The 219,286-nt window shown below is 70.1% G+C and carries 228 protein-coding genes and 6 tRNA genes (1 of these 234 running past the window's edge); 159 read left to right on the top strand and 75 right to left on the bottom strand.

The genetic code is table 11. The annotated features are described in order from the left end of the window. Positions 1 to 22 precede the first annotated feature (22 nt). Both ACQUS7_RS04265 and ACQUS7_RS04260 read left to right on the top strand, forming a co-directional pair. Complete coding sequence (locus ACQUS7_RS04265) at positions 23 to 1,420, top strand: DUF7094 domain-containing protein (protein WP_435144924.1); 1,398 nt, start codon at positions 23 to 25, stop codon at positions 1,418 to 1,420. 63 nt (positions 1,421 to 1,483) lie between these two features. After that, the gene (locus ACQUS7_RS04260) at positions 1,484 to 1,942 is read left to right on the top strand and encodes a type IV pilin (RefSeq protein ID WP_435127385.1); all 459 of its coding nucleotides are present in this window, start codon (positions 1,484 to 1,486) and stop codon (positions 1,940 to 1,942) included. 44 nt (positions 1,943 to 1,986) lie between these two features. Here the strand turns inward: ACQUS7_RS04260 and ACQUS7_RS04255 are convergent, their stop codons facing one another. After that, on the bottom strand, positions 1,987 to 2,670 hold the full coding sequence (locus ACQUS7_RS04255) for a methyltransferase domain-containing protein (protein WP_435127387.1): 684 nt from the start codon (positions 2,668 to 2,670) through the stop codon (positions 1,987 to 1,989). A gap of 222 nt (positions 2,671 to 2,892) precedes the next feature. Between ACQUS7_RS04255 and ACQUS7_RS04250 the strand changes: the two genes are divergently transcribed. Next, a complete protein-coding gene (locus ACQUS7_RS04250; protein ID WP_435144921.1) occupies positions 2,893 to 3,621 on the top strand; it encodes a creatininase family protein in 729 nt (242 codons plus the stop codon). Here the strand turns inward: ACQUS7_RS04250 and ACQUS7_RS04245 are convergent, their stop codons facing one another. After that, a complete protein-coding gene (locus tag ACQUS7_RS04245; protein WP_435144919.1) occupies positions 3,622 to 4,101 on the bottom strand; it encodes a DUF5790 family protein in 480 nt (159 codons plus the stop codon). It lies immediately after the preceding gene. A gap of 138 nt (positions 4,102 to 4,239) precedes the next feature. Further along, positions 4,240 to 4,623 (bottom strand): dihydroneopterin aldolase family protein, encoded by a 384-nt coding sequence (locus ACQUS7_RS04240; protein WP_435144917.1) that lies wholly within the window; start codon positions 4,621 to 4,623, stop codon positions 4,240 to 4,242. 122 nt (positions 4,624 to 4,745) lie between these two features. Between ACQUS7_RS04240 and azf the strand changes: the two genes are divergently transcribed. Next, positions 4,746 to 5,579 carry an NAD-dependent glucose-6-phosphate dehydrogenase Azf gene (gene azf / locus ACQUS7_RS04235; RefSeq protein ID WP_435144915.1) on the top strand — a complete coding sequence of 278 codons (834 nt, stop codon included), beginning with the start codon at positions 4,746 to 4,748 and terminating at the stop codon, positions 5,577 to 5,579. A 2-nt stretch (positions 5,580 to 5,581) separates the two neighbouring features. Here azf and ACQUS7_RS04230 read toward each other — a convergent pair whose 3' ends face one another. Continuing rightward, a complete protein-coding gene (locus ACQUS7_RS04230) occupies positions 5,582 to 6,208 on the bottom strand; it encodes a DUF309 domain-containing protein (RefSeq protein ID WP_435144913.1) in 627 nt (208 codons plus the stop codon). A 170-nt stretch (positions 6,209 to 6,378) separates the two neighbouring features. Then, a tRNA-Arg gene (locus ACQUS7_RS04225) sits at positions 6,379 to 6,451 on the bottom strand. 117 nt (positions 6,452 to 6,568) lie between these two features. Between ACQUS7_RS04225 and ACQUS7_RS04220 the strand changes: the two genes are divergently transcribed. The 4 genes from ACQUS7_RS04220 (at position 6,569) to ACQUS7_RS04205 (ending at position 10,406) form a co-directional block, all read left to right on the top strand. After that, positions 6,569 to 7,084: a hypothetical protein gene (locus tag ACQUS7_RS04220; protein ID WP_435144911.1), complete on the top strand. Its 516-nt coding sequence runs from the start codon at positions 6,569 to 6,571 to the stop codon at positions 7,082 to 7,084. 227 nt (positions 7,085 to 7,311) lie between these two features. Further along, positions 7,312 to 8,796, top strand: a complete 1,485-nt coding sequence (locus tag ACQUS7_RS04215) for a single-stranded DNA binding protein (protein WP_435144908.1) — start codon at positions 7,312 to 7,314, stop codon at positions 8,794 to 8,796. A gap of 121 nt (positions 8,797 to 8,917) precedes the next feature. Next, positions 8,918 to 9,349, top strand: a complete 432-nt coding sequence (locus ACQUS7_RS04210; RefSeq protein WP_435127400.1) for a histone — start codon at positions 8,918 to 8,920, stop codon at positions 9,347 to 9,349. Between the two features lies 1 nt (position 9,350). Then, on the top strand, positions 9,351 to 10,406 hold the full coding sequence (locus ACQUS7_RS04205; protein WP_435127402.1) for a histone deacetylase family protein: 1,056 nt from the start codon (positions 9,351 to 9,353) through the stop codon (positions 10,404 to 10,406). A gap of 45 nt (positions 10,407 to 10,451) precedes the next feature. On the opposite strand, the gene cca is transcribed toward ACQUS7_RS04205, so the two are convergent. Then, positions 10,452 to 11,876, bottom strand: a complete 1,425-nt coding sequence (gene cca, locus ACQUS7_RS04200; RefSeq protein ID WP_435127404.1) for a CCA tRNA nucleotidyltransferase — start codon at positions 11,874 to 11,876, stop codon at positions 10,452 to 10,454. A 184-nt stretch (positions 11,877 to 12,060) separates the two neighbouring features. Between cca and ACQUS7_RS04195 the strand changes: the two genes are divergently transcribed. The 3 genes from ACQUS7_RS04195 to ACQUS7_RS04185 all read left to right on the top strand — a co-directional run bounded on the left by ACQUS7_RS04195 (position 12,061) and on the right by ACQUS7_RS04185 (position 13,726). After that, positions 12,061 to 12,162, top strand: a tRNA-Asn gene (locus ACQUS7_RS04195). 119 nt (positions 12,163 to 12,281) lie between these two features. Further along, positions 12,282 to 12,389, top strand: a tRNA-Ile gene (locus tag ACQUS7_RS04190). 200 nt (positions 12,390 to 12,589) lie between these two features. Beyond that, positions 12,590 to 13,726, top strand: coding sequence for a hypothetical protein (locus tag ACQUS7_RS04185; RefSeq protein WP_435144904.1), 1,137 nt, complete (start codon positions 12,590 to 12,592; stop codon positions 13,724 to 13,726). Here ACQUS7_RS04185 and ACQUS7_RS04180 read toward each other — a convergent pair. Next, on the bottom strand, positions 13,717 to 14,358 hold the full coding sequence (locus ACQUS7_RS04180; RefSeq protein ID WP_435144902.1) for a DUF6663 family protein: 642 nt from the start codon (positions 14,356 to 14,358) through the stop codon (positions 13,717 to 13,719). The two genes, ACQUS7_RS04185 and ACQUS7_RS04180, sit on opposite strands and share 10 nt — an antisense overlap. Positions 14,359 to 14,456: 98 nt before the next feature. Here ACQUS7_RS04180 and ACQUS7_RS04175 point away from each other — a divergent pair, with 98 nt between their 5' ends. After that, positions 14,457 to 15,161 (top strand): metallophosphoesterase, encoded by a 705-nt coding sequence (locus tag ACQUS7_RS04175; RefSeq protein WP_435145248.1) that lies wholly within the window; start codon positions 14,457 to 14,459, stop codon positions 15,159 to 15,161. A 16-nt stretch (positions 15,162 to 15,177) separates the two neighbouring features. Here the strand turns inward: ACQUS7_RS04175 and ACQUS7_RS04170 are convergent, their stop codons facing one another. Further along, a complete protein-coding gene (locus ACQUS7_RS04170; protein WP_435144900.1) occupies positions 15,178 to 15,597 on the bottom strand; it encodes a hypothetical protein in 420 nt (139 codons plus the stop codon). 126 nt (positions 15,598 to 15,723) lie between these two features. Here ACQUS7_RS04170 and ACQUS7_RS04165 point away from each other — a divergent pair, with 126 nt between their 5' ends. The 8 genes from ACQUS7_RS04165 (at position 15,724) to ACQUS7_RS04130 (ending at position 23,185) form a co-directional block, all read left to right on the top strand. After that, complete coding sequence (locus ACQUS7_RS04165) at positions 15,724 to 16,896, top strand: pyridoxal-phosphate dependent enzyme (RefSeq protein ID WP_435144898.1); 1,173 nt, start codon at positions 15,724 to 15,726, stop codon at positions 16,894 to 16,896. A gap of 221 nt (positions 16,897 to 17,117) precedes the next feature. Further along, positions 17,118 to 17,819 carry a metal-dependent transcriptional regulator gene (locus ACQUS7_RS04160; RefSeq protein ID WP_435127431.1) on the top strand — a complete coding sequence of 234 codons (702 nt, stop codon included), beginning with the start codon at positions 17,118 to 17,120 and terminating at the stop codon, positions 17,817 to 17,819. After that, complete coding sequence (locus ACQUS7_RS04155) at positions 17,816 to 18,523, top strand: TMEM165/GDT1 family protein (RefSeq protein WP_435144895.1); 708 nt, start codon at positions 17,816 to 17,818, stop codon at positions 18,521 to 18,523. The genes ACQUS7_RS04160 and ACQUS7_RS04155 overlap by 4 nt, the downstream gene beginning before the upstream one ends. 120 nt (positions 18,524 to 18,643) lie before the next feature. Beyond that, on the top strand, positions 18,644 to 19,303 hold the full coding sequence (locus ACQUS7_RS04150; protein WP_435128160.1) for a LysE family transporter: 660 nt from the start codon (positions 18,644 to 18,646) through the stop codon (positions 19,301 to 19,303). Positions 19,304 to 19,540: 237 nt separating this feature from the next. Then, on the top strand, positions 19,541 to 20,587 hold the full coding sequence (locus tag ACQUS7_RS04145) for an NAD(P)-dependent glycerol-1-phosphate dehydrogenase (RefSeq protein WP_435144893.1): 1,047 nt from the start codon (positions 19,541 to 19,543) through the stop codon (positions 20,585 to 20,587). A gap of 65 nt (positions 20,588 to 20,652) precedes the next feature. Then, complete coding sequence (locus ACQUS7_RS04140; RefSeq protein WP_435144891.1) at positions 20,653 to 21,294, top strand: DUF420 domain-containing protein; 642 nt, start codon at positions 20,653 to 20,655, stop codon at positions 21,292 to 21,294. Positions 21,295 to 21,376: 82 nt separating this feature from the next. Beyond that, complete coding sequence (locus ACQUS7_RS04135) at positions 21,377 to 22,723, top strand: M28 family peptidase (protein ID WP_435144889.1); 1,347 nt, start codon at positions 21,377 to 21,379, stop codon at positions 22,721 to 22,723. Between the two features lie 78 nt (positions 22,724 to 22,801). Next, a complete protein-coding gene (locus ACQUS7_RS04130; protein ID WP_435144887.1) occupies positions 22,802 to 23,185 on the top strand; it encodes a DUF5611 family protein in 384 nt (127 codons plus the stop codon). 39 nt (positions 23,186 to 23,224) lie between these two features. On the opposite strand, the gene ACQUS7_RS04125 is transcribed toward ACQUS7_RS04130, so the two are convergent. Next, positions 23,225 to 23,959 carry an SDR family NAD(P)-dependent oxidoreductase gene (locus tag ACQUS7_RS04125; RefSeq protein ID WP_435144884.1) on the bottom strand — a complete coding sequence of 245 codons (735 nt, stop codon included), beginning with the start codon at positions 23,957 to 23,959 and terminating at the stop codon, positions 23,225 to 23,227. Positions 23,960 to 24,129: 170 nt separating this feature from the next. Between ACQUS7_RS04125 and ACQUS7_RS04120 the strand changes: the two genes are divergently transcribed. From ACQUS7_RS04120 to ACQUS7_RS04105, 4 genes are all read left to right on the top strand, one after another. After that, positions 24,130 to 24,570, top strand: coding sequence for a universal stress protein (locus ACQUS7_RS04120; protein WP_435127444.1), 441 nt, complete (start codon positions 24,130 to 24,132; stop codon positions 24,568 to 24,570). A gap of 104 nt (positions 24,571 to 24,674) precedes the next feature. Next, positions 24,675 to 25,652, top strand: coding sequence for an ROK family protein (locus ACQUS7_RS04115; protein ID WP_435144880.1), 978 nt, complete (start codon positions 24,675 to 24,677; stop codon positions 25,650 to 25,652). 43 nt (positions 25,653 to 25,695) lie between these two features. Next, the gene (locus tag ACQUS7_RS04110; RefSeq protein WP_435144877.1) at positions 25,696 to 27,171 is read left to right on the top strand and encodes an LVIVD repeat-containing protein; all 1,476 of its coding nucleotides are present in this window, start codon (positions 25,696 to 25,698) and stop codon (positions 27,169 to 27,171) included. A 91-nt stretch (positions 27,172 to 27,262) separates the two neighbouring features. Further along, the gene (locus tag ACQUS7_RS04105) at positions 27,263 to 27,583 is read left to right on the top strand and encodes a NifU family protein (RefSeq protein ID WP_435127450.1); all 321 of its coding nucleotides are present in this window, start codon (positions 27,263 to 27,265) and stop codon (positions 27,581 to 27,583) included. A gap of 112 nt (positions 27,584 to 27,695) precedes the next feature. Here ACQUS7_RS04105 and ACQUS7_RS04100 read toward each other — a convergent pair whose 3' ends face one another. Both ACQUS7_RS04100 and ACQUS7_RS04095 read right to left on the bottom strand, forming a co-directional pair. Continuing rightward, positions 27,696 to 29,207, bottom strand: coding sequence for a DUF402 domain-containing protein (locus tag ACQUS7_RS04100; protein WP_435127452.1), 1,512 nt, complete (start codon positions 29,205 to 29,207; stop codon positions 27,696 to 27,698). After that, positions 29,204 to 29,578 carry a DUF7532 family protein gene (locus ACQUS7_RS04095; protein ID WP_435127454.1) on the bottom strand — a complete coding sequence of 125 codons (375 nt, stop codon included), beginning with the start codon at positions 29,576 to 29,578 and terminating at the stop codon, positions 29,204 to 29,206. The genes ACQUS7_RS04100 and ACQUS7_RS04095 overlap by 4 nt, the downstream gene beginning before the upstream one ends. Positions 29,579 to 29,722: 144 nt before the next feature. Here ACQUS7_RS04095 and ACQUS7_RS04090 point away from each other — a divergent pair, with 144 nt between their 5' ends. After that, positions 29,723 to 30,763, top strand: a complete 1,041-nt coding sequence (locus tag ACQUS7_RS04090) for a PrsW family intramembrane metalloprotease (protein ID WP_435127456.1) — start codon at positions 29,723 to 29,725, stop codon at positions 30,761 to 30,763. A gap of 64 nt (positions 30,764 to 30,827) precedes the next feature. Here ACQUS7_RS04090 and ACQUS7_RS04085 read toward each other — a convergent pair whose 3' ends face one another. Then, positions 30,828 to 31,184, bottom strand: coding sequence for a cell division protein SepF (locus ACQUS7_RS04085; RefSeq protein ID WP_435127457.1), 357 nt, complete (start codon positions 31,182 to 31,184; stop codon positions 30,828 to 30,830). A gap of 199 nt (positions 31,185 to 31,383) precedes the next feature. Here ACQUS7_RS04085 and ACQUS7_RS04080 point away from each other — a divergent pair, with 199 nt between their 5' ends. The 18 genes from ACQUS7_RS04080 to ACQUS7_RS03995 all read left to right on the top strand — a co-directional run bounded on the left by ACQUS7_RS04080 (position 31,384) and on the right by ACQUS7_RS03995 (position 51,291). Further along, a complete protein-coding gene (locus ACQUS7_RS04080) occupies positions 31,384 to 31,932 on the top strand; it encodes a CDP-2,3-bis-(O-geranylgeranyl)-sn-glycerol synthase (protein WP_435144872.1) in 549 nt (182 codons plus the stop codon). A gap of 68 nt (positions 31,933 to 32,000) precedes the next feature. Next, positions 32,001 to 32,480, top strand: a complete 480-nt coding sequence (locus tag ACQUS7_RS04075; protein WP_435127460.1) for a hypothetical protein — start codon at positions 32,001 to 32,003, stop codon at positions 32,478 to 32,480. 72 nt (positions 32,481 to 32,552) lie between these two features. Beyond that, positions 32,553 to 33,125 (top strand): orotate phosphoribosyltransferase, encoded by a 573-nt coding sequence (pyrE, locus tag ACQUS7_RS04070; RefSeq protein WP_435144870.1) that lies wholly within the window; start codon positions 32,553 to 32,555, stop codon positions 33,123 to 33,125. Positions 33,126 to 33,212: 87 nt separating this feature from the next. Further along, positions 33,213 to 33,926: a phosphoribosyltransferase family protein gene (locus tag ACQUS7_RS04065; RefSeq protein ID WP_435144868.1), complete on the top strand. Its 714-nt coding sequence runs from the start codon at positions 33,213 to 33,215 to the stop codon at positions 33,924 to 33,926. A 169-nt stretch (positions 33,927 to 34,095) separates the two neighbouring features. Beyond that, positions 34,096 to 35,547 (top strand): NCS2 family permease, encoded by a 1,452-nt coding sequence (locus ACQUS7_RS04060; protein WP_435127466.1) that lies wholly within the window; start codon positions 34,096 to 34,098, stop codon positions 35,545 to 35,547. A 240-nt stretch (positions 35,548 to 35,787) separates the two neighbouring features. Then, positions 35,788 to 37,206 carry an aryl-sulfate sulfotransferase gene (locus tag ACQUS7_RS04055; protein WP_435144865.1) on the top strand — a complete coding sequence of 473 codons (1,419 nt, stop codon included), beginning with the start codon at positions 35,788 to 35,790 and terminating at the stop codon, positions 37,204 to 37,206. 102 nt (positions 37,207 to 37,308) lie between these two features. Next, positions 37,309 to 40,062, top strand: coding sequence for a heavy metal translocating P-type ATPase (locus ACQUS7_RS04050; protein WP_435144862.1), 2,754 nt, complete (start codon positions 37,309 to 37,311; stop codon positions 40,060 to 40,062). A 93-nt stretch (positions 40,063 to 40,155) separates the two neighbouring features. Next, a complete protein-coding gene (gene ahaH / locus ACQUS7_RS04045) occupies positions 40,156 to 40,488 on the top strand; it encodes an ATP synthase archaeal subunit H (RefSeq protein ID WP_435127471.1) in 333 nt (110 codons plus the stop codon). Continuing rightward, entirely contained in the window at positions 40,475 to 42,742 is a 2,268-nt protein-coding gene (locus ACQUS7_RS04040; protein WP_435127472.1) for a V-type ATP synthase subunit I, read from the top strand. The genes ahaH and ACQUS7_RS04040 overlap by 14 nt, the downstream gene beginning before the upstream one ends. 158 nt (positions 42,743 to 42,900) lie before the next feature. Beyond that, on the top strand, positions 42,901 to 43,152 hold the full coding sequence (locus ACQUS7_RS04035) for a F0F1 ATP synthase subunit C (RefSeq protein ID WP_435144858.1): 252 nt from the start codon (positions 42,901 to 42,903) through the stop codon (positions 43,150 to 43,152). 20 nt (positions 43,153 to 43,172) lie between these two features. Beyond that, a complete protein-coding gene (locus ACQUS7_RS04030; protein ID WP_435144855.1) occupies positions 43,173 to 43,757 on the top strand; it encodes a V-type ATP synthase subunit E in 585 nt (194 codons plus the stop codon). After that, a complete protein-coding gene (locus ACQUS7_RS04025; protein ID WP_435144852.1) occupies positions 43,750 to 44,799 on the top strand; it encodes a V-type ATP synthase subunit C in 1,050 nt (349 codons plus the stop codon). The genes ACQUS7_RS04030 and ACQUS7_RS04025 overlap by 8 nt, the downstream gene beginning before the upstream one ends. Beyond that, positions 44,796 to 45,122, top strand: coding sequence for a V-type ATP synthase subunit F (locus ACQUS7_RS04020; RefSeq protein ID WP_435144849.1), 327 nt, complete (start codon positions 44,796 to 44,798; stop codon positions 45,120 to 45,122). Before ACQUS7_RS04025 ends, ACQUS7_RS04020 begins: the two co-directional genes overlap by 4 nt. 6 nt (positions 45,123 to 45,128) lie before the next feature. Next, positions 45,129 to 46,892, top strand: a complete 1,764-nt coding sequence (locus tag ACQUS7_RS04015) for an ATP synthase subunit A (protein WP_435144846.1) — start codon at positions 45,129 to 45,131, stop codon at positions 46,890 to 46,892. A 3-nt stretch (positions 46,893 to 46,895) separates the two neighbouring features. Then, on the top strand, positions 46,896 to 48,326 hold the full coding sequence (locus ACQUS7_RS04010; protein WP_435144843.1) for an ATP synthase subunit B: 1,431 nt from the start codon (positions 46,896 to 46,898) through the stop codon (positions 48,324 to 48,326). 246 nt (positions 48,327 to 48,572) lie between these two features. Next, positions 48,573 to 49,418: a lycopene cyclase domain-containing protein gene (locus tag ACQUS7_RS04005; RefSeq protein ID WP_435144840.1), complete on the top strand. Its 846-nt coding sequence runs from the start codon at positions 48,573 to 48,575 to the stop codon at positions 49,416 to 49,418. A gap of 41 nt (positions 49,419 to 49,459) precedes the next feature. Further along, positions 49,460 to 50,464: a Brp/Blh family beta-carotene 15,15'-dioxygenase gene (locus ACQUS7_RS04000; RefSeq protein ID WP_435144838.1), complete on the top strand. Its 1,005-nt coding sequence runs from the start codon at positions 49,460 to 49,462 to the stop codon at positions 50,462 to 50,464. Between the two features lie 119 nt (positions 50,465 to 50,583). After that, positions 50,584 to 51,291 carry a V-type ATP synthase subunit D gene (locus ACQUS7_RS03995; RefSeq protein ID WP_435144835.1) on the top strand — a complete coding sequence of 236 codons (708 nt, stop codon included), beginning with the start codon at positions 50,584 to 50,586 and terminating at the stop codon, positions 51,289 to 51,291. Between the two features lie 120 nt (positions 51,292 to 51,411). On the opposite strand, the gene ACQUS7_RS03990 is transcribed toward ACQUS7_RS03995, so the two are convergent. Further along, positions 51,412 to 52,326, bottom strand: a complete 915-nt coding sequence (locus ACQUS7_RS03990) for a sodium:calcium antiporter (RefSeq protein WP_435144832.1) — start codon at positions 52,324 to 52,326, stop codon at positions 51,412 to 51,414. A 126-nt stretch (positions 52,327 to 52,452) separates the two neighbouring features. On the opposite strand from ACQUS7_RS03990, the gene ACQUS7_RS03985 reads away from it, so the two are divergent. Continuing rightward, complete coding sequence (locus ACQUS7_RS03985; RefSeq protein WP_435144829.1) at positions 52,453 to 52,896, top strand: DUF6276 family protein; 444 nt, start codon at positions 52,453 to 52,455, stop codon at positions 52,894 to 52,896. 57 nt (positions 52,897 to 52,953) lie between these two features. Here the strand turns inward: ACQUS7_RS03985 and prf1 are convergent, their stop codons facing one another. Then, complete coding sequence (gene prf1, locus ACQUS7_RS03980) at positions 52,954 to 54,210, bottom strand: peptide chain release factor aRF-1 (RefSeq protein WP_435144826.1); 1,257 nt, start codon at positions 54,208 to 54,210, stop codon at positions 52,954 to 52,956. A 110-nt stretch (positions 54,211 to 54,320) separates the two neighbouring features. Between prf1 and ACQUS7_RS03975 the strand changes: the two genes are divergently transcribed. The 3 genes from ACQUS7_RS03975 to ACQUS7_RS03965 all read left to right on the top strand — a co-directional run bounded on the left by ACQUS7_RS03975 (position 54,321) and on the right by ACQUS7_RS03965 (position 56,405). Further along, the gene (locus tag ACQUS7_RS03975; RefSeq protein WP_435144823.1) at positions 54,321 to 54,647 is read left to right on the top strand and encodes a hypothetical protein; all 327 of its coding nucleotides are present in this window, start codon (positions 54,321 to 54,323) and stop codon (positions 54,645 to 54,647) included. A gap of 171 nt (positions 54,648 to 54,818) precedes the next feature. Then, positions 54,819 to 56,183 carry a P-loop NTPase gene (locus ACQUS7_RS03970; protein WP_435144820.1) on the top strand — a complete coding sequence of 455 codons (1,365 nt, stop codon included), beginning with the start codon at positions 54,819 to 54,821 and terminating at the stop codon, positions 56,181 to 56,183. Between the two features lie 69 nt (positions 56,184 to 56,252). Continuing rightward, positions 56,253 to 56,405 (top strand): hypothetical protein, encoded by a 153-nt coding sequence (locus tag ACQUS7_RS03965; protein WP_435127500.1) that lies wholly within the window; start codon positions 56,253 to 56,255, stop codon positions 56,403 to 56,405. 130 nt (positions 56,406 to 56,535) lie between these two features. On the opposite strand, the gene argS is transcribed toward ACQUS7_RS03965, so the two are convergent. Beyond that, the gene (gene argS, locus ACQUS7_RS03960; RefSeq protein ID WP_435144817.1) at positions 56,536 to 58,302 is read right to left on the bottom strand and encodes an arginine--tRNA ligase; all 1,767 of its coding nucleotides are present in this window, start codon (positions 58,300 to 58,302) and stop codon (positions 56,536 to 56,538) included. Between the two features lie 223 nt (positions 58,303 to 58,525). On the opposite strand from argS, the gene ACQUS7_RS03955 reads away from it, so the two are divergent. The 6 genes from ACQUS7_RS03955 to ACQUS7_RS03930 all read left to right on the top strand — a co-directional run bounded on the left by ACQUS7_RS03955 (position 58,526) and on the right by ACQUS7_RS03930 (position 64,135). Next, positions 58,526 to 59,545, top strand: a complete 1,020-nt coding sequence (locus tag ACQUS7_RS03955) for a WD40/YVTN/BNR-like repeat-containing protein (protein WP_435127504.1) — start codon at positions 58,526 to 58,528, stop codon at positions 59,543 to 59,545. A gap of 132 nt (positions 59,546 to 59,677) precedes the next feature. Beyond that, positions 59,678 to 60,709, top strand: a complete 1,032-nt coding sequence (locus tag ACQUS7_RS03950; RefSeq protein WP_435127506.1) for a hypothetical protein — start codon at positions 59,678 to 59,680, stop codon at positions 60,707 to 60,709. Between the two features lie 139 nt (positions 60,710 to 60,848). Then, a complete protein-coding gene (locus ACQUS7_RS03945; protein WP_435144813.1) occupies positions 60,849 to 61,622 on the top strand; it encodes a DUF120 domain-containing protein in 774 nt (257 codons plus the stop codon). Continuing rightward, positions 61,619 to 62,293 (top strand): 3,4-dihydroxy-2-butanone-4-phosphate synthase, encoded by a 675-nt coding sequence (gene ribB, locus ACQUS7_RS03940; RefSeq protein WP_435127510.1) that lies wholly within the window; start codon positions 61,619 to 61,621, stop codon positions 62,291 to 62,293. The genes ACQUS7_RS03945 and ribB overlap by 4 nt, the downstream gene beginning before the upstream one ends. 129 nt (positions 62,294 to 62,422) lie before the next feature. Next, a complete protein-coding gene (locus ACQUS7_RS03935) occupies positions 62,423 to 63,118 on the top strand; it encodes a hypothetical protein (RefSeq protein WP_435144810.1) in 696 nt (231 codons plus the stop codon). An 81-nt stretch (positions 63,119 to 63,199) separates the two neighbouring features. Then, positions 63,200 to 64,135, top strand: coding sequence for a branched-chain amino acid transaminase (locus tag ACQUS7_RS03930; protein WP_435127513.1), 936 nt, complete (start codon positions 63,200 to 63,202; stop codon positions 64,133 to 64,135). 493 nt (positions 64,136 to 64,628) lie between these two features. Here ACQUS7_RS03930 and ACQUS7_RS03925 read toward each other — a convergent pair whose 3' ends face one another. Next, entirely contained in the window at positions 64,629 to 65,336 is a 708-nt protein-coding gene (locus ACQUS7_RS03925; RefSeq protein ID WP_435144807.1) for a DsbA family oxidoreductase, read from the bottom strand. Positions 65,337 to 65,440: 104 nt separating this feature from the next. Between ACQUS7_RS03925 and ACQUS7_RS03920 the strand changes: the two genes are divergently transcribed. The 3 genes from ACQUS7_RS03920 (at position 65,441) to mutS (ending at position 69,444) form a co-directional block, all read left to right on the top strand. Beyond that, the gene (locus ACQUS7_RS03920; RefSeq protein ID WP_435144804.1) at positions 65,441 to 65,851 is read left to right on the top strand and encodes a DUF7575 domain-containing protein; all 411 of its coding nucleotides are present in this window, start codon (positions 65,441 to 65,443) and stop codon (positions 65,849 to 65,851) included. Positions 65,852 to 65,986: 135 nt separating this feature from the next. Next, complete coding sequence (locus ACQUS7_RS03915; protein ID WP_435144801.1) at positions 65,987 to 66,346, top strand: hypothetical protein; 360 nt, start codon at positions 65,987 to 65,989, stop codon at positions 66,344 to 66,346. 245 nt (positions 66,347 to 66,591) lie between these two features. Next, on the top strand, positions 66,592 to 69,444 hold the full coding sequence (gene mutS / locus ACQUS7_RS03910) for a DNA mismatch repair protein MutS (protein WP_435144798.1): 2,853 nt from the start codon (positions 66,592 to 66,594) through the stop codon (positions 69,442 to 69,444). Between the two features lie 15 nt (positions 69,445 to 69,459). Here mutS and ACQUS7_RS03905 read toward each other — a convergent pair whose 3' ends face one another. Together ACQUS7_RS03905 and ACQUS7_RS03900 are read right to left on the bottom strand one after the other, a co-directional pair. Continuing rightward, positions 69,460 to 70,125, bottom strand: coding sequence for a LiaF transmembrane domain-containing protein (locus ACQUS7_RS03905; protein ID WP_435127523.1), 666 nt, complete (start codon positions 70,123 to 70,125; stop codon positions 69,460 to 69,462). A 140-nt stretch (positions 70,126 to 70,265) separates the two neighbouring features. Further along, the gene (locus ACQUS7_RS03900; RefSeq protein WP_435144795.1) at positions 70,266 to 71,303 is read right to left on the bottom strand and encodes a TSUP family transporter; all 1,038 of its coding nucleotides are present in this window, start codon (positions 71,301 to 71,303) and stop codon (positions 70,266 to 70,268) included. A 226-nt stretch (positions 71,304 to 71,529) separates the two neighbouring features. Between ACQUS7_RS03900 and mutL the strand changes: the two genes are divergently transcribed. From mutL to kdgK1, 3 genes are all read left to right on the top strand, one after another. Beyond that, positions 71,530 to 73,980 carry a DNA mismatch repair endonuclease MutL gene (gene mutL, locus ACQUS7_RS03895; RefSeq protein WP_435144792.1) on the top strand — a complete coding sequence of 817 codons (2,451 nt, stop codon included), beginning with the start codon at positions 71,530 to 71,532 and terminating at the stop codon, positions 73,978 to 73,980. A gap of 143 nt (positions 73,981 to 74,123) precedes the next feature. Then, on the top strand, positions 74,124 to 74,675 hold the full coding sequence (locus ACQUS7_RS03890) for a type 1 glutamine amidotransferase domain-containing protein (protein WP_435127528.1): 552 nt from the start codon (positions 74,124 to 74,126) through the stop codon (positions 74,673 to 74,675). A 158-nt stretch (positions 74,676 to 74,833) separates the two neighbouring features. Continuing rightward, positions 74,834 to 75,793, top strand: a complete 960-nt coding sequence (gene kdgK1, locus ACQUS7_RS03885) for a bifunctional 2-dehydro-3-deoxygluconokinase/2-dehydro-3-deoxygalactonokinase (protein WP_435127530.1) — start codon at positions 74,834 to 74,836, stop codon at positions 75,791 to 75,793. Between the two features lie 51 nt (positions 75,794 to 75,844). On the opposite strand, the gene ACQUS7_RS03880 is transcribed toward kdgK1, so the two are convergent. Next, complete coding sequence (locus ACQUS7_RS03880; protein ID WP_435127532.1) at positions 75,845 to 76,459, bottom strand: J domain-containing protein; 615 nt, start codon at positions 76,457 to 76,459, stop codon at positions 75,845 to 75,847. Between the two features lie 121 nt (positions 76,460 to 76,580). Beyond that, a complete protein-coding gene (locus tag ACQUS7_RS03875) occupies positions 76,581 to 76,844 on the bottom strand; it encodes an MTH865 family protein (RefSeq protein ID WP_435127534.1) in 264 nt (87 codons plus the stop codon). A gap of 191 nt (positions 76,845 to 77,035) precedes the next feature. On the opposite strand from ACQUS7_RS03875, the gene ACQUS7_RS03870 reads away from it, so the two are divergent. Continuing rightward, the gene (locus ACQUS7_RS03870; RefSeq protein ID WP_435144786.1) at positions 77,036 to 78,094 is read left to right on the top strand and encodes a M42 family metallopeptidase; all 1,059 of its coding nucleotides are present in this window, start codon (positions 77,036 to 77,038) and stop codon (positions 78,092 to 78,094) included. 104 nt (positions 78,095 to 78,198) lie between these two features. Next, positions 78,199 to 78,783, top strand: a complete 585-nt coding sequence (locus ACQUS7_RS03865; protein WP_435127537.1) for a plastocyanin/azurin family copper-binding protein — start codon at positions 78,199 to 78,201, stop codon at positions 78,781 to 78,783. A 92-nt stretch (positions 78,784 to 78,875) separates the two neighbouring features. On the opposite strand, the gene ACQUS7_RS03860 is transcribed toward ACQUS7_RS03865, so the two are convergent. Continuing rightward, positions 78,876 to 79,940: a glycosyltransferase family 4 protein gene (locus ACQUS7_RS03860; protein ID WP_435144782.1), complete on the bottom strand. Its 1,065-nt coding sequence runs from the start codon at positions 79,938 to 79,940 to the stop codon at positions 78,876 to 78,878. A 145-nt stretch (positions 79,941 to 80,085) separates the two neighbouring features. On the opposite strand from ACQUS7_RS03860, the gene ACQUS7_RS03855 reads away from it, so the two are divergent. Beyond that, complete coding sequence (locus tag ACQUS7_RS03855; RefSeq protein WP_435144779.1) at positions 80,086 to 81,957, top strand: S9 family peptidase; 1,872 nt, start codon at positions 80,086 to 80,088, stop codon at positions 81,955 to 81,957. Between the two features lie 107 nt (positions 81,958 to 82,064). After that, positions 82,065 to 83,351, top strand: a complete 1,287-nt coding sequence (locus ACQUS7_RS03850; protein ID WP_435127542.1) for a GAF domain-containing protein — start codon at positions 82,065 to 82,067, stop codon at positions 83,349 to 83,351. Positions 83,352 to 83,411: 60 nt separating this feature from the next. On the opposite strand, the gene ACQUS7_RS03845 is transcribed toward ACQUS7_RS03850, so the two are convergent. Beyond that, complete coding sequence (locus tag ACQUS7_RS03845) at positions 83,412 to 83,870, bottom strand: RDD family protein (protein WP_435144775.1); 459 nt, start codon at positions 83,868 to 83,870, stop codon at positions 83,412 to 83,414. Positions 83,871 to 83,972: 102 nt separating this feature from the next. On the opposite strand from ACQUS7_RS03845, the gene ACQUS7_RS03840 reads away from it, so the two are divergent. The 3 genes from ACQUS7_RS03840 to ACQUS7_RS03830 all read left to right on the top strand — a co-directional run bounded on the left by ACQUS7_RS03840 (position 83,973) and on the right by ACQUS7_RS03830 (position 86,781). Then, complete coding sequence (locus tag ACQUS7_RS03840; RefSeq protein WP_435127544.1) at positions 83,973 to 84,395, top strand: cobalamin B12-binding domain-containing protein; 423 nt, start codon at positions 83,973 to 83,975, stop codon at positions 84,393 to 84,395. Next, complete coding sequence (gene meaB / locus ACQUS7_RS03835) at positions 84,392 to 85,639, top strand: methylmalonyl Co-A mutase-associated GTPase MeaB (protein WP_435144772.1); 1,248 nt, start codon at positions 84,392 to 84,394, stop codon at positions 85,637 to 85,639. Before ACQUS7_RS03840 ends, meaB begins: the two co-directional genes overlap by 4 nt. Positions 85,640 to 85,713: 74 nt before the next feature. Then, complete coding sequence (locus ACQUS7_RS03830) at positions 85,714 to 86,781, top strand: alpha/beta fold hydrolase (RefSeq protein WP_435144769.1); 1,068 nt, start codon at positions 85,714 to 85,716, stop codon at positions 86,779 to 86,781. A 24-nt stretch (positions 86,782 to 86,805) separates the two neighbouring features. On the opposite strand, the gene ACQUS7_RS03825 is transcribed toward ACQUS7_RS03830, so the two are convergent. The 8 genes from ACQUS7_RS03825 to ACQUS7_RS03790 all read right to left on the bottom strand — a co-directional run bounded on the left by ACQUS7_RS03825 (position 86,806) and on the right by ACQUS7_RS03790 (position 91,464). Beyond that, a complete protein-coding gene (locus tag ACQUS7_RS03825; protein ID WP_435144767.1) occupies positions 86,806 to 87,198 on the bottom strand; it encodes a Zn-ribbon domain-containing OB-fold protein in 393 nt (130 codons plus the stop codon). Continuing rightward, a complete protein-coding gene (locus ACQUS7_RS03820; RefSeq protein ID WP_435144764.1) occupies positions 87,195 to 88,361 on the bottom strand; it encodes a thiolase domain-containing protein in 1,167 nt (388 codons plus the stop codon). Before ACQUS7_RS03820 ends, ACQUS7_RS03825 begins: the two co-directional genes overlap by 4 nt. A 168-nt stretch (positions 88,362 to 88,529) precedes the next feature. After that, on the bottom strand, positions 88,530 to 89,060 hold the full coding sequence (locus tag ACQUS7_RS03815; protein WP_435127554.1) for a 50S ribosomal protein L16: 531 nt from the start codon (positions 89,058 to 89,060) through the stop codon (positions 88,530 to 88,532). A gap of 47 nt (positions 89,061 to 89,107) precedes the next feature. Continuing rightward, complete coding sequence (nucS, locus tag ACQUS7_RS03810; RefSeq protein WP_435144762.1) at positions 89,108 to 89,899, bottom strand: endonuclease NucS; 792 nt, start codon at positions 89,897 to 89,899, stop codon at positions 89,108 to 89,110. Between the two features lie 213 nt (positions 89,900 to 90,112). Continuing rightward, positions 90,113 to 90,280 carry a hypothetical protein gene (locus tag ACQUS7_RS03805; protein ID WP_435127558.1) on the bottom strand — a complete coding sequence of 56 codons (168 nt, stop codon included), beginning with the start codon at positions 90,278 to 90,280 and terminating at the stop codon, positions 90,113 to 90,115. Between the two features lie 131 nt (positions 90,281 to 90,411). Then, positions 90,412 to 90,606 (bottom strand): cold-shock protein, encoded by a 195-nt coding sequence (locus tag ACQUS7_RS03800; protein ID WP_435127560.1) that lies wholly within the window; start codon positions 90,604 to 90,606, stop codon positions 90,412 to 90,414. A 309-nt stretch (positions 90,607 to 90,915) separates the two neighbouring features. After that, positions 90,916 to 91,110 (bottom strand): cold-shock protein, encoded by a 195-nt coding sequence (locus tag ACQUS7_RS03795; protein ID WP_435127562.1) that lies wholly within the window; start codon positions 91,108 to 91,110, stop codon positions 90,916 to 90,918. A gap of 111 nt (positions 91,111 to 91,221) precedes the next feature. Then, a complete protein-coding gene (locus tag ACQUS7_RS03790) occupies positions 91,222 to 91,464 on the bottom strand; it encodes a PRC-barrel domain containing protein (RefSeq protein WP_435144757.1) in 243 nt (80 codons plus the stop codon). A 98-nt stretch (positions 91,465 to 91,562) separates the two neighbouring features. Between ACQUS7_RS03790 and serB the strand changes: the two genes are divergently transcribed. After that, on the top strand, positions 91,563 to 92,195 hold the full coding sequence (serB, locus tag ACQUS7_RS03785) for a phosphoserine phosphatase SerB (RefSeq protein WP_435127566.1): 633 nt from the start codon (positions 91,563 to 91,565) through the stop codon (positions 92,193 to 92,195). A 59-nt stretch (positions 92,196 to 92,254) separates the two neighbouring features. Here the strand turns inward: serB and ACQUS7_RS03780 are convergent, their stop codons facing one another. The 3 genes from ACQUS7_RS03780 to ACQUS7_RS03770 form a co-directional block, all read right to left on the bottom strand. Beyond that, entirely contained in the window at positions 92,255 to 92,380 is a 126-nt protein-coding gene (locus ACQUS7_RS03780) for a hypothetical protein (RefSeq protein ID WP_435144753.1), read from the bottom strand. 238 nt (positions 92,381 to 92,618) lie between these two features. Further along, positions 92,619 to 92,692: transfer RNA gene (locus ACQUS7_RS03775), tRNA-Phe, on the bottom strand. Between the two features lie 53 nt (positions 92,693 to 92,745). After that, positions 92,746 to 93,327 (bottom strand): hypothetical protein, encoded by a 582-nt coding sequence (locus ACQUS7_RS03770; RefSeq protein ID WP_435127570.1) that lies wholly within the window; start codon positions 93,325 to 93,327, stop codon positions 92,746 to 92,748. Positions 93,328 to 93,588: 261 nt separating this feature from the next. On the opposite strand from ACQUS7_RS03770, the gene ACQUS7_RS03765 reads away from it, so the two are divergent. From ACQUS7_RS03765 to ACQUS7_RS03735, 7 genes are all read left to right on the top strand, one after another. Beyond that, entirely contained in the window at positions 93,589 to 96,504 is a 2,916-nt protein-coding gene (locus ACQUS7_RS03765; RefSeq protein WP_435144750.1) for a GtrA family protein, read from the top strand. Next, positions 96,504 to 97,097, top strand: a complete 594-nt coding sequence (locus ACQUS7_RS03760; RefSeq protein ID WP_435144747.1) for a 2'-5' RNA ligase family protein — start codon at positions 96,504 to 96,506, stop codon at positions 97,095 to 97,097. The genes ACQUS7_RS03765 and ACQUS7_RS03760 overlap by 1 nt, the downstream gene beginning before the upstream one ends. After that, positions 97,094 to 97,771, top strand: a complete 678-nt coding sequence (gene araD, locus ACQUS7_RS03755) for an L-ribulose-5-phosphate 4-epimerase AraD (RefSeq protein ID WP_435144744.1) — start codon at positions 97,094 to 97,096, stop codon at positions 97,769 to 97,771. The genes ACQUS7_RS03760 and araD overlap by 4 nt, the downstream gene beginning before the upstream one ends. Next, positions 97,768 to 98,601, top strand: coding sequence for an NTP transferase domain-containing protein (locus tag ACQUS7_RS03750; RefSeq protein ID WP_435144742.1), 834 nt, complete (start codon positions 97,768 to 97,770; stop codon positions 98,599 to 98,601). Before araD ends, ACQUS7_RS03750 begins: the two co-directional genes overlap by 4 nt. After that, positions 98,594 to 99,301, top strand: coding sequence for a glycosyltransferase family 2 protein (locus ACQUS7_RS03745; protein ID WP_435144739.1), 708 nt, complete (start codon positions 98,594 to 98,596; stop codon positions 99,299 to 99,301). The genes ACQUS7_RS03750 and ACQUS7_RS03745 overlap by 8 nt, the downstream gene beginning before the upstream one ends. Beyond that, the gene (locus ACQUS7_RS03740) at positions 99,298 to 99,900 is read left to right on the top strand and encodes a hypothetical protein (protein WP_435144737.1); all 603 of its coding nucleotides are present in this window, start codon (positions 99,298 to 99,300) and stop codon (positions 99,898 to 99,900) included. The genes ACQUS7_RS03745 and ACQUS7_RS03740 overlap by 4 nt, the downstream gene beginning before the upstream one ends. Before the next feature lie 91 nt (positions 99,901 to 99,991). Then, the gene (locus ACQUS7_RS03735; RefSeq protein WP_435144734.1) at positions 99,992 to 101,746 is read left to right on the top strand and encodes a DUF6798 domain-containing protein; all 1,755 of its coding nucleotides are present in this window, start codon (positions 99,992 to 99,994) and stop codon (positions 101,744 to 101,746) included. Between the two features lie 291 nt (positions 101,747 to 102,037). Here ACQUS7_RS03735 and ACQUS7_RS03730 read toward each other — a convergent pair. After that, positions 102,038 to 102,110, bottom strand: a tRNA-Val gene (locus ACQUS7_RS03730). 83 nt (positions 102,111 to 102,193) lie between these two features. Here ACQUS7_RS03730 and ACQUS7_RS03725 point away from each other — a divergent pair. The 3 genes from ACQUS7_RS03725 (at position 102,194) to ACQUS7_RS03715 (ending at position 106,305) form a co-directional block, all read left to right on the top strand. Then, positions 102,194 to 102,688, top strand: a complete 495-nt coding sequence (locus ACQUS7_RS03725) for a DUF192 domain-containing protein (RefSeq protein ID WP_435144731.1) — start codon at positions 102,194 to 102,196, stop codon at positions 102,686 to 102,688. Positions 102,689 to 102,854: 166 nt separating this feature from the next. Continuing rightward, complete coding sequence (locus ACQUS7_RS03720; RefSeq protein ID WP_435144728.1) at positions 102,855 to 104,819, top strand: ABC transporter ATP-binding protein; 1,965 nt, start codon at positions 102,855 to 102,857, stop codon at positions 104,817 to 104,819. A 256-nt stretch (positions 104,820 to 105,075) separates the two neighbouring features. Next, positions 105,076 to 106,305 (top strand): phosphoglycerate kinase, encoded by a 1,230-nt coding sequence (locus ACQUS7_RS03715; protein WP_435144725.1) that lies wholly within the window; start codon positions 105,076 to 105,078, stop codon positions 106,303 to 106,305. Here ACQUS7_RS03715 and ACQUS7_RS03710 read toward each other — a convergent pair. Then, positions 106,267 to 106,614, bottom strand: coding sequence for a hypothetical protein (locus ACQUS7_RS03710; RefSeq protein WP_435144722.1), 348 nt, complete (start codon positions 106,612 to 106,614; stop codon positions 106,267 to 106,269). The two genes, ACQUS7_RS03715 and ACQUS7_RS03710, sit on opposite strands and share 39 nt — an antisense overlap. Positions 106,615 to 106,689: 75 nt before the next feature. On the opposite strand from ACQUS7_RS03710, the gene ACQUS7_RS03705 reads away from it, so the two are divergent. Continuing rightward, positions 106,690 to 107,178 (top strand): metallophosphoesterase, encoded by a 489-nt coding sequence (locus ACQUS7_RS03705; protein ID WP_435144719.1) that lies wholly within the window; start codon positions 106,690 to 106,692, stop codon positions 107,176 to 107,178. 57 nt (positions 107,179 to 107,235) lie between these two features. Here the strand turns inward: ACQUS7_RS03705 and ACQUS7_RS03700 are convergent, their stop codons facing one another. Beyond that, positions 107,236 to 108,315: a type II glyceraldehyde-3-phosphate dehydrogenase gene (locus tag ACQUS7_RS03700; RefSeq protein WP_435144716.1), complete on the bottom strand. Its 1,080-nt coding sequence runs from the start codon at positions 108,313 to 108,315 to the stop codon at positions 107,236 to 107,238. A gap of 174 nt (positions 108,316 to 108,489) precedes the next feature. Here ACQUS7_RS03700 and ACQUS7_RS03695 point away from each other — a divergent pair, with 174 nt between their 5' ends. Further along, on the top strand, positions 108,490 to 109,446 hold the full coding sequence (locus ACQUS7_RS03695) for an aminopeptidase (RefSeq protein WP_435144713.1): 957 nt from the start codon (positions 108,490 to 108,492) through the stop codon (positions 109,444 to 109,446). 66 nt (positions 109,447 to 109,512) lie between these two features. Here the strand turns inward: ACQUS7_RS03695 and ACQUS7_RS03690 are convergent, their stop codons facing one another. Continuing rightward, positions 109,513 to 110,184, bottom strand: coding sequence for a DUF7504 family protein (locus tag ACQUS7_RS03690; protein WP_435144711.1), 672 nt, complete (start codon positions 110,182 to 110,184; stop codon positions 109,513 to 109,515). 177 nt (positions 110,185 to 110,361) lie between these two features. Between ACQUS7_RS03690 and ACQUS7_RS03685 the strand changes: the two genes are divergently transcribed. The 6 genes from ACQUS7_RS03685 (at position 110,362) to ACQUS7_RS03660 (ending at position 117,854) form a co-directional block, all read left to right on the top strand. Beyond that, positions 110,362 to 111,630 (top strand): Single-stranded DNA binding protein, encoded by a 1,269-nt coding sequence (locus ACQUS7_RS03685; protein ID WP_435144708.1) that lies wholly within the window; start codon positions 110,362 to 110,364, stop codon positions 111,628 to 111,630. Beyond that, positions 111,627 to 113,513: a hypothetical protein gene (locus tag ACQUS7_RS03680; protein ID WP_435144706.1), complete on the top strand. Its 1,887-nt coding sequence runs from the start codon at positions 111,627 to 111,629 to the stop codon at positions 113,511 to 113,513. The genes ACQUS7_RS03685 and ACQUS7_RS03680 overlap by 4 nt, the downstream gene beginning before the upstream one ends. After that, positions 113,514 to 114,278, top strand: coding sequence for a metallophosphoesterase (locus ACQUS7_RS03675; protein ID WP_435127588.1), 765 nt, complete (start codon positions 113,514 to 113,516; stop codon positions 114,276 to 114,278). 294 nt (positions 114,279 to 114,572) lie between these two features. Further along, complete coding sequence (locus ACQUS7_RS03670; RefSeq protein ID WP_435127590.1) at positions 114,573 to 115,496, top strand: coiled-coil protein; 924 nt, start codon at positions 114,573 to 114,575, stop codon at positions 115,494 to 115,496. 132 nt (positions 115,497 to 115,628) lie between these two features. Further along, the gene (sppA, locus tag ACQUS7_RS03665; RefSeq protein WP_435127591.1) at positions 115,629 to 116,645 is read left to right on the top strand and encodes a signal peptide peptidase SppA; all 1,017 of its coding nucleotides are present in this window, start codon (positions 115,629 to 115,631) and stop codon (positions 116,643 to 116,645) included. Positions 116,646 to 116,699: 54 nt separating this feature from the next. Next, positions 116,700 to 117,854 carry a DUF373 family protein gene (locus ACQUS7_RS03660; protein WP_435127593.1) on the top strand — a complete coding sequence of 385 codons (1,155 nt, stop codon included), beginning with the start codon at positions 116,700 to 116,702 and terminating at the stop codon, positions 117,852 to 117,854. Here the strand turns inward: ACQUS7_RS03660 and ACQUS7_RS03655 are convergent. From ACQUS7_RS03655 to ACQUS7_RS03635, 5 genes are all read right to left on the bottom strand, one after another. Beyond that, positions 117,851 to 118,609 (bottom strand): hypothetical protein, encoded by a 759-nt coding sequence (locus tag ACQUS7_RS03655; protein ID WP_435144703.1) that lies wholly within the window; start codon positions 118,607 to 118,609, stop codon positions 117,851 to 117,853. The genes ACQUS7_RS03660 and ACQUS7_RS03655 overlap by 4 nt on opposite strands. Before the next feature lie 68 nt (positions 118,610 to 118,677). Then, positions 118,678 to 119,511 carry an aldo/keto reductase gene (locus ACQUS7_RS03650; RefSeq protein WP_435144700.1) on the bottom strand — a complete coding sequence of 278 codons (834 nt, stop codon included), beginning with the start codon at positions 119,509 to 119,511 and terminating at the stop codon, positions 118,678 to 118,680. Positions 119,512 to 119,598: 87 nt separating this feature from the next. Continuing rightward, complete coding sequence (locus ACQUS7_RS03645) at positions 119,599 to 120,363, bottom strand: proteasome assembly chaperone family protein (RefSeq protein WP_435144697.1); 765 nt, start codon at positions 120,361 to 120,363, stop codon at positions 119,599 to 119,601. Between the two features lie 102 nt (positions 120,364 to 120,465). Then, complete coding sequence (locus ACQUS7_RS03640; protein ID WP_435144694.1) at positions 120,466 to 120,666, bottom strand: RNA-protein complex protein Nop10; 201 nt, start codon at positions 120,664 to 120,666, stop codon at positions 120,466 to 120,468. A 30-nt stretch (positions 120,667 to 120,696) separates the two neighbouring features. Further along, positions 120,697 to 121,497, bottom strand: coding sequence for a translation initiation factor IF-2 subunit alpha (locus ACQUS7_RS03635; protein ID WP_435144692.1), 801 nt, complete (start codon positions 121,495 to 121,497; stop codon positions 120,697 to 120,699). A 315-nt stretch (positions 121,498 to 121,812) separates the two neighbouring features. Between ACQUS7_RS03635 and ACQUS7_RS03630 the strand changes: the two genes are divergently transcribed. Continuing rightward, entirely contained in the window at positions 121,813 to 122,127 is a 315-nt protein-coding gene (locus ACQUS7_RS03630) for a hypothetical protein (RefSeq protein ID WP_435144690.1), read from the top strand. A 154-nt stretch (positions 122,128 to 122,281) separates the two neighbouring features. On the opposite strand, the gene ACQUS7_RS03625 is transcribed toward ACQUS7_RS03630, so the two are convergent. The 4 genes from ACQUS7_RS03625 to ACQUS7_RS03610 form a co-directional block, all read right to left on the bottom strand. Next, positions 122,282 to 122,455 carry a 30S ribosomal protein S27e gene (locus tag ACQUS7_RS03625; protein WP_435127605.1) on the bottom strand — a complete coding sequence of 58 codons (174 nt, stop codon included), beginning with the start codon at positions 122,453 to 122,455 and terminating at the stop codon, positions 122,282 to 122,284. Positions 122,456 to 122,457: 2 nt separating this feature from the next. After that, on the bottom strand, positions 122,458 to 122,739 hold the full coding sequence (locus tag ACQUS7_RS03620) for a 50S ribosomal protein L44e (protein WP_435127606.1): 282 nt from the start codon (positions 122,737 to 122,739) through the stop codon (positions 122,458 to 122,460). 92 nt (positions 122,740 to 122,831) lie between these two features. Further along, positions 122,832 to 123,956: a DUF373 family protein gene (locus tag ACQUS7_RS03615; RefSeq protein ID WP_435144686.1), complete on the bottom strand. Its 1,125-nt coding sequence runs from the start codon at positions 123,954 to 123,956 to the stop codon at positions 122,832 to 122,834. A 189-nt stretch (positions 123,957 to 124,145) separates the two neighbouring features. Further along, complete coding sequence (locus tag ACQUS7_RS03610; RefSeq protein ID WP_435144683.1) at positions 124,146 to 124,808, bottom strand: DUF6517 family protein; 663 nt, start codon at positions 124,806 to 124,808, stop codon at positions 124,146 to 124,148. Between the two features lie 219 nt (positions 124,809 to 125,027). Between ACQUS7_RS03610 and ACQUS7_RS03605 the strand changes: the two genes are divergently transcribed. Continuing rightward, positions 125,028 to 126,023, top strand: a complete 996-nt coding sequence (locus ACQUS7_RS03605) for a radical SAM protein (RefSeq protein ID WP_435127611.1) — start codon at positions 125,028 to 125,030, stop codon at positions 126,021 to 126,023. A gap of 27 nt (positions 126,024 to 126,050) precedes the next feature. Here ACQUS7_RS03605 and ACQUS7_RS03600 read toward each other — a convergent pair whose 3' ends face one another. Further along, on the bottom strand, positions 126,051 to 126,566 hold the full coding sequence (locus ACQUS7_RS03600; protein ID WP_435127613.1) for an NYN domain-containing protein: 516 nt from the start codon (positions 126,564 to 126,566) through the stop codon (positions 126,051 to 126,053). A 239-nt stretch (positions 126,567 to 126,805) separates the two neighbouring features. On the opposite strand from ACQUS7_RS03600, the gene ACQUS7_RS03595 reads away from it, so the two are divergent. Both ACQUS7_RS03595 and ACQUS7_RS03590 read left to right on the top strand, forming a co-directional pair. Beyond that, on the top strand, positions 126,806 to 127,096 hold the full coding sequence (locus ACQUS7_RS03595; RefSeq protein WP_435144679.1) for a hypothetical protein: 291 nt from the start codon (positions 126,806 to 126,808) through the stop codon (positions 127,094 to 127,096). Between the two features lie 106 nt (positions 127,097 to 127,202). Next, complete coding sequence (locus ACQUS7_RS03590; RefSeq protein WP_435144677.1) at positions 127,203 to 127,655, top strand: DUF5799 family protein; 453 nt, start codon at positions 127,203 to 127,205, stop codon at positions 127,653 to 127,655. Between the two features lie 12 nt (positions 127,656 to 127,667). On the opposite strand, the gene ACQUS7_RS03585 is transcribed toward ACQUS7_RS03590, so the two are convergent. The 9 genes from ACQUS7_RS03585 to ACQUS7_RS03545 all read right to left on the bottom strand — a co-directional run bounded on the left by ACQUS7_RS03585 (position 127,668) and on the right by ACQUS7_RS03545 (position 136,250). Next, a complete protein-coding gene (locus ACQUS7_RS03585) occupies positions 127,668 to 127,817 on the bottom strand; it encodes a DUF7557 family protein (protein WP_435127619.1) in 150 nt (49 codons plus the stop codon). Between the two features lie 141 nt (positions 127,818 to 127,958). Next, on the bottom strand, positions 127,959 to 128,936 hold the full coding sequence (locus ACQUS7_RS03580) for an isocitrate/isopropylmalate dehydrogenase family protein (RefSeq protein WP_435127621.1): 978 nt from the start codon (positions 128,934 to 128,936) through the stop codon (positions 127,959 to 127,961). Continuing rightward, positions 128,929 to 129,588, bottom strand: coding sequence for a 3-isopropylmalate dehydratase small subunit (gene leuD, locus ACQUS7_RS03575; protein ID WP_435127623.1), 660 nt, complete (start codon positions 129,586 to 129,588; stop codon positions 128,929 to 128,931). The genes ACQUS7_RS03580 and leuD overlap by 8 nt, the downstream gene beginning before the upstream one ends. Further along, positions 129,585 to 131,012, bottom strand: a complete 1,428-nt coding sequence (leuC, locus tag ACQUS7_RS03570; RefSeq protein ID WP_435144674.1) for a 3-isopropylmalate dehydratase large subunit — start codon at positions 131,010 to 131,012, stop codon at positions 129,585 to 129,587. Before leuC ends, leuD begins: the two co-directional genes overlap by 4 nt. Next, positions 131,009 to 131,152, bottom strand: coding sequence for a hypothetical protein (locus tag ACQUS7_RS03565; protein WP_435127626.1), 144 nt, complete (start codon positions 131,150 to 131,152; stop codon positions 131,009 to 131,011). The genes leuC and ACQUS7_RS03565 overlap by 4 nt, the downstream gene beginning before the upstream one ends. Continuing rightward, complete coding sequence (gene ilvC, locus ACQUS7_RS03560) at positions 131,145 to 132,188, bottom strand: ketol-acid reductoisomerase (RefSeq protein WP_435127627.1); 1,044 nt, start codon at positions 132,186 to 132,188, stop codon at positions 131,145 to 131,147. Before ilvC ends, ACQUS7_RS03565 begins: the two co-directional genes overlap by 8 nt. After that, the gene (ilvN, locus tag ACQUS7_RS03555) at positions 132,181 to 132,825 is read right to left on the bottom strand and encodes an acetolactate synthase small subunit (RefSeq protein WP_435128162.1); all 645 of its coding nucleotides are present in this window, start codon (positions 132,823 to 132,825) and stop codon (positions 132,181 to 132,183) included. The genes ilvC and ilvN overlap by 8 nt, the downstream gene beginning before the upstream one ends. A gap of 107 nt (positions 132,826 to 132,932) precedes the next feature. Further along, entirely contained in the window at positions 132,933 to 134,696 is a 1,764-nt protein-coding gene (gene ilvB, locus ACQUS7_RS03550; RefSeq protein ID WP_435144670.1) for a biosynthetic-type acetolactate synthase large subunit, read from the bottom strand. A 384-nt stretch (positions 134,697 to 135,080) separates the two neighbouring features. After that, positions 135,081 to 136,250, bottom strand: coding sequence for a homocitrate synthase/isopropylmalate synthase family protein (locus ACQUS7_RS03545; RefSeq protein ID WP_435145243.1), 1,170 nt, complete (start codon positions 136,248 to 136,250; stop codon positions 135,081 to 135,083). Positions 136,251 to 136,657: 407 nt separating this feature from the next. On the opposite strand from ACQUS7_RS03545, the gene ACQUS7_RS03540 reads away from it, so the two are divergent. Then, positions 136,658 to 136,948, top strand: coding sequence for a DUF5779 family protein (locus ACQUS7_RS03540; protein WP_435127631.1), 291 nt, complete (start codon positions 136,658 to 136,660; stop codon positions 136,946 to 136,948). Positions 136,949 to 136,980: 32 nt separating this feature from the next. Here the strand turns inward: ACQUS7_RS03540 and ACQUS7_RS03535 are convergent, their stop codons facing one another. Both ACQUS7_RS03535 and ACQUS7_RS03530 read right to left on the bottom strand, forming a co-directional pair. Then, positions 136,981 to 137,484 carry a cupin domain-containing protein gene (locus ACQUS7_RS03535; protein WP_435144667.1) on the bottom strand — a complete coding sequence of 168 codons (504 nt, stop codon included), beginning with the start codon at positions 137,482 to 137,484 and terminating at the stop codon, positions 136,981 to 136,983. Positions 137,485 to 137,640: 156 nt separating this feature from the next. After that, complete coding sequence (locus ACQUS7_RS03530) at positions 137,641 to 138,420, bottom strand: VOC family protein (RefSeq protein WP_435144665.1); 780 nt, start codon at positions 138,418 to 138,420, stop codon at positions 137,641 to 137,643. Between the two features lie 53 nt (positions 138,421 to 138,473). Between ACQUS7_RS03530 and ACQUS7_RS03525 the strand changes: the two genes are divergently transcribed. Then, positions 138,474 to 139,154 carry a hypothetical protein gene (locus ACQUS7_RS03525; RefSeq protein ID WP_435144662.1) on the top strand — a complete coding sequence of 227 codons (681 nt, stop codon included), beginning with the start codon at positions 138,474 to 138,476 and terminating at the stop codon, positions 139,152 to 139,154. Then, positions 139,151 to 139,693 (top strand): hypothetical protein, encoded by a 543-nt coding sequence (locus tag ACQUS7_RS03520; protein ID WP_435144659.1) that lies wholly within the window; start codon positions 139,151 to 139,153, stop codon positions 139,691 to 139,693. Before ACQUS7_RS03525 ends, ACQUS7_RS03520 begins: the two co-directional genes overlap by 4 nt. Positions 139,694 to 139,729: 36 nt before the next feature. On the opposite strand, the gene ACQUS7_RS03515 is transcribed toward ACQUS7_RS03520, so the two are convergent. The 3 genes from ACQUS7_RS03515 to ACQUS7_RS03505 form a co-directional block, all read right to left on the bottom strand. Further along, positions 139,730 to 139,939: a ribbon-helix-helix domain-containing protein gene (locus ACQUS7_RS03515; protein ID WP_435127640.1), complete on the bottom strand. Its 210-nt coding sequence runs from the start codon at positions 139,937 to 139,939 to the stop codon at positions 139,730 to 139,732. 116 nt (positions 139,940 to 140,055) lie between these two features. Continuing rightward, a complete protein-coding gene (gene aglJ / locus ACQUS7_RS03510) occupies positions 140,056 to 140,967 on the bottom strand; it encodes an S-layer glycoprotein N-glycosyltransferase AglJ (protein WP_435144656.1) in 912 nt (303 codons plus the stop codon). A gap of 85 nt (positions 140,968 to 141,052) precedes the next feature. Further along, positions 141,053 to 141,187, bottom strand: coding sequence for a hypothetical protein (locus ACQUS7_RS03505; RefSeq protein WP_435144653.1), 135 nt, complete (start codon positions 141,185 to 141,187; stop codon positions 141,053 to 141,055). Between the two features lie 89 nt (positions 141,188 to 141,276). Between ACQUS7_RS03505 and ACQUS7_RS03500 the strand changes: the two genes are divergently transcribed. From ACQUS7_RS03500 to glmS, 7 genes are read left to right on the top strand one after another with little or no spacing between them, the layout of a single operon-like run. Continuing rightward, the gene (locus tag ACQUS7_RS03500; RefSeq protein WP_435144651.1) at positions 141,277 to 142,122 is read left to right on the top strand and encodes a TrmB family transcriptional regulator; all 846 of its coding nucleotides are present in this window, start codon (positions 141,277 to 141,279) and stop codon (positions 142,120 to 142,122) included. 42 nt (positions 142,123 to 142,164) lie between these two features. Further along, positions 142,165 to 143,313 carry an NAD-dependent epimerase/dehydratase family protein gene (locus ACQUS7_RS03495; RefSeq protein WP_435127647.1) on the top strand — a complete coding sequence of 383 codons (1,149 nt, stop codon included), beginning with the start codon at positions 142,165 to 142,167 and terminating at the stop codon, positions 143,311 to 143,313. Continuing rightward, a complete protein-coding gene (locus tag ACQUS7_RS03490) occupies positions 143,309 to 144,214 on the top strand; it encodes an NAD-dependent epimerase/dehydratase family protein (RefSeq protein ID WP_435145240.1) in 906 nt (301 codons plus the stop codon). Before ACQUS7_RS03495 ends, ACQUS7_RS03490 begins: the two co-directional genes overlap by 5 nt. Beyond that, positions 144,211 to 145,200 carry an NAD-dependent epimerase/dehydratase family protein gene (locus tag ACQUS7_RS03485; protein ID WP_435144647.1) on the top strand — a complete coding sequence of 330 codons (990 nt, stop codon included), beginning with the start codon at positions 144,211 to 144,213 and terminating at the stop codon, positions 145,198 to 145,200. Before ACQUS7_RS03490 ends, ACQUS7_RS03485 begins: the two co-directional genes overlap by 4 nt. Continuing rightward, the gene (gene glmU / locus ACQUS7_RS03480) at positions 145,200 to 146,405 is read left to right on the top strand and encodes a bifunctional sugar-1-phosphate nucleotidylyltransferase/acetyltransferase (RefSeq protein ID WP_435144644.1); all 1,206 of its coding nucleotides are present in this window, start codon (positions 145,200 to 145,202) and stop codon (positions 146,403 to 146,405) included. Before ACQUS7_RS03485 ends, glmU begins: the two co-directional genes overlap by 1 nt. After that, positions 146,402 to 147,565 (top strand): sugar phosphate nucleotidyltransferase, encoded by a 1,164-nt coding sequence (locus tag ACQUS7_RS03475; RefSeq protein WP_435144641.1) that lies wholly within the window; start codon positions 146,402 to 146,404, stop codon positions 147,563 to 147,565. The genes glmU and ACQUS7_RS03475 overlap by 4 nt, the downstream gene beginning before the upstream one ends. 2 nt (positions 147,566 to 147,567) lie before the next feature. Then, the gene (gene glmS, locus ACQUS7_RS03470) at positions 147,568 to 149,382 is read left to right on the top strand and encodes a glutamine--fructose-6-phosphate transaminase (isomerizing) (RefSeq protein WP_435144638.1); all 1,815 of its coding nucleotides are present in this window, start codon (positions 147,568 to 147,570) and stop codon (positions 149,380 to 149,382) included. A gap of 69 nt (positions 149,383 to 149,451) precedes the next feature. On the opposite strand, the gene aglM is transcribed toward glmS, so the two are convergent. Next, positions 149,452 to 150,744, bottom strand: coding sequence for a UDP-glucose 6-dehydrogenase AglM (gene aglM, locus ACQUS7_RS03465; protein WP_435144636.1), 1,293 nt, complete (start codon positions 150,742 to 150,744; stop codon positions 149,452 to 149,454). A gap of 101 nt (positions 150,745 to 150,845) precedes the next feature. Here aglM and ACQUS7_RS03460 point away from each other — a divergent pair, with 101 nt between their 5' ends. After that, positions 150,846 to 152,027, top strand: a complete 1,182-nt coding sequence (locus ACQUS7_RS03460) for a glycosyltransferase family 61 protein (RefSeq protein WP_435144633.1) — start codon at positions 150,846 to 150,848, stop codon at positions 152,025 to 152,027. Positions 152,028 to 152,032: 5 nt separating this feature from the next. Here ACQUS7_RS03460 and ACQUS7_RS03455 read toward each other — a convergent pair whose 3' ends face one another. Continuing rightward, positions 152,033 to 153,604: a flippase gene (locus tag ACQUS7_RS03455; RefSeq protein WP_435144630.1), complete on the bottom strand. Its 1,572-nt coding sequence runs from the start codon at positions 153,602 to 153,604 to the stop codon at positions 152,033 to 152,035. Positions 153,605 to 153,685: 81 nt separating this feature from the next. Here ACQUS7_RS03455 and ACQUS7_RS03450 point away from each other — a divergent pair, with 81 nt between their 5' ends. The 8 genes from ACQUS7_RS03450 to ACQUS7_RS03415 all read left to right on the top strand — a co-directional run bounded on the left by ACQUS7_RS03450 (position 153,686) and on the right by ACQUS7_RS03415 (position 162,022). Continuing rightward, positions 153,686 to 154,747, top strand: coding sequence for a GDP-mannose 4,6-dehydratase (locus ACQUS7_RS03450; protein WP_435144627.1), 1,062 nt, complete (start codon positions 153,686 to 153,688; stop codon positions 154,745 to 154,747). Continuing rightward, the gene (locus ACQUS7_RS03445; RefSeq protein ID WP_435144624.1) at positions 154,744 to 155,724 is read left to right on the top strand and encodes a GDP-L-fucose synthase family protein; all 981 of its coding nucleotides are present in this window, start codon (positions 154,744 to 154,746) and stop codon (positions 155,722 to 155,724) included. The genes ACQUS7_RS03450 and ACQUS7_RS03445 overlap by 4 nt, the downstream gene beginning before the upstream one ends. After that, the gene (locus tag ACQUS7_RS03440) at positions 155,717 to 156,211 is read left to right on the top strand and encodes an NUDIX domain-containing protein (RefSeq protein ID WP_435127665.1); all 495 of its coding nucleotides are present in this window, start codon (positions 155,717 to 155,719) and stop codon (positions 156,209 to 156,211) included. The genes ACQUS7_RS03445 and ACQUS7_RS03440 overlap by 8 nt, the downstream gene beginning before the upstream one ends. A gap of 53 nt (positions 156,212 to 156,264) precedes the next feature. Next, a complete protein-coding gene (locus ACQUS7_RS03435; RefSeq protein WP_435144621.1) occupies positions 156,265 to 157,449 on the top strand; it encodes a CgeB family protein in 1,185 nt (394 codons plus the stop codon). Positions 157,450 to 157,646: 197 nt separating this feature from the next. Continuing rightward, positions 157,647 to 158,909 carry a hypothetical protein gene (locus ACQUS7_RS03430; RefSeq protein ID WP_435144618.1) on the top strand — a complete coding sequence of 421 codons (1,263 nt, stop codon included), beginning with the start codon at positions 157,647 to 157,649 and terminating at the stop codon, positions 158,907 to 158,909. Between the two features lie 208 nt (positions 158,910 to 159,117). Beyond that, positions 159,118 to 160,053 (top strand): UDP-glucuronic acid decarboxylase family protein, encoded by a 936-nt coding sequence (locus ACQUS7_RS03425; RefSeq protein ID WP_435144616.1) that lies wholly within the window; start codon positions 159,118 to 159,120, stop codon positions 160,051 to 160,053. A gap of 68 nt (positions 160,054 to 160,121) precedes the next feature. Then, positions 160,122 to 161,132, top strand: coding sequence for a sugar phosphate nucleotidyltransferase (locus ACQUS7_RS03420; protein WP_435144613.1), 1,011 nt, complete (start codon positions 160,122 to 160,124; stop codon positions 161,130 to 161,132). Next, positions 161,132 to 162,022: a glycosyltransferase family 2 protein gene (locus ACQUS7_RS03415; protein WP_435144610.1), complete on the top strand. Its 891-nt coding sequence runs from the start codon at positions 161,132 to 161,134 to the stop codon at positions 162,020 to 162,022. The genes ACQUS7_RS03420 and ACQUS7_RS03415 overlap by 1 nt, the downstream gene beginning before the upstream one ends. Positions 162,023 to 162,127: 105 nt before the next feature. Here the strand turns inward: ACQUS7_RS03415 and aglG are convergent, their stop codons facing one another. Then, the gene (aglG, locus tag ACQUS7_RS03410; RefSeq protein ID WP_435144607.1) at positions 162,128 to 163,042 is read right to left on the bottom strand and encodes a glucosyl-dolichyl phosphate glucuronosyltransferase; all 915 of its coding nucleotides are present in this window, start codon (positions 163,040 to 163,042) and stop codon (positions 162,128 to 162,130) included. A gap of 146 nt (positions 163,043 to 163,188) precedes the next feature. Between aglG and ACQUS7_RS03405 the strand changes: the two genes are divergently transcribed. From ACQUS7_RS03405 to ACQUS7_RS03390, 4 genes are all read left to right on the top strand, one after another. Beyond that, positions 163,189 to 166,518, top strand: a complete 3,330-nt coding sequence (locus ACQUS7_RS03405; protein WP_435144605.1) for an oligosaccharyl transferase, archaeosortase A system-associated — start codon at positions 163,189 to 163,191, stop codon at positions 166,516 to 166,518. Between the two features lie 132 nt (positions 166,519 to 166,650). Beyond that, complete coding sequence (locus ACQUS7_RS03400; RefSeq protein ID WP_435145238.1) at positions 166,651 to 167,559, top strand: DUF368 domain-containing protein; 909 nt, start codon at positions 166,651 to 166,653, stop codon at positions 167,557 to 167,559. A gap of 105 nt (positions 167,560 to 167,664) precedes the next feature. Continuing rightward, positions 167,665 to 168,084 (top strand): DUF371 domain-containing protein, encoded by a 420-nt coding sequence (locus ACQUS7_RS03395; protein WP_435127679.1) that lies wholly within the window; start codon positions 167,665 to 167,667, stop codon positions 168,082 to 168,084. Positions 168,085 to 168,180: 96 nt separating this feature from the next. Next, on the top strand, positions 168,181 to 169,062 hold the full coding sequence (locus ACQUS7_RS03390) for an endonuclease III domain-containing protein (RefSeq protein WP_435144601.1): 882 nt from the start codon (positions 168,181 to 168,183) through the stop codon (positions 169,060 to 169,062). A 56-nt stretch (positions 169,063 to 169,118) separates the two neighbouring features. Here ACQUS7_RS03390 and ACQUS7_RS03385 read toward each other — a convergent pair whose 3' ends face one another. After that, complete coding sequence (locus ACQUS7_RS03385; protein WP_435127683.1) at positions 169,119 to 169,550, bottom strand: DUF7332 family protein; 432 nt, start codon at positions 169,548 to 169,550, stop codon at positions 169,119 to 169,121. Between the two features lie 130 nt (positions 169,551 to 169,680). Continuing rightward, complete coding sequence (locus ACQUS7_RS03380; RefSeq protein ID WP_435127685.1) at positions 169,681 to 171,606, bottom strand: beta-CASP ribonuclease aCPSF1; 1,926 nt, start codon at positions 171,604 to 171,606, stop codon at positions 169,681 to 169,683. 206 nt (positions 171,607 to 171,812) lie between these two features. Between ACQUS7_RS03380 and ACQUS7_RS03375 the strand changes: the two genes are divergently transcribed. From ACQUS7_RS03375 to ACQUS7_RS03345, 7 genes are all read left to right on the top strand, one after another. After that, on the top strand, positions 171,813 to 172,310 hold the full coding sequence (locus tag ACQUS7_RS03375; protein WP_435144597.1) for a hypothetical protein: 498 nt from the start codon (positions 171,813 to 171,815) through the stop codon (positions 172,308 to 172,310). 435 nt (positions 172,311 to 172,745) lie between these two features. Then, positions 172,746 to 173,204, top strand: coding sequence for an 8-oxo-dGTP diphosphatase (locus ACQUS7_RS03370; protein ID WP_435127689.1), 459 nt, complete (start codon positions 172,746 to 172,748; stop codon positions 173,202 to 173,204). A 205-nt stretch (positions 173,205 to 173,409) separates the two neighbouring features. Continuing rightward, complete coding sequence (locus ACQUS7_RS03365; protein WP_435144594.1) at positions 173,410 to 173,892, top strand: hypothetical protein; 483 nt, start codon at positions 173,410 to 173,412, stop codon at positions 173,890 to 173,892. 170 nt (positions 173,893 to 174,062) lie between these two features. Then, positions 174,063 to 175,550 (top strand): proline--tRNA ligase, encoded by a 1,488-nt coding sequence (gene proS / locus ACQUS7_RS03360; RefSeq protein WP_435144591.1) that lies wholly within the window; start codon positions 174,063 to 174,065, stop codon positions 175,548 to 175,550. 228 nt (positions 175,551 to 175,778) lie between these two features. Continuing rightward, positions 175,779 to 180,350, top strand: coding sequence for a glutamate synthase large subunit (gene gltB, locus ACQUS7_RS03355; RefSeq protein WP_435144588.1), 4,572 nt, complete (start codon positions 175,779 to 175,781; stop codon positions 180,348 to 180,350). A gap of 88 nt (positions 180,351 to 180,438) precedes the next feature. Further along, positions 180,439 to 181,380 (top strand): methenyltetrahydromethanopterin cyclohydrolase, encoded by a 942-nt coding sequence (mch, locus tag ACQUS7_RS03350; protein WP_435127697.1) that lies wholly within the window; start codon positions 180,439 to 180,441, stop codon positions 181,378 to 181,380. Positions 181,381 to 181,383: 3 nt separating this feature from the next. Then, a complete protein-coding gene (locus tag ACQUS7_RS03345; RefSeq protein WP_435144585.1) occupies positions 181,384 to 181,896 on the top strand; it encodes a hypothetical protein in 513 nt (170 codons plus the stop codon). Positions 181,897 to 181,939: 43 nt separating this feature from the next. Here the strand turns inward: ACQUS7_RS03345 and ACQUS7_RS03340 are convergent, their stop codons facing one another. Continuing rightward, positions 181,940 to 183,571 carry a GTPBP1 family GTP-binding protein gene (locus ACQUS7_RS03340; protein WP_435144582.1) on the bottom strand — a complete coding sequence of 544 codons (1,632 nt, stop codon included), beginning with the start codon at positions 183,569 to 183,571 and terminating at the stop codon, positions 181,940 to 181,942. Between the two features lie 238 nt (positions 183,572 to 183,809). On the opposite strand from ACQUS7_RS03340, the gene ACQUS7_RS03335 reads away from it, so the two are divergent. Continuing rightward, positions 183,810 to 184,025, top strand: a complete 216-nt coding sequence (locus tag ACQUS7_RS03335) for a hypothetical protein (RefSeq protein ID WP_435127705.1) — start codon at positions 183,810 to 183,812, stop codon at positions 184,023 to 184,025. A 64-nt stretch (positions 184,026 to 184,089) separates the two neighbouring features. On the opposite strand, the gene ACQUS7_RS03330 is transcribed toward ACQUS7_RS03335, so the two are convergent. Then, entirely contained in the window at positions 184,090 to 184,626 is a 537-nt protein-coding gene (locus ACQUS7_RS03330; protein ID WP_435144578.1) for a J domain-containing protein, read from the bottom strand. Positions 184,627 to 184,766: 140 nt separating this feature from the next. Here ACQUS7_RS03330 and ACQUS7_RS03325 point away from each other — a divergent pair, with 140 nt between their 5' ends. Further along, a complete protein-coding gene (locus ACQUS7_RS03325; protein ID WP_435144576.1) occupies positions 184,767 to 184,940 on the top strand; it encodes a zinc finger HIT domain-containing protein in 174 nt (57 codons plus the stop codon). 12 nt (positions 184,941 to 184,952) lie between these two features. On the opposite strand, the gene pyrF is transcribed toward ACQUS7_RS03325, so the two are convergent. Further along, the gene (gene pyrF / locus ACQUS7_RS03320; protein WP_435144574.1) at positions 184,953 to 185,765 is read right to left on the bottom strand and encodes an orotidine-5'-phosphate decarboxylase; all 813 of its coding nucleotides are present in this window, start codon (positions 185,763 to 185,765) and stop codon (positions 184,953 to 184,955) included. Positions 185,766 to 185,865: 100 nt separating this feature from the next. On the opposite strand from pyrF, the gene ACQUS7_RS03315 reads away from it, so the two are divergent. Then, positions 185,866 to 186,762: a bile acid:sodium symporter family protein gene (locus ACQUS7_RS03315; protein WP_435144571.1), complete on the top strand. Its 897-nt coding sequence runs from the start codon at positions 185,866 to 185,868 to the stop codon at positions 186,760 to 186,762. Positions 186,763 to 186,822: 60 nt separating this feature from the next. On the opposite strand, the gene ACQUS7_RS03310 is transcribed toward ACQUS7_RS03315, so the two are convergent. Continuing rightward, entirely contained in the window at positions 186,823 to 187,182 is a 360-nt protein-coding gene (locus ACQUS7_RS03310; protein WP_435127714.1) for a thiamine-binding protein, read from the bottom strand. Positions 187,183 to 187,302: 120 nt separating this feature from the next. Between ACQUS7_RS03310 and ACQUS7_RS03305 the strand changes: the two genes are divergently transcribed. Next, the gene (locus ACQUS7_RS03305; protein WP_435144568.1) at positions 187,303 to 187,692 is read left to right on the top strand and encodes a hypothetical protein; all 390 of its coding nucleotides are present in this window, start codon (positions 187,303 to 187,305) and stop codon (positions 187,690 to 187,692) included. Positions 187,693 to 187,746: 54 nt separating this feature from the next. Here ACQUS7_RS03305 and ACQUS7_RS03300 read toward each other — a convergent pair. After that, positions 187,747 to 187,817 (bottom strand) — tRNA-Gly (locus tag ACQUS7_RS03300). Between the two features lie 244 nt (positions 187,818 to 188,061). On the opposite strand from ACQUS7_RS03300, the gene ACQUS7_RS03295 reads away from it, so the two are divergent. From ACQUS7_RS03295 to ACQUS7_RS03145, 31 genes are all read left to right on the top strand, one after another. Continuing rightward, positions 188,062 to 188,892 (top strand): putative RNA uridine N3 methyltransferase, encoded by an 831-nt coding sequence (locus ACQUS7_RS03295; protein WP_435127718.1) that lies wholly within the window; start codon positions 188,062 to 188,064, stop codon positions 188,890 to 188,892. A 9-nt stretch (positions 188,893 to 188,901) separates the two neighbouring features. Continuing rightward, the gene (locus ACQUS7_RS03290) at positions 188,902 to 189,918 is read left to right on the top strand and encodes a 50S ribosomal protein L3 (RefSeq protein WP_435127720.1); all 1,017 of its coding nucleotides are present in this window, start codon (positions 188,902 to 188,904) and stop codon (positions 189,916 to 189,918) included. Next, complete coding sequence (gene rpl4p, locus ACQUS7_RS03285) at positions 189,918 to 190,664, top strand: 50S ribosomal protein L4 (RefSeq protein ID WP_435127722.1); 747 nt, start codon at positions 189,918 to 189,920, stop codon at positions 190,662 to 190,664. Before ACQUS7_RS03290 ends, rpl4p begins: the two co-directional genes overlap by 1 nt. Then, positions 190,661 to 190,915 (top strand): 50S ribosomal protein L23, encoded by a 255-nt coding sequence (locus ACQUS7_RS03280; RefSeq protein ID WP_435127724.1) that lies wholly within the window; start codon positions 190,661 to 190,663, stop codon positions 190,913 to 190,915. The genes rpl4p and ACQUS7_RS03280 overlap by 4 nt, the downstream gene beginning before the upstream one ends. Position 190,916: 1 nt before the next feature. After that, complete coding sequence (locus ACQUS7_RS03275; protein WP_435127726.1) at positions 190,917 to 191,642, top strand: 50S ribosomal protein L2; 726 nt, start codon at positions 190,917 to 190,919, stop codon at positions 191,640 to 191,642. 3 nt (positions 191,643 to 191,645) lie between these two features. Next, positions 191,646 to 192,068 (top strand): 30S ribosomal protein S19, encoded by a 423-nt coding sequence (locus ACQUS7_RS03270; RefSeq protein WP_435127728.1) that lies wholly within the window; start codon positions 191,646 to 191,648, stop codon positions 192,066 to 192,068. A 3-nt stretch (positions 192,069 to 192,071) separates the two neighbouring features. Then, positions 192,072 to 192,530: a 50S ribosomal protein L22 gene (locus tag ACQUS7_RS03265; RefSeq protein ID WP_435127730.1), complete on the top strand. Its 459-nt coding sequence runs from the start codon at positions 192,072 to 192,074 to the stop codon at positions 192,528 to 192,530. A 1-nt stretch (position 192,531) separates the two neighbouring features. Further along, on the top strand, positions 192,532 to 193,524 hold the full coding sequence (locus tag ACQUS7_RS03260) for a 30S ribosomal protein S3 (RefSeq protein ID WP_435144562.1): 993 nt from the start codon (positions 192,532 to 192,534) through the stop codon (positions 193,522 to 193,524). Between the two features lie 3 nt (positions 193,525 to 193,527). After that, the gene (gene rpmC / locus ACQUS7_RS03255; RefSeq protein WP_435127734.1) at positions 193,528 to 193,740 is read left to right on the top strand and encodes a 50S ribosomal protein L29; all 213 of its coding nucleotides are present in this window, start codon (positions 193,528 to 193,530) and stop codon (positions 193,738 to 193,740) included. 7 nt (positions 193,741 to 193,747) lie between these two features. Further along, on the top strand, positions 193,748 to 194,248 hold the full coding sequence (locus tag ACQUS7_RS03250) for a ribonuclease P protein component 1 (RefSeq protein WP_435144559.1): 501 nt from the start codon (positions 193,748 to 193,750) through the stop codon (positions 194,246 to 194,248). After that, positions 194,233 to 194,565: a 30S ribosomal protein S17 gene (locus ACQUS7_RS03245; protein ID WP_435127738.1), complete on the top strand. Its 333-nt coding sequence runs from the start codon at positions 194,233 to 194,235 to the stop codon at positions 194,563 to 194,565. The genes ACQUS7_RS03250 and ACQUS7_RS03245 overlap by 16 nt, the downstream gene beginning before the upstream one ends. Further along, the gene (locus tag ACQUS7_RS03240) at positions 194,565 to 194,963 is read left to right on the top strand and encodes a 50S ribosomal protein L14 (RefSeq protein WP_023393877.1); all 399 of its coding nucleotides are present in this window, start codon (positions 194,565 to 194,567) and stop codon (positions 194,961 to 194,963) included. Before ACQUS7_RS03245 ends, ACQUS7_RS03240 begins: the two co-directional genes overlap by 1 nt. Continuing rightward, the gene (gene rplX, locus ACQUS7_RS03235; RefSeq protein ID WP_435144555.1) at positions 194,960 to 195,322 is read left to right on the top strand and encodes a 50S ribosomal protein L24; all 363 of its coding nucleotides are present in this window, start codon (positions 194,960 to 194,962) and stop codon (positions 195,320 to 195,322) included. The genes ACQUS7_RS03240 and rplX overlap by 4 nt, the downstream gene beginning before the upstream one ends. A gap of 1 nt (position 195,323) precedes the next feature. After that, positions 195,324 to 196,028 (top strand): 30S ribosomal protein S4e, encoded by a 705-nt coding sequence (locus ACQUS7_RS03230; RefSeq protein WP_435127742.1) that lies wholly within the window; start codon positions 195,324 to 195,326, stop codon positions 196,026 to 196,028. Next, positions 196,025 to 196,549, top strand: a complete 525-nt coding sequence (locus ACQUS7_RS03225) for a 50S ribosomal protein L5 (RefSeq protein WP_435127744.1) — start codon at positions 196,025 to 196,027, stop codon at positions 196,547 to 196,549. Before ACQUS7_RS03230 ends, ACQUS7_RS03225 begins: the two co-directional genes overlap by 4 nt. Continuing rightward, positions 196,546 to 196,737 (top strand): 30S ribosomal protein S14, encoded by a 192-nt coding sequence (locus ACQUS7_RS03220; RefSeq protein WP_435127746.1) that lies wholly within the window; start codon positions 196,546 to 196,548, stop codon positions 196,735 to 196,737. Before ACQUS7_RS03225 ends, ACQUS7_RS03220 begins: the two co-directional genes overlap by 4 nt. 2 nt (positions 196,738 to 196,739) lie before the next feature. Next, positions 196,740 to 197,132: a 30S ribosomal protein S8 gene (locus ACQUS7_RS03215; RefSeq protein WP_435127748.1), complete on the top strand. Its 393-nt coding sequence runs from the start codon at positions 196,740 to 196,742 to the stop codon at positions 197,130 to 197,132. A 2-nt stretch (positions 197,133 to 197,134) separates the two neighbouring features. Then, positions 197,135 to 197,671 (top strand): 50S ribosomal protein L6, encoded by a 537-nt coding sequence (locus ACQUS7_RS03210; protein ID WP_435127750.1) that lies wholly within the window; start codon positions 197,135 to 197,137, stop codon positions 197,669 to 197,671. A gap of 3 nt (positions 197,672 to 197,674) precedes the next feature. Further along, the gene (locus ACQUS7_RS03205; RefSeq protein WP_435144550.1) at positions 197,675 to 198,394 is read left to right on the top strand and encodes a 50S ribosomal protein L32e; all 720 of its coding nucleotides are present in this window, start codon (positions 197,675 to 197,677) and stop codon (positions 198,392 to 198,394) included. Continuing rightward, entirely contained in the window at positions 198,387 to 198,851 is a 465-nt protein-coding gene (locus ACQUS7_RS03200) for a 50S ribosomal protein L19e (RefSeq protein ID WP_435127754.1), read from the top strand. Before ACQUS7_RS03205 ends, ACQUS7_RS03200 begins: the two co-directional genes overlap by 8 nt. Continuing rightward, on the top strand, positions 198,851 to 199,408 hold the full coding sequence (locus ACQUS7_RS03195) for a 50S ribosomal protein L18 (RefSeq protein WP_435127756.1): 558 nt from the start codon (positions 198,851 to 198,853) through the stop codon (positions 199,406 to 199,408). The genes ACQUS7_RS03200 and ACQUS7_RS03195 overlap by 1 nt, the downstream gene beginning before the upstream one ends. Further along, a complete protein-coding gene (locus ACQUS7_RS03190; protein WP_435127758.1) occupies positions 199,409 to 200,059 on the top strand; it encodes a 30S ribosomal protein S5 in 651 nt (216 codons plus the stop codon). Then, positions 200,059 to 200,517 carry a 50S ribosomal protein L30 gene (gene rpmD, locus ACQUS7_RS03185; RefSeq protein ID WP_435127760.1) on the top strand — a complete coding sequence of 153 codons (459 nt, stop codon included), beginning with the start codon at positions 200,059 to 200,061 and terminating at the stop codon, positions 200,515 to 200,517. The genes ACQUS7_RS03190 and rpmD overlap by 1 nt, the downstream gene beginning before the upstream one ends. Continuing rightward, entirely contained in the window at positions 200,517 to 201,011 is a 495-nt protein-coding gene (locus ACQUS7_RS03180) for an uL15m family ribosomal protein (RefSeq protein ID WP_435144545.1), read from the top strand. Before rpmD ends, ACQUS7_RS03180 begins: the two co-directional genes overlap by 1 nt. 200 nt (positions 201,012 to 201,211) lie before the next feature. Further along, a complete protein-coding gene (secY, locus tag ACQUS7_RS03175) occupies positions 201,212 to 202,705 on the top strand; it encodes a preprotein translocase subunit SecY (protein ID WP_435127764.1) in 1,494 nt (497 codons plus the stop codon). 143 nt (positions 202,706 to 202,848) lie between these two features. After that, entirely contained in the window at positions 202,849 to 203,040 is a 192-nt protein-coding gene (locus ACQUS7_RS03170) for a hypothetical protein (protein ID WP_435144542.1), read from the top strand. Positions 203,041 to 203,255: 215 nt separating this feature from the next. Next, complete coding sequence (locus tag ACQUS7_RS03165; RefSeq protein ID WP_435127768.1) at positions 203,256 to 203,684, top strand: universal stress protein; 429 nt, start codon at positions 203,256 to 203,258, stop codon at positions 203,682 to 203,684. Between the two features lie 43 nt (positions 203,685 to 203,727). Next, positions 203,728 to 205,962, top strand: a complete 2,235-nt coding sequence (locus ACQUS7_RS03160; protein ID WP_435144539.1) for an amino acid permease — start codon at positions 203,728 to 203,730, stop codon at positions 205,960 to 205,962. A 59-nt stretch (positions 205,963 to 206,021) separates the two neighbouring features. Further along, positions 206,022 to 208,220 carry a prolyl oligopeptidase family serine peptidase gene (locus ACQUS7_RS03155; protein WP_435144537.1) on the top strand — a complete coding sequence of 733 codons (2,199 nt, stop codon included), beginning with the start codon at positions 206,022 to 206,024 and terminating at the stop codon, positions 208,218 to 208,220. A gap of 330 nt (positions 208,221 to 208,550) precedes the next feature. Further along, positions 208,551 to 209,495, top strand: coding sequence for an alpha/beta hydrolase (locus tag ACQUS7_RS03150; protein WP_435144535.1), 945 nt, complete (start codon positions 208,551 to 208,553; stop codon positions 209,493 to 209,495). Positions 209,496 to 209,551: 56 nt separating this feature from the next. After that, complete coding sequence (locus tag ACQUS7_RS03145) at positions 209,552 to 210,808, top strand: TIGR00300 family protein (protein ID WP_435144533.1); 1,257 nt, start codon at positions 209,552 to 209,554, stop codon at positions 210,806 to 210,808. 102 nt (positions 210,809 to 210,910) lie between these two features. On the opposite strand, the gene ACQUS7_RS03140 is transcribed toward ACQUS7_RS03145, so the two are convergent. From ACQUS7_RS03140 to ACQUS7_RS03130, 3 genes are all read right to left on the bottom strand, one after another. Continuing rightward, positions 210,911 to 211,618 carry a hypothetical protein gene (locus ACQUS7_RS03140; RefSeq protein WP_435127778.1) on the bottom strand — a complete coding sequence of 236 codons (708 nt, stop codon included), beginning with the start codon at positions 211,616 to 211,618 and terminating at the stop codon, positions 210,911 to 210,913. A gap of 135 nt (positions 211,619 to 211,753) precedes the next feature. Continuing rightward, complete coding sequence (locus tag ACQUS7_RS03135) at positions 211,754 to 212,152, bottom strand: universal stress protein (RefSeq protein ID WP_435127780.1); 399 nt, start codon at positions 212,150 to 212,152, stop codon at positions 211,754 to 211,756. Between the two features lie 57 nt (positions 212,153 to 212,209). Then, positions 212,210 to 212,611, bottom strand: coding sequence for a universal stress protein (locus ACQUS7_RS03130; RefSeq protein WP_435144529.1), 402 nt, complete (start codon positions 212,609 to 212,611; stop codon positions 212,210 to 212,212). Positions 212,612 to 212,730: 119 nt separating this feature from the next. On the opposite strand from ACQUS7_RS03130, the gene ACQUS7_RS03125 reads away from it, so the two are divergent. Beyond that, entirely contained in the window at positions 212,731 to 213,738 is a 1,008-nt protein-coding gene (locus ACQUS7_RS03125) for a DUF7490 domain-containing protein (protein ID WP_435144526.1), read from the top strand. After that, on the top strand, positions 213,731 to 214,171 hold the full coding sequence (locus ACQUS7_RS03120; RefSeq protein WP_435144524.1) for a hypothetical protein: 441 nt from the start codon (positions 213,731 to 213,733) through the stop codon (positions 214,169 to 214,171). The genes ACQUS7_RS03125 and ACQUS7_RS03120 overlap by 8 nt, the downstream gene beginning before the upstream one ends. A gap of 34 nt (positions 214,172 to 214,205) precedes the next feature. Here the strand turns inward: ACQUS7_RS03120 and ACQUS7_RS03115 are convergent, their stop codons facing one another. Beyond that, positions 214,206 to 215,024, bottom strand: coding sequence for a ZIP family metal transporter (locus ACQUS7_RS03115; protein ID WP_435145236.1), 819 nt, complete (start codon positions 215,022 to 215,024; stop codon positions 214,206 to 214,208). A 192-nt stretch (positions 215,025 to 215,216) separates the two neighbouring features. On the opposite strand from ACQUS7_RS03115, the gene ACQUS7_RS03110 reads away from it, so the two are divergent. From ACQUS7_RS03110 to carB, 3 genes are all read left to right on the top strand, one after another. After that, on the top strand, positions 215,217 to 215,636 hold the full coding sequence (locus ACQUS7_RS03110; protein WP_435127788.1) for a hypothetical protein: 420 nt from the start codon (positions 215,217 to 215,219) through the stop codon (positions 215,634 to 215,636). A gap of 72 nt (positions 215,637 to 215,708) precedes the next feature. After that, positions 215,709 to 216,242, top strand: coding sequence for a DUF5815 family protein (locus tag ACQUS7_RS03105; RefSeq protein ID WP_435127790.1), 534 nt, complete (start codon positions 215,709 to 215,711; stop codon positions 216,240 to 216,242). Positions 216,243 to 216,458: 216 nt separating this feature from the next. Next, a protein-coding gene (gene carB, locus ACQUS7_RS03100; protein ID WP_435144520.1) for a carbamoyl-phosphate synthase large subunit crosses the window boundary here: on the top strand, positions 216,459 to 219,286 show its 5' portion. The gene runs 403 nt beyond the window's last position; 2,828 of the gene's 3,231 nt are visible here — the first part of the coding sequence; the start codon lies at positions 216,459 to 216,461; the stop codon falls past the right edge of the window.

Genomic DNA, 219,286 nt, shown 5'->3' with positions numbered 1-219,286 from the left:
GTGGACGGGGTACTCGCGCCGCATGAAGGCGTTCCCCGCAGTCGCGGTCTTCCTCCTGGTCGTCGCGGCCGTCGGCGCCGGCGCCACGGCCGCCCAGCCTGCGTCGACCGACCCGCCGCAGGCCCCCTCCTCGGCGACGCAACCCGGCGCTTCAGGGGCGTCAGCAGCGCTCCCCGGAACCGCGCTCCGGGACAGCGAAGCCGGCAGCGACACCGCGGTCGCCGGTGACGCCGGCGCCAACGAGAGCCGAGCGCAGACGACCGCGAACGTCAGCAACGGCCCGAACGTCTCGCGAATCCTCGCGCTTCGGACGACGGACGCCAGCACCATCGACGTCGTCACCATCGACGCCGGAACCGCGACCGCGTTCGGCACGAACGCCTCGACGGCGCGGCTCCGGACGCTCGCCATCCGCGAACGCATCCAGCGCGCCAACACGAGCGAGGCGCGCCGAGAAATAATTCTCGACGCGATGAACGAGGTCGAGGCGGACACGGACGCGATGAGCGCGAGACAGCAGCGCGCGCTCGAAGCGTACGTCGACGGCGACATCACCGGGAAGGAACTGCTCGTGCGGCTCGCGCGGATTCGGGCGCAGTCGGCGGCGCTCGCGGACCGAATCAGGATGCTGAGCGACGCCGCCGAGGCGACCGAGGACTTCTCGCTCGGGGACGCCGACATCTACCCGCTGCTGTACGACCTCCGGACGTTCGACGGCCCGGTCCGCGACGCGGTCGCGGCCGCGCTCCGGGGAGAAACCGCGGAGACGCGCGTCTACGTCGCCGCGAACAGGACCGGTGTCGTTCTGACGACCATCGCCGGCGGCGACTACGTCCGCGAGACGTACCGAGGCGACCTGCGGAACCGCGACGGGAGCGACGTCAACCTCACCGTCGTCCGCGAGGTCGTCGCGGAGAGCTACCCGGAAATCTGGGCCGCGGCGCCGGACAGCGAGAAGACCGGCGAGGGGAGTATCGGGACGAAACTGTACCAGGTCCAGTACGCCGGCGGGTCGCTCACCGCGTACGTGGACGGCGGCACCGAACGCATATTCAGAGAGCAGCAACGAATCGCGCTCGACTCGTTCCCGAGCGGCCCGACGCGCTCGCGGACGCTCGACCTGACGGTCCGCGTGAACCGGACGTACGCCGGCGGCCCGCTCCGCATCGCCGTCGTCGACCCGGCGACGGGCGACCCGGTGAACGCGGTCGTCAAAATCGGTCGGGAGGGCGGCGAGAGCACCACCATCGGGCGGACCGGGGACGACGGCGTGCTGTGGACGCTGTCGCCGCGCGGCACGTACGTCGTCACGGCCGTCGACACCAGTTCGACCGACGTCGGCGTCATCTCGGTGTCGCCGACCGACCCGGCGACCGTCGCGGAGGCGTACAACGGAACCCGCGCCGAGTCGAGCGGGTAGTATCGCCCCGGGGGCTGCCGTCACGGACGAACGTTTTTGCGTGAAGCCGGCACCACCACCGCCGTGTCTCGCCGCGCGTCGACGCCGGTGCTCGGCGTCGCAGTGCTGCTCGCCATCACGGTCACGCTCGCCGCGGCGGTCGGCGCGGCCGCAGTCGCAACTGCGCCGGCAGCCCCGGCACCAGTCGCGGCCGTCGACGTCCGCGTCGACGACGGGGCGTTCCTGTTCACGCACCGCGGCGGCGAGGCGCTCGACGCGCGGACGCTCCGGGTCGTCGTCACCATCGACGGGGACCCGCTGACCCATCAGCCGCCGGTGCCGTTCTTCGCCGCGACCGGCTTCCGAAGCGGGCCGACCGGGCCGTTCAACGCCGCCGGGGACCCGCGGTGGACGGCGGGCGAGACCGCATCGTTCCGGGTGGCGGGGACGAACCACCCGGCGGTCGACGCCGGGAGCGCGGTTTCGGTGACGCTGTTCGTCGACGGCCAGCCGCTCGCGTCGCTGTCGACGACTGCGGCGTGACGAGAGCGGAACTGGGAGAAGCGGCGAGTGGGACAGTCTCGGAGTTACTCGTTCGACGCCGGCTGCGTGGTCTCGGTCGCGTTGGACGCGGCGTCGCTGTCGCCGTCGGATTCCGGGACCGTCGCGACGGTCGTGATGGCGCGGGGCGCCCCGACGTGGCGCTGCTGGACGTAGTGGGTGGTGTCTTCGAAGCCGGCCGCCGAGAACATCTCCTCGGCCTCCTCGGCGTCGTAAAACAGCATAATCGCGTCGGCGAGCCACTGGAACGGCTTGAGTTTCGGGTAGTCCGGGCCGACGACGAGGACGGTGCCGCCGGGCTTGGTGACGCGGCGGAACTCCCGGAGCGCCTGCACCGGGTTCGGCCAGTACTCGATGGAGCCGGACGACCACACTTTGTCGAACGCGTCGTCCGTGAACGGGAGGCGCTCGGCGTCGCCGAGGTGGAAGTGAACCTTGCCGCGCTTCCCGAACTTCGTGAACGCCCGGCTCATCTGGCCGCGCGACTGGTCGAGCGCGTACACTTCGTCGACGTGGTTCAACAGCCCCTCGGTCCCGAAGCCGGTGCCGGAGCCGACGTCGAGCACGCGGTCGTCGCGGTCGGCGTCGAACCACTCGAGCGCCTGGTTCCGCATGTCTTCGTCCCAGATGTAGGGGTTCACCGTGTCGTACACCGCCGAGAAGTACTTGTAGAACAGGCGGGCGCGCGACTTGTCCTCGAGGAATCCCATTGGCCACGGATTCGGTTGGGTGGGCCATAACCCCAACGGGTTGCCAGCGCGGCCGAGCGACCGAAGGGAGCGAGGCCGCGGAAGACGACGGCGAGGTCTGTGGGCCGAGCCGTCACGGGCGCGGTGGGACAACCGTCCGAAGGGAGCGAGGCCGCGGAAGACGACGGCGAGGCTTGGGCTGGACCGTCGGGCTACAAGTCCGCGGGGGTCGACGTGGAGCGCATGAAGCTGTCAGAGGCGACGTGGACCGAGGTTCGCGACGCCGACGTCGACGTGGCGTTCCTGCCGGTCGGGAGCACCGAGCAGCACGGCCCGCACGCGCCGCTCGGAACCGACGCGCTGGCCGCCGAAACGGTCGCCGACGAGGCCGCCGGGCGCGCCTCCGCCGCCGACGTCGAGGTGGCCGTCGCGCCGCCCGTCCACGTCGGCGTCTCCGAGGAGCACCGGCGGTTCGACGGGACGCTGTGGGTGTCGCCGGAGACGTTCCGGGCGTACGTCCGCGAGACCATCGAGAGCCTCGCGTTCCACGGCGTCGACCGCGTCGTCGTCGTCAACGGCCACGGCGGGAACGTCGAGGCGCTCGCGGAGGCGACGCGGCGCGTCTCCCGCGACGACGACGTCGACGCCTACGCGGTCGCGTTCACGTGGTTCGAGGCGGTCGGCGACCACGCCGGCGACATGGGGCACGCCGGGAAACTGGAGACTTCGCTGCTCCGCGAACTGGCGCCCGACCTGGTTCGGGAGGAGCGCGTCGACGCGGCGCGCGACGGCGCCGCCGCTCGGTGGGGGGAGTGGGTGCGCGGCGTGAATCTGTCGCACGACAGCGACGAGTTCAGCGAGAACGGCGTCGTCGGCGACCCGACCGCCGGCGACGCGGATCTCGGCGAGGAGCTGCTCGACCGTGCGAGTGACGCGCTCGTCGACGTCGCGGCGGCGGTCGTCGACCGGTAGTCAGGCTTCGGCTTCCCCGGCGTCGCCGTCCTCCGCGTCAGCCTCAGCGTCGGCGTCCGCGTCGGTGTCGGCGTCCGCGTCGTCGGCCTCGCTGTGAGCGTCCTCAAGTTGGCTGCGGAGCGCCGGCACGGTGCTGGTGAGTTCGCCGACCTGCTCGTGGGCGTCTTCGAGCGTCTCAATGAGCGATTCGAGCGCTTCGATCTCGTCGGCGAGCTCGTCGTCCTCGTCGAACGCGCCGGCGCGTTCGCCCATCACGTACTGCTTTTTCGCCTGCCGGAGCTCCTCGACGGCGTCGCCAGTGTCGAGCGCGGAGCGGAGGCCGTTGAGCGCGCCGAGGACGTTGTCGGCGTCGGTCTCCCACACGGAACTCGCTGTCGGGAGGTTCGACCGCGCGGCTTCGAGGTGCGTCTCCACGTCCGCGCGCATCTCGTCGGCCGCCTCGCCGAACAGGTCCTCGTCGTCGAACGTCGTCTGTCCCATAGCGACCGTTTCGCCACGGACCATGTTAAACCGTCGCCCGAAACTGAAAGTGGAATCCGCGGCTCGGACGCCACTCCGCGCTGTTCAGGCGGGATTCGGGCAGAACAGGCTCGGCTCGGGTGCTGATTCGGCTCCCCGCTACTCGTCGCTCGCGTTCGCGTCTCCGTCCGCGTCTGCGTCGCCGTCGGCGACGTCGACCAGTTTCATCAGCGGGTAGCCGCCCTCCATCTCCATCCGGGTCTGCACCGACGTGTCCGCGTAGCCGACGCGCATCTCCACCTCCATCAGCCGACCCGTCAGTTCCGTGTAGCCGTTCTCGTGGTCGATGGCTTCGCGGACCGCGTCGTCGTCGATGCGGACGACGACCGACTCGCAGTACGGCTGGTTCTCGATAGCCTCCGCCATCGCGCGTTCGAGCGACCGCGCGCTCCGCGGCGACACCGGCGTCCCGGCGAACTGGTGGTACAGCGACCCGAACTTGATGCCCGCCTCGAAGCACGCCTGCTGGACGTCCGTGACCATACCGCGCCGTCGTCGCCGCGCGGCAAAGTCGTACCGGACGCCGGTGTGAGCGCGCGCCCCGCCCGGCCGTCCGCCCGGGGAATCGACCGTTATTTACCCCGCGGTGCCGGACGACTCACCGAATGGACGACCCGGTTCTGCTCACGGGTGCGGGCGGGCGCGTCGGGCGCGCCATCCTCTCGGGCATCGGCGACCAGTACGACTGGCGGCTCCTCGACCGCGAGCCGCTGAACGCCGACGCGCTCCCGGACGGCGTCACCGACGACGACGTCGTCGTCGCCGACATCACCGACCGCGACGCCGTCAGCGACGCCGTGAGCGGGGTCGGCGCGGTCATCCACCTCGCCGGCGACCCGCGGCCGAACGCGCCGTGGGACTCGGTGCTCCGCAACAACATCGACGGCACCCACGCCGTCCTCTCGGCGGCGGCCGACGCCGACGTCGACACGGTCGTGTTCGCGTCGTCGAACCACGCCGTCGGCGCGTACGAAACGGACGACCGGACGCCGGAGCTGTACCGGCGCGACGACGACTTCCGGCTGGACGGCTCCGAACTCCCGCGCCCGTCGAACCTCTACGGCGTCTCCAAGGCGTCCGGCGAGGTGCTCGCCCGGTACTTCCACGACGACGAAGGAATCTCGGTCGTCTGCGTCCGCATCGGCAACCTCACGGAGGGCCACCCGCCGCGGGAGTACGAGCGCGGCCAGGCCATGTGGCTCAGCCACCGCGACTGCGCGCACCTGTTCGAACGGTGTCTCGAAGCCGACTACGACTACGAAATCGTCTACGGCATCTCCGACAACGACCGCAAGTACTACTCGCTCGACCGCGCCCGCGACGTCCTCGGCTACGACCCGCAGGACAACTCCGCCGACTACACGTTCGCAGGCGAGCCGAAAGATAGCGATTCGGACGGCGATGTAGACGACGCGGACGGCGCTGCGGGCGACAACTGAGCCTAGTCGAACAGCCCGGTGACGTCCTCCTCTTTCCGCCGGCGCTGCGCCACGAGGTCGGTGAGCCTGCCGTGGATGAAGCCGCGGCCGGCCTCCTCCGTCAGAAAGTCGAACAGCAGCGCGGCGAACCGCGACCGGCCCCGCTCGGATTCGAGTTCCGCGTAGCGCGCCGCGTCGGCGACGACGTCGTCGTCGTAGCCGTACTCCGCGGCGACCGCGTCGGCGGCGGCGGCCGCGGCTTGCAGCGACAGGTCCGCGTAGCCGAGTTCGTCGCCGTCGTGAGTGAGCGGCGCGGTCGGGGCGCGCTCGACTCGCTCCGGGTCGGCTTCGAGCGCTCGAACCGCGGCGCGGACGGCGGCGACGTCGACGCCGCGGTGCCGGTCGGGAAGCGGGCCGAGGTAGTCGCGCGCGCCGGCGGCGAGTCCGACCGCGCCGGTCCAGTTCCGGCCGCGGGCGTGGTGGACGGCGGCGGTGAACTGGATGAGCCCGTGGAACAGCGGCTCGTCGGGGTCGTCGTCGGGGAGCGCGAGCCAGGCGGTCTCCCACGGGTCGTGGGCGGCGTGGTACTCGCCGGCGTTGAACAGCGCGACGCCGGCGCGGAGCGCTGCCGTGTCGTCGTCGACGGCCATTACGAAACCGCACGGGGCGAACCGGGTTAGGCGTGGTGTCTCGCGCGTCGTCGCCGGCGCTCGCTTCGCTCGCGTTTGGCGCCGTCAGAAACGTCCGGACGGAGTCCACGCGAACGAAGTGAGCGTGGGCACGTCGGACGTAACTGACCGAACGGAGTGAGTGAAAGGAACGTCCGGACGGAGATTTGAACTCCGGTCCCTGGCTCCGCAAGCCAAGAGGATAGTCCACTACCCTACCCGGACTCGATTCAGTATACTGCCGACCCACTTAAGACGGTTACGGTACGGGGGCCGTCTGAGACACAAAGCCGTGTTTGTGCTTCCCGTGGCCTTTTGCGTTCACCGAGCGAGTGGTGAAACATGGACCGTCGAGAGTTCATCGCCGCGGTCGGCGCCGGCGCGGCCGTCGGCGTCGCCGGATGCGTGGGCGGCGGCACCGGCGGAGACGGCGGCGACGACGACACCGACACCTCCGGAACGCCGACGTCGACGCCCGCGGACACGACGAAACCGCCGACGGACGGGGCGACGCCGACGATTACGGACCGGTCGTTCTCCCGGACCGGTGACGCGGCGACGCCGCAGGAGGACGCGACCGTCCGGTTCGCGGAGTCGGCGGTGACGTGCAGCGGCGTCATCCGCGGGAAGAACGGCTGCATGCGGGCGGCCCTCGCGGACGCGACGTACGACCCTGACGCCGACCGCCTCACCGTCACCGTCGAAACCGTCTCGGAGGGCGGGCCGGTGTGCACACAGCAAATCGTCTACCGGGCGTACGACGCCACCGTCCGCTTCGACGGCGGACTCCCGGGTGCGGTCACCGTCCTGCACCGGTCGATGGGCGAGACCCGGACCGCCGCCGAGACGACGCGGTAGCCCGCCCGACCACGAACCTTCTTGAGGGATGCCGGCTCCACCACCGGTATGTCAGTGCAGCGACGCGCGCCGCTTGGTACGGCGAGCGCGCGACGACCCTCGAAGCCGGAGCGCTCCCCCACGGCCGACGGTTCGCCGGCGAGGCGACCGAAACCGTCCGCGGGCGGCGCCGTACCGGGCGAACGACAACCCTTAAGCGGCGCGTCCGCCGAACCACTCACAGAATTATGGGGGTAATCGAGGACGTCTACGAGGACGTGGAGACCGACGTCCCGTTCGAGGAGTTCGAGGCGGCCGTCCAGGACAAAGTCGAGCAGATGGACGGCCTCGCCGACGAGGAGACCGCGGCGATGCTCATCGCGCACGAACTGCGCGACGAGGAGGTGAACTCGGTCGCGGACATCGAACCCGGGATGGACGACGTGAAGTTCCTCGCGAAGGTGATGAAGGTCGGCGACGTCAGGACGTTCGAGCGCGACGGCGACGACGAGGACGGCCACGTGCTGAACGTCGAAGTCGCCGACGAGTCCGGCCGCATCACGGTGTCGCTGTGGGACCAGGTCGCCGTCGACGCGAAAGAACACCTCTCGACCGGCGACGTGCTCCGCATCATGGGCCGCCCGAAGGAGGGGTACAGCGGGCTCGAGGTCGCCGTCGACAAGGTGGAGCCCGACCCGGACGCCGAAGTCGACGTGGAGGCGCTCGACGAGCACCGCGTCGAGGACCTGGCGCTCGGCGCCTCCGACGTGACGCTCGTCGGGACGGTGCTCGACACCGACTCCATCCGGACGTTCGACCGCGACGACGGCTCGGAGGGCCGCGTCGCGAACCTCACCGTCGGAGACGAGACCGGCCGCGTCCGCGTGACGCTGTGGGACGACAAGGCCGACCGCGCCGAGGAGCTGGAGCCGGGGACCGCCGTCGAAGTCGTCGACGGCTACGTCCGCGAACGCGACGGCAGCCTGGAGCTGCACGTCGGGAACCGCGGCGCCGTCGAGGAGGTGGACGCCGACGTCGAGTACGTCCCGGACACCACCGACATCGCGGCGCTCGAACTCGGCGACACCGTCGACATCGCCGGCGGCGTCATCGAGACCAGCGACACCCGGACGTTCGACCGCGACGACGGCTCGGAGGGCCAGGTCCGGAACGTTCGCATCAAAGACGAGACCGGCGAAATCCGCGTCGCGCTGTGGGGCGAGAAGGCGGACAAGGACATCGACCTCGCCGACCACGTCGTGTTCACGGACGTCGAAATCCAGGACGGCTGGCAGGACGACCTCGAAGCGTCCGCCGGCTGGCAGTCCACCGTCTCCGTGCTCGAAGACGCGGACGCCGACGTCGACGTCGCCGCGGGCGAACGCGGCGACTCCGGGTCGGGGAGCCGCGACCCCGGACAGGGCGGCCTGGACTCGTTCGACTCCGGCGGGTCGAGCGCTGACGACGCCGACGCGTCCGCAGACGGCGGCGCCGGCGCCGCTGACGCAGGCAGCGCGGCCGCGAGCGCAGATACGGACGCCGACGACGGCGCGGACGACGAGGGCCCCGTCGAGTTCACCGGGACGGTCGTGCAGGCCGGCGACCCGGTCGTCCTCGACAACGGCGCCGAGACCCGGTCGGTGGAGACCAGCGCGAACCTCCGGCTCGGCGAGGAGGTCACGGTGCGCGGCACGGAGCGCGACGGCACCATCGACGCCGACGACGTATTCTGACCGCGCGAGCCGCCGGGCCGCTCAGCGCCGACTCGGTGTCCGGTCTCCGTCCCGGTCCGGGGTGGCGCGCCGAACCACGCCAACGGAAAGCATTATACACGCATCACACCGGCCTATGTGTATGAGTGTCGAGTTGCCGTTCGCTCCCGTCGACGAGGTCATCCGCCGGAACGCGGGCGACCTCCGGGTGAGCGCCGGCGCCGCCGAGGAGTTGGCGCGACGCATCCAGTTGCGGGGGGCGGAACTGGCCGTTGACGCGGCCGAGCGCGCCGACGCCGACGGCCGGAAGACGCTGATGCCGTCGGACTTCGAGGTGGAGCAGGTCGTCGACCGCGAAGACCTCACGCTCCCCATCGCGCCGGTGGACCGCATCGCGCGGCTCGACATCGACGACGCCTACCGGGTGTCGATGGACGCCCGGGTGGCGCTCGCGGACGTCCTGGAGGACTACGCCGACAACGTCGCGCGCGCCGCGGCCATCCTCGCGCGGCACGCCGACAGACGGACAGTGCAAGCCGAAGACATCGAGACGTACTTCGCGCTGTTCGAGTGAGATGCGGTTCGGCTACAGCGACACGTGTCTCGACCACGACACCGGGACGCGGCACCCCGAGAACCCCGACCGGCTTCGCGCCATCCGCGAGGGACTGAAGCGGAAACACGGCGTCGAGTACGTCGAGGCGGCACCGGTCACCCGCGAGGCGGTCGCGGCAGTCCACGACGACGGCTACGTCGACGAAATCGAGTCGTTCTGCCGGGACGGCGGCGGCAACTGGGACCCCGACACCGTCGCCTCCGACGGCACCTGGGACGCGGTGCTCTCCGCCGCCGGCCAGGCGGTCTGGGCCGCCGAGGAGGCGCTCGCCGGCGCGCCCGGCCGCAACACGCCGTTCGCCATCGGCCGGCCGCCCGGCCACCACGCCGTCGCGGACGACGCCATGGGCTTCTGCTTCGTGAACAACGCAGCCGTCGCCGCGCAGGCCGCCATCGACGACTTCGACGGCCACCGCGCCGGCGACGCCAACACCGGCCGCGACGTCGACGCCGACGTCGACCGCGTCGCCATCTTCGACTGGGACGTCCACCACGGCAACGGGACGCAAGACATCTTCCTCGACCGCGGCGACGTCCTGTACGCCTCCGTCCACGAGGACGGCCTCTACCCCGGCACCGGCGCGCTGGAGGAGACCGGCGAGGGCGACGGCGAGGGCGCGACGCTGAACGCGCCGCTCGGCGCCGGCGCCGGCGACGCCGACTACCTCGAAGTCATCGACGACGTGCTGCTCCCGGTGTTCGAGCGGTTCGACCCGGACCTGCTGCTCGTCAGCGCCGGCTTCGACGCCCACCGCCACGACCCGATTTCGCGGATGCGCGTCAGCACCGAGGGCTACGCGCTGATGGCCGACCGGATGCGGACCGCGGCGGAGCGGACCGGCGCCGGCCTCGGCTTCGTCCTCGAAGGCGGCTACGGCCTCGACACGCTCTCGGAGGGCGTCGGCATCGTCCACGAGACGTTCGACGGCCGCCCGCCCATCGAACCGGACGGCGACGACCCCGAACCCGAAACCGAGGACGTCGTCTCGTCGCTTCGCGCCCGCTTCGACGTCTGAACGCCGACTCCCGGAGTCGGCTCCGCCGCCAGTCGCCTCGGCCGGCTACAGCCCGGGTTCGAAGTACCGTCGGAGGTGGACGCCGAACCGGTCCGTGAGCGCGGCGACGTCGCCACCGGCGAGGACGTCGTAGCCGCCGCGGAGCGCCGACTCCACGCGGGTGCCGAGCGCGACGTCGAACAGCGCGTCCGACTCCAGGACCGCGACGGCGTCGTGTTCGTCGCGCTCCCGCTCGACGACGTACCGGCCGTCGTCGATGAACGGCCCGTACGCGTCCGAGTCCGCGTACTTCTCGTAGAACCCCTTCGCGTGGCCGCGGACGTGCACCGGCGGGCCGCGGTGGCGCTCGACGCGCGGCAGCGTCCGCGACCCGAGTTCCACGAACAGCACCGCGCGACGCGACCCGCCGTCGTCCGTCCCGTTCTCGGTTCCCTCGCCGTCGCCCGGTTCGCTCGCGTCGGTCGCGAACACCGCAGCCCGGAGCACGTCGAATCCGCGGCTCGACAGGTCCCGTCGGACGCCGTCGAGCGACCGGCAGAGCTGCGGGTACAGCTGGTCGTCGACGATGTCCGGCGCCTCGAAGACGACGGCGACCGGGTCGGTGCCGCGCCGGTCGACGTGGCCGCGGACGGCGTCGGCCGACAGCGGCTCCGGCTCCGACGGGAAGAACAGCGACTCGTCGGGCGAGGCGAGCAGTTCGCGTGCGTAGTGCTGGAACCGGGCGACGTTGTCCTCCGAGAGCACGGCGGCGACGTTGCGCTCCGGGTCCGTCGGGTCGACGACGACGAGCGCGTCGTCGAACGTCGCCGTCCCGTGGTTCTCCGGGTCGAACCGGACCGGCGGCGTCCAGTCCGCGGCGGCGTCGAGCAGGTCCACCACGCCGCCGTACTCCACGACGAGCAGCTCCGCGAGGTAGCCGGAGAACCCCTCGGTCCGGAGGTCGCTGCCGTAGACGCCGATGCCCTTCAGGAACTTCTTGAACACGCGGACGTCGCCGGCGAGCTCGTCGTCGATTCGGGCGTCGAGGTACTCGGTGTGGAACGGCGTCCGGTCGACCGCCGACCGGATCGCGGTCGCGTCCGCGACGTCGTAACACGGCACGAGGTCGACGTCGAAGCCGCGGAACTCGCCGGTGACGTACGGGTGTTCGGCGTACTGCTCGCGGCCGTCGGGCAGCGCGGCGTGGCCGACGGTGAGCCCGTACTCTTCGAGTTCCTCGCGGTTCAACTCGGTCGGGAACCGGACGAACAGGTCGATGTCGCGGTCGCCGGCGAGCCACGTCCCGCGCGCCGTCGACCCGACCTGCAGCACGTCCGCCTCGTCCGCCGGCGACGGAAGGTCCGCGACGGCGTCGGCGGCGCGGTCCGCGAGCGCCGCCGCCGCCTCGTGAAGCCGCTCGCGCTCGGCCGCGTCGGGCGTGACGCGGTCGCGAACCCGGTCGAGCAGCGCGTCGAGCTCCGAATCAGTCATGGACGCGGATTCGGCCGGACGGCTTACCAGGGTGTCGGTCGCGCCGCGGCCGGCCGCCGCCCCGACGTCTCGACGCGCGCAACGACGACGCGGCGAGGGCTGAGACGGCGGCGCAGCACCCGGGTCGGTCCCGGCGGGCGAAACGAAAGCCATTTCAAACTAACCGCGGTACGATGCAATGCACGCCGAAGTAGCTCAGATGGTAGAGCACCTCGCTGTTACGGGACGCAGGCCACTGTCTCCCGCAGAGACGAGGTGGTCCCAGGTTCGAGTCCTGGCTTCGGCGCCTTCCTCCCGACGCCGCACCGTGAGCGGAGCCCGCGCCGTCCGAGCAGCACCGACGCAGTCCCCCGGTATCGGCGAACCCGGCACGTTCAAGAACCGCCGGCGACACCTCACACGTACGGGCCCTTAGCTTAGTCCGGTCTCAAAGCGCCCGGCTCATACTTCCGTCCGGCACCGCCGGCGGAATGGGACACCGGGTGATCGCTGGTTCAAATCCGGCAGGGCCCATCCGTATTCCGGTCGACTCTGAGCCGCGGACTCCCGTCGGCGGATTCGTTCTTCGGTCCCCGGCGCTTTTGCTGACTCGGCCCGAACCCACGTCGCATGACGACGTTTCGTGACGCAGACGACGCGCCGGCCCGTGGTTCCTGTCGAGCGTTCGGCGGTGATGGAGCCCGGGAGCCGGTGACCGCCGACGCGAGGCGGTCGTGAGCCGCGACGGACCCTCGCCGGTCGAACGGCTCCGGGACGATTCGGCGGCGTCGCCGCGAATCGTGGCGCTGCCGGACGGGTCGCTCGACCGGTTCTGTGCGGCTCACGCGGGCGCCGGGACACGCATCGCGACGCGGGCGCGGCTCGGCGTCGAGCTCACCCGCGGGAAGCGGAAGTCGCTCCGGCTGGAGCCGTACGAGGAGGCGCCGGGCGGACAGGCCGTGAATCTCGGCTGGCAGGCGCACCGGCTCGGAGCCGACGTGTCGGTGTACGGCCACCTCGACGGCGTCCCGGCGTTGCCGTTCGACGCGACGTCGATGGGGCGGGCGGCCCGCGTCGACGTCTGCCGGTTCGCCGACGGCGACCTGATGCTGGCCGACGAGTCCGGCGACCTCCGCGACTGGGGGCTCAACGACCTCCGCGCGGCCGCCGGCGACCTCGGCGGCGTCGCCGACGCGGACGCGGTGTGCTGGCTGAACTGGGTGTCGGTGCCGAACACGACCGACGCCGTCGAGCGGTTCGTCGACGTCACCGACCCGGACGGGGAGCCGCTGTTCCTGGTCGACGCCGGCGACGTCGTCGGCAGTGACGCCGAGGCGTTCGCGGCGTTCCGCGACGCGTTCCGCGCGGTCAGCGACTCGGACTACCGGCTCGTGCTCACCGCGAACCGTGCCGAGGTCCGCGCGTACATGGGGGCGCTGCTGAACTACGGCGGCGGCGACGCGGGCGGCGACGCGAGCGACGAGTGGCACGTGCGTCGGCTCCGCGAGGTGCTCGGCTGCGAGGCGGTCGTGTTACACGCGCCGGACGTCGCGGTCGCCGCCTCGCCGGACGGGCAGCTGACGGTCGAGAACAGGGACCTGGCGTCGCGTGCGCGGGAAACCGGCGGCGGCGACCGGTTCGGCGGCGCGCTCGCGTACGCGCTCACCGCCGGCTGGGGCTGGCGGGAGGCGTGCGAACTCGCGAACGTCGCGGCGTCGCGCTACATCGCGACCGGCGACACCGGCGACCGAGCCACGCTCGCCGACTGGCTGGCCCGGCCCGGCGCACCGGGCGAACGCGGCGGGGAAGGCGAACGCGAGGGAGGCGGGCCCAGCGGGTGGGGCGTTACCGACCGCGGCGCTCAGAAGTAGGTGTCGCGAACCGTCCGCGACAGCAGTCCGTCCTGCTCGAAGGCGACGTAGACCACGACGAACGGCCCGGACGCGGGCCGCAGGACGAACACGTCGCGCGGCGGCGACTCGGACGCCGACTCGTCGGCGTCGTTGACGCGCTCCACGAGCGGGTCGATGGGTGTGGTGCCGTCGCGGAACTCCGTGTAGAGGTCGCGCCCGCCGCCGCTCGGGCCTGCGGCGCGCCGCACCGGCGACTCCGGCTCTCCGCCCGGGTCGGCGAAGACGTACAGCGCGCCGTTCGGTTCGCCGTCGGTGTTGTGCGTGACGCGCGACGTCATCGCGTCGCCGGCGGCGCGGGCGTCCGACCAGGCGTCCGTCGCCGCCTCGAACATGTTCTCGACGCCGTCGGCGAACCAGTAGCGCGAGCGCCGGACGACGTTCAGCGACGCGAACCGCGGGTCGTCGCCCGACCAGTCGAGTGCCGCCTCCACGACGTTCCCCGGTTCGAGTTCGTCGTCGGCGTCCCCGGCGGCGACGCGAACCGGTTCGTAGGCGTCGACCGGGTCGTCCGCGGGCGAGAGGTCGACGAGGACGACGGCGTCGTCGTCGACGCGGAGCACCCGGTACCGGTCGGCGTCGGTCGTCTCCATGTCCGACGTGTGCGGCCGCGCCGGTAAGCCCGTGTCGCTTCGGCGGCCGTCCGTTCGTGTCCGACAGTGGCTTCTCCGCGCGGCGCGACCACCGAGACGTGCTTCAGGCCGCGTTCCGGGACCGGGCGGTGTACCTCCGCGACGCCGACGCGCTCGTGCTCGCGGACCTCCACGTCGGCCGCGCGGAGGCGTCGGACGTCGACGCGCCGCTCGGCGAAGCCGACGAACTCGCCGACCGCCTCGGAGCGCTCCTCGACCGGTTCTCGCCGTCGACCGCGGTGTTCGCCGGAGACCTGCTCCACGAGTTCGACCGGGCGTCGGCGCGGGCGGAGCGGGCGCTCGGGTCGCTGGCCGAGGCGTGCCGCGACGCGGGCGCGACGCCGGTCGCCGTCCGCGGCAACCACGACACCGTACTCGACTCGGCGTGGGACGGCCCGGTCCACGACGCGCACGCGCTCGCCGGCCGGGACCGGCGAATCGTCGTCAGGCACGGCCACGAGTCGCCGCCGCCGGGCGAACGCGCGGACCTGTACGTCGTCGGCCACGACCACCCGACGATTCCCATCGAGGGCCAGCGACGCCCCTGCGCGCTGTACCAGCCGGGGGTCGACGGCGACGGCACTCCGGTCTTGGTGCTGCCGGCGTTCAGCCGCGTCGCCGCCGGCGTCGACGTGAGCGGGATGCGGACCGACGAGTTCCTGTCGCCGCTGGTCCGCGACGCCGACGCGCTCCGCCCAATCGTCTTCGACGGCGACGACTCGCTGTCGTTCCCGCCGCTCGGCGAGTTCCGAGCGATGCTGTGAGGCGGCCGCGTGCCGCCTACTCGGCGGCGGTGTCGGGCGACGTTTTCGTGACGGAGAACACGTCGAGGACGGTGCCGCTCGCCTCGCCCTCGTCGGTGATGCCGGCTTTCACCACGGCGTTGACGCAGGTGCCGACGCGGATGCTGGTCCCGAACCGGACCGACCGGTAGGGGGTTCCGTACGCGCGGCCGGTCGGGTCTTCGAGCACGATGGTCGACGCGTCGGGCATCGCCGCGACGCTCGCGGTGACGGTGACGCGGCTTCCGATAGTGGTGTACGCCGTCGGCTCGGCGGCGATTTCGGCGAGCGTCACCGGTCCGCCGCCGCACGGCTCCCCGTCGTACTCGCCGGGGTCGCTGAGACAGCCCGCAGTACCGGCGAGGGCGGCCGTCGCCGCGGCGGCTCCGAGACGCCCCAGGACTTCCCGCCGTTGCACGGCGTCGACCTCCACGGTCCGCCGCTTAACCGTTCCCGACGAGTTATCAGAACGGATATCTCGTGGCGCTCGCAGCCGCGGACGCGAACCACTACATCCTTGCGCGGCCGGTCCGAATCCGGCGGCATGAAGACGACCGAGGCGTTCGACGGGCTCGCCTGCACCGGTTGCGGCGAGTCGTACGACGCCGACGAGCACGGCCGCTGCCCCGACTGCGACGCGCCGCTGACACCGATGTACGACTACGCCGCCGTCGACGCCGACGCCTTCGGGAACGCTGACGCCCCGGGCCACTGGCGGTTCGAGTCGCTGCTTCCGTTCCCGGCCGCGGATGCACCGACGGCGAGCGAGGGCGACACGCCGCTCGTGGAAACCGAGCGGCTCGCCGACGAACTCGGCGTCGGCTCGCTCCGCGTCAAGGACGAAGGGCGGAATCCGACCGGAACGTTCATCGACCGGGGAATGAGCGTCGCCGTGGCCGCCGCGGCGGCCGCCGACGTGGAACCGGTCGCGCTCGCCGCCGCCGGCAACGCCGGGCAGTCCGCGGCGGCGTACACGGGCCGCGTCGACCTGCGGAGTTACGCGTTCGTGCCGAGCCGAACCGCCTTCTCGAACAAGGCGATGGTGAACGTCCACGGCGGCGAGATGCGCGTCGTCGGCGGCCGGTACGCGGACGCCGCCGCCGCGGTCGACGACCAGCTCGAAGCCGACTACTACTCGCTGCAAGAGTTCACGACGCCGTACCGCCACGACGGCGCGAAGACCGTGTCGTACGAACTGTTCGAGGATGCCGGCGTCCCGGACGCCGTGGTGCTCCCGGCGAGCACCGGCGAACTCGTCGTCGGCGTCGTCCGGGGGTTCCGTGACCTCGTCGCGCTCGGCGTCGCAGACGAACTCCCCGCCGTCTACGTCGCGCAGACGGAGGGCTGCGCGCCGATTGCCGCGGCGCTCCGACGCGACGCCGACGCGGTCGAGCGGTGGAGCAACCCGGACACGATAATCGGCGAACTGGAGATCGACGCCCCCGCCGGCGGCGACGTCGCCCTCGACGCGCTCCGCGACGTCGACGCGGCGGCCGTCACGGTGTCGGACTCGGACGCGCTGGAGAGCGCCGTCACGGCCGCCCAGACGTCGGTGCTGGAGGTCGGCGGCGCCGGCGGCGTCGCGCTCGCGGCGGCGTGGACGCTGGCCGACGAGGGCGACCTCGACGGCGACGACGACGTCGTGGTCGTCAACCCCGACGACGGCGTGAAGACGCCGGACGTCCTCCGCAGCCACCTGATGGGCAAAGGAATCTGAGCAGGGCGGCGTCGACCGGTGACCGGACAGCGTCGCTGTCGACCAGACAGCGTCGACCGGTGGCCGGACAGCGTCGCTGTCGACCAGACAGCGTCGACCGGTGACTGGACAGCGTCGACCGATGCCCGGAACGAGGGTTCGCGATTGAGGACCGGGACCAGCTGCTTCCTATTCGACCCGACAACTATAAGCATTAGACGAATCTAATTCTTCGCAAGATGATGTTGAGCGACGTCATGGAGGACTACCTCAAGGCTATCTACGTCCTCCAGACGGACGAGGGGCCGCCCGTCTCCACGTCCGCCATCGCCGAGCGCGTCGGGAAGACGGCGCCGACCGTGACCAGCATGGTCGAGACGCTCGAAGACCGCGGGTTCGTCGAGCGCGAGAAGTACCGGGGCGTCGAACTGACCGAGGAGGGCCGGACGGTCGCACTGGAGGTACTCCGGCATCACCGGCTCCTCGAAGCGTACCTCGCCGAGCACCTCGACTACTCGTGGAGCGAAGTCCACGCGGAGGCGGACGCGCTCGAACACCACATCAGCGAGGAGTTCGAGCGCCGAGTCGCCGAACTCCTCGGTGACCCGACGGTCGACCCGCACGGCGACCCGATTCCGAGCGCCGACCTCGAACCGCCGGGCGACGACGGGACGCGGCCGCTCGTCGACGCCGACGTCGGCGACCGCGTCCGCATCACCCGGGTCAGCGACCGCGACGACGAGGAACTGGAGTACCTCTCGCGCGCCGGCATCACCCCCGGAACCGAGGTCGTCGTCGTCGACGTCGCGCCGTTCGGGATGGTGACCGTCGAAGCCGACGGAGACGACCAGAGCCTCCCGGAGTCGGTGGCGTCGTCCGTCCAGGTCCGCGCCGTCGACCCAGCCACGACCGACGCCGACGCTGAACGGGTGACCGACTCGTGATCGGCTACTGGGAACTCGTCGCCGTCGCGGCGGTGACGCAGCTCGCGGTGCTGCCCGGCGAGAAGGTGCAGTTCATCATCTCCGGACTGTCGACGAAGTACCGGCCGGCGATAGTGGTCGCCGCCGCGGGCTCGGCGTTCGCGGGGTGGACGGCGCTCGAAATCGCGTTCGGCGCCGCCCTGCAGCGCGTGCTCTCCCGGCTCCTGCTCGACGTGTTTACCGCCGGGATGTTCCTGCTGTTCGCGGTGCTGCTGCTCCGGTCGGCGCCCGCACGCGACGCGGAGCCGCACGCTGCCGAGACCGACGGCGGGAGCGCCATCCTCGGCGGCATCGGCGGCGAGGCGACCGTGCTCGGCCACGAGTTCACCGGGAAGTTCGGGAGCTTCCTCTCCATCTTCTCGATGATGGCCGCCGGCGAGTTCGGCGACAAGACGCAGCTCGTCACCATCGGGCTCGCCGCGCAGTACGGCGCGAGCTCCGCTATCTGGGTCGGCGAGATGGCGGCGATTCTCCCGATGAGCCTCGCGAACGCATACCTCTTCCACCGGTTCAGCCACCGGTTCGATGTCCGGAAGGCGCACTTCGCCGGCGCGGCGCTGTTCGCGTTCTTCGGTGCGGACACGGTGCTGTCCGTCCTGACCGGGTTCTCCGTGTGGGAGACGGTCGTCGGCGCCGTCACGCAGACCGTGACGACGCTGCTGTAGCGCCGCCCGGCGAACCGGTCGCTCGGGACCCCGGCGGTCGGCTGGATGGCGTAGTTTAAGTCCGCCGACGGCTTCCGGTCGGTCGTGCCAACGCTCCTCCTCTCGCTCGCCGCCGGCGTCGTGTTCGGGCTGGCGCTCGCGGCGCCGCCGGGACCGATGAACGCGGTCATCGCAGAGGAGAGCGTCGTCCGCGGCTGGGCAGCGGGCGCACGCGCCGGCCTGGGCGCCGCGACGGCCGACGCGACGTTCTTCGTCCTCGCGTTCGTCGGCGTCGTCAGCGTCGTCGAGCGCGCGCCGCTGCTGCGGGCGCTCATGGTCGGCGTCGGCGGCCTCTTGATGCTGTACTACGCCTACGGCGCCGCCCGCGAGGTCCGCGGGACGTTCCTCGGCGTCGACGCCGCGGTCGACGTCGACGAGGAGTCCGCCGGGTTCCGGAAGGCGTTCGTGCTGGCGCTCGCGAACCCCTACCAGATCCTGTTCTGGCTCACCGTCGGCATCGGGCTGCTCGAACCCGGGAGCGTCGACGTGTTCGCCGAGGCGGGCGTCTCGCGGTTCGCCGGCGCGTTCGTCGTCGAGACCGGAAGCCCGGCGCTCATCGTCGGGTTCTTCGCCGGCATCGGCCTGTGGGTCACCGGCTTCCCGGCCGCGCTGGTGTTCGCTCGGCGGCGCGTGGAGGCGCTCGCGCCGGCGGTCGCCGCCGTGTCAGCGCTCGTGCTCGGCGGGTTCGGCGTCGCGTTCATCGCGGACGCCGTCGGGACGCTGGCTCCGCTGGCTGGCTGAGGGCGAACAGGCGGCCCGGACCCGAACCGACGCGCGTGGCCGCACAGCCGCGGACGCGCCGGAGCGACACTCAGTTCACGCGCGGTCTGGCCTCGTCATCACTTTTGAACGTTCGTCGCCCGCGTCGACTGACTGCGCTCGGACGGATGACGCGAAATGGGGAACCGCCTAGCGGGTCGGCTGCGCACCGCGGCCGACACGGGAAACCCTTTCACGTCCGGCCGTGTCGCCGGGGACATGTTCGGGAAAACGACGTGGATCAAGCTGCCACGGAACGTCCTCGTCGGGCACGGCGTCGTCGACCGGGTCGGCGACGCCGTCGCGGAGCTGTCGCTCGCCGGTCGGCCGCTCGTCGTGACGAGCGAGACGCCGTCGGCCATCGCGGGCGAGCGCGTCCGCGACCAGTTCGACGACGCCGCGATGACGACCGTCGACGCGGCGAGTTTCGAGGCGGTCGCGCGGGTCGTCGAGGCGGCCGAGGACGCCGAGGCGACGTACCTGGTCGCGCTCGGCGGCGGGAAGCCCATCGACATCGCGAAGATGGCGGCGGACGAACTCGGCGTCGGCTTCGTCTCGGTTCCGACCGCGGCGAGCCACGACGGCATCGTGTCCGGCCGGTCGTCGATTCCGGAGGGCGACACGCGCCACTCCGTCGCCGCGGACCCGCCGCTCGCCGTCATCGCCGACACGGAACTGATGGCGGACGCGCCGTGGGAGCTGACGACCGCCGGCTGCGCCGACATCATCTCCAACTACACCGCCGTGAAAGACTGGCGGCTCGCGAACCGGCTGAAGAACGTCGAGTACAGCGAGTACGCCGCGGCGCTCGCCGAGATGACCGCGGAGCTGCTCGTCGACGACGCCGACTCCATCAAGCCCGGCCTGGAGGAGTCCGCCTGGGTCGTCTCGAAGGCGCTCGTCTCCTCGGGCGTCGCGATGTCCATCGCCGGGTCGTCCCGGCCGGCCTCCGGCGCGGAGCACCTGTTCAGCCACCAGCTCGACCGAGTCGCCGACGACCCGGCGCTGCACGGCCACCAGGTCGGCGTCGGCGCCATCATGACCGAGTACCTCCACACCGGCGCGAACGGCGAGTGGCGCGCCATCCGCGACGCGCTCGAACACCTCGACGCGCCGACGTCCGCCGCCGACCTCGGCATCGACGCCGACACCGTCATCGAGGCGCTCACGACCGCCCACACCATCCGTGACCGCTACACGATTCTCGGTGACGGCGTCAGTGAGGCCGCCGCCCGAGAAGTCGCGTCGTTCACCGGCGTCATCTGACCGGCCGGCCGCCGGGAGCGACGCGAACCCGAAGAGGGAAGCCCGCCCGGTCGAAACCTTCGCGTATGGCTTCAGCCGACGCTGACGGGGAGGGGGGCGTCGTGAAGGCGCATCCGCGCGCCGCCGTCGCGGTGCTGTCCGTCGTCGGGTACGGACTCGTCGTCGGGACGTTCGCGGGCGTCGTCCCCGCTTCGGTGTTCCCGTCGCTCACGGAGGCGCAGGTGAACCTGCTCAGCCACGCCATCGCCGCCGTCAACTCGGTCACGACGGTGCTGCTGGTGCTCGGGTGGCGGTGGATTCGGGAGCGGGAAGTGCAAAAGCACGCCGCGGCGATGTCGACGGCGTTCGGGCTCATCATGGTGTTCCTCGTCATGTACCTCGTGAAGATCGGCGGCGGCCCCGGCGAGAAACACATCGTCATCCGCGAGTCGATGTTCCTCGGCCAGTACGCCGGCGCCGTCGAACTCGTCTACTTCGCGATGCTGGCGATACACATCCTCCTCTCGGTGCTCACGGTCCCGGTGGTGCTGTACGCGGTCGTGCTCGGCTGGACGCACACGCCCGCCGAACTCCGCATGGAGACGCCGCACGCCCGCGTCGGCCGCGTCGCCGCCGCCACCTGGATCGTCTCGCTGACGCTCGGCGTCGTGACGTACGTCCTGCTGAACTGGGTGTACGCCTACGAGTTCGCGCAGGTCAGCTACTGACAGCGGACGCCAGCGGCTCGCTACCCGAACCGCCGGCTCCCGAACCTCTTTCCGGCGCGCCGGGCGACCGAGACGCGGGACGATGACTGACCTCTCGACGCGGACGGAGTGGATCGGCGAGACGTTCACGAGCGACACCGGCTGGGACCACCTGGAGTCGCTCGTCGACATCGGCAACCGGATGGCCGGCCAGCCCGGCGAACGCGAGGCGCTGGAGGCGACGCGGGACGCGCTCGCGGACGCCGGCTGCCGGGACGCCCGCGTCGAGGAGTTCGACCTGCAGGGGTGGGAGCGCGGCGACGCCGAAATCGGCACCGACGCCGGCGCGCAAGACTGCATCGCGCTCCCGCGGTCGCCGGCCGGCGACGCCGCCGGCGAGTTCGTCGACCTCGGCTACGGGCTGCCCGAGGACTTCGAGGCGGCCGACGTCGAGGGCGCGGTCGTGATGGTGTCTTCGACGGTGCCGGACCACTACGAGCGGTTCATCCACCGGCGCGAGAAGTACTACTACGCCGTCGAGCACGGCGCCGCCGCGTTCGTCTTCCGGAACCACGTCGAGGGCTGCCTGCCGCCGACCGGCTCCGTCGGCACCGCGGACTCGCCCATCGGCGACGTCCCGGCGGTCGGCGTCTCCGCGGAGGTCGGCGCGCGGCTGAACCGCCGCGTCGCCGGCGACGAAGTCACGGTGTCGGTCGACTGCGAGACGCCGGAGGCGACGAGCGGGAACGCGATGGCCGAACTCGGCCCCGACACCGACGAGGAGCTGTTGGTGACCTCCCACGCCGACGCCCACGACGTCGCGGAGGGAGCCATGGACAACGGCGCCGGCACCGCCTCCATCGTCGAGGTCGCCGCGGCGCTCGCGGCGAACGAGGACGCGCTCGACACCCGCGTCCGGTTCGTCGCGTTCGGCGCCGAGGAGGTCGGGCTCGTCGGCTCCTCGGTCGAGGCGGACCGCACCGACCGCGACGCCGTCGAGGCGGTCGTGAACGTCGACTCGAACGTCTTCGGCCGGACGCTGAAACTCCACACGCACGGCTTCGACGACCTGACCGCGGCGGCCGAGCGCGTCGCGGACCGCTTTTCGCACCCCGTCGAGTGCATCCCGGAGCAGAACCCGCACAGCGACCACTGGCCGTTCGTGCAGGCCGGCGTCCCCGGCTACATGGTGTCCGGGAAGACCGAGGGCCGCGGCCGCGGCTGGGGGCACACCTTCGCCGACACCTTCGACAAACTGGAGGTGCGGAACCTCCGCGAACAGGCCGTGCTGCTCGCCGCGCTCGTCGCCGACCTCGCGGACGCCGACACCGACGTCGCCCGGCAGGACCCCGCCGACGTCGCCGCCGCGGTCGAGGCGCAAGACCTCGCCGAAGGCATGAAAATCACGGGCGACTGGCCGTACGCCGACGACGGGTCGCTCGCGGAGTAACGCCGGCGTCCGTGTCAGCGGGCCACGAGCGTGGCGTCTGACGAAACTGGTATACCGCCCCCTGCCAAACGCCCGGCCATGAAGGAGTACAAGATGCGCCGAGGTGAGCACCTCGAAGACCGGATGCCGGACCTGAAAGCGGAGATCGAAGAGCGGTTCGGCCCGGTGTCGGGGACCGAGGAGTTCGACGGCCACGAGCTGTACGTCGTCGAGGACCCGGACAACCCGGTGTTCGAACGCATCGTCGCCGGCGCCGCCGAGTACTCGGGGAAGAAAGACAAGCTCGCGGTCCACTTCGAAGAGCGGCCCGCCGAGGACGTCATCGCCGAGGGGAACGCCGACGCCGCCGCCGACGCGGTGGACGCGAAGAATCAGTTCCTGCTCGACGCGACGGGCCGGGACGCGAAGTCGCGGCGCGACTCGCTGAAGCGGCAGGTCGAAGACGAAGCGCCTGACTACTGAGCCGGGCCGCGGTTCTGCGCTGACGGACTCGGCCGCCGGCTACAGTTTCTCGGGGAGGAAGCCGCCGTCGACTTCGATGTTCTCGCCGGAGACGTACTCCGCGTCGTCGCTGAGGAAGAACAGCAGCGCGGCGGCGAGGTCGTCGACGGTGGCCCAGCGGCCGCGCGGCGCGGCGTCCGGGAAGGCGTCGGAGGTGTCGACGACGTACGGCGAGACGGCGTTGACGGTGACGCCGTCGTCTTGCGTGTCGGCAGCGAGCATCCGCGTGAACATCAGGACGCCGGTCTTCGCGATGAAGTACGGCGTGTTCTTCGGGTGGACGAGCGCCTGCTCGCTGCCGGCGTAGCCGACGTTGACGATGCGGCCCCAGCCCTGCTCGCGCATCGCCGGGAGCGCGCGCTTCGAGCAGAGGTACGTCCCGTTGACGTTGGTGTGCAGCACGGTCTGCCACGTCTCGAAGTCGATGTCGGCCCAGTGCTGGGGGGCGAACGCGCCGACGTTGTTGACGAGCACGTCGACCGCGCCGAGTTCGGCCTCCACAGAGTCGAACAGCGCGTCGACGCTGCCCGGGTCGGTGACGTCGCCCTGCACCGTCGCGGCGTCGACGCCGCGGTCGCGGACGTCCGCGGCGGTCGCGGCGGCTTCGGCGTCGCTGCTGCGGTAGTGGACCGCGACGTCGGCGCCGTGGTCCGCGCAGGCGAGCGCGAAGCCGCGGCCGACGCCGGACGCGCTGCCGGTGACGAGCGCCACGCGGCCGGAGAGGTCCGTGTCCATGCCGCGTCGGTCGCGCTCCGCCCGCATAACGGTGGCTCTCGCCGGCGGCCGACTCGGCGCCGCGGCCGACGCCGTCGCCGTCCACCGGGCCGCGCTGCCGGCCCGGTTCGGTGCGGCCGAGGAGGAGGACCGGCAGCATACTTTTGCGGCTGCGAGTAAACCGTGCTCGCATGGCCATCGACACAATCCTCGTCGCGGTCGGCCGCGACGACGAGGCCCGGGTGAACCGGCTGATGGAAGTCGCAATCGAACTCGCCGAGGAGACGGACTCGGACGTCGTCGTCGGGCACGCCTTCGAGACCCAGGGCGACGTCGACGACGCGCTCGACCGGCTCGACCTCGCGGACGGCTCGCCGACGGACGTGGCGCGGCGGCTGGAGTCCGTCCGGCGGGCGTCGCGCGCGCTCGACGACGCCGGCGTCGACTACGAGGTGTCCGGCGTCGTCGGGTCGGCCGGCGAGGCGATCTCCGGGCTGGCCGAGCGGGTCGGCGCCGACCGCGTCATCGTCGGCGGCCGGAAGCGCTCGCCGACCGGGAAAGCGGTGTTCGGTTCCGCCGCCCAGCGCATCATGCTGTCGTCGCCGTGCCCGGTGACGTTCGTCCGCGAGTAACCCCGACGCGGTCCCCGGCTTCTGCCCCGGCTCGGCCCGGAATTGGTACTCGGTTCCGGGTGAGAAACGGCACCGGTAAGTAGCGCGGCGGCAAGCCACAGGTGATGGCTTCGTACGTCGGCGTCGACCTCGGCGCGACGAACGTCCGTGCGGTCGTCGGGGACGAGCGGGCCCGTATTCTGGGCCGCGCGCGCCGCTCGACGCCGCAAGGCCCGACGGGAATCGCGGTGACCGAAGCGATACTGGGCGTCGTCCGCGACGCCTGCGCCGACGCCGGCGTCGACCCGGCGGACGCGGTCGCTGCGGGCGTCGCCTCCATCGGTCCGCTCGACCTCGCGAAGGGGCTCATCGACGGCCCCGCGAACCTCCCGGAGGACGTCGGGCAGGTCCCGATAACCGGGCCGCTCTCGGAGCTGCTCGGCACCGACCGCATCCACCTGCACAACGACACCGTCGCCGGCGTCATCGGCGAACGGTTCAACAGCGACCGAAACCCGGACGACATGGTGTACCTCACGATTTCGTCCGGCATCGGCGCCGGCGTCTGCGTCGACGGCCACGTCCTCGACGGCTGGGACGGCAACGCCGGCGAAATCGGCCACAACATCGTCGACCACGACGGCGCGATGACGTGCGGCTGCGGCCGCGACGGCCACTGGGAGGCGTACTGCTCCGGCGAGAACATCCCCGAGTACGCCCGCCACCTCTACCGCGAACACGACGTCGAGACGGCGCTCCGGCTCGACGACGACCTCGGCGCCGCCGACGTGTTCGACGCCCACGGCGACGACCCGCTCGCGGACCTCGTCGTCGACCGCGTCCAGCGGTGGAACGCCATCGGCATCACGAACCTCGTGCACGCGTACGCGCCGCTGGTCGTGTTCGTCGGCGGCGCCGTCGCGCTCAACAACCCCGAACTCGTCGTCGACGGCGTCCAGGAGACGCTCACCGACACCGTGTTCACGAACGTCCCGGACGTCAAACTCACTTCTCTCGGCGACGACGTCGTCGTGAAGGGCGCGCTCGCCTCGGCGCTCACCGGCGGCACCGGCGACAGCAGCCGAATCCGCAGCGCCGACTGACTGGCGTCGTCACGGCTTTCAGCGTCCCGCCCGTTCACCGGCCATGCAGCGACGCGAGGCCCTCCGCGCCGGCGCGTCGGCGGTCGCCGCCGGCGTCGTCGGAACGGGCGTTCTCACCGGCCGCGGCTCCGCCCGCAGCGACGCCGACACCGACTCGTTCGCGCCGCTCGGCCGACTCCCGCTCCGCGGCGCGAAGGAGGCGGTCGTCTCCGCCGACGGCGACACGGCGTACGTGGCGCTCACCGACGGCTACGCGACCGTCGACGTCTCGGACCCGGCGGCGCCGACCGTGCTCGCGGAGCGCCGCGGCCTGCTCGCCGAGCGCGACGACGGTCCGCTCCGGCAGGTGTACGACGTGAAAGCGGACGGGGACACGCTCGTCGCCGTCGGGCCGGCTCACGCCGGCGCCCCGGGGCCGCGCGGCGCGGTCGTCGTCGACGTCTCCGACCCGGCGAACCCGGAGCGGCGCGGCGTCTACGACACTGACTTCCCGATTCACAACTGCGACCTCGTCGACGGCCACCTCTACCTCACCGGCAACGGACTCCCCGGGAATCCGCTCGTCGTCGTCGACGTCGCGTCCCTGTCGGCCGTCGGCCGGTGGGCGCTCACCGACCACGACGAGGACTGGGCGGACGTCCGCTCCGCGCTCCGCGTCGTCCACGACGTCGTCGTCCGCGACGGCGTCGCCGCGCTCGCGTACTGGGACGCCGGCACGTACCTGCTCGACGTCTCCGCCCCGTCGGCGCCGTCGCTGCTCGGCCGCGTCCCGGCGCAGTCGCCCGCGGAACTGCGCGACCCGCCGGCGAACGAGGTGTTCGCGCCGCCCGGCAACCACCACTACGCCGAGGTCGACCCGGCGGACGACCTGCTCGGCGTCGGCGTCGAGTCGTGGGCGGTCCGCCGGGACGGGTCGCTCGTCGGCGGCCCCGGCGGCATCGACCTGTACGACGTCTCCGACCCGGCCGCGCCGCGGCACCTGTCGCACGTCGCGCCGCCGGCGAGCCGCGACGCGACGTACGGCGGCGTCTGGACGACCGCGCACAACTTCGAACTGCGCGGCGGGACGCTGTACTCGTCGTGGTACCACGGCGGCGTGAAGCGCCACGACGTCTCCGACCCCGCGGCGCCGACGCAGGAGTCGTGGTGGGTCGACCCGGACGCCGCGCGGTTCTGGACGGCGCGCGCCGCCGTCGACGGCGACTGCTTCGTCGCCTCGTCGATGGGGACCGACGGCGCGTCCGCCGGGCTGTGGACGTTCCCGGACACCGCCGGCACGGGCGGCACGCCGGACGCGCTCACCGCGCCGCCGACGCCCGAACCGGGCACCGAACCGTCGCCGCCCCCGGCAGCGACGGGCACGCCGGCGGGAACGTCGCCGGCGGGCGAGCCGCGGACCGAGCCGCCCGGCACGTCCGGGTCGACCGCCGCGACGTCGCCGGGATTCGGGGCGCTCGGCGCGCTCGGGTCGGTCGCCGGCCTCGGCGCCTGGGCGTGGCTGCGTCGTCGCCGCCGCTGACCCGTGCGGAACCGTGACACAGTTCGGTTCGCGCCGCGTCGCGACGGGGGGAACCACAAGCTTTCAATCCGTCGGGCTCCAACCACGGGTAATGAGCGACCTCGCAGAGCGCGTCGAGAAGTGGATGGTCGGGCAGATGCCGATCATCCAGATGCACGGCGGCACCAGCGTCGTCCGCGAGGCCGACCCGGAGGAGGGCGTCGTCGTCGTCGAACTCGGCGGCACCTGCTCGGGCTGTGGCATCTCGAACATCACCGCCGACAACATCCGACGCGACCTCATCATGGACTTCGACGAAGTCGAAGACGTCCACGTGAAAGTGCCGGACACCGGCGACATGGGGTCGAGCACCGTCGAGGGCGGCCGCGGCGGCGACCTCCAGTACTCCAACGAGTCCTCCGACCACTTCTGAGCCGCGCCGCCGACGTTGACGTCGACGCCCCCGTCGACGACACGCCGTACCGGACGTCGTCGTCCCCGTCGACGCCGCCGCGGGCGCTGTCGTTCGCGTTCCCCGCCCGTCGCTACAGCGCTTTTTCGATTGCGGCGGCGACGCTCCGCGCCTTCTCCGCGAGCGCCGGCGAGACGAGCCCGCGCGCTTCGGCGTCGTCGAGTTCGTCGTCGTCGACGCGCTCGACGCGGCCGTCGCCGTGTTTCACGACGTCGACGTAGAGGTCGACGTAGCGCAGCGAGTCCGGGAACGCCTCGACGGGCGTGCAGACGTTCACGTACGTGCCTTTCCGGTCGCCGTCGGCGTCGCGGTACACCGTCGGGTACCACCAGCGGCCCTCGCGGAACGTCGTGAGCGCGGTGTCGCCGGACTCCCGCCGGGCGTCGAGCGCGTCGTACGTGCCGCCGGCGGTCATCTGCCGCTCGACCGAGACGGTACCGTCGGCGCCGCGGTCGACCACCTCTCCGCGGCCGAGCGTGATGAGCCGCCCGGTCGGCTTCCCGTGGCCGATTTCGACCGTGTCGCCCTCCACCGGCCCGAACTGGTCCGTGGCGACGGCGAACGGGAAGTCGGTGTCCGCGTCGCCATCGTCGGCTCGGTCGCCATCGTCGCCGCCGGCGTCAGCGCTGCCGGCGTCGCCATCGTCGCCGCCGTCGCTGCCGCCGTCGTCACCTCCGAACTCGCACAGCGCCTCCGCGAAGTCGACGCCGGCCGAGGCCGCGTTCGACGCGGCTTTCGTCCGGTGGTGGCCCGGCATCGTCGCCGTGACGTCGCGGCGCACGTCGTCGAGCGCGAACCGGGCGGTGCGGCCAAACCAGACCCAGGCGCCGGACGACGGCGACGCGAGCAGCCCCGGCTCGCCCTCCGGTTCGTCGAGCAGCGGGTCGAGGTCGCGGGCGGTCGCGGCGGCGCGGCCGAGCGCGTCGCCGAGCGCGTCCATGTCCGCGTCGCGGGCGTCGCGGCTCCACTCGACGCCCCAGCCGTCCGGGACGTCGACGTCGAGCAGCTCCGTCATCCCGGCGAGTTCGCGCGCCGCCGCGTCGTCGGCGCCGGACACGCGGACGCCGTCGCGGCCGGGGACGAGCGTCGCCAGCCCCGCCATCGCGCGCACCTCGGTGCTGAGGGCGTGCCGGTCCCCGTCCCACGGCGCCGCCGGGTCGAGCACCTGCACGCGGACCGTGTCGTCCTCGCCGATGTAGCCGTCGGCGGCGTCGAACGGCAGGTAGCCCTCCACGTCGCCGGCGGGCGACTCCACGCCGAGGTCGACGACGGCGCCGCCGCCGAGCGTCTCCGTGACGGTGCCGTCGAACACGGCGCCGCGGGGCGCCGGGTCGTCCCACGCCATCGCGTCGACCGCGACGTCGACGAGGCGGTCGCGGACCGCGTCGACGGCCGCCGGCTCCCCGGTGAGCCCGACGCCCTGCCGGTCGGCTGTGGTGTCGACGGCGACGTCGTGGTTCGCTGCCGGGAGCGACTCGTCGAAGCGCCGCTGAATCGGCGGGGACGCCTGCACGACGTCGCGGCCGTCGTCGAGCAGCAGCCGGGTGAGCGCGGTCGCGTAGATGCCGCGGACCCGCGCGTTCATAGCGCATCGGGGTCGCGAGCGAACCGCACCCGGCCGTCGATGGTCGGCCCGAGCGTCAACTCCACGACCTCGTCGGTCAGGACGCGGCCGTCCTCGACGGGGACGCCCCACGACGCGAACTTCAGGTAGCCGCGGAGGTCCGCCGCGTGCGTGTACAGGTCGACGTGGTCGACGTCGTGTTCGCGGGGGCCGCCGCTGCTGTGCGCCGTCTCCATGTCCGAGTAGTACGTGCCGCCGCCGTCGAAGAACGCCGCTAGGTCGTCGGCCGCCTCGTCCACGGCGTCGGCGACTGCGGCCGACGCCTCCTCCAGGTCGTCGGTGTCGAGACCGACCTCGCGGAGCGCGGCCTGTTCGCGCGGGTCGAAGTGCATACCGTTCGGTCCGTCCGCCTGCCATTTCAAGGATGCCGTTCGGCGGCCGGCGTGACGCGCCGCCGAACCCGGGCGCGGTCGGCCGCGTCGACGCCGCGGTTCCGCGACAAGAACCAAGTCGGGGGCGCCCGACGAACCAGCAGGATGACTGCGAAGGAGCGGACTGACCCGGTGGAGGAACAGGCGGGGTCGTCGATGGACCTGTACGACGTGGCGACGTGGGAGGAACGGACGTCGCTCGACGGCCTCGCGGTGGCGCTGTACGGACTGATGCGGGCGTCGGGACGGATCGTCATCGTCGGCGTCGCGGCGCTGCTGCTCGTCGGCATCGGCGGGTTCGCGGCGCTCACCGACCCGGCCGTCGGGACGCTGACGGTGCTGTCGGCGATTCCGGCGCTCGGGCTCGCCGCGTACGTCTACCGGTCCGACGTCACGTCGAACGAGCCGCTGCACGTGCTGGTGGCGACGTTCCTGCTCGGCGTGCTCACCGCGAACTTCGCCGCCATCCTCAACTCGGCGTTCAAGCCGTACTTCGCGCCCATCGGCTTCCTCGGGTCGGTCGTGTTCTTCTTCGTCATCGTCGGCCCGGTCGAGGAGACCGTGAAGCTGCTCGCCGTCCGGCTGTACGCGTTCAGCGACGAAGGGTTCGACTCGGTGCTCGACGGCGCCGTCTACGGCGCGATGGCGGGGCTCGGCTTCGCGTTCATCGAGAACGCGCTGTACATCTCCCGGAACGTCGGCACCGGCGCCGGCGAACTCGACCTCGGACTCGAACTCATCGGCGCCGGCGCCGGCATCACGGCGACACGGGCGCTCGCCGGCCCGGGCCACGTCATCTACTCGGCGTTCGCCGGCTACTACCTCGGGCTCGCGAAGTTCAACCCCGAGCACCGCGGCCCCATCGTGCTGAAGGGGCTCATCATCGCGGCGCTCATCCACGCGACGTACAACTCCACCGTCGGCATCGCCTCCGGCGCCATCCACATGGTGCTGCAGGCCGTCGGCCTCCCGACGTTCGGCGGGCTGCTCGCGTTCTTCCTGTGGGTCGTCGTCTACGACGGCTTCTTCGGCCTGCTGCTCGTCAGGAAGATTCAGAAGTACCGCGCCGCCTACCGGTCAGCCCACGAGGACGACCTCGACCAGGAGGCGGCGAAGGAGTCGGAGCTCACGGAGTTCGACGCCTGAGCCGGCCGCGACGCTACGCGTCGCTGCGTCGGACGGGGCGGCTCGGAGAACCGCGGCGGCCGCCTCAGGAGTTGAGTTTCTCGCGGGAGACGGTGACGCCGGTCGGCGTGATGATGATCTGGTCGTCGCCCTTCTGGACGATGTCGCCGTCGACCTCGGAGGCGACCTGCCGGAGTTCGTCGATGATGCGCTCGACGGTCTGGTCGGTCGTCGAGTGCCGCGTGATGTCGGCGATGACGAAGTCGCCGTCGTAGACGGCGTCCTTGATGTCGATGACGTCCTGCTGGTCGCTGATCTCGGCGATGTGTACCTGCATGCCGGCGCCACCGCGGGCGCTCTCGACGTCGTCGAGGTCGAGCTCCACGTAGTCCTCGGAGCTGTGGGTGCCGCCACCGCCGAGGATTTTGCTCATGATGCCCATGTAGGGCTACTGTAGAGGCCCACGCATAAGTTTGTACGTCAGACGCACCGGCTCCGCGCGTCCGACGGGCCGTAGGTGATGGGTCGTCGCGGTCGCGGTGCGGTGTCGTCGCGGTCGCGGTGCGGTGTCGTCGCGGCCGCCGTGCGGTGTCGGCCCCGAACCCACGCTTCTAAACGGGAGCCACACGGACACCCGCGTAATGACGCCGTGGCTCGAAACCGTCGTGGTGGCGCTGTGGGCGATGCTGCCGGCGTACGTGCCGAACAACGCCGCGGTGCTGTCCGGCGGCGGCCGCCCCATCGACGCCGGTCGGACGCTCAACGGCCGTCGCCTGCTCGGGGACGGGAAGACGTGGCGCGGCACCGCCGTCGGCACCGGTGTCGGCGTCGCGCTCGCGCTCGTCCTCGACGCCGCCGCGCCCGCGGTCGGCGACGCCCTCGGCGTCCCGCTCCCGTCGTTTCCGCTCCCGGCGGCCGTCGGGCTGGCGCTCGGCGCGATGCTCGGCGACATCGGCGCGTCGTTCCTGAAGCGCCGACTCGGCCGGGAGCGCGGCGCCGCCGTGCCCGGCCTGGACCAGCTCGACTTCGTCGTCGGCGCGCTGCTGCTCGCGGCGCTGCTGGCTCCCCAGTGGGTCGCCGCGACGTTCACGCCGCCGCGGCTGCTCGTCGTCGTCGTCGCGACGCCCGTGTTGCACGTCGTGACGAACGTCGGCGCGTACCTGCTCGGCCTGAAGAACGAGCCGTGGTGACCCCTTCGAGAATCGACGCTGAGAATCGGGGCGACGCGTTTTAGCCCGGTCGCGGCGCCGACTCGACCATGTGGGACCCGGAGGAGGACGGGCCGGACTACGGCTGGCGCGGGCAGACCCGGGCGATGTTCCCGGTGCTCGCGCTCGGAGCGATGCTCGTCGCCGCCGCGTCCGTCGCCGGCATCGGCGGCGCCGTCGCGACCGGCATCGGCGGCGAACCCATCGACCGCCCGGAGGGCTTCGCGTTCACCGTCGACACCGGCGGCAACGACACCGCCATCGTCATCCGGCACCCCGACGGCCCCGTCCCGTCGGTCGACCGCGTGTACGTCGTCGACGACGCCGGCACCCGCGTCCCGTGGACCGAACTCCGGACTGGGAACGGGACGGTGACGGTCACCGGCCGGAGCGCGCTCGCCTGCCCGAGCCAGGGCGCCACCTACCGCGTCGTCTTCGACGGCCGCGCCGCGACGCACACCATCTCGGCGCACGAAGTGAACGCGCCCATCCCGCCGAGCGTCGTCCAGCGGTGTGAGGCCGCCGACTGACGCGGCGCAGTCCGTCCTGGCGCCCGGCCGGGAATCGGCAGACTTTCGCCCCGGCGGCGCCCCGAATCGGACATGACGAGTGACGCCTCCGGCGACCGCGCCGCCGACCTCGACGAACTGGTCGCGGCGCTCCGCGCGGCCGACGCGGTGCTGTTCGGCGAGTTCGAACTGTCCCACGGCGGGACCAGCGAGTACTACGTCGACAAGTACCGGTTCGAAACCGACCCGGACTGCCTCGAACGCATCGCGGAGGCGTTCGCCGCCCGCGTCGGCGACGCGAAACTCGCCGGCGTCGCCCTCGGCGCCGTTCCGCTGGTCGCCGCGACCGCGGTCGAGACCGGCCGGCCGTACGTCATCGCCCGGAAGTCGGCGAAGGAGTACGGCACCGGGAACCGAATCGAGGGCGAACTCGCCGAGGGCGAGGAGGTCGTCGTGCTGGAGGACATCGCGACGACCGGGCAGTCGGCCGTCGACGCCGTCGAGGCGCTCCGCGACGCCGGCGCCGTCGTGAACCGGGTGCTCGTCGTCGTCGACCGCGAGGAGGGCGCCGCCGAACGCCTCGCCGAACACGGCGTCGAACTGGAGTCGCTGCTCACCGCCTCGGACCTGCTCGCCGGCCGCGACGCCGACGACGCGGACGACTGACCGCGCCCGACGTTCGCACGGTTCTGCTGGTTTCTCGGCCGTCACTGATTCGAAGTGTTCATAGTTGCACGAACGCGCACAGATACTATGAACCGAGCCGAGAAGGCGGCGCTCCAGCTACAGGCCGTCGCCGTCCTGCGGACGTTGAAAGAGACGCGGACGTACGACGAACTCGCGGAGGTCACCGGGCTCCCGGCCGGCGACCTGAACAGGTACGTGAACGGCCACGTCCTCCCTGGCGCCGAGCGCGCCCGCGAGGTCGTGGAAGGAATCGGGCGGGAGACGCTCGCGGAGGAACTGGAGGCGCGCGTCCGGTTCGACGAGGAGGGGTACGTCGACAACTCCGGCGTCGTGTTCGACCAGCCGTTCTTGGACCTCGTCGCGCCGGTCGCCGCGGAGTCGCTCGGCTTCGAGGCGCCGGACGTCGTGTTGACGGCGGCGACCGACGGCATCACGCTCGGCGCGGCGATGGCGAGTCACTTCGACGCACGCGTCGCGTACGCGAAGAAGTCGAAGGAGACCGCGGTCGAGGAGTTCATCGAGTCTCGCCAGCGGCTCGCCTCCGGCATCGAACTCACCTACTACCTCCCGGCGAGCGTCGTCGACGCCGGCGAGCGCGTCCTCGTCGTCGACGACCTCATCCGCTCGGGCGAGACCCAGGAGCTCCTGCTCGACATCGCGCTGCAGGCCGACGCCGAAATCGCCGGCGTGTTCGCGCTCATCGCTGTCGGCGACGAGGGAACCGACCGCGCGGACGAAATCACCGACGCGCCGGTGGGTGCGCTTACGACGTTCGAGTAAGGCGCGGCCAAGCCGTCGATGGGCGTGCGGAGACCTGTGGGAAGGCAGCGAACCGAGCGAGGCCGCGACCCCCGACGGCGAGGTCTGCGGGCCGAAAGATATGCACGTAAGTGCATACTATTCTGTCTCAGACCTCAACGCTTAAGTTAGATGTTCACAACCGTGCGATATGGCGCTGACAGACACGCTGGCGGACTACTTCGGGTTCGCGGAGCACGGCACCGACCTCCGGACGGAGGTCGTCGCGGGGCTGACGACGTTCCTCACGATGAGCTACATCGTCGTCGTCAACCCGAGCATTCTCGCGGTCGCCATCGTCAACGGCCCGGGGCCGGATATCGGGGCGTCGATGGCGGAGGTCCAGCAGATGATCGCGGTGGTGACGCTCATCTCCGCCGCGGTCGCGACGCTCATCATGGCGCTGTACGCGAACCGGCCGTTCGGGCAGGCGCCGGGGCTCGGCCTCAACGCCTTCTTCGCCTTCACGGTCGTACTCGGCCTCGGAATCCCGTGGAACACGGCGCTCGCGGCCGTCGTGGTCGAGGGGCTCATCTTCATTCTGCTCACCGCGGTCGGCGCGCGCGAGTACATCATCCGGGTGTTCCCGGAGCCGGTGAAGTTCGCGGTCGGCGGCGGTATCGGGCTGTTCCTCGCGGTCATCGGGCTCGACGCGATGCGGGTCATCGCGTCCGACCCGGCGACGTACATCCAGTTCTCGCCGGTGTTCGCACAGGACCCCGTCGCCATCGTCGGCGTCGTCGGCCTGCTGTTCACGTTCGCGCTGTACGCCCGCGGCGTTCCGGGTAGCATCATCATCGGCATCCTCGGCACCACCGCGCTCGGCGGCGTCCTCTCCGCGCTCGGCTACGCCGCCTACCCGGCGGGGGAACTCGACGTGACGCTCGCGAGCGCGTCGCTCGGCCCGGCGCTCGACTCGCTCACCTACTCCGCCGCCGGCTACGACATCTCGCCGCTCGTCGGCGCGTTCCTCGGCGGCTTCGCGAACGTCGACGCGTTCGGCTTCGCGCTCATCGTGTTCACGTTCTTCTTCGTCGACTTCTTCGACACCGCCGGGACGCTCACCGGCGTCTCCCAGATCGCGGGCTTCCTCGACGAGGACGGGAACCTCCCCGACATCGACAAGCCGCTGATGGCGGACGCCATCGGCACGACGGTCGGCGGCATGCTCGGCACCTCGACGGTGACGACGTACATCGAGTCCGCCTCCGGCGTCGAGGAGGGCGGCCGCACCGGCATGACGGCGCTCGTCGTCGGCGTGCTGTTCCTGCTCGCGCTCGCCGTCGTCCCGCTCGCCGCCGCGATTCCGCAGTACGCGAGCCACATCGCGCTCGTCGTCATCGCGGTCGTGATGCTCCGGAACCTCGTCGACATCGACTGGAGCGACATGACGGTCGCGATTCCCGCCGGCATCACCGTCATCGCGATGCCGTTCACGTACTCCATCGCGTACGGCATCGCCGCCGGCATCATCTCCTTCCCGGTCGTGAAGGCCGCGACCGGCCGCGTCGACGAGACTCGTCCGGGCCACTGGGTGCTCGCCGCGGCGTTCGTCCTCTACTTCTTCGTCCGCACCGGCGGCGTCCTCTCCGCCGCGGTCTGAGCCGCGGTCGGACGCGCTTCACTCCGCTCCGTTTCGTTTCATCTCGTTCCGTTCCGCTTCATTTCGTTCCGTTCCGCCTCATTTCGTTCCGTTCCGCCTCATTTCGTTCCGTTCCGCTTCGTTCGGTTCTGTTCCCGGCCATCGTGTCGTATCTGTTCGGCCGCCGTCGACGCGTCGGGTTCGGCCGATTCCCGGCCGCAAGCACAAGAGTTTCACCCGCCCGCTTCCCCTTCGGGGACAATGAGTCGTTTCTCGTTCTCGCGCGGCCGGGCGGCGCGGCTGGTCGCGCTTCTCGTCGTCGTCGGCCTGCTCGCGCCCGCCGGCGTGCAGGCGCTGACGCCCGGCGGCGGCGACACGCCGGGGACGGTCGGCCGCGAACCCGGGACCATCGCCTCCGAAGCGAACGGCACCACCGTCGTCGCGATTCAGGGGTTCCACTTCCAGGGGCAGGGGTCGACGAAGAAGCCCGCGGGGCTGGTCGCCGTGAACCCCGACGGGTCGACGAAGTGGCAGTTCGACGGGTCGAAACACGGCGCGAACTGGTTCTACGACGTCGACCCGCTCGACAACGGGAACCTCCTCGTGGTGTCGACGAACCGCGACGGGACGCTCGTCTTCGAGCTGAACCCGGAGACGAAGGAGATGGTGTGGCGCGAACACCTCGACATCCACGACACCCACGACGTCGACATGCTGCCGTCCGGGAACCTCGTCGTCGCGAACATGCGGCAGTGGAACGAGTCCGCCGAGCGCAGCGACGACCGCGTGTTCGTCTACAACCGCACCACAGACGAGGTGCTGTGGGAGTGGACGTTCCGGAAGCACTACCCGAACTCGACGGACGGCGGCTTCTCGAAGGACTGGACGCACGTCAACGACGTCGACCGCATCGCGCCCGGCGAGTTCCTGGTGTCGCCGCGGAACTTCGACCAGGCCATCGTCATTAACCGCTCGACGAAGGCCATCGAGTATCGGCTCGGCGCCGACGGCAACCACGACGTGCTGCACGAGCAGCACAACCCCGACTGGCTCGTCTCCGAGTCCGGGAACCCGACCGTGCTCGTCGCCGACTCCGAGAACGACCGCGTCGTCGAGTACGCGAAACGCGGCGGCGAGTGGGTGGAGACGTGGAGCGTCGGCACCGGCCAGCTCTCGTGGCCGCGCGACGCGGACCGGCTCCCGAACGGGAACACGCTCATCGTGGACTCGCTGAACCACCGCGTCATCGAGGTGACGCCGACCGGGAAGATCGTCTGGGAGTACTTCGCGACGTGGGGGCCGTACGACGCCGAACGGGTCGCGTACGGCGGCGGGTCGAACGGTCCGACGATGGCCGACGTCGGCGTCACCGGCAGCTACCGGCTGCACGGCTCGGCCGGACTCATCCAGGGGACCGGCGACACGTCGACGTTCGCGGCGTCGGTGCAGAACACGTTCGCCGGCACGCCGCTCGCCGGCCCGGCCGCGGCGTTCGCGACGCGGTGGGCGCACGTCACGCCGTGGATTCGGCCGGTCTGGATGGGGTCGTGGGCGTTCGCCGGCGCCGTCGGCGCGCTCGCGGTCGCGCTCGCCTGGGCCGCCGCGGAACTCGTCGTTCGCCGCGCCCGGCTCCGCGCCGGCGTCCGCCGCGCCGCCGACCGCGTCCGCTCCGCACGCTGACCGGAGTTAATACTCAGTCCCGGAAAAGTTAGTAAGGATAGTTACTAGCGCCCGGGTTTCTAACAGCGGAATTAATAACCGTTCGTCGGCTAGCGTCGGGTAGTGAGCGACGAATCGAACGACGCGGCCGGCGACCCCGGCGCCGCCGCCGCCGCACACGACGACGGCGACGGACACAGCCACGGCGACGACGGCGGCGAAACCGCCGGGGCGCCGGACGCCGAGCCTGCTCTCGACGCGGACCGCGACGGCGACGCGGCCGTCCAGCTGTCGGTGCCGGGGATGGACTGCCCGTCCTGCGCGGAGAAGGTGGAGCGGAGCGTCCGGACGCTCGACGACGTCGACGCGGTCGACCCGGCGGTGGCGACCGGGACGCTGACGGTGACGTTCGCCGACGGCGGCGCCGACCGCGACACCGTCGCCGAGCGCGTCGAGGCCGCGGGCTACGACGTCGAGGACGCGGACGCCGGAACCGTGACGCTGTCGGTGCCCGAGATGGACTGCGCCTCCTGCGCCGGGAAGGTCGAACACGCCCTCGGCGACGTCGACGGCGTCACCGGCTACGAGACGCGGCCGACCAGCGGCACCGCCGTCGTGACGTTCGACCCGGACGCGGCCACGCTGGACGACGTCGTCGACGCCGTCGAGGCCGCCGGCTACGACGTCGTCAGCACGTCGATGGACGGCGGCGGCGACGCGGCGGCCGACCGCGGCAGCGTCTGGCGGAGCGACCGCGCCGTCAAGACCGCAGTGGCGGGCGTGTTCACCGTCGGCGGCTTCGCGCTCGCGAGCCCGTTCGGCGGCTTCGGCGGGCCGTCGGTGACGCTCGCCGGCCGCGAAGTGCTCGTCGGCGACCTGCTGTACCTCGCGGCGACCGCGACCGCCGGCGCCGACGTGTTCCGGAACGGCTACTACTCGCTGCGGCAGCGCAGCCTCGACATCGACCTGCTGATGACCATCGCCATCGTCGGCGCCGTCGTCTCCAGCGTCGTCTTCGCCGAGGCGCTGTACTTCGAGGCGGCGACGCTCGCCGTCCTGTTCAGCGTCTCCGAACTGCTCGAACGGTACTCGATGGACCGCGCGCGGAACTCGCTGCGCGAACTCATGGACCTCTCGCCGGACGAAGCGACGGTCGTCCGCGACGGCGAGGAGCTGACCGTGCCGGCCGACGAGGTCGGCGTCGGCGAGGTCGTCGCGGTCCGCCCCGGCGACCGCGTGCCGCGCGACGGCGTCGTCCGCGACGGCACCAGCGCCGTGAACCAGGCGCCCGTCACCGGCGAGTCCGTCCCGGTCGACAAGACCGTCGGCGACGAGGTGTTCGCCGGCACCATCAATGAGGGCGGCTACCTCGAAGTCGAGGTGACCAGCGAGGCCGGCGAGGACACCATCTCCCGCGTCATCGACCTCGTCGAGAGCGCCGAAGCCGAACGCACCGAACGCGAACAGTTCGTCGACCGATTCTCGTCGTACTACACGCCGGTCGTCGTCGCGTTCGCGGTGCTGGTCGCCGTCGTCCCGCCGCTCGCGGTCGGCGCGAGCTGGGAGACGCACGTCGTCTACGGCCTGACGCTGCTCGTCCTGGCGTGCCCGTGCGCGTTCGTCATCTCGACGCCGGTCACGGTCGTCTCCGGCGTCACCAGCGCCGCCCGGAACGGCGTCCTCGTGAAGGGCGGCCGGTACCTCGAAGCGATGGGCGACGTCGACGCGGTCGCGTTCGACAAGACGGGGACGCTCACCGCCGGCGAACTCAGCGTCACCGACGTCGTCCCGCTCGGCGACAGCACCGCCGAGGACGTGCTGCGCTGCGCCCGCGGCGTCGAACTCCGGTCGGAACACCCCATCGGCGACGCCATCGTGGAGCACGCCGACGACGTCGGCGTCGCCGACCCCGACGTCGAGGCGTTCGAGGGGCTCACCGGGAAGGGCGTGACGGCGTCGCTCGACGGCACCACCCACTACGCCGGCAAACCCGGCCTGTTCACCGAACTCGGCTTCGACCTCTCGCACGTCCACGCCGCCACCGACGGCGGCGTCGTCACGCAGACCAGCCGCGCGCTCTGCGAACGGAACAACTGCCTCGACCTGCTGTCGGACACCGTCCCGAAGCTCCAGTCGGAGGGGAAGACAGTGGTGCTCGTCGGCACCGAAGACCGCCTTGAAGGGCTCGTCGCCGTCGCGGACACCGTCCGCCCGGAGGCCACCCGGACCGTCGCGGCGCTCCGAGAGAACGGCCTCCACACCGTGATGCTCACCGGCGACAACGACCGGACCGCGCGCGCCGTCGGCGACGAGGTCGGCGTCGACGAGGTGCGCGCCGAACTGCTCCCCGAGGACAAGGTCGCGGCCGTCGAGGACCTGCTCGACGAGCACGGCGACGTCGCGATGGTCGGCGACGGCATCAACGACGCGCCGGCGCTCGCCACCGCGTCGGTCGGCGTCGCGATGGGCGCCGCCGGCACCGACACGGCGCTCGAAACTGCGGACGTCGCGCTGCTCGCCGACGACCTCTCGAAGCTCCCGTACCTGTACGACCTCGCGCACGCCGCCAACGGCGTCATCCGGCAGAACGTCTGGAGCAGCCTCGCGGCGAAGGCCGCGCTCGCCGTCTCCGTGCCGTTCGGCCTCGTCCCCATCTGGGCGGCGGTGCTGGTCGGCGACGCCGGCATGACCGTCGGCGTCACCGGGAACGCGATGCGGCTCGCCCGCATCTCGCCCGCCGAACCCGAGCCGGACGCCGACCTCGCAGCCGCGGAACCCAGAGCGGAAGACGCCGCGGCCGAGCCGGACGCCGCGGCCGCTGCGGGCGCTGAGGCCGCCGAAGCGGACGCGGAGCCCCCGGAGCCGGCCGACGCGTAAGCGGCGCCGACTGTTCTCCCGGCTGGCTCGTTCGCCGGCGGTTTCCGCAAACACCTTATACGCAGGTGGCACAACCACGAACCGACGAATACCATGCCGAGACCCGAAGTTCTCGAACGCGTCAAAGAGGCCGAAGCCGAGGCTGAACAGATCGTCGCCGAGGCCGAGGCCGACCGCGAGGAACGCATCTCGGAGGCCAGGTCGAAGGCGGACGAGATCGTTTCCGAAGCGGAAGCCGAAGCGGACGAACTCGAGGCCGAGCGGCTGGAGGACGCCCGCGAGGAGATCGAATCGGAGCGTGAACAAATCCTGGAGAACGGCCGCCGCGAACGCGCCGAACTCGTCGAGGACGCCCGCGACCGCATCGACGAGGCCGTCGAGTTCGCGGTCGAGCAGTTCGAGGAGGCGGTGAATGCTCAGGCCTGAGCGGATGAGCAAGGTGTCGGTGACGGGCTCGCAGCGCTACCTGCAGCAAGTCATCGAGGCCGTCCACGACCTGAACCTCCTGCACGTCACCGAGTACGACGGCGCGTGGGAGGGGTTCCAACAGGGGTCGCCGATCGAAGGCGCCGAGGGCGCCGCGGACAAGCTCGTGACGGTCCGCGCGCTGAAATCCACGCTCGGCATCGAGGACGACGAGGCAGGGCCGTCCCGCATCGTCACCGAGGAGGCGCTCGACGAGGAGCTCGAAGACATCCGCACCCGGGTCAACGCGCTCGACGACGAACGCGACGACCTGCAGTCGTCGCTCCGGAGCGTCGAGGAGCGAATCGACGAACTCGAACCGTTCGTCGACCTCGGCATCGACCTCGACCTGCTGTCCGGCTACGACCACCTGCAGGTCGCCGTCGGCGAGGGCGACCCGGAAGCCATCGAGCGGGCCGTCGTCGGCGCGACCGACCTCGGCGAGTACGACGTGTTCGAGGGCGACAGCGACACCGTCGCCGTGTTCGCGCGGCCCGAGCCCGGCGCAGACGAGAGCGCGCTCGACGACGCGCTCGTCAGCGCGGAGTTCACGGCGCTGTCGGTCCCTGACGTCGACGCCGACCACACGACGCCGAAGGAGTACCTGCGCAGCCTCGAAGCCGAGCGGCAGGAGCTCGAATCCGACATCGCGGAGGTCGAAGACGAACTCGAGGCCGTCAAACACGACACGGCCGGCTTCCTGCTCGCCGCCGAGGAGACGCTCGCCATCGAGGTGCAGAAGACCGAGGCGCCGCTCGACTTCGCGACGACGAAGAACGCGTTCGTCGCCGAGGGCTGGATTCCGACCGAGCGCTACACCGAGTTCGCCTCGACGATTCAGGACGCCGTCGGCAACCACGCCGAAATCGAGGAGCTCGAACGCGCCGCGTTCGGCGCCGACGGCGAGGTCCAGCTCCGCGAGGAGGTGCCGCCGTCGGTCGCCGACGCCGGCCCCGACGCGGACGCGGACGCAGCGGACGACGACGCGGACGCGAAGCGCGCCGTCGCGGACGGCTCCGGCGCCGCCGTCGTGATGCGCGACGACGAGCCGCCGGTCGTGCAGGACAACGCCGGCATCGTCTCGCCGTTCGAACTGCTGGTGCAGGCGGTCGGCCGCCCGAAGTACACCGAGTTCGACCCGACCGTCATCCTATTCTTGACGTTCCCGGCGTTCTTCGGGTTCATGATCGGCGACTTCGGCTACGGGCTGCTGTACACCGCCATCGGGGCGTACCTGTACACGAGCTTCGAGTCGAAGGCGTTCCGGTCGATGGGCGGCGTCACGATCGCGGCCGGCCTGTTCACGATGCTGTTCGGCGTGCTGTACGGCGAAGTGTTCGGGCTGCACCTCATCTCGACGTACGTCTGGGAGGGCATGCTCCACATGCACGGCCCGCCGATTCACAAGGGCCTCCAGCCCGCGGACATCTACTGGGCGCAGGCGTGGATCGTCGTGTCGACGCTGGTCGCGCTCTTCCACCTCGACATCGGCTACGTCTTCGGGTTCCTCGAGGAGCTCGAGTTCCACGGCTGGACGGCGGCGCTCACCGAGAAGGGGTCGTGGCTGCTCGGCATGAACGGCCTCTGGCTGTTCGTGTTCAGCCGCGTCGCCAAGGACATGAAGCCGGCGTTCATCTTCTCCGTCTTCGACGGCTCGGGCGCCGCGCCCGAGGCCACCGGCGAGTACGCCTCCGCGGCGTTCGCGCTCGGGTTCAACGGCTTCTCGCCGACGGTCGGCTACGTCGGTCTCGGCCTGTTCGTGCTCGGTGCGCTCCTGCTCGTCATCGGCGCGCCGGCCGAGATTCTCGAGATCTTCGACGTGCTGGTGAACGTGCTGAGCTACACCCGTATCGCCGCGGTGCTGCTCGCGAAGGCGGGGATGGCGTTCGTCGTCAACCTCCTGTTCTTCGGCGCGTACCAGACCCACGGCGAGTTCCACTTCATGCTGAGCCACGGGCCGGACCACTACATCGCCGAGTACGGACAGGAGGCCATCATGTTCGGCGGCCTCGTCCACGGCGGCGCCGCGTCCGTCCTCGGCGGACTCGTCATCCTGGTCGTCGGGCACCTGCTGGTGCTCGCGCTCGGCGTGACCTCCGCCGGTCTGCAGGCCGTCCGCCTCGAGTACTACGAGTTCTTCTCGAAGTTCTTCGACGGCGGCGGCACCGAGTACGTCCCGTTCGGGATGGAGCGGCAGTTCACCACCGAGGAGTGAGTTAACTTCTCGACACGTTTTTCTCGCCGCGGACCGAGAGTCGGAGGTGTCTACCCCCCGGATTCGGGGGCCTCGGTCGATTTCTTTGGGAAGCTTTATGCCCACTGTGGAACCAACGTCGCACTGTCCGGAGACTGGCAATCAGCAATCCGAAAACCATGATTGAATCCACTACCGACCTGGCCAACGTTGTACTGCAGAACAGTTCCCCCGCTCTTCTTAACGACGGCGCCGCAGCGATCGCCGTCGGCCTCGCGGCGCTCGCCGCCGGCTACGCGGAGCGCGGCATCGGCTCCGCAGCGGTCGGAGCCGTCGCCGAAGACGAGGATCTGTTCGTCACGGGCCTGATCTTCACGGTCCTGCCGGAGACCCTCGTCATTCTCGCGCTGGTCACCATCTTCCTGGTGTAACCCCGCCTTCTCCTTTCACAATGAGTTTGGACACAGTCGTCGAAGACATCCGGGAGGAAGCCCGCGCGCGTGCGGAAAACATCCGCGAGGAGGGCGACGAACGCGCGGCGGAGATCGTCGACGACGCTGAGGAGGAAGCGGAGCGCATCGTCGAACAGCGCGAGCAGCAGGTGGAACGCGAAATCGAACAGGAGCGCGAACAGACGCTGTCGAGCGCGAAGCTCGAAGCGAAACAGGAGCGGCTCGAAGCGCGACGCGACGTGCTCGAGGAGGTCCGGGAGGCGACCGAAGACGCCATCGCCGACATCGACGGCGACCGGCGAGCGGAGCTGACCCGGACGCTGGTCGACGCCGCGGCCGCCGAGTTCGAAGACAAGGCCTCCGTCTCGGTGTACTGCCGCGAGGACGACCAGGAGCTGGTCGAAGACGTCATCGAGTCGTACGACGGCTGGTCCGTCGCCGGCACCACGGACTGCCTCGGCGGCGTCGTCGTCGAGAGCGAAACGTCGCGGCTCCGCGTGAACAACACGTTCGACTCGCTGCTCGAGGACGTCTGGGAGGACAGCCTCAAGGAGCTGAGTGACCGACTGTTCACCGATGAGTAACACCGCCGGTACGTCGAACCACGAGTACGTCACCGCCCGCATCAGCTCGCGGCGCGGCGCGCTGTACGACGCAGACGACTACCGGAAGCTCATTCGGATGAGTCCCGCCGAGATCGCGCGGTTCATGGAGGATTCGGCGTACGCCGAGGAAGTGAACGCGCTCGGCTCGCGGTTCTCCGGCGTCGACCTCATCGAGTACGCGCTGAACCGGAACCTCGCCGCCCAGTTCGAGGACATCCTCGACTGGTCTGAGGGGAAGCTGTACGACCGCGTCGCCCGCTACCTGCGGAAGTTCGACGCGTGGAACGTCAAGACGGTGCTGCGCGGCCTCTACTCCGACACGGAGCGCGAGTCGGTGGAAGCCGACCTCATCCGCGCCGGCGAGTTCGACGACCGCCGCATCAAGCGGCTGCTGGACGCGAACACCATCGAGGAGGCGATCGAAGTCCTCTCGGACACCGTGTTCGGGGACGCGCTCGAGGCGGCCTACGAGGACTACGAGTCGTCGGGCGTGCTCGTCCCGCTCGAGAACGCCGTCGACCGGTCGTACTACGAGCTCCTCTCCACGGACGACCTCCGCGGGGAGGCGCTCTCGGAGTACCGCGAGTTCCTCGAAGCGGAGATCGACTTCCGGAACGCGATCAACGGGCTGCGGCTCGCGCGGTCGGGGACCGACATCGACCCCGCCGAGTACTACATCGACGGCGGCGTCCTGTTCTCGGCCGAGCAGCTCCGCGCGCTCGCACAGAACCCGGAGGAGCTCGTCCAGCACATCCGCGATAGCCGGTACGGCGACGAGCTCTCGTCGGCGCTGACGGAGCTTCAGGAGGCGGACAGCCTCGTCGCGTTCGAGCACGCGCTGGAGGCAGCGCTGCTCGAGTACGCGGACACGCTCGGCCACATCCACCCGCTGTCGGTGACGGCCGTCGTGTCGTACATCCTGGAGAAGGAGCGCGAAGTCGACAACATCCGCGCTATCGCTCGCGGCAAGGAAGCCGGCCTCGAGCCGGACGAAATCGAGCAGGAGCTGGTGGTGCTATGAGTCAGGAAATCGCAGTCGTCGGCAGCCCCGAGTTCACGACCGGTTTCCGTCTCGCCGGCGTCCGCAAAGTCGAGTCCGTCCCGGACGACCAGAAGGACGACGAACTCGACGACGCCGTCGAACGCGCGCTCGGCGACGACGACATCGGTATCGTCGTGATGCTCGACGACGACCTCGACTACCTCTCCCGGCAGGTCCGGCAGTCCGCTCAGGGGAGCGTCGAACCCGTGCTGGTCACGCTCGGCGGCGGCGCCGGCAGCGGCCTGCGCGAACAGATCAAACGCGCCATCGGAATCGACCTGATGGCGGAGGACGAAGACTAACAAATCATGAGTCAAGCGACAGAACCCGACACGACCGAAGACACTGGACGCATCAACAGCGTGAGTGGTCCGGTCGTGACGGCCGTCGATCTCGACGCCCGGATGAACGACGTCGTCTACGTCGGCGACGAAGGCCTGATGGGCGAGGTCATCGAGATCGAAGGCGGCGTCACGACCATTCAGGTGTACGAGGAGACGTCCGGGGTCGGCCCGGGCGAACCCGTCGAGAACACCGGCGAGCCGCTCACCGTCGACCTCGGCCCCGGCATGCTGGACGCCATCTACGACGGCGTGCAGCGGCCGCTCGACGTGCTCGAAGACAAGATGGACAGCGCGTTCCTCGACCGCGGGGTCGACGCGCCCGGCATCGACCTGGAGAAGGAGTGGGAGTTCACTCCGGAGGTCGAAGAAGGCGACGCGGTCGAACCCGGTGACGTCGTCGGCGTCGTCCCGGAGACGGTCACCATCGACCACAAGGTCATGGTGCCGCCGGACTTCGAGGGCGGCGTCGTCGAAAGCACCAGCGCCGGCGAGTTCACGGTCGAAGACCCGGTCGTGACGCTGGAGAACGGCGAGGAGATCACGATGCGGCAGGAGTGGCCGGTCCGCGAGAAGCGGCCGACCGTCGAAAAGCGGACGCCGCGGACGCCGCTCGTCTCCGGTCAGCGCATCCTCGACGGCCTGTTCCCCATCGCGAAAGGCGGGACGGCCGCGATTCCGGGGCCGTTCGGCTCCGGGAAGACCGTCACGCAGCACAGCCTCGCGAAGTTCGCCGACGCCGACATCATCATCTACGTCGGCTGCGGCGAACGCGGCAACGAGATGACCGAGGTCATCGAGGACTTCCCGGAGCTGGAAGACCCGAAGACGGGCAACCCGCTGATGGCCCGCACCTCGCTCATCGCGAACACGTCGAACATGCCGGTCGCGGCGCGCGAATCCTGCGTGTACACCGGCATCACCATCGCGGAGTACTACCGCGACATGGGGTACGACGTCGCGCTGATGGCCGACTCCACCTCGCGGTGGGCGGAGGCGATGCGCGAGATCTCCTCGCGGCTCGAGGAGATGCCCGGCGAAGAGGGGTACCCGGCGTACCTCGCCGCGCGGCTCGCGGAGTTCTACGAGCGCGCCGGCTACTTCGAGAACATCAACGGCAGCGAGGGCTCGGTCTCCGTCATCGGCGCGGTGTCGCCGCCCGGCGGCGACTTCTCCGAGCCGGTCACGCAGAACACGCTGCGTATCGTGAAGACGTTCTGGGCGCTCGACGCCGACCTCGCCGAACGCCGGCACTTCCCGGCGATCAACTGGAACGAGTCGTACTCGCTGTACAAAGAGCAGCTCGACCCGTGGTTCGAGGACAACGTCGCGGAGGACTGGCCGGAGAAGCGCCAGTGGGCCGTCGACGTGCTCGACGAGGAGAGCGAACTGCAGGAGATCGTTCAGCTCGTCGGGAAGGACGCGCTGCCGGAGGACCAGCAGCTCACGCTGGAAGTCGCGCGCTACCTGCGTGAGGGCTACCTCCAGCAGAACGCGTTCATCGACGTCGACATGTACTGCCCGCCGGAGAAGACGTACGCGATTCTGGAAACCATCCAGACGTTCAACGACGAGGCGTTCGACGCGCTCGACGCCGGCGTCCCCGTCGAGGACATCACCGGAATCGACGCGGCGCCGAAGCTCAACCGCATCTCCACCCAGGAGGACTGGGAGGAGTACGTCGAGGAGCTTCAGACCGAAATCGCCGAGCAGCTCCGCTCGCTCTACTGAACCATGAAAGAGTACGAAACCATCACGGAAATCAGCGGCCCGCTGGTGTACGCCGAGGTCGACGAGCCCGTCGGATACGACGAGATCGTCGAAATCGAGACGCCGGGCGGCGAGACGAAGCGCGGGCAGGTCCTCGAATCCGAGGAGGGCGTCGTCGCCATCCAGGTGTTCGAGGGAACCACCGGCATCGACCGGAACGCGTCCGTCCGCTTCCTGGGCGAGACGCTGAAGATGCCCGTCACCGAGGACCTCCTCGGGCGGGTGCTCGACGGCTCCGGCCAGCCCATCGACGGCGGCCCGGAGATCATCCCGGACGAGCGGCGCGACATCGTCGGCGCCGCCATCAACCCGGTGTCGCGTGAGTACCCCGAGGAGTTCATCCAGACCGGCGTGTCGTCCATCGACGGCATGAACACGCTGGTCCGCGGCCAGAAGCTCCCCATCTTCTCCGCCTCGGGCCTCCCGCACAACGACCTGGCGCTGCAGATCGCGCGGCAGGCGACGGTGCCGGAGGAGGGCGGCGAGGACGACGACGGCTCCGAGTTCGCCGTCATCTTCGGCGCCATGGGCATCACGCAGGAGGAGGCGAACGAGTTCATGGACGACTTCGAGCGCACCGGCGCGCTCGAACGCTCGGTCGTCTTCATGAACCTCGCGGACGACCCGGCCGTCGAGCGGACGGTGACGCCGCGGCTCGCGCTCACCACCGCCGAGTACCTGGCGTTCGAGAAGGACTACCACGTGCTCGTCGTCCTCACGGACATGACGAACTACTGCGAGGCGCTCCGCGAAATCGGCGCAGCTCGCGAGGAAGTCCCGGGTCGCCGCGGCTACCCCGGCTACATGTACACGGACCTGGCGCAGCTGTACGAACGCGCCGGCCGCATCAAGGGCGAGGACGGGTCGGTGACGCAGATTCCGATCCTGACGATGCCGGGCGACGACGACACCCACCCCATCCCTGACCTCACCGGCTACATCACGGAGGGGCAGATCATGATGGACCGCGACCTGAACAGTCAGGGCGTCCAGCCGCCGGTCGACGTGCTGCCGAGCCTGTCGCGGCTCATGGACGACGGCATCGGCGAGGGCCTCACCCGCGAGGACCACGCCGACGTCTCCGACCAGATGTACGCGGCGTACGCGGAAGGTGAGGACCTCCGCGACCTCGTGAACATCGTCGGCCGCGAAGCGCTCTCCGAACGCGACAACAAGTACCTCGACTTCGCCGACCAGTTCGAGGCCGAGTTCGTCGACCAGGGCTTCGACACGAACCGCTCCATCGACGAAACCCTCGAAATCGGCTGGGACCTCCTGTCGACGCTCCCGAAGACGGAGCTCAACCGCATCGACGAGGACCTCATCGAGGAGCACTACCGCGAGGACGCCGCCGCCGAGGGCGACGAGACCGCCGAAGAGGTCTCCGCCGACTGACGGCGCGGCGACCAAACCCACGCGGCCCGCGGATTCTCCCGATTTTCCATCGCTCGACAGGGCTCTGTATCCGTCACGTCGCCGCCGGGAGCGGCATCGCCGTCGACGGCGGCACGCGACTCCGTTCTCGGCGTCGATAACCGCGGGCGGGGCCTTATCAGCCACCGGCGGCACCGCCCGATAAGACGGCGACGCCGCCGGCCGAGTGGTGTTTCCCGGCCGGTTCGCGTCGCCGCGGAGTCACCGATGCCGTTCGAACCGACCTACCTGGAGTTCCACGCGCTGTTCGTGCTGCCGCCGGTGGTGGCGCTCGCGTGGCGCTGGCACCGCCGTCGGCGGGACGGTGCGCGGCGCCCCGGTCAGCGAGCGGTCCCCGACGGCGGACGGGCGGCCGCTGGCCGACTCGTCCGCGCCGATTTCGGCCTCGACGCGCTCGGGCTGCTCGCGATTCTGTTCGCTGCCGTCGTCTACACGGTCCCGTGGGACAACGCGCTCATCGCGGTCGGCGTCTGGACGTACGGCCCGGGCCGGGTCGCCGCGACGCTGTGGCACGCCCCCGTCGGCGAGTACCTGTTCTTCCTCGCGCAGCCGACACTGACCGCGCTGTTCCTCGCGGCGCTCCCCCGCGAGTGGTCGCGGACGGCGGAGCGGACGCGGGTGGCGTCGCCGCGTCGCCTCCGGGTGGCGGCCGTCGGCCTCGCGGCGGCGATTGGCGCGGCGGGCGTGGCGGCGCTCGCGTCGCCGCCGACGCTGTATCTCGGCGCGATTCTCGCGTGGGCCGCGCCGGTGTTCGCGCTGCAGTGGGCGGTCGGGGCGCCCGCGCTGGTGGCGCGTCGACGGCTCGTCGCGACCGCGGTCTGCGTTCCGACACTCTATCTCTGTGTCGCTGACCGCGTCGCCATCGACGCCGGCATCTGGTCGCTGTCGCCGACGTGGACGACCGGGCGCTCCGTCTTCGGCCTGCCTGTCGAGGAGGCGCTGTTCTTCCTCGTCACGAACCTGTTCGTCGTGCAGGGACTCGTGCTGTACCGCTGGGTGACCGAAACCGGCGCGGCCGACGAACTTCGCCGGACGGTTCGGTCGTGGCGGTGACTCGCCCGGCGTTTTTCGCCGCGGTCGCGGCGGAGACCGGGGTGGACCGGCTTCCGTGGGGCGACCGGCTGGTCCTGTTCGGGTTCCTCGCGGTCGTCGCTGCGGTGGTCGCAGCCCCGCCGCTTCCGCCCGCCGTCCGGGTCGCGCCGCTCGTCGTCAGCGCGGTCGTCCTCGGCCTTCCGCACGGCGCGGTCGACCCGGTGATTCCGTGGCGGGCCGCCGACCGGTGGTCGCTTCCGGCCGCCGCGGCCGGCGTCGGCGCGGTGTACCTCGTCGCGGGCGGCGCCTACGCGCTGCTGTGGTTCGCCGCTCCGGTGCCGGCGGCGCTGACGTTTCTCGCGCTGACGTGGCTGCACTGGGGGGCCGGCGACGTCGCGGCGCTGCGAGCGCGGCGTTCGGACTACCCCGCGTCGCGTCGCCACCGCGTGTTGACCGGGGCGGTCCGCGGCGGCCTCCCGATGGTCGTGCCGCTGGTCTCGTCCCCGGAGACGTACCGCCGGGTCGTCGAGTCGTGGGTGGCGCTGTTCGGCGCGGACGGCGCGGTCGCGCTCGCCGCGCTCACGGCGTTCGAGACGCGGCTCCTCGCCGGTGCCGCGCTCGCGGCGCTGACGACCGCGTCCCTCGCCGTCGGCTACCGGGCGACCGGCGGAGGGCCGGGCTGGCGCGCGGACGCCGCGGAGACGACGTGTCTCTGGCTGTTCTTCCTTGCCGTCCCGCCGCTGCTCGCCGTCGGGCTGTACTTCTGTCTCTGGCACTCGCTGCGGCACGTGCGGCGCGTCCAGGCGCTGCCGGCGTTCGGGCCGGCCGCCGGAAGCGGCAGTCGCTCCGGCGCCGCAGCGGGGCGGGCGGCGCTGCGGTTCGTCCGCGACGCCGCGCCGCTCACCGTCGCCGCGCTCGCGCTGCTGGCCGCCGCGTGGGTCGTCGTCCCCGACTCGCCGACGACCGTCGGCGGCGCGGTGGCGCTGTACCTCGTGGTCGTCGCCGCGCTGACGCTGCCGCACACGCTGGTCGTCGCGTGGCTCGACAGGGTGCAGGCGGTCTGGTGAGCGGCCGCCGGCGACGGCCGGCGACCGCGGCGTCCGACCGGCTGGCCGCCGGTTCGCGCCGGCCGAGCCGCGGAAACTAACAACTATTATCCTGCTCCGGACGGAATCGCCTCCCAAGAATGGCCGAGGACGTCAAACCGACCCGGAAGAACCTGATGGAGATCGAAGACCGCATCGAGCTCTCCGAGCGCGGCCACGACACCCTCGAACAGAAGCGCGACGGCCTCATCATGGAGTTCATGGACATCCTCGACCAGGCGCAGGACGTCCGCTCCGAACTCGAAACGAACTACGAGGAGGCCCAAGACACCATCAACAAGGCGCGCGCCATGGAGGGCGACGTCGCCGTCCGCGGCGCCGCCGCGGCGCTGAAAGAGCACCCCGAAATCACGACGCAGTCGAAGAACATCATGGGCGTTGTCGTCCCGCAGATCGAGTCCTCGAAGGTGAAGAAGGACCTCGACGAGCGCGGCTACGGCCTCCTCGGCTCGTCGGCCCGCATCGACGAGGCGGCCGACGCCTACGAGGAGCTGCTCGAGTCCATCATCCTCGCCGCGGAGGTCGAGACGGCGATGAAGAAGATGCTCACCGAAATCGAGACGACGAAGCGCCGCGTCAACGCCCTGGAGTTCAAGCTGCTCCCCGAACTGAAGGAGAACCAGGAGTTCATCGAGCAGAAGCTCGAAGAGCAGGAGCGCGAGGAGATCTTCCGGCTGAAGAAGATCAAGGCGAAGAAAGAAGAGGAGGAGGAAGCGGAGGCCGTCGCGGAGGCTGAAGCCGTCCCGGCCGCCGAAACCGAAGCCGGTATCGTCGAGACGTCCGACTGACGCCGCAGCGCCGCGCGTCCTGGTCCGGTTCGTTCTGTTCCGGTTCTCTCCGTCCGTTTCTGTCTGATTCGTTTCTCGGTTCGGTTTCCGCCGGCTCCGTCCGTCGCGGTTCCGGGTTCGTCACCGGATGAGGAACGTCGGCACGTACAGCAGCAGACACAGCGTCGCGTCGCGCCACCGGACGGTTCGCTGCCGGTAGAGAACGGCGAGCACCGCGACCGACGCGGCGAGCATGTACGCTGTCGACACCACCGCGGTGTCGGGCTGTTCGACGACGATTCCGTCGACGGCGGCGCCGACGCCGAGCGAGAACAGCGGGTCGGTGATGTTGCTGCCGAGCAGCGTGCCGACGGCGACGGACTCCTCGCTGCGCCGGACGGCGAGCAGCGCGATGGCGATCTCCGGCGCCGTGGTGCCGAGGCCGGTGACGACGCCGAGCAGGTACCACGGGACGCCGACTGCGACGGCGACGCCGCGGGCGCCGGTGACGAGCAGGTGGCCGCCGGCGACGACCATCGACAGGCCGACGACGAGCCACGCGACGGTCCGCGGGCCGCGGTCGGCGGTGTGGCGTTCGACCATCGACTGGTAGTCGTCGTGTTCGTAGCCGACCGCGAGGAACGCGGCGTAGCCGGCCGCCATGAGGACGCCCTCCAGGCGAGTGACGACGCCGGAGCGGACGGCGAGCAGCATCGCGGCCATCGCGAGCACCATCTCGGCGCCGTACAGCCGCGTCTTCTCGCGCGGCACCGTCAGCGTCCCGGCGAGCGCGACGACGCCGATGCCGAGCGTTATCTGGGAGGTCGCCGAGCCGACGATGTGCGAGACGACGAAGCCGCCGGTGTCGTAGGCGGCGCCGTACACCGACGTCGCGATCTCCGGGATGGAGCTGCCGACGGCGACGACCGTGACGCCGATGAAGAACGTGGAGACGCCGGCGTGCCGCGCAAGCGACGTCGCGCTCGCGACGATTCGGTTGCTGCCGTACACCAACAGCACCAGGCCGACGACGAGCGCGCCGAAGTCGAACAGCATCCGAACGGGCCGTGGTTCAGCCGCGGCACGGTAAACAGGTTCGGCCCGGCAGGCCCGTTCGGCCCGGCCGCGGATTCCCGGCGGCGACGGGGCACGCTTTAGCCGTCGGCGGCCCGACCGACCCGTGTGAGCACGACCTGCGATTCGTGCGGCGCCGACGCGGTGACGTTCCGAGTGCCGGCGGCGCTCCGCGAACACGCCCCCGAGGACGCCGCAGTCGCCGCCGTCTGCACCGAGTGTCTCGACGTCGCCGCGGCACCGAGCGCCGACGCCGACGCGGAACCGGACGTCGACCCGGACGCGGAGGCGGACGCCGAGCCGTCGCCGTTCCGCCGCGTCGCCGAGGCGTTCCCGAGCGGCCGCGGCGGCGTGGCGTTCGCGCTGCTGCTCGGCGCGCTGCCGTCGCTCGCGCTCCGGAAACAGTCCGTCCGCGCGCTCCGTGACGAGGCCGAACGCGCCGGCGTCGACGTGTCGCTAACGCTCCGCCGGCTTGCGGAGTCGTCGTCGGTGACGCCCGTGTTCGACGTCGACCGTCGCCGTCGGCAGTTCGAGTCGCTGCTGGAGCAGTGATCCGGCCCGGCGGAGGCGGCGACGAGAGAAGCGTCGGTGTCGGCGTCGAAGGTGTGGTTAGACGCCGGTTTCGTACCGGAGGATGCCGGCGATGCCGCCGAAGGCGTCCATGAGCTGTTCGCCCTTCTCGAAGTCGGTGGAGATGAACTTGGTTTCGGTGCCGCGCTGTTCGGCGATGTCGATGAGGTGTTCGACGACGTCCTCGCGCTCGCCGGGCTCGGCCTCCTCGCCGCAGGTCGTACAGGTGTGTTCGGGGACGTCGTGGCGTCGCTCTACGATTTCGAACTCGTCGTGGTCGTTCGGGCAGGTGTACGCGACGACGTCGTGGTGGAGGTCCTCGGAGAGCAGCAGCCGCTCCACCGATCCCATCATGAGGTTCTGCCGGGTCTCGTCGAAGCCGTAGGTGGCCTGCTCGCCGGTGTGGAGCTTCTCGAAGAACTCCTCCATCTGCCGTTTGTCCTTGACGACCTCCTGGTCCGCGAGCACCTCCTGGGCGGCGTCGACGATGTCGTACAGGCCGGACTCGTCGGTGTAGGCGATGTCGAACTTCCCGAGCACCTTGTCCTGCAGTTCGTGGTGGAGGTAGTCGCCGTCGAGGAACTCGTCTTTCGTCGGGGACGGCCCGCCGACGAGGATGCCGTCGAGGTTGTGCCGCTCGGGCACCATCAGGTCGTTCGCCATCTCCGCGACCTCCTGATAGAAGTTGTCGATGGCTTCGAGCCGCAGCCGCGCGAACCGCTGGGCGGACTGGCCGCCTTTCCGCTGCTTCCCGGGGACGAGCGACGACGCCGACTTGACGGGCTCGACGCGCTTCCCCTTCAGCCAGCCGACGTTCGCTTCCCGCCGGTCGAGGACGATGAGGCCGAACAGCCCCTTGTCGCTCATCATCTCCTCGAGCGGCTCGGTGAGGAAGTCCGAGTCGCAGTGGTACCGGAACGACTGCACCGGCTCCGGCGGCGACTCCAGCACCCGCGTCACCATGTCCGTCTGGCCGCCGCCGGCGTTGACGGCGCCGGAGAAGATGACGATGCCGTTGTCGGGCGGGTAGGTGTCGTAGTAGCGGAGCCGGTCTTTGATGCTGGTGAGCGCGTCCTGGACGTTCGTCCGGGTCTGCTTGGACTTGATGTTGGACGCCTCGCTGTGCTCTTGGGTGACGTGGGCCACCACGTCGGAAATCTGCTTGTCCTCGGGAATGTAGATGGTGACGAGCTGAGTCCCCGACCCCTCGAACTCGTCGAGTTCGTCGAGTACCTTCCGGAACTCGTACTTCCGGCGGTCCTCGCTCGGCTGTCCATCGTCCGCGTCGCTGCTCATTACGTCACAGTTCGCCGGCCTGCGTGTAAGTACCTGTTGAATAACACGGTCGTCGCCGCCCGGCGAGAAACACGACACCGATTTAACGTTACTACAGTAACATGTCTGCCGTGCCAGACGACCGGATCTCGGACGACGAACAGCGCGGCGACGACGGACTGCTACCGGACGCGCTCCGGAGCGTGAACCCGGACGACCACCCCGACGAGCCGTCGCCGGCGACGCTCGACGCGCTCATCGACGCCATCGCCGCAGACGCCGACACCGACACCGTCCGCGAACGCGCCGCCCGGCTCCGCCGTGCCCTCCGCGCCAGCACCGACGTCGACGCCGGGCAGGAAAACGCCGGAGACGGCCAGGAAAACGCCGGAGACGCTCCCGGTGACGGGGCCGGCGGCCCGACCGGCGAACGGGACGGCGGGCGCGACGACGAGTAGGCCGGCTGGAGGCGAGCCGCGTCGGGTAATCACACCCGAGGTGTCGGGCCGTCGCCCGGAACCGTTCGGGTGCGTCCGCGGCGACGACGCCGGTTTCGGCCGCTCCGATTCCCTCGGACGCTCGTTCGGGGAACCAAGTTTATAACGCCACCCCACCGTATCAACCGTAAAATGCCGAAACTCTACGCCATCGCGAGCGCGAAGGGCGGCGTCGGGAAGACGACGACCGCCGCCAACCTCGCGGCGACGCTCGCAGCGGCGGGCTACGACACCGTCGCGGTCGACGGCGACCTGGGCGGCGCGAACCTCGCGGCGGCGCTCGGCGTCGACGTGGACGACGACGACCCGACGCTGCACGACGTACTCGCGGGGAAGGCGGACCCGGCGGCGGCGACCTACGAGGGGCCGCACGGCCTCGCCGTCGTCCCCGGCAGCAGTTCGCTCGACGCCTTCCGGAAGGCCGACCCGTCCCGGCTGAAGGAGGTCCTGACCGCAATCACGAGCGCCGAGTACGTCGTCGTCGACACCGCCGCCGGGCTCTCACACGAGTCCGCGCTGCCGCTGTCGCTCGCGGACGGCGTCCTCCTGGTGTCGACGCCGACGCGGGACGCGCTCACGGACACCGCGAAGACCCGCGACCTCACCGACCGGCTCGGCGGCACCGTCGCGGGCGTCGCGCTCACCCACGCCGACTCGGACGCCGACGCCGGGTCGCTCGACGTGCCGGTGCTCGGCACGATTCCCGAGGACGACGCGGTCGCCGAGGCCATCGACGCCGGCGAGCCGCTGGCGACGTACGCGCCCGGCAGCGACGCCGCGGCCGCCTACCGGTCGCTCGCGTCGTCGCTCACCGGCGAACCGATCCGGCCGCCGCTCGCCGAGGTCGACGACTCCACCACCGCCGCGGACGTCGCCGTCGACGTCCCCGCCGACGAGGACCGAGCCGAAGCGCCCGAAGCCGAAGCCGAGGCTGAATCGGAGTCCGTGGCTGAATCCGAGGCCGAAGCCGAGGCTGAATCGGAGTCCGTGGCTGAATCCGAGGCCGAAGCCGAGGCTGAATCGGAGTCCGTGGCTGAATCCGAGGCCGAAGCCGAGGCTGAATCGGAGTCCGTGGCTGAATCCGAGGCCGAAGCCGAGGCTGAATCGGAGTCCGTGGCTGAATCCGAGGCCGAAGCCGAGGCTGAATCGGAGTCCGTGGCTGAATCCGAGGCCGAAGCCGGGTCCGAGCCGGCGGCGTCGGAGCCGTCGCCGGAGCTGGACGAGGACGACGCGGTCATCATCGACGACGAGGCGGAGGAGGACGACGCGGGCGCGGCGGCGCGGACGACGGTGCTCGGCGAGGAGGAGTTCGCCGCGGTCCGCGACGACGCCGTCACCGTCGAGGACGCCGAGTCCGGCGAGTCCGCGGAGCTCGGCGACGACGTCATCCCGTTCGCCGAGCAGAGCCGCGACCGCGCCGAGGCGGCGACCGGAGACGAAGAGGAGGACGAGGGCGACGACGACAGCGGCGGCTTCCTCGGCCGGCTGTTCCGGTAGCGCTCGGGTCGGTCGGTCGCGAGCGCCGGAACCGGGACTTTCTTCTTGACGGCACGACCTCTCTCGGACATGAGTCAAGTCGAGTCCCGGGACAGTTCCGTGCCGCTGTGGTGGATTCTGGTCTTCCTCGTGCTCGCGCTCGGACTGGGCGCGTACGCGATCAACGTCGTCGGCGGCTCGCTCGTCACGCCGCCGCCGGGGCTGCTCCCCGTCCTGGTCTGAGTCGGCGGCGAAACGGCCGGTGGCGTCGCCGCTGGAGACGACGCCGGTGGAAGTGAGGTCGGAACTAATCTCTGGGAAAACGGCTTCTGCGGGGTCGACGCGCGCGCCGAGCGGTGGCTGTCCGGCGCGGCTACATCGACTCCGGCGCGGCGACGCCGAGCACGTCGAGCGCGTTCGCGACCGTGTTGCGGGCGGCGGCGACGAGCGCAAGCCGGGCGTCGCGGGTCCGGCCGTCCTCGGCGCTCAACACCGGGCACTCGCGGTAGAAGGCGTTGAACGTCTCCGCGAACTCGCGGGTGTAGGTGGCGACGCGGTGCGGTTCGAGGTCGTCGGCGGCGCCTTCGATGACGGCGGGGAGCCGCGCGGTGACGCGCAGCAGGTCGCGCGCCTCCTGCGACTGGAGCGCGTCCGGGTCGACGTCGAGGCGGTCCGGCTCGAGCCCCTCGGCGGCGGCCTCGTCGACGATGCCGCAGCAGCGCGCGTGGACGTACTGGACGTACGGCGCGGACTGCGCCTCGAAGTCGAGCGCGTGCTCCCACTCGAACGTGATGCTCTTGGTCGGCTGCTTCGAGACGATGTCGTACCGGACCGCGCCGACGCCGACCTGTTCGGCGATGCGCTCGACGTCAGACTCGTCGAGGTCGTCGTCGCGGATGCGGTCCTCCATCCGGGTTTCGACCTCGTCGCGGGCGCGCGAGACGGCCTCGTCGAGCAGGTCGTCGAGGTCGACGCCTGTGCCCTCGCGGGTGCTCATCCCCTCGCCGCCGGGGAGGTTCACCCACGAGTAGAACATCGAGGTGAGCCGGTCGGTGTCGTTGCCGAGGACGTCGAGGGCGGCTTCCAGCTGGCTGGCGTGCAGCCGCTGGTCCTCGCCGAGCACCGTGACGGCGCGGTCGAAGTTGTCGAACTTCCACTCGTGGTGTGCGAGGTCGCGGGTCGTGTACAGCGTCGTGCCGTCGGACCGCAGGAACACGAACTCCTTGTCGATGCCCCACTCCTCCAGGTCGAGCACCCACGCCCCGTCGTCGAGTTCGGCGTGGTCGCTCGCTTTCAGCTCCGCGACGATTTCGTCGGCCGAGCCGTCCCGGATGAACCGCGTCTCCTTCACGAACTCGTCGAACTCGGCGGGGAGCCGCGACAGCGTCTCCCGCATCCCGGCCAGCACCGCGTCGACGACTTCGCTGACGCGCTCGAACGTCTCCTCGTCGCCGGATTCGAGCCCCTGCATGATGGACTCGATTTCGGCTTCCGCCTCCGCGACCGCCTCCTCCGGGCCGTCTTCGAGGAACGCGTTCCCCTTCCGGTAGTACCGGACGAGGTCGTAGTCGGGCTTGTCGCGCTCCGGGTCGGGCAGGTCGGACTCGTCGAACGTCTCGTACGCCCACGTGAACACCGCCATCTGCCGGCCGGCGTCGTTGACGTAGTAGTGCCGTTCGACGTCGTAGCCGGCGTACTCCAGCGCGTTCGCGACGGCGTCGCCGATGATGGGGTTGCGGGCGCGGCCGACGTGAACCGGGCCGGTCGGGTTCGCCGAGGTGTGTTCGACGACGACCGACTCCTCCTTCGGCGGGAGCGCACCGTAGTCGTCGCTCCGGGCCGCTTCGAGCGTGTCCGCGAGGTACGCCTCGCCCGTGAAGAAGTTGAGGTACGGGCCGCTGGTGTCGACGTCCACGAGGTAGTCGGTGCCGTCGACGTCCACCTCGTCGGCGACCTCCGCGGCGACCTGCGCCGGCGGGGCGCCCGCCTCGTCGGCGAGCCTGAACGCGACGCTCGACGCCAGCGTCGCCGCCACGTCGCCCGGAGGCTCCTCGATGCCGAGGTCGTCCGTCGGGTAGTCGAGGTCGGCGAGCGCGTCCGTCAGCGCCGCCTCGACGGCCGACCGGAACTGTCTGAACATGCCGAACGGTTCCGCGGCCCGCGATAAAGGGGTTTCCGAACGGCGCGACGAGCCACGCCCGCCAGCGGCGAGCCATGTCTGCCAGCGACGAGCGACGCCGGACAGGCGCCACCGCCCGAGCGCGACTGACGGCGAATCGTCGACGCGAACGAATATTTCATGGATAAAAGCAAGAATTTCGGCCACTATACTTTTGGAATGAACACGCGTATCGGTCCGGTAGATGCCGCGGGGAACGTCGAGGCGCGGAGTGCTGCGGGCGGCTGCGGCCAGCGTCGGCGTCGCCGCCGGACTGTTCGCCGGGTCGGACGACGCCGCGGCGCGGAGCATCACCGACGTCACCGTGCGGCGCCGCGGCGCGGCCAACGGCTGGCGCGCCGTCGACTCCCCGACGTCGAAGCCGCTGTACGCCGTGGAGGCGGCTGCGGACGGCGCGTACGCCTGCGGCGACAGCGGCGTGCTGCTCCGGCGCGGCGCCGACGGCTGGGCGGTCCTCGACGGCGACGGGCCGCGCGGGAAGAACAAGACGCTGTACGGGCTCGGGGTCACCGACGACGGCGGCGGCGTCTGGTCCGTCGGCGCGTCCGGCACGGTCGGCGAGTACCGCGTCGACGCCGGCACCGCGCGCGACCACTCGACGCCGAACGGGTACGCGTCGACGCTCACCGCGGTCGACGTCGTCGGCGCCGTCGGCGACGAGCGGGTGTACGCGGCGAGCGGGTCGGGCGAACTGCTGTGCGGCGTCCGCGGCGACGACGGCTCGCTGACGTGGACCGTCCTCGACACGGGCGGCGCGACCACCGTGAACGGCGTCGACTTCCACACGCGCGACGCCGGCCGCGTCGTCACCACCGCGGCCCGCGTCTTCGAGACGACCGACGGCGGCGACTCCTGGACGCAGGTCGGCATCGCCGACGCGCAGAACTCCATGAACGCCGTCGTGAGCGGCCCGGACCGCATCTACGCCGGCGGCGGCAACGGCCGCGTCTGGCGGCAGGACTGCACCTGCCGGCTGTGGACGCCGACGAAGCCGGCCGCGAAGTCGTTCCTCGCGCTCGAACGCGACGGCCGGTACCTGCTCGGCGCGGGCGAGTCCGGCTACGTCTACGAGCGGACCGGCGAGGAGGCGGCGTGGACCAACACCGTCGTCGGCGCGGGCTCCGACCTCCACGGCTGCGTCATCGGGTCCGGTGGCGACCCGGACGTCGTCGTGGGAAACGGGGGCGAGATATTCGAGCGGTGACGGGCGGGGCCGCGACCCCGGCTTCTCGGACGGCCGCTGACGCTGCACGAACAGCCACGCGAACTTATTTTCATATACTCATTGGCCAAAATTACTTTGGGTGGACGCGGTGTCTGGTGGGCTGTTGGGACGATGTCTGAGAGCGCACACACGCGGCGGACGGTGCTCAGGGCGACGGGCGGGCTCGCGGCGGCGGCCGCCGGGGCACCCGCGGTCGTCGGCACCGCGCGCGCCGTGACGGACACGGGGTGGTACGAGGCGACGTCACCGACGTCGAAGACGCTGTACTCGACGGTGATGTCGAACGAGGGGCCGATGGCCTGCGGGCAGGACGGGAACGTCCTGAAGTGGACCGACTACGGCACCTGGAAAGTCGTCGTCGAGAACGGGCCGGCGACCCGGGCGAACACGCTGCGCGCGATGGCGACGACCGACGACGGCAAGCGGGTGTGGTTCGTCGGCGGCTCCGGCGTCATCGGCGCGTACGACAACGTCTCCGGGCTCAAGTACAACTACTCCGCGCCGAAGGGGAAGACGTCGACGTGGGAGGCCGTCGCCGTCACGGGCACCCGCGAGAACGAGACCATCTACGCGGCCAACGGCTCCGGCGAGGTGCTGAAGGGGACGACGAACGACGAGGGCTGCGTCGAGTGGGGGTCGGTCGCGAAGCCCGGGAGCGGCTCGAAACTGGCCGCCATCGACGTCCACAGCAGCAAGCCGCAGACCGTCCGCGCCGTCGACACCTCCTCGAACGCGTTCGAGACCGAAGACGGCGGGTCGACGTGGACCGACGTCGGCATCCCGAACTCGCAAGTGCCGCTGTACGACGTCATCAGCTACAAGACCGACTCCGGCCAGCAGCGGGCGTACGTGTCGGGCGGCGGCGGGAAGATATACCGGCTGGACTGCAACTGCAACCTCTGGACGCCGACCGACGTCGGCAGCGCGACGCTGAACGGCGTCACCCGCTCGGCGAACGACGACGTCGCGACGGTCGGTTCGAGCGGCGTCGCCTACGAGAAGGTGTACGGCGAGGAGTGGGCGCAGATGGAGACGCCCATCGACTCGGACCTCCGCGAGATGGCGTACGGCGAGAACGGCACGTACCCGGACGTCGCCGTCGGCGCCTCCGGCAAGATACTCGAACGGAAGCAGCGCGCCTGAACCGACGCCTTTTCACGCGGCCGCCGCGCAGAACCGACACAGCGACGTGAGCCGTCACGGCTGCGTGACGCTCCATCACGATTCTGGGATGCTTCCCGAATCCGTTACACTTTTGCGTGGCTGGCGCCGACTACCGGTAATGGCAGCAAGCGCTTCGACCGTCGGCCACGACGAGCTGGCGGCGCTGAAGGCGGTCGCGCTCCGCGGCGCGCTCCGCGAACCCGTGAAAGTCTCCTGCGCCGCGCTCGGCGACCGGCTGGACGCGTCGAGCCAGACCGCCTCCCGGCGGCTCCAGCGGCTCGACGGCGCCGACCTCATCGACCGCGACGTCGTCAGCGACGGCCAGTGGGTGTCCGTCACCGACGCCGGCGAACGGCGGCTCCACGCCGAGTACGCCGACTACCGCCGCCTGTTCGAGGGCGACGACGGCCTGACGCTCACCGGCACCGTCACCTCCGGGATGGGCGAGGGGCGCCACTACATCCAGCTCGACGGCTACCACGCGCAGTTCGTCGACCGGCTCGGCTACGAGCCGTTCCCCGGGACGCTCAACGTCGAACTCTCGGAGGGGTCCGTGCGCGCCCGCGCCGGCCTCGACGCCGTCGACGGCATCCCCATCGACGGCTGGGAGGACGACGAGCGGACGTTCGGGCCGGCGACGTGCTACGCCGCCACCGTCTCCGTCGACGACGCGGAGTTCGAGCCGACGCACGTCATCGTCCCGGAGCGCACCCACCACGACGAGGACAAAGCGGAGGTCATCGCGCCGGCGAAGCTCCGCGACGAACTCGGACTCGACGACGGCGACGAGGTCACGGTCCACGTCGAGGACGCCGCGGCCGACACCGTCGAGGCCGCCGAGGCGGCCGGCGTCCCCACCGAATCCGCGGCGGCCGACGCGGGGGAACAGTGAGCCGACAGGCGCCGCGGCTCGACCGCGCGGTCGCCGCGTTCCGCGCCGGCGACCCGGTGCTCGTCCACGACTTCGACGACCGCGAGGGCGAAACCGACATCGTCTACCCCGCCGACGCGGTGACGCCGCGCGACGTCGCCCGGATGCGGAACGACGCCGGCGGCCTCGTCTGCGTCGCCGTCGCGGGCCACGTCGCCGACGCCGTCGATCTGCCGTTCATGGAGGACGCCATCTCCCACCCGGTCGCCGGCGACCACGAACTCGCGTACGACGACCGGTCGTCGTTCTCGCTGCCCGTGAACCACCGCGACACCTTCACCGGCATCACCGACGACGACCGCGCCCGCACCATCACGGAGCTCTCGTCGATGGCGGACGCCGTCGACGCCGGCGTCGACTACGGCCCCGCGGAGTTCGCCGACGAGTTCCGCGCGCCCGGCCACGTCCACGTGCTCCGCGGCGCCGCCGACGGCCTCGCCGACCGCGTCGGCCACACCGAACTCGGCCTCGCGCTCGCCGACGAAGCGGACCGGCCGCCGGCCGCCGTGGTGTGCGAGATGCTCGACGACGAGACCGGCGGCGCGCTCAGCCCCGCCGACGCCCGCACCTACGCCGACCGCCACGACGTCCCGTACGTCGAAGGCGAACAGCTAGTCGACGCGCTGCGGTAACGCACCCCTGCTCTCGCGTCGTCGCCGACCGTTTCTCGTCGTCGCCGCCAGCCGCTCCGCCGTCGTCGCCGCCGACGCCGAGCGTCGGCACCGAAACAGGCAAGCCGAACGAGCAGCCACTCGGCGGACGTGACCGACACCACGCCCGCTCCGCCGGAGTCGCCGGCGCGGTCTGCGGACGCCTCGGCCGACACCGTCGACGCGGCGGTCCGACGGCTGGCCGCCGCCGGCCCGTGGCTGTTCGTCGCCGCCTCGGCGCTGTCCGCGGTCGCCTTCCTGACGAATCCGGTGCCGGACCCGTCGTTCCCGTGGGCGACGCTGCCGGCGTCGCTCCGGCTCCCGTACCGGCAGCCGCGCATCGAACACTGGCCCGTGACGTACACGCTCGGCATCTGGCTGTACGTCGCGTCCGCACCGGCGCTCGTCCTGACCGGGTACGAACGCTTCGCGAGCCGACGCGGCAGCGGCGACGCTGACGCCGGCGTCGGGGTCGGCTCGGCGTCGACGTGGCTCGTGGTGGTGCCGGCGGCGACGATGCTGGCGTTCACGACGTACTGCCGGTTCTTCTGGCCGAAGCTCCACCCGCCGACGTGGAACGCGCCGTCGTACACGTTCGTCTGCTGGGCGTACTGCTCGTCGTACGTCCCGGCGTGGAGCAACGCGGCGTACGCGGTGGCGCTGCTCGGGGTCGTCGCCGCCGCGCTCGCCGTCCGCGGGTCGTCGCGGGCGCGGTTCGCGGAGGCGGCGTTCGGCGTCCTTGCGTTGCCGCTCGGGCTGCCGGCGCTGTACGACGCCTACCGCCGCCGGCGCGCCGCGTCCGAGTAGTTCGTCGGCGCGCACCGGGGACGTGCGGCCCGGCGTGCCGATTCTCGTGAATTTAAGTCGTGACGGCGCGACCCTCACTCCATGACCGCGTTCGAGGAGATGGCGGAGGACGGCGTCATCTGGCAGAACGGCGAGTTCGTCGACTGGGACGACGCGACCACGCACGTCCTGACGCACGGGCTGCACTACGGCACCGGCGTCTTCGAGGGCGTCCGGGCGTACGACACGCAGAACGGGACCGCGGTGTTCCGCTGGGAGGAGCACCTCGACCGGCTGTTCGCGTCCACGAAGCCGTACGACATGGAGATCGACTACAGCCGCGAGGAGCTCACCGAGGCGACGATGGACGTCGTCCGGCGCAACGACCTCGACTCGGCGTACATCCGCCCCATCGCCTTCTACGGCTACCACAGCCTCGGCGTCTCCCCCGGCGACTGCCCGACCGACGTCGCCATCGCCGCGTGGCCGTGGGGCGCCTACCTCGGCGACGAGGCGCTCGAAAACGGCGTCAAAGTCATGGTGTCGTCGTGGCGGAAACACGCCTCCAGCCAGATTCCGACGAACGCCAAGACGACCGGGCTGTACGTCAACAGCATGCTCGCCGGCGAGGAGGCCCGCCGGAACGGCTTCGTCGAAGCCATCGTCCTGAACAAGGAGGGGAACGTCGCGGAGGGCCCCGGCGAGAACATCTTCCTGGTGCGCGACGGCGAACTGTACACGCCCGGGCTCGCCGAGTCCATCCTCGACGGCATCACCCGCGACACCGTCATCACGCTCGCCCGCGAGCGCGGCTACACGGTCCACGACGACGCCACAATCTCCCGCGGCGAACTCCACACCGCCGACGAACTGTTCTTCACCGGCTCCGCCGCCGAAGTCACGCCCATCCGGCAGGTCGACAACGTCGAAATCGGCTCCGGCACCCGCGGCCCCGTCACCGAAGAACTCCAGCAGGCGTTCTTCGACCTCGTCGAACGCGAAACCGACGACCACGACGACTGGTTCACCTACGTCTGACGCCGACCCGCCCGGGATTCCCGTATTTTCGGCGCTTTCCGTATTTTCGGCGCTTCCCGGAATTCGGCACCTCACGGAACTTCGACGTCTGCGGCTCGGATTTCTGCTTCGACTCGGTTCACGCTGCCCATCCAGTTACTCGCGGGTCCGCTACCGAACAGTGTCGGCATCGGCTGCGCGGTCGAACGGTCGGCTGAAGTCGTGGACGGAACGGAGAAGCGTCGCTGCTGCTGAAAGACGTCGCTGCGGCTGAGAACACGGCGACTGCTCCGGGTCGACTCGGCGGTGCTCAGACGGCGATGCTGGCGAGCCCCAGCGCCGCGACCGCCGTCACCGCGAGCACGGCGGCGGTGGCGAGGCCGAGCCGGACGCGCTGACCGGTCTGTGCGCTCATGTCCGCCGCGTCACCGACGGGGTACAAGAACGCGTCGGCGAGAGTATCGAGACTGATACCGGTGCTGATGCCGGGGCTGATACCGGGGACGGTGCCCGGTCAGTGTTCGGCTTCGACGAGCCGCTCCAGGTGCTCCGGTGGGACGGCGCCGCGGGCGGCGTGTTCGCCGTACACGAACGTCGGGACGCCCGAGATGCCGAGCCGCTGGGCCTGCTGGAACTGCTGTTCGAGCTCCGCGCTGAGGCTCTCGTCGCCCATCGCGTCGCGCACCTCGTCGCCGTCGACGCCGACCGACTCCGCGAGCTCCGCGACGACGTCCGGCTGTTCGATGTCGCGGCCGTCGACCCAGTAGGCGTCGAGCACCGCGTCGTAAAACGACAGGAACGTCGCGCGGTCGTACGACTGCTTGACGTACAGCGCGGCCTGCTGGGTCGCCCACGAGTCCACGTCCGGCACCTCGTCGAGGCCGAGCATCTCGGCGCCGTACTGCGCCTTCAGCCGCTCGACGTTCTCGCGGACCTGCGCGAAGTACTCCTCGTCCTTCCCGTCGTCGACGTCGTCGCGAATCTCGCCGTCCGGGCCGCGCTTCTGGCTCCGGAGGTCGAAGAACCGCCACTCGACGTCCAGGTCCGCCTCGACCTCGGACACGTCGGCGACGCCGTCGTCGCTCGTCGCGTCGTCGCCGTCGGCCGCGCCGGCGGCGCGGTCCGCGAGGTACGTCCGGAGCGACGCCCGGCCGAGGTAGCAGAACGGGCAGACGAAGTCGGCGTACACCGCGAGCGTGTCGTCGGACTGCTGTGTGCTCATCGGGTCCTAGGCGGTGCTGCCGGCGGAAAAGGGTCGCGCCACCGGGCGCACCCGCCGGTTCGTGCGACCGACGGCTTTTTGCTGACCGACCGGTGGGAACTACCATGAACGAGACGCGCTCGCGGCTGCGGCCGTGGTTCGCCGCGCTGCTCGCGCTCACCGTCACCGGCCTCGGACACGCCTACCTCCGGCGCTGGCTCCGCGCGCTCGGCTGGTTCGCCGCGACGTACGCCGCCGTGCTGCTGTTCGTCCCCGACGCGGCGCTGGCGGCGATGGTCGGCGGCGACTCGGTCGACCTGTCGACGCTCGCCCCGCCGCTCGTCGTCGTGCTCTCGTCGGCCGTCGACGCGTTCGTGCTCGCCCGCGCCGACGAAACAGCCGCCGCTCGGCGAGCCGCGGACGACGGCGCACCGACCACGTGTCCGCACTGCGGCAACGACGTCGACCCGGAGCTGGACTTCTGTCACTGGTGTACGGCCGAACTGGACGGCGCCCGCGGCGGCGACGAACGCTGACGACGGACGGCGCCCGCGACGCTCGCGGCGGCCGCGGACTGGACCGGGACTGCGAACTACGGACTGCGGGATGCAGACCGGGCTGCGGGCGGTGGGCCGCTACGGTTTTCGGGGCGGCACGCGAACCGGCGAGACATGGCGCTGTTCGACGCTGTCGTCGTGTTCGTGGTGAGCGCGCTCGTCGGCGGCTTCGGCATCTTCGTCGGCGCGACGCTGCTCGCGGACGAACGGGGCTTCGAGCACGCCGTCTGGACCGCGCTCATCGGCGCGCTCGTCTGGACGGTCGCCGGGGCGCTCCTCGGCTGGATTCCGCTCGCAGGCCCCGTGTTGACGCTGCTCGCGTACCTCGGCGTCATCAAGTGGCGGTACCGCGGCGGCTGGATTACGGCGGCCGGCATCGCCCTCGTCGGCTGGGTCGCCGCGTCGCTCGCGCTCGCGCTGCTGTCGTGGCTCGGCCTCGTCGGCATCTCCGCGACCGGCATCCCGCTCCGGTGACGTCGCACCCGGCGGGGAGCGAAATCTAAAAGGCGGCGCGTCGCCGCCGTTTCACCGTCGCCGCGGCCACGGGGAACGGGTAGGGGCGTCTCCCGTGGAACGGGGCGACGTTGCTCGGAGGCGCGAACCGACCAGCCGCGGCGCCCGCCGGACGCGTCGCCGGCACCGGATTTACCGCGGCCGCTCGCCGCGTCCGCACTCGCTGAACCGCACCGTTTTAGGCGTCGACTCCCTCCGTTCACGGTATGTCGAACGAGCCGTCGGGCATCGTCGAGGAGTTCCTCGCGCTGAAGGCGGACACCGACGCCGAGGTCCTCGCGATGCAGTGCGGCGACTTCTACGAGTTCTTCGCCGACGACGCCGAACTGGTCGCGGACGAACTGGACCTGAAGGTGTCACAGAAGTCGAGCCACGGCTCGTCGTATCCGATGGCCGGCGTGCCGCTCGCCGAACTCACGCCGTACCTGAAGGCGCTGGTGGAGCGCGGCTACCGGGTCGCCGTCGCCGACCAGTACGAAACCGACGGCGGCGACCTGCGCCGCCGGGTCGAGCGCGTCGTCTCGCCGGGCACGGTCGTCGACCCGGACGACGCGGACGCCCGCTGGCTCTGCGCCGTCGAGTTCGGCGGCGGCCAGTACGGCGTCGCGTTCGCGGACGTCACCACCGGCCGGTTCCACGCGGCCGCCGTCGACGACGCCGCCGCGGTCCGCGCGGAACTCCACCGGTTCGCCCCCGTCGAAGTCCTGCCCGGGCCGGGCGTCCGCGGCGGCGGCACGGCCGCGAACGGCGACGACGACCTCATCGCGGCGGTCCGGGACGGCACCGACGCGCGGCTGACGCTGCACGACGCCGAGGCGTTCGCGCCGGGCCGCGCCCGGCACCGCCTCCGCGAGCAGTTCGGGGCGGAGACGCTGGACGCCGTCGGCCTCGACGCGGACGCCGCCGTCGGCGCGGCCGGCGCGGTGCTCCACTACGTCGACGAGACCGGCGCCGGCGTGCTCGCGTCGATGACGCGGCTCGGGACGCTCGACCCGGACGGCCGCGTCTCGCTCGACGCCACGACACAGCGCAACCTCGAACTGGTCGAGACGATGCAGGGCGGCCGCGACGGCACCCTGCTCGACACCGTCGACCACACCGAAACCGCCGCCGGGTCGCGGCTGCTCCGCGAGTGGATAACGCGGCCGGTCCGCGACCGCGACGAACTCGCGCGGCGGCACGACGCGGTCGAGGCGTTCGCGGCCGCGGCGCTCGCCCGGGACCGCCTGCTCGACGCGCTCGACGGCACCGCTGACCTCGAACGGCTCGCCGCTCGCGCGTCCAGCGGGAGCGCGGGGCCGCGCGACCTCGCCGCCGTCCGCGACGCGCTCGGCCGGCTCCCGGCGCTCGCCTCAGCCATCGACGGTACCGAACTCGCCGATTCCCCGGTCGCGGACGTGCTCGCCCGGCCCGACCAGTCGGCGGCGCGCCGCCTCCACGACGAACTCGACGCGGCGCTCGTCGACGAGCCGCCGGGCAGCGTCGGCGACGGCGGCGTCATCGCCCGCGGCTACGACGACGAACTCGACGAACTGGTCGCCGAGTACGAGGAGGCGAGCGAGTGGCTGGACACGCTCGCAGACCGCGTGAAGCGGCAGTACGGCCTCAGCCACGTCACCGTCGACCGCAACACCACCGACGGCTACTACGTCCAGGTCGGCCGGTCGGTCGCCGACGACGTCCCCGAGCACTTCCGCGAAATCAAGACGCTGAAGAACTCGAAGCGGTTCGTCACCGACGACCTGGAGGAGCGCGAACGCACCGTGCTCCGCCTCGAGGAGTCCCGCGGCGACCGCGAACGGGAACTGGTCGACGACCTCCGCGGCCGCGTCGCCGACGACGCGGAGCTGCTGCAGGACGTCGGCCGCACGCTCGCCGAACTCGACGCGCTGGCGTCGCTCGCCGAGCACGCCGCCGGCAACGACTGGGTCCGGCCGTCGTTCACCGACGGCGACGTCCTCGAAATCGACGCCGGCCGCCACCCGGTCGTCGAGCGCACCACCGACTTCGTCCCGAACGACCTCCGGCTGTCGCGCGACCGCGGCTTCCTCGTCGTCACCGGGCCGAACATGAGCGGGAAGTCGACGTACATGCGGCAGTGCGCCCTGATTTCGCTGCTCGCGCAGGCCGGGAGTTTCGTCCCGGCGGACGCCGCGACGCTGCCGCTCGTCGACGGCATCTACACCCGCGTCGGCGCGCTCGACGAGCTCGCGCAGGGCCGCTCGACGTTCATGGTCGAGATGCAGGAGCTGTCGAACATCCTGCACTCGGCGACGGCGGACTCGCTCGTCATCCTCGACGAGGTGGGGCGCGGCACCGCCACCTACGACGGCATCTCCATCGCGTGGGCCGCCACCGAGTACCTCCACAACGAGGTGCGCGCGAAGACGCTGTTCGCGACCCACTACCACGAACTCACGTCGCTCGCCGAGCACCTCCCGCGGGTCGCGAACGTCCACGTCGCCGTCGACGGCGACCCGGACTCCTCGCGCGCCGACGGGGAAGAATCGGGCGACGGCGACGACGTCACCTTCCTGCGCCGGGTCCGGGAGGGGCCGACCGACCGGAGTTACGGCGTCCACGTCGCGGACCTCGCCGGCGTCCCGGGGCCGGTCGTCGACCGCGCCGGCGAGGTGCTCGACCGGCTCCGCGCCGAGAAGGCAATCGAGGCCCGCGGCGCCGGCGGCGCCGGAGACGCAGACCACGCGGACGGCGAAGGCGGCGGCACGCGGACGCGGCAGGCCGTCTTCGACCTCTCGGCCGGCGAGTTCGTCGACGCCGACGCGGACGGCGACGCCGCGGCCGGCGACGCTGCGACCGCGACGACGGAGACGACGGGGACTGCGGAGCGGACGGACGCGGCGGAAACGACGGCGGCGACGGCACCGGAACCGGCTGCCGCGGAGTCCACCGACGGCGGCGACGGCTCGGTCGTCGACCCGGAGGCCGCGGCGGTGCTGGACGCGCTCCGCGACACCGACGTCGCCGAGACGCCGCCGGTGGAGCTGATGGCCAAGGTACAGGAGTGGCAAGAACAGCTGGAGGAGTCGGGTGAGTAGCGGTGCCGCGGCGGGTCAGTCGGTGAGACGGACGTCGCCGAAGATGGCGGCGCCGTCGAGCACCAGGTCCGGGTCGCCGGTCGGCCGGGCGCGCCGCATGTCGCGGACGCTGCCGAACACGGCCGTAGCGTCGGTGACGACGACCCAGTCCTCCGGGACGACGACTTCGGCGTCGCCGAAGACGGCGACGGCTTCGACGGCGGCCGGCGTCGGGATGTCGAGGCCGCGGAGGTCGAGCCGGGCGTCCTCGAAGACGGCGGTGACGCTGCTCGCGTCGCCGACGCGCCCGCCGGTGCCGACGACGACGTCCGAGCCGAAGCCCCGGCCGTGCCGGCGTCCCCGCAGCAGCGACGCGCCGAACAGCACGAGCAGGAGCGGCCAGAGCTGGCGGGCCTGCCCGCCGGTCAGCACGTCGAACTCGACGAGCAGCCAGCCCGCACCGACCAGCAGGGCCGCCCCGGGCCAGAACAGGTGTTCGGCGCGCTCGCTCACCAGCCGGTAGCCGCCGTACACGACGAGCGCCGCGGCGAGGAACACGTCGAAGCCGTCGACGGCGACCAGCCCGGTGGTGTCCGCGAGCAGCAGCACGCCGAGCGCGACGACGAGGCCGCCGAGAATCCGGTGCGTTCGCGGCCGCCGGGCCGCCGTGACCGCCGATGTGTCCGAGGATGTATCTGTCATGGTGTGCTCCGCGTGAGCCCCGCCGAACGGCTCACACACGTCTATTGACGCTCCGTCAGGGCTTAAACTGCGCCGTGACGGGTGCTCGCACGCTGCCGGCCACCGACCGGGGTTCGGCGGCGGCGCAAAACCGCTCGGCGTCAGTGGGCGGCGCCGCCGAGGAACAGCGTCCGCACGACGACGAACACGCCGACGAGGAAGTAGACGCCGATGAGCATCGCCATCACGGTGGTCTCCGACAGTCGGTTGTTGAGGTAGGCGCCGGCCTGCCCGCCGAACAGGCAGCCGGTGGCGACGAAGATGCCGACGCCGAACGGGACCGTGAAGCCTTCGCCGGTGACGGAGGGCGCGAACCGGAGGAGCGCGACGTTCGACAGCAGCGCGGCGACGATGGTGACGTGCAGCACCAGCGCGCTCGTCCCGGTGGACAGCTTGAGCGGGACGCGGCGGCGGAGCGCCAGCATCGACTGGGTCAGTTCGCCGACCGCGATGCCGACGAGGCCGGCGAGCGTCCCGCCGAGCAGCGTGACGAGGAAGTCGGGGAGTTCGAGGTGGAACTCGGTCGGCTCGTCGCCGTCGCCCATCACCGCGTTCCCCGTCGGGCGTTCGTCGGGCGAGGCGGCCGCGCCGCCCATGTGCGCGCTCGGCGGGGTCTCCTCGGCGCTGTGCGTGTCGGTCATGACGCGGGTCCGCGGCTCGTACTCGTCTTCGAGCACGGCGAGCAGCGGCAGTTCGGGCTTCTCGGCGACCGCGTCGACGAGCGACGGGCCGTGTTCGTGCGCCTCGTACAGCACGACCGCGAGCACGACGAGCAGCACCCCGAACCCGACCATCAGGACGTCGCCGGGGACGAAGTACGAGCCGGCGCGGGCGACGACGGCGACCGGCACCGTGACCGCCAGCAGCTTCGCGGCGATGTTGAAGTCGATCTGGTGGCGGTACCAGTACGCCAGCACCGACGACGAGTAGCCGAACAGTTCGACGAACAGCGCCAGGCCGATGGCGGCGTTGATTTCGAGGGCCGGGAACCCGGGGACGAGCGCCGGGAACACGAACAGGAACGCGGGCGTGAACAGCACCGCAGCCTCCATCGCGAACGTGTTCACGGTCGTCGCGATGACGAAGCCGAGCAGGACGAGCGTGAGCAGTCCGACGGGCGGAATGCCGGTGCCGAACATCAGTGAACGCCTCCGCACGCGCTGGTGCCTGGGCCGGTCGCTGCCGAGTCGGCGTCGACGGGTGGGGTCCGGGTCACTGTTGGTGCCCGTCTTGGGTGGCTTGAGACTCATAAATCCTGCCGCAGCGACGCTCTATGACACAATTTGTCATGGTCGTTCCGTAGACAGGTCGGCGCCGCGAGCGCGAACACGGGATTGATACGCGCCGGCCGCCACACCTCCGTCAATGTCCGACGAGATCCGCGCGCTCGACGACCGCACCGTCCGCGAAATCGCGGCGGGCGAGGTCGTCGAACGCCCCGCGTCCGTCGTGAAGGAGCTCGTCGAGAACGCGCTCGACGCCGGCGCGTCCCGCGTCGCCGTCGCGGTCGACCGCGGCGGCATCGACGGCGTCCGCGTCCGCGACGACGGCCGCGGCATGCCACCCGAACAGCTCCCGAAGGCCGTCGCGAAACACGCCACCAGCAAGCTCGACGGCATCGACGACCTGGACGCCGGCGTCGGCACGCTCGGCTTCCGCGGCGAGGCGCTGCACACCGTCGGCGCCGTCTCCGAACTCACGGTGCGCTCCCGCCCCGCGGACGCCGACGCCGGCGCGGAACTCACGGTGACCCACGGCGACGTCGGCGACGTCGAGCCCGCGGGCTGCCCGACCGGCACCGTCGTCGAGGTCCGCGACCTGTTCGGCGAGACGCCGGCGCGCCGCAAGTTCCTGAAGTCGCCGGCGACGGAGTTCTCCCGCATCAACGGCGTCGTCTCGGCGTACGCGCTCGCGAACCCGGACGTCGCCGTGTCGCTGGAGCACGACGGCCGCGAGGTGTTCGCGTCGAACGGCGACGGCGACCGCCGCTCCGCCGTGCTCGCCGTCTACGGTCGCGAAGTCGCCGAATCCATGGTCGACGTCGACGCCACCACCGAATCGCTCGGCGTGGACAGCGCCCGCGACGGCGACGTCGCCGTCACCGGACTGACGTCGCACCCGGAGACGACCCGGGCGGGCCGGGAGTACCTGACGACGTTCGTGAACGGCCGGTGGGTCCGTGACGCCGGGCTGCGCTCGGCGGTCGTCGACGCCTACGGCGGCCAGCTCGCCCCGGACCGCTACCCGTTCGCGGTGCTGTTCGTCGACGTGCCGCCCGCCGCCGTCGACGTGAACGTCCACCCGCGGAAGACCGAGGTGCGGTTCGACGACGACGCCGCGGTCGCCGAGACGGTCGAGGCGGCCGTCCGGGAGGCGCTGCTGACGCACGGGCTGATTCGCCGCTCGGCGCCCCGCGGCCGCTCCGCGCCGGACGAGGCCACCGTCGACCCCGAAGTCGCCGGCGGCGCGGGACACGGCGACTCGACGGAGAACGCTGCGGAGACGGACGACGGCGCGGGAGCCGACTCCGAGGCTGCGGCGGCGTCCGACACGACGCGCTCGGTGCTTGACGCCTGGGGCGACTCGGCGGCCGACGACGGCGACGAGGACGCCGAAATCGACGGCGACGCCGACGAAAGCGACGCCGACGGGGTCGACTCCGGCGGGGTCGACGCTGGCGAACACGACGCTGACGGAACCGACGACGACGACCCGGCTGACTCGGCCGCCGGCGGAACCGGACCGGCTGGCTCGGCAGTCGACGCCGCCGGTCACGAATCGGTCGGCGACAGCGGCGCCGACACCGCCGAACCGGACCGGCCGACGGACCACCCGCCGCGGCAGCCGAGCCACGACGACGCGTGGACTGACAGGCCGTCGCCGCGCGGCTGGCAGTCCCCCGACGCGGACGCCGGAGACGCCGCGGAAACTGCAGGCGCTACTGAGGCTGCGGACGCCGGGAACGCCGCAGACGCCGCAGACGCCGCGGACGCCGACTCAGCCGCCGGCGGTTCCGAGCCCGCCGCGAACGAGGGCGGCGCCGGCGCCGAGCGGAACTGGGGCGCGCCGACGCAGGCGACGCTCGGCGGCGGCACGACGGACGAGCGAACGCAGTACGAGTCGCTGCCGTCGATGCGCGTGCTCGGTCAGTACGACGACACCTACCTCGTCTGCGAGACGGACGAGGGGCTGGTGCTGGTCGACCAGCACGCGGCCGACGAGCGCGTGAACTACGAGCGGCTCCGGGCGGCGGCGCGGGAGTCGTCGCCGTCGCAGACGCTCGCGTCGCCCGTGACGGTCGCGTTGACGGCGCGGGAGGCCGAACTGTTCGAGACGTTCCGCGACGCGCTCGTCGAACTCGGCTTCCGCGCCGAGCGCGCCGACCCGGCTGGCAACGCGGACGGCAACGCGGACGGCGACGCCGACGGCGGCCGCGGCGAGGGGCAGAGCGGTGACGGCGCCGCCGACCGCGCGGTCGAAGTCACGGCGGTGCCGGCCGTGTTCGACGCGACGCTCGACCCGGCGCTGCTCCGCGACGTGCTCGGCGCGTTCGCGGCGGACGTCGACGCCGGCGACCGCACCGTCGCGGAGGTGGCGGACGCGCTGCTCGCCGACCTCGCGTGCTACCCGTCCGTCACCGGGAACACGTCGCTGACGGAGGGCTCCGTCGCGGACCTGCTCGACGCGCTCGACGACTGCGAGAACCCGTACGCCTGCCCGCACGGCCGCCCCGTCGTCGTCGCGTTCGGCCGCGACGAAATCGAAGACCGGTTCGAGCGCGACTACCCCGGCCACGCCGGGCGGCGCGCCGAGTGACTCCATTCTTTTCGTTTCGACACCTCGGAACTTTCGAACGAACCGTTGGATTTTACCGCCTGCGGCCCCAGACTCCCTGCTGAGCCGCGGACGGGGGGCGACGGCCTCGTCCGCGGCGGCTCGAACCGACCGAGGTGAGACTGATGAACGGACTCATCGTCACCACCGACGGTTTCGAGGACAGCGAGTTCAGCTACCCGTACTACCGCCTCCGCGAGGAGGGGTTCGACGTACAGGTCGCGACGCCGGACGGCGACGCGGCCGAGGGCGAACACGGCTACGAGTTCGACGCCGACATCGACCTCTCGGCGCGGGACCCCGACGCGCTCGCCGAGGAGTTCGACCTGCTCGTCGTCCCCGGCGGCCGCGCGCCCGAACGACTCCGGACCGAGTCGCCGCGCGCCGCCGACGTCGTCGCCGCCTTCGACGAGCGCGAAAAGCCCGTCGGCGCCATCTGTCACGGCGCCCAGTTGCTCATCAGCGCCGACGCCATCGACGGCCGCGACGTCACCGGCTACTGGACGCTCGAAGTCGACGTCGAGAACGCCGGCGCGACCTACGTCGACGAGCCGGTCGTCACCGACGGCAACCTCGTCACCTCGCGGGTGCCCGACGACCTCCCGGCGTTCACGCGCGCCCTGTTCGAGCGGGCCGAACCCGACGCCGACGCCGCAGAGCGCGCGACCGCCGACTGAGCCGGCACTGAACCCCAGTCGCGCAGGACCGCACTCCGCCGCGAGGCGGCACACCGGCCAGCCCCGTCGGTGTCGGCGTTGCCGTCGGCGTTCGGCGGGCCGTTCGGCGCCGGCGGCTTCCCCCGCGTTTCTTGTACGGCGCCGGCGACCCACGCACCATGACCGACATCGCGACGTTCGGGGAGACGATGCTCCGGCTCTCCCCGCCCGAGGGGACCCGGCTGGAGACCGCCCGCGAACTCGACGCCCGCATCGGCGGCGCCGAGAGCAACGTCGCCGTCGCGGCCGCCTCGCTCGGCCTCGACGCGGCGTGGCTGTCGAAGCTTCCGGACTCGCCGCTCGGCCGCCGCGTCACCCGCGACCTCCACAGCCACGGCGTCACCACCGACGTCGCGTGGGACGACGCCGACGACGCAAGGCTCGGCACGTACTACCTCGAACAGGGCGGCGAACCGCGCGGCACCGACGTCGTCTACGACCGCGCCGACGCCGCCATCACCACCGTCTCAGCCGACGAACTCCCGTCGGCGTCGCTCGCCGACGCGGACTACTTCTACACCAGCGGCATCACGCCGGCGCTGTCCGACGCCGCCGAGGACGCGACCGCCGACCTGCTCGACGCCGCCCGGTCCGCCGGCGCGACGACGGCGATGGACCTGAACTACCGGTCGAAGCTGTGGACCCCCGACGAGGCCGCGGCGGCCTGCGAACGGCTGTTCCCGTCCGTCGACGTGCTCGTCGTCGCCGAACGCGACGCCGCCGAGGTGCTCGACCGCGACGGCGACGCCGTCGAGGTCGCACACGGACTCGCGACCGACCACGGCTTCGAGACGGTCGTCCTCACCCGCGGCGCCCGCGGCGCGCTCGCGCTGCACGCCGGCGAAGTCCACGAACAGCCCGCATACGACGCCGACACGCTCGACCCGATCGGCACCGGCGACGCGTTCGTCGGCGGCTTCCTCGCGAAGCGCTGCCGCGGCGGTACCGTCCCGGAGTCGCTCGAGTGGGGCGCCGCGACCGCCGCGCTGAAGCGGACGCTGAGCGGCGACCTCGTCGTCGTCACCCCCGAGGAAGTCGAGGCGGTCGTCAGTGAGCGCGCCGGCGGTATCTCCCGGTAGCCCGGACCGACCGCTGCCCGCGCGCCGACCGCGAAAAGCAGCCGCCTGGACTCACTCACGCTCGACGTGGTTCTGCGCGGTCGCGTATGCCTCCCTCACCGCCGTGAACGCCTCGCGGCTCCCGCCCTGGTCCGGGTGGACCTCCTTCACCTTCTCGCGGTAGGCGCGCTCGACCGCGTCGCCGTCGGCCGTCGACGGAAGCCCGAGCGTCTCGAACGCCGACCGCACCGGGTCCGTCGCCTCCGGCGGGCCGAGGTGGACGTCCGGGACGTCGAACGGCAGCCGACGGCCGAGCTGGTGGCCCGGCATCTCGTGTTCACACAGCACGACGGACAGCGCGCCGTCGCGGTCGGCGTTCCTGAGCCGGAAGTACGCCTGCGCGTCGAACGTGATGGCGACGTCGCGGTCGGGGAGGTAGAAGGCGACCTCGTGGCCGTCGAGGTCGTACCGCTCGACGTACCGCTCGTCGATGCGGCGGAGGTAGTCGCGAATCTCGGCGCGGCGCCGCGTCGACCCGTCGCCGCACGTCGCGGACGCGGCCGCCGGCCCCGGCAGCCAGCGCACCGCGGCCGCGAAGACGACGGCGAGGGCGACCGACGCCGCGACGCCGAGGCCGACGCCGTCGACCAGCCACCGCGGCGTCGTCGCCAGCCACTGCTCGAACACGGTCGTCGTTGGCGGCAGCGGGGCTTGAATCCCTCGCCGCCGGCGACGTTCTAGCGACTGACGGAGCGGCCGCTCCGCGGGAAGCGGCGGGCCGAAGAAGGCGGTTGGCGCGTCGCCGCCGTCAGATCATCCCTTCCGCCTTCAGCCCCTCGATGACGTCGTCGACGAGGCTCTCGGCGTCCTCGTACGGGAACTCCTGGTGGGAGCCGAGCTTCGCCGCCATCTCCATCGCCGTGAACGACGTGTCGCCGGCCTCGAACTTCGTGCCGGGGCCGTTCGGCAGCGCCGGCACGAGGTCCATCTGGTTCGACACCGGGAAGTCGGCGCCGCCGAACGCGTCCATCAGCTGCGAGCGAAGCTCGGCTTCCACGTCTTCGTCTGTCATACCCGGTACGCCGGCCGAGACCCGCAAAAGCGTTCCGGAACAACACCAAACTCGGTGTGAGTTGTCGGTCGGACGGACGGCGCGACGTCGCGTCCGCGCTCCGGTCGTGTCGACGCCGACGCGGACGCACCGAGCCGGCGAACGGGACCGGAACGCCGGGGTTTCTTCTCCGCGGCGACGGACGGGCCGGTATGGTACGCGAACTCGACTTCGACTTCCACCTGCTGCGCGAACTGACAGAGGAGAGCGGCGTCCCCGGCTACGAGGGCCGCATCCGCGACCTCGTCCGCCGCGAGTTCGCCGACCACACCGACGAGGTGCGGACGGACGCGATGGGGAACGTCGTCGGCACCGTCGAGGGCGACTCGGACTACTCGGTCGCCGTCGCCGCGCACATGGACGAAATCGGCTTCATGGTGAAACACGTCACCGACGACGGCTTCCTGAAAGTCGACGCGCTCGGCGGCTGGGACGCCCGCGTCCTCCGCGCCCAGCGCGTCCGCGTCCACGCCGAAAACGGCGACCTCACAGGCGTCATCGGCTCGCTGCCGCCGCACACGCTCAGCGACGAGGAGCGCGAATCCGCCGAGGAGGTCGAAGACGTCGTCATCGACGTCGGCCGCGACGCCGAGGCGGTCGAGGAACTCGTCTCCGTCGGCGACCTCGTCACGATGGAGCAGACGACGGTGCAGATGGGCGACGCCGTCACCGGGAAGGCGCTCGACGACCGCGTCTGCCTGTTCGCGATGCTCGAAGCCGCAAAGCAGGTCGTCGACCCCGACGTCACCGTCCACTTCTGCGCCACCGTCCAGGAGGAGGTCGGCCTCCGCGGCGCGGAGGCGCTCGGCGTCGACATCGACCCGGACCTCGCCGTCGCGCTCGACGTCACCGTCGCCAGCGACGTCCCCGGCGTCGACGACGACAAGCAGGTGACGCGGCTCGGCGACGGCACCGCCATCAAACTCAAAGACTCGTCGGTCATCACGAACCCGAAGGTCCACCGCCGCATCCGCGACGTCGCCGAGGAGCACGACATCGACCACCAGCTCGAAGTGCTGCCCGCCGGCGGCACCGACACCGCCGGCTTCCAGAACTCCAACGGCGCGAAGCCCGTCGGTGCCATCTCGATTCCGACGCGGTACCTCCACACCGTCACCGAGACCGCGAACGTCGACGACGTCGCCGCGACCATCGACCTGCTCTCGGCGTTCCTCGAATCCGAAACCGGCGAGAACGACTACACGCTGTAGGCGGCCAGAGCAGGCCGGGTCGGCGGCGGGGATTCGCTCCGCGCGCCGAATCGCGGTCGGCCTGAACCGACGGATTCACTTTGGGGAGGCGCGAACCCGGAGACATGAGCGAGCGAACGAGCCGCCGGAACTTCATCCGGGGGGCGGCCGGTGCAGTGGCGCTGGGCGCCGGCGCGGGAACGGCGGCTGCACAGGAAGGGACCGGAACGAGCAGCGGCGGATCGGGCGGCGGCACCGCGACCGTCGCCGTCGGCCCGAACGGCGACTTCGTGTTCAAGCCGGGGACCGACAAGCCGCTGTACATCACGCCCGGGACCACCGTGAAGTTCGTCTGGGAGTCCGACAACCACAACGTCGTCGTCGAGAGTCAGCCGTCCGGAGCGAACTGGGAGGGGACGCCCGGCGGCGAGTCGAAGACGTACAACACCGGCTACACGTACACCCACACGTTCGACACGCTCGGTACGTACCAGTACTACTGCAGCCCGCACCGCGCGCAGGGCATGACCGGCACCATCGAGGTCGTCGAGTCCACGCCGACGCCGACGCCGGTGCCGCAGGGGCCGCCCGAGGTGCCCGACTCCGCCAAGAGCCTCGGCATCGCGTCGTTCATCGCGATGTGTGCGACGCTCGGACTGGCGTTCATCTTCACGAAGTACGGCGGCGACTACGAACCGCCCGAGGAGTAGCCGCACCGCCGCGTCAGCCCGACTCCTCGTCCGCCGTCCGTTCGCGTCTTCCTCTCCCGTTCCGTCTCCGCTTTCCGCCGCAGCGTCGCGGCTCAGAACAGCCCGTAGCTGTCGACGAGGTCGCGGTACAGCGTCACGTACTCGTCGAGGATTTCGTCGTGGTCGAAGCCGGCGAACTCCTCGTCGACGTGCTTCGTCGGGAGGTCGCCGCAGGCGACAATTTCGTCGGCGAGTTCCTGCGGGCTGGTGACGCGTCGGCCGCGGTCGAGCCCCTCGACGAGTTCGTGCGCCGACGACCCGGCCTGGTACTCGACGATGCCGACGCAGCCGCACGCGAGCGCCCACAGCAGCTCCGTCGCGAACGGCTCGTACGTCGCGGTCTGCGCGAACGCGTGCGCGCCCTTGAGCACCGGGACGAACTCCGCGGGCGGCAGTTCGCCGAGGAACGTCACGCGGTCGTCGATGCGGAGGTCGCGGGCGGTCTGTTCGGCGGCGTCGCGCGCCGGGCCGTCGCCGACCACGGCGGCCGACCAGTCGCGGTCGCGGAGTTCCGCGAGCGCCAGCAGGAACGTCTCGACGTTCGCGTGCTCGTCCAGCCGGCGCGCCCACACCGCGTCGAACCGGTCGTCGACCGCGGCGTCACGCACCAGGTCGAAGTCGATACTCTCGGGGACGACGACGACGTCGTCGCCGCTGGCGCCGTGCTCGCGCACCTCGGTTTTCACGGTTTCCGACGGCGTCGTCACGGCGTCCGGCTTCCGCGCCGCCTTCCGGTAGCGCTTCTCTGAGCCGAACGCCTCGTCGGTCTCCCACCAGTCGACGACGACCGGGACGCGCAGCAGCCGCGCCGCGGTTTTCGCGGTCGTCGCGTGGCTCGGCGGGACGTTGACGGCGTGGACGACGTCGGGCTTCGCGGCCCGGAGCCGGAACGGCAGTTTCGCGCGGAACGTCTCCGTCGCCGGCGCCTGCGTCACCGCGAGATACCGGATGCCGTCGCGTTCGAACTCCGGAATCGCGGTGCCGCCCCACCACTGCGCACACAGCCACGTCACCTTGTGGCCGCGCGCCGCGAGGTGCTTCGCGACCCGTTCGGCGCGCCGCACCGCCGGCGTGTCACGGTGGTCGGACGTGAACATCGAGACGAACGCGACACGCATCTCTACGCCGACGTTGACTCCGCTCTACAAAAAGCCGGGTGATACTCGCGGCCGCCCTTCGGCGCCGTCGACCACGACCCGTCCCCGACGGCACCGCTCGGCCGACCCGAACGCTTTCCGCCCGGCCGCGGGTACACCGAACCGAATGACCTCCGACGGCTACGACATCGAGCGGTACCTGAACGTCCGGTCGGCCCACTCGCTGGACTTCGCGCCGGACGGCACGCTGGCGTTCCTGCTGGACACGACCGGGACGCCGCAGGTGTGGACGGTGGACGAACCCGGCGGCTGGCCCGAACAGCACACCTTCTTCGACGAGCGCGTCACGTTCGTCGACTGGTCCCCCGAGCGTCGCGAACTCGCGTTCGGCATGGACGAGGGCGGCAACGAGCGCCAGCAGCTCTACCGGCTCACGCCGTCGACGGGCCGCATCACGGAGTGGACCGCGACGCCGGCCGCCAAGCACCGCTGGGGCGGCTGGACGAGCGACGGCGACCGGTTCGCGTTCGCGTCGAACCGCCGCGACGAGTCCGTGTTCGACCTGTACGTGCAGGGCCGCGACGAGACCGGCGACGACGCCGAACTCGTCCACGAGGGCGACGGCTGGCTGTCGCTCGCCGGCTGGTCGCCCGGCGACGACCGGCTGCTCGTCCACGAGGCGCACGCCAGCTTCGACCACGACCTGTACGTCTTCCACGTCGACGACGGCGAACTCGAACACCTCACCGGCGGCAGCGTCGACACCCGCTTTCAGAGCCCGGAGTGGGGGCCGGACGGCGAGAACGTCTACGTCTGCACCGACGCCGACGCGGACACGCTCCGGCTCGAACGCCTCGACCTCGCGACCGGTGAGCGCGCCGTCGTCGAAACCGGCGGCGACTGGAACCTCGACGGCGTCACCGTCGACGCCGACTCCCGCCGCGTCGTCTACTCGCGGAACGTCGACGGCTACACCGAACTCATGGCCGGCGAATTCACCGCGCCCGGCCGCATCGACCCGTTCGGCGAACCGTCGCTCCCCGGCGGCGTCGCCGGCGGCGTCAGTTTCGGCGCGGACGGCGACCGGTACGCCGTCACCGTCTCCGGGAGCACCGTGAACACGAACGGCTTCGTCGCCGACGTCACGTCCGGCGACGCCGAGCAGTGGACGTTCGCGTCCACCGCCGGCATCCCGCGGGACAGCTTCGTCGAACCCGAACTCGTCCACTACCCGACGTTCGACGACCGCGACATCCCGGCGTTCTTCACGCTCCCGGACGCCGCGAGCGCCCCGGCGGACCACGACGCCGGCGGCGACGCGGCGGACGACTCCTCGGCGCGCGACTCGACAGAGGACGGCGGCGTCCCGGTCGTCGTCGACATCCACGGCGGCCCGGAGTCCCAGCGCCGCCCGTCGTTCCACCCGGTGAAGCAGTTCCTGGTGAGCCACGGCTACGGCGTGTTCGAGCCGAACGTCCGCGGGTCGTCCGGCTACGGGAAGGCGTACAGCCACCTCGACGACGTCGAAAACCGGATGGACTCGGTCGCGGACGTGAACGCCGGCGTGGAGTGGCTCGACGAGCACCCGGCGGTCGACTCCGACCGCGTCGTCGCGATGGGCGGGAGCTACGGCGGCTTCATGGTGCTCGCCGCGATGACCGAGTACCCCGACCTGTGGGCGGCCGGCGTCGACATCGTCGGCATCGCGAACTTCGTCACGTTCCTCGAAAACACCGGCGACTGGCGCCGCGAACTCCGCGAGGCCGAGTACGGCAGCCTCGAACACGACCGCGAGTTCCTCGAGTCCATCTCGCCCATCAACCACGTCGACGCCATCGACGCGCCGCTGTTCGTGCTCCACGGCGCCAACGACCCGCGCGTCCCGGTCGGCGAGGCCGAACAGATCGTCGAGGAGGCCAGCAAACACGTCCCGACACGGAAGCTCGTCTTCGACGACGAGGGACACGGCTTCTCCAAGCGCGAGAACCGCATCGAGGCGTACCGCGCGGTCGTCGACTTCCTCGACGAGCACGTGTAGCCCGACCCGGGGCGGACGCCTCCCGGCCGCAGCACCGTGTCGCGTGCCACCGAACGCCGCCGCTGCCGAATGGTTTAAGCCCGGACGATTGCTGGATAAACACGATAATGACAGTGCTGGAGGGAGTACGCGTCCTCGTCGTCGCGCCCGACTCGCTGGAGGAGGCGCGGCAGGTCGCGGACGCCCTCGCGGCCGAACTCGGCGTCGACGCCGTGCCGCGCGGCGCGGCGACCGCCGAGGAGTACCTCCGCGAGTTCGGCCCCCTCACGGACTGCGTCGTCGCGCTCTCGGGCGACACCGCGGGGCTCGCCGACTCCGTCACCGAGACGCCGCTGGTCGTCTACGGCGAGGACTTCCCGGAGTCGACCGTCGACAGCGTCGTCTCGCCCGACTGTGGCGTCGACGCGCTCGCCGACCAGGTCGCAGACAGCGTCGGCCGCGCCCGGAAACGCGACCGGCTCACCGAGGCGAACGCGAAGCTCACCGCGCTGAACACGTACACCCGCGAAATCACGGGCTGTGAGACCGTCGAGGAGATCGGCGACGAGATCGTCGCCGCCGTCACCGAGGCGCTCGCCTACGGCCGCTGCGTGCTCGGCTGGGTCGACGGCGACCAGATCGTCCCGTACGGCGACACCCTCCCGAACGAGGAGGAGCACCGCTTCACCGTCGACGACGGCCTCGCGGGCCGCACCTACCGGACCGGGGAGTCGCAGGTCGTCGACGACTACCAGTCCAGCCCCCTGCGGATGCGCGACGACGACTCGATTCGGTCGGTCGTCAGCGTCCCCATCGGCGACCACGGCGTCATCCAGATCACGGCCGGGACGGTCGGCGCGTTCGACGAGCGCGACGCGGAGTTCCTCGAAATCGTCGCCTCCCACGCCGCCGAGGCGTTCTCGCGGCTCCAGCGGGAATCGGAGCTCCGGACGGAACGCGACCGGCTGCACGTCTTCTTCGAGGGGCTGCCGGCGCCGACGGTGTACGTCGAAGCGACCGCCGACCGCGACGCCGCCGGCGGCGCGGACGCCGAGGAGACCACCGACGGCGGCGCGGACGTGACCGGGAGCGGCGCCGGCGACGCGGCGGTCGACGCGGAGCGGAACGGAGGCGCCGCCTGCGAACCGGTGGTCAGCGAAGTCAACGCCGCCTACGAGGCCGCCTTCGGCGACGGCGCGGTCGGCCGGCGCGTCGACGAGGCGTTCCCGACCGCCGTCGAGCGCGCGCTGTTCGGCGACCGGCTCGACGCGACCGAGACGGTCACGGAGTCGGTTCGGCGCGACACGGCCGAGGCGGCGGACGTGGAGTTGACGGTGACGCTCGTGCCGGTGCGGACGCCCGGCGTCGACGCCGCGGCGTTCGGCGTCTACGTCGCGGACGTCACGCTGCCGTGAGACGCGAAAATCGGGTGGCTGCGCGGCGGTGCTGCGCCGAGTCGGCTGCGGGCCGCCGGCTCACTCCGTCTTGACGACGACGGTGTCGGCGACCAGGTCGCCGATGCGCTGGTGGTCGTCGGTGAGGAAGATGAGGATGAGGCCGACGAGGTACGGGACGAGGATGCCGAGCTGGTCGACGATGCGGAGGATGTTGCGGACCGCGGCGGCGCCGAAGTCGCAGTCGGAGCCGTCCTCTTTCACGACCACGATGTCGAGCAGCTGCTTGCCGAACGTCTGGCCGCGGTCGCCTTCGAGGTAGATGAAGTAGCCGTACTGGAGGACGATGAACAGCGGCGCGAGCAGCAGCACCGCGCCGGCGGCGCCCTCTTCGCCGCCGAGGCCGGCGCCGAGCGCGCCGAACACCAGCAGCAGGACGAACGAGACGACGCCTATGAGGACGCTGTCGATGATGAACGCGAGGATTCGCGCGCCGATGACGTCTCCGTGGGTCTCCATTCGCGGAGTCGGTCGAACCATGGCCGTCCCGTCACCCGATTAATATAAAAGCCCTACGGCGTCGCCCCCGGTCTGTTCCGAACGTCCGTTAGAGTCAACAGTCCCCGCAGCGAATCCGGTGGTATGAGCACGCAGGAACAGGAGGAGCGGACCATCCGCTGTCTCATCGCGAAGGTCGGGCTCGACGGCCACGACCGCGGCGCACACGTCATCTCGCGGGCGTTCCGCGACGCCGGATTCGAAGTCATTTACTCCGGGCTGCACCGCGCGCCCGACGAAATCGTGCAGGCCGCCGTCCAGGAGGACGTCGACGTCCTCGGCATCTCCATCCTGTCGGGGGCGCACAAGACGCTGGTCCCGAAGGTCGTCTCGGGGCTCAAAGAGTACGACGCCTTCGAGGACACCCTGATTCTGGTCGGCGGCATCATCCCGGACGACGACCGCGAGGAACTGCTGGAGATGGGCGTCGCCGCCGTGTTCGGCCCGGGGACGCCGATGGAGGAGACGATCGAGTTCGTCCGCGACAACGTCCCCGAACGGGCATGACCGACCGGGACGACGCCGCGGGAGACGGCGCGGCAGACGGCACAGTCGACGGTGCGGCCGGAGGCGACGCAGCGACGGACGGGTCGGGGACCAGCGGGGTAGCGGCGGGGAGCGGCGACGCGAACGCGGCGCTCGTCGACGACCTGCTGGCCGGGAAGCACCGGGCGCTGGCGCGCGTCATCTCGAAGATCGAGGACCGCAGCCCGGGGTACCGCGACATCGTGTCGTCGCTGCACCGCCACACCGGCGACGCGTCGGTGCTCGGCGTCACCGGGTCGCCGGGCGCCGGGAAGTCGACGCTGGTCGACAAGCTCGCGAAGCGGTACCGCGACCGCGGCGAGACGGTCGGCGTCATCGCGGTCGACCCGTCGTCGCCGTACTCCGGCGGCGCCGTCCTCGGCGACCGCATCAGGATGGCGTCGAACGTCGGCGACATGGACGTGTTCGTCCGGTCGATGTCGGCGCGCGGCACGCTCGGCGGCCTCTCCACCGCGACCGCGGACGCCGTGAAGGCGCTCGACGCGTTCGGGAAGGACCGCATCATCATCGAGACGGTCGGCGCCGGCCAGAACGAAGTCGACATCGTCCGGACCGCCGACACGGTCTGCGTGCTCGTCCAGCCCGGCAGCGGCGACGACGTCCAGATGCTGAAAGCCGGCATCCTCGAAATCGGCGACGTGTTCGTCGTCAACAAGGCCGACATGGAGGGCGCAGAGCGCACAGTCGCGGAGCTGGAGGAGATGATTCACATGCGGCAGAACCCCGCGAAGAACCTCGACACCGGTCACCACGGCCCGGTCGACGGTGCCGAGATGGACGCGGTCGCCATCGACGGCGCCGACGACGAGGACGGCGAGGCCGCGGAGCCGTGGACGCCGCCGGTCGTCGAAACCGTCGCGACGGGCGGCGAGGGCGTCGACGACCTGCTGGACGCGCTCGCCGACCACCGCGAGTGGCTCGTCGAGACGGACGCGCTCGCCGACAAGGAGCGGACGCGGTACGCCGCCGAAATCCGGCAGCTGCTCCGCTCGGACGCCGCCGACCTGCTCGAAGACGAACTCGACGCGCGCGGCGGCGTCGACGACCTCGCCGAACGGGTCCGGAGCCGCGACACCGACCCGTACAGCGTCGCCGCCGACGTCCTCGAACCGCTCCGCGACTGCGTCCGCGACCGCCGCGCCGACCGCGCCGGCAACGACGCCGGCAACGACGGGGACAGTCGCGTCGACAGCGACGACGCCTGACTCCGCGGCGGTCGGGCCCGCGGCGTCGAAGGGCCGCCACGCGAACTAAGTTCTCGGCGACCGAACTCGGCACCATGAGTCTCGGTTCTGCGCTCCGAACAGTCGGGAAGTACGCGGCGCTCGGCGTCGCGGGCGCGGTCGGCACCGCGGCGGCAACGTCCGCGCTCCGCGCGAAGGCGGGCGAACTCGAGCCGGCGCTGGACGGGACGCAGCACGCCTACCGGTGGCGCGGCATGGACGTCGCGTACACGGAGGCGGGCGACGACGCCGACGAGACGCTGGTGTTGGTCCACGGCGTCAACGCCGCGGCGTCGTCGGGCGAGTGGCGCGCCGTCTTCGACCGCCTCGCCGAGGAGTTCCACGTCGTCGCGCCGGACCTCCCCGGGTTCGGCTGCTCGGACCGGCCGGCGCTGCGCTACTCCGCGGCGCTGTACGAGGACTTCGTCGCGGACTTCCTCGGCGAGTACGAGTCGCCGCGCGTCGTCGCGTCGTCGCTCACCGGCGCGTACGTCGCCGCCGCGGCGAGCGACGCCGCGGACGACCCCGAGTCCGACCTGGACGTCGCCGACCTGTCGCTGGTCTGCCCGACCGCGGTCGCGGGGCCGGAGCCGCCGAAGACGTGGCTGCGCGAACTGCTCCGGTCGCCCGTCGTCGGCGACGCCGCGTTCTCGCTGCTCGCGAGCAAGCCGTCGATTCGGTACTTCAACGAGGACCACGGCTACTGGAACCCCGAGCGCGTCGGCGAGCGGTGGGTTGACTATGAGTGGCGGACGGCCCACCAGCCGAACGCCCGGTTCGCGCCGGCGTCGTTCGTCTCCGGCCACCTGAACAGCGACGTCGACCTCGGCGACGCGCTCGCCGGCCTCGACTGCCCCGTGACGCTGCTGTGGGGCCGGGAGGCCGACCTCCCGCCGCTCGCCGACGGCCGCGACCTCGCGGCGGCCGCCGACGCGGAACTGGTCGTGTTCGACGAGGCGATGCTGCTGCCCCACGTCGAGTTCCCCGCGCAGTTCGCCGCCGTCGTCGCCGACGAGGTAGACGCCGGCGGCGACGAGGCGGACGCGGAACGCGGCGACGAAACGACCGTCACGGTCGAACGCGACGGCGACGACGGCGACGCCGCCGGCGACGCAGACGCCTGACCCGCGGGAACCGGCCGGAGTCGGCTACGCCGGCCGGAAGACGACGAGGGCACGTCCGGAGCCGTCGTGGTCGGCGGCGTCGACCGTGACCCGCTGGCCGATTTCGACGTCGGCGGCGTCGACGCCGCGGACGACGCCGGTGAGCCGCACCGGGCCGAACTCGACGACGGCGGTGACGTACGGGACGTCGTCGGCGAACGCCGGCGCCGCGACGTGCTGTTCGGTGAACGTCTCGACCGCGCCGGTTTCGGGGAGGTCGCGCTCCGTCAGGTCGTCGCTGCCGCACTCCGGGCAGACGCGCCGCGGCGGCAGCGACCCGTGGCCGTCGGGGCACGCGAGGTAGTAGCCGCCGTCGCCGAGCGACGCCACCCACTCGTCGTAGCCGGTGTCCGTCGGCGGCGCCGCGTCGCCGCTCATTCCGCCACCTCCAGGACGTGAACGACCGCGGAGGCGACGGTGCCGCCGGCATTGTGCGTCACGCCGACCTCCGCGTCCGCGACGGCGTCGCTGTTCGGGTGGTCGCCGCGGAGCAGCCGCGTCAGCTCCGCGAGCTGGGAGCCGCCGGTGGCGCCGACCGGGTGCCCTTTCGCCTTCAGGCCGCCCGAGAGGTTCACCGGCAGGTCACCGTCGCGGGTCGTCTCGCCGCGCCGCGCCGCGCCGACGCCGTCGCCGGGGTCGTAGAAGCCGAGCGCCTCCAGCGCCAGCGCCTCCGCGATGGTGAAACAGTCGTGGACCTCCGCGACGTCGACGTCGTCTGCGTCGACGCCGGCGTCCGCGTACGCCTCGGCGGCCGCGTCAGCCGCCGCCGGCGTCTGCGCCATGTCGTCGCGGTCCTGCAGCGCGGCGCGGTCGCCGCCCTGGCCGGTGCCGGTGACCGCGACCGGCGCGTCAACGTCGTTCGCGGCGGCGTACTCCTCGGACACCAGCACGAGCGCCGACGCGCCGTCCGTAATCGGGCAGGCGTCGAGGAGGTGCAGCGGCGACGCGACCGGCGGGGAGTCGAGCGCGTCCTCGACGGTGATTTCGCGCTGGTACTGCGCGTACTCGTTCGGCACCGCGTTCGCGTGGTTCTTCACGGCGATGGCGGCGAGGTCCTCGCGGCTCCCGCCGTACTGCTCGAAGTAGCGGCGCGCCATCAGCGCGTACGCGCCGGGGAACGTCACGCCGGCGCGCACCTCGAACAGTTCGTCGGCGGCGACCGCGAGCGACTCCGTCACCTCCGGCGTCGACAGGTTCGTCATCCGCTCCATGCCGCCGGCGAGCAGCACGTCGGCCTCGCCCGACCGGATGGCGCGGACCGCCTCGCGGACGGCGACGCCCGCGGAGGCGCACGCCTCCTCGTACCGCGTCCCGGCGCACTGCAGCCCCGCGGCCTCCGCCATCAGCGGCGCCTGGTGCCCCTGCCGCTCCGCGAGCGCCCCCATGAAGTTCCCGTAGTTCAGGTGTTCGACGTCCGTCCGAGGGACTTCTGCGTCGTCGAGCGCGGCGAGGGCCGCCTCAGCGAACAGGTCGCGGCCGGTCCGGCCGTCGTGTTCGCCGAACGGCGTCAGTCCCACGCCGGCGACGCGGACTCCAGTCATGGCTACGTCTGGAGCCGCGTCGGTGAAAATGCTGCCGGAGAACCAAGCGGGAGCGAGCGCGGCGCGTCGGGCGACGCCGGGCGACGCGGGGCCGCGCCGGGCGGCGAACGCGTCGCTGGCGGGGTCGAGGTCCGGCCGAAAATCGGCTGTCGTCGTCGCGTCCGCGGTTCAGCCGAGGAGCAGTTCCTCGCCGCGTTCGACGACGATGCGGCACGGCGGCGACAGCTTGTTGTACGCGCGGCGGAACGCCTCCTTCGCGACGTCGGCGTCCGCGACGTCGACGTACGCGGTGAAGATGGCGTCTTCGGCCTGCATCCGGGCGGCGGTGCCGACCGGCTTCCCGAACGCCTGCCGCATACCGTCGGAGACGCGGTCGGCGCCGGCGCCGGTCGCCTGCTTGTTCTCCCGGAGCACCTGGTGGGGGAACTTCCGGAGGATCATCTTGTACTCGCCCTCGCCGAGCTCCTTGATGAGGTGGCGGTTCGCGGACAGGCGCGCGGATTCGAGCGCACCGTGGCGGAGCTGGACGGACTCCTCGGTGCGCAGCGAGATCTGGACCGGGTAGTCGTCGGCGTCCGCCTGCAGGTCGCCCATGTTGTGCTGTGCGATCTTGGAGCCCGGAATCCCCGTGATGTACTCCCGTCGCGTGTACGACGGCTTTTCGATGTTCCGGTACATCGAGGCAGGTTTGTCTGACATGGTTACTTAGCGGGAACGACGGCGGTGGCGCGAATAAAGCCTACGTTTTACTCGCCGGTTCCGCCCGGTTCGCCGCCCGGAGCGGCCGGGGACTCCGCTCCGCCCCGCCCGCTCGGCGGTTCGCTGGGCGGCTCGGCGGCGACGTGGTCCAGCTGCTCGTCCGCGAGCAGTTCCGCCGCCCGGTCGGTCACGGACGGCGCGACCAGCACGCCGCGAACCGTCGTTCCGTCCGGCTCCTCGCGGCCGACGGCGCTGACGTACCGCGACAGCTGCCCGACCGCGTCCGGGCCGACCCGACGCCGCTTCAGCTCCACCACGACCGGGTTGCCGTCGGCGTCGCGGCCGAACACGTCCACCGGGCCGGCGTCCGTCTCCCGCTCGGTTTCGAGCGGCTCGAACCCCGGCTCCACCAGCGACGGCTCGTCGAGGACGCGGGCTTTCAGGTCCGCCTCCGTGCCGGCGACGTCGACGGCGCGGCCGCCGGTCACGTCGTACGCGGCGACGTGCTGGACGTCCGAGAACCGGACGTCGAGCGTCTCGTCGGGGGTGCTTCGGACGCTCCGAACGCGGAGCCGGCCGTCGCGGACCGCGGCGCGGTGCTCACAGCCCGGCGGCTGCCAGTTCACCGGCTTCCGCCCCTCGTCGGTGTGGACCAGCGCGGTCCCGTCCGGCTTCAGGACGACGAGCCGCGCGCCGGCGCCGAGCGACGAGGCGGCGCGGCCCTCGTAGTCGACGGTGCAGACCCCGAACACCGAGACGAGGTCGCCGCGGTCGAAGGCGGCCTCCAGCTCCCACAGCGTCTCGCGGTGACCCGGGTCGTGCAGCGTCGTCACGTTCACGTCGCCCGGTTCGCGCCGCCGCCGGATAAGCGACGCGCCGGACGAATCCGGGACACCTCCAGAACCCCGTGAGGACATCGGCCTTGACGACCCCGGGCGCCGCTGCTGGAGAGGTCAGTTCACCGAAAACGGACGCAGCCGGCAGCCGCGGCACAGCCGTCGTGTCTGTCCGGTTACGCGTCGTCCAGCGGGCGAGTCTCCGCGGCCGTCCGGCTACCGGTTCCGGCCGCTCCGGCTGTTCGCGATGTGCGCCTCCATCGAGAGACTCCGCGCCCCGCGCTGGGGAGCGAGCAGCCGCTCGGTGGCGACGGCGTGCAGTTTGCGGGCGATGCGTTCGATGCGGTCGCGGACGTGGCGTCCGCGGGTCACGAGAGATCCCATGTGAAACATAGTCATAGGGGTAGCGCAATAACGTTGTCGGCGGTGTGCGTCAGAGCGCCACGGCTGTTCGGTGTAGCGTCGAAAGAATGGAATCGTAGTTCAGGCGCCGACGTCGGCGCCGCGTCGCCGGTTTACAGGCGCTCGAGGTTCTTCGCGCGAGGGCCCTTCGGGGCGTCCTCGATCTCGAACTCGACCTCCTGCCCTTCCTCGAGGTCCGGACCGCCGATGTCTTCCATGTGGAAGAACACGTCGTCGTCCGCGTCGTCAGTCTCGATGAAACCGTAGCCGCCAGTGTCGTTGAAGAAGTCGACCTTCCCAGTTGCCATGTCCGTACAAAGTCGGTATTGACGTATAACCCTTCCGGGACACGGCTCGACGCGAGAACCGTTCACAGCCGTCGAGCCGACACCCGCCGCAGTCACGCGGTTTCTGCGTCACACCCGCGTCGACGCGGACCGCTCTGGTTCGCGTCCGACCGGTGCAAGTCGTCCGGCCGATGCACGCCGACCGACCTGCCGGTCGCTGACGCTCCTCGTGACTTCGGTGTTCCCACGTCCAGCCGCTCCGCTGGTCGGTGGTGAAAAGCGTGAAAATGTCGCCGCTCCTAACGGAGCCGCGTAGTTACTGAGAGTGCCTTACAGGCGTTCGAGATTCGTCGCGCGCGGGCCCTTGTCGGCCTGCTCGATATCGAACTCGACTTCCTGCCCTTCCTCGAGGTCCGGACCGCCGATGTCTTCCATGTGGAAGAACACGTCGTCGTCCGCGTCGTCAGTCTCGATGAAGCCGTAACCGCCAGTGTCGTTGAAGAAATCAACGGAACCTTTCGCCATTGCAACTCAACACAGTGGCGGGGGAGGGATAACACTTCCGCGTGACGCCATACCACAACACGAACCCGGACCGAGAATCGGCGAATCCGCCGGAATCGGTGCGGAGCGCCCTCAGAGGATGTCGTCGCGCAGGTGAACCTGACCGTTTCGGACGTCGGTCACCAGCGACTCGTCGAGCGTCTGGTGTTCGTCGTCGGGGTCCCACCCCAGCTCCGCTCGGAGTTCGTCGTGGACGTGGTTCCACTGCGGGTCGACGGTCGCGGTGTCCCCGCGGACGTCGGTGACGACGCCGATGCGCTCGGTTTCGTGGACCACCTGCTTCCCGCGGTCCTCGTCGGTGAGTTGCTCGGTCATACGGTCGGTCGATGTGTCCGGCACCCGGAAAACGCCGATGGCCGTCCGGATCCCGCGGGGCCACAACGGTTAGAACGCCGCTCGCTGTACGACGACACATGCTCGTCGCGTTCGATTTCGACGGAACGCTGTCGGATGCAGAGCTCTCGATGCTCCTCGCCGAAGAGAAAGGGGTCGCCCGCGAGGTCGCGGGCATCGTCACCCGCGCGACGAACGGCGACGTGGACTACGCCGAGAGCCTGCGCGACCGCGCCGACCTGCTCGAAGGGCTCCCGGAGGAGCAGGCGCACGCCGCGTTCAACCGCAGCCGACTCCGCCCCGGAGCCGCCGAGATGCTCTCGGACCTCCGCGACGACGGCCACCACGTCGCCATCATCACCGGCGGCTTCGAACGAGGCGTCCGCGCCGCGCTCGACGACGCCGGCGTCGACGTCGACACGCTCGTCGCGAACCGGCTGCCGACCGAGAACGGCGCGCTGACCGGCGACGTCGAAGGGGAGCTGCTCGACCGCGGTAAGGATGACGTCCTCGAAGAGATCGCCGTCGAACAGGACGTCCCGCTCGCGGAGACCATCGCCGTCGGCGACGGCAGCAGCGACCTCCCGATGCTCCAAACCGCCACGGAAGGCATCGGCTTCCGTCCCGCCCCGATTGTCCGCCAGGAAGCCGACACCGTTCTCGCCTCTATCCAGAACCTCCACCTCCGCCTCGCCGAACACGACATCGCCTGACAGGCCACCACCCTTTCGGCACCGCCCGCGACGTTCAGCCGCCCCACTCTACTGACCCGCTACGCGCCCAGCCAGCGCCCGACGGTTCCGGCGACGAGCACCAGCGCGCCCGTGATGAACGTCCCTGGAACCGGAGTGACGAACAGCAGCGCACCGAACACCAGAACCGCGGTTGAGGTCTTCACGGGAACAGACGAAACGCTCGCTACGGGTATGGCTGGTGGCCACGCACAGGCACTCTCCACGGCCCGGTCGATCCCGCTCCCGGCGAGGTACCATCCGAATCGACGTCTCCGATTCGAGCACGGAAGACGACCTCGCTCCGCTCGGCCGCGACACGTCTACTCAAATCGGGTCGGGGTCGCAGATTCCGGCCGACCGCTCACTCGCTACGCTCGCGCCCGTTTGTCGGCCGGAGAAGTATGCCGCCTCCCCGATTTGAACGGGGGACAGCTCGATCTTCAGTCGAGTGCTCTCCCAGTCTGAGCTAAGGCGGCGCACTTCGAAGAACCCCGGTAAAGGAAAAAAGGATTTCGAAACCGCGGCGGCGTCAGGCGACGTCGCGGCGCTGCTTGAACGTCATCGTTTTCTCGGCGGACTGGACGGTCGTCAGAATCGTGATCCAGCCGTCGTTCTGCTTCACCGAGAACGCCTCGGAGTACGAGAGTTTCACGCGCTGCGTCTCGGTGGTGGACGCCCCGGCCTGGAGTTTGCCGATGGGTTCTTTTCCTTCCCACACCATCGACCCCTGCTTCGTCGTGTTGCCGGCGTAGATGCGCGTGTAGACGGTGACGTCTTGGGCCGTTTCGTTACGGTTGTTCGTCAGTTCCACGGTGACGTCGCGGCACGTCTGCCCGCACTTGTCTATCGTTTCGACCGTGAAGTAGTACGCCGGGAGCTGCTTCTCGCCGCCGCTTTCGCCGGTGGCCGTGGTGGTGCCGCTGCCGCCGCCTCCGCCGCCGCTGCTGCCGCTCCCCGGTGTCGGCGTCGGCGTCGCGGTCGGGAACTCCTCGATGCTGGACTCCTCGTCGCCGCCGAACGGTCCGACGCCGGCGACGAACGCCGCGGCCGCCCCGCCGGCGACGACCACCAGCGCGACGACCGCCACGGCGCCGAGCCGCTTCACGTTCATGTCGCACTCCCCCCGGTGTGTGCCCTCATCACCGATTCGTAGTTCACAGGGGGAAATAGAACTGGCGCATATAGAGTCAGATATCTGTCAGGTAGTCGTTGGCCCGACCGACTCTTGGGTCGTCCCCCGTTATACCGTATTGGTTCGCGGTCGCTCTCGGAATGACGACCAGTGCGAGGCCTGTCACTTTCCCTCTACTGCATTATCGAATTTGATATGCTGGCGAAAGGCTTACGAACTGCGCTGGATATCTTAGCTGTAATGGCTACCAGGAGTCTCATCGAGGAGCACAGAGTCCCTTTCGTCCGATTCTGTCTCGTCGGTGGAGTTGCGACTATCCTCAACTACTCCGCGTTCTTCGCGCTGTTCCAGTTCCTGAACGTCCACTACCTGATTTCGTCCGGGACTGGCTATCTACTCGGCGTCGCCTTCGGGTTCTACTTCAACAAGACGTACACGTTCGAGAACGGGGGGACCGAGTACTACGGCGAAGCAGCCCGGTACCTCGCCCTGTACGTCGCGTCCCTGTTCATGGGGCTCGCACTTCTCCGCGGCCTCGTTACCGTCGGCGTGCCCGTACTGCTCGCGAACGTCGTCATCATCGGGTTCACGACGATGACGAACTACCTGGGGAGCAAGTACGTCGTCTTTTCGTCCGTGGACCTGCGCGGAACTGTCGACTACTACCGCTACCGGTTCCGGTACCTGTTGAGGTACATCCTCATCGGCGTCGGTGCGCTGGCGCTCGAAATCACCGTCATCGCCGTACTCAGCGGGGTTTCACCGTACCAGTGGGGGAACACGGTGTTCGGGTTCGCTCTCGGGATGGTGTTCAGCTACGTCCTGAACGCCTGGTTCAACTTCGACGTCTCCGAAAACCGGAACTTCCGGACGTTCCAGATATTCGCCGCCATCTCCAGCTTCGCGTTTCTCCTCAACGTCCTCCTCATCGAACTGCTGTTCCAGCAGTTCTCCCAGCAGTACGGGCTGATGCGGTTCGCGAGCGCGGCTTGCATCTTCCTCGTCTCGTACTCGCTTCACACCCGGTACACGTTCGACACCAAGCAGGTCGGACTCGCCGTCTACCTCTCCGAGACGGAGGACGTCGACCAGATCAAGTCGACCGTCGACACCCGGCCCGACTTCATCCACCTCGATCTGGTCGACGAGACGTACAACGAGAACGCCGACCCCGTCGACCTCGAGGTGCTCGACGAGGTCGACGCGGCGTTCCCGGACACGAAGCGGATGGTCCACATCATGTCCGAGCATCCGCGCAACTGGGCCGAGCAGCTCGTCGACGACGTCGACGCGGTGATTTTCCACCCCGAAGGCGACGACGAGGAAATCGGAGCGCTTCTCGACTACTGCAGGGACCACGGATGCGACGCCGGACTCAGCGTCTCGTACGACGCGCCGATCGAGTCGATGGAACAGCACCTCCACGACGTCGACGTCGTCCAGGTGCTCGGCATCGAACGGCCGGGCGTCTCGGGGCAAGGGATGGCATCGGAGGCGCTCGAAACCGTCGAGCGGCTCTCGGAAGCGAGCCGCGACGGCTACGACTTCGAGGTGTGCTTCGACGGCGGCGTGAAACGCTCTAACGTCCACAAGATCGACGCCGACTACGTGGTGTCCGCCTCCGCGGTCCTGAAGGCCGAGAACCCGAAGCAAGCACTATACGACCTGAAGACGAACGCCCGGTACTACTCAAACGTGAACGAGGACTTCAAGCGCCACCTGACGAAGGGAATCGGAAACTGCATCACGTCCCTCGACTTCGTCGAGTCGGGGACGCTGGTCGGTTCGTTCGTCGAGGCGGACGACGTCAACGAGATGAGCGACGTCGACATCGTCGTCATCGTCGACGAACTCACCGAGTCGAAGTACGACGCGGTCGTCGAGGAGTTCAGCGCGCTGAAAAACCAGATCGAGGTCGACTACGGATACGACGTCGAGTTGAACACCACGTTCGGCCCGCTGAAGTTCGACGAGGACGGAAACCTCGTGTTCCACCTGATGGTGTACGACCGGGAGGGGCACGAGCGCCACTGCCGCCGAAGCCCGTTCACCTGCCTCGCCTGGCAGCACTCGGATACGTACTTCAAACGGCCGATGACGGACATCGCTCGCGTGCCGACGCTGCAGCCGAACCACTTCTTCACGATGCGGCGCAGCATCTCCGACTACCTGACGGACCTCAACCGCGAGACCGTCTCCTACCGCGAGTACGAGTTCGACGACGGCCCGCAGATGGTGCAGCGTGAAAAGGAGATGACGGACAAGGACCGGTTCGAGTTCTCCTATCACATCATGAAGTTCTCGATGATGAACTTCCTGAAGCTCTACCGCCAGGAGAACGTCCACTACGACCTCACCGAAACCGTCGACCGGTACTTCTCGGTGTTCCCGAAGCGGGAGGACGAACACACCGAACACCTCCTCGAACTACAGCAGATGAAGTACGACAACGAGTACCCCGAGTGGACGGACGAACACAGCGACGCGATTCGGGCGTTCCTGGAGGACTTCGAACAGCAGTTCGAGTCGTACTTCGCGGACGCGACGACCGTCCAGCTGCTGCGGCACGAGGAGACGGACCTGAACCGCGACGAGCAGACGTTCCTCGGCCAGGGACGCGATCCGAGTGTGGCCGGCTCGGTCGACGTTCCCGACTCGCTGTCGGACGTCGACGCCGTCTACACCAGCCCGCTCGCACGCTCGTACGAGACTGCGTCCGCTCTGAAGCGGGAACTCGGCCTGACGAAGGTCGTCGTCGACGACAGGCTCGCCGAGATCGACTACGGCGAGGCGGAGGGACTGACCTACGAGGAACTGGAACGGGGGTACCCCGAACTCGTCGACCAGTGGGACGACAACGAGGACCCGAACTTCCCCGGCGGGGAGAACACCCGTGACGTGCTCGACCGGGTCTCGGAGTTCCTCGACGAGGTGGAGTACGGCGACGACGACGCGGCGGTCGTCACCCACAACGTCGTACTCCGCTGCATCCTGGGGAGCGAGTACGACGTCCCGATGTGGCAGTGGCACGAAATCGTCGTTCCACACAACGAGCCGCTGGAGCTGCTGTACGCCGAAAACGGGAACCGATACATCAATCTCACGCAGGAGCAGGTCGAGACCTGCTTCCGGAACGTCGACTTCACGGCTCACTGATGACGGAATACGTCGTGGCGCTCACGCCCGGGCCGCGCGCGCGAGACGCCGTCACCGAACTGAAATCCAGGCTGCGAACAGCGGTCGGCGACCAGCAGTACCTCGACGACGAGCCGCACGTCACGCTGTACGTCGGCGACCTCGCCGTCGACTCCGCGGAGGACCTCGCCGTGCCGCGCCCGGACGACCCGACGTTCGAGATTTCCGGCTGGGAGGTGTTCCGGGACGACGACGTCACCGGGAACCACACGCTCGTCTGCAAGATTCTCTCAGCGGGACTCGGGAAGTATCAGCAGCGAGTCGCCGGTCAGATGGCGGACCACCGGCGACGAACCATGATTGACCGGTATCGGGACGCATACGACGACTTCGACCCGCAGCGACGCGAGAACCTTTCGACGTACGGCTTCCCGTTCGTGGGGGACGGCTGGAAGCCGCACCTCACCATCGCGTCCATCGACCCCGACGACTTCGACGAGGCGTGGTCGGTGCTCGAGGGCGACGCGCCCGTCGGAACCTACGAATTCGACGCGGTGACCGTGTACGAACTCGTCGATGGAGATTTACGTGAACGGGTGAGACGAAGCGTATGAAAGACCGGCTGAGACAGCGGTTGGTCACGGCCAACAGGCGGCTCTCCGAACGCGGCCTCGTCATGTTGACGTGGGGGAACGTCAGCTGCAGAGACGGGGACGTCTTCGGAATCACGCCATCGGGCATCCCGTACGACGAACTCGAACCGGAGGACGTCGTTCTGCTGGACATGGACGGCGACGTCGTGGAGGGGGACAAGAAGCCGAGCAGCGACACGCCGACGCACCTCGAACTGTACCGGGAACTCGACGTCGACGCAATCGTTCACACGCACTCGACGCACGCGACGATGTTCGCACAGGCGACGAAGCCCATCGACTGTCTCGGAACGACCCACGCCGACCACTTCTGCGGCTCCGTACCGGTGACTCGGTACCTCGACGAGTCGGAGATGGACGAGTACGAACGCAACACCGGGAGAGTGATCGTCGAACTGTTCGAGGACAGAGACCCCGCGGCGATTCCGGGCGCGCTCGTCGCCGGACACGCCCCGTTCGTCTGGGGAGAGTCGGTCGACGCTGCCGTCGAGAACGCCGCGGTCCTGGAGGAGGTCGCGCGCATGAACCTCGGAACGCTGCGGCTCGACCCCGACACCGAAGGGCTCCCGAGCCAGATTCGCGAGAAACACTACCAGCGCAAGCACGGAAGCGACGCGTACTACGGCCAGCAATGACTGTCAACGTCATCCCGATGGCGGGGCTGGGAAGCCGATTTTCGACGGAGGGGTATCTGCTCCCGAAGCCGCTGATTCCGGTCTCCGGCGAGCCGATGATTCGGAGGGTCGTCGAGGACCTCCCGGACGCCGACAAGTGGGTGTTCGTGGTTCGAGCCGAGCATGTCGACGACTACGGGATCGATTCGCTGCTCGAATCGACAGTGGAGGACGCCGAGGTCGTGACGGTGTCGGAGACGACCGAGGGGCAGGTCTGCACCGCGATGCTCGCCGAGCCGCACCTCGACCCTGACGAAGACGTGCTGATCGCGGCCTGTGACCACGGCCTGCAGTACGACGAACGCGAGTACCGGGAGCTCCGGTCGCGCGAAGACGTCGACGCGGTCGTCTGGACGTTCACCGAGCAGCGCGCGCTCGAACAGCACCCCGAGTCGTGGGGCTGGTGTGCGGTCCGAGAGGACGGAGAAACCGTCGATTCCGTCTCGGTCAAGACGCCGATCTCGTCGAGCCCGTACGACGACCACGCGGTCACGGGCGCGTTTTACTTCGACCGTGCGGAGGACTTCATCGAGGCGGCGACGTCGATGGTCGAGGCGGACCACCGGGTGAACGGCGAGTTTTACGCTGACACGCTCCCGGTGTTCCTGAACCGCATGGGGAAGCGGAGCGTCGTCTTCGACGTCGACCTGTACATCAGTTGGGGGACGCCGGACAACCTGTACCGCTACGAGGAACTGGAGTACCTGTGCCGGAACGCTCCGGCGTCGGCGCAGCGAATCGACGAACTCACGGACAACCCGGCTCGATGGAGGGAGTACTTCGATGACTGACCTCTCCGTCGTCGTCCCGTGCTACAACGAGGAGAAGAACTTGCCGCTCATCGTGGACCGCTTCTCCGAGATCCTCGCCGACGACATCTCGGTCCAGGTGCGGCTCGTCGACAACGGCAGTTCGGACGGCTCCGCCGCCGTGATGGAGGAGCTGTCGGCGGACAACGACTTCCTCCGAATCACCACCGTCGAGGAGAACCGCGGCTACGGCTACGGCATCTGGCGTGGACTGAGCGATGCGGACGGCGAGTTCGTCTGCTGGACGCACGCCGATATGCAGACCGACCCTGCAGACACCGTCCGCGCGTACCGGCTGGCCCAAGAGCAGCCGGACCCGACGTCGTGCTACGTGAAAGGCGACCGGAAGGGGCGGCCGTTCGTCGACACGTTCTTCACGCGAGGCATGTCCCTGTTCGAGACGGTGTTGATGGGGACGCGACTCCGGGATATCAACGCACAGCCGAACCTGTTCCACCGGAGCCTCCTCGAGGAGGTGGACGACCCGCCGGACGGGTTTTCGTTCGACCTGTACTTCTACTACACCGCGAAGCAACTCGGCTACGACGTCGTCCGGTTCGACGTCGAGTTCCCCGAGCGCGTCCACGGTGAGTCGAACTGGAACACGAGCCTCCGCGGGAAGTGGAACCTGATAAAGCGGACCGTTGCGTACAGCTGGGAACTGAAGCGGAGGTCGAAATGACTGTCATCGCTCACCGCGTCAACACCGTCGAGGAACTGCAGGCGCTGCCGCCGGAGTACGGGGTCGAAATCGACGTGCGAGCCTATCGGGACCGGCTCGTGTTAACCCACGACCCCTACGAGGACGCCGAACCTCTCGACGAGTACCTCGCCGCGATGGGGGACAGATTCGTCGTGTTCAACATCAAGGAGTCCGGCATCGAAGACGACGTCCGGAGGCTCGCTTCGCGTCACGGCGTCTCCGAGTACTTCCTGCTCGACGTGGAGTTTCCGTACATCTACGCGTCGACCCGCCAGTCGGAGTTCAGCAGCGTCGCGATACGGTTCTCCGAGGCCGAACCGCTCGAAATCGCGCTCGAAAACCAGGGATACGTGGACTGGGTGTGGGTCGACACGAACACGATGCTGCCGCTCGACGAGGAGACGTACGGTGCGCTGACGGACGCAGGGTACCGAGTCTGTCTCGTCAGCCCGGACCGTTGGGGTCGCCCCGACGACATCGAACGGTACATCGACGAACTGGACGGCTACGGTATCACGCTCGACGCCGTCATGACGTCCGCGGACAACGCCGACCGGTGGCAGCGTCACTGGTCGTGAGGAGAACGTCGCGTCCTCTCCGTCGCTCCCCCGCGCTACGGCGCCGTTCGCAACCTGAACACTTATCAGTGCCAAGCCGCTGGCTACGCCAATGAGTGAGGCGGGGGGAGACGACGAACGGTCGGACGAGCGCTTTCTTTCCGGGGCCTACAGCCCTCGTCGGCTACTGACACTCGCGGCCGCCACGCTGGTGGCGTACCTCGTCACGACGCCGCCGGTGTACATCTACGGCCTCGGCGACCAGGCGAACCAGCTCCCCCTCATCAAGCACACGATGGACCCGTCGTATCTGGCGAACGACTGGGTCGTCGGCGTCCGAACCGGGTTCACCGCACCGAAGTTCTACTACAACCAGTTCGTCGCCGCCGTCGCCGAGGTAATCGGGCTTCCCGAGGCCGTGCTGCTGCTGTACGTGCTCTCCGTCGTCGCGATTCTCGTCGGCGTCTTCGTCTTCGTGAGGGAACTCGTCGGCGACGAACTCGCCGCCGTCCTCACGGTCGGGCTGCTGCTCGCCCATTCGGTCGCCATCCCCGGTTCGATTCCGTATCCGCCAGACCTCGGCGGCAACAGCCTGATTCAAAGCTACCTCCGTACCTCGACGCTCGCGAACGCCTTCGTTGTCGCCGGCATGGCGGTCGCCGTGAAAAAGCGATACAGGTGGGCGTTCGCCTCGCTCGGGGTCGCGACGCTGTTTCACGTCACGAACGGCTTCTGGATCGCGCTCACCGTCGGGCTGTGCACCGTCGCGGTGGAGGCCCGAGACGAGCTGCAGGCAGGGGACGTCAAGGGCGCAGCCGCGAAGATTCCCTGGGGCGCCGCGTTACTCTACGGCGTCATCTCGAGCGCCGTCGTGATTCCGCTGCTCATCGCGAACCTTTCTGCGGAGGCTGGGTTCGAGGCGGCGTATGTGATGGCGTGGATTCGACACCCGCACCACTACGTTCTGAGCACGTGGCCGGTTCTACTGACCGCGCTGACCATCGCGTTCATGGTCGGAACCGCGGCTGCGATGTACTACTTCAGGGAGCTGATATTCCCCGGTCCCGATGAGAGCGCGTTCGCGTTAACGTACGTCGCGTCTATCGGCGCAATCCTGTTTTTCGGCGGATACGTGTTCACCGAGGTCGTCCCGGTCGGCACGGTTATCAAGCTCACGCCGTACCGGACCGAGGACTTCCTGTACGTCGTGCTGTACGCCGGCATCGCCAAGCTGCTCGTCGTCGGGCTCCACCGGGCTGCGGACCGAACCGACTACGACGCGTCGACGTTCGCCACGACGTCCGCCATCGTCGTCGTCCTCGTCGCTACCGTGGCGTGGAGCACGCCGGTACTCATGATTCAGACCGGGACTGCCTCATTCGACTCGAACCTCGGGTTCAGCGAGGACACATCCGTCTCGGAGATCGCCACCGAAATCTACGTCATGACGCCGTCGTACGACGACGGACTCGGCCGAGCGTACAGGTGGATCGAGTCCGAGACACCGCGCGGAGTCGTCTTCCTCGCGCCGCCGTCCCAAGACGGGTTTCGGCTGGCGACCTCTCGCGCGCGGGTCGTGAACGTCAAATCGTTCCCGTTCCGGACCGACGCGATGCTGGAGTGGGAACGGCGGATGAACGCGGTCTGTGATGGGAACATCAGAGAGCTGGCGGCCGGAGAGTCATCGCTGGCACAGCAGTGCGACCAGGGGTTCAACACGATGTCCGAGTCAGAGATTCGGGCGGTCGCAGACGAGTACGGCGCGACGTGGCTGCTGACGAAGAACTCGACGTACGACTTCCAACAGGAGTTCTCAAGCGGCGAGTACTACGTCTACAGAATCAGCGCGAACGAGACCGCGACGTGACGTTCCGCGTGAACGGAACTCTCCCACGACCAACTGCGGATTGCTCACCCGAACCCGGCTTGAGGGACGACGGAAGTCGAGCGCCAGCGGTTCGGACACTCGTTCACTGACGGCCGCCACTCCGCCCGTAGGACATGGCTCGTTCACCGTCACCCGTCGGTGCGAAGAATCGGAAGTGGGCTCGGGCGGAGTTGAACCACGGTCGTTCCGCTCGCTGCGGTCGCTCCATTCCCTGCTTCAACTCCGTCTCACCCGCACGATTCAGCGCCCGCTGTCGCTCGCACAGAATCATGGGCTCGGGCGGAGTTGAACCACCGATCTCTTCCTTGTAAGGGAAGCGTCATAACCACTAGACCACGAGCCCGCAGATGACTCGACCGGGTGCTCGCGAATAACGCTTGTCTTTCGTCCCGACACGCTTTCGGTGTGCGAGACCGTTCCTCCGCCGTGAACCGTCTCCGTGCCGCGTCCGCGGTCGTGCTCGTCGCGGTCGCGGCCGCGCTGGTCGTCCCGACGGTGGCGCCGGGGCTGCTCGCCGGCGGCGACTACGAGCGGACGACGGTCGTCGCGTACGACGACAACGGGACGGAGCTCGCGACGGTCCACGTGCGCGTCGCGGACACGTACGCGAAACGGTACACCGGGCTGTCGGACACGGAGTCGCTCGCGCGGAACGAAGGGATGCTGTTCGTCCACGACCGCGAAGCCAGACACACCTACGTGATGCGGGACATGGCGTTCCCGCTCGACATCGTCTTCGTCGACGCGAACGGCACCGTCACGACGATTCACCACGCCGAACTCCCGCCGCCGGGAACCTCGGACGGCGAACTGGCCCCGTACCCCGGCCGCGGCAAGTACGTCCTCGAGGTCAGGTACGGCTGGACGAACCGCACCGGCGTCGACGTCGGCGACCGCATCGTCGTCGCCGGCGAGTACTGACGGCCACCGCTCGGCTACGTTCCCGGTGGCGGTGACTGCCGCCTGGGCGACTCCGGGCGGGTCCCGGCAACAGATGCTGCTTCGCAGGCCGTCTCGCTCCGCAGAAGCAGCGTGTTTCGGTTCGAAGCGAACGCTTTAGGGGACGCCGAGGTGTTTCGTCGTATCCATGAGTCATCCCGCTGACGAGGACGACCCGTTCGAGGACGTCCGGGAGAAGACGGACAACCCGATGCGGCGGCTGTTCTCGGAGTACGGCCGCGAGAACGCCTTCCAGTTCGTCGTCGGGTTCGTCGCCAGCGTCTTCGCCCGCGTCCTCGACCTCGCCCCTCCACTCGTGCTCGGTGTCGCCATCGACGCACTGTTCAACCCTGACGGGACGGTTTCGTACGCGCAGGCCGCCGCCAGCTATCTCCCGGTCGTCGGTCCTGCGACGCTCGCCGGCGTCGTCCCGGCGACCCGGGAGGGCCAGTTCTACCTGTCTATCGGCCTCATCTGCGTCGGCTTCTTCGGCGGCGCCGCGTTCCACTGGAGTCGGAACTGGGGGTGGAACTCGTTCGCGCAGAACATCCAGCACGACGTCCGCGTCGACACCTACAACAAGATGCAGCGGCTGAACATGGACTTCTTCGCCGACAAGCAGACCGGCGAGATGATGTCCATCCTGTCGAACGACGTCAACCGGCTCGAACGCTTCTTGAACGACGGGATGAACTCCTTCTTCCGGCTGTCGGTGATGGTCGTCGCCATCGCGGTCATCCTGTTTTCGAAGAACTGGCAGTTGGCGCTCGTCGCGCTGGTGCCGGTGCCGCTCATAATGTTCTTCACCTGGAAGTTCATCGAGACCATCCAGCCGAAGTACGCCGACGTCCGGTCGTCCGTCGGCCAACTGAACTCCCGGCTGGAGAACAACCTCGGCGGCATCTCCGTCATCAAGACGTTCAACACCGAGGACTACGAGTCCGACCGCGTCGACGACGTGTCGATGGACTACTTCGACGCGAACTGGGACGCCATCGGCACCCGAATCAAGTTCTTCCCCGGCCTCCGCGTCATCGCCGGCATCGGCTTCGTCCTGACGTTCTTCGTCGGCGGGCTCTGGGTGCTCCGCGGCGCGGCGCCGGGGCCGCTCACCGGCGACCTCTCCGTCGGCGGCTTCGTCGTGTTCATCACGCTCACCCAGCGGTTCATCTGGCCGATGGCGCAGTTCGGACAGATAATCAATATGTACCAGCGAGCGCGCGCCTCCTCCGCCCGCATCTTCGGGCTGATGGACGAACCGTCGCGCATCGCCGAGGACCCGGACGCCTCCGACCTCGTCGTCGAGGACGGCCGCGTCGTCTACGACGACGTCACCTTCGGCTACGACGCCGACGAGACCATCGTCGAGGACGTCAGCTTCACCGTCGACGGCGGCGAGACGCTCGCGCTCGTCGGCCCGACGGGCGCCGGCAAGTCGACGGTCCTGAAACTGCTGCTCCGCATGTACGACGTCGACGACGGCTCCATCACCATCGACGGCCAGGACCTCCGCGACGTCACCATCCCGAGCCTGCGCCGGAAGGTCGGCTACGTCTCACAGGACACCTTCATGTTCTACGGGACGGTCCGCGACAACATCGCCTACGGGACGTTCGACGCGGACGACGACGCCATCGTCGAAGCGGCGAAGGCCGCAGAGGCGCACGAGTTCATCACGAACCTCCCGGACGGCTACGACACCGAAATCGGCGAGCGCGGCGTGAAACTCTCCGGCGGGCAGCGCCAGCGGCTCTCCATCGCCCGCGCCGTCCTCAAAGACCCGGAGATCCTGATTCTCGACGAGGCCACCTCAGACGTCGACACGGAGACCGAGATGCTGATTCAGCGCAGCCTCGACGACCTCACCGAGAACCGGACCACGTTCGCCATCGCCCACCGGCTCTCGACCATCAAGGACGCCGACCAGATCGTCGTCCTCGAGGACGGCGAAATCGTCGAGCGCGGCGGCCACGAGGAACTCCTCGAAGCGGACGGGCTGTACGCGCACCTCTGGGGCGTGCAGGCCGGCGAAATCGACGAACTCCCGCAGGAGTTCATCGACCGCGCCACGAAGCGCGCCTCCCGCACCTCCACGGAAGCAGGCGACGACTGACGACGGCCACACGGTTCAGGAAGCGGCCCTCCGGTCCCCGAGGGTTCTTCAGTGAAGCCGCGGCCAGCACCCCCGTGCAGTGACTGCGACGGTGCGCCGGGCAGCGGGTGTGCGGCCCGACGGCGCATCTCGGTGCCGAGAGCGGGGCCGCCTGTCAGCCACCCGCCCGAGCCGCGGCCGTCCGGGCCGTCCCGCTGCCTCGCCACAGAGCGGATTTCCCGCCCTTTCAAGTCCGTCTCCGCCGACGGTTCCGTCGATGAGTTCCTTCCGGACGCTCGACGACCTTCCCGCAGAGCAGCGCGTCCTGGTCCGCCTCGACCTCAACTCCCCGGTCGAGGACGGCGCCGTGCAGGACAACCGCCGGTTCTCCCGGCACGCCGAGACCGTCGCAGAACTCGCCGCCGCCGGCCACCGCGTCGCGCTCATGGCGCACCAGGGCCGCCCCGGCCGCGACACGTTCGTCTCGCTGGAGCAGCACGCCGACATCCTCGCCGACCACGCCGGCGTCGACGTCGACTTCGTCGCCGACACGTACGGCGACGACGCGCTCGCCGCCATCCGGTCGTTCGACGCCGGCGACGTGCTGCTGCTCGAAAACACCCGGATGACCGACGACGAACTCCCGGAGAAACCGCCCGAGGCGCACGCCGAGTCCGCGTTCGTGGAGACGCTCGCCCCCGAGTTCGACGCCTACGTCAACGACGCGTACTCCGCGGCACACCGCGAACACGCCTCCATCGTCGGCTTCCCGCTCCGGCTGCCGAGCTACGCCGGCCGCGTCATGGAGGCCGAGTACGAGGCGAACACCGCCATCGCCTCCCGCGAGTTCGACGGCGACGTCACGATGGTCGTCGGCGGCACCAAGGCGACCGACGTCATCGGCGTGATGGAGGCGCTCGACGAGACGGTCGACCAGTTCCTACTCGGCGGCGTCGCCGGCGAACTGTTCCTCAGAGCCGCCGGCTACCCGGTCGGCCACGACGTCGACACCGACCTGTTCGACGACCAGTGGGAGCGCAACGAGGACACCATCCGCGCCGTCCTGGACGAGCGCCGCGACCAGATCCGGCTCGCCTCCGACCTCGCCTACGAGGACGACGACGGCGACCGGGCCGAAGTCGCCGTCGACGACGTCGACGAGAAGCAGCAGGCGTTCCTTGACGTCGGCTCCGACACCGTCGCCGACTACGAACCGGTGATTCACGGGTCGGACGCCGTGTTCGTGAAGGGCGCGCTCGGCGTCTTCGAGGATGAGCGGTTCAGCGTCGGCACCGTCGGTGTGCTCTCGGCCATCGCCGAGACGGACTGCTTCTCCGTCGTCGGCGGCGGCGACACCTCCCGCGCCATCGAACTGTACGGGCTCGACGAGGACGACTACTCGCACGTCTCCATCGCCGGCGGCGCCTACATCCGCGCGCTCACCGGCGAGCCGCTCCCCGCCGTCGAGCTACTGGAACGGAACGCGGCCGGCGACTTCGACGTCTGACCGCCTGAACGCCGGCTCGTCGTCTCCTTCGTCCGCCGACCCCTCGGCCTCGTCTCCGCCGTCGCGGTCGTCATCGCCGCCGCTACCGCCGGCGTCGTCGGGTGGCTCGTCTGCGTCCGTCTCGCCGTCCGCGTCGACCGCGGCAGCGACGCCGTTCAGCAGGCCGTGCGCCGCGAGCCAACCGCCCGGGAGCACTGCGCCCGGAATTGCGACGTAGCCGTACGGAGCGGCGGCGATGGCGTAACTGACGCCGTAGGCGGCGACCGTGACGCCGACGGCGACGGACAGCGGGTAGCGGTGGGGAACCATGGCGTCCCGTGTTCGCGGACGACGCAAAAACGCTCGGGTCGTCACCTTCTCGGGCCGGGCGGCCGAACGGCGACCATGTTCGTCGGAGTCGTTTCGGACACCCACGACAACGCACAGTACGTCGACGCAGCGGTCGACATGTTCGACGGGACGGTCGACGTGGTCGTCCACTGCGGCGACGTCGTCGCGCCGTTCTCCGCGACGCCGTTCGACGCCTCCTTCGACTTCTACGCCGTCCGCGGCAACAACGACGGCGAGTGGGCGCTCGCGGATGCCGTCGACTCGTTCGGGACGTACCTCGGCGAGATGGGCGAACTGACGTTCGACGGCGTCGAGTTCGCGGTGTACCACGGCACCAGCGAACCCATCGTGGACGCGCTCGTCGACTCGGGGCGGTACGACTTCGTGCTGCGCGGCCACACCCACGAGCGCGTCCACGAGGAGCGCGACGGAACGGTCCACGTCAACCCCGGCGGCGTCCCGATTCCGGACGCGCCGGACGACCCGGCGGCCGTCATCGTCGACACCGAAACCGGCGACGTGACGTTCGAGTCGCTCGGCTGACCGAGGAGCCGGAAAAGCGGGGCCGTGACCGCCGGACGCCGCTCGGTGAGCCGTCGGTCAGTCGTCGCCGTTGGCTCCCTTCGGGACGACGCGCTTGCGCTGGCCGGCGAACAGGGATTCGAGGCCGACGCCGAGCGTCTCGTCCGTCGTCGCCGTGCTCTGCTCTCGGTCCTCCCGGTCGAGGAGCGCGCGAACCGCGTCGACGTTCTCCGGGATGACGTCCGCCTCCTGGTGGACAGACTGGAACAGGTAGAGGTCGGCGCCCTGCGTCGAGATGGAGTCCTCCCAGACGCAGTTCTCCCAGAGGTCGCCGCGGGGCCGGCCGGCGTCCATCGCAAACTCCTTCAGTTTCCCGGTGCCGTCGATTCCGGCCTCCTCGGGCACCAAGAACAGCCGCGATTCGTCGTCGAGCAGGTCGCGGACCTCGTCGCGGTCGGGCGCCGACGACAGCGTCACGTTCACTGAGTGGAGGTGCATCAGCGTCGCCGGCACCTTCACGCCGAGGGTGTCCACGTCGAGCGACGGCAGCACCGTGTTCACGTCCGGGCCGTGGTGTGACGGGATCGTGACGGGGTCGGGGAGGATGTCGTTGATTGGGCCGCGTGACGTCTGCCCCGGGTCGCCGCCGCGGCGCACCAGCGTCACCCGGGCCTTCTCGACGCCGTACGCCTCGTTGAGCGGCGTGAGCAGCCGCGACAGCCCGGTCGTGTTACACGAGACGACGCGCGCCGTGTCGACGTCGGCGGCGGTGGCGTCCTCGTAGTTCGCGCGGGCGTTGAAACTGACGTCGGCGACGTCGGCGTCCTCGCCGCCCTGGAAGATGGCGGGCGTGTCGTACCGCTCGTACAGCGCCGCGTTGTCGGCGCCGATGCCGGACGGCGTCGCGTCGACGACGACGTCGGCGGCCATCACGAGGTCGTCGACTTCGCCGGCGAGGTCGATGCCGGCGTCGCGGAACTGCTGGGTGCGTTCCGGAATCGCGGCGTACAGCGGGTAGCCCTTCCGAACCGCGGTTTCGGCCTCGTAGTTCGGACGGGTCTTCGCGACGCCCGTCAGTTTCATGTCCGGCTGGGCGGCGACCGCATCGGCGACGCGCTTCCCGATGGTGCCGTAGCCGTTGACGCCGACCTGAATCATTAGTGGCGACTCGCCGCCGACCGCGGATAATCGTTTCGGAGCCCGGGGAAAGAAAGCAACTACAGAGCGAGTAAGAAGGCGGAATTCGGCGGATGCGGTCGCGCAAGATTCGCCGGGCAGTCGCGCCGGTCGGCTTTGGGAACACCTAACGGCCGCGACGCCGAAGCGGCCCGCATGGACGAGGAACTCCGCCGCGCGGCCGACACCGCGGTCCACCAGTGTCTCGGCCTCGGCACGGACGAGTCGCTCGTCGTCGTCACGGACGACGAACGCGAAGCCATCGGCGAGGCGCTGTACGACGTCGCCAGCGACGTCACCGACGACGCCGCCATCGTCCGGTACCCGCCGGGCGACCAGCACGGCGCCGAACCGCCCGAGCCTGTCGCCGCCGCGATGCGGTCGGCCGATGCCTTCCTCGCACCGACGACGAAAAGCTTGAGCCACACGCGCGCCCGCGGCGCCGCCTGCGACGCGGGCGCCCGCGGCGCGACGCTCCCCGGCATCACCCGCGACGTGTTCACGACCGGGCTGGACGCCGACTACGACGCCATCGCCGCCCACTGCGACGACGTCCTCGACCAGGTCGCCGACGCCGACGAGATCCGCGTCACCACCGACGCCGGCACGGACGTCACGTTCGCGCCCGGCGACCGCGAGTGGCTCGCGGACACCGGCGACGTCCGCGAGCCGGGCGCGTTCTCGAACCTGCCGGCCGGCGAGGTGTTCGTCTCCCCGACCGACGCGAACGGGACGTACGTCGTCGACGGCACCATGATGCCGCACGGCCTGCTCGGCGACGACCAGCGGCTCCGGTTCGAGGTCGAGGACGGCTACGTCACCGATATTTCGGACGAAGCCGTCCGCGAACAGGTCGAGGCCGGCGCCGACGAGGTCGGACGCGACGCCTACAACCTCGCCGAACTCGGCATCGGCACGAACGTCGGCGTCACCGACCTCGTCGGCTCCGTGCTGCTCGACGAGAAGGCCGCCGGCACCGTCCACATCGCAATCGGGGACGACGCCGGCATCGGCGGCGACGTCGACGCGCCGCTCCACCTCGACGGTATCGTCCGCGACCCGACGGTGTACGCCGACGGCGACGAGGTCACGCTGCCGACGGCGACGGCCTGAGCCGCCGAGCCGCTGCGTCGCGGTGTCGAGAAGAAACGGGGAGTGGCCGGGTCGGCCTCGGCGGCGTCAGTCGACGTAGCGAACCCGGTCGAACGCCGACCGGATGACGCTGACGGCGCGGTCGTCGTGGGCGTCCGGGTCGAAGTAGAACTGCGCGCGGGCGTTCGCCCGGTGGATGTCGCCGATGAGCGTCCGGAGGAACCGGAACGCCTCGCGCGTGTCGACGTACTGGAGCAGCGCCGTCACGGAGTCGAACGCGACGAACAGCGGGGCGTCGCCGGCCGTCTCGTTCAGGGCGTCCTGCCACTTCATGCACAGCCCCGTGAGGTCTCGCGGGTGCGCGCTCGCGGCGGCGAACGTCCCGCCGTCGGCCGCCACCTGCGGCCCCGGCGTCCCCGGGTTCCCGGTGGCGTCGACGACGAGGTGACACGGCGGCGCCGACCCGACGGCCGCACACCAGCGCCGGTGGACCGTCGCCGGGTCGGTCCGGTACGTGAACTCGACGACGGCGGCGTCGCGGACGAACCCCGTCATCGCCTGCCGCTTCAGCTCCGCCTGCCGCTCCGGGCCCGCCGACAGCATGACTAGCTCGGCGGTTCCGCGCGCCGGCCCGGCGTTCGGCGCGGCGTTCCGCCCGGTGGTCGACCGGGCGTCCGACTCGCCGCTCCGTTCGTCCGTCTCGGTTCGCTGCGCCTCGTCGCCGGGCCCCCCACCGGACCCGAATCCACTCCCGCTCATCGTCACGCCCGTACGACTCGGGGTTCGGTAGTTAAGCGTACCTGCTCGATTTTCACGCCTGAAAACCCCCCGACGGCACGGCACTTTGTTGTCTCCGTCTCCTCGCGAAACAAGCGTCGGCGCCGACCGCCTGGCGGCCGCGGAGCCTTTAACAGTCAGCGCGCGGAATTACCGCCGATGGATGTCGACAAGCACGCCGAGGAGCTCGCCTCCGCTCTCGGCGAAGACAAAACGGAGGTCAAGCGGGACCTGGAGAACCTACTGGAGTACAGCGTCCCCATCGACGAAGCGAAACAGTCAGTCCGCCGGAAGTACGGCGGCGGCTCGGGCGGCGGCGGCGCGACGCCGAAGTCGAAGAACATCGCGGACATCACGACGAACGCGGGCAACGTCACCGTCACCGGCCGCGTGCTGACAGTCGGCCAGCGCAGCATCCGGTATCAGGGCGACGACGTCACCATCCGCGAGGGCGAACTCGCCGACGAAACCGGCGTCATCAGCTACACGGCGTGGCAGGACTTCGGGTTCGAACCCGGCGACACCGTCACCGTCGGCAACGCCGGCGTCCGCGAGTGGGACGGCGAACCGGAGCTCAACATGGGCGAGTCCTCGACGGTCGCGCTCGAATCCGAGCCGCTCGACGTCCCGTACGACGTCGGCGGCGACCGCGACCTCATCGACCTCGAAGTCGGCGACCGCGGCCGCAACGTGGAGGCCCGCATCGTGGAGGTCGAAGAGCGCGTCATCGACGGCCGCGACGGCGAAACCACGATTCTCTCGGGCGTCCTCGCCGACGACACCGCCCGGCTCCCGTTCACCGACTGGGACCCGACGCCGGCCGTCGAGGAGGGCGCCGACCTCCGGTTCGAGGACGTGTACGTCCGCGAGTTCCGCGGCGTCCCCACGGTGAACCTCACCGAGTTCACCGCCGTGTCGCCAGCCGACGTCGACGTCGCCGACGAGGCCCCCGAGGTCACCATCGGCGACGCGGTCGACTCCGGCGGCATGTACGACGTCGCCGTCGTCGGCAACGTCATCGAAGTCCGGGACGGCTCCGGGCTCATCGAGCGCTGCCCCGAGTGCGGCCGGCTCGTCCAGAACGGCCAGTGCCGCAGCCACGGCGACGTCGACCCCGAAGACGACCTGCGCGTGAAGGCGATTCTCGACGACGGCACCGCGACCGTCACCGCCGTCCTCGACCGCGACATCACCGAGGACGTCTACGGCGGCACCCTCGAGGACGCCCTCGACGCGGCCCGCGAGGCGATGAGCCGCGACGTCGTCGCCGACGACATCCGCGAGGCGCTCGTCGGCCGGGAGTTCCGCGTCCGCGGCCACCTGTCGATAGACGACTACGGCGCGAACCTCGACGCCGCCGAGTTCGACCCGACCGACGAAGACCCGGCGACGCGCGCCGCCGACGTGCTCGCGGAGGTGCGGCGATGAGCGGCAGCGACGGCGGCGGCGACGACGGGCCGGGCAACCGCGAGGTCGCCCACCGCGTGTTCGCCGCCGAGTTCGACGACGCCTCCCTGGAGTACTCCGAGAGCGACGAGGAGCGCGCGCCGAACTACGTCGTCACGCCGACGGGGCTGCGCGTCAACCGGCTGTTCGCGGTCGGCGTGCTCACCGAAGTCGAGTCCGTGAACGAGCAGATGCTGCGCGGCCGCGTCGTCGACCCGACCGGCGCGTTCGTCACGAAGGCCGGTCAGTACCAGCCGGACGAGGTGGCGTTCCTCGACCGCGCGGAGCCGCCGGCGTTCGTCGCGCTCTCCGGGAAGGCGCGGACGTTCCAGCCCGACGACGCCGACGTCGTCTACACGTCGGTCCGCCCGGAGAGCCTGAGCCACGTCGACGCCGACACCCGCGACCGGTGGACCGTCTCCGCCGCGGAGGCGACGCTCGACCGGCTCGCCGTCGTCGGCCGCGCGCTGGAGATGGACGAGCGGGGCGACGCCCTCGAACGCAGACTCGCCGCGGCCGGCGTCCCGACGGCGCTCGCCGCCGGCATCCCGCGCGCGCTCGACCACTACGGCACCACGGAGCACTACCTCGAAGCCGTCCGGCGGCTCGCCGTCGAGGCGCTCGAAGTCGTCGCCGGCGACCGAGACGAGGTCGGCCGGCTCTCCACGAACCCGGCGGACGCCGGCCCCGACGAACTCGGCGCGCTCCCGGCGGTCGACTACGACTTCGCCGCAGCGGCCGAAACAGTCGAGGCCGTCGGCGCGGAAGCCACCGGACAGGCCGCGGAGGCCGCCGGGTCCGCGGACGCCGAACCGGGGGCGGACTCCATGGACTCCGCGGAATCCCCCGGCACCGCGGGTACCGCCGAATCCGCGGAGACCGCGGACGCGACGGAGTCTGCGGAAACAGCCGACGGCGCGGAGTCGGCGGCGACGTCGACGTCGGCGGCCGGCTCGACCGAGTCGGTGGTCGACGAGGCCGACGAGTCCGCCGCCGACGAGGCCGCAGAGCCCGCGGAAGCCGCCGGGCCGACCGGCGACGCGGACGTCGCGGAGGCCGACCCGAGCGCCGCCGCCGAACCGGAGCCGACCGAGGCCGCCGAAACGGCGTCGACGGTCGCCGCCGCCGACGACGATTCGGACGCCGCCGCCGACTCGGGCGGGTCTGCCGACTCGGACGGTCCCGGCGACTTCGACGCCGGCGACGCCGGCCTCGGCGACTTCGACGCCGGCGGCGCGGACGAATCCCCGACGACGGAGGAACCCGAATCCATGACCGAGAACGACACCACCGACGAATCCGCCGAGGACGGAGTCGACGAGGAGGAGTTCGAGGACGCGCTCAGCGACGAGGAGCGCGAAGCGGTCGAAGCGGAGCACGGCGTCGAGTTCGCCACGGGCAGCGACGTCCCGGACCCGGGCGAGGCCGGCATCGAGACGCCGGCGCCCGAGGACACGCCGGCCGGGATGGACGAGGACGTGGAGACGGACCTCACCACCGAGCCGGAGCCGTCGGCCGCCGAAACCGAGCCGGCCGCGGAGGACAGAGTCGGCGACGCGCCCGCCGACGACACGCCGCCGGCGGACCCCGACGTCGGCGAGCCGGAGTTCGACCCGTCGGAGGCCGAGCCGACCAGCGAGGCCGCCATCGACGAGGAGCCGCCCGAGGAACTCGACCTCGACGAGGCCGTCGTCGAACTGATGGACGAGTTCGACGAGGGCGACGGCGCGGCCCGCGAGGACGTCGTCGCCGCCGCCGTCGACCGCTTCGACGTCAGCGAGGAGGCCGCGGACGACGCCATCCAGGACGCGCTGATGAGCGGGAAGTGCTACGAGCCCGACGAGGCGACGCTGAAGCCCATCTGAATGGGCGCCGGCGACACGCTCGTCGAACCGATTCCCGACGCGCCGGCCGCCGTCGCCGACCTCGGCGACGAAACCGGGCTGCTGGTCGCCGACTACCACGCCGGCATCGAGGCCGGCCTGCGGTACGAACGCGGCGTCGAACTCGCTGACGCGGCCGACGAGCGACGCGACCGGCTGCTCGGCCTGCTCGCCGACGCCGACGCGGACCGCCTCGTCGTGCTCGGCGACCTCGGCCACCGCATCGGCGACACCCGCGACCGGGAGTACGACGAAATCGAGGCGCTACTCGACGCCGTCGGCGTCCCGGTGACGCTCGCGCTCGGCAACCACGACCCCGGCGTCGCCGACGCGTTCGGCGACCGGATCGACGTCACCGACAGCGACGGCGCCCGCCTCGGCGACGTCGGCGTCGTCCACGGCCACACGTGGCCCTCGCGGGAGGTGCTCGCCGCCGACGTGGTCTGCATGGGCCACGAGCACCCGTCGGTGCGGCTGGAGGACGCCGTCGGCGGCACGCGCGTCGAGCAGGCGTGGCTGCGCGGCCCGCTCGCCCCCGACCCGTTCGCCGAGCACGTCGACCTCGGCGGGTCGGCGTGGCGGCCGCCGGAACTCGTGGTGTTCCCGGCGTTCAACGACCGCTCCGGCGGCACCTGGGTGAACGTCGACGGCCAGTCGTTCCTGTCGCCGTTCCTCCCCGACGGGCTGGCTGCGGCGGACGCCTACCTGCTCGACGGGACGCGGCTCGGCGACTACCGGCGCGTGTAGGCCGCGCGGCCGCGACCCGCCGTGAAGCGCCGCCGGTTCGGCCCGGACGGCGACGAACCGCGTGAAGGCGTATCACACGTTCCCGGTGGTGTGAGACCCCGTACCACTTGTTTTCCGGCGAATCCACCGGAGGGTTTATGTGTGGGTGCCGTATAGATGTGAGTACCAGAACGCCTTCGGGCGTGGTGGCATCGATCGCTGAATGAACCGGTGTTCTCCCACAGTTCCGGACGCACGCAGGACCCCTGTAGCGTCCGCTTACCCCGAAGCAGTATGGTGTCGAGGTAACGAACCATGGTAACGAAAGAGGAAGTTCTCGAAGAGTACGGTCTTGACAAGCTTGAGGAATCGCGAAACGTCGAACTCGACGACGATAAACTCGAAAACGGCTCGAAAGGGCAGCTCATCAAACTCGCTGGGCAGCTCCGTGACCGCCGTAACGAGCTCAACCAGATGGCGTCCGAACGCGCGTCCAAGCGCGACGACCTGAACGCGAAGACGCGCGAGAAGGTCGACGAGGCGCAGGAACACCGCGAGAAGCGGGACGAGCTCAACGAGCAGGTCCAAGAACACAAAGAGAGCCGGAACGAGCTCAACGCGGAAGCGAACGAGCTGTTCGACCAGGTCGAGGAGATGAAACAGGATCTCGAGCTCGGCTCGGGCACCTCCATCGAGGAGCTCAAAGAGGAGATCGAGGACCTCGAGTTCAAACAGCAGACCGAAGTGCTCTCCACCGAGGAGGAGCGCGAACTCATCGAGAAGATCGAGAACAAGCGCGAACAGCTCGCAGAGAAAAAGGACAAGGTCGAGCAGAGCGACGAGCTCGAAGACCTCATCGAGGAGGCCGAGGAGGTCCGCTCGGAGGCGTCCCAGCACCACCAGAAGGTGACGGAGCTCGCCGACGAGGCCCAAGAGCACCACAACGAGATGATCGAGGCCTACCGGGAGGCCGACGACATCCGTGACAAGGCCGACGCGATGCACGAGCTGTTCGTCGAGGCGCAGGAGGCCGCCGACCAGCACCACGAGGACTTCGTGACGGTCCAGAAGCGGCTCCGCGAACTCGACAAGGAAGAGGAGGAAGAGCAGAAGGAGGAGCGCGAACAGAAGATGGAAGAAGAGCGGGAAGAAGCCGAGGAAATCTATCAGAAGTTCAAGGAAGGCGAAACCCTCGACACCGAGGACCTCATGAAGCTCCAGAAGACGGGGCTTCTGTAACCCGGCGCCGGATTCTCCGATTTCTGTTCTCTACTGACCACCGTCCGCGAGCGGCTGCGCCGTCGGTCGGCGGGAGCGACGAAGCCCCTTCGTCGCACCCGGTTTTACGTCGCCGGCGCCGCACTAGCCGGTATGGCTGATTCGACTGTCGACTCGGCGGTGCGGTTCGTCGGGCTGGTCGTCGCCGCCGTGGTCGCGGTGGTGCTCGGCTACGTGGTGTTCGTCCGGTTCCCGGGCGACACCGCCGAACTGCTCGGCGTCCTGTTGACCATCGCGTTCGCGCTGTTCGTGGTTCGGCTCGCCGGCTCCGCGCTCGCCTCGAAGTACGCCGACTACAACGTCGCGGAGGTCGGCGTCGACGGGCCGATCACCCGCGACGGCTCCGGCGGCGGCGGGCTGCCGTCGTCGCCGACGACGCCCGGCGCCGACGACATCGTCGACCAGATCGAGCAGGCGGACGACGACCCGAACGCGGAGGCGCTGCTCGTCCGGCTGAACACGCCGGGCGGCGAAATCGTGCCGAGCGAGGACATCCGGCTGGCGGCCGAGCGGTTCGACGGCCCGACCGTGGGCTACGCGACCGACACCTGCGCCAGCGGCGGCTACTCCATCGCGGTCGGCTGCGACGAGCTGTGGGCGCGCGAAGGGAGCGTCGTCGGCTCGATCGGCGTCATCGGCTCGCGGCCGAACGTGAACGAGCTCGCCGACCGGCTCGGGGTCAGCTACGAGCAGTTCACCGCCGGCGAGTACAAGGACGCCGGGATGCCGCTGAAGGAGATGACGCCGGACGAGCGCAGCTACCTCCAGGGAATCGTCGACGACTACTACGACCAGTTCGTCGCGGACGTCGCCGAGGGCCGCGACATGGACGAACAGGACGTCCGCGACACCGAAGCGAAGGTGTTCCTCGGCGCGGAGGCGCACGACCGCGGCCTCGTCGACGAGCTCGGCGACCGCGACGCCGTACTCGACCGCATCGAGGACCGAATCGGCGCCGAGGCGGTCGTCGAGGAGTTCACGCCGAGCCGCGGCCTGGCGGCGCGGCTCCGCGGCGGCGCGCAGTCGGTCGCGTACGCGCTCGGCGCCGGCGTCGCGAGCGGCCTCCCGGGCGACGCGGACGCCGAGGAGACCGTCGACTTCCGATTCTGACCGGCGTCCCGACCAAGTGGAGGGTTTTTGGCCCGGGGGGTCTACGGTGCAGCCGTGACGACCCTGGTCCTCTGTGTGGACCGCTCGAACGACGTCGGCCGGAAGGCCGGCGTCACGACGCCGGTCGTCGGCTGGGAGGCGGTCCGGTCGCTCGTGACCGACCTCGGCCTCGCCGACCCCGAGGACGCCGGCGTCAACTCCCTCCTCGAATCGCTCCGCGTCACCCGCGAGCTCCAGGACGGCGGCGAGGACGCCGTCGTCGCCGTCATCTCCGGCGGCGGCGACTCGGCGGTGCGCGCAGACCGGGCGCTCGCCGCCCAGCTCGACGACGTGCTCGCGGACGTCGACGTCGACGGCGCGGTCGTCGTCATCGACTCGGCGGCCGACGAGCGCGCCGTCCCGATGGTGGAGTCGCGGCTCACCGTCGACTCCGTCGACCGCGTCGTCGTCCGGCAGGCGCACGACATCGAGTCGACGTACTACCTGCTGAAGCAGTTCATGGCCGACGAGGAGCTCCGCGAGTCAGTGCTGGTGCCGGTCGGCATCGGGCTGCTCATCCTCCCGGTGCTGCTGTACTACTTCTCGACGGCCGTCGCGATGGCGGGGCTGGCGTCGCTGCTCGGCGCCGCGCTGCTGTACTACGGGCTCGGCATCGACGAGTTCGTCGAGGCGGCGCCCGACCGGCTCCGGGAGGCGCTGTACTCCGGGCAGGTGTCCGTCGTGACGTACGTCGTCGGCATCGGCCTCACCGTCGTCGGCGCCTTCCTCGGCGTCATCGAGGCGTCACCGGTCGGCGGCGCGGCGTTCGTCGCGGCGATGCGGTTCGCGTACGCCTCGGTGCCGTGGCTGGCGCTCGCGGCGCTCACCGCGTCGTTCGGCCGCCTGCTCGACGAACTCATCCGCGACGAAGGGGTGCGGACGCCGTACCTGAATCTGCCGTTCGGCGTCGTCGCGGTCGGCCTCGTGATTCGGGGGTTCGCCGGCTACTTCCTCGAACGGGAGGCGCAGCGGCCGCCGCTGGAGCTGTTCGGCGTCGCGTTCTCGCCGACCCAGCGGCTCGCGCTGTTCATCGTCGCCGGCATCCTGCTCGCGCTCGCCGGCGTCCGCGTCGCCGCCAGCGTCTCGGACGACACGCTCGACGACGTCATCGACGAGGAGGGCGGGGACGGCGCGAGTGCGAGCGGCGGCGGAAGCGGCGACCGGCGCTAGCTACCGTTCCCGCCGTCGGAGCCGGTCGGCCGAACGACGTTCGCGAGCGCGACGAGCACGCCGAGCAGCCAGCCGACCGGGACGGCGAGCGCGAACCACATCACGGCGTACGCGACGCCGCGGAGTTCGAACCGCGCCTGGAGCCGCGCGCCGATGCCGCCGACGTCGAGGACGTTCTCCAGCAGCCACACCGCGACGTACTGGCTGTTCGGGAACACGACGTCGCCGAGCGCCGGCGAGTACAGCGCGGCGATGACGGGCGGCAGCAAGAACGCCGTGACGGCGGCCGGATACGCGAACGCGACGCTGGTCAGGCGGCCGCCGACGCGGGAGAATCCGAGGGCGGCGACGGCGGCGACGGTGGCGACGGCGCCCGCGGCGCCGACGGCGACGAGTCCGTGGAACGGGAACTCCCTGAGCCACGCCGCGACCGTGAGCAGCCCCCACGTCAGAACCGACACGAACACGACGCCGACGACGCCGAGCCGGGCGACCGCCGAGTCGACGCGGGCGGCGTAAAACCGGGTCGCGAATCCGAACAGCAGCAGCGGGTAGAACACGGCGACGAGCGGAACGCCGAGGGCGGCCCACGCGTAGTACGCCGCCGTCTGCGGGCCGGTGTCCGGCGTCCACTTCCCGACGACTCTGCCGGGGTCGAGCTGCCGCGGGAACAGCAGCTCCATCCACGTCGCGTGGAGCCGCGCGATGTCGATTCTGACTGCGTCGACGAGCCCCGGCGACGAGCGTCGTTCCATCGACCGGGAAAAGAGGGGGGCGGCGATTGAAGGTTTCGCTCGAACCGCCGACGTGTCAGCGGCAGTACCTACTGGTTCCAGGGACCGAAGTCCGGGTCGACCTTCCGGGTTTCCGTCTCGATTCCGTCGATAGCGGCGACGTCCTCGTCGTCCAGGTCGACGCCGAGCGACCCCCAGTTGTCACGGATGTGTGACTCGCTGGTCGCCTTCGGGATGGCGGTGACGCCCTTCTCGCGGAGCCACGCGAGACTCACCTGCGCCTCGCTGACGCCGTGTTTCTCGGCGACCTCCGAGAGCACCGGCACGTCGAAGACGTCGCCGCGCGCCAGCGGCGAGTAGCCGACGACCTCGACGCCGAGGTCGGCGCACGCCTCGCGGAGCGCCTCCTGCTGGAGCAGCGGGTGGAGCTCCACCTGGTTCGCGAAAATCGGCGCGTCGGAGACGTCGACGGCGGTCTCGACCTGCTCGGGCAGGAAGTTCGAGACGCCGATGCGGTCGATGCGGCCGTCGTCGTACAGTTCGTTGAACGCTCCGAGCGTCGCTTCGGCGTCGTACTCGCCGGCCGGCCAGTGGACGTACAGCAGGTCGACCGAGTCGACGCCGAGCCTGTCGAGGCTCTCCTCGGTCGTCTCGCGGACGTCCTCGGGCGCGAGGTTGTCTGTCCACACCTTCGTCGCCAGGAACACGTCCTCGCGGTCGACGTCGGCGCGTTCGATGCCGTCGCCGACCGCCGCCTCGTTACCGTAAATCTGTGCGGTGTCGACGTGGCGGTACCCCGTTTCGAGCGCCGTCTGCACCGCGGTGCGGCACTCCTCGGGGTCGTCGTTCTGCCACGTCCCGAGGCCGAGCATCGGCATGCCGTTCGCTGACGGGACGTCGTCGGGAGAAAGCTCTGAAGCCATCACGCGAACCAAGGGTCCGCGGTTAAAAGGACCTTGCGAACGCGGGTGTCTCCGCGGCCGGCGTCGAGGCGCGTCGCGGACGCGGTTTCAGCCGATGTAGCGCAGTTCGTCCTCGCTCGGCATCCCTTCGCCGCCGCCTTGCATCTCCTGAATCTTGCCGACGACGTCCTCCATCTCGTCGGCGCGCTCTTCCAGGTCCGCGAAGTCGACGTCGAAGCCGAGCACGGTTTCGAGCACTTCGAGCACCGCCTGCGCGCTCTTCGGGTCGACGAGGTAGCCCGAGGTTTCCCCCATCAGGCAGGCCGCGTCGAGGCCGCGACGGCCGCCCAGCCCGAGAATCAGCCCGGAGACGCCGACGATGCCGCCGGCCGGCTCGTCCTCCCGGAACTCGACGCCGGCGTCGGCGAGCGCCTCGCCGTCGGCGCTGTCGGTGCGGGCGCCGAGCACGCCGTACTCGTCGTCCTCGATGAGTTCGCCGGTCGGCACGCCGCCGAGCGCGAACGCCCGCTCGCAGCCGAACTCCTCGGCGACGTCGAGGAACGCCGTCGTCAGCGTGTAGTGGCCGTCGTTGCTGGCCGCCTGGTGGTCGCCGGTCAGCACCAGCAGGTCCGTGCCGTCGGCGTCGACGTGGTGGAACTCGGCGTGCGTGAGTTCGGCGACGCCGTCGTCGTCGACGGTGACCTGCGGCGGGAAGTCCCGGGCGTACACCCGGCGGACGAGTTCGCCGTCGAACTCCTCTACGAGATGCTCCGCCGCGAGCTTCCCGACGTGCCCGACGCCCGGCAGCCCCTCGATGAGCACCGGCTCGTCGAGCGACGGGTCCGCGACGACCTCGATGTCGATATCGTCCATACCTGTGTCAGCGGGGCGGACGTCATAAAGACGCGTCGGCTCGCAGCCGCGCTCGGCGGGTTGACGGCGTCGCACGCGACAGTCGGCGAGCCGGTCAGTCCGTCAGTCGTCGGCGCTGTCCGGATCGTCGCTGCGGCGGCGAGCGCGGCGCCGGTAGTCGCCGTACGGGTCCTCGGGGTTGAACGGCGCCGGCGCGGAGTTCACGGCGTCGGCGCCGCAGTCGGGGCACCGGTCGCCGAGCGTGTACACCGGGCGGTCGTGCGCCGTCTCCCACGCCGAACAGGTCTTGATGTCGGATTTCATCGGTCAGTCGGGCCGCGGCCGCCGGCGGCGTTACTCCTCTTCGGTCTGCTGTTCGCGGTGGAACGACCCGGAGCCGCCGGCGGACTCGATGGAGACGCGCGCGCGCTCGGCGCTCTCTTCGAGGTGGGTTTCGGCGGTCTTGTAGTCGGGCGCGCGCACCCGGATGCGGTACTCCGGCGACCCGACGTACGAGACGTCGAGCTGGACCTCGTCCGGGATCTCACCGTTGCCTTCGGCGGCCTTCAGCGCCTCCTTCACCGCGTCGACGCCGTCGGCTGTCGGGCACTCGATGTCGACGTAGCCCGTGACGTTGACGTACGGCACGGAGACGTTCTCGCGGGCCGTCTCGACGATCGCTTCGATGTCGTCGTCGTCCAGCCCGACGTCTTCGAGCGCCTCCGCGCCGTGGATGGCGGCCTGCTCGAAGCCGTCGTACATCGAGCCGAACTCCGAGTACAGCGCCTGCGCGATCTCGGTGTACCGCTCGTCGTCGACGTCCTCGCCGAACGCGATGGTCATCCACTTGTCGGCCTTCCGCTCGTTCTTCCACTCCTGGATCTTGTCCGAGCGCTGGTGGTCGTTGACGTCCTTGATGGACAGGTCGATCTGCTGGCTCGACTCGTCGACGTCGAGCACCTTCGCGACGACGCGCTCGCCGACGTTGACGTGGTCGCGGATGTTCTTGATCCAGCCGGAGGCGACCTCGGAGACGTGGACGAGGCCGCGTTTGTCCTCGTACTCGTCCAGGTCGACGAAGACGCCGAAGTCGGCGATCTCGTCCACTTCGCCGACGACGAGTTCGCCCTTCTCGGGCCAGCCCGTGAATTTCATGTCCGGACGTAACGACCGGAGGCTAATACGGTTTCCTACTTTCCGAGCCGCGCCGCCGCCGCCACACCCGCCGACCGCGGCGCGGTCACCGGCTTCCGCGACCGACCACCCACTGCACGTCCCGTCGACCGGTCACTCGGCGGCGGCGCGCGGCCCCTGTCGCTCACCCGCGGCGCGCGGCGGCCGTGCTGTGTCACGGCCGCGAGCGCGCGAGGGGCGACCGAGGCGAGCGACGCGAGCCGAGGGAGTCGGCTGGGGAGGGCGAGGCGACGTGAACCGACAGGGTTTACGTGCGACTGGCTGCTATCCACTCACATGGGAATCGACCCTGCTGAGTACGACGACGTGCAGGACGCGCTCGAAGCCGTCGAAGAGCGCGCGGAAGGCGTGGGGGCGACGGAGGTCCTCACCGACGAGTTCGTCGCCGACCACACCGAGTTCTCGTCGCTCGAAGCGTTCGTCGACGCCAGCCCCGTCCCGTCGGTCGCCGACCTCGACGCCTCCCCGACCGGAGCACTCGACGAGTTCGTCGCCGACCACACGGAGTTCGTCGACTACGACAACATGATCGACACCGCGGTGTCCGACTGGGTCGACAGCGAAATCGACCTCGCCGTCGGCTCCGCCTGAGCCGTCGCGCCCGCGACGCGGTCCCGGCTTCGTCCGTCAGTCCCCGATTTTTCGTGTCGCCCACCGACCCACAGCCGAGGCTAGCGGTCAGCGTCGACTGGCGGAGAGAAACGGTCCGTCGCCGCGGTCCCCGCAGAAACCGCGGAAAACGTGGTTATCGCGCTTCGACGGTCTCGACGACGTCGCCCGCGAGCTCGGCCTCGCCGCCGGTCGGAGAGGCGAGCGTCGTGCCGCAGACGGCGCAGTTCACCGCGGAGGCGGCCTTGCTGAACAGGACCTGCTCGTTCTCGCAGTCCGGACACTGGACGCGAATGAAGCTTCCTGCCATGGTTACTCCTGGAAGGTGAGGCGGCCGGCGCGCCATCCCTCGCGCATGTGGGCCTTCCCGCAGTCACCGCAGCGGTACTTGAGGTGGGTCTTCTTCGTCGGCTTGTCGCCACCCGGCACCTTCGAGAACTTGCCGGCGTTCCCGATGACGGACGTCCCGCGGGCCTGCTGGCGGTCGGTCCACTTCATCCCGGTCTCCCGGCCGCGTCGGACCTTCTCGACCTCGTGTTCGTGGTGCTCGTTACAGTGCGGACAGTACGTGTTCATGCGACGTGGCATCTCCATAGCGGAATCTCCTCTTGCGGATAGCTTCTGCATCGGCGCTTAAAACGCATTTGGTCTCGCCGCCCGGCGTGCGACACTGCCACACGGCGGGGCTACGCCGGCTCGGCCTCGGGGGCGAACCACGACTCCGCGACGGCGAACGTCAGCGTCGACAGCACCCCGAGCAGCGTCCCTGCAGTGAGCGTCGCTGCGAGCCTGTCCAGCGCGAGCGGCGTCACGCCGGCGGCCGGCGCGACCGGCAGGAAGTAGCCGGAGAGGCCGTACAGGACGACCGCGATGGCGACCACGTAGAACGGCGCGTTCAGGTAGCGCCACCGGAACCGGTCGGCGAGGTACTCGTCGGTGACCTGCCCGAGCGACGACGTGATGCCGGCGGCGGCCGCCCACTGCACCGCGGCGTGGACGAACACGGCCGCGGCGTTCTCGACGGTCAGCGACCCGGCCGCCTCGCTCACCGCGGTCAGGGTCTCGTACCCCTGGACGCCGCCGACGACGAGCAGCGCGAGCGCCACGACGTACGTGATGATGGTGACGCGGCCGGCGTACAGGCTGTTCCGGACGCGCTCGGCGGCGGTGTCGACGGTCTCTTCGAGTCCGAGCCCGCGGAACAGCGTGTACAGGCCGAGCAGCGCCGACACGACGCCCAGCACCGCCGCGCCCGGGATTTCGAGCAGCCCGGCGATGACCGAAAACGGGTAGACCAACAGCAGCACGCCGAGCGGCACTAGGATGGTGCCGCGGGTCTCCGGGTCCGCGAGCACCTGCTTCATCGTGTAGTACATCGACTCCAGGTCCTGCGCCTGCCGGACGACGACGCGCCGAACGCCGTCGAGCGGCACCCGCGACCGGATGACCGGCAGCACCGACTCGTCCTGCGCGCCGTCCGTGATGACGACCGCACGGACGTCCTCCGCGGTCGACAGCGCCGCCAGCACCGTGTCCACCTCCTCGCCGACCTTCCGGTTCGCCTGCACGTCCGACCCGTCGACGCCGGTGACGGCGGCGACCGCCACCTCCTCGTCGACGGCGTCGTCCGCGAGCAGCTCCTCGTAGGCGTGCACCGCCTGGAACAGGACGTTCACGTCGGAGTCCTCCGGGTCCGCCGTCGCGAGCGCGACCGCCGCCGCCTCGACCTCCTCGCGGCCGATGACGGGCGTCGACAGCCCGGTCTTCCGGCCGAGGTCGTCGTCGAGGTCGACGGGGAGGACCAGCAGCATCACGCGGACCTAGTGCACTACGGTATATCTGTTTTCGGGGAGCGCCCCGAAAGTGGACGTTCGGAGAGCCGCCCGTCGCCGGCGCGAGTCAGGCCGGCCAGTCGTTCGTTGCCGCCGACGGCCAGTCGTTCGTCGCCGCCGACGGCCAGTCGTTCGTCGCCGCCGCGGTTCCGCTCCGGCCGGAGCGGCTCAGTTCCCGGCGTGCTGGACGGCCTGCATCATCGCGCGGACGTCCTCCGCCTCCCCGGACAGCAGCGTCGGGTAGGCGCCGACGCAGACGACGAAGTCGCCGCCGGCGCGCACCGCCTCCGTGACGTGCAGCGCCGTCTCGGTCGTCACGCCCGCGGCGACCGTGACGTCCGCCTCGAACAGCCCGACCTCCGCGTCCGCCCCGAGCACCGACACGGTCTCCGAGCCGGTGCGTCGCAGCCCGGAGACGCCCTCGTACTGCGTCAGCATCCGCTCTGCGAGCGCCCGCGACGACAGGTCCGCGACCGGGTTCAGCGACCGCCCGGCGATTTCGACCGCCGGCGTCGACAGCACCGCGAACAGCGCCGCGCGGTACCGGCCGACGCCTGGAATCTCGACGGCCTTGTCGTACTGCGCGAGCTGGTTCTCCACGACGACGGTGCGGCGCTGCCCGGCGATTTCGACGGGCTGCTCGATGACGAGCGGCTCCACCGACTGCTGTTCGAACCCCGTGTTCGACAGCGTCGCCGCCGGCACCGTCGCCTGCGACGCTGACACCTCGATCGGTTCGGAGCCGGTGATGGCGCCGACACAGCCGCTCGTCGCCGCCACGCCGCCGACGCCCGCCACGCCGGCCGCTCGAAGGAACTGCCGCCTGTTCATCATGCCTACCGAACGCCGCGGGCCGGCTTGAGTCTCGCGGTCGAGCCGGCCCGGGACGCCACCACCGGGCGGCCAGCTTCGGCTCCCGCTCCAGCGGCTCCGTTTTCGGTTTCGCCTCCGTCCCGCTCGTCGGCGGCGACCGGTGCGTGACCCCGTCTCACGGATGGACGCGGCGAGTCGCACCGCTTTTGCCGCTGCGCGAAGTAGCGTCGACACCGAATGATCTCGAAGGGCTGTGAACAGTGCGCCAAAGGCGGCAAGATGGTGCTGTTCGTCTACGGCTACTGCGACCAGCGCGACTGCTTTTACTGTCCGCTCGGCGAGAACCGGAAGAACGTCACGGACGTCTACGCCAACGAGCGCCTCGTCGAATCCGACGACGACGTCCTCGAGGAGGCGCACCGCATGGACGCGCTCGGCACCTCCATCACGGGCGGCGAACCGCAGGAGGCGCTCGACCGCACCTGCCACTACCTCGAACTGCTCAAAGACGAGTTCGGCGAGGACCACCACACGCACCTCTACACCGGCATCACGGGCGGCCGCGAGAACATGCGCCGCCTCTCGGAGGCCGGCCTCGACGAAATCCGGTTCCACCCGCCGGTCGAACAGTGGGGCGACCTCCACGGCACCGAGTGGGAGGACATCCTCTACGTCGCCCGCGAAGAGGGGCTGACGCCCGCCTTCGAAATCCCGGGCATCCGCGCCGAAGAGGAGTTCCTCGAGTTCCTCGACGAGGGCGCCGCCGACTTCTGTAACGTCAACGAGTTCGAGATGAGCGACGGGAACTACCGCCGCATGCAAGAGCAGGGCTTCGAACTCCAGGACGGCCACATGTCCGCCGTCGACGGCTCCAAGGAGGCCATCCTCGACGTCATGGGCGACCACGAGCGCGTCTACTTCTGTACCTCCGTGTTCAAAGACGCCGCCCAGCACCGCAACCGGCTGAAGCGCATGGCGAAGAACCTCCGCCGGCCGTTCGACGAGGTCACCGACGACGGCACGCTCGTCTACGGGAAGACGTACACCGACCCGGCCAGACTCGACGAACTCGGCGTCCCCGAGGAGTTCTACAGCGTCAAGTCCAACCACGTCGAAGTCGCGTGGTGGCTCCTCGAAGAGATGGTGCAAGACGGCGACCTCGACGACGGCGAAGTCGTCGAACAGTACCCGACCGTCGACGGAACCGTCGTCGAACGGACGCCGCTCGCGTAACGCCGACCCGCGCGCAGAAACGGACCGCTACTTCTCGATGGTGACCGCGTCGTCGGCGCTGTTCGGCAGGGCGTCCGACCGGCCGTAACTGCCGGGCGCGATGGCGAGCGTCCGGAGGCCGTACTCGTTTGCGACCTCCAGCGCCGGCTTGAAGTCGGTGTCCCGGGAGGCGACGGCGACGGTCTCGGCGCGCCGCTCCGCCGCGAACGTCGCGACGTCCACGGCGAGTTTCACGTCCACGTCGCCGCTCGTCACGACGACCTGAAAGCCGCGGGCCTCCGCCGCCTGAATCAGGCCGGGCGGCGCGTGCTCGTCGAGGTAGAGCCGGGCGGTGACGAGGTCGCCGGCCGACCGGGCCGCGTCGCGGACGTCGTCGAGGTCGACGTCGAACTCCTCGCGCAGCACGTTCGGGCCGTCGACGAACAGCGCGACGCCGCGCGGCTCTCCGGCCGGTCGCGTCGCCGCCGGCTCCTCGTCCGTCTCGCCCGCTGAGGCGTCGTCGCCGCCGCGGCCACCGCCCCGAATGCGGCGCAGGAACTCCATGGTTCGCCGTCGCCGGCGCCGCCGATACGCGTTCCGATTCCGTCCGTCTCTGCGCCTCCGATTGTCCGTCTCCGCCCCGACTCGACGTCTGCAGGCTCCGCTCGTGGCGGTGCCGAAGCGCCGAACGGTCCGGAGAGCGGTGGCTCGCTGCCCGAGACGTTGTTCGACACGCTAAATTCCTGGATTTTATTGCTGCTCGCGAAGAATAATTTATAAATTATCTACGCATACGGTGTTCTATGGCCCCGGCGGACCCGACGGTGAGCGAGGACGAGGTTCGGGCGGCAGTCAGCGAGAGCGACGTGATGGAACTGGTCGAGGTGCGGCCGGACGCGACGCCGTTCGAGGTCGTCGTCGACCAGTACGAGCGGCGAGACGGTGGCCTCGTCCACGTCGGCCGGTACCTGTACGCCGTCTCGGCCGAACCGGACTTCGACGTCGAGTCCGGCGAGCCGCCGACCCGCACCGACACTCACCTCCACTGGGCGCTCCTCGGCGAAGTTGCAGACGAGTCCGTCAGCGAGGAGTAAGCCGTTCTCCGCTCGCGCCGGAGACTGCGCCGTCTCGCCGCGGCGAGTGGACGCGTCGCCGCACCGAGGGGAAACCCACATGGTCCCCGCGCGCGTTCGGTCCCCTATGAGTGACTGGACCGACGCCATCGTCGGTGACCGCATGGCGGTCGACCGGAAGTTCTCCGAGCAGGTCAACGCCTCGCAGTTCTCGAACCAGCAGTGGGGGCTGATCATGACCGCGACGGAGTTCGACATCGAACACGCCGACGACCCCGAACGCGCCCGCATCGTCGCGGACACCGAGAGGCTCCCCGGCATCATCCCGGAGCTCGACAACATCGCGAACCAGATGAACGCCGCGGCCGGCGGCGGCGCGGACGGCGGCCGCTCCAGCGGCAACCCAATCGGCGGCTTCGTCGACGAACTCAAGTCGCTGCTCAGCGGCGGCGGCTCCGGCCCCGACCGCGAGAAACTGGAAGCGGCCGAGCGGCTCACCCAGGAGTACGCGGACGAACTCCAGCGCCACCTCGAAGAGAACGGGACCTGGGAACAGGTCCGAATCGCCTACCAGGAATAGCCGTCCGCAGCGCTACTCCGCGTCGCCCGAGTGGAACAGCGTCAGCTCCTCCGCCTCGCAGATATTGATGAGTTCAGTGACGAGCTCGTCGTAGCTCTCGCCGTCCTCGCGAAGCCCGTCCAGCCGTTCGAGCGTCTCCTCGCTCAGTTCGATTTTCGGCATACCCACCGGTTCTCCCTCCACCGGTAAAAGGGTACAGGCGGACCCGGCGGCGAACCGCCGACGGAGAACGGCGGCGGGGATGGTGACCGAGTGAGAAAAGCGGCGACGCGCCGAGCGCCTCCAAATCCGGGTTCGCGGTGATTACAGCCGGTTCAGCACCGCGTCGGCGACGTCGTCGGTGCCGGCGTCACCGCCGAGGTCCGGGGTTCGCGGCCCGTCGGCCAGCACGGACTCGACGGCGTCGCGGACGGCGGCGCCGTCGTCGTCGTAGCCGAGGTGTTCGAGCAGCATCGCGGCCGACAGAATGGCGGCCGACGGGTTCGCGACGCCGTCGCCGGCGATGTCGGGCGCGGTGCCGTGGACCGGTTCGAACAGCGCGTTGTCCGGGCCGACGTTCGCGGACGGCAGCAGCCCGAGGCCGCCGACGAGGCCGGCGGCGAGGTCCGACAGCACGTCGCCCGCGAGGTTCGGGCAGACGACGACGTCGAACGACTCCGGGTCGAGCGGCAGCCGCGTCGCGAACGCGTCCATCAGCACCTGCTCGGTGTCGACGCCGCGGTCGGCGGCGACGTCGACGACGGCATCGCGGAACCGGCCGTCGGTTTCGCGCATCACGTTCGCCTTGTGGACGACGTGGAAGCCGTCGACGTCGCGGTCGGCGACGTAGTCGCAGGCGTACTCGGCGAGCCGTTCGGACGCCGAGGTGGTGACGACGCGGGTCAGCGTCGACAGGTCGTCGCTCAGCCGGTCCTCGTGGCCGGCGTAGACGCCTTCGGTGTTCTCGCGGAGGAACACGAGGTCGGTTTCGGGGCGGAGCGCGTCGACGCCCGGGTAGGCGCGCGCGGGCCGGACGTTCACGTACGACCCGACGGCTTCCCGCAGCGGCAGGATGACGTCCGCGGCGGTTTCGCCGGCGGCGCCGAACAGCGTCGCGTCGGCGTCGGCGACCGCCTCGTACGTCTCCGCGGGCAGCGCCTCCCCGGTCTCGTCGCGGACGGCGTCGCCGGCGTCGGCCTCGACGAACGCGAAGTCGCCGACGGCGTCGAGGACGCGGCGGGCGGCCGGGACGACTTCCCGGCCGATGCCGTCGCCTTCGATGACGACGATCTCCTCAGTCATCGGCCTGCGGGAGGTGTTCGTCGGTCACGTACGGCAGCGACGCGGCGGTGTCGCGGATGGCGTCGGCGTTCGACCCCATCAGCGCCGTGGTGTCCCACTCGCCGTCGACGAGCGCGCGGCGCTGTGCGTCGTCGACCGACACGCTCAGTTCGTTGTCGCCGTAGCGGACGGTCTCGGCGGCGACGTCCACCTCGATTTCGCCGTCCGGGTTGTCGTCGACCCACTGCTGGAGCGCGTTGATGGACTCGTGGTCCGCCGTCACGGTCGGGACGCCGAGCGCGAGGCAGTTCCCCGCGAAGATTTCGGCGAACGACTCGCCGATGATGGCGTCGATTCCCCACCGCATCAGCGCCTGCGGCGCGTGTTCCCGGGACGACCCGCAGCCGAAGTTCGCGTTCGCGACCAGCACGGAGGCATCGCGGAAGCGGTCCTCGTTGAACGGGTGGTCCTTCTCGTTGTCGTCGTCGTCGAACCGCTGGTCGAAGAAGGCGAACTGGCCGAGGCCGTCGAACGTGACGACCTTCATGAACCGCGCCGGAATGATCTGGTCGGTGTCGATGTCGTTGCCGCGAATCGGGACGCCGGTGCCGCTGACGTACTCCACCGTCTCGGCGGGGCCGTCGGCGTCGGCGCCGCTGGTGTCGGCGCTCACGCCTCCACCTCCTCGCGCTCCTCCAGTTCACGGACGTCCGTGACCTCGCCGGTGACCGCGGCGGCGGCGACCATCCGCGGATTCATCAGGACGGTCCGGCCGTCCTTGCTCCCCTGCCGACCGACGAAGTTCCGGTTCGACGACGACGCGCAGGCCTCGTCGCCTTCGAGCTGGTCCTCGTTCATGCCGAGGCACATCGAACAGCCCGCGTTCCGCCAGTCGAAGCCGGCCTCGCGGAACACGTCCGCGAGCCCCTCCTCCTCGGCGGCGCGCTGGACGTGCTGGCTGCCCGGGACGACCATTGCACGGACGTCGTCGTGGACCTGGCGGCCGCGGACGACGCGGGCGGCCCGCCGCAGGTCGGGGAGCCGCGCGTTCGTACAGGAGCCGAGGAACGCGACGTCGACCTGGTAGCCCTCCATGGTGTCGCCGGGCTCGACGCGCATGTGCTCCTGTGCGCGCCGCGCCGTGTCCTGCTTGTCCGGGGCGAGTTCGTCCGGCGCCGGAATCGGCTCGGAGATACCGACGCCCTGCCCGGGCGTCGTCCCCCACGTCACCATCGGCTCGAGCGCGTCGCCGTCGATGGTGACGACGTCGTCGTACTCGGCGTCGTCGTCGGAGGCGACCGACTCCCAGTACGGCTTCAGCTCCGCGAACCGCTCGGGGTCGTCAGCGAACGCCTCCGTCTCGCGCAGCCACTCGTAGGTGGTCTCGTCCGGGTTGACGTAGCCGGCGCGCGCGCCGCCCTCGATGGACATGTTGCAGATGCTCATCCGGCCCTCCATGCCGAGCGACTCGACGGCGTCGCCGGCGTACTCGTAGACGTAGCCGACGCCGCCCTCCGTGCCGAGCTTCCGGATGATCTGCAGGATGACGTCCTTCGCTTCGACGCCGTCGCCGAGTTCGCCGGTGACGTCGATGCGGCGGACGTCCTTCTTCTCCATCGCGACACAGCCCGTCGCGAGCACGTCCCGAATCTGGGAGGTGCCGATGCCGAACGCGAGCGCGCCGAACGCGCCGTGCGTCGACGTGTGGCTGTCGCCGCAGACGATGGTCTTGCCGGGCTGAGTCAGCCCCTGCTCCGGGCCGACGACGTGGACGATGCCCTGGTCGCCAGACGACGGGTCGGAGAACTCGATGCCGGCGTCACGGACGTTCTGCTCCAGTTCGCTCATCATCTCCTCGGCGGCGTCGTCGCCGTACGGCCGCGACTGGTCCGCCGTCGGCACGATGTGGTCGACGGTCGCGTGCGTCAGTTTCGGGTAGGCGACGTCGAGGTCGCGTTCGCGGAGCATCCCGAACGCCTGCGGGCTCGTCACCTCGTGGATGAGGTGCAGCCCGACGAACAGCTGGTCCTGCCCGGTCGGCAGCTCGGTCACCTTGTGGTTCTCCCACACCTTGTCGTACAGCGTCCCCTGACTCATCCGTCGAACTCCTCGTCTGCTCGGCGCGAGGCGCCGCGCGCCCACACGTCGTTCAGTTCGGGGGACGGCGCCGCGTGGTCGACGGCCGCCATCGTTCCCGGTCGCACCTCCCGGTCCGCGTCCCCGCCGGCGTCAGTCATCCGCCGGCACCTCCGCGGCGTCCTCGTCGGCGTCGTCGCCGCCCCACGCGAACAGCGCGCGGAGGTCCGCGCCGACGTCCTCGATGTCGTGGTTCTTCTCGGCCTGCCGGAGCTGCGTGTACGACGGCCGGCCGGCCTGGTTCTCCGAAATCCACTCCCGCGCGAAGGTGCCGTCCTGCACCGCTTCGAGCACCTCCTCCATGTTCTCGCGGGCGTGCTCGTCGACGACGTCGTCGCCGCGGGTCAGCCCGCCGTACTCGGCGGTGTCGGAGACGGAGTCCCACATGCCGCCGAGCCCGTCTTCGTACATCAGGTCGACGATGAGCTTCAGCTCGTTCAGGCACTCGAAGTACGCCATCTCGCGGGAGTAGCCCGCGTCGACGAGCGTCTCGTACCCCTGTTTCACGAGCGACGTGACGCCGCCGCACAGCACCGCCTGCTCGCCGAACAGGTCCGTCTCGGTCTCCTCTTGGAACGTCGTCTCGATGACGCCGGCGCGGGTGCAGCCGATGGCGTGGGCGTACGCCAGCCCCTCCTGTTTCGCGTCGCCGGTCGCGTCCTGGTAGACGGCGAGCAGCCCCGGCGTGCCTTCGCCGGCCTCGAAGTTCCGGCGGACCAGGTGGCCCGGCGACTTCGGCGCCACCATCGTGACGTCGACGTCCTCGGGCGGCTGAATCTGGTTGTAGTGGATGTTGAAGCCGTGCGCGAACTGGAGCGTGTCGCCGGCGTCGAGTTCGTCGCGGATGTCGTCGAACACCGCGGGCTGGACCGTGTCCGGGACGAGCACGGAGACGACGTCCGCCTCCCGCGCCGCCGCCGTCGGTGTCGCCACGCGGAGCCCGTCGGCCTCGGCGGCCGCCCGCGAGGACGACCCCTTCCGCAGGCCGACGACCACGTCGACCCCGCTGTCCGCGAGGTTCTGTGCGTGGGCGTGGCCCTGGCTGCCGTAGCCGAGGACGGCCACGGTCTTGTCGTCGATGTGCGCTCGGTTCGCGTCGTCGTCGTAGTGTACGGTGGTGTCGAAGTCGTCAGTCATCCGTCTTCGTTGTGGTGTATTTCGCTTTTGGTTCGGCCGAGTGACCCGGCTCCTCGCCGGGTGTCGTCGGTGAGTCTCCGCGTGCGAGCGCCGTCTCGCCGGTCCGGGCGATCTCGATGATGCCGAACTGGCGGAAGGCGTCGACCGCGTCGTCTATCTTCTGTTCGTCGCCCGTGATCTGCACCGTGATGGTGCGCGGCCCGGCGTCCAGCGTCTGCCCCTCGTACATCTCCGTGATGGCGTGGACCTTGTCCGGCTCGTCGCCGCGCACCTTCAACAGCACGAGCTCCGCGCGCACCGCGTCCGAGTCGAGTTCGCCGACCGCGATGACGGGCGTCAGCTTCGCGAGCTGCTTTTTCGCCTGGTCGATGCCGGGGTCGGTCTCCTCGACGACGAGCGTGATGCGGGCGTGGCCCTCCACGGTCGTCTGCCCGACCGTCAGGCTCTCGATGTTGAACTGCCGCCGGGAGAACAGCCCGGACACCCGCGACAGCACGCCCGGCTCGTGTTCGACGAGCGCCGAAATCACGGCGGTGCGCTCGGTCGATTCGGCCTCCGCCTCCGGGTCGACCCGGATGCCCTGGTGGTTCCGGCGCCGCGTCGGCTGCGGTCGTTCCTCGGGCCGCGGCCCCGCCATCCCGTGGTCGGGGACGTCGGCGTCGGGGCGGCGTGCGTGGTCGGTCGCCGCGGCGTCCGCCGGGTGGTCGTCGAACTCGGCGTCCGCCGCGTCGTCGCCGCTCCCGCTCATAGCTGGTCCTCCGTCAGGGCGAACTCGCCGTTCGCGCCGCCGCTGGACACCATTGGGTAGACGTTCTCGCGCGGGTCGATGTGGGCGTCCACGACGGACGGCCCGTCGTACGCGAGCGCCTCGCTCACCACGTCGGCGACGTCGTCGTAGTCGTCGATGCGGAAGCCGCGCGCGCCGAACGCCTCCGCGAGCGCGTCGAACTCCGGCATCCAGTCGTAGTCCGACGCCATGTGGCGGCCCTCGAAGAAGGCGTCCTGCCACTGCCGGACCATCCCGATGTACTCGTTGTTCAACACGACGACCGTGACGTCGTGGTTCTCGCGGACGGCGACCGACAGCTCCTGCATCGTCATCAGGAACGAGCCGTCCCCCTCGAAGCAGACGACGTCGCGGTCGGACTCGCCCACGTCGTCGAGCGCGACGCGGGCGCCGATGGCGGCCGGCATCCCGTACCCCATCGTCCCGAGGCCGTGCGAGGAGACGAAGGTGCGCGGCTCCGTGAACGTCCAGTACTGCGCCGCCCACATCTGGTGTTGGCCGACGCCGGTGGTGACGACCGCGTCGTCGCCGGTGGCGGCGTCGAACGCCTCCACGACGAACTGCGGCTTCACCGGCTCGTCCGCCGGCGCCGCGTAGTCCATCGGGTACTCCTCGCGCCACGTCTCGCACTGCTCGCGCCACGCCGCGGCGTCCGGCGACGCCGACATCGCCGCGTCGAGCTGTTCGAGCGCCGTCCCGGCGTCGCCGACGACCGGGTAGTCGGCGTGGACGTTCTTCGAGATCTCCGCCGGGTCGATGTCGACGTGGACGACGTCGGCCTCCGGCGCGAACGTCTCGACGCCGCCGGTCAGCCGGTCGTCGAACCGGGTGCCGACCGCGACGAGACAGTCCGTGTGCGTAATGGCCATGTTCGCGTAGCCGGTACCGTGCATCCCCGCCCACGACAGGCAGAGGTCGTCGTCTTCCGGGAAGCTCCCGATGCCGGGCATCGTCGTCACGACCGGGATGCCGTGTTCGCGCGCGAACCGGCGCGCCGCCTCGGACGCGTCGCCCTTGATGACGCCGCCGCCGAACAGGCACAGCGGCCGGTCGGCGGCCTGAATCGCCTGCGCCGCCGCGTCGACCGCGTCGCGGTCCGCCTCCGGCGACGGCACCTCGCGCTTCGGCGCCTCCGGCGGCCGCGCCGGCTCGTCGGTCTCGTCGAACGAGACGTCCTTCGGCAGGTCGACGAGCGTCGGGCCGGGCCGGCCGGTGTGCGACAGCGCGAACGCCTCGCCGACCGTCTCGCCGACCGTGTCGGCGTCGCTCGCGAAGTAGTTGTGTTTCGTGATGGGCTTCGTGACGCCGGTCGTGTCGGTCTCCTGGAACGCGTCGGAGCCGACCATGTCGCTCGGCACCTGCCCGGTCAGCGCCAGCATCGCGTCCGAGTCCATCGACGCGTCCGCGATGCCGGTGACGAGGTTCGTCGCGCCCGGCCCGGACGTCGCGAGACAGACGCCGGTGTCGCCCGTGACGATGCCGTACGCGTCGGCGGCGTGGGCGGCGCCCTGCTCGTGCGCCATCGTGACGTGGTCGATGCTGGAGTCGTACAGCTCGTCGTACACCGGCATGATGGCGCCGCCCTGCACGCCGAAGGCGGTGTCTACGCCGGCCGCCTCGAGGGTCCGAATCACGGCGGCGGCGCCGGTTCCGGCCGGCGTCGCCGCCTCGTCCTCGTGCGGTTCGTCAGCGTCGCCTCGTGCGTTCGCGGATTCACTCATGGTGCGTCTCTGGTGGTCGATGTGTCATCTGGTCGGTGTCGCGGATGCCTGTCGGTCGCCGATACGGTCGAACGCGGTCAGGATGAGACGGGCTGTGTGGGGCGGTTACGCCCCTACAATACCGACTGCGAGAACGGCGCTGACGGCCGACGCTGCGCGGCGAAGCGTCCCGGCTGTGGCGGCCGTCGTCATCTCGACACAGCGTTTCGCGTCCTCGCATAAATCTCTGTCGCGGCTGGCAACGTTTCACCGCCGCGTCCGCTGCGCTCGTCGCGCTCATCGCGGTCGTCGTGGTCGTCGCGGTCGCCGAGCGGCCGCCGAACGGCACCACAGCCGGCCGGTAGACCTGTGGCTGGCGACCGGAAGCCCGCTGCCGGAGACGCATCACAGAGTCGCCTCCGGCTCGTGTTCGTCCTCGGCGTCGACGCCGACCTCCTCGGCGAACCGACGGACGTCCTCCATGGTCACCCGCGAGTCCGCGCCGTGGTCCTTGACGCGGCGCGTCACCGCGCGCACCTCGTCGTCGGTCGGCGCGTAGCCGTCCTCGGTGAGGCGCTGGCGCACCGAGTGCGTCCCGGTGTGCTTGCCGAGCACCAGTTGGCGCTCGGCGCCCACCATCTCCGGGGTCATGACGCCCGGCTCGAACGTGTCGCTGTTCTCGATGACGCCGGCCGCGTGAATCCCGGATTCGTGGCTGAACGCGTTGTCGCCGACGACCGGCTTGTTCGCCGGCACCGGCATGTCGCTGGCCTGCTCAACCAGCCGCGACAGCTCCGTGATGCGGGTCGTGTCGACGCCGGTGTCGGCGTCGTACAGCGACTCGGCGGCCATCACGACCTCTTCGAGCGCGGCGTTGCCGGCGCGCTCGCCGATGCCGTTCACCGACACCTGCATCTGGGACGCGCCGGCTTCGACCCCGGTCAGCGCGTTCCCGGCCGCGAGCCCGAAGTCGTCGTGCGTGTGCACGTCGATTCGGGCGTCGGTGTGTGCGGTGACCGTCTCGATGAGGTCGCCGAACCGGCGCGGCGTCGCGACCCCGCACGTGTCCGGGATGTTTATCCAGTCCACGCCGGCGTCGCTGACGGCTTCGATGACCTCGATGAGGAACGCCCCGTCGGTCCGGGTCGCGTCCATCGGCGAGAACATCACGTCGACGCCCGCGTCCTTCGCGCGCTCGACGGCGGCCACCGACCGCTCGACGACCTCCTCGCGCGTCGCGTGCATCGAGTCTTCGAGCTGGACGTCGCTGGTCGACGCGAACGTGTGGACCATGTCCACGCCGGCGTCCAGTGCTGCGTCGACGTCGCCGTCGACGACGCGGGCGAGCCCGCACGTCGTGACGTCGGTGGCGGCGGCGATGTCGCTGACCGCTTCGAACTCCGCGTCGGAGTTCACCGGGAAGCCCGCCTCGATGACGGCGACCCCCATCTCGGACAGCGTAGCCGCTATCTCCCGTTTCTCCTCGTAACTGAACGACGTTCGCGGCGACTGTTCGCCGTCGCGCAGCGTCGTGTCGAAAATTCGTACGTCGTCGAACTCGTCAGTGGCTCCCAGTGTGCCCTGGAAGAACTCGTTCCGCCGGGCTGGCTACCGACGAGTCCGGTGTACCGTTGGACATCGTGTCTACGTGGGGCCGAACTCCTTGTAAAGCGTTGTGGTCGGACAGGTCCGCCGAGTCCGACGCCTGCGGTCGAAGCCGCGAAAACAGCGAAAACTGCACGACGGCAACGGCTCTTATTTGAATATACGACCTCATATGTCCTAATATGCAATTGGCTCCTTTTATGCGAACGTCGCCGAGGACGGCGGACCTGCGTCGGGGCTGCGGGAACTCGGCGCCCGAGCAACAGGGGTGATTCGCTCCGGAGGACGGCCGGGTCGGCCGCGGCGTCATCGTCCGGTCGGACGGTCGTCGGACGGACGTCCGAACCCTTTTGCCCGGCGACCCCGACCGGGCGGGTATGACGGATTTCGGCCTGAACCTCCAGGACGCCGAGGAGATGCTGGAGGAGGAGGTCGCCGGCGAGGTCGTCCTCGGCGTGCTCGACGGCACCACCGACCCGGAGGTGTGGGTGCGCAACGTCGAGTACGGCAACGTCCTCGTCCTCGCGGTCGTCGGCGACCTCAACGAGCGCGCCGCCGGCTTCGCCCGCCAGGTGTCAGAACTCGGCGGCGAGCTCACCCACTTTCGCGGCTTCCTCATCGTCTCGCCGCCGAACGTCGGCATCAACACCGACCAGCTCGGCGACTGACCGCGGGACGCTCGCGCGTCGGTTCGACGCGACTACCGGAGCAGCCGGTCGACCTCAGCGCCGCACTCCGCGCAGTACAGCACGTACTCGTCGCCGTCGACCTCCGACTCCCGGTCGGTCTCTTCTCCGCAGTTCGGGCACTCCTCGCTGATGACCGCCCAGTCGGACTCCTTCGGCGCGCCGACCGCGACGAACCGCGCCGGCACGTCGCCCGTCACGGTCGCCTTGTTCGGCGCGTCCGCCGGCACGAAGAACGCCTCGCCGGTCCCGACCACGTAGTCTCCGTCCGCCGTCTCGACGGTCAACTCGCCGTCCAGCACCAGGAACACCTCCTCGTGCTCAGGGTGGCGGTGGTACCCCCACGGGACGTCCTCCCCCGGGTCGGCCTCGTAGTAGTTCAGCCCGAACTCCGAGACGCCGAGCGCCTCGTCGAGTTCCTTCTTGACCCGCGTCGGATTCGGGACGGTACTCACGTCCTCGACCGACGCCTTCGCGTAGCCGTACTCGTCGTCCGCGTCGTCGGAGTCACTCGGCATACGCGGAGCGACGTGGGCATCACAGAAAGTTCCAGTTGCCGAACCGCGGCACCGACCAGCCGCCGCCGACTTCGACGTCGGGCGGCGTCGACCTCGATTTCCGGGCGACGACGACCCCGATTCTCCCCCGCGGCTGTCGAAGTCGGCTGCTGCGGGTCAGGCTGACGGCTCGTCCGGGTCGGCGTCGGTATCGGCGTCGACATCGGCGTCGGTATCGGCGTCCTCGGCATCGTCTGCCGGGAGCAGCACGAGGTGGTGGCCGTCGGGGTCGTACAGTTCGACGGACCCGTCGCCGCGGCCGCGGGGCGTGACGGCGGCGTGGTCGCCGAAGGCGCGTTCGGCCATCGCTGCCGGGTCGCGGACGCGGACGCCGAGGTCGACGTGGACGCCGCCGCGGGCGCCGTCGATGCCGAGTTGGGGCTCCCACAGTTCCACGTCGAACTGGGTGTCGGCGCCGGCGGGGCCGCGCAGCCGGATGCGTCGACGGTTCTCGCCGCGGTCGACCGGCGTGAACCCCAGCGCGTCCCACCACTCCGCCGCGAGGTCGACGTTCGCCACCTCCAGCACCACCTCGAAGACGCCGGTCAGCCCGACGCCCCGGGCGTCGATGCCGCCGACTTCGGGCGTGTGGCCGTCCGCGTCGCGGGTGTAGACGGAGCTGAACGACCCGAACGCCATCTCGGTTGCGTCGGGGAACCGCGCCCGCCACGCCGGGAGGTCGCGGCCGACGGCGGCGAACGCGAAGTGGACGTGCAGGCCGCCGCGCGGCAGCGACGTGGGGCGGCGCAGCACGAACTCGGTGCCGTCGACGTCGAACGCCGCTTCCGTCGCGGTGCGGCGCGTCGGCACCAGCCCGAAGGCGTCTGCGTACCACGCGGCGGCGCGGCCGAGGTCGGTCACCTCCAGTGCGAGGTGGGCGAGCGCAGGGCGAGTCACGCCGACGACTCCGCGTGCCCCCCACTTAAGCCCGCGGCGACCGACCCACGACCATGCCGATGAAGGGCGACGGGACGGCCGACCCGGAACGAATCGACGAGTTCGACGGCGGTCTCAGCTGGCTCGCCTACCCGGACGAACGCATGCAGCGCGCGAGCCACGCCGTCACGGACGACGGCGACGTCTGGATTCTCGACCCGGTCGACGGCCCCGGCGTCGACGAGTTCGTCGCCTCGCTCGACGGCGACGTCGCCGGCACCGTGGTCTGTCTCGACCGCCACAAGCGAGACGCCGCCGCGGTCGCCGACCGCCACGGCGTCCCGGTGTACGTCCCGGAGTGGATGACCGGCGTCGCCGAGGAACTCGACGCGCCGGTCGAGCGCTTCGGCGACGCGCTCGGCGGGTTCGACGCCATCGCCGTGAAGCGCGGCGCCGTGCTGCCGTGGCAGGAGGTCGCCCTCTACGACGAGACCGGCGGGACGCTGTACGTTCCGGAGGCGGTCGGCACCGTCGATTTCATGACGGTCCCCGGCGAGCGACTCGGCGTCCACCCGGCGCTCCGACTGCTCCCGCCGCGCCGCCCGCTGTCCGGACTCGACCCGGACCGCGTCCTGGTCGGGCACGGCGCCGGCGTCCACGACGACGCAGCGACCGCGCTCGCCGAGGCGCTCCGTCGCTCCCGACGCACCGCGCCCGAACTGTACGCGCGGACGGCGGCGTCGATGCTGTCATGACCGCAGACCCCGGCGCCGACTCGGGCGCTGACCGCGCCGGCGACCCCGCCGGCGACGTAGCGGAGGCCGCCAACGAAGACGCCGCCACGGACGGCGACTCGGGCGGAGCGGACCCGGACCGAACCCCCGTCACCATCACCAGCGACCTGCTGTCCGTGTTGCTCGAACAGGCCGCCGAGGCCGACCCGTCGGCCGTGAACGTCGTCTTGAACACGACCCCGGCGCGCGACCTCACCGGCGTCCCGCCCGGCGTCGACCCGGAGACGCCCGTCCTCACCCACTTTTACTTCCCGGGCGCGTCCGGCTCCGTCACCGCCGTCTTCGGGATGGACCTCGGTCGGCCGCGCGGCCGCGCCCGATTCCTCTCGCACCCCGACGGCGACCCGACGCTCACCGAAGCCGACGACCTCGCCGCGGCGGTGCTGGTGGCGACGCCGCCGTACGACCAAGACGACGTGGTCGCGTACGACCGGAGCGGCGACCGGCTGGAACTCCGCGTCCTGGACGCGACGCCGCCGGAGGAACACCTCGACGGCTGAACGGACTCCTCGCGTCGACGCCGCCCGGCGACGGCGCTATTCGAGGTAGCCGAGGTCGCGAAGCTGGTCCGTTATCTCCTCGAACTCCGCCTCCGAGAGCGACCCGCGTTTCTGGTGCTGGATGACGATGCTGCGCAGCAGGAACCGGACGAGGTCGGAGGTGGACGAGAAGCTCGTCCCCTCGATGGTCTCCTCGACGCGCTCTGCGAGGTCCTTCGGAATCGAAACCGTGGTGTAGTCGGTCACGGCGGTCCGTCCGGCGCGTGAACCGATAAACGCGGCGGTGGCCGCTCTCCGGCGGGTGACGCCACGTGCCGCCGCGTACCACTGCCCAGCGCCACGCGGCGCCGGTCGTCAGCGACTCACTCCTTGTCTTCGAGCCGGTCGAGCGTCTCCCGGTGCAGCGTGACGAGCAGGTCCGACAGCACGCCGAACATGACGAGCTGCACCCCGAAAATCAGCGCGATGCCGGCGGCGATGGCGAGCACCTCGTGGGAGACGCCGTTCGCGAACCAGTCGTACGCGACGTAGCCGGCGACCGCGACGCCGACGGCGCCGGAGAGCACGCCGGCGCTCCCGAAGTAGAACAGCGGGTTCGACGTCTTCGCCTGCCGGTACAGCGCCATCAGGATGATGCCGCCGTCCCGAACCGGGTGGAGGTTCGTGTTCGAGCCGTCGGGCCGCGGAAGATACGTGATCGGGACGACGGTGGTGTCCACGCCGTGCCGAGCGCACTCCACCGAAAGCTCCGTCTCGATGCCGAAGCCGTCCGCGCTGAGCTGGAGCCGCTCGAACGACTCCCGCGTGAACGCCCGATACCCCGACAGGATGTCCGCGAAGTCCTCGCCGTGGATGTTCCGGAACAGCCAGTTGAACACCGCGTTCCCGACCTTGTTGAAGCCGGTCATCGCGCCCGCCTCCATGTCCGCGAACCGGTCACCGATGACGTGCTCCGCCGACCCGTCGAACAGCGGCGCCAGCATGTCGTCGGCGTCCGCCGCGCGGTACGTCCCGTCCGCGTCCGCCATCAGCACGTACTCCGCGTCGATGTGCTCTGAGACGGCCTCCCGAATCGCCTGCCCCTTTCCGGTCCGGGACTGCACGGCGACCCGCGCACCCGCCTCCACCGCCCGCTCCCGCGTCCCGTCGTCCGAGTCGCCGTCGATGACGAGGACGTTCGAGAAGCCGTGGTCGCGGAAGTCGCGGACGACGTCGCCGACGGTCTCGGCCTCGTTGTAGGTCGGGAGGAGCACGCAGACGGCGTCTCTGTCCATCGGTGAGTCGGTGTCAGGGTGGCGGGATAACAGCTTCGGGTCTCCGGTGCCGTACCGCCAGTCTGCCCGGTCGTTTCCGGCCGCGTCAGTCGTCGCGCTGCTCGCTCAGCGTCTCCCAGATTTCGGTGCAGCCCGCCCCGTCTTCGACCGCGTCCAGGTGTTCAGTGTCGTCCGACGGGCGCTCGTCGTCGCCCTCGGGCGGCTGCGTCGAGTTACTCATACCACGAGTAACTTGGATCGTTTGCATAAGTCTTCCCCCTCCGTTCGGACTCGCCCGACCTATAACCCCTGACGCCCCACGGGCGGGTAATGAGCCACGACGCTGACGACCTCTTCGAGCTGCTCGGGCTCGGGGAGTACGAGGAGACGGCGCTGGCCGAACTGCTCACCGTCGGGCAGACGACGGCGCCGGACCTCGCGGAGGCGACCGGAATTCCGAAGGCCAGGATTTACGGCGTCCTCGACGACCTCGCGGACGCCGGCTACGTCAAGGTCATCCCCGGCCGGCCGAAGCGCTACCAGCCGAAAGCCCCCGAGGAGATCCTGTCCACCGCCGTCGAGAACCGCCGGCAGTCGTTCGAGTCGTTCAGGAGCGAACTCGACGAGGTCCGCGAGGCGTTCACCGAGCAGTACGGCCCGCTGTACGAGAGCGCGAGTTCGGACGTGACGCCGACGGAGGAGCTGTTCTACGTCGTCGACGTCGGCGAGCCGAGCGAGCGGGAGACGCGGAAGCTGTACCGCGACGCGACCGACTGCGTCAACGTCATCACCAAGAGTTTCGCGTACCTGGACAGCGTCTCGCCGGCCATCGCGGACGCGCGCGAGGCGGGCGTGGACATGCGCGTGGTGTTCTTACATCCCGACCAGCTCTCCGCGGAGAACCGCGAGCGGCAGGCGGAACTGCTCGAGACGTTCGCCGACCGGTTCCCGGGCGTCGAGTACCGGTTCTCGCCGGAGCCGCTGCCGTGGCGAGGGACGTTCGCGGACCCGAGCATGGAGTACGACTCCGGCCGCGCGCTGCTGCTCGTCGAGGAGAAGGACGTGCCGCTGAGCATGCGGCAGGCCGCCGTCACCGAGAACGGGTCGTTCGTGGCCGGGCTCTCCCGGTACTTCGACATGCTCTGGGAGTACGAGACGGTCGCCTCGGACCGCTGAACAGGGGGAAGGTTCAAGTGGTTACTCACAATCTGAGTAACCATGGTCGTGCTCCTGACCGGCGCCGACGGCTACGTCGGCTGGCCAACCACGCTCCGCCTCGCGAACCGCCTCGACGAACGAATCGTCGCCGTCGACAACGGCGCCCGCCGCGACTGGGTCGAAGAGTCCGGCAGCGTCTCCGCGACGCCGATAGACGACCCGGAGACGCGCTTCGGCGACCTCGACGGCGTCAGCTACGTCGAGGGCGACCTGGCCGACCGCGACTTCGTGCTGCAGCTGCTGGACGTCCACGAGCCGGACACCGTGCTGCACGCCGCCGCACAGCCGAGCGCGCCGTACGCCGGCATCAACGGCGAACGGGCGCTGTTCACCCAGCAGAACAACGTCTCGATGACGCTGAACCTCCTGCACGGCCTCCACGAGACCGGGCTGGACGACGCTCACTTCATCGAAACCACCACGACCGGCGTCTACGGCGCGCCGGAGTTCCCGATTCCGGAGGGCGGCGCCGTCATGGAGAACGGCGGCGAGCGCGACGAGGTTCCGTTCCCGGCGATGGGCGGGTCGTGGTACCACCAGACGAAGTCGTTCGACGCCGCGAACATGCGGCTCGCCGCGACCGAGTTCGACCTCGACATCAGCGACGTCCGAACCGCTATCGTCTACGGCACCGAAACCGAAGAGACCCGGGCCGCCGAGTCGCCGACGCGGTTCGACTTCGACTACTACTTCGGCACCGTCGTCAACCGGTTCTGCGCGCAGGCCGTCGCCGGCTACCCCATCACGGTGTACGGGAAGGGCGAGCAGCGCAAGCCGATGGTCAGCCTCGAAGACACCGTCGAGAGCCTCGTCAACCTCGTCGAGCGCGGACACGACGGCGGCGACGGCGACGTCGACGTCTACAACCAGGTGACCCGGCCGGTCGCCATCGTCGAACTCGCCGAGACCATCGCGGAGGTCGGCTCCGAGTTCGGGCTCGACGCCGACGTGGAGCACTACGAGAACCCCCGCGAGGAGGACGAAGAACACGAGATGGAGATGGACAACGACCGCTTCTTGGACCTCGTCGGCGGCCAGCGGCAGACGCTCGAAGCGGGCGTCCGCGACGTCATCGGGACGCTCGTCGACCACGAGGGCCGAATCACGGCCCACGAGGACCGCTTCCTCCCCGGGGTGTTGACCGATTAACATCCTCGTCACCGGGGGCGCCGGCTACGTCGGCAGCGCGCTCGTCCCGCGGCTCGCCGACGCCGGCCACGACGTCCGCGTCCTCGACGACTTCGCGCTCTCCAGCCCGCGGAACCTCATGGGCGCCGACGTGCAGCGCTACGAGTTCGTCCGCGGCGACGTCCGCGACCCCGACGTCGTCGAACGCGCCGTCGAAGACGTCGACGCGGTCGTCCACCTCGCCGCCGTCACCGGCGCCGCGCAGTCGCACGAGGTCCGCGACCGCGTCATGGACGTGAACGTCGGCGGGACCGAGACGGTCGTTTCGGCGGCCGAAGACGCCGGCGTCGACCGGCTCGTGCTGGCCTCGTCGTGTAACGTCTACGGCGACGCGTACGACGAGGAGCTCACCGAGGAGTCGGAGCCGGCGCCCGGCAACCCCTACGCGGAGTCGAAGCTCCGCGCCGAGTCGCTGTGTGCCGACTCGGACGTCGAGTCCGTGGCGCTGCGGCTGGCGACGAACTTCGGCTACTCGCCGGGCGTCCGGTTCAACCTCGTCGTCAACGACTTCACGTTCCGCGCGCTCACCGGCGACCCGCTCACCGTCTACGGCGACGGGACGAACTGGCGGCCGTACCTCCACGTCCGCGACACGGCGCGGGCGTTCGCGGCGGCGCTCGACTGGCCGACCGGCGTCTACAACGTCGGCCACGACAACGTCCGCGTGCAGACGGTCGCGGAAACCGTCGCCGACGAGGTCGGCCGCGCGGTCGACGTGACGTACCTCGGCGACCGGGACCCCGGCCCGTCGTACCACGTCGACTTCCGGCGGATGCGCAAGGTCGGCTTCGAACCGACGCTGTCGCTCCGAGACGGCATCGCCGACCTCGCCTCGCAGTTCACCGCGGAGGTGGCGGCGTGACCGAAACGCACACCGTCGGCGTCACCGGCGCCGCCGGCTACATCGGGTCGCGCGTCACCGCGGACCTGCTCGACGCCGGCCACGACGTCGTCGCCGTGGACGACTTCTCCGCCGCGAAAGTCGACTCGATACCGGGCGTCGACGTCGTCGACGCCGACGTCTGCGACGCCGACGTGCTCCGCGAGCAGTTCGCGGACGTCGACGCCGTCTTCCACCTCGCCGCGATGACGCACGTCGGGGACTGCGAGGACCGCCCGGCGGACGCGTTCGACGTGAACGTCCGCGGCACCGAGACGGTCGCGTGGTTCTGCCGCGAACGCGGCCTCCCGCTCGTCTTCCCGTGCAGCATGGCAATCGTCGGCGACCCGGTCGAGACGCCCGTGACCGCGTCCCACCCGCGCGGCCCCGCCAACTTCTACGGCCGGACGAAGAAGATGAGCGAGGACGACATCCACGACCTGGCCCCCGGGTCGTTCCCGGCGCACGTCTACATGAAATCGAACCTGTACGGGAACCACGCCGTCGGCGGCGAGCGCGTCGGCAAGCGCACCGTCATCAACATCTTCGTCGAGAAGGCGCTCGCCGGCGACGCCCTGACCGTCCACGAACCGGGGACGCAGGCCCGCGACTTCGTCCACGTCGAGGACGTCGCGTCGGCGTACCTGCTGTCGCTCGACGAGCTCGTCGGCGCCGACCCGGGCGCGCGGACGCTCCCGCTCGCCAGCGGTGAAACCCTGAGCATCCTCGGCCTCGCGGAACTCGTCCAGCGCGTCGCCGCGGAGGAACTCGGAAGGGATGTCGACATCGAACTCGTCGAGAACCCGCGGAGCGGCGCCGAGCCGAGCGACGACCTCGTCGTCGACACCGACGACGCCCGCGACGCCATCGGCTTCGACGCGGAACGAACCGTCGAGGGGACGGTCCGCGAGATGCTCCGCGCGAACGCCGGGAGCGACGCCGCCGGCGACGCGGAGGGGGGAGACTGATGCAGACCGTGATTCTCGCCGCCGGCGAGGGGACGCGGATGCGGCCGCTGACGGCGCACCGACCGAAGCCGATGCTGCCGGTCGGCGACCGACCGCTCGTCGCGCACACCGCCGACGCCGCCGTCGCAGCCGGCGCCTCGCGTCTCGTGTTCGTCGTCGGCTACGAGGCCGCCGACGTCCGCGACCACTTCGGCGACGAGTACGCCGGCGTCCCGGTCGACTACGCGACGCAGACGGAGCAGCGCGGCACCGCAGACGCGGTCCGCGCCGCGCGCGGCCGCCTCGACGACGCCCCGTTCGTGGTGCTGAACGGCGACGACCTGTACGACCCGGCGTCGCTGGAGTCGCTCTACCGGTCGGCGCCAGCGGTCGGAGCGTTCCGCGTCGACGACCCGCGGCCCTACGGCGTCTTCGACGTCGACGGCGACGTCGTCACTGGCGTCACCGAGAAGCCGGACGACCCGCCGTCGTCGCTGGTCAACATCGGGGCGTACGCCTTCCCGGCGGCCGCCCAGCAGTGGCTCGACGTCGGGGAGAGCAGCCGCGGCGAACGCGAACTCACGGACGTGTTGGCGCGCGTCGTCGACAACTGCGACGTCCGCGCGATCACGTTCGAGTTCTGGACCGGCGTCGGCCGGCCGTGGGAACTCCTCGGCGCGAACGAGTGGGCGCTGTCGTCGCTGGAGCGCCGCGTCGACGGCGACGTCCACGCCGACGCCGACCTCCGCGGACCGGTCGTCGTCGAGGCGGGGGCGTCCGTCGACGCCGGCGTCGTCGTCGAGGGACCGGCGCTGATTCGGCGGGACGCCTCGGTCGGCCCGAACGCGTACGTCCGCGGCGCCACCGTCGTCGGCGAGGGCGCCACGGTCGGCCACGCCGTCGAGGTGAAAAACAGCGTCCTGATGGCGGGCGCGACCGTCGGCCACCTCTCGTACGTCGGGGACTCCGTCGTCGGCCGCGACGTCAACTTCGGCGCCGGCACCACCGTCGCGAACCTCAGACACGACGACGAGACGGTCCGCGTGCAGGTCAACGAGGAGTCGACGGACACGGGCCGGCGGAAGTTCGGCGTCGTCGTCGGCGACGGCGCGAAGACCGGCATCGAAACGGCGCTGAACGCCGGGGTGAAACTCGGCGCCGGCGCCCGCACCGAACCGGGGGAGACGGTCACCCGAGACAAACCGACCGTCACGAGCACAGAATGAAGGCAGTCATCCTCGCGGCGGGCGAAGGGACGCGGCTCCGGCCGCTCACCGACGCCCGCCCCAAACCGATGCTTCCGGTCGCCAACCAGCCGCTGTTAGCGCACGTCGTCGACGCGGTCGTCGACGCCGGCATCGACGACGTCGTGCTGGTCGTCGGCTACCGCCGCGACCGCATCCAGAACCACTTCGGCGACGGCGACGACTGGGGAATCGACGTCGAGTACGCCGTCCAGGAGAAACAGCTCGGCACCGGCCACGCGCTCTTGCAGGCCGAGCCGTTCGTCGACGGCGACTTCGTCGCGCTCAACGGCGACCGCGTCATCGAACCGGACGCCATCGCCGCGCTGGCGGCCGCTCACCGCGACGGCGACGACCCGACGATGGCGGTGACGCGCTCGGCGCAGCCGTCGAACTACGGCGTCGTCGATCTCGACGGCCGCCGCGTCGTCTCGCTCACCGAGAAGCCGCCGAGCCACGCCGCCGACAGCGACGTCATCAACGCCGGCGTCTACGGCTTCGACGACTCCGTCTTCGACGACGTCCGCGACACCGACGCCGACGTGGAGCTGTCGCTCACCGCGACGCTCCAGCGGCTCGCGGCGGAGAACCGGCTCCGTGCCGTCCCGTTCGACGGCCGGTGGCTCGACGTCTCGCACCTCTGGGACCTCCCGGCGGTGAACGCCCGGCTTCTCAGCGCCGACGGCGCGGTCCGCGCGGACTCCGCAGCGGTCCACGACACCGCCGCGGTGTCCGACGAGGTCGCGCTCGGCGCCGACGCGCGGGTCCGGGCCGGCGCCGCCGTCACCTCCGGCGTCTCCGTCGGCGACAACGCCGAGGTCGGCCCGAACGCCGTCGTCTCCAACGCCGTCGTCCTCCCGGACGCGACAATCGGGGCGGGGGCGGTCGTCCGCGACTGCGTCGTCGGCGAGGACGCGTCGGTCGGCCCGAACGTCACGGTCCAGGGCGGCGTCGGCGACGTCGCCATCGACGGGACGCTCCACGCCGACGTCCGCCTCGGCGGCGTCGTCGGTGACGGCGCCGCAGTCGGCGGCGGCGCCTCGTTCGTCCCGGGCACCGTGCTCGGCAACGACGCCCGCGTCGACCCCGGCGCGACGCTGCACGGACGAATCGAGGACGGCGCCGTCGTGAGGCGCGGATAACGATGTGCGGAATCATCGGCTACCTCGGCGACCGCGAGGCGCTCCCGCTGCTCGAAGCGGGCCTCCGGAACCTCGAGTACCGCGGCTACGACTCCGCCGGCGTCGCGCTCCGCGAACGCGGCGACGTCGCCGTCCACAAGAACGCCGGCGACATCGACGACCTCGTGCTGCCTGCGTCGTCGCCGGCCACCTGCGGCGTCGGCCACACCCGCTGGTCGACCCACGGCGAACCGACCGACGCGAACGCCCACCCGCACACCGACTGCACCGGCGACGTCGCCGTCGTCCACAACGGCATCATCGAGAACTACGACGAACTCAGAGCCGACCTGCGGAGCCGCGGCCACGAGTTCACGAGCGACACGGACACCGAGGTCGTCCCGCACCTCCTCGAGGAACGCCTCGCGGACGGCGACTCGCTCCCGGCAGCCGTCGAAGCGACCATCGACGACGTCCGCGGCAGCTTCGCGCTCGCGGTCACCGTCGCACAGTATGACGGTCTCGTCGCGGCCCGCCGCGGCAGCCCGCTCGTGCTCGGCCACGCCGACGACGGACTGTTCCTCGCGAGCGACGTCACCGCGTTCCTCGAACACACCCGCGAGGTCACGTACCTCGAAGACGGGGACGTCGTCGTCGCGGACCGCGACGGGCTCACCGTCCGGAACGGCGGCACCGCGGTCGACCGCGGCCGCGAAACCGTCGACTGGGAGGCCGACGCCGCGGAGAAGGGCGGCTACGAGCACTACATGCTGAAGGAGATACACGAACAGCCCGGCGCGCTCAGGCAGGCGATATCCGGCCGCGTCGACGAACTCAACGGCGACGTTGACCTCGACGTCGACCTCCCCGACGAGTACCTGCAGTCGCTCGAAGAGGTCCAGTTCGTCGCCGCCGGCACGTCGTACCACGCGGCGCTGTACGCCGCCGACCTGGTGGAGACGCACGCGGACGTCCGCACGTCGGTCGACGTCGCCTCCGAGTACGAGTTCGGCGGCGGCCGCGACCCGTGGCGGACGCTCGTCGTCGCCGTCACGCAGAGCGGCGAAACCGCGGACACGCTCCGGGCGCTCCGCCGCGCGTCACGCGCCGGCGCTCGCACCCTCGCGGTCACGAACACGCTCGGGTCGACCGTGACGCGTGAAGCCGACGACGCCGTGTTCATCCGCGCCGGCCCCGAAATCGGGGTCGCCGCCACCAAGACGTTCTGCTCGCAGGTCGCGACGCTCGCGCTGCTGTCGGTCCACCTCGGACGCGTCCGCGGCGCCCTCTCGGCGACGGAGGCCGGCGAGTTCCTCGAACACGTCCGCGGACTCCCCGGCGCGGTCCAGCGCGCGCTGGACGCCGAAGCCGACGTCCGCGACGCCGCGGAGACGTACGCCGACGGCGACGCGTTCTTCTTCGTCGGCCGGCGCCTCGGCGCCCCCGTCTCGCTGGAGGCGGCGCTGAAACTGAAAGAGATCAGTTACGACCACGCCGAGGGGTTCCCGGCGGGCGAACTCAAGCACGGCCCGCTGGCGCTGGTGACGCCGGAGACGCCGGTGCTCGCGACGCTGACCGACGGCGCGAACCCCGGCGAAACCCTGAACAACGTCAAGGAGGTCGAAGCGCGCGGCGCGCCGGTCCTCGGCTGCGCCTCGTCGGCCGTCGACGACGCGCAGAAGTTCTGCGACGTGGTGTTCCCGGTTGCCGACCTCGGCGCGCTCGAACCGCTCGTCGCGAACGTCTACTGGCAGCTGTTCGCCTACCACGTCGCGAACCTGAGCGGGAGAAGCATCGACAAGCCGCGGAACCTCGCGAAGAGCGTCACGGTCGAGTGACGCCCGGACCCGGGCCGGTCGCCGCGACCGGCCACCGTTCCCGACAGGACGCAGAGCAGACCCCTTCAGTTACCAGCAGAGCCCCTCGTACACGTTGAGCGCGTCCCGGTCGACGTCGATGCGGCGGCCGTCGACGACCACCGACCGCGCCATCCCGCCGAACGAGAGGCCGTCGAACTCGGGCCAGTCCGTCGCGACGAGCGCCGCCTCGGCGCCGTCGAGGGCGGCGGCCGCCGAGTCCGCGTACGTCACGTCGGCGTCGTCGCCGAGGGCGGCCCTGGCGTTCTCCGTCGCCACCGGGTCGTACGCGACGACGTCGGCGCCGGCGTTCTCCAGCAGCCGGACGAGTTCGAGCGCCCGCGAGTTCCTGACGTCGTCGGTGCCGGGCTTGAAGGCGAGGCCGAGGACGGCGATTCGCGCCCCGTCCGGGTCGACGTGCCGATTGAGCAGGTCCAGCATCCGGCCGGGCTGCCCGTCGTTGACGGCGACGACGGCGTCGAGCAGCGACGGCTCGTACCCCTCGTCGCGGGCGAGCGTCCGGAGCGCGTTCGTGTCCTTCGGGAAGCACGACCCGCCCCAGCCCAGCCCGGACCGGAGGAACGACGACCCGATGCGGCTGTCCAGCCCGACCGCGTTCATCACCTCGTAGGCGTCGATGTCGAGCTCCTTGCAGACGTTCCCGAGTTCGTTCACCAGCGACACCTTCGACGCGAGGAACGAGTTGTTCGCGTACTTGATCATCTCCGCCTCGCGGACCCCGGTGTCGACCATCGTCGTCTCGTCGGCGAGCGGCTCGTACACCTCGTGTATCGCCGCCCGGGTCCGGTCGTCGCTCGCCCCGACGACGACCTTGTCCGGGTCGAGGAAGTCCGCGACTGCGGAGCCTTCCCGGAGGAACTCGGGGTTCATGCCGACGCCCAGCTCCTCGCCGACCGCCTTCCCGGACCGCTCGGAGACGACCGGCGCGACGACGGACTCGTTCGTCCCCGGCAGCACCGTGCTCTTCGTGACGACGACGTGCCGACCGGACTTCTCGGCGAGCGCCTCGCCGAGCGACTCCGCCGCCGCCTCCATGACCGCGAGGTCCTGCCGGCCGTCGTCGTCCTGCGGCGTCGGCAGACAGAGGAACGTGAGGTCCGTGTCGACGACGGCGCCGTAGTCAGTCGTCGCCGACAGCCGGTCGCCGGCGTACTCCGAGACGAGCGCAGACAGCCCCTCCTCGTGAATCGGCGCGGTGCCGGCGTTGATCGCCGCCACGACGTCCTCGTCGACGTCGACGTTCACCACGTCGTGTCCGATGTCCGCGAGGCAGGCGGCGAGCGTCGTTCCGACGTAGCCGCTCCCGATGACCGAGACGTTCATGTTTCCCGGTGGGCGGCGGTCCGTAATCAATCACGTGATGCGGCCCGTCGCCGCGCCGGGTGACCGAAGCAGATACGTGCCGGCGGTCGCTCCCCCGACACATGCAGGAGCTGGCGGGGCGGATACTCCGCAGGGTCGGCGGGTCGTCAGCCGTTCGGGCGGCGCTGGGACGCCGAACCGTCGACCGCGAAGACCTCGGACGCGCCACGGCCGACGGGGCTGCGGACGCCGACTGGACGATGCGGTGGACCGGCGACCCGCAGACGCTCACGTACTCCGAACCGGCGACGCCAGCGCCCTACCCCGAAAAGATCGACAGGCGGACCTCCGAGTCGTTCCGGCTCCCGGCGCCGTTCCTGGCGGAGTTCACCGACGCCCACCTCGTCGGGCGGCGCGGGCTCACCATGGCGGCCGACGGCCGATACGTCACCGAGGCGTCGGCGCTCGGGAACACCGAGCTTCTCGTGCAGAACCTCGCCGTCACGGTCGCGGACGGGCACGCTCCGGTCCGGCGGACGCCCCGACGGCGGCTCGACTGCGCCGTGTCCCTCGCCGGCTCGTGGAACTTCGGCTACTTCCACTGGACCACCGACTGGCTCGCGCGGCTGGACGCAGTCCGCCGATACGAGGCCGACAGCGGCGCCGAACCGTCGGTCCTGCTCCCGCCGGACGTGACGCCGTGGATGCTGCAGTCTCTCGACGCGGCCGGCGTCCCCGAGGAACGTCGCGTCCACTGGTCGGGGGAACGAATCGGCGTCGACAGACTGCTTGTGCCGTCGGTCCGCCGCGTCGTCCACGACGACGAGCCGCGAGACGTCGACGTGCTCGACCCGGACGCGCTGGACTGGCTCCGAGCGACGATGCGAGCGAACACGGCCGACGTCGACCCACCGGACGACGTGACCAGCCGGATTTACGTCAGCCGCGCGGACGCCGACGCGAGGCGAGTTCGGAACGAGTCCGCGCTGATGGACGCGCTCTCGAAGTACGGCTTCACCCGCGTCGTGCCGTCCCGGCTCACGGTGCCTGAGCAGGTGGCGACGTTCCGGGATGCCGACGTCGTCGTCGGCCCGCACGGCGCGGGGCTCACGAACGCGCTGTACGCCGACGACGCCACGCTTCTGGAGTTCTTCGGGGACCGCGTCGCCACCTGCTACCTGACGCTCACTGAGAACCTTCCGGTGACTTACGGCCTGCTCGAAGCGGACCCGCGCGGCACGGACATGGTCGTCTCGCCGACCGCCGTGGTCGACGCGCTGGCGTCGATGGGGGTCGACCCGTAGCGCCGCTACGACATCAGCCGGCGAGCCATCCGTTTCAGCGGTTCGAGGTCGACGCCGAACCGCTCTTCGACGCTGTTCACCAGCATGATCTCCTCGTCTTCGATGCCGCCGAACCGGAGCACTGAGACGCCGTACAGAACCACGAACACGCCGAACGCTGCGACGAGCACGACCGGCGTCGGGTCGAGGACGGCGCCGACGAGGAGGCGGACGGCGACGAACGCGGCGACCCCGGCGGCCCCCGGTCTGAGCATCGACATCGTCACCGGAACGATTCCCTCCTCGCAGTACAGGATGGTAGACAGCGCGACGTTGAGCGCGGCGTAAGTCGCGGTCGTCGCCGCCGCGGCGCCGAGTGGACCGTACCTCGGGATGAGAAACAGATTGAGCGTGGTGTTGACCGCGGCGGCGCCGCCGTCGACGTACATCAGCAGCCGAGTCATCCCGATGGACGACGCGGTTTCGCGGTTCATCCCCGCCACGGTGTGGACGAAGAAGCCGACGACGAGCACCGCGAGGACGTCGCCGCCGCCGGCGTACTTCGCGCCGAACGTCAGCGAGATGAGCCTCGACGGGAACGCAGTCATCACGAGGAACACGGGGAGGCTCACCACGAATATCCACTTCGTCACGACCTGATACATCCGGTTCACGCCGGCGTGGTCGCCCGAAGCGTGCAGCTCCGAAATCACCGGGAGGAAGATGAAACCGAAGGCGGTCATCGCCGTCATGAGCAGCTTCGCCAGCGGGTAGACGACGTTGTACAGCGCGACCTGCTCGGTGCCGCCGCTGAAGTAGCCGAGCAGGAGCGTGTCGAGGTCGTTGAGCACCATCGAGAGCATCCCCGACAGCAACAGCGGGAGCGAGAACCGGAGCAGTTCCTCGTGGCGGAGCACGGCGCCGACCGTCCGGTCGGTGAGTGAGGTCTCTCGGTACAGATACGCCGCACCGAGCAGCACCGGCGCGATCCAGCCGGCCAGATACGCCAGCGAGACGCGGAACGCGGAGCCGCCGACCACGAGGAACACGACGGCGATCGCGACGATTCGGACCGTCGGCCGAGAGATGTTCTCGATGACGACCTTCGGGACGGTTCGCTGCTGCCCCTGAATCGTCGACGTCACCAGCTGGTGCAGCACCATCAGCGGAATGACGGCGGCGAACACGCGGAACACCGGCGCGACCTCGGGGGTGTCGAACGCAATACGGGCCACCGTCGGCGCGGCGACGAACAGGGCGCCGCCGAACAGGAGGCTCAACGGGACTGCGACGGAGAACGCCGTGACAAGGACGCCGCGCCGGTCCGCCGGGTCCTCGTACCGCGGGAGGAACCGGCCGACGCCCTCGTGAACCCCGAGGAGCGCGACCGTGGAGGCGGTCGCGGCGACGGTCGTACCCAGCGAGACGCTGCCGTAGTCCGCGATGCTGAGCTCTCGGGCCACGATGAGCTTCCCGACGAACGAGATTCCGAGCTGCAAGACGAGCCCGGCGAGGAGGATGCCGCCGCCCTTGAACAGTTTCCTGACCGAGTCGTCGAGCCTCGACATGGGGACGTACCGCGACGTTCCGGCGCTCACGATTAAACGTCCCGGGTTCCGCACCGGATGGGAAGGGAAGGTACATAACCGTAGACAGGCATGCGGCGACTAGAACTCTCAATGAACGTCGACGCGAAACTCGCCGACCGCCCAGTGTTCGTCACCGGCGCGGACGGCTTCGTTGGTTCGCACCTCACCGACCGGCTCGTCGAGGCGGGCGCTGACGTCCACATCTTCGTCCGCGCGACCTCCAGCGGCGAACTGAAGAACATCCGGCACCAGACGGACGACCTCACGGTTCACCGCGGCGACCTCCGCGACCAGCACTCCGTCAAGCAGGCGCTCTCCGCGCTCAAGGGCCACGGCGACGCCATCATCTTCCACCTGGCCGCGCAGGCGCACGTCGGCGAGTCGTGGGACCGGCCGTACGAGACCGTCGACACCAACGTCGTCGGCACCCTGAACCTGCTGCAGTCCGTCGTCGACCTCGACCTCGACATCTCGAAGTTCGACACCGCCGGGACGTCCGAGGAGTACGGCAACGTGAAACAGGAGATGGCGGAGAAACACGAGTTCGAGGAGGACGGCCGCGTCCTGCTCTCGGAGCGGTCGCCGGTGAACCCGACGAGCGTCTACGCCACCTCGAAGCTCGCCGCCGACTTCCTCACGATGAACTACCACGACGCGTACGACCTGCCGACGGTCACGACGCGCATGTTCAACAACTACGGGCCGCGGCAGAACCCGCGGTACATCACGGGGACCATCATCACGCAGGCGCTGGAGCGTGACATCGTCGAACTCGGCAACCTCGAACCGAAACGCGACCTGTGCTACGTCGAAGACGGCGTCCGCGGCCACCTCCACGTCGCCCTCGAAGGGTCGCCGGGCGAGCAGTACGTGTACGGCTACGGCGAGAACATCTCGATGCGCGACTGGACGAACCTCATCCTCGACGTCGGCACCGAGGAGGGCTACTGGGAGCGCCCCGAAATCGTCCAGGAGGACGAGCGGTACCGCCCCGGCGACAGCGACGTCGAGGAACTGCTCGTCGGCTACGAGAAACTTCACAACGAAACCGGGTGGGAGCCGCAGGTCGACTGGCGCGAGGGCGTCCGCCGCACCATCGACTGGTACGCGAAGAACAAAGAGTCGTGGTACGGGCGCGTCGACTGGCGATGACGGACTGGCACCGGGGAACCGCGGACTACTGGACCGGCAAGTCGGTGATGGTCACCGGCGGCGCCGGCTTCCTCGGCAGCCACCTCGTCGAGGAGCTGAAGCGCCGCGGCGACGACGTCGACGTGTTCGTCCCCCGGAGCGACGAGTACGACCTCCGCGAGAAAGCCGGAATCCGACGCGCACTCCACCGCTCGGACCCGGACGTCGTCTTGCATCTCGCCGCCACGGTCGGCGGCATCGGCGCGAACCGGGAGAACCCGGGGCGGTACTTCTACGAGAACGCCGTCATGGGCATCGAGCTGATGGAGCAGGCGCGGACGTACGGCGTCGAGAAGTTCACGATTCTCGGGACCATCTGTTCGTACCCGAAACACACCCCGGTTCCGTTCAGCGAGGACGACCTCTACGACGGCTACCCGGAGGAGACGAACGCGCCGTACGGCATCGCGAAGAAGGCGCTGCTCACGCAGTCACGGGCGTACCGGAAGCAGTACGGCTTCGACAGCATCTACCTGATGCCCGTGAACCTGTACGGCCCCCGCGACGACTTCGACCTCGAGACGTCGCACGTCATCCCCGCCATCATCAGGAAGTGCGTCGAGGCGCGCGAACGCGGCGACGACTCCATCACGGCGTGGGGAACCGGCGAGCCGACGCGCGAGTTCCTGTACGTCGACGACGCCGCGGACGGCATCCTCACCGCCACCGAGCGGTACGACGAGTCCGACCCGGTGAACCTCGGGAGCGGCATGGAGATATCGATTCGCGACCTCGTCGAAACCATCGCGGACGTCACCGGCTTCGACGGCGACGTCGTCTGGGACACCTCCAAACCGGACGGCCAGCCGCGACGGAAACTCGACACGACCCGCGCGAAACAGCGGTTCGACTGGGAGGCGACGACCGACTTCCGCGAAGGCCTCGAACGCACCGTCGAGTGGTACGAACGTCACCGCGACGAGGTCGTCGATGGCTGACCTCGACCGCGTCGACTGGGTGCCGGACGACGTGTGGGCCGACGTCGTCGAGTACGTACCCGTCCCGTCTGTCGACCTCGTCGTGTTGTGCGACGGCGGCGTTCTGCTGGCGAAGCGCCGGAACGAGCCCGCGAGAGGCGAATGGTTCGTCCCCGGCGGCCGAATCAGGAAGGGGGAGCGAATCGAGGCGTCCGTCCGGCGCGTCGCCCGCGAGGAACTCGGCGTCGACGTCGCCGTCGAAGCGGAACTCGGAGCGTACGACCACCTGTACGACACCGCCGACGTCCCGGACGCGAACGGGAAACACTACGTCGCTCACGGCTACGTCGTCGCGCCCGACTCCGAGACGTTCGCGCTGGACGACCAGCACGACGACGCGCGAGTGTTCGCCCCCGCCGAACTGGCGGACCTCGACCTCCACCCGAACGTCGCGGCGTATCTGGCGGACGCCGGCGTGCTCGACGAGACGGCGGACGGCGGAGAATGACTTTTATCCGGCAGGCGTAATCCTCCGACAGTGAGCCGAACCGGAGTGAGACGATGAAGGTGCTCGTGTTGAGCCACGACTACCCGAAGTTCCTCGACTGGCTGTACGACGCGAACCCGGGGCTTGCTGACGCCCCGTACGAGACGCAGCGGCAGGTCCGAGCGGAGAGCCTGTTCGGAACGAACGACTTCTACCTCGAGGAGTTCCGCGACCGCGGCCACGACGCCACCGGCGTCTTCGTGAACAACGGCCATCTCCAGCGAGCGTGGGCGCGCGACCACGGATACCGCGACCGGCGAGAGACCGACGACTCGTCGACGTCGGTGCTCGACCGGATGAGAACCCGGCTGGCGGACACCGTCGTCAGTAACTTCGTTCCGCTCTTGCGGTCGACGCTCGGGGACGAATTCGTCCGGCCGTCCTGGTTTTACGACATACTCGGCCAGCAGCTCGAACACTACGAACCGGACGTCGTGTTCAACCTCGCCGTCGACGGAATCAGCAGCGAGTTCCTCGCGGACGCGAAACAGCGGCACGACTTCCTGCTGGTCGGCCAGATCGCCGCGCCGCTTCCGGGCTGGGTGGACGCTGACGTCCACGACGTCATGACGTCCGCGCTGCCGCAGTTCGTCGACCGGTTCGAACGGAAGGGCATCCCGAGCGAGTTCGTCAAACTGGCGTTCTCCGAGTCCGTGCTCGACCGGATTGACCCGTCGGGGCCACGCCACCCCGTGACGTTCGTCGGGAGCCTGTCGTCGAACCACGAAGCGCGCATCGAACTACTCGAACGACTCGCGACCGAGGTTCCCCTGAAAGTCTGGGCCCCCGGCGTCGACCACCTCAGCGAGGAGTCGCCGCTCCGCGGCTGCTACCAGGGGCAGGCGTGGGGGCGAGACATGTTCGAGATTCTCGCGCGCTCCGACGTCGTCGTGAACAACCACATCGGCGTCGCGGGGCCGTACGCCGCGAACCTGCGGCTCTACGAGACGACCGGCGTCGGGAGCTTCCTCGTCACCGACGACAAGCGGAACCTCGACGACCTCTTCGAGCCCGGAGCGGAGGTGGCGACGTACGACTCCGTCAGCGACTGCGTCGACACGATTCAGTACTACCTCGAACACGACGCTGAGCGGGCGGCCATCGCCGACGCGGGGCAGCAGCGGACGCTTTCGGAGCACACGTACAGCGAGCGGGCCGACCAGTTGGACTCGCTCTTCGGCGAGTACACCGGTGCTTGACCCGACTCGCGTCCGTCGACGGTGCGTCTCTCCCTGTCCGCGAAGCGCGAGCGACGTATTGATACCGTGGACGTTCGCACCGTCCATACGACAGTGACCCCCACAAAGTGCCGTAACCGCCGCTCGCGACCACGCCGAGCGATGACTCCACCGACCGACTCGGGCCGTGTTTCATCAGTGACCGGGCCACGGCAGCGATGAGCGCCAGCGTGACCGTCCGGCAACTCGCCCCGGAACAGGACGTCTCGTTCGACTGTCCGCACTGCGACACCGGTCTTCGCACCACGGGGTGGCGGATGCCGGGGATGCGGGTGCTCGCGTCGCTCGAATGCCCGGCGTGCCAGCGGACGTACTTCGGAGACTATCCGGCGGGAGACGGATACTTCGGACAGGCGCTGCTCGAACGAGACACCGGGGAGGTTCACGCCGACCGGGACGACTTCTTCACGAAGTGGCTCCGGGAGTCCTGGGCCGCCCGGTCGTCCGAACCGGTCGACGTCGAGTGGACCACTCACCGCGAAATCGACGACCCCGTCGTGCTCAACTGCCTCGACACGATGTACGGCCACTGCCTGCGGAAACTGTTCTACGCCCAGTACCACGTCGACGAGGACGACCGAGACCTGGTCGTCATCGTCCCGGCGAACCTCGCCTGGATGGTGCCGGACGGCGCTGCCGCGGTGTGGGCGGTCGACCTCCCGCTCGGCCGCGGGACCGAGTGGAACGACTGGCTCGCAGACCAGTTCGAGTCACGCCTCAGCGAGTACGGCTCGGTCGCCGTCTCGTGTAACCGGCCGTTCCCCATCAACGTCGACGTCGACATCGAGCGGTTCACCGGGGTCGAACCGTTTCCGCTGGACGAGTGGGAGAGCCGTTCAGCGGACCCGACGGTCACGTTCGTCTGGCGCGACGACCGTCAGTGGTCCCGGTTCCCGCCGACGACAATCCTGTACGACTGGCTCGGCGGCCGGACCGCGAGGTGGGTCGTCGAAAACCCGGTGATGGCCCGGGCCGGGGACGTGCTGGACTCCGTGAATCGACGGATACAGCAGCGAAGAGTGATAGAACTCGCCTCCGAAATCCGGAGTCGGAACCCCGGCGTCGAGTTCGCCGTGGCGGGGTTAGGCGCCTCCGGCGGACTCCCCGACTGGATCGCGGATGAACGGGTTTTGTCGCCGACGACCAGCGACGAACGCCGCCTGTGCCGAAGGTACGCGGGAAGCCAGGTCGTCATCGGGGTTCACGGCTCGAACATGCTGCTCCCGTCTGCTCACGCCCCGGTCACGATCGACCTCATGCCGTCGCGCCGGTGGGGGAATCTCGAGCAGGACCTGCTCAGTAGACACGTGGATTCACGAGAAACGGGCTTCCACTACCACCTCCTGCCACTCGACACTGAGCCAGCGCGAGTCGCCGACCTCGCTTCAGCCGTCCTCGACGCCGACCACCGATTCGACTGACGTCGGCGTTCACCGTGGTGCCTCTTCGACCGCCCCCGACTCCGGTTCGGCGCTCCGCGGTTCGGCGCAGTCCGTCATCACGCTCTACGCGCCGAGAGCACTGCTCTCGCGCCGCGACGGTCGCTGCGTATTGCCCGGGCTGAACTCCGTCTCAGCCACACAGAAAAGGTTACCCGACCCCACCTGAAAACTCGGAGCAGTGCCAACGATGGGAGAGGATGTCCTCGTTACAGGCGGTGCGGGTTTCGTCGGTAGCCACCTCGTCGACTCGCTCCTCGACGACGGGCACGCCGTGACAGTCGTCGACAACTTCACGACCGGCCGGAACGCGAACGTGGCGAGCCACCGGGGCGACAGCGACTTCACGGCCGTCGACGCCGACGTCCGGTCCGCGTCGTCACTCCCGGACGTGGACGCGATTTACCACCTCGCGACCCGCGCCTCTCCGACGGACTTCGCGGAGTACCCCGTCGACATCGCACTCACGAACAGCGTCGGGACGAAGAACCTCCTCGACCACGCTCGCGAGTGCGACGCGCGGTTCCTGCTCGCCAGCACCAGCGAAGTGTACGGTGACCCCGAGGTGCATCCGCAACACGAGGAGTACAACGGCAACGTCGACCCGCGGGGGCCGCGGGCCTGTTACGACGAGGCGAAGCGGTTCGCGGAGACGCTGACGGTCGCCTACGGGGACGAGTACGGCGTCGAGACGCGGACGGCCCGCATCTTCAACACCTACGGCCCTCGGATGCGCGAGGACGACGGCCGGGTCATCCCGACGTTCGTCTCGCAGGCGCTCGCGGGCGAGGATCTGACCGTGTACGGGGACGGGACGCAAACCCGCAGCTTCTGTTACGTGTCCGACCTGGTCGCCGGGCTCAGAGCCCTGATGGAGACCGAGGGGCTCGACGGCGACGTCGTGAACCTCGGGAACGAACACGAGGTCACCATCAACGAACTGGCCGAGCGAATCCGGTCGCTCTGTGACACCGACAGCGGCGTCACCTACAGCGACCTCCCCGAGGACGACCCGCAGCGCCGCAGACCCGACATCGGCAGGGCGGCGAAGCTGCTGGACTGGGAGCCGGACGTACGTCTCGAAGACGGGCTGGCACGGACCATCGACTACTTCCGGGACGCGTAGGCTGGCGGCGGTTCCCTGAAATCCGAGGCTTCGGTGTCCTTTTCTACTCCGCACGAGCAACGGACGGTATGAAAGCGGTCATCCCGCTCGCGGGTCGCGGCACGCGTCTGTACCCGCAGACGCACACGAAACCGAAGGCGATGGTGCGCATCGCCGGGAAGCCCATCCTGGGCCACATCCTTTCGAGCGTCGCGAGCGCCGGCATCGACGAGGCGGTGCTCGTCGTCGGCGGGCCGATGCAAGCACAGATTCGTGAGTACGCGACGGACGCCTTCGGCGACGAGTTCGACCTGTCGTTCCCGGAGCAGGAGGACCCGCAGGGGCTCGGACACGCGATTCACCAGGCGGAACCGGCCGTCGACGGCGAGCCGATGCTCATCACGCTCGGCGACATGCTGTTCGAGAACGGCTACCGGACCTTCCTCGACGCTCACGAGACGCTCGGCGCCGCGGACGCGAGCGTCGGCGTGAAGCGGGTCGACGAGCCGAGCCACTACGGCGTCGTCGACGTCGACGACGACGGCTCGGTCCGCGAACTCGTCGAGAAGCCGTCCGAGCCGCCGTCGGACAAGGCCATCAGCGGCGTGTACGTGGTCGAAGACAGCGACGCGCTGTTCGACGCGCTCGGCCACCTCATCGACAACGACCTCCGTGGCGCCGGCGACGAGTTCCAGCTCACGGACGCGCTCCAGCGGATGGTGGACACCGGGTCGACGCTCCGGACGTTCGAGGTGGACGACTGGTACGACTGCGGCCGGCCGGAGACGCTGCTGGAGGCAAACCGGGTGCTGCTGGAGTCGATGGAGACGAACGGCGCCGGCCGGCTCGAAAACGCGGTCGTCGTGCCGCCGGTCGACATCGGCGCCGACGTCACCGTCGACCGGAGCGTCGTCGGCCCGTACGTCAGCCTGGACGACGGCGCGGAGATCTCGGACAGCATCGTCCACGACGCCATCGTCGGCAAAGACGCGGCGCTCTCCGGCGTGAACCTCGACCACAGCATCGTCGGCGACGCCGCGAGCATCAGCGGGGAACCGCAGAGCCTGAACGTCGGCGACAACAGCGACCTCAGCCTCTGATGCCGTCGCCCCGCGTCTCGGTCGTGACGCCGTCGTACGAACAGGCGGACTACCTTCCGGACAACCTCGCGTCGGTCGGTCGCCAGCGGTACGACGACGTCGAACACCTCGTGTTGGACGGCGGCTCCGACGACGGAACCGTCGACCTGCTGGAGGAGTACGAGGCGGACGCGACCCACGACGTCTGGTGGCGGTCGGAGCCGGACGACGGGCAGTCAGCCGCCATCAACGAGGGGTTCGAGCGCGCGACCGGCGACGTCGTCGGCTGGCTGAACTCCGACGACGTCTACTTCGATACGACGACGCTCGCGCGGGTCGCGTCGTGGTTCGACCGGACCGACGCGGACGTCATCTACGGCGACCTCGCGTACGTCGACGGACGGTCCCGCGTCACCGAAATCGACGTCCGGCCCGACTTCGACCGCGCGAAGCTCGGCTACCGAATCGTCGTCGGGCAGCCGGCGACGTTCTTCCGGCGCGAGGTGGTCGACGCCGAACGGCTCGACACCGACCTCGACTACTGCATGGACTACGAGTTCTGGATACGGCTCTCCCGCGAGTACGACGTCCGGCACGTCCGCGACGTCCTCGCCGGGTTCCGTCGGCACGAGGCGCAGAAGACGGACGACGCGGCGCCCGTGAACGCGGAAGTCGAGTCGATGCTGCAGCGGTACCGCGACGAACTCCCGGAGCCGCGGAACGTCGTCGTCGACAACGCGGCTACCGAGCTGCGGCGACTGGCGGCGAGCGCCGCCGAAACCGTCGGCCTTCGCCGCGACCCGCCGACGCTGGCGTTCGACGGCGACTTCGCGCCGCTCACCGAGATGCTGTCGAACCTCGGTCCCGGCGCCGCCGACGTCGCGAAAGCGCTCCGTCGCTGGCGCAGCTGAGCGGCGGCGCCGATCGCTCCGACCGCGCCGATACTGATTTCGAGCAGAACGGTTCCGGGCTTCCGTCGGCCGGCGTCGGTCGACCTCGGTCGGTGCCGGTCGACGTTACTTGGTCGCCAGCGCGTACAGGTAGCCGACGCCAGTGACGCCGGTGAGCGCCAGCAGCATCGCGAGCCTGTCCGCGCGCTCGGTCGACGGCGACGTCACCAGTTCGGCGACGCGGTCGGGGATGAACCACAGCAGCAGTTTCCGGAGGAACTCCTGTTCGGCGTCGGTCGACTCCGCGGCGACCTCCTCCATCCGCCGCTTCGAGTACCCCTGCCAGAACGCCCGTTCGAGCAGCCAGCGCCGCTCAGTCCGGTAGTCGTATATCTTGTGTTCGACCGTCGCGTCCGGGACGTACACCACCTGCTCGCCGGTTTCGCGCTCCAGCCGGGCGCACAGCTCGGTTTCGCCGCCCTGCAAGTTGTTCTCGCCGCGCTTGCCCATCTCGGTCTTGAAGCCGCCGAGGTCGAGGAACGTCTCGCGGTCGAACGAGAGGTTCGAACTGAACGTGTTCCTGACGTAGCCCTCGCGCTCGCGGAAGCCGCGGTAGGTGACGCCGATGAGGAAGTAGAACTCCTCGGGGAGATACGCCGGCTCCCCGTCGAGCCAGTCGGGCACCATTCGGCCGCCCACGGCGAGCGCGTCGTACCGGTCGTAGGCGTCGACGAGCCGTTCGACCCAGTCGGCCGAGGCGACGGCGTCGTCGTCGAGGAACGCGACGACGTCGCCGGTCGCCAACTCGGCGCCGACGTTGCGGCTGTGTGAGAGGCCACGGTTCTCGTCGTTGCAGTGCAGCGTGGCGTTTTCGACGTCGCCGTAGTCCGCCGTCACCCGCTCGTAGACGTCGTCGGTGCCGTCGACGACCACGACGAGTTCGACGTCGTCGTGCGTCTGGTCGAGGACGCTGTCGGCGGCCTCCCGGAACTCCGGGTAGCGATCCAGCGAGTACGTACAGAGGACGACGGAGACGCGCACAGACGCCGTGTCGCACCCGCCCCCCAAACCGCTTCCGCATTCCGCGTCCACTCCGCGTCGGCTCGGGTGTGACGGCTCGGGTGCGACGGCTCCGCTACTGCCCCACTTCACAAGGCTTATCCTCGCTTTCCGAATCGTTCGACGTAATGAGTAACGGCAGTGATAGTGATGCGAGCGCGAGCGGTGTACGGTCCATCCTCGGGCTCGACTACGACTTCGAGGGGAAGTCGGTCGCCGACCTCCTCCAGGACTTCTACCAGGTCCCCGCCCTCCTCGTCGTGGTCGCGGTCATGCTGTGGATCCGCCTGCAGTCGTACTCCCGTTTCGTCCAGAACGGCGAAGTGTACTTCAGCGGGAACGACGCGTGGTACCACCTCCGAGAGATCAGGTACACGGTTCAACACTGGCCGTCGACGATGCCGTTCGACCCGTGGACCGGCTTCCCGTACGGCCACTCCTCGGGGGGGCAGTTCGGGAGCCTGTACGACCAGCTCATCGCGACAGCGGCAATCGTCCTCGGCGCCGGCGATCCGTCCGCGGAGCTCGTCGCGAAAACGCTGCTCGTCGCGCCAGCCGTCTTCGGCGCGCTGACGGCGATTCCGACGTACCTCATCGGGAAGCGGCTCGGCGGCCGGCTCGGCGGACTGTTCTCCGCGGCCATCCTGATGCTGCTCCCGGGGACGTTCCTCCGGCGCGGCCTCGTCGGATTCGCGGACCACAACATCGCGGAGCCGCTGTTCCAGGCGTTCGCCGTCGTCGCGATTCTGGTCGCGCTCGCGGTCGCACAGCGGGACCGACCCATCTGGGAACTGGTCGAAGCCGGCGAACGCGACGAACTCCGCCCGACTGCGGTGTGGAGCGCCGTCGCCGGCGTCGCCATCGGGCTCTACCTGTGGGTGTGGCCGCCCGGGATTCTCCTCCTCGGTATCTTCGCGGTGTTCCTCGCCTACCAGGCCGTGAGCGACTTCACCGGCGGGCGCTCCCCCGACCACGTCGCCTTCGTCGGCGTCATCACGATGGTCGTGACCGCGCTGATGGCGCTCGTCGGGATGGAAGACCTCGCACTCACGCCGGTCACCCTCAGCCCGATGCACGTCGGGTTCGCACTCGCCGTCGCTGCGGGCTCCGTCTTCCTCGCCTGGCTCGCCCGCGAGTTCGAGTCCCGCGAGTTCGACGATGAGCTCCTCGACACGTACGGCTACGCCGGAACGGTCGGCGGCCTCCTCGCGGTCGCGACGCTCGCGGTTTTCACTATCGACATCTCCATCTTCAACTCTATCGCGAGCAACCTCCTCCGGTTCGTCGGGTTCAGCGCCAGCGCGGCCACCCGGACCATCGGGGAGGCGCAGCCGTTCCTCCAGTCGTCGCTCGCGCGGTACTACTCCGCTGTCGGCATCGTCCTCTCGGAGTACGGCTTCACGTTCTTCACCGCGTTCGCCGCCGCGGTGTGGGTGCTGGTGAAGCCGATGTGGCAGCGCGGCCGCACCGCCGACTACTACTACCTCGCCGCGTCCGGCGTCGTCGTCGCGCTGCTCACCGTCGGCTCGGAGCTGTTCGTGGAGATCACCGCCGTATTCGGCGTCGACCCGCAGCTCGCCGGCCTCGGACTGGTCGCGGCGCTCATCTTCGGCGCCGCGGCGCGCGTCCGGTACGACGCGGAACTCCTGTTCGCGGTCATCTGGGCGGCGTTCATCACGTCCGCCGCGTTCACGCAGGTCCGGTTCAACTACTACCTCGCGGTGTCGGTCGCCGCGTTCAACGCCTACTTCCTCCGGGAAGTGCTCCGCATCGCCGGCGTCGAACTCTCCACCGACATCTCGACGCCTGACGTCGAACTGTACCAGGCGCTCGTCGTCGCGGCCGCCGTCATGGTCGTTCTCGTCCCGGTGCTGACGGTACCGCTCACCATCGCGAACACCGGGAACCCGAACATCGACAAGACGAACACGGCGGTCCAGGTCGGCAACAGCACGTCTCCGGGCGCGGTCACCATCTGGGACGAGAGCCTCGAGTGGATGCAGGGGAACACGCCCGCTGTGGGGAACTACGGTGGCGCTGGGAACGCCGACAAACTCGACTACTACGGAACGTACAAGGAGCCCGCAGACGGCGACTACGACTACGCGGAAGGCGCGTACGGCGTGATGTCGTGGTGGGACTACGGCCACTGGATCACGGTGGAAGGCCACCGCATCCCGAACGCCAATCCGTTCCAGCAGGGAGCGACCGCCGCGGCGAACTACCTGCTCGCGCCGAACGCCTCCCAGGCGCAGGACGTGCTTCAGCGGCAGAGCACCGAAGGGAACCAGACGCGGTACGTCATGGTCGACTGGAAGATGACGACGGTCGGCTCGAAGTTCGGTGCGCCCGTCATCTTCTACAGCGCCTCGAACGTCTCCAGTTCGGACTTCTACTCGCCGGTGCTGCAGCGCGGCCAGTCCGGCTACTCCGTCGGGACGTACTCGTACAAGCAGCGGTACTATCAGAGCATGATGGTCCGGCTGTACGAGGGGCACGGCAGCCGGATGGAGCCGACCGTGAACGCCGGGATGTTCGGAGAGTTCGTCGTCGTGTTCGACTACGACACGGTCCAGACATCGCAGGGGACCACGTACAAGGTGCTTCCGCAGGGGCAGAACGCGACCGCGATCCGGACGTTCCGGAACATGAGCGCCGCCGAAGCGTTCGTCGAACAGGAGGGGTCGGCGCAGATCGGCGGCGTCGGCCCGTACCCGCGGGAGGCGGTGCCGGCGCTGAAACACTACCGGCTCGTCAAGGCGAGTAACACGTCCGCGTACGCGTCGGGTCAGTATCAGCAGAGCGTTCTGCAGGAGTCGCGCGCATACGGCCTGCGGCCGTCGCTGCTCCAGAAGACGTCGCCGCAGTGGGTGAAGACGTTCGAGCGCGTCCCGGGCGCCACGGTCGAGGGGTCCGGAGCGCAGCCGAACGAGACGCTGACGGCGTCGGTGCAGATGCGCGTCCCGGGGTCGAACTCGACGTTCACCTACACGCAGCAGACGACGGCGGACGCCGACGGCGACTTCCAGTTCACGCTGCCGTACTCCACGACGGGCTACGCGAACTACGGCCCGGACAACGGCTACACGAACGTCTCGGTCCGGGCGACCGGCCCGTACACCATCGCCGGCGAAATCCGGACGAACGAGAGCGCCTACGTCGTCCGGAACCAGGCGACGCTCAACGTCTCCGAGGGCCGCGTGGTCGGCGACGTCGACGGCGCGAAAACCGTGACGCTCGACACCCGCGTCCTGCAGGCGCCGGGCGGCGCCAACCAGACCGACGACAACAGCTCCACGGGCAACGCGACGAACTCCAGCGCGCTCGTCCCGCCGACGCTCGACGTCGACGGCGACGACGCCCTGACCGCGTCCGCATCCGCGTCCGCCGACGCCGCGTCCGCCGGGTCGGCGTCGCCGGCCCTGCTGGCGGCGGAGCGGGAACTGGCGCGCCCGTAGATGTCCGGCGACGGCCCCGCCGCTGACGCCGACGCTGACCGTGGTGTCGACGCTGACGCCGACGCCGACCGCGGTGTCGACGCCGACGCTGACGGGCCGTCTCGGCTCGGCATCTACCTCAGGGGCGTCTGCATGGGGACCGCCGACGCCGTCCCGGGCGTGTCGGGCGGCACCATCGCGCTGCTCACCGGCATCTACGACCGGCTGATAGCGGCGATTACGTCCGTGACGCCGGGCGTGGCTCGCAGAGCGCTCGCCGCGCTCGTCGGCGTCGTGACGCGCCGCGGCGACGGGGTCGCAGAGCTGCGGTCCGTGCTCCGCGACGTCGACGCCGCGTTCCTCGTGGCGCTCGGCGCCGGCATCGCAACCGCGATCCTCACGGTGACGCGGCTCCTCCACGTCGCGCTCGAAACCGCGCCGGTGGCGACGTACGGCTTCTTCTTCGGGCTCATCGCCGCCTCCGCGGTCGCGCTCCGCGGCCAGTTCCGCGTCGACACGGCGGGCCGGGTCGGCGCCGCGGTCGCGGGGTTCCTCGTCGCGTTTCTCGCGTCCGGGCACGCGGAGGCTGCGCTCGGCGCGACGCCGCTGACCACGTTCCTCGCCGGCGTCGTCGCCGTGAGCGCCATGATTCTGCCCGGCATCTCCGGGTCGCTGATGCTCGTGCTGCTCGGGCAGTACGACCGGATGAGCGGCGCGCTGTCCGCGTTCGTCGACGCGGTGTTCGCGCTCGCGTCCGGCGGCGACGTCGCCGCCGTCGTCGCCGCGGCGGTGCCGGTCGTCGTGTTCTGTCTCGGCGGCGTCGTCGGCCTGCTCACGGTCGCCCACGCGGTCCGGCGGGCGCTCGCGGTGTACCGCCGCGCCACGATGACGTTCCTCGTCGCGCTCGTCGTCGGCGCGCTCCGCGCCCCGGTCGTCGAGGCGGCGTCGGAGACCGGCGGCTGGACGACGGGCGCAGTCGGCGGATTCGTCGGCCTCGCCGTCGTCGGCGCCGCCGCGGTGTTCGCGCTGGACTACGCGGCCGGCGGCATCGACGTGGAGTGACTTCGGCCGGTCGTCGACGAGCGCTGGAGTGGGAGTTGGAGCGGGAGTGAAAGCCGGAGCGACGACCCGCGACCGTTTTCAGGGTCGGCGCCCGAGTCCGCGCTGATGTACGAGGAAGTCGTCCGGGCGTCGGGCCACGAACACGTCACGGCCGAACACGCCAGCACGTTCGAGCTCACCAGCGACGACTGGCTCACCCCGGCCGGCGACTGCATCGTCGCCGTCGACGCCGACCGCGTCCCCGCCGACTTCGACGCCGACTTCGTCGCCGCCTGCCAGTCACGCGACGCCGACGTCACCGCCGAGTTCGAGGCGGCCGGCGTCACCGACACCGTCACCGGCCGCGGCGACCCGGCGCTGACGTTCGACGGCGACCGCAGCATGGTCGGCCGCACCAGCGACTACGTCGACGACCGAACCGTTATGGTCGGCGCCGACGCGGCCGCGGCCGACCTGAACCGGAAACTGGTCACGGCGCTCGAACGCGGCGCGCCGCTCACCTTCACGCTCCGCGTCGACCCCTGAGCCTCCACCGCTCGCTGCCGCGCGTTCGGTGCCGAGTGTCGGGCTGCAATCTTCCCCGACGGTTCTTGTCGGAGCCGACCGAACCGCTGCACACAGATGCCTGCCGACGAGCCAGCGGAGAACATCAGCGGCGGCGACGGCGGCGGCGGCGCGTTCGCGGCGTTCGACGCCGGCGACGCCGAGACCCGCGCGGAAGCCGTCGTCGACGTCCTCGGCGAACTGTACTGGCGGAAGGCGTACGGCGGCCAGGACGCCTTCGAGTGCCTGGTCCGGACGGTGCTGTCACAGAACACGTCCGACAAGGCGAGCCAGCCGGCCCACGACGCCCTGATGGCACGGTACGGCGCCGGCGACGACGATACCGACGCTGGGGGCGACGATGACGGCGCCGGCGACGCCGGTGCCGACGAAGATGACGCCGACCTCGCCGCGGCGCTCGCCGCAGCCGACCGCGACGAACTCGCGGACACCATCTCCTCGGCCGGCCTCTACAACCAGAAGTCGAAGACCATCGTCGCGCTCGCCGACCGCGTCGTCGACGAGTACGGCGGCGCCGACGGCTTCGACGAGTTCGTCCGCAGCGGCGACCCCGACGAGGTCCGCGAGACGATGCTCGACATGAACGGCGTCGGCCCGAAGACCGCAGACTGCGTGCTGCTGTTCGCCGGCGGCCGCGGCGGCGTCTTCCCGGTCGACACGCACGTCCACCGCATCAGCCGCCGCATCGGCCTCGCGCCGCCGGACGCCGACCACGAAGCGGTCCGCGAACACCTCGAAGCCGCCGTCCCCGCCGAGAAATGCGGGTTCGGCCACACCGCCATGATTCAGTTCGGGCGGGAGTACTGCTCCGCGCGGACGCCCGCGTGCCTCGACGGCCCCGACGCCTGCCCGATGGCCGACCGCTGTGACCGCGTCGGCGTCGACGCGGCCAGCGGCGACGTCGTCGACCCCGCGGACGCTGACGCGGCGGCCGACTGACGCACCGGTGCGAGCCTCGCTGGCGCCGCCGACACCGCCGGCGCGCCGGGGTTCGCTCAGTTCACGGAGCACTCGGCTTCCGGGACGCCCTCGACCGGGGCCTCGGACTGCTCGTACGTCGTCTCGCCGGGTGCGGCCGCGAGCATCGGCAGCGACAGCGTGTAGTCGAACGCCAGTCCGAACCGCGAGAACGGGTCCGAGAGGAACGCCGCGGGGTCGTCGCCGACGCCGGCGAACACGACGCCGGTGCGGAGCGTGATGATTCGGTACTCGCCGGTCGACCCGACCGCCGACACGCCGAACGCGCCGCCTTCGAACAGGTTCGTGAACAGCGACGTGTACAGCGTGAGGTCGATGGTCGGCCCCTCCGTCCCGACCTTCAGGTCCTTCCCGGTGCCGAAGCAGTCCTCCGGGGCGGCCGCGGCGCCGCCGACCGGCGCGGTCAGCAGCAAGAGACAGCAGGCGGCGACGAGTGCGCGGCGAGTCACACCGGAACTGCGCGAACCGCCGACAAAAAGCTACCCGCACCGGTATCGGACGCGATAACGGTTCGCGCACACCGACGCGGAAGCGGAGCGGTCCGTGGCTGCTGTTCGTGGCTGCGGTCGGCAGCGCGGCCTACTTGAACCGGAACGTTTCGAGGTTCTTCGGCGCGAACGTCCGCATGTTGTAGTCGTGGTACAGCGACGACGACAGGTCCTGGACGCTGCGTTCGTCGCCGTGGACGCACAGCACCTTCTCGGGCCGCGGATTCATCGTCTTCACGAAGTTCTCCAGCCCCTGCCGGTCGGCGTGCCCCGAGAAGCCGTCGACCGTCTCGACGTCCATGTGCAGCGAAATCTGCGACGTCCGGCCCGAGTCGCGCGGGTCCTGCACCGGAATCTCGTCCCAGCCGTTCTGGATGCGGCGGCCGAGCGTCCCCTGCGCCTGGTAGCCGACGAAGGTGAGCGTCGACTCCTCTTCGGTGCCGAGGTGACGGAGCCACGACATGATGGGGCCGCCGGTCACCATCCCGGACGTGGTCAGGACGATGCAGGGGCCGCCGTCGGCGACCTCCTGCCGCTCGTCCTCGCCGCCGTCGATGTGGTTGAACTCGTCGGCGAGGAACGGGTTCTCGTCCTCGTGGAAGATGCGGTCGCGGAGGTCGTCGCGGAGGTACTCGGGGTAGGTCGTGTGGATGGCGGTCGCCTCCCAGATCATCCCGTCGAGGTGGACCGGCATCTCCGGAATCTTCCCGGAGCGCATCGCCTCCTCGATGACCAGCATCATCTCCTGTGACCGGCCGACGGCGAACGCCGGAATCAGGACCTTCCCGCCGCGGTCGTGTGTCTCGTTGATGACCTCGATGAGCTTCTCCTCGGAGTCCTCCTGGTCGGTCTGGTAGTCGTTCCGGCCGCCGTACGTCGACTCCAGCACCAGCGTCTCCACGCGCGGGAAGTCGTTGACGGCGCCGTTGAACAGCCGCGTGTCGTCGTAGTGGATGTCGCCGCTGAACGCGACGTTGTACAGGCCGTCGCCGATGTGGAAGTGCGAGACCGCGGAGCCGAGAATGTGGCCGGCGTTGTGGAACGTCAGCTTCACGTCCGGCGCGATGTCCGTGACGTCGCCGTACTCCAGCGGAATCGTGTGCTTGATGGCTTCACGGACCTGCGCGGAGTCGTACGGCGGCGTCCGCCCCTCCTTCGAGGCGACGTCGAGGTAGTCGAGCGTCAGCAGCCCCATCAGGTCCCGCGTCGGCTCCGTCGTGTAAATCGGGCCGTCGTAGCCGTACTTGAACAGCAGCGGAATCAGCGCGGAGTGGTCGAGGTGGGCGTGCGTCAGGACGACCGCGTCGAGGTTCTGCGCGCCCGCGCCGAGCGCCTCCGGCACCTGCAGGTACGGCACCTCGCCTTCGGCGCCGGGCTTGTCGCCGCAGTCGATGAGGATGCGGGTCTCGGCGGTGTTCAGGACGAACGCGGCGCGGCCGACCTCGCGGCAGCAGCCGAGCGTCGTGATGCGGACCCACTGCTCGTCGGCCATCTCCTCGCGGTGGATGGTGCGGCCGACGCGTTCGAGGATGTCGCGGCGCTCCTCGCGCTCCTGTTTCAGGAAGTTCCGGACGTTCGACACCGTCGACGACTCGATGGGCGGCGTCCGGACGACCTCCGGCGTCCACCCGACCTCCTGGGTGATTTCGCGGAGCGTGGAGCCGTGCCGGCCGATGACCATCCCGGGCTTTTCGGCTTCGATGATGACTTCGCCGGTGTCCTCGTGGAAGTCGAGGTCGGTGACGCCGGCGTCGTCCGGGATGACGTCCATGATGCGCTCTTCGGCCTCCCGCGGCTTCGAGAGCACGTCCGGGTGCGGCCGGACCGTGATGCGCTTGCGGAGTTTCGACGCGAGCCGCCGGACCAGGTCTCCGTTCTGGGCGAACTCCTTCGGGTGCCGGGTGTAGATGACCAGCTCCGGCCCCTCGTATTTCACGTCCGTGACGGAGATGTCGTCCGGAATCTCTGATTCGATCTGTGCCTTCGTCTCCTCGAGTTGCGTATCGACTTGGCTCATAGCTGCGAGAATATTGCGGGCGACGCGCCACTACCGGCTGCGGCGACGCCGTCGGTCTGACTGTCAGTGGAAGAGTGCATGATACGGGACGCTCCGTTCGATGTTCTCCCTCGATGGGCGACGGAAAACCCGCTTGGTTCACAGTATCCCGCCGGGTTATAAAAGCCTTCGCAAACTGGAAGCCGGAGCGCTCACACGGCACTGACGTGCGACTCACGCCCGCCACCGTCCGCGCAGAACGCGACCGCCTCCGCGAGCACGCCGACGTCGTCGTCCCGGTCATCAACGACACCCGGGACCGACTCGGCGACCTGTTCGACACCGACGTCGACCGCGTCACCAACTCGCAGTACCGACGCGAGGTCGACGCCGTCTTCGCCGACGGCGACCGCGCCGTCAACGTCGCCGCGCTCGCCGGACTGCTCCGCGACCTCGACGTCGCCGGCGACTACCCCGGCTTCGTCGTCGACGAACTGCTCGGCCGCCGCCTCGCCGCCACCATCGCCGGCGGCCAGCCGCTCGCGCTCCTCGCGGAAGCCACGTTCCACGTCGCCGACACGCAGGTCCACGGCACCGACGGCGTCGACGCCGCCGGCGCGGACGACCTCGACGCCGCGCTCGCCGCCGGCTTCCAGACCCGGCTCCCCGGCTGGAACTGGACAGAGGGCGACAGCCCGTTCAGCGTCGACCCGACGACGGAGTGAATCCTCGGGCTGGATGGCGAGACGGAACCACTTAGCGGTGGTGCGCGGCGGCCGCGCGGAGCGCGGCCGCTCGTGCGAGGGACGAGCACCGGAGCGACTGAGCGGAGCGAAGGAGCGAGGAGCACAGGAGGCTGGGGAGGGTGTGGCTGCGGTGCGGTCGCGGTAGGTGGGACTGAAAGGGGCCGCGACGGTCGGCGCTGGCGCGACTGTCAAGCACTGCAGCCGTAGGCGAGGAGCGCAGCAGTCGCACCGAGCCGAGCGTCGCGGGGGCTTTCGCGGCCGTCTCTGTGTAGTCCAGCTGTCCAGCAGTTCAGCAGTTCAGCAGTCCAGCTGTCCAGTAGTCCAGCGGTCCATCACGACGGCCGCCATCGGCGAACGAACGGCGGACCGGGCGACATCGTTTACTCACGCCCCGCCAACACTGATGCGAGACGGATGCGAGACGCGACGCTGTGCCACCTCGTGACGCCGGCGGACGAGACGCTGCTCATTCACAAGAAACGCGGCGTCGGCAGCGGCCAGTACGTCGGCCCCGGCGGCAAGGTCGAACCGGGCGAGTCGCCGCGGGAGTGCGTCGTCCGCGAGGTCCGCGAAGAGGTCGGCATCGACGTGCTGAACCCGGAGAAAGCGGGCGAGTTCGCCTACTTCAGCGACGACTGGGACGCGCGGGTGCACGTCTACCGCGCGACCGACTACGACGGCGAGCCGACCGAGACCGACGAGGCCGTCCCGGCGTGGTTCCCGGTGGACGACCTGCCGCTGGAGTCGATGTGGCCGACGGACCGCGAGTGGCTCCCGACGGTGCTCGACGGCGGCAGTTTCCGCGGCCGGTTCGTCTACCACGCCGGCGGCCCGCGCGTCGTCGAAGTGGAGACCGGCGTCGACCTCGACTGACGCTGTTCGACTGACGCTGTCCGACCGCCGGCTGGTCGCGAACCACGGCGACGACGGCGGCTGTTCCGCGCGGTGCGGTCGACACCTCCCGTCCCTCGAACGGTGTTCCTCCTGTTCGCGCCGCAAGCTGTGGGCGGACGACGGCGGACGACCCACTGTGCGCTCGACGGTTCCAGCCCGCGTCGTTCTCGCGGTGTTTCTGGTGGTGAGTGGCCGCGCCGGACTCCCGCCGACGGACGCCCCCGAGACGGGGAGCGACGTCCGGGCCGAGGTGACGAGTGACCACGACCGCGCGTCCGTCGTCACCGTCGGAGTCGCGCCCGCCGGTCACGCCGGACTGACGGTCGAATTCGTCAACGGAACCGTCACGGAGTACCCCGACGCCGCGTCCATCGAGGACCTTCCGGAGTCGGTGGTGCCCCGGGTCGTCTCGCTCCGGCCGAGCGGCGAGTCCGTCCAGACCCGCATCTACCGCTGGGACGGGCCGCAGGGGGCGACTGCGACGTTCTCGAACGTCTCGCGTAACGCCACCGTGTTCTACTCCATCGCGTACCCGACCGGGGACGAGCCGATGCGGACGCTCGGCCGACTGACGTGCGGGCCGGACGCCGAGCTGACGACCGTCGAACTCCGAATCAACGCCGGCGGAGACCTGTTCGCGTCGAACACGTGTTCTCAGCCGTCCTGACGGGGACTCGGCCGTCGTCGGTCATCACTCCGGGTCGCGCCTGCGGCGCGTCGCGGTACGACTCGGTTCCGAGCCGGCTCCGTCCCGGTTCGATACAGTCGGGTGTCGCGTCCGCGCTCGCTGCGACCGAAACGCGCCGAGTTTAAGCCCGCGGTCCGACACCACCGAGTATGAGCGACGACGACGGCGACGCCGAGCAGGAACTCGGCGTCACGAAATCGAAGGAGTACGAGACCGGCGAGTGGTACGCCGAGGTCGTCCAGAAGGCCGGGCTGGCGAACTACGGCCCCGAGGGGATGTCCGGGTTCATCGTGACGCGGCCGCGCGGCTACGCGCTGTGGGAGCGCGTCCAGTCCGCGCTCGACGCGAAGTTCAAGGACACCGGCGTCCAGAACGCCTACTTCCCGATGTTCATCCCGGAGTCGTACCTCGAAGCCGAGAAGGACATCGTGGAGGGGTTCGACCCGGAGGTCGCCTGGGTCACCCACGGCGGCCACGAGGAGCTCGAAGAGCGGCTCGCCGTCCGGCCGACCTCCGAGTCCATCATCACGCCGTACATCAGCCAGTGGGTCCGGAGCCACCGCGACCTGCCGCTCCGTGTGAACCAGTGGTGCTCCGTGGTGCGGTGGGAGGCCACCGAGACGAAGCCGTTCTTCCGGACCAAGGAGTTCCTCTGGCAGGAGGGCCACACCGCCCACGCCGACCGCGACGACGCCTGGGAGGAGACGATGCTGCGGCTCGACCAGTACGAGTCCGTCTACGAGGACGTCCTCGCCATCCCGGTGCTCCGCGGGCAGAAACCGGAACACGACAAGTTCCCCGGCGCCGACACCACCACGACGGTCGAGGCGCTGATGCCCGACGGCAAGTCCGTGCAGGGCGCGACCTCCCACCACCTCGGCACGTCGTTCGCGGAGGCGTTCGACATCACGTACAGCGACGAGGACGAGGAGGAGCAGCTCGCACACACCACCTCCTGGGGGTTCTCGTGGCGCGCGCTCGGCGCGCTCATCATGACCCACAGCGACGACCAGGGGCTCGTGCTCCCGCCGACCGTCGCGCCGACGCAGGTCGTCATCGTCCCCATCTGGCAGGCCGACACGAAAGCGGACGTCCTGGAGTACGCCGAGGGCATCCGCGACGACCTGGCGGACGCCGGCGTCCGCGTCGAACTGGACGACCGCGACACCCGCAACCCCGGATTCAAGTTCAACGAACACGAGCTGAACGGCGTCCCGGTCCGGTTCGAAATCGGGCCGCACGAGGAGGAGGACGGCGAGGTCACCGTGGTTCACCGGCCGGACGGCGAGCAGTCCACGGTCGACCGCGACGGCATCGTCGACGCCGCCCGGAGCCACCTCGACGAGGTGTTCGCGAAACTGTACGCCGACGCCGAGGAGACGCTGGAGGGCGAAGTCCGCGAGGCGTCCTCGCGGAACGAAATCCTGGGTACCATCGGCCAACACGGCGGCTACGTGAAGGCGCCGTGGTGCGGCGACGAGGACTGCGAGGCCGAAGTGAAAGACCAGCTCGCCGCCGAAATCGTGATGGTGCCGTTCGCCGACGAGGACGACCGCCGCGGCGACGACCACGACGACGACTGCGCCGTCTGCGGCGACCGCGCCACCCGAACCGCGTACTTCGCGAAGACGTACTGATTACGTGAATCAGTGGACGTTCGGCTACTGACTTCCCGTTCTGATTCTGTAGTTGCCATCTGAACAGGAATTCTGCGTTTCGTCTCGGGCTTTCTGAATATCGTCGACGTTCGCCGAGATTACTACTCGATTCCGCATACCGATTACCTATTAACCCCTTATATGACACTAACAGGCCCTTAACCCTTCAGGGACACGGCTTTATGCGGCTTCGCGAAACAGTGCCACATGACCGACCTAGACGCGACCGAGCGCACGTCGGCGGGTCTGGCGGACCCAGCCGACGACCGCTCGAACTGCGGCGTCGGCGCCGTCGTAGACCTCGACGGCGGCCGCTCGCACGACGTAGTACGTGACGCGCTCGACCTTCTCGAAAACCTCGAACACCGCGGCGCCACCGGCGCCGAACAGAACACCGGCGACGGCGCCGGCATCATGCTCGAACGACCCGACTCGTTCTTCGCGGACGAACTCCCCGACCTCCCCGACCGCTACGCCGTCGGCTCGCTGTTCCTCCCGACCGACGACGCGGTGCGCGCCGACGTCGAATCGCTGTTCGAACGGACGCTCGCCGACCACGACCTCGCCGTCGTCGACTGGCGCGACGTCCCGACCGACGCCGACGCCGCCGACCTCGGCGCCACCGCGCTCGACTCCGAACCGGTCGTCAGGCAGGCGTTCGTCACGCCGACCGCCGACGTCGACGACGAGGAGTTCGACCGACGGCTGTACGTCGCCCGCCGCGCCGTCGAATCCGCAGTCGAGGACGTCGACGGCGCCGGCCGGTTCTACGTCTGCTCGCTCGACCGCCAGCGCGTCGTCTACAAGGGCCTCCTGAAGGCCGACCAGCTCTCCACGTACTTCCCGGACCTCCGCGACGACCGGCTCGAATCCGGCGTCGCGCTCGTCCACGCCCGCTTCTCCACGAACACGCTCGGCGCGTGGCACCTCGCGCACCCGTACCGGAACGTCATCCACAACGGCGAGTTCAACACCATCCGCGGCAACGTCAACTGGATGCGCGCCCGCGAGGCCGACCTCGCCGGCGCCGGCTTCACCGACGACCAGCTCGACGCCGTCCGCCCCGTCATCTCCGACCCCGACCAGTCCGACACCGCCTCCGTCGACGAGACGCTCGACCTGCTGCTCAACGGCGGCCGCGAACTCCCGCACGCGCTCCGCATGATGATTCCGGAGGCGTACCGGAACGACGAGTCGATGGACGACGACCGCCGCGACTTCTACGACTTCCACGCGTCGCTCGTCGAGCCGTGGGACGGCCCGGCGCTCGTCGTCGGCTTCGACGGCGACCGCGTCGCCGGCGTCCTCGACCGCAACGGGCTCCGCCCGTGCCGATACGACGTCACCACCGACGACCGCCTCGTCATGGGCAGCGAGGTCGGCGCGCTCTACCACGACGCCGACGAGGTCGCAGAGCGCGGCCGACTCCGCCCCGGCGAGACGTTCGTCGTCGACCGCGAACAGGGCCGCGTCGTCCCCGACGACGAAGTGTTCGACGACCTCGTCGACGACCGCTACGGCGACTGGGTCGACGACCAGCAGCGCCACGTCGACGACGTCACGGACGCCGCGCCCGCCGCCGACACCGAACCCGCGGCCGACGACGCGGACGCCGTCGACCCCGACCCGCAGCTCCGCAGCAAGCAGGCCGCCTTCGGCTACACCACCGACCAGCTCAACCACCTCATCGAGCCGATGGCGCGCAACGGCAAGGACCCCGTCGGGTCGATGGGCGACGACGCGCCGCTGTCGGTGCTCTCGGAGTTCGACCGGCCGCTGTTCACGTACTTCAAGCAGCTGTTCGCGCAGGTGTCGAACCCGCCCATCGACTACATCCGCGAGGAGCTGGTGACGTCGATGGAGTCGCGGCTCGGCCCGCAGCGCAACCTCCTCGGCGAGTCCGCGGACCACGCCCGGCAGATCGTCTGCGACTCCCCGGTGCTCTCCGAGCCCGAGGCGGCCGCGCTCAGAGACCTCGACGCCGCCACCGACGACCTCGAATCCGCGGTCGTCGACGCGACGTTCGACCCCGACGACGACCTCGAAGCCGCCGTCGAAGCGGTCCGCGCCGACGCCGAACAGGCCGTCCGCGACGGCGCCGACGTCCTCGTCCTCTCTGACCGCCGCGCCGGCGACGACCGGCTGCACGTCCCGAGCCTGCTCGCCACCGCCGCCGTCCACCACCACCTCGTCCGCGAGGGCCTCCGCGCCCGCACCGGCCTCGTCGTCGAATCCGGCGACCCGCGTGAGGTGCACCACGTCGCCTGCCTCGTCGGCTACGGCGCCGGCGCCGTCTGCCCGTACCTCGCGTACGACACCGTCCGCGACGTCGTCGCCGGCCCCGACGGCGCCGACGAGGACGAGGCGCTCGCCGCCTACCGCGGCGCGCTCGAAGACGGCCTGCTGAAGACGATGGCGAAGATGGGCATCTCCACCGTCGAGTCCTACCAGGGCGCACAGGTGTTCGAGGCGGTCGGGCTCGACTCCGACCTCGTCCGCGAGTACTTCGAGGGCACCGAGATTCGGACGGAAGGCATCGGCCTCCCGCAGCTCGAAGCGGACCTCCGCGAACGCTACCGCGTCGGCTTCGGCGACGACCCCGAACTGGAGACGCAAGGCGAGTACGAACACCGCTCCTCCGGCGAGCACCACGGCTGGAACCCCCACTCCGTCAACGCGCTTCACTCCGCGGTCCGCGGCGACGACCGCGACGCGTGGGACGACTTCGCCGAGCAGGTGAACGACGAGGAGTCGCCGGCCGAACTCAGGAACCTCCTCGAACTCGACTCCGACTGCGACCCCGTCCCGGTCGACGAGGTCGAGCCGGTCGAAGACATCGTCACGCGGTTCTCCACGGCCGCGATGAGCCTCGGCAGCCTGTCGCCGGAGGCGCACGAGAACAACGCGAAGGCGATGAACAGCATCGGCGCGAAGTCCAACACCGGCGAGGGCGGCGAGCCGCCCGAACGGTTCGACACGGACGCCGAGTGCTCCGTCAAGCAGGTCGCCTCCGGCCGGTTCGGCGTCACCTCCGCGTACCTCGCCGCCGCCGACGAACTCCAGATCAAGATGGCGCAGGGCTCGAAGCCCGGCGAGGGCGGCCACCTCCCCGGGTCGAAGGTGAACGAGTACATCGCGCACGTCCGCTGTGCGACGCCCGGCGTCGGACTCATCTCGCCGCCGCCCCAGCACGACATCTACAGCATCGAGGACCTCAAACAGCTCATCTACGACCTGAAGGCCGCGAACCCGGACGCGGACGTCAACGTCAAACTGGTCTCCGAAGCCGGCATCGGCACCATCGCCGCCGGCGTCGCGAAGGCCGAAGCCGACGTCGTCCACATCTCCGGGCACTCCGGCGGCACCGGCGCGTCCCCGAAGACGTCCATCAAGAACGCCGGCCTGCCGTGGGAGCTCGGCCTCGCCGAGGCGAACCAGATGCTGCACGCCACCGGGCTCCGCGACCGCATCACGGTCTCCGTCGACGGCGGCCTCAAGACCGGCCGCGACGTCGCCGTCGCCGCGCTGCTCGGCGCCGAGGAGTTCAGCTTCGGCACCGCGTCGCTCGTCTCCTCCGGCTGCGTGATGGCGCGGCAGTGCCACCAGAACACGTGCCCGGTCGGCGTCGCCACCCAGCGCGACGACCTCCGCGACCGGTTCCCCGGCGAGCCGGAGCACGTCGTCAACTACATGGCGTTCATCGCCCAGGAGCTCCGCGAGTACATGGCGGAACTCGGCTTCCGCACCGTCGAGGAGATGGTCGGCGAAGTCGACTGCCTGACCCAGCGCGACAGCGACCACCCGAAGGCGAAACACCTCGACCTCTCGGAAATTCTGGCCGAGCCCGCCGGCGACGTCGCGAGCACCAAGGTCCGCGAGCAGGACCACGCCGACCTCGCGGCGGCGCTCGACTGGGACCTCATCGACGAACTCGGCGACGCCGTCGAGGAGGGCGCGCCGTCCGTGCTCTCCCGGACGCTCCGCAACACGAACCGCGCCGTCGGCGCCACCCTCTCGAACCGCGTCTCCACCGCCCACGGCGACGACGGCCTCCCGGCGGACACGATTCGGCTCGACTTCGACGGCGTCGCCGGCCAGTCGTTCGGCGCGTTCCTCGCACCCGGCGTCACCGCCCACCTGACCGGCGCCGCGAACGACTACGTCGGCAAGGGGCTCTCCGGCGGCACCGTCGCCGTCGAAACCCCGTCGGACGCCGCGTTCGACCCGGCGGAGAACATCCTCATCGGCAACGTCGCGCTGTACGGCGCCACCGACGGCGAAGCGTACGTCAACGGCGTCGCCGGCGAACGGTTCGCCGTCCGGAACTCCGGCGTGAAAGCCGTCGTCGAGGGCGTCGGCGACCACGGCTGTGAGTACATGACCGGCGGCGCCGTCGCCGTCCTCGGCGAGGTCGGACGGAACTTCGCGGCCGGGATGTCCGGCGGCGTCGCCTACGTCTACGACCCGCACGGCGAACTCGGCGGGAAGCTCAACGCCGGCATGGTGACCGCGAGCCGCGAACTCACCGACCGCGACGAAGCGATGCTCCGTCGACTCGTCGAGAACCACTACGCCCGCACCGGCAGCGACCGCGCGGCCGAACTGCTCGACGACTGGGAGGACGCGCTCTCCGCGTTCGTCCGCGTCATGCCGGACGCCTACGCGGACGTGCTGGAGGAGGGCCGCGGCGACGACGTCCGCGAGGACCTCCCGGACCGCCCCGACGACGCGGCCGTCGACGGCAGCTTCGGCACCAGCGTCGCCAGCGGCGACGACTGACCGCTCCGCGGCGCCGACGCTCGGCCGTCCCGTCGCCTCGCTGCATCCGACTACCCGACTTTTTAAGCGGTGACGGACAAGCCGAGGTATGGACAGCCTCAATCGGATGGCGGTGGAGCTCGTCGACGAGGCGCTGGACTTCGCCGACGAGCTGAACGTCGCCGGCTACGAACTCGATTCGGGCGCGACGGTGCTGGACTTCGGCGTCGACGCCGACGGCGGCCTGGAGGCCGGGCTGCTGCTCGCGGAGATTCAGACCGCCGGGCTCGCGACCATCCAGAGCCGGATGGACCGCGTCGCCGACGCGCCGGTGCCGTACGTCGAACTGACAACGGACCACCCGGGCGTCGCGCTGCTCTGCTCGCAGAAGGCGGGCTGGGAGCTCGACATGGACGGCTTCGACGGGCTCGGCTCCGGCCCGGCGCGCGCCATCGTCGGCGAGGAGGCCGAGTTCGAAGCCGTCGGCTACTACGACGAGTTCGACCTGACGGTGCTGTGCGTCGAGAGCCACGCGCTCCCCGGCGACGACGTCGCGGCGCACGTCGCCGACCGGACCGGCGTCAACGAGTCCGCCGTGTTCCTGCCGACGACGGCGCTCGGTTCGACGCCCGGAAGCGTCACGACCGCCGCTCGCGCCCCCGAACTCGCCGTGTTCCGGCTGTTCGAACTCGGCTACGACCCGACGGACGTCCTGTCGGTCGCCGGCACCGCGCCGGTCGCCCCGGTGAGCTACGACGAGACCGAGGCGATGGGCCGGACGAACGACGCGCTCGCGTACGGCGGCGAAGTCCACCTCACGGTCGCCGAGGACTTCGACCGGTTCGACGAGCTCCCGTCGACCGCCGCAGAGGAGTACGGCACGCCGTTCGCCGACATCTTCGCCGACGCCGACTACGACTTCTACGACCTCGACGAGTCGGTGTTCGCCCCCGCGAAAGTCACCGTCGACGTCGCCGACGGCCCGACGTACGCCTACGGCGAGACCCGCGAGGACCTGCTCGCGGAGTCGTTCGACTTCGTCACCGAGTAGGCGATGAAGTTCAAGCTCGTCCCGGAGCCGCCCGAAACCGCCGCGTTCGTCCGGGACGTCCAGGCCGCCGTGCCGCTCGTCCCGGGCAGCGAAGACGACTGCTGCGCCCGGCTGATGCGGCGCTGCGGCTTCGAGAGCCGCGACGTCGCCCGGACGTGGCTGACGTTCCTCCGCGCCGTCGACCTCGCCGAGGAGACGGACTCCGGCTTCCGCCGCCGCCGCGTCGACTCCGACGCCGACCACCTCCGAGCCGCGCTGCTCGCGGGCGTCTACGGCGCCGACGAGCTCGCCGCCGCGCTGCTCGCAGCCGACGACCCGCTCACCGCCGCCGACGCCTTCGACCGGTTCGCGGACCGCGTCCCCGAGTGGGAGCGCCACCGCCGCGACGACTGGGTGGCCGTCTGGCGCGACCGCGTCGCGCGGCTCCTCGGCTGGTTCGCCCTCCTCGACCTCGCCGACCGCACCGACGACGGCTACGTCGCCACCGACACGCTCCGCTCGGTCCACGGGCAGTAACGGCGAGCGGAGAATAACGGCGGTCGGCGGAGAAGCTCCGGCGTCAGTCGTCGGCGCCGGCGTAGCTGACGTCGGTGACGGTGCCGACGCCCTTGCTCTGGCCTTCGCGGAACACGAACCGCTGGCCCTCCTCGACGAGGTACGGCTGGAACTTGAACTCGATTTCCGTCTCGCCGGTGTCGCCGGGGAGCAGGCGGCCGCCGTCCGGGTGGAACACGCCGGCTTCGCTGATGGTTTCGAGGTGGACGACCGGCTCGTACCCCTCGCCGATGCGCGTCGGGTGGTTCAGCACCATCACCTCGGCGTCGAACGACCGGACCGGTTTCGGGTCCGCGTACCGCGGCAGCAGCGCCATCCCGCGGTGGATTTCGGACTCGCGGACGCCCTTCAGGGCGATGCCGACGATGCGGCCGGCGCGCGCCTTGTCGACGCGGTGGTAGTGCATCTCGATGCTGCGCGCCTCCACCTCGCGGAACGAGCCGTCCGGCATCGGGCCCAACAGCAGTTCGTCGCCCGCCTCGACCGCGCCCGAGCGGACGGTGCCGGAGGCGACGGCGCCGACGCCTTTCACGTCGTACGTCCGGTCGATGTACAGCCGGAAGTCGTCGTCCGTGGCGACCGACCGCTTCGGCAGCGTCTCGAACAGCCGGTCGAGGTCGCCGAGCCCCTGCCCGGACACCGCGGAGGTGAGCAGCACCGGGACGACGCCGTCGCCGACTTCGTCCGCGGCGGTGCCGACGCCGTGCCGGTCGGCGAGCAGCGGCGTCTGCCCGACGTCGCGCAGCATCGACTCGACCTCCCGTTCGACCTCGGCGACGCGGTCGTCTGGCACCGCGTCCACCTTCGTGACGGCGACGACCGTCGGCAGGTCCATCGCGAGCAGGATGCCGAGGTGTTCGCGCGTTGTCTTCGTCGGGCCGTCGTCGGCGGCGACCGCGAGCAGGCCGTAGTCGAGTTTCTGCCCGACGAGCCCTCGAATCGTGGTGCGGAGCCACGGCTCGTGGCCGACGGTGTCGACGAACGAGACGAGCCGGTCGGCCTCCTCGACGACGCGCGCCCGGTCGGACTTCCGGTTCGGGTTGTCCATCCGGACCGCGTCGCCGTCGGCGAACCCGTACACGCCGTAGCTCAGGTCCGCGGAGAGCCCGCGCTCCATCTCGTGCGGCTGGACGTCGAGGTACGACCGGGTGCCGCCCTCGCCGTCGTCGCTCTGCCCGGTGACGAGCGACCCGACGAGCGTCGACTTGCCGTGGTCGACGTGGCCGGCGGTGCCGACGACGATGTGCTCGTCGTCCGCCTCCAGCATCGCGCCCTCACGCACCGTCGCCAGCCCGACGAGCCCGGCGTCCTCCGCGGGGCCGTCGCCGGCGCTCCACGTCTCCACGTCGTGGATGTGCGCCTCCGCTTCCTCCGCGAGCAGCGACAGGACGTCCATCGTCTCGGAGAACGCGGCCGGCGAGATGCCGGCGACGCCGCCGTCGTCAGTGACGCCGACGACGTAGAGGGCTTCGCCGTCGCCGGAGAGGACGCGGTGGCGGAGCTGCGCCGCGAGGCTCTCCATCCGGCCGTCCGCGAGGTGGACGTCTCGCGAGAGCCGCGTCTTGAACTCGATGTGGCCGCCTTCCTGCTCGCCGCGCTCGATGGCCCGCTCCAGAGCGGCCCTGTCAGCGCTCATACTCCGCGATGAGTGCGGACCCTGTATAACCCTTTTCACGGACCGTGCTACCGAATGTCACGAAATGCGGCGGCCGTTCGCCGGCAACGACGACCGGCCAGACATCGACTCCCGCGTCGGTCTCGACGTTCCCTGTCCACCGAGACGCGACGGTCTGCGTCGGCGACGCGGCCCACTTACCCGGCGACCCCTGAGGGGCCGTGATTTTTGAGTGCCGAGAACGCGACGATCTCGGACGATGCCCTCCGTCGCGCTTCTCGCCGCCGGCGTCGTGCTGGTCGTCGCCGGCGGGTACGGCGCTCTCTACCCCCAGCGGCAGTACGAGATTCGGCAGTGGGGGCAGACGACCGACGACCCGGAGCTGAGCGAGGGCGGCAAGCTGCTGTGGCGACTGCTCGACGCGGCGTTGGTGCTCTTCGGCGTCGGGACGCTGTGGCTCGCGTTCACGGCGTAGGCGGCGCCGACCGACGGTCGATTCGCGGCTCCCCGCCGACGGACTCGGCACTGCCGGAGGAGCGCTACTCGGACTGGAGCGTCTCGTACGCCCGCGTCACCCGCTTGAACGACTCCTCGTCGCCGCCGGAGTCCGGGTGCGTCTCCTTGACGCGGTCGCGGTACGCCGACTTCACGTCCTCCTCGGACGCGCCCGGCGTCAGGCCGAGTTCGCGGTACGCCGCGGCCTCCGACAGCCCCGTCGACGCGGCGGTTCCCTGCGACGAACCACCGCGTCCGCCGCGACCGCTGCCGCGTCCGGCGCCGCGGGCGTCAGCGTGCGTCCGCTCGCCGGACACTCGCTGTCTGGCTTCCCTGCCGAACCGGGACTGCGAGCCGCGCGGCCCGTCGCCGGCGGCCGTCCGCCGCTGGCTCGCCTGGCGTCGCCGGGCGTCCGCCAGGAGCCGGCCGGACGCGTGGTACCACATGAAGTACGCCGACGCCGCGAACGGCGCGGCGAGGAACAGCAAGAACAGCGACCGCGCGAACGCCAGCACCGTCAGAACGACGGTGATACCGGCGAACACGGCTGCGAGTCCGAAGACGAGCGCGTCGCGGTCCACACCCCGATTCGGTGCGCCGTCACCGTAAACCCCTCGTCGCGACCCGGGCTGGGACGGCGAGTGCTGTCCGGTCGACGAGCGTCGCGCCGGTCCGCCAGCATCCTGAAGTCGGCTCGCCGCGAACGCCGACGGGACCCACGATGAGCATGACCGGCGTCTGTCAGATATGCGAAGCGGCGGAGGCGCGGTTCACCTGCGACAACTGCGGTGCGCTCGTCTGCGCGGACCACTACGACGAGCAGACGGGGTGCTGTGTCGAGTGCGCCCAGTCGATGCCCGGCGACGGCGGCCCCGGATTCAGCGTCGAGGACTGACCCGGCCGCCGGCTAGTCGCGGTGTCGGTTCAGCTGGTCGCGGAGCTGTTTCGCCGCCTGCCCCGCGGCCGCCGCGAACCGCTCGCCGGCGTCCTCGCCGGCGAAGATGATGCCGCGCGAGGAGTTCACGAGGCCGACGCCGTCCGCGAGACCGTACTCGACGGCCGCCTCGACGTCGCCGCCCTGCGCGCCGACGCCTGGCACGAGAAACGGGAGCTCCGGCACCTCATCGCGGAGCTCCTCCAGTTCCTCGGGCGCGGTGGCGCCGACCACGAGGCCGACGTTACCGTACTGGTTCCAGGTGTCCGCGAGCGCGGCGACGCGGCGGTACAGGGGCTCGCCGCTCGACAGTTCGAGGTCCTGCAGGTCTGCGCCGCCCGGATTCGACGTTCGGCACAGCACGAACACGCCCTTGTCCGACCGCGACAGGAACGGTTCGAGCGAGTCCCGGCCCATGTAGGGGTTCGCCGTGATGGCGTCGACGTCGTCGAGCAGTTCGGCGTACTTCCGCGCCGTGTTCCCGATGTCTGCGCGCTTGGCGTCCAGCAGCACCGGGACGTCCTTACCGTGGGCGTACGCGACGGTTTCGCGGAGGCTGCGCCAGCCGTCGGCGTCCTCGTAGAAGGCGGCGTTCGGCTTGTAGCAGGCGGCGTACTCGTGGGTGGCGTCGATGATGCGGCGGTTGAACGCCCACCGCGGCAGGTCCTTCTCGCGGAGGTGCTCCGGGAGCCGGTCGACGTCGGCGTCGAGGCCGACGGACACCACGGTGTCGTTCGCGTCGATGCGGTCGCGGAGCCGGGAGAAGAAGGCGTTGAACTCGGGCATGCTCGTCGGTGGGGCGGACGGGGACTAAGCCTTCCCGCTTCGCCGCCCGGCGGCCGCGGCGAGCGACAGCTACTCGGCGTCGGAGCCGACACGTCCGGCCGTGTTACGGCGGCTCCTCTCGCTGGTCGACGACTACCTGGTGCTCTGGGTCGCCCTCGCGGTCGCCGTCGGCGTGACGACGCCGCGGCTCGCCGCCGTCACGGCGTACTCGACGCCGATTCTCGCCGCGATGGTCGGCAGCGTCTCGCTGACGCTGTCGGTCGCGGACTTCCGCGAGGTCCCGACGCGGTCGCTCCGGCCGGCGCTCGTCGGGCACGCCGCGATGCCGCTCGTCGCGTTCGCTGTCGCCCGGCTCCTCGGGCTGTCGCCCGCGCTCACCGCCGGGTTCGTCGTGCTCGGCGGCGTGACGCCCGAACTGGTGACGCCGGTGATGACGGAACTCGCGGACGGCGACACGGCGCTCGCCTCCGCGGTGCTGGTGCTCGCCGGCGTCGGCAGCGTCGCGCTGCTCCCGGTCGCGGCGGCGCTGTTCGTCGGCGGCGTCGCCGTCGACTCCGCCAGAATCGTCGAGGAGCTGCTCGTCGCCGTGGTCGCGCCGATGCTGCTCGCGGTGGCCGTCAGGACGCGGTTCCCGGCCGCCGTCGGCCGCTACGACGACGACTACCCGGCGGTGGCGGCGCTGCTCGTCGTCGTCGTCATCGGCGGCGTCGCGGCCGCGAACGCCGACCTCCTGCGGTCGGCGGCCCTCCCGGTCGTCGCCGCCGGCGCGCTGACGCTCAACGTCGCCGGCTACGGCATCGGCTGGACGCTCGGCCGCGACCTCCCGGCGCCGCGACGGGTCGCGACGACGCTCTCGGTCGGGATGCGCGACTTCGCGGTCGCCGCCGCGCTCGTCGTCGCCGCGGGCTTCCCCGCCGCAGCGGCGCTCCCGGCGGTCGCCTTCGGCGTCGTCGAACTCGCGACGAGCGCCGCGCTCGCCCGCTACTGGAGTGACTGACGAGCGCCGGCCGCTCCGCCGAACGACCACGCGCCCGGTTTCTGCACTGCGACCCTGGGGCTACTCGTCCGGGTCGCTGCCGCGGTCCTGGTCGCGGTCTCGGTCGCGGTCGCGGTCCCGTTTCGCCGGCCGGCCGAGCTCTCGCTCCACCGACGCGACCTTGTCCGCCGCGCGCTGGTCGACGGCGCGCTTGTCGTCGATTTTCAGGAACGTCGAGACGCGGTCGCCGTCGACGGCCTCGTGAGCGGCGGTCGCCGCCGCCATCACTTCTGCGACGTCGTCGGCCTCGATGACGGTGCCCATCGGCGTCGTCTCGTAGCTCACGTCGAAGTCGTCGAGCGCCGCGACGGCCTTCGCGACCTCGCCGGCCATGCTGCCCTCGACGACCGGCGCAACGCTCAAGAACGCGATTACTGTCACGCGCGGCGCTACGCCTCCGGCGACCTAATGTGCTCCGCCGGCAGCCGAACCTCGTGCCCGGCCTCGCGCGCTCGCGGGCACACGGGAACTACTACACCTCCCGACCGCGTTGGAGGCGGTATGTACGTGAGCCACCCGGTTCGCCGGATGCGCGACGACCCCGACCCGGACGCGGACGTGACGCTCGTCGTCGAACTGGACGCGCTGGACGAGGCGTCGTTCCGCGCCGCGGTCGACGACGCCGGCGGCGACGTCGACGCCGAACTGCGCTTCGACTCCTACCGCGTCACGCTCCCCGAAACGGGGGTCGCCGACCTCTGCGCGCTCGACGGACTCGCCACGGTCGAAACGACGAACGCCGTCGGCTACGGCGGCGACGCCGGCGAGGACGTCGACGGAGATGACACCTTCGGCGGTGACCGCGGCGGCGACGACGAGAGGGAGGGTGCCCGCGACGGCGACAGCGACGGCGAAGAACCGACGGTCGACACGCAGAACCGAGACGGCTGAGTCGGCTGCGGACTGACGGCGCCGCGGCTCTTTCGGGCGTGAGTCCGAGAGAAGTGCGCTGGCTGGGATTTGAACCCAGGTTGTGACCATGGCAAGGTCACGTGATACCACTACACTACCAGCGCGTACCTGCATCCGCGTCCCGTCTCCGGGTTTCTCGCGGTGCGCATTCACAGCTAAGGAGAGGGTGATACATAAATCCGTCCTTCCTCCGGCGCCGTGTCACCGACTACCGCCGCCGAATCGCGGTACGGTGTGGCACGCGAAACCGCCGCGGACGGGTGTGTGAAGCCGTGTCTCCGCCGCCGGGGATTCAATACCCTTTTAGGTCGCGGCTGAGGTATGTGTGATACAGTCCGGTGAAGCGACATGGATGGCACGACACTCGACGTGCTCGTGCCGTCGTCGCTCGTCCGGGAGGCCGAGGACGGCCGCGAGGCCACGCGGAAACTCGGCTACGTCGCCCGTGCGGCGACGGTCTTCCGGGCGGACCGGTTGGTAGTCTTCCCAGACCGGGAAGGCGAACGCCGCAGAGGCGGCGAGTACGTCCGCACGCTGCTGGAGTACTGCGCGACTCCGTCGTACCTCCGAAGGGAGGTGTGGGGGAAACGCGAGGAACTCCGGCACGTCGGTGTGCTCCCGCCGATGCGGCCCGACACCTCCGGCCCAGACGGGTCGGAGCTGCGAGAAGGAATCGTGACCGAGGTCGGACCTGAAGGCCGCGTCCGGGTCAATTGCGGAATGCAACACCCGATCTCCCTGCACGCCCCTCCGGGAACGGAGGTCTCACAGGGAGAGCGCGTCACCGTCAGGGTCTCTTCGCGAGAACCCGTCCGTGCCCGCATCGTCTCGGCGCCCCCACCGGGGTTCCGGGTCGAGGGCATGGACATGAAGGACGCCCTCGCCCGCGCCGAACTGACGGTCGCCACGTCGCGACACGGACAGCCGCTGTCCGTCTCCGGCCTGGCTGACCTCCGCGGCCGCACGCGTGACACACACGTGGCGGTCGCGTTCGGCGCCCCGGGGCGCGGGCTTCCGGACATCCTCGGGGTCGACCCCGAGGAGGTTCCGGTCGACCCCGACGCCGACGGATCGGGGTTCGACCTCTGGCTGAATACGATTCCGCGACAGGGCAGCGAGGTCGTGCGCACCGAAGAAGCGGTGTTCGCCACGCTCTCGCCGCTCACGCTCACGGAGTAAGCCACAACCATGCCACAACCAAGCAGACCACGCAAGGGCTCGCTGGGCTTCGGCCCGCGTACGCGCGCGAGCAGTGAAGTCCCCCGTATCCGCTCGTGGCCCGACGACGACGGCGCCGCCGCCGTCCAGGGCTTCGCGGGCTACAAGGCCGGGATGACCCACGTCGTCATGGTGAACGACGAATCCGACTCCCCGCGAGAGGGGATGGAGGAGTCAGTTCCCGTGACGGTGGTGGAGGTCCCGACGATGCGGGCAGTCGCCCTGCGAGCGTACGAAGACACGCCGTACGGACAGAAGCCGGTCACCGAGGTGTGGACCACCGAGTTCCACGACGAACTCGACCGCACCCTCGACCTGCCGGCGGAGACCACGTTCGAAGAGGACGCCGACGAACTCCGCACCCTCGTGGACGACGGCGCAGTGGACGACCTGCGCGTCATCACCCACACGGTGCCGTCGGAGCTCCAGAACGTCCCGAAGAAGAAGCCCGACGTCATGGAGACGCGCGTCGGCGGCGACACGCTGTCGGAGCGGCTCGACTACGCCCTCGACCTCGTCGAGGACGGCGGCGAGCACGACTTCGGTGACGTGTTCCGCGCCGGCGAGTACCTCGACACCTCCGGCGTCACGAAAGGCAAGGGCACCCAGGGCCCCGTCAAGCGCTGGGGCGTCCAGAAGCGGAAAGGCAAACACGCCCGGCAGGGGTGGCGGCGCCGCATCGGTAACCTCGGCCCGTGGAACCCCTCGCGTGTGCGCTCGACCGTCCCCCAGCAGGGGCAGACCGGCTACCACCAGCGGACCGAGCTCAACAAGCGGCTCATCGACTTCGGCGACGGCGACGACGCCTCCGTCGATGGCGGCTTCAAGGGCTACGGCGAGGTGACCGGGAAGTACGCGCTCATCAAGGGCTCGCTGCCGGGCCCCTCCCAGCGCCTCCTGCGGTTCCGACCGGCCATCCGGCCGAACGACCAGCCGCGCCTCGACCCCGAGGTGCGCTACGTCTCCACTGAATCGAACCAAGGATAATGAACGCAACAGTACTTGACCTGAACGGCGACGACGCCGGTGACGTGGACCTCCCGGAGGTCTTCGACACCCAGTTCCGCCCGGACCTCATCCAGCGGGCAGTCACCGCCGCGCAGGCAAACCGGAAGCAGGCTTACGGCGCCGACGAGTACGCCGGGCTCCGCACGCCCGCGGAGTCGTTCGGCTCCGGCCGCGGCATGGCTCACGTCCCGCGTCAGAACGGGCAGGGCCGCCGCGTCCCGCAGACCGTCAAGGGCCGGAAGGCCCACCCGCCGAAAGCCGAGAAGGACCAGAGCAAGAAGGTCAACGACAAGGAGCGGAAGCTCGCGACGCGGTCCGCCATCGCGGCGACCGCGGACGCCGAGCTCGTCCGCGAACGCGGCCACCAGTTCGACGACGACGTCGACCTGCCGCTGGTCGTCTCCGACGACTTCGAGGACCTCGTGAAGACCCAGGACGTCGTTTCGTTCCTCGAAGCGGCCGGCCTGGACGCCGACATCGAGCGCGCCGACGAGGGGCGCTCGGTCCGCGCCGGCCGCGGGACGACCCGCGGACGGAAACACCAGGAGCCGAAGTCGATCCTGTTCGTGACCAGTGAAGAGCCGTCGACGGCGGCCCGCAACCTCGCGGGCGTCGACGTGACGACCGGCGCCGAAGTGAACGCGGAGGACCTCGCGCCCGGGACGCAGCCCGGCCGACTCACCGTGTTCACCGAGAGCGCCCTCGCGGAGGTGGCCGACCGATGAGCTCCATCATCGACCACCCGCTCGTCACGGAGAAGGCGATGGACGAGATGGACTTCGCGAACAAGCTCCAGTTCATCGTCTCGCTCGACGCGGACAAGCCCGAAATCGTCGACGCCGTCGAATCGCAGTTCGAGGTCGACGTCGAGGCCGTCCGCACGCAGGTCACGCCGAAAGGAACGAAGAAGGCCACCGTCACGCTCTCCGAAGAGCACGACGCGCAGGAAGTGGCCTCGCGCATCGGGGTGTTCTGAGATGGGACGCAGAATTCAGGGACAACGACGCGGCCGCGGCGGCTCGACGTTCCGAGCCCCGTCGCACCGCTACAAATCCGACAAGCAGCACAAGACGCTGGAGGGCGACGACGACACCATCTCCGGCGAAGTCGTCGACATCGAGCACGACCCGGCGCGCTCGGCGCCGCTCGCGGAGGTCGAGTTCGAGGACGGCGACCGCCGACTCATCCTCGCGCCGGAAGGCGTGGCGGTCGGCGAGACGCTGTCCGTCGGCGTCTCCGCGGAGATCAAGCCCGGTAACACGCTCCCGCTGGCGGAAATCCCGGAGGGAGTTCCGGTGTGCAACGTCGAAGCGAACCCCGGCGACGGCGGCAAGTTCGCCCGCGCGTCGGGCGTCAACGCGACGCTGCTCACCCACGACCGCGACGTCGCGGTCGTCCAGCTGCCGAGCGGCGAAGTGAAGCGGCTCAGCCCGGACGCACGCGCCACCATCGGCGTCGTGGCGGGCGGCGGCCGGACGGAGAAGCCGTTCGTCAAAGCCGGCAACAAACACCACAAGATGAAGTCGCGCGGCACCAAATACCCGCGCGTCCGCGGGGTCGCGATGAACGCCGTCGACCACCCGTTCGGTGGCGGCGGCCGCCAGCACCCCGGTCAGCCCAAGTCCGTCTCGCGGGACGCCCCGCCGGGACGGAAGGTGGGCGACATCGCGTCCAAACGCACCGGACGCGGAGGGAACAAGTAAACCATGAGTTCAGAGTACCGAACCGGCCGCGAAGGTGAGTTCACCTACCGCGGTCACACGTTGGACGAGCTTCAGGAGATGGATCTCGACGAAGTCTCGGAACTGCTCCCCGCCCGCGCGCGGCGAACCATCAATCGAGGACTGAGCGTCGAGCAGGAGAAGCTGCTCGCGTCGGCCCGCGACACGACCGAGGAGGAGTCCGCGAACGACCCGGTCCGAACGCACCTGCGCGACATGCCGGTGCTGCCGGAGTTCGTCGGACTCACCTTCGAAGTGTACGACGGACAGGAGTTCGAGCGCGTCAAGGTCGAGCCCGAAATGATCGGGCACTACCTCGGCGAGTTCAACCTCACGCGGACGTCCGTCGAACACGGACAGGCCGGCATCGGCGCGACCCGGTCCTCGAAGTTCGTGCCACTCAAGTAACACATGGGAATCAGTTACAGCGTCGACGCCGACCCGGAGACGACCGCCAAAGGGATGCTCCGGGAGCGGCAGATCAGCCCGAAGCACAGCAAGGCCATCGCCCGCGCCATCAAGGGCGAGACGGTCGCCGACGCCGAGGAGTACCTCAACGCGGTACTCAACGAGGAGCGTTCGGTTCCGTTCAAGCAGCACAACACCGGCGTCGGCCACCGCTCGGACATCGACGGCTGGGACGCCGGCCGGTACCCCGAGAAGGCCACGAAGGACTTCCTGAAGCTGCTCGAGAACGTGAAGAACAACGCCGACCGACAGGGGTTCGACGTCGACGACATGGTCGTCATGCACGTCGCCGCCCACAAGGTGGGCGAACAGCAGGGACGCAAGCCCCGCGCGATGGGTCGCGCGTCCCCGTGGAACACCCCGCAGGTAGACGTCGAAATGATCATCGAGGAGGCCGACTAACATGGCGGACGAACACCAGTTCATCGAAGACGGGCTCCAGCGGAGCCAGATCAACGAGTTCTTCGAAGAGGAACTCGGCCGCGCCGGCTACGGCGGCATGGACGTCGCCAAGACGCCGATGGGGACCCAGATCGTCCTGAAGGCCGAAAAGCCCGGGATGGTCATCGGCAAGGGCGGGAAGAACATCCGCAAGGTCACCACCGAACTCGAAGAGCGGTTCGACATGGACGACCCGCAGATCGACGTTCAGGAGGTCGACGAACCCGACCTGAACGCCAAGATCGTCGCGGACCGTCTCGCGAACGCGCTCGAACGCGGCTGGTACTTCCGGAAGGCCGGCCACACGACCATCGACCGCATCATGGACGCCGGCGCGCTCGGCGCCGAAATCGTCCTGAGCGGAAAGGTCACCGGCGCGCGCTCGCGCGTCGAGAAGTTCAACCGCGGCTACATCAAGCACAACGGCGAACCCGCCGAAGACGTCGTCGACGAAGGCCAGGGCGTCGCCGTCATGAAGCTCGGCACCATCGGCGTGACGGTGAAGATCATCCCGCCGGGTGCGACGCTCCCCGACGACTTCGAAATCGAGGAGGACGTCGAGGCCCCCGAGGTCGAGCAGTCGGCCGAAGAGGAGGGCGTCGAAGAGCTGCTCGCTGACGTCGAAGAGGGGGAGGTCCCCGAGGCGCCTCAGCACGAGGAGCCCGAGGTCCCGGAGGAGTCGCCGGAGGAAGCCATCGACGAGGAGATCGTCGAGGAGGTCGTCGAGGAGGCCCAGCACACGGACTCCTCGCGCGAAACCGCCGAAGGCTCCCCCGAAGAGGAGGACGTCGGCACCGCCTCCGAGGAGGCCGTCGAGGTCGCCGAGGAGGAGGAACTCGACGAGGCCGTCGAGGAGGAAGCCGCCGAACTCGTCTCGGAGATGGAGGAGGAGTCCGAGTCCGCCGAGGAGTCGGAGACGGAAGAAGAAACCGCCGAAGAGGAGACGGAGGAGTAACCCATGGCGATCCTTCACGTCCAAGAAATCCGCGACATGACGCCCGCCGAACGCCAGGCCGAACTCGAGGAGCTCGAAACCGAGCTGCTCAACGCGAAGGCCGTGCAGGCCGCGGGCGGCGCGCCGGACAACCCCGGTCGCGTCGGCGAACTGAAGAAGACGATCGCGCGCATCAAGACGGTGCAGCGCGAAGAAGGCGACCTCGACGAGGAGTAGCACGACGATGGCACTGACCCCCGAAACGCTCACGCGACACGAACTCTGCGGCCTCCCGGTACGGGTGGCCGCCGCCGCCAGCGACGCCTCCGTCGGCATCGCCGGCCGCGTCGTGTCCGAGAGCCAGCGGACACTCACGGTCCGCGACTCGTCGCCCGACGGCGACGCGGGGGACAAGCAGGTGCCGAAGCGGGGCGCGACGTTCGAGTTCGCGCTCCCCTCTACCGAGGATTCCGTCACCGGCGTCGCTGCTGGCGCAGCGCCGCACGGGCCCACAAATGAAGCCGCCGAGGCGCGCAAGCCCTCGGGGTCCACATCCGAACTTCCGTCGTCCGCGCACGGCACACTGGCCGCCGAGCGAGGACAGGACGATACTGCCGGGGTCACAGCCGGTCAGTCGGGCGGTTGCGAGGGTGTGGTCTACGTTACGGTGGATGGGGCCAGACTGCTCTCACGACCCGCCTTACGCACAGAACGTGCGGGTGATTCGATATGGCAATCGGACTGAACGTAACTACACCGGAGGAGACCTGCTCCGACGAGAACTGCCCGTTCCACGGATCGCTGTCCGTGCGCGGCCAGACGCTCGAAGGAACCGTCGCCTCCACACGAATGGACAAGACCGTCGTCGTCGAGCGGGAGTACGACGTCTTCGTACCGAAGTACGACCGCTACATGAAGCGACGGAGCCGCGTCTCCGCCCACTGCTCGCCCTGCCTCGACGTCGAGGAAGGCGACGAAGTGCGGATCGCGGAGACCCGACCGCTCTCGAAGACCAAGTCACACGTGGTCGTCGAGACGCTCGAAACCGAAGGTGATGCCTGATGGAGGCGCTGAAAGCCGACGTCACGCAGGGCCTCGAGAAAGGCTCGCTGATCACGTGCGCCGACAACACCGGCGCGCGTGAACTCAAAGTCATCTCGGTTTCGGGCTACTCGGGCACGAAGAACCGTCACCCCAAAGCAGGCGTGGGCGACAAAGTGACCGTCTCGGTCACGAAAGGGACGCCGGAGATGCGTCGACAGGTCCTCGAGGCCGTCGTCGTCCGGCAGCGCAAACCCATCCGTCGCCCCAGCGGCACGCGCGTCAAGTTCGCGGACAACGCCGCCGTCGTCATCGACGACGTCGGCGAGCCGCGCGGGACCGAAATCAAGGGTCCCATCGCGCGCGAAGTCGCCGAACGCTTCGGGAGCATCGCATCCACCGCGACGCAGATCGTATGAGCAAGCAACCGCACAAACAGCGAAACCGGACGCGAGACGCGCCGCTCCACGAGCGGCAGAAGCTCGTCCGCGCAACCCTCACGGAGGAGCTCCGTGAGGAGTACGGCCAGCGGAACGTCCGCGTCAACGCGGGCGACACCGTCGAGGTCATGCGCGGCGACTTCGCCGGCGTGGAAGGCGAAGTGCTCGAAGTCGACCTCCGCGACGCCGTGATTCACGTCGAGGACGTCACGGTCGAGAAGGCCGACGGCGAGGAGACGCCGCGGCCGCTCGACACGTCGAACGTCCGCGTCACGGAGCTCGACATCGAGGACGACCGCCGCGAGGAGCGTCTCGAGTCCGACGAGGAGGCTGCATAACATGAGTAACCACCAGAAGCGACTGTCGGCCCCGAACTCGTGGCCGGTCGAACGGAAAGAGGAGACGTTCACCGTGGCGGCGGGCGCGGGCCCGCACGGCGAGTCCGGCGTCCCCCTGCTCATCGTCCTTCGGGACGTGCTGGGGTACGTCGACACCCGGAAGGAGGCGCGCTACGCGCTCGACCACGGCTCCGTGCTCGTGAACGGCAAGGCGGTGTCCGACGAGGCCCGCCCGGTCGGGATGTTCGACATCCTGGCGTTCACGGAGCGCGAAGAGTACTACCGCGTCTTCCCGAGCGAAGGCGGTCGGCTCTCGCTGACCCCCATCGACGAGGACGCAGCGGCGTCCCGACTCGGGAAGGTCGTCGAAAAGCGGCAGGTCGCCGGCGGGCAGTTCCAGTACACGCTGCACGACGGCACCACGCTGCTGGCCGACGAGTCCGACTACGACGGCAAGGACTCGCTCGTCGTCGACAACGAGACGAAGGAGGTCGTCGCGCACTTCCCGTACGAGGAAGGCGCGCTCGTCACCGCCATCGACGGCGAACACGCCGGCCAGATCGGCACCGTCGAGGAGATCGCGGTGACGCAGGGCTCCGGGGCGAACGGCGTCACGGTCAGCCAGGACGACGGCGGCTTCGAGACGGTCGAAGCGTACGTCGTCGTCATCGACGAGAACTTCGTCGACGGAGGTGACGACGAATGAGCGAGGCCGCAGACCTCCACGAGATGCGCGAACCGCGCATCGAGAAGGTCGTCGTCCACATGGGCGTCGGCCAGGGTGGCCGCGAACTCGCCAACGGCGAGGAAATCCTCGAAGAGATCACCGGTCAGGAGTCGGTCCGCACGACGGCGAAGAACGCCATCGGCGAGTTCGACATCCGGCCCGGCGACCCCATCGGGGCGAAGGTGACGCTGCGCGGCGACGACGCCGACGAGTTCCTCGAGACCGCTCTCGAGTTCGTCGACCTCTCCGCCGGGCAGTTCGACGACACCGGCAACTTCAGCTTCGGCGTCGACGAGCACACCGAGTTCCCGAGCCAGGAGTACGACCCGCAGATCGGTATCTACGGGCTCGACGTCACCGTGGCGCTGACGCGCCCCGGCTACCGCGTCTCCCAGCGGAACGAAGTGACGCGGTCGATTCCGAGCAGCCACCGGATGTCAGTCGAGGACGCCGTCACGTTCCTCGAACGCGAGTTCGAGGTCGAGGTGAGCGACGAATGAGCGAAGCAGAATCCGAAACGAGCGGCGCCGAACAGACGGGCGAACACGCCGAGAAGCGCACCGGCCAGCGGAACGAGTGTCGTCGCTGCGAGCGCAAGCAGGGGCTCGTCGGCAAGTACGACATCAATCTCTGCCGGCAGTGCTTCCGCGAGGTCGCCCGCGACATGGGCTTCCGCAAGTACCGATAACAATGGCAGGTAACGATCCACTCTCCGACGCGCTCGCAGGCATCGACAACGCCGAGAGCGTCGGTCATCTGGAGTACACGGTCCAGCCCGCCTCGAACATCGTCGGTTCCATCCTCGAAGTGCTGTACGACAGCGGCTACGTCGACGGCTTCGAATACGTCGAGGACGGGAAAGCCGGCCGGTTCGAGGTCGAACTGAAAGGCGCTATCAACGAGTGCGGCGCGGTGAAGCCGCGCTACTCCGTCGGCGCGGACGGCTACGAACGCTGGGAGAAGCGGTACCTCCCGGCCCGCGACTACGGCGCACTCATCGTGACGACGAGTCACGGCGTCATGAGCCACTACGAGGCCCGCGAACAGGGAATCGGTGGCCAGGTCATCGCATACGTCTACTGATCATGGCACGAAGAGAAATCGAACTACCCGAGGACGTCTCGGCGGACGTCGACCACCTCGACCTCACCGTCGAGGGGCCGAACGGCTCCGTGACGCGCCGACTGTGGTACCCGGACGTCGACGTCGCCGCCGAGGACGACGCCGTCGTGCTGACGTACCCGGACGACGCCGACCGCAAGACGAACGCGACCGTCGGAACCTTCGCGAGCCACGTGACCAACATGGTTCACGGGACCACGGAGGGCTGGGAGTACCAGCTCGAAGTGTTCTACGCTCACTTCCCGATGGACGTCTCCGTCGACGGCGACGACGTCGTCATCACGAACTTCCTCGGGGAGAAGGCCCCGCGCCGCGCGGCGATCCGCGGCGACACGGACGTACAGATCGACGGCGAAGAAATCACGCTGACCGGCCCCTCGAAGGAGGACGTCGGGCAGACCGCCGCGAACATCGAACAGCTAACTCGCGTGACGGACAAGGACACGCGCGTCTTCCAGGACGGCGTGTACATCACGCAGAAGCCCACCGGAGGTGCCTGATAGATGGCTGACGACGACGACGACATCCAGGAACTCGAAGAGATCTCGGGGGTCGGCGCTTCGAAAGCGGACGCGCTCCGCGACGCCGGCTACGAGACCGTCGAGGACGTACAGGCCGCCTCCCAGTCGGAACTGGCGGAGGTCGAAGGCGTCGGGAACGCACTCGCGGCCCGCATCAAAGCGGACGTAGGCGGACTCGAGGTCGAAACGGAGACCGAAGCCGAAATCGAAGAGGAGGAGCCGGCGGCCGAGGAGGCCGAAGAAGCCGAGGAGGTCGAGACGGAGCTGCGCCCGCGCGGCCACGCCGACAAGACCCCTTCGCTCGACGACGACACTGCGCGCGCGCTCGCCCAGAAGCACCGCGAGGGCAAACCGCAGTTCAACCGGCAGGACTACCACAAGAAGAAGCGGACGCCGACCTCGTGGCGCCGCCCGCGCGGCGGCCTGTCGAAACAGCGCCGCGGCGTGAAAGGGAAGGGCCCGAAAGTCGAAGCCGGCTTCCGGTCGCCGGAAGCGGCCCGCGGCCTGCACCCGAGTGGCTTCGAGGAGGTCCGCGTGCACAACACGGACGACCTCGAAGGCGTCGACGCCGACACCGAGGCGGTCCGCATCGCCTCGAAGGTCGGCGCTCGCAAACGCGAACGCATCGAGGACGTCTGCGCGGACCGCGAAATCCGCGTCCTCAACCCGACCTACGAGGAAGTGGAGGTGGACGATGAGTGACCTGAGCGCACAGCGGCGTCTCGCCGCCGACGAACTCGACGTCGGGAAGAGCCGCGTCTGGCTCAACCCCGAGGCACAGTCGGAGCTCGCGGACGCGATCACCCGCGAGGACATCCGCGACCAGATCGAACAGGGCAACATCCGCGCGGAGGACAAGAAAGGGAACTCCCGCGGCCGCGCCCGAGAGCGCGACGAGAAACGCGCCTACGGCCACCGCAAGGGCGCCGGCACCCGCAAAGGGAAGGCCGGCGGCCGGCAGAGCAAGAAGGACGCGTGGATCAGCCGGATCCGCGCCCAGCGCGCACGACTCAAGGAGCTCCGCGACGACGGCCCCCTGTCCCGCTCGCAGTACCGCGAGCTGTACGACAAGGCGTCCGGCGGGGAGTTCGAGGACGTGCGCCGTCTCGAATCGTACATCGTGAACAACTACGACGTAACACTGGAGGACGACGAATAATGGCAACCGGACCACGATACAAGGTGCCGATGCGGCGCCGCCGAGAGGTTCGGACCGACTACCACCAGAGGTTGCGCCTGCTGAAATCCGGGAAACCGCGCCTGGTCGCGCGGACCTCGAACAGGCACGTCAGGGCGCAGCTGGTCACGACCGGTCCGGACGGCGACAACACGCTCGCAGCCGCGTCCAGCGAGGACCTCGCGGAGTACGGCTGGGACGCCCCCACGGGCAACATCCCCAGCGCGTACCTCACGGGCTACCTCGCCGGGCTCCGAGCGGTCGACGCCGGCCTCGACGAAGCGGTACTCGACATCGGCCTGCACACCGCGACGCCCGGCAACCGGGCGTTCGCCGTGCAGGAAGGCGCTATCGACGCAGGGCTCGAAATCCCCCACAACGAGGACGTACTCGCCGACTGGCCGCGTAACCGCGGCGAACACATCGCCGAGTACGCCGAGCAGCTCGACGAGCCGCTCTACTCCGGGGACTTCGACGCCACAGAACTGCCCGAACACTTCGACGAGCTTCGGGAGACCCTTACGGAGGAATTCGAGTAAATGAGCCGAAACAACGACGGCTGGACGCCGCAGACGCGGCTCGGCCGAAAAGTACAGGAAGGCGACATCACCTCGATGGACCAGGCGCTCGCCTCCGGGCTCCCGCTGAAGGAGCCCGAACTGGTCGACCAGCTCCTGCCGGGGCTGGAAGACGAAGTGCTGGACATCAACATGGTTCAGCGCATGACCGACTCCGGTCGCCGCGTCAAGTTCCGCTGCGTGGTCGCCATCGGCAACCGCGACGGCTACCTCGGCTACGCCGAGGGACGCGACGACCAGGTCGGCGGCGCCATCCAGAAGGCCATCGAGGTCGCGAAGCTGAACATGATCAAGGTCGACCGCGGCTCCGGCAGCTGGGAGGACTCGCCGGGCGGACTGAACTCGCTGACGCGGACCGCCAACGGAAAGGCGGGCTCCGTCGAAGTCGAGATCCGTCCCGCCCCGCAGGGCCTCGGGCTCGCCGCCGCCGAAACCGTCCGCAACATCCTCGAACTCGCGGGCGTCCAGGACGCCTGGACGTCCTCGAACGGGAACACGCGGACCACGGTCAACCTCGCGAAGGCGACGTACAACGCGCTGCGGAACGCGTCGCAGGCGCGCACCCCTGACCGGGCTCAGCGCGTCCAGCAGGAAGCCCGAGGTGGGCAGTGATGAAGGCGGTCGTTCAGCTCCGCGGCGAGGTCGACATGGCCGGCACGCAGCACGACACGCTGAAGATGCTGAATCTTCACGCCGTCAACCACTGCACGCTGGTTCCGGACGAGGACACCTACCGCGGCATGATCGCGAAGGTCAACGACTACGTCGCGTTCGGTGAGCCGTCCGTCGAGACGGTGACGCTGCTGCTGGAGACGCGCGGCGAGCCGCTCGAAGGCGACGCGGACGTCGACGACGAGTGGGTCGCCGAGCACACCGACTACGACGACGTCGAGTCGCTCGCGGCCGCGCTGGTCGACGAGGAGACGACGCTGCGCGAGCAGGGGCTCGCGCCGGTGCTGCGGCTGCACGCCCCGCGCGGCGGTCACCGCGGCATCAAGCACGCAGAGAAGAACGGCGGCGAACTCGGCCGCCACGAAGACATCGACGCGCTGCTGGAGGCGATGCGATAATGACCAGTAAGAAGCGACGCCAACGCGGCTCCCGCACCCACGGCGGCGGCTCCCACAAGAACCGGCGCGGCGCCGGTCACCGGGGCGGCCGGGGCGCAGCGGGCCGGAAGAAGCACGAGCGGAACCTCTACGGCCCGCTCGGCAAACACGGCTTCAAGCGCCCGGAGGACGCACAGGACGCCGTCGCGGAAGTGACGGTGCAGAAACTCGACGAGGACGCCGCGCTGCTCGCGGCCGAAGGGGTCGCAGAGCAGGACGGCGACGCCTACCACATCGACGCCCGCGACGTCGCCGAGGACGGCTACGAGGCGGACGTCGTGAAGGTCCTCGGCAACGGACAGGTCCGCGGCGAACTCCACGTCGTCGCCGACGCGTTCACCGCCGAGGCCCGCGAACTCATCGAGGACGCCGGCGGCTCCGTCGAACTCTCCGACCGCGCCGAGGAAGCCGAGGAGGCCGACGCCGACGCGGACGACGAGTCCGACGACGAGTAGTCGGCGCCGACGCGCCGTACTGAGACGTTTCGCTTTTCGTTTTCCGCCCGGGGAGCGCCGGCTTCGCAGGTCGGCTGGTGGGCCATCCTCGGCGGTCAGTCTGTCGGCGGTCCGCGGCCGTCGAGCGTCGCCGCCGCAGGCGGCTCGCGCGGAACCTAATCGAAGCACCTACGTATGCCGCCCGTCCACCTTGACGCAAAATGGGTTGGAAAGAGTCCGCCGAACCTGTCCTCACGCGGATGCCGACGGTCGTCCGACCGGAAGGGCACGTTCCGTTCAAGCGGAAGCTCGCGTGGACGGCGGGTGTTCTCGTCATGTACTTCTTCCTCACGAACATCACGCTCTTCGGGCTGTACACCGGAGAGGGGGCGAGCGGTGACTTCTACGGTCAGTTCCGCTCCATTCTCGCCGGCTCGCAGGGCTCCATCCTGCAGCTCGGTATCGGCCCCATCGTCACGGCGTCCATCGTCCTGCAGCTGCTCGGCGGCGCGAACCTGCTCGGGCTCGACACCGACGACCCGCGCGACCAGATCCTGTACCAGGGGCTCCAGAAGCTGCTGGTGGTCGTGATGATCTTCCTGACCGGGCTGCCGATGGTGTTCGCCGGGAACTTCCTGCAGCCGGACCCGCAGGTCGCACAGGCGCTGTTCGGCTCGCAGAACGCCGTGTTCGGCGTGAAGGTCATCATCTTCGCGCAGATGTTCGTCGGCGCGCTGCTGCTGCTGTTCATGGACGAGGTCATCTCGAAGTGGGGCGTCGGCTCCGGCATCGGGCTGTTCATCGTCGCCGGCATCAGCCAGCAGCTCGTCGCCGGGCTGTTCGCGACGCAGGCGATCGGGAACGTCACCGGGTTCTTCCCGGCGTGGTACGGCATCGTCACCGGCAGCGTCGAACTCGGCGGACTCAGCGGCCTGCTGTTCTCGCCCGGGAACCTGCTCGCCATCTTCACGACGGTCCTCATCTTCAGCATCGTCGTGTACGCGGAGTCGGTCCGCATCGAGATTCCGCTCAGCCACGCGCGCGTCAAGGGCGCGCGCGGCCGCTTCCCGGTGAAGCTCATCTACGCGTCCGTCCTGCCGATGATTCTCATCCGGGCGCTGCAGGCGAACGTCCAGTTCCTCGGGCAGATCCTGTACTCGCAGCTCGGCGAGGCGACGATGCCCGACTGGCTCGGCGTCTACCAGACGACGCAGGCGGGTGGCACGCAGGTCACCGGCGGCCTGTTCTACTACCTGAACCCGATTCAGTCGCCCAGCGAGTGGATGTTCTTCGCCGGTCCGTACGCGCCGTCGGGCGACCCGCTCGACATCATGATTCGGGTGCTCATCGACCTGCTCGTCACGGTCGGCGGCTCCGCCATCTTCGCGGTGTTCTGGGTGGAGACGACCGGCATGGGGCCGGAGTCGACCGCCCAGCAGATTCAGAACTCCGGGATGCAGATTCCGGGCTTCCGCCGGAACCCGCAGGTCATCGAGAAGGTGATGGAGCGGTACATCCCGCAGGTCACCGTCATCGGCGGCGCGCTCGTCGGGCTGCTCGCGGTGCTCGCGAACATGCTCGGGACGCTCGGCGCCGTCTCCGGGACGGGGCTGCTGCTGACGGTCTCCATCACGTACAAGCTGTACGAGGAGATCGCCGAAGAGCAGCTGATGGAGATGCATCCGATGATGCGCTCCATGTTCGGCTCGGAGTAACGGCGGCCCGCCGCTCGAACCGCGACGTCCCCCCGCTTCCCGACCGCGAATTCTTCCGTCCACTCCTCTTCGTCAGACGCGCGTTCTCACGACTGAGAGGTGGCCGGACAGCTATTTCAGTCCGAACCGACACGTTCCACGCGATGAGTACGACCGACCGGCGCGCGGAACTCGACGGGAGCACCCTGACCGACCTGCCGAAGTTCGAGCTTCGATTCCTCTACGACGACGGTAACCAGCCCCGGTCGGTGACGGTGTACGACCCCGAGTCGCTCGAAACCTCGTGGGTCACCGTCGACGTCGACGCCGCGGTTTCGCTCGACGACGTCCGGTAGCGGTCATCCGCCGCTCGCGCAGCACGGTCATCATGGCGAGGCGGCACCGCGGCATCACCTCGCTGTTCGCGCGGCTGTTCCGGCGCCGGGACTGACCGCGTGGGGAGTACTTAATTCGGCGGAGCCCCACCGGCCGGTATGCATCGATTAGCGACGAGCGCCGCGGCGCGGCACGCACCGAGGCGCCACCGGCTCCGTCGCGCGGAGGGACAGCCATGACAGCACTGCTCGACACGGTCGTCGTCCCGGTCGCCGAGTCGGACGACGCCACCGCGACCGCCGCGGCGCTGTCAGCACACGCCGACGCGGTCGGCCACGTCACCGTCGTCCACGTCGTCGAGAAGGCCGGCGGCGCGCCCGACAAAGCCGGCGTCGAACAGCGGGAAACCGCGGCCGAACACGCATTCGACGCGTTCCGGCAGGGCCTCCCGGACGTCCCGACGGAGACCGAAACCGTGTACGCGACCGACGTCGTCGACGGCATCCTCGACGTCGCCCGCGACGTCGACGCCTCCGCGGTCGTGTTCACGCCGCGCGGCGGCGGCCGGCTCGTCCGGCTGCTCACCGGCGACGTGACGCTCCGGCTCGTCACCGACGCGGACCGGCCGGTCGTCAGCCTCCCGAACCCCGGAGGTGGCGAATGAGCGCGGCCGCGCCGCGACTCGCCGTCGCGCGGAGGTGGCGGCGGTGAGCGACGAGGAGCTCGCGAAGGACCTCGGCCCGCTCGCCGCGCTCACCATCGGCGTCGGCACCATGATCGGCGCCGGCATCTTCGTCCTGCCCGGGATGGCGATTTCGCGGGCCGGGTCGTTCGCGGTGGGCTCGTTCGTCCTGGGCGGCGCAATCGCGATTCTCACCGCGTTCTCCGCCTCGGAGCTCGGGACGGCGATGCCGAAATCCGGCGGCGCCTACTACTACGTGAACCGAGCGCTCGGCCCGTTGTTCGGGTCGGTCGCCGGCTGGGCGAACTGGATGGGGCTCGCGTTCGCCTCCGCCTTTTACATGGTCGGCTTCGGCGAGTACGTCGCCAACATCACTGGCGGCTCCGTCGTCGTCCCGGTCGTCGAGGTCGCGATTCCGGTCGGAGTCAAGGCCGTGGCGGTCGCTGCGGCGGCGACGTTCGTTCTCGTGAACTACGTGGGCGCGAAGGAGACCGGGAAGATTCAGAACGTCATCGTGGTCGTCCTCGTCGCGATCCTCGCCGTGTTCACGTTCGTCGGCGCCCTCCAATCCGACCCGGCCAACCTCCCGGCGAGCACCGGATTCGGGCCGATGGTGTCCACGACCGGACTCATCTTCGTCTCCTACCTCGGGTTCGTCCAGATTACGTCGGTCGCGGAGGAGATTAAATCGCCCGGCAAGAACCTTCCGCGTGCCGTCATCGGCTCCGTCGTCATCGTGACCGTCATCTACGCGCTGGTGCTGTTCGTGATGAGCGCCGCCGTCGAACAGGGGTTCATCGCGGGGCTCCCGGACGGCGAAATCGCGGTGGTTGAGGTGGCGCGGCTCGTACTCGGTCCCGCTGGCGCCGTCGCGATGCTCGTCGGCGGCCTGCTCGCGACGGCGTCGTCGGCGAACGCGTCCATCCTCGCCTCCTCGCGCATCAACTTCGCCATGGGGCGGGACCGAATCGTCTCCCCCGAACTGAACGAGATTCACAAGCGGTTCGGGACGCCGTACCGCTCCATCGCCGTCACCGGGGGGCTCATCCTCGCGTTCATCGTTCTCGCGGACGTCCAGACGCTGTCGACGCTCGGCTCCGTTCTCCACCTCGTGATTTACGCGCTGCTCAACCTCGCGCTCATCGTGATGCGGGAAGCCGACGTCGCGGACTACGACCCGAGCTACACGGTTCCGCTGTACCCAGCCGTCCCGATTCTCGGCGTGGTGGCGTCCATCGCGCTCATCGGCTACATCGAGCCGACGGTCGTGCTCATCGGCGCCGCGTTCGTCCTGTTCGCCGTGCTCTGGTACTTCGGCTACGTCCGGTCGCGGACGACCGCGGAGGGCGCGCTCTCGGCGTACGTCCGCCAGCGTTCCGAATCGATGCCGGACGCCGCGGTCGGCGCGGCCGACGCCGTCGCTCCTGACGGCGGCGAGTTCCGCGTCATGGTGCCGCTCGCGAACCCGGCACACGAGTCCGACCTGATGCGGCTCGCGACCAGCATCGCGAAGCAGCGCGGCGGCGTCGTCGACGCCGTCCACATCGTCTCGGTGCCCGACCAGACGACGCTGTCGTACGCCGCCGACCACGTCGACGAGTTCGACGAACTCAGCGACGACCTGCTCGACGAGGCCCGCATCGACGCCGAGGAGTTCGGCGTCCCCGTGGAGACGCACACCATCGTCTCCCACCAGTCGTTCGAGGAGGTGTTCGACGCCGCCGCGACCCACGACGCCGACCTCGTCGTGATGGGCTGGGGGCCGGAGGGCCACGGCGCCCCGGGCCGCGTCGAGAGCCGCACCGACGAACTCACCGAGGACCTGCCCTGCGACTTCCTCGTGCTGCGCGACCGCGGCTTCGACCCGGAGACGGTGCTGGTGCCGACGGCCGGCGGCCCGGACTCGGACCTCTCCGCCGCCGTCGCCCGCGACTTCCGCGCGGCGTACGGCTCCACCGTCAGGCTGCTCCACGTCGCCGACGACGTCGACGCCGGCCGCGACTTCCTCGAAACCTGGGCGGCCGAACACGACCTCTCCGACGCCGAACTGCTCGTGGAGAGCGGCGACCCGGAGGCCGCCATCGAGGCGGCCGCCGCCGACTGCTCGCTCGTCGTCATCGGCGCCTCCGAACGCGGCCTGCTCTCGCGGCTGTTCAGCGGCGCGCTCGCGCTCGACGTCGTCGACGACGTCGACTGCTCCGTGCTGCTCGCCGAACGCGCCGGCGACCGGACGCTCCGCGAACGGCTGTTCGGCCGCTGACTCCGGCAAGCCGCGGCGGGTGACCGCCCGCTTTTGCCGCCGCGGCGTCGCCTCCCTGTATGACCGACCCGGAGCCGCCGGCGACGCCGCGCCGCCCCGTCACGGAGGAGCTGCACGGCGAGTCCGTCACCGACCCGTACCGCTGGCTGGAGGAGTCGACCGACGAGGTCCGCGAGTGGACCGACGCTCAGGACGACTACGCCGACGCGGTCCTCGACACCGACCAGCGGGACGCGCTCGCCGAGCGGTTCGACGACCTCGCGCGCGTCACCGACTACGGCCCGGTGACGCCCGCCGGCGACCGGCTGTTCCAGTCCGTGAAGCGCCCGGCCGACGAACAGCCGGTGCTGTACGTGTTCGCGGACGACGCCGACGCCGACGTCGGCGACCCGGAGTCGGGCCGCGCGCTCGTCGACCCGAACGACTGGGACGGCGACGGCACCACCTCGGTCGACTGGTTCGTCCCCGGCCCGGACGGCGAACGGCTCGCGTACGGCGTCGCGGAGGGCGGCGACGAGCAGTACGACGTCCACGTCGTCGACGTCGCGACCGGCGAGACGCTGGAGACGCTCGCCGGCACCGGCCGGACCAACGCCGGCGGGTTCGCGTGGACCGTCAGCGACGGCGCCGCGGCCGCAGACGGCTTCTACTACGTCGCCACCGGCAGCGCGGACGGCGGCGAAGGGAGCGACGGCGATGGTGGCGACGACGATACTGACGGAGACGACACCGACGGCGGTCAGCTCGACAAGGAGCTCCGCCACCACCGGCTCGGCGTCGACGCGGACCCGGACCCGGCGGACGACCCGGTTGTCGCCGCCGACTTCGACGAGCAGGTGTGGCCGACGCTCGAAACCGACGGCGACGCGCTGGTCGTCGAGTGCATGGACGGCTGGGAGCGCACCGACCTGTACGGCTATCGCGGCGACCCGGCGGCGGCGTCGCTCTCGCCGGTGCTGGAGGGCCACGACGCCGTCTTCTCCGCGACGCTCGCCGGCGACGACCTGCTTCTGGTGACGGACCTCGACGCGCCGTACTCACGGGTCCTCTCCGCTCCGGTGGACGACGTCGTCGGCGCGGACGCCGCCCCGTCCGTCCCCGACGACTTCGCGGAGCTGATTCCGGAGCGCGAGGCGGTGCTGCGCGGCGTCGAACCGGTCGGCGACCGGCTGCTCGCGCACTACCACCGCGACGCCGCCTCCGAACTCGTCGTGTTCGGCCGCGACGGCGACCGCGAACGCGACGTCGACGTCCCGGCGCACGCGACCGTCCACGGCGTCCACGGCGCCGACGAGGCCCGCGGCGGCGACGCTGCCGACGCGGATTCGTCGCCGGCCGCGTACTTCTCGGTGCAGTCGTTCGCGTCGCCGCCGGCGGTCCGCCGCGCCGACGTCGCCACCGGCGCGACGCAGACGCTGTGCGCGCAGGACACCGACGTCGACTTCGACGTCGCAGTGACACAGGAGTGGTTCGAGTCGGCCGACGGCACCGAGATTCCGGCGTTCGTCGTCCGGCGCGGCGACGTGGAGCCGGACGGGTCGAACCCGGCGGTGCTCACCGGCTACGGCGGCTTCCGCGTGAACCGGACGCCGACGTTCGACCGGTTCCGGCTCCCGTTCCTCCGCGCCGGCGGCGTCTACGTCCTCGCGACGCTCCGCGGCGGCACCGAGTACGGCGAGGCGTGGCACGACGCCGGCCGCCGCGGCGACAAACAGCGCGTCTTCGACGACGCCGTCGCGGTCGCGTCCGGGCTCGGCGACCGCGGCTGGGCGGACCCGGACCGGCTCGGCGTCACCGGCGGGTCGAACGGCGGCCTGCTCGTCGGCGCGCTCCTCACGCAGCGCCCCGACCTGTTCCGGGTGGCGCTGTGTCACGTCCCGCTGTTGGACATGCTGCGGTTCCACCGGTTCCTGCTCGGCGCGTCGTGGACCTCCGAGTACGGCTCCCCGGAGGACCCGGAGGCGTTCGCGTACCTCCGTGACTACTCGCCGTACCACAACGCCCCGGAAGCCGCCTACCCGGCGACGATGTTCACGACGGCGCTCGGCGACACCCGCGTCCACCCGAGCCACGCCCGCAAGATGACCGCGCTGCTCCAGGAACGAAACGTCGGGCCGCACCCGGTGGTGCTGCGCGTCGAGGGCGACGCCGGCCACGGCGTCGGCAAGCCAACGTCGATGCTGGTCCGCGAGAACGCCGAGCGCTGGGGGTTCGTCTGCGCCGAACTCGGCGTCCCGGCGGCGCACCTCGACGGGTAGCGGCGCGCCGGAACCGCCTCGACTCCGCCTCGTCCTCCTTCGCTGCCGTCCTCGGTTCGACTCGCGATTCGCCCAGCCGCTGCCGCGGCGACTCGGCCGACGCTCGCCGGTCGCCGCCGAGTTTCAGCCCGCGGCCGACTTTTCCTTTCGGCTCTCGGACACAAAGTGAACTGCGTTTCACCGAGCGACTAAGTAGTGTGAGCGAACACTGGAATCTGGCGACGGGCGCGGTGGACCCGTGTGCCTCTGACGATCCCCCCATCCGCCGCGCCTCCGCCGCCCGTTCTTCCGCCCGGAACCGGTAAGTCGGAGCCACCGGTACGGGTCGCTATGACAGTGAGTCGGAGCCGCGGCGAGAACCGGCCGTCGCGCGAGGCGTTCGCGACGCGGCGCGTCACGGTCCCCGTCGACGGCAGCGACGCCGAGTGCGCCGCCACGCTGTACCTCCCCGCGGACGCCGACGACCCGCCGGCCGTCGTCATGGCCCCGCCGTTCGCCGCCGAGGCGTCCTTCGGGCTGCCGCGGTTCGCCGAGCGGTTCGCCGCCGCCGGCTACGCCGCGCTCACCGTCGACTACCGCGGCATCGGCCGGTCCGTCTCCGGTCGCGACGCCGCCTCGGCCCGCGACGCCCCGGCCGTGATTCCTGACCGGCAGTGTGACGACGTCGCCGCCGCCGCCGACTTCGCCGCCGGCCACGACGACGTCGGCGACGACCTGGTGCTGTGGGGCGCGTCGCTCGCCGGCGGCTACGCCGTCTCCGTCGCCGCCGACCGGTACGACGTCGACGCCGTCGTCGCACAGACCCCGATTCCGGACGGCGGCCTGCTCGGCGGCGGCGACTCACTCCGGAGTCGACTCCGCGCGGCGGCGGCCGGGCTCCGCGACCGAATCGGCGGCCTCGTCGGCCGCCCGCACCACGTGAAGGTGTACGGCGACCCCGACGAGTTCGCCGTGCTGAACGCGCCCGGCGCGAAGGACGGCTACGTCCAGCTGATTCCGCGCGAGTCCACGTGGCAGAACCGCACGCCGGCCCGCGGGCTCTCCGCGCTCCGCGGCTACCGTGCCGTCGCCGACGCCGACGCGGTGCGCTGCCCGGCGTTCGTCGTCGTCGCCGCGGACGACGCCGTCGTCCCGGCCGGGGCGACCGAGGCGTTCGTCGACGCGCTCGCCGACCCGACGGTGCTGCGCCGGCCGATGAACCACTTCGACGCCTTCCACGACGACTTCGAGGCGGTCGTCCGCCACCAGCTCGCGTTCCTCGACGCGACGCTGTGAGCCGCCGCGGTCGCCCGTGTAGGTAGTTTTTCCTCCGGGGCTCCCGACCGTCCGCTATGGCCGTCAGCGACGTCGTCGAACTGGAGGGGCACATCATCGACTCGGGGTTGATGGAGCGGGCGTTCACCGTCGTCATGGACTTCGGCGGCGAGTTCGAAATCGAGGAGTTCGAGGTCGGGAAACACAAAGACCAGCAGTCGTACTGCCGGATGCGCGTCATCGCGGCGGACGAGTCCGAGCTGTACCCGATTCTCCACGAACTCCACCAGTCCGGCGCGACGCTCGCGTCGCCGACGGACGCGACGCTGACGCCGGCGCCCGCCGACCGCGTCGTCCCGGACGGCTTCTACTCCACGACGAACCACCCGACCGAGGTCCGCGTCGACGGCGACTGGGTGCCCGTCGACAACATCGAGATGGACTGTGCGGTCGTCGTCGACGGCGTCGTCCGCGGCGACGACGGCGACGTCACCGTCACCGGCGCCGTCTCCGCCGAGACGAAGGTGCTGAACGCCATCGAGGAAGACGACCTCGTCGTCACCGGCGACGCCGGCATCCGCGTCCGGCCGCCCGAGCGCCCCCGCGACAGCTCCGGCCCGTTCGGGTTCATGCGCGGCGGCGTCTCCGCCGAGCGACCGTCCCGGTCGCTCATCCGTGACATCGCCGAAGCCATCGCCGAAACCAAAGCGGAGGGCGGCCGCGTGCTGACCGTCGCCGGCCCGGCGGTCATCCACGCCGGCGCCGGCGAGGCGCTCGCCGACCTCGTCCGCACCGGCTACGTCGACGCCATCTCCGCCGGCAACGGCTTCGCCGTCCACGACATGGAGCGCGCCACCTACGGCACCAGCCTCGGCATGGACGTCGAGACGATGGAGCACCCGCGGAAGGGCCACAAACACCACATCTACACCATCAGCGAGGTCATCCGCGCCGGCGGCATCGAGGCCGCCGTCGAGGAGGGGCTCGTGGAGGAGGGCGTGATGTACGAGTGCGTCGCGAACGACCGCGACTTCGTGCTCGCCGGCTCGATTCGTGACGACGGCCCGCTGCCGGACACCATCACGGACGCCGTCGAAGCCCAGAACGCCATCCGCGAGCAGGCCCGCGACGCCGACCTCGTGTTGATGCTCTGCTCGCTGCTCCACTCCGTCGCCGTCGGCAACTGCCTCCCGTCGACCACCCGCGTCGTCTGCGTCGACATCAACCCCGCGACGGTGACGCAGCTGCTCGACCGCGGGTCGGCGCAGGCCGTCGGCATGGTGACCGACGTCGGGACGTTCGTGCCGATGCTCGCCGAAGAACTCCTGGAGTAACACGCGTTCCGGACGCTTCCCGGTCTGTACTTCGCTGCGCGGCACTGCCTGCGGGACCACACGACCACGTCGAGAAACAGGAGCGGAGCGGCGGCCCGCCGGTCAGGCCTTGTCGGGCCGCGAGGACGACCCGGGGCCGCGGCCGACGACGCGGACGACGCGGCGGACCGCGGCGCCGAGGCAGAACGCGGCGACGCCGAGCGGGGCGCCGACCGCGACGGCGACCGCGGCGGCGACCGCGACGGCTTCGGGCAGCGAGACGACCGCCGCCCCGGTCTCGTAGGCGACGCGGGTGCCGTACCGCGTCGCCGCGGCGCCGAACACCGGCGCGGCGACGAGCAGCGTCGTCGGCAGCAGCCCGGAGTTGACCCCGGCGTTCGCCGCGCCGAGCGCGAGCAGCGCGCCGGCCGCCACGAAGACGCCGACCGCCGGGTCCGTGCCGGTCCAGGTGCCGCGAACCGCGGCTTCGAGCGCCGAGTAGCCGACGGAGGAGCCGACCCACCACGCGACGACGAGCGCGAGCGCCGGCGACAGCAGCGCGGCGAGCAGCGAGACGTCGGTTCGCCGCCCGACGACGGCGACCCGAAGCGGCCCCGTCACGGTTCGACGGACGGGGCCGGACACCACGCGCCGCGCCACGTCGGCGGCGCGTCTCGTCCGCGTCCACAGCGCTCCGGCGGCGGCGCTGACCCACCGTCGGAGCCGGACTGCAGCCTTCTTCGAGCGCGACGCGACGGCGACCATCGCCTCCAGAACCGCGGCGACCGCGGCCGCGACGCTGGAGTGGAGAGCTGACGTATCGGGGGACACACCGCGGCCTTATCAGCCGCACCTCATATCGGTTTGGGTCCGATTTCGCAGGCTCGGACGGGAAAGCGGAGACGCGCCGTCTGCCGACTGCTACCTTGCCGACTGCTACCTTGCCGACTGCTACCTTGCCGACCGCTACACTTCCTCGCGCGGCACGACGCGCATCGGCCGGTTCGACTGGAGCAGGACGTCCTGTGCGACGCTGCCGAACAGCATCTTCCCGGTGCGGCTGCGCTTCCGAATCCCGATGACGAGTTCGTCGGCGTCGACGTCGTCGGCGTGGTTCAAGACGTCCTCGGCGGGGTCGTTGCCGCGGACGAGCTGGTGGGTCTCGACGACGACGTCGTCGCCGAGACGTTCCTCGACGGCTTCGAGCGCCTGTTCGCCGGCGCGAATCTCGTCGGCGTCGGTGGCGTCGCCGCCGCGCTGGGAGTTCACGGCGTGCACCTCGTCGCCGTCGTCGAGTCGGTCTTGGAGGTACGTCGCCAGCACCGCGCTGGTGTGAACCGAGTTCGTCGCGAGCACGAACAACATGGCTACTGCGCCGTCCGGCCGCCGCATAACGCTATCGGCGATTTTCGGGCGGCGGCGCTACGCTTCCGGAGTCGGCACGACGCGGACGGGTCGGTCCGCATTCAACAGGACGTCCTCGGCGACGCTGCCGAACACCAGTTTCGCGGCGACGCTCCGGTTCCGGACGCCGATGACGAGTTCGTCGACGCCGTTGCGGTCCGCGAAGCCGAGGAGGTCCTCGGCGGGGTCGTTGCCGCGGACGAACTGGTGGGTCTCGACGGTCGTCTCCTGGGACAGCCGGGTTTCGACGACGGCGAGCGCCTCCTTGCCGCGCCGGAGGTCGCCCCGGGTCGTGTCGTCGCCGCCGCGCTTCGAGTTCACGGCGTGCACCAGGTCGGCGTCGTCGACGCGCGGCGCCAGGTAGTCGCAGAGCAGTTCGCTGCGCTCGGCCGAGTTCGTCGCGACGAGGTAGACCGCCATACCGCCTCCCCGGACGCCGCGCACCTAACGCTGTCCCCGGCGACGACGCCGCTCGGTTTCGGGTACGCGCGACCTGTCGCGACACAAAGGGTTTACTCTGCCCGCTCGATTCGGGAACGATGCCCCGTGAACAGCTGTTCGCCGGCGCGGCCGCCGCGGTGCTCGTGGTGGCCGCGCTGTCGGCGCTCGCCGTCCCCGGCGTAGTCGCCCCTCCCGACGACGGCCCGACGCGGCCCGGCCCGGTCCGGGTGGCGGAGGTCGCCGTCACGCCGGGCGACGTCGGCGGCGCGACGGCCGAACTCCGACTGCTGACCAGAATCGACCACCGCGGCAACCCGACGCCGAACGTCACCGTCCGGTTCCGGGCGTACGACGCCGAATCCGGGCTGCTCCGCGCCGAGGAGACCGTCGACCTCGGCACCGTCACGGACGACGGCAGCGTCCCGGTGAACGCGTCGCTCCGCGTGCCCCGCGAGGGCGGCTACGTCCTGGAGACGACGGTGTTCCGCGGCGGCGAGCGCGTCGACCGCCACCGGACCGAGGTGTCGGGGATGCGGGCGCTGACCCCGGCGTACGCCCGGACGGACGTCAGGTTCACCGAGAGCGCCGCGATTCCGTCGCTCGCGGTGTCCGTCGAGTCCGTGAGCGGCGACTCGACGACGCTGCGGGTCGCGGCGTCGCTGACGAACACCGGCGACGAGCCGAGCGGCGACCTCCGCGTCGAACTGATACTGCGGCAGGCGGAGTCCAACCTCGTCGCCGGCCGCACCACCGTCGACGTCGGCGCCATCAGGCCGGGCCGCACCGCCGACGCGGCGGCGACCGTCACGGTGCCGTCCGACTACAACTACTACGTCGACGCCGTGCTGTACAAAGACGGCGTCATCATCGACACCGCGCGGTCGGTCGCGAACCTCGACCCGACGCGAACCATCTCCGCGAACGAGACCCAGCAGGACGTTGAGTTCAACGTCGGCGACTTCGCCGAGGACGGCGGCGGTGCGGCGCCGACCCGGACGCCGCACGGAACCGCGGCCGCGACGCAGACGCCCGGCTTCGGCGTCGCCGTCGCGGTCGTCGCGCTGCTCGGCGCAGCCCTGCTCGCACGGAGGTCCACCCATGACTGACGACACCACCGAACCCGAAGAGACGACAGAACCGACCGACTCCGCCGACTCGACAGCCCAACGCGACCCGGACGTCGCTGGCGAGCCGTCCGACTCCGGCGGCTCGACCGGAGCCGAAGCATCCGCCGAGCCCAAGGTGACCGACCGAGAGGCGGCGGACCGCGAGGTGACCGACCGCGACGGCGATGCCGACGCTGACGGGGCCCGTGGCACCGCCCGGAGCAACGTCCGGCGGTACCTGAACTACGCGCTGCTGTCGGCGCTGGTGCTACTCGCGCTCGTCGCCGGCCTCCGGTTTTACGGCGCCGCCTCGTCCACCATCAATCAGTGGGTGGCCGCGGAGTACCGGTCGCTGTTCCACGCGGCGTTCAACCTCGCGCTGCTGTTCGTGGCCGCCGCCGGCATCTCGCTGCAGGTGAAGCGGCTCCGGTAGCGCCGGCGTCCGCGGCGACGCCGCGGAGTCCCGTTCAGGCGACGAGGAGCCAGCCGACGAAGACGGCGACGCCGCCGAGCGCCGTGGAGGCGACGGCGTGGACGCGGAGTCGGTCGAGGAGCCGGTGGGCGTCGTCGTGGTGTTCGAGCGACTCGTGGACCTCGCTGCCGAGTTCGCACTCCGGCAGGAAGTCCATCGCGATGTGGACGAACACGCCGGTCGCGAACCCGAAGACGACGCCGCGGACGGCGTCGGAGGCGGGGAGGCCGAGGAACGACGACGCGATGGCGGCGACGCCGACGCCGGCCGCCGGGAGCAGAATCGCGGTCCAGTCGCCGCCGCGGCCGACGTAGCGGTGCACGGCGGCGTAGCCCGCCGGCCCTTTGTGCGAGACGATGGCGAGTCCGAGCAGCGCGCCGAGTTCCATGTTGCCGTAGATGATGCCGATGATGGCGCCCGCGGAGACGGCGTGCGCCGTGAGTTCAGCGAGCGTCCGGTCGAACGGGAGGTCCATGTGCGCGAGCCGGTGGCCGAGCGTGTGCGCCGCGAAGCCGACGAGCAGCCCGGTGGCGACGCCGAAGCCGCCGAACGTCATGCTCTGCCGCATCGCCTGCGGCAGCAAGAACACGGCCGCGCTCGTCACCATCGCGCCGGCGGACAGCCCGTACCCCCAGACGAGCAGGTGCGGCCGGTCCTGCGGCGTCTTCGCGCCGAACCAGCCGGCGACCGTCATTCCGAGGAACGCGACCCACGCGATGCCGAACAGCGTCGCGCGCCCGGTCGTGAACGCCACCGCCGACGTCGCGACCAGCAGCGCGACGCTCGCGCCGCCGAGCGCGGTTTCGCGCCGCATCTTCGCCCCGCCGCCGTCCGCGTTCGCCCCGCCCGCGTGACCCGCTTCGTCGTCCATGTTGTTAACCAACACTGGAGAGTTAATAGTGCCTCCGGTTCGGCGGCCGTCCGCAGCAGTCCGCTGCCGGCCGCGGGTCGACCGCGCGGGACGGCGGCGACAACGCTGAAAGGCGGCGCGCACAAACCCCGTGGCATGGCCGAGGACGTGACCGTCGACGTGGAGGTAGAGGTCGAAATCGACGACGACGAACTCGAAATCGAGGCCGGTGACGTCACCGAAGCGGAGGCGGAACTGGAGGTCGACGGCGTCGAAATCGAGGTCGAAGTCGAGGTGGAACGCGAAGACGGCGACGGCCGCGAGGGCGAACACCGCGAGGACGACGAGGCCGAAGCCGACGAGGAGCGGGACGAGGACGGGGGCGAAGACGAGGAGGACGCGGAACGGGACGCACACGAGGAGGCGGACGGCGAGTCGGAAGCGCGCGGCGCGTCGGGGGCCGAGGCGGACCGCGACGACCTCGGCGTCGCCGAAGAGGGCCCTGCGGCCGACGTCCCGGGCGACCCCGACGCGGCCCACCCGGAGAGCGACACCGGCTACGACGACTACGAGTAGCGCCGCCGGCACGGGCAGCGCCGCCGACCGCGGAGCGCGTTTTTTAACCGAGCCGAGCGCGAACCGGCTGGTATGACTGAGCCGCGCGTCCCCGGCGGCGGGGGCGAAGCCGTCGAGTTGCCGTGCGGCGAGACGATTCGCGTCCGCGACGTCGACATGGGGATGCGGGAGTTCGACTGCGACTGCGGCGACGCGCACGCGGTCGTGACGGACGTGAATCCGCCGGACCGCTTCCTCCCCGAATTCCTGGTCGACGTGCTTCGCGACGCCGTCGAGACCACGAGCGAGGAGCTCCCCGAGTTCGGCACGCCGCACCTCATGGGCATCGTGCTCGAAGAGTTCCCCGAGCAGGTCGTCGCCGAGGACGTCAGCGAGGACCACGACGTCGGCTACACGATGCTGTGGATTACGGCGTTCGACTCCCGCCGCCTCCACGAAATCATCGTCGAACTCGTCGTCGAACTGATGGAGCACGCCGTCAGCCACGGCGACGACGAGGCGGCCATGACGGAGTTCGAACGGCAGATGCTGGAGTTCGACGTCGCGGAGTTCGTCGACCAGTACCGGGACGAACGCGACCTCGACGCCGACGACGTCTACGTCTGAACCGTCGCTCGACGCTGATTATCCGCGGCAGCGCCGACGACCCGCTCCGTGAGTCGGTGTCGCTGCTGGCCAGTCTGTTGCTTCCGCACGCGCGAGCGCGAGTCACTCCTCACCCGTTCGGTGTGGCACACAGTAACATTACGAATTTCGTAATTTTGCTGCGAATCTCTTCGTGAGTCGCCGGGCTTATTACGAGACGCGGACTTCGATGTGGTAATGACCGAGGAATCCAGGACGATTCTGCTCATCGGCAGCGGGCCGATCCAGATCGGGCAAGCAGCTGAGTTCGACTACTCCGGCGCGCAGGCGTGCCGGGCACTCCAGGAGGAGGGAGCGCGAGTCGTGCTGGTGAACTCGAACCCGGCGACCATCATGACCGACCCGGAGATGGCCGACGAGGTGTACATCGAGCCCATCACGACCGAGGCCATCGCGGAGGTCATCCGGACGGAGCAGCCCGACGGCGTCATCGCCGGCCTCGGCGGCCAGACCGGGCTGAACGTCACCGCCGAACTCGCAGAGGAGGGCGTCCTCGAAGAGCACGACGTCGAAATCATGGGGACGCCGCTCGACACCATCTACGCCACAGAGGACCGCGACCTGTTCCGCCAGCGCATGGAGAACCTCGGCCAGCCCGTCCCGGCGTCGACGACCATCACGCTCGACGACGGCGAGTCGATGGCCGGGCTGGACGAGGAGACGCTGCGCGACCGCGTCGAAGCCGCTGTCGACGCCGTCGGCGGCCTCCCGGTCATCGCCCGCACCACGTACACGCTCGGCGGCTCCGGCTCCGGCGTCGTCGACGAGATGCCGGAACTCATCGAGCGCGTCCGGAAGGGGCTGCGGCTCTCCCGGAACGACGAGGTGCTGATCACCGAGTCCATCGAGGGTTGGGTCGAACTGGAGTACGAGGTGATGCGGGACGCCGACGACTCCTGTATCATCATCTGCAACATGGAGAACATCGACCCGATGGGCATCCACACCGGCGAATCCACCGTCGTGACGCCCAGCCAGGTCATCCCGGACGACGGCCATCAGGAGATGCGCGATGCCGCGCTCGAAGTCATCCGCGACCTCGGAATTCAGGGCGGCTGCAACATCCAGTTCGCGTGGCACGACGACGGCACGCCCGGCGGCGAGTACCGCGTCGTCGAGGTGAACCCGCGCGTCTCCCGCTCCTCCGCGCTCGCCTCGAAGGCGACCGGCTACCCCATCGCCCGCGTCACCGCGAAGGTCGCGCTCGGCAAGCGCCTCCACGAGATCGAAAACGAGATCACGGGCCAGACCACGGCGGCGTTCGAGCCCGCCATCGACTACGTCGTCACGAAAGTGCCGCGGTGGCCCATCGACAAGTTCCCGGAGACCGACTTCGAGCTGTCCACGGCGATGAAGTCGACCGGTGAGGCGATGGCCATCGGCCGCACCTTCGAGGAGTCGCTGACGAAGGCGCTGCGCTCTTCGGAGTACGACCCGGCGGTCGACTGGGACGACGTCTCCGACGAAGAGCTCGAATCCGAGTACCTGGTCCGCGCGAACCCGGACCGGCCGTACGCGATGTTCGAGGCGTTCAGCCGCGGCTACACCGTCGAGGATGTCATCGACCTCACCGACATCGAGGAGTGGTACGTCGAGCGGTTCGAGAACGTCGCCGACGCGTACGACGCCGCCCAGCACGGCGAGTTCGGCGACGGCGCCGCCGCGGGACTCACCGACCAGCAGCTCGCCGCCGAAGGCGACGTCGACGTCGACACCGTCGACGCGGCGACGCCCGACCGGTCGTTCAAGCAGGTCGACACCTGCGCCGGCGAGTTCGAGGCGACGACGCCGTACTACTACTCCGCGCGCAACACCGGCGAACTCGTCGAGAGCGACGGCGGCCTCGTCGAAGGCGAACCGCGCGTCGGCGGCGCGGTCGCCGACGAGGTCCGCGTCGACGAGGACGCCGAGTCCGTCGTCGTCGTCGGCGGCGGCCCGATCCGCATCGGGCAGGGCGTCGAGTTCGACTACTGCTCGGTCCACGCGGTCCGCGCGCTCCGCGAACAGGGCATCGACGCGCACGTCGTCAACAACAACCCCGAAACCGTCTCGACCGACTACGACACCTCCGATGGCCTGTTCTTCGAGCCGATCACCGCCGAGGAGGTCGCCGACGTCGTCGAGCGCACGAACGCCGACGGCGTCATGGTGCAGTTCGGCGGGCAGACGTCGGTCAGCGTCGGCGAGCCGCTCGAAGCCGAACTCGACCGCCGCGGCCTCGACTGCGAAATCATGGGGACGAGCGTCGAGGCGATGGACCTCGCGGAGGACCGCGACCGCTTCAACCGCCTCATGGACGACCTCGGCATCGCCCAGCCCGAAGGCGGCTCGGCGACCAGCGAGGACGAGGCGCTGGCGCTCGCCCGCGACATCGGCTACCCGGTGCTGGTCCGGCCGAGCTACGTCCTCGGCGGCCGCGCGATGGAAGTCGTCCACGACGACGACGAGCTCCGCGAGTACATCGAGGAGGCCGTCCGGGTGTCGCCCGACAAGCCGATTCTGGTCGACGAGTTCCTCGCCGACGCCGTCGAACTCGACGTCGACGCGGTCTCCGACGGCGAGGAGACGCTCATCGGCGGCGTCATGGAGCACATCGAAGCCGCCGGCGTCCACTCCGGCGACTCCGGCTGCATCATCCCGCCGCAGTCGCTCGGCGCCGACACGCTCGGCCGCGTCCGCGAGGTCGTCGAGGACATCGCGACCGCGCTCGACACGGTCGGGCTGCTGAACGTCCAGCTCGCCGTCCGCGAGGAGGACGACGGCGCCGAGGTGTACGTGCTGGAGGCGAACCCGCGCTCGTCCCGGACCGTCCCGTTCGTCTCGAAGGCGACGAACGTCCCCATCGCGAAGCTCGCCGCGAAGGTGATGGCGGGCGCGTCGCTCGACGACCTCGACGTCTCCGAGTCGATTCCGGAGCACGTCAGCGTGAAAGAGGTCGTCCTGCCGTTCGACCGCCTGCCGAACTCCGACCCGCGGCTCGGCCCGGAGATGAAGTCCACCGGCGA

Origin of the sequence: Halobaculum sp. P14 (genome assembly GCF_051195155.1) — an archaeon.
In the GTDB taxonomy this organism is placed as follows: Archaea; Halobacteriota; Halobacteria; order Halobacteriales; family Haloferacaceae; genus JBNTKA01.
This window is presented reverse-complemented; position numbering and strand designations above follow the sequence as displayed.

What these genes read in the sequence shown, in the direction of transcription:
- ACQUS7_RS04265 (WP_435144924.1), top strand. Translation starts at nt 23, where the DNA reads ATGAAGGCGTTCCCCGCAGTCGCGGTCTTCCTCCTGGTCGTCGCGGCC.
- ACQUS7_RS04255 (WP_435127387.1), bottom strand. Translation starts at nt 2,670, where the DNA reads ATGGGATTCCTCGAGGACAAGTCGCGCGCCCGCCTGTTCTACAAGTAC.
- ACQUS7_RS04250 (WP_435144921.1), top strand. Translation starts at nt 2,893, where the DNA reads ATGAAGCTGTCAGAGGCGACGTGGACCGAGGTTCGCGACGCCGACGTC.
- ACQUS7_RS04245 (WP_435144919.1), bottom strand. Translation starts at nt 4,101, where the DNA reads ATGGGACAGACGACGTTCGACGACGAGGACCTGTTCGGCGAGGCGGCC.
- ACQUS7_RS04240 (WP_435144917.1), bottom strand. Translation starts at nt 4,623, where the DNA reads ATGGTCACGGACGTCCAGCAGGCGTGCTTCGAGGCGGGCATCAAGTTC.
- azf (WP_435144915.1), top strand. Translation starts at nt 4,746, where the DNA reads ATGGACGACCCGGTTCTGCTCACGGGTGCGGGCGGGCGCGTCGGGCGC.
- ACQUS7_RS04230 (WP_435144913.1), bottom strand. Translation starts at nt 6,208, where the DNA reads ATGGCCGTCGACGACGACACGGCAGCGCTCCGCGCCGGCGTCGCGCTG.
- ACQUS7_RS04220 (WP_435144911.1), top strand. Translation starts at nt 6,569, where the DNA reads ATGGACCGTCGAGAGTTCATCGCCGCGGTCGGCGCCGGCGCGGCCGTC.
- ACQUS7_RS04215 (WP_435144908.1), top strand. Translation starts at nt 7,312, where the DNA reads ATGGGGGTAATCGAGGACGTCTACGAGGACGTGGAGACCGACGTCCCG.
- ACQUS7_RS04210 (WP_435127400.1), top strand. Translation starts at nt 8,918, where the DNA reads ATGAGTGTCGAGTTGCCGTTCGCTCCCGTCGACGAGGTCATCCGCCGG.
- ACQUS7_RS04205 (WP_435127402.1), top strand. Translation starts at nt 9,351, where the DNA reads ATGCGGTTCGGCTACAGCGACACGTGTCTCGACCACGACACCGGGACG.
- cca (WP_435127404.1), bottom strand. Translation starts at nt 11,876, where the DNA reads ATGACTGATTCGGAGCTCGACGCGCTGCTCGACCGGGTTCGCGACCGC.
- ACQUS7_RS04180 (WP_435144902.1), bottom strand. Translation starts at nt 14,358, where the DNA reads ATGGAGACGACCGACGCCGACCGGTACCGGGTGCTCCGCGTCGACGAC.
- ACQUS7_RS04165 (WP_435144898.1), top strand. Translation starts at nt 15,724, where the DNA reads ATGAAGACGACCGAGGCGTTCGACGGGCTCGCCTGCACCGGTTGCGGC.
- ACQUS7_RS04160 (WP_435127431.1), top strand. Translation starts at nt 17,118, where the DNA reads ATGTTGAGCGACGTCATGGAGGACTACCTCAAGGCTATCTACGTCCTC.
- ACQUS7_RS04145 (WP_435144893.1), top strand. Translation starts at nt 19,541, where the DNA reads ATGTTCGGGAAAACGACGTGGATCAAGCTGCCACGGAACGTCCTCGTC.
- ACQUS7_RS04140 (WP_435144891.1), top strand. Translation starts at nt 20,653, where the DNA reads ATGGCTTCAGCCGACGCTGACGGGGAGGGGGGCGTCGTGAAGGCGCAT.
- ACQUS7_RS04135 (WP_435144889.1), top strand. Translation starts at nt 21,377, where the DNA reads ATGACTGACCTCTCGACGCGGACGGAGTGGATCGGCGAGACGTTCACG.
- ACQUS7_RS04130 (WP_435144887.1), top strand. Translation starts at nt 22,802, where the DNA reads ATGAAGGAGTACAAGATGCGCCGAGGTGAGCACCTCGAAGACCGGATG.
- ACQUS7_RS04125 (WP_435144884.1), bottom strand. Translation starts at nt 23,959, where the DNA reads ATGGACACGGACCTCTCCGGCCGCGTGGCGCTCGTCACCGGCAGCGCG.
- ACQUS7_RS04120 (WP_435127444.1), top strand. Translation starts at nt 24,130, where the DNA reads ATGGCCATCGACACAATCCTCGTCGCGGTCGGCCGCGACGACGAGGCC.
- ACQUS7_RS04115 (WP_435144880.1), top strand. Translation starts at nt 24,675, where the DNA reads ATGGCTTCGTACGTCGGCGTCGACCTCGGCGCGACGAACGTCCGTGCG.
- ACQUS7_RS04110 (WP_435144877.1), top strand. Translation starts at nt 25,696, where the DNA reads ATGCAGCGACGCGAGGCCCTCCGCGCCGGCGCGTCGGCGGTCGCCGCC.
- ACQUS7_RS04105 (WP_435127450.1), top strand. Translation starts at nt 27,263, where the DNA reads ATGAGCGACCTCGCAGAGCGCGTCGAGAAGTGGATGGTCGGGCAGATG.
- ACQUS7_RS04100 (WP_435127452.1), bottom strand. Translation starts at nt 29,207, where the DNA reads ATGAACGCGCGGGTCCGCGGCATCTACGCGACCGCGCTCACCCGGCTG.
- ACQUS7_RS04095 (WP_435127454.1), bottom strand. Translation starts at nt 29,578, where the DNA reads ATGCACTTCGACCCGCGCGAACAGGCCGCGCTCCGCGAGGTCGGTCTC.
- ACQUS7_RS04090 (WP_435127456.1), top strand. Translation starts at nt 29,723, where the DNA reads ATGACTGCGAAGGAGCGGACTGACCCGGTGGAGGAACAGGCGGGGTCG.
- ACQUS7_RS04085 (WP_435127457.1), bottom strand. Translation starts at nt 31,184, where the DNA reads ATGGGCATCATGAGCAAAATCCTCGGCGGTGGCGGCACCCACAGCTCC.
- ACQUS7_RS04080 (WP_435144872.1), top strand. Translation starts at nt 31,384, where the DNA reads ATGACGCCGTGGCTCGAAACCGTCGTGGTGGCGCTGTGGGCGATGCTG.
- ACQUS7_RS04075 (WP_435127460.1), top strand. Translation starts at nt 32,001, where the DNA reads ATGTGGGACCCGGAGGAGGACGGGCCGGACTACGGCTGGCGCGGGCAG.
- pyrE (WP_435144870.1), top strand. Translation starts at nt 32,553, where the DNA reads ATGACGAGTGACGCCTCCGGCGACCGCGCCGCCGACCTCGACGAACTG.
- ACQUS7_RS04065 (WP_435144868.1), top strand. Translation starts at nt 33,213, where the DNA reads ATGAACCGAGCCGAGAAGGCGGCGCTCCAGCTACAGGCCGTCGCCGTC.
- ACQUS7_RS04060 (WP_435127466.1), top strand. Translation starts at nt 34,096, where the DNA reads ATGGCGCTGACAGACACGCTGGCGGACTACTTCGGGTTCGCGGAGCAC.
- ACQUS7_RS04055 (WP_435144865.1), top strand. Translation starts at nt 35,788, where the DNA reads ATGAGTCGTTTCTCGTTCTCGCGCGGCCGGGCGGCGCGGCTGGTCGCG.
- ahaH (WP_435127471.1), top strand. Translation starts at nt 40,156, where the DNA reads ATGCCGAGACCCGAAGTTCTCGAACGCGTCAAAGAGGCCGAAGCCGAG.
- ACQUS7_RS04040 (WP_435127472.1), top strand. Translation starts at nt 40,475, where the DNA reads ATGCTCAGGCCTGAGCGGATGAGCAAGGTGTCGGTGACGGGCTCGCAG.
- ACQUS7_RS04035 (WP_435144858.1), top strand. Translation starts at nt 42,901, where the DNA reads ATGATTGAATCCACTACCGACCTGGCCAACGTTGTACTGCAGAACAGT.
- ACQUS7_RS04030 (WP_435144855.1), top strand. Translation starts at nt 43,173, where the DNA reads ATGAGTTTGGACACAGTCGTCGAAGACATCCGGGAGGAAGCCCGCGCG.
- ACQUS7_RS04025 (WP_435144852.1), top strand. Translation starts at nt 43,750, where the DNA reads ATGAGTAACACCGCCGGTACGTCGAACCACGAGTACGTCACCGCCCGC.
- ACQUS7_RS04020 (WP_435144849.1), top strand. Translation starts at nt 44,796, where the DNA reads ATGAGTCAGGAAATCGCAGTCGTCGGCAGCCCCGAGTTCACGACCGGT.
- ACQUS7_RS04015 (WP_435144846.1), top strand. Translation starts at nt 45,129, where the DNA reads ATGAGTCAAGCGACAGAACCCGACACGACCGAAGACACTGGACGCATC.
- ACQUS7_RS04010 (WP_435144843.1), top strand. Translation starts at nt 46,896, where the DNA reads ATGAAAGAGTACGAAACCATCACGGAAATCAGCGGCCCGCTGGTGTAC.
- ACQUS7_RS04005 (WP_435144840.1), top strand. Translation starts at nt 48,573, where the DNA reads ATGCCGTTCGAACCGACCTACCTGGAGTTCCACGCGCTGTTCGTGCTG.
- ACQUS7_RS03995 (WP_435144835.1), top strand. Translation starts at nt 50,584, where the DNA reads ATGGCCGAGGACGTCAAACCGACCCGGAAGAACCTGATGGAGATCGAA.
- ACQUS7_RS03990 (WP_435144832.1), bottom strand. Translation starts at nt 52,326, where the DNA reads ATGCTGTTCGACTTCGGCGCGCTCGTCGTCGGCCTGGTGCTGTTGGTG.
- prf1 (WP_435144826.1), bottom strand. Translation starts at nt 54,210, where the DNA reads ATGAGCAGCGACGCGGACGATGGACAGCCGAGCGAGGACCGCCGGAAG.
- ACQUS7_RS03970 (WP_435144820.1), top strand. Translation starts at nt 54,819, where the DNA reads ATGCCGAAACTCTACGCCATCGCGAGCGCGAAGGGCGGCGTCGGGAAG.
- ACQUS7_RS03965 (WP_435127500.1), top strand. Translation starts at nt 56,253, where the DNA reads ATGAGTCAAGTCGAGTCCCGGGACAGTTCCGTGCCGCTGTGGTGGATT.
- argS (WP_435144817.1), bottom strand. Translation starts at nt 58,302, where the DNA reads ATGTTCAGACAGTTCCGGTCGGCCGTCGAGGCGGCGCTGACGGACGCG.
- ACQUS7_RS03955 (WP_435127504.1), top strand. Translation starts at nt 58,526, where the DNA reads ATGCCGCGGGGAACGTCGAGGCGCGGAGTGCTGCGGGCGGCTGCGGCC.
- ACQUS7_RS03950 (WP_435127506.1), top strand. Translation starts at nt 59,678, where the DNA reads ATGTCTGAGAGCGCACACACGCGGCGGACGGTGCTCAGGGCGACGGGC.
- ACQUS7_RS03945 (WP_435144813.1), top strand. Translation starts at nt 60,849, where the DNA reads ATGGCAGCAAGCGCTTCGACCGTCGGCCACGACGAGCTGGCGGCGCTG.
- ACQUS7_RS03930 (WP_435127513.1), top strand. Translation starts at nt 63,200, where the DNA reads ATGACCGCGTTCGAGGAGATGGCGGAGGACGGCGTCATCTGGCAGAAC.
- ACQUS7_RS03925 (WP_435144807.1), bottom strand. Translation starts at nt 65,336, where the DNA reads ATGAGCACACAGCAGTCCGACGACACGCTCGCGGTGTACGCCGACTTC.
- ACQUS7_RS03920 (WP_435144804.1), top strand. Translation starts at nt 65,441, where the DNA reads ATGAACGAGACGCGCTCGCGGCTGCGGCCGTGGTTCGCCGCGCTGCTC.
- ACQUS7_RS03915 (WP_435144801.1), top strand. Translation starts at nt 65,987, where the DNA reads ATGGCGCTGTTCGACGCTGTCGTCGTGTTCGTGGTGAGCGCGCTCGTC.
- mutS (WP_435144798.1), top strand. Translation starts at nt 66,592, where the DNA reads ATGTCGAACGAGCCGTCGGGCATCGTCGAGGAGTTCCTCGCGCTGAAG.
- ACQUS7_RS03905 (WP_435127523.1), bottom strand. Translation starts at nt 70,125, where the DNA reads ATGACAGATACATCCTCGGACACATCGGCGGTCACGGCGGCCCGGCGG.
- ACQUS7_RS03900 (WP_435144795.1), bottom strand. Translation starts at nt 71,303, where the DNA reads ATGTTCGGCACCGGCATTCCGCCCGTCGGACTGCTCACGCTCGTCCTG.
- mutL (WP_435144792.1), top strand. Translation starts at nt 71,530, where the DNA reads ATGTCCGACGAGATCCGCGCGCTCGACGACCGCACCGTCCGCGAAATC.
- ACQUS7_RS03890 (WP_435127528.1), top strand. Translation starts at nt 74,124, where the DNA reads ATGAACGGACTCATCGTCACCACCGACGGTTTCGAGGACAGCGAGTTC.
- kdgK1 (WP_435127530.1), top strand. Translation starts at nt 74,834, where the DNA reads ATGACCGACATCGCGACGTTCGGGGAGACGATGCTCCGGCTCTCCCCG.
- ACQUS7_RS03875 (WP_435127534.1), bottom strand. Translation starts at nt 76,844, where the DNA reads ATGACAGACGAAGACGTGGAAGCCGAGCTTCGCTCGCAGCTGATGGAC.
- ACQUS7_RS03870 (WP_435144786.1), top strand. Translation starts at nt 77,036, where the DNA reads ATGGTACGCGAACTCGACTTCGACTTCCACCTGCTGCGCGAACTGACA.
- ACQUS7_RS03865 (WP_435127537.1), top strand. Translation starts at nt 78,199, where the DNA reads ATGAGCGAGCGAACGAGCCGCCGGAACTTCATCCGGGGGGCGGCCGGT.
- ACQUS7_RS03860 (WP_435144782.1), bottom strand. Translation starts at nt 79,940, where the DNA reads ATGCGTGTCGCGTTCGTCTCGATGTTCACGTCCGACCACCGTGACACG.
- ACQUS7_RS03855 (WP_435144779.1), top strand. Translation starts at nt 80,086, where the DNA reads ATGACCTCCGACGGCTACGACATCGAGCGGTACCTGAACGTCCGGTCG.
- ACQUS7_RS03850 (WP_435127542.1), top strand. Translation starts at nt 82,065, where the DNA reads ATGACAGTGCTGGAGGGAGTACGCGTCCTCGTCGTCGCGCCCGACTCG.
- ACQUS7_RS03845 (WP_435144775.1), bottom strand. Translation starts at nt 83,870, where the DNA reads ATGGTTCGACCGACTCCGCGAATGGAGACCCACGGAGACGTCATCGGC.
- ACQUS7_RS03840 (WP_435127544.1), top strand. Translation starts at nt 83,973, where the DNA reads ATGAGCACGCAGGAACAGGAGGAGCGGACCATCCGCTGTCTCATCGCG.
- meaB (WP_435144772.1), top strand. Translation starts at nt 84,392, where the DNA reads ATGACCGACCGGGACGACGCCGCGGGAGACGGCGCGGCAGACGGCACA.
- ACQUS7_RS03830 (WP_435144769.1), top strand. Translation starts at nt 85,714, where the DNA reads ATGAGTCTCGGTTCTGCGCTCCGAACAGTCGGGAAGTACGCGGCGCTC.
- ACQUS7_RS03825 (WP_435144767.1), bottom strand. Translation starts at nt 87,198, where the DNA reads ATGAGCGGCGACGCGGCGCCGCCGACGGACACCGGCTACGACGAGTGG.
- ACQUS7_RS03820 (WP_435144764.1), bottom strand. Translation starts at nt 88,361, where the DNA reads ATGACTGGAGTCCGCGTCGCCGGCGTGGGACTGACGCCGTTCGGCGAA.
- ACQUS7_RS03815 (WP_435127554.1), bottom strand. Translation starts at nt 89,060, where the DNA reads ATGTCAGACAAACCTGCCTCGATGTACCGGAACATCGAAAAGCCGTCG.
- ACQUS7_RS03805 (WP_435127558.1), bottom strand. Translation starts at nt 90,280, where the DNA reads ATGGGATCTCTCGTGACCCGCGGACGCCACGTCCGCGACCGCATCGAA.
- ACQUS7_RS03800 (WP_435127560.1), bottom strand. Translation starts at nt 90,606, where the DNA reads ATGGCAACTGGGAAGGTCGACTTCTTCAACGACACTGGCGGCTACGGT.
- ACQUS7_RS03795 (WP_435127562.1), bottom strand. Translation starts at nt 91,110, where the DNA reads ATGGCGAAAGGTTCCGTTGATTTCTTCAACGACACTGGCGGTTACGGC.
- ACQUS7_RS03790 (WP_435144757.1), bottom strand. Translation starts at nt 91,464, where the DNA reads ATGACCGAGCAACTCACCGACGAGGACCGCGGGAAGCAGGTGGTCCAC.
- serB (WP_435127566.1), top strand. Translation starts at nt 91,563, where the DNA reads ATGCTCGTCGCGTTCGATTTCGACGGAACGCTGTCGGATGCAGAGCTC.
- ACQUS7_RS03770 (WP_435127570.1), bottom strand. Translation starts at nt 93,327, where the DNA reads ATGAACGTGAAGCGGCTCGGCGCCGTGGCGGTCGTCGCGCTGGTGGTC.
- ACQUS7_RS03765 (WP_435144750.1), top strand. Translation starts at nt 93,589, where the DNA reads ATGGCTACCAGGAGTCTCATCGAGGAGCACAGAGTCCCTTTCGTCCGA.
- ACQUS7_RS03760 (WP_435144747.1), top strand. Translation starts at nt 96,504, where the DNA reads ATGACGGAATACGTCGTGGCGCTCACGCCCGGGCCGCGCGCGCGAGAC.
- araD (WP_435144744.1), top strand. Translation starts at nt 97,094, where the DNA reads ATGAAAGACCGGCTGAGACAGCGGTTGGTCACGGCCAACAGGCGGCTC.
- ACQUS7_RS03750 (WP_435144742.1), top strand. Translation starts at nt 97,768, where the DNA reads ATGACTGTCAACGTCATCCCGATGGCGGGGCTGGGAAGCCGATTTTCG.
- ACQUS7_RS03745 (WP_435144739.1), top strand. Translation starts at nt 98,594, where the DNA reads ATGACTGACCTCTCCGTCGTCGTCCCGTGCTACAACGAGGAGAAGAAC.
- ACQUS7_RS03740 (WP_435144737.1), top strand. Translation starts at nt 99,298, where the DNA reads ATGACTGTCATCGCTCACCGCGTCAACACCGTCGAGGAACTGCAGGCG.
- ACQUS7_RS03735 (WP_435144734.1), top strand. Translation starts at nt 99,992, where the DNA reads ATGAGTGAGGCGGGGGGAGACGACGAACGGTCGGACGAGCGCTTTCTT.
- ACQUS7_RS03720 (WP_435144728.1), top strand. Translation starts at nt 102,855, where the DNA reads ATGAGTCATCCCGCTGACGAGGACGACCCGTTCGAGGACGTCCGGGAG.
- ACQUS7_RS03715 (WP_435144725.1), top strand. Translation starts at nt 105,076, where the DNA reads ATGAGTTCCTTCCGGACGCTCGACGACCTTCCCGCAGAGCAGCGCGTC.
- ACQUS7_RS03710 (WP_435144722.1), bottom strand. Translation starts at nt 106,614, where the DNA reads ATGGTTCCCCACCGCTACCCGCTGTCCGTCGCCGTCGGCGTCACGGTC.
- ACQUS7_RS03705 (WP_435144719.1), top strand. Translation starts at nt 106,690, where the DNA reads ATGTTCGTCGGAGTCGTTTCGGACACCCACGACAACGCACAGTACGTC.
- ACQUS7_RS03700 (WP_435144716.1), bottom strand. Translation starts at nt 108,315, where the DNA reads ATGATTCAGGTCGGCGTCAACGGCTACGGCACCATCGGGAAGCGCGTC.
- ACQUS7_RS03695 (WP_435144713.1), top strand. Translation starts at nt 108,490, where the DNA reads ATGGACGAGGAACTCCGCCGCGCGGCCGACACCGCGGTCCACCAGTGT.
- ACQUS7_RS03690 (WP_435144711.1), bottom strand. Translation starts at nt 110,184, where the DNA reads ATGAGCGGGAGTGGATTCGGGTCCGGTGGGGGGCCCGGCGACGAGGCG.
- ACQUS7_RS03685 (WP_435144708.1), top strand. Translation starts at nt 110,362, where the DNA reads ATGGATGTCGACAAGCACGCCGAGGAGCTCGCCTCCGCTCTCGGCGAA.
- ACQUS7_RS03680 (WP_435144706.1), top strand. Translation starts at nt 111,627, where the DNA reads ATGAGCGGCAGCGACGGCGGCGGCGACGACGGGCCGGGCAACCGCGAG.
- ACQUS7_RS03675 (WP_435127588.1), top strand. Translation starts at nt 113,514, where the DNA reads ATGGGCGCCGGCGACACGCTCGTCGAACCGATTCCCGACGCGCCGGCC.
- ACQUS7_RS03670 (WP_435127590.1), top strand. Translation starts at nt 114,573, where the DNA reads ATGGTAACGAAAGAGGAAGTTCTCGAAGAGTACGGTCTTGACAAGCTT.
- sppA (WP_435127591.1), top strand. Translation starts at nt 115,629, where the DNA reads ATGGCTGATTCGACTGTCGACTCGGCGGTGCGGTTCGTCGGGCTGGTC.
- ACQUS7_RS03655 (WP_435144703.1), bottom strand. Translation starts at nt 118,609, where the DNA reads ATGGAACGACGCTCGTCGCCGGGGCTCGTCGACGCAGTCAGAATCGAC.
- ACQUS7_RS03650 (WP_435144700.1), bottom strand. Translation starts at nt 119,511, where the DNA reads ATGGCTTCAGAGCTTTCTCCCGACGACGTCCCGTCAGCGAACGGCATG.
- ACQUS7_RS03645 (WP_435144697.1), bottom strand. Translation starts at nt 120,363, where the DNA reads ATGGACGATATCGACATCGAGGTCGTCGCGGACCCGTCGCTCGACGAG.
- ACQUS7_RS03640 (WP_435144694.1), bottom strand. Translation starts at nt 120,666, where the DNA reads ATGAAATCCGACATCAAGACCTGTTCGGCGTGGGAGACGGCGCACGAC.
- ACQUS7_RS03635 (WP_435144692.1), bottom strand. Translation starts at nt 121,497, where the DNA reads ATGAAATTCACGGGCTGGCCCGAGAAGGGCGAACTCGTCGTCGGCGAA.
- ACQUS7_RS03630 (WP_435144690.1), top strand. Translation starts at nt 121,813, where the DNA reads ATGGGAATCGACCCTGCTGAGTACGACGACGTGCAGGACGCGCTCGAA.
- ACQUS7_RS03625 (WP_435127605.1), bottom strand. Translation starts at nt 122,455, where the DNA reads ATGGCAGGAAGCTTCATTCGCGTCCAGTGTCCGGACTGCGAGAACGAG.
- ACQUS7_RS03620 (WP_435127606.1), bottom strand. Translation starts at nt 122,739, where the DNA reads ATGGAGATGCCACGTCGCATGAACACGTACTGTCCGCACTGTAACGAG.
- ACQUS7_RS03615 (WP_435144686.1), bottom strand. Translation starts at nt 123,956, where the DNA reads ATGCTGCTGGTCCTCCCCGTCGACCTCGACGACGACCTCGGCCGGAAG.
- ACQUS7_RS03610 (WP_435144683.1), bottom strand. Translation starts at nt 124,808, where the DNA reads ATGAACAGGCGGCAGTTCCTTCGAGCGGCCGGCGTGGCGGGCGTCGGC.
- ACQUS7_RS03605 (WP_435127611.1), top strand. Translation starts at nt 125,028, where the DNA reads ATGATCTCGAAGGGCTGTGAACAGTGCGCCAAAGGCGGCAAGATGGTG.
- ACQUS7_RS03600 (WP_435127613.1), bottom strand. Translation starts at nt 126,566, where the DNA reads ATGGAGTTCCTGCGCCGCATTCGGGGCGGTGGCCGCGGCGGCGACGAC.
- ACQUS7_RS03595 (WP_435144679.1), top strand. Translation starts at nt 126,806, where the DNA reads ATGGCCCCGGCGGACCCGACGGTGAGCGAGGACGAGGTTCGGGCGGCA.
- ACQUS7_RS03590 (WP_435144677.1), top strand. Translation starts at nt 127,203, where the DNA reads ATGAGTGACTGGACCGACGCCATCGTCGGTGACCGCATGGCGGTCGAC.
- ACQUS7_RS03585 (WP_435127619.1), bottom strand. Translation starts at nt 127,817, where the DNA reads ATGCCGAAAATCGAACTGAGCGAGGAGACGCTCGAACGGCTGGACGGG.
- ACQUS7_RS03580 (WP_435127621.1), bottom strand. Translation starts at nt 128,936, where the DNA reads ATGACTGAGGAGATCGTCGTCATCGAAGGCGACGGCATCGGCCGGGAA.
- leuC (WP_435144674.1), bottom strand. Translation starts at nt 131,012, where the DNA reads ATGAGTCAGGGGACGCTGTACGACAAGGTGTGGGAGAACCACAAGGTG.
- ACQUS7_RS03565 (WP_435127626.1), bottom strand. Translation starts at nt 131,152, where the DNA reads ATGACTGACGCCGGCGGGGACGCGGACCGGGAGGTGCGACCGGGAACG.
- ilvC (WP_435127627.1), bottom strand. Translation starts at nt 132,188, where the DNA reads ATGACTGACGACTTCGACACCACCGTACACTACGACGACGACGCGAAC.
- ilvN (WP_435128162.1), bottom strand. Translation starts at nt 132,825, where the DNA reads ATGGCGGGGCCGCGGCCCGAGGAACGACCGCAGCCGACGCGGCGCCGG.
- ilvB (WP_435144670.1), bottom strand. Translation starts at nt 134,696, where the DNA reads ATGAGTGAATCCGCGAACGCACGAGGCGACGCTGACGAACCGCACGAG.
- ACQUS7_RS03540 (WP_435127631.1), top strand. Translation starts at nt 136,658, where the DNA reads ATGACGGATTTCGGCCTGAACCTCCAGGACGCCGAGGAGATGCTGGAG.
- ACQUS7_RS03535 (WP_435144667.1), bottom strand. Translation starts at nt 137,484, where the DNA reads ATGCCGAGTGACTCCGACGACGCGGACGACGAGTACGGCTACGCGAAG.
- ACQUS7_RS03525 (WP_435144662.1), top strand. Translation starts at nt 138,474, where the DNA reads ATGCCGATGAAGGGCGACGGGACGGCCGACCCGGAACGAATCGACGAG.
- ACQUS7_RS03520 (WP_435144659.1), top strand. Translation starts at nt 139,151, where the DNA reads ATGACCGCAGACCCCGGCGCCGACTCGGGCGCTGACCGCGCCGGCGAC.
- aglJ (WP_435144656.1), bottom strand. Translation starts at nt 140,967, where the DNA reads ATGGACAGAGACGCCGTCTGCGTGCTCCTCCCGACCTACAACGAGGCC.
- ACQUS7_RS03505 (WP_435144653.1), bottom strand. Translation starts at nt 141,187, where the DNA reads ATGAGTAACTCGACGCAGCCGCCCGAGGGCGACGACGAGCGCCCGTCG.
- ACQUS7_RS03500 (WP_435144651.1), top strand. Translation starts at nt 141,277, where the DNA reads ATGAGCCACGACGCTGACGACCTCTTCGAGCTGCTCGGGCTCGGGGAG.
- ACQUS7_RS03495 (WP_435127647.1), top strand. Translation starts at nt 142,165, where the DNA reads ATGGTCGTGCTCCTGACCGGCGCCGACGGCTACGTCGGCTGGCCAACC.
- glmU (WP_435144644.1), top strand. Translation starts at nt 145,200, where the DNA reads ATGCAGACCGTGATTCTCGCCGCCGGCGAGGGGACGCGGATGCGGCCG.
- ACQUS7_RS03475 (WP_435144641.1), top strand. Translation starts at nt 146,402, where the DNA reads ATGAAGGCAGTCATCCTCGCGGCGGGCGAAGGGACGCGGCTCCGGCCG.
- glmS (WP_435144638.1), top strand. Translation starts at nt 147,568, where the DNA reads ATGTGCGGAATCATCGGCTACCTCGGCGACCGCGAGGCGCTCCCGCTG.
- aglM (WP_435144636.1), bottom strand. Translation starts at nt 150,744, where the DNA reads ATGAACGTCTCGGTCATCGGGAGCGGCTACGTCGGAACGACGCTCGCC.
- ACQUS7_RS03460 (WP_435144633.1), top strand. Translation starts at nt 150,846, where the DNA reads ATGCAGGAGCTGGCGGGGCGGATACTCCGCAGGGTCGGCGGGTCGTCA.
- ACQUS7_RS03450 (WP_435144627.1), top strand. Translation starts at nt 153,686, where the DNA reads ATGAACGTCGACGCGAAACTCGCCGACCGCCCAGTGTTCGTCACCGGC.
- ACQUS7_RS03445 (WP_435144624.1), top strand. Translation starts at nt 154,744, where the DNA reads ATGACGGACTGGCACCGGGGAACCGCGGACTACTGGACCGGCAAGTCG.
- ACQUS7_RS03440 (WP_435127665.1), top strand. Translation starts at nt 155,717, where the DNA reads ATGGCTGACCTCGACCGCGTCGACTGGGTGCCGGACGACGTGTGGGCC.
- ACQUS7_RS03435 (WP_435144621.1), top strand. Translation starts at nt 156,265, where the DNA reads ATGAAGGTGCTCGTGTTGAGCCACGACTACCCGAAGTTCCTCGACTGG.
- ACQUS7_RS03430 (WP_435144618.1), top strand. Translation starts at nt 157,647, where the DNA reads ATGAGCGCCAGCGTGACCGTCCGGCAACTCGCCCCGGAACAGGACGTC.
- ACQUS7_RS03425 (WP_435144616.1), top strand. Translation starts at nt 159,118, where the DNA reads ATGGGAGAGGATGTCCTCGTTACAGGCGGTGCGGGTTTCGTCGGTAGC.
- ACQUS7_RS03420 (WP_435144613.1), top strand. Translation starts at nt 160,122, where the DNA reads ATGAAAGCGGTCATCCCGCTCGCGGGTCGCGGCACGCGTCTGTACCCG.
- ACQUS7_RS03415 (WP_435144610.1), top strand. Translation starts at nt 161,132, where the DNA reads ATGCCGTCGCCCCGCGTCTCGGTCGTGACGCCGTCGTACGAACAGGCG.
- ACQUS7_RS03405 (WP_435144605.1), top strand. Translation starts at nt 163,189, where the DNA reads ATGAGTAACGGCAGTGATAGTGATGCGAGCGCGAGCGGTGTACGGTCC.
- ACQUS7_RS03400 (WP_435145238.1), top strand. Translation starts at nt 166,651, where the DNA reads ATGGGGACCGCCGACGCCGTCCCGGGCGTGTCGGGCGGCACCATCGCG.
- ACQUS7_RS03395 (WP_435127679.1), top strand. Translation starts at nt 167,665, where the DNA reads ATGTACGAGGAAGTCGTCCGGGCGTCGGGCCACGAACACGTCACGGCC.
- ACQUS7_RS03390 (WP_435144601.1), top strand. Translation starts at nt 168,181, where the DNA reads ATGCCTGCCGACGAGCCAGCGGAGAACATCAGCGGCGGCGACGGCGGC.
- ACQUS7_RS03380 (WP_435127685.1), bottom strand. Translation starts at nt 171,606, where the DNA reads ATGAGCCAAGTCGATACGCAACTCGAGGAGACGAAGGCACAGATCGAA.
- ACQUS7_RS03370 (WP_435127689.1), top strand. Translation starts at nt 172,746, where the DNA reads ATGCGAGACGCGACGCTGTGCCACCTCGTGACGCCGGCGGACGAGACG.
- proS (WP_435144591.1), top strand. Translation starts at nt 174,063, where the DNA reads ATGAGCGACGACGACGGCGACGCCGAGCAGGAACTCGGCGTCACGAAA.
- gltB (WP_435144588.1), top strand. Translation starts at nt 175,779, where the DNA reads ATGACCGACCTAGACGCGACCGAGCGCACGTCGGCGGGTCTGGCGGAC.
- mch (WP_435127697.1), top strand. Translation starts at nt 180,439, where the DNA reads ATGGACAGCCTCAATCGGATGGCGGTGGAGCTCGTCGACGAGGCGCTG.
- ACQUS7_RS03345 (WP_435144585.1), top strand. Translation starts at nt 181,384, where the DNA reads ATGAAGTTCAAGCTCGTCCCGGAGCCGCCCGAAACCGCCGCGTTCGTC.
- ACQUS7_RS03340 (WP_435144582.1), bottom strand. Translation starts at nt 183,571, where the DNA reads ATGAGCGCTGACAGGGCCGCTCTGGAGCGGGCCATCGAGCGCGGCGAG.
- ACQUS7_RS03335 (WP_435127705.1), top strand. Translation starts at nt 183,810, where the DNA reads ATGCCCTCCGTCGCGCTTCTCGCCGCCGGCGTCGTGCTGGTCGTCGCC.
- ACQUS7_RS03325 (WP_435144576.1), top strand. Translation starts at nt 184,767, where the DNA reads ATGAGCATGACCGGCGTCTGTCAGATATGCGAAGCGGCGGAGGCGCGG.
- pyrF (WP_435144574.1), bottom strand. Translation starts at nt 185,765, where the DNA reads ATGCCCGAGTTCAACGCCTTCTTCTCCCGGCTCCGCGACCGCATCGAC.
- ACQUS7_RS03305 (WP_435144568.1), top strand. Translation starts at nt 187,303, where the DNA reads ATGTACGTGAGCCACCCGGTTCGCCGGATGCGCGACGACCCCGACCCG.
- ACQUS7_RS03295 (WP_435127718.1), top strand. Translation starts at nt 188,062, where the DNA reads ATGGATGGCACGACACTCGACGTGCTCGTGCCGTCGTCGCTCGTCCGG.
- ACQUS7_RS03290 (WP_435127720.1), top strand. Translation starts at nt 188,902, where the DNA reads ATGCCACAACCAAGCAGACCACGCAAGGGCTCGCTGGGCTTCGGCCCG.
- rpl4p (WP_435127722.1), top strand. Translation starts at nt 189,918, where the DNA reads ATGAACGCAACAGTACTTGACCTGAACGGCGACGACGCCGGTGACGTG.
- ACQUS7_RS03280 (WP_435127724.1), top strand. Translation starts at nt 190,661, where the DNA reads ATGAGCTCCATCATCGACCACCCGCTCGTCACGGAGAAGGCGATGGAC.
- ACQUS7_RS03275 (WP_435127726.1), top strand. Translation starts at nt 190,917, where the DNA reads ATGGGACGCAGAATTCAGGGACAACGACGCGGCCGCGGCGGCTCGACG.
- ACQUS7_RS03270 (WP_435127728.1), top strand. Translation starts at nt 191,646, where the DNA reads ATGAGTTCAGAGTACCGAACCGGCCGCGAAGGTGAGTTCACCTACCGC.
- ACQUS7_RS03265 (WP_435127730.1), top strand. Translation starts at nt 192,072, where the DNA reads ATGGGAATCAGTTACAGCGTCGACGCCGACCCGGAGACGACCGCCAAA.
- ACQUS7_RS03260 (WP_435144562.1), top strand. Translation starts at nt 192,532, where the DNA reads ATGGCGGACGAACACCAGTTCATCGAAGACGGGCTCCAGCGGAGCCAG.
- rpmC (WP_435127734.1), top strand. Translation starts at nt 193,528, where the DNA reads ATGGCGATCCTTCACGTCCAAGAAATCCGCGACATGACGCCCGCCGAA.
- ACQUS7_RS03250 (WP_435144559.1), top strand. Translation starts at nt 193,748, where the DNA reads ATGGCACTGACCCCCGAAACGCTCACGCGACACGAACTCTGCGGCCTC.
- ACQUS7_RS03245 (WP_435127738.1), top strand. Translation starts at nt 194,233, where the DNA reads ATGGCAATCGGACTGAACGTAACTACACCGGAGGAGACCTGCTCCGAC.
- ACQUS7_RS03240 (WP_023393877.1), top strand. Translation starts at nt 194,565, where the DNA reads ATGGAGGCGCTGAAAGCCGACGTCACGCAGGGCCTCGAGAAAGGCTCG.
- rplX (WP_435144555.1), top strand. Translation starts at nt 194,960, where the DNA reads ATGAGCAAGCAACCGCACAAACAGCGAAACCGGACGCGAGACGCGCCG.
- ACQUS7_RS03230 (WP_435127742.1), top strand. Translation starts at nt 195,324, where the DNA reads ATGAGTAACCACCAGAAGCGACTGTCGGCCCCGAACTCGTGGCCGGTC.
- ACQUS7_RS03225 (WP_435127744.1), top strand. Translation starts at nt 196,025, where the DNA reads ATGAGCGAGGCCGCAGACCTCCACGAGATGCGCGAACCGCGCATCGAG.
- ACQUS7_RS03220 (WP_435127746.1), top strand. Translation starts at nt 196,546, where the DNA reads ATGAGCGAAGCAGAATCCGAAACGAGCGGCGCCGAACAGACGGGCGAA.
- ACQUS7_RS03215 (WP_435127748.1), top strand. Translation starts at nt 196,740, where the DNA reads ATGGCAGGTAACGATCCACTCTCCGACGCGCTCGCAGGCATCGACAAC.
- ACQUS7_RS03210 (WP_435127750.1), top strand. Translation starts at nt 197,135, where the DNA reads ATGGCACGAAGAGAAATCGAACTACCCGAGGACGTCTCGGCGGACGTC.
- ACQUS7_RS03205 (WP_435144550.1), top strand. Translation starts at nt 197,675, where the DNA reads ATGGCTGACGACGACGACGACATCCAGGAACTCGAAGAGATCTCGGGG.
- ACQUS7_RS03200 (WP_435127754.1), top strand. Translation starts at nt 198,387, where the DNA reads ATGAGTGACCTGAGCGCACAGCGGCGTCTCGCCGCCGACGAACTCGAC.
- ACQUS7_RS03195 (WP_435127756.1), top strand. Translation starts at nt 198,851, where the DNA reads ATGGCAACCGGACCACGATACAAGGTGCCGATGCGGCGCCGCCGAGAG.
- ACQUS7_RS03190 (WP_435127758.1), top strand. Translation starts at nt 199,409, where the DNA reads ATGAGCCGAAACAACGACGGCTGGACGCCGCAGACGCGGCTCGGCCGA.
- rpmD (WP_435127760.1), top strand. Translation starts at nt 200,059, where the DNA reads ATGAAGGCGGTCGTTCAGCTCCGCGGCGAGGTCGACATGGCCGGCACG.
- ACQUS7_RS03180 (WP_435144545.1), top strand. Translation starts at nt 200,517, where the DNA reads ATGACCAGTAAGAAGCGACGCCAACGCGGCTCCCGCACCCACGGCGGC.
- secY (WP_435127764.1), top strand. Translation starts at nt 201,212, where the DNA reads ATGGGTTGGAAAGAGTCCGCCGAACCTGTCCTCACGCGGATGCCGACG.
- ACQUS7_RS03170 (WP_435144542.1), top strand. Translation starts at nt 202,849, where the DNA reads ATGAGTACGACCGACCGGCGCGCGGAACTCGACGGGAGCACCCTGACC.
- ACQUS7_RS03165 (WP_435127768.1), top strand. Translation starts at nt 203,256, where the DNA reads ATGACAGCACTGCTCGACACGGTCGTCGTCCCGGTCGCCGAGTCGGAC.
- ACQUS7_RS03155 (WP_435144537.1), top strand. Translation starts at nt 206,022, where the DNA reads ATGACCGACCCGGAGCCGCCGGCGACGCCGCGCCGCCCCGTCACGGAG.
- ACQUS7_RS03150 (WP_435144535.1), top strand. Translation starts at nt 208,551, where the DNA reads ATGACAGTGAGTCGGAGCCGCGGCGAGAACCGGCCGTCGCGCGAGGCG.
- ACQUS7_RS03145 (WP_435144533.1), top strand. Translation starts at nt 209,552, where the DNA reads ATGGCCGTCAGCGACGTCGTCGAACTGGAGGGGCACATCATCGACTCG.
- ACQUS7_RS03135 (WP_435127780.1), bottom strand. Translation starts at nt 212,152, where the DNA reads ATGTTGTTCGTGCTCGCGACGAACTCGGTTCACACCAGCGCGGTGCTG.
- ACQUS7_RS03130 (WP_435144529.1), bottom strand. Translation starts at nt 212,611, where the DNA reads ATGGCGGTCTACCTCGTCGCGACGAACTCGGCCGAGCGCAGCGAACTG.
- ACQUS7_RS03125 (WP_435144526.1), top strand. Translation starts at nt 212,731, where the DNA reads ATGCCCCGTGAACAGCTGTTCGCCGGCGCGGCCGCCGCGGTGCTCGTG.
- ACQUS7_RS03120 (WP_435144524.1), top strand. Translation starts at nt 213,731, where the DNA reads ATGACTGACGACACCACCGAACCCGAAGAGACGACAGAACCGACCGAC.
- ACQUS7_RS03115 (WP_435145236.1), bottom strand. Translation starts at nt 215,024, where the DNA reads ATGCGGCGCGAAACCGCGCTCGGCGGCGCGAGCGTCGCGCTGCTGGTC.
- ACQUS7_RS03110 (WP_435127788.1), top strand. Translation starts at nt 215,217, where the DNA reads ATGGCCGAGGACGTGACCGTCGACGTGGAGGTAGAGGTCGAAATCGAC.
- ACQUS7_RS03105 (WP_435127790.1), top strand. Translation starts at nt 215,709, where the DNA reads ATGACTGAGCCGCGCGTCCCCGGCGGCGGGGGCGAAGCCGTCGAGTTG.